Annotated in this window: 220 protein-coding genes, 10 pseudogenes and 1 riboswitch (1 of these 231 cut by a window edge); of the genes and pseudogenes, 124 read left to right on the top strand and 106 right to left on the bottom strand. The window is 68.1% G+C overall.

What is annotated here, in order from left to right:
• Positions 1-320, top strand: partial view of a ThuA domain-containing protein gene (locus JOD67_RS35225; RefSeq protein ID WP_205121995.1) — the 3' end only. It extends 460 nt beyond the left edge of the window; 320 of the gene's 780 nt are visible here — the last part of the coding sequence; its start codon lies off the left edge, out of view; the stop codon is at positions 318-320.
• A 535-nt stretch (positions 321-855) separates the two neighbouring features.
• On the opposite strand, the gene JOD67_RS35220 is transcribed toward JOD67_RS35225, so the two are convergent.
• Complete coding sequence (locus JOD67_RS35220) at positions 856-2,088, bottom strand: AI-2E family transporter (RefSeq protein WP_205121994.1); 1,233 nt, start codon at positions 2,086-2,088, stop codon at positions 856-858.
• 176 nt (positions 2,089-2,264) lie between these two features.
• On the opposite strand from JOD67_RS35220, the gene JOD67_RS35215 reads away from it, so the two are divergent.
• The 11 genes from JOD67_RS35215 (at position 2,265) to JOD67_RS35165 (ending at position 14,488) form a co-directional block, all read left to right on the top strand.
• On the top strand, positions 2,265-2,489 hold the full coding sequence (locus tag JOD67_RS35215) for a hypothetical protein (protein ID WP_205121993.1): 225 nt from the start codon (positions 2,265-2,267) through the stop codon (positions 2,487-2,489).
• A gap of 256 nt (positions 2,490-2,745) precedes the next feature.
• Positions 2,746-4,965 carry an Agd3-related carbohydrate deacetylase gene (locus tag JOD67_RS35210; RefSeq protein WP_205121992.1) on the top strand — a complete coding sequence of 740 codons (2,220 nt, stop codon included), beginning with the start codon at positions 2,746-2,748 and terminating at the stop codon, positions 4,963-4,965.
• Positions 4,962-6,521, top strand: coding sequence for a GT4 family glycosyltransferase PelF (pelF, locus tag JOD67_RS35205; protein WP_205121991.1), 1,560 nt, complete (start codon positions 4,962-4,964; stop codon positions 6,519-6,521). Before JOD67_RS35210 ends, pelF begins: the two co-directional genes overlap by 4 nt.
• Before the next feature lie 215 nt (positions 6,522-6,736).
• Complete coding sequence (locus tag JOD67_RS35200) at positions 6,737-8,101, top strand: hypothetical protein (protein WP_205121990.1); 1,365 nt, start codon at positions 6,737-6,739, stop codon at positions 8,099-8,101.
• Positions 8,102-8,124: 23 nt separating this feature from the next.
• Positions 8,125-8,856: a sugar phosphate nucleotidyltransferase gene (locus tag JOD67_RS35195; RefSeq protein ID WP_275577217.1), complete on the top strand. Its 732-nt coding sequence runs from the start codon at positions 8,125-8,127 to the stop codon at positions 8,854-8,856.
• Positions 8,853-9,752 (top strand): NAD-dependent epimerase/dehydratase family protein, encoded by a 900-nt coding sequence (locus JOD67_RS35190; protein ID WP_205121988.1) that lies wholly within the window; start codon positions 8,853-8,855, stop codon positions 9,750-9,752. Before JOD67_RS35195 ends, JOD67_RS35190 begins: the two co-directional genes overlap by 4 nt.
• A gap of 320 nt (positions 9,753-10,072) precedes the next feature.
• Complete coding sequence (locus tag JOD67_RS35185) at positions 10,073-10,891, top strand: glycoside hydrolase family 191 protein (RefSeq protein WP_205121987.1); 819 nt, start codon at positions 10,073-10,075, stop codon at positions 10,889-10,891.
• A 180-nt stretch (positions 10,892-11,071) separates the two neighbouring features.
• On the top strand, positions 11,072-12,382 hold the full coding sequence (locus JOD67_RS35180; RefSeq protein WP_205121986.1) for a nucleotide sugar dehydrogenase: 1,311 nt from the start codon (positions 11,072-11,074) through the stop codon (positions 12,380-12,382).
• On the top strand, positions 12,379-13,344 hold the full coding sequence (locus tag JOD67_RS35175) for an NAD-dependent epimerase/dehydratase family protein (protein WP_205121985.1): 966 nt from the start codon (positions 12,379-12,381) through the stop codon (positions 13,342-13,344). Before JOD67_RS35180 ends, JOD67_RS35175 begins: the two co-directional genes overlap by 4 nt.
• Positions 13,341-14,006, top strand: a complete 666-nt coding sequence (locus JOD67_RS35170) for a putative glycoside hydrolase (protein WP_205121984.1) — start codon at positions 13,341-13,343, stop codon at positions 14,004-14,006. The genes JOD67_RS35175 and JOD67_RS35170 overlap by 4 nt, the downstream gene beginning before the upstream one ends.
• A 101-nt stretch (positions 14,007-14,107) precedes the next feature.
• Positions 14,108-14,488: a hypothetical protein gene (locus JOD67_RS35165; RefSeq protein ID WP_205121983.1), complete on the top strand. Its 381-nt coding sequence runs from the start codon at positions 14,108-14,110 to the stop codon at positions 14,486-14,488.
• Here JOD67_RS35165 and JOD67_RS35160 read toward each other — a convergent pair.
• From JOD67_RS35160 to JOD67_RS35150, 3 genes are all read right to left on the bottom strand, one after another.
• Positions 14,467-14,949, bottom strand: coding sequence for a hypothetical protein (locus JOD67_RS35160; RefSeq protein ID WP_205121982.1), 483 nt, complete (start codon positions 14,947-14,949; stop codon positions 14,467-14,469). The genes JOD67_RS35165 and JOD67_RS35160 overlap by 22 nt on opposite strands.
• 721 nt (positions 14,950-15,670) lie before the next feature.
• Complete coding sequence (meaB, locus tag JOD67_RS35155) at positions 15,671-16,603, bottom strand: methylmalonyl Co-A mutase-associated GTPase MeaB (RefSeq protein ID WP_307782663.1); 933 nt, start codon at positions 16,601-16,603, stop codon at positions 15,671-15,673.
• A gap of 38 nt (positions 16,604-16,641) precedes the next feature.
• Complete coding sequence (locus JOD67_RS35150; protein WP_205121980.1) at positions 16,642-17,826, bottom strand: acetyl-CoA C-acetyltransferase; 1,185 nt, start codon at positions 17,824-17,826, stop codon at positions 16,642-16,644.
• Here JOD67_RS35150 and mce point away from each other — a divergent pair.
• The 6 genes from mce to JOD67_RS35120 all read left to right on the top strand — a co-directional run bounded on the left by mce (position 17,825) and on the right by JOD67_RS35120 (position 22,371).
• Positions 17,825-18,394, top strand: coding sequence for a methylmalonyl-CoA epimerase (gene mce / locus JOD67_RS35145; RefSeq protein ID WP_307782662.1), 570 nt, complete (start codon positions 17,825-17,827; stop codon positions 18,392-18,394). The two genes, JOD67_RS35150 and mce, sit on opposite strands and share 2 nt — an antisense overlap.
• Before the next feature lie 88 nt (positions 18,395-18,482).
• Complete coding sequence (locus tag JOD67_RS35140) at positions 18,483-19,709, top strand: coiled-coil domain-containing protein (RefSeq protein WP_205121979.1); 1,227 nt, start codon at positions 18,483-18,485, stop codon at positions 19,707-19,709.
• Positions 19,710-19,918: 209 nt separating this feature from the next.
• Positions 19,919-20,086: a hypothetical protein gene (locus tag JOD67_RS35135; RefSeq protein WP_239556687.1), complete on the top strand. Its 168-nt coding sequence runs from the start codon at positions 19,919-19,921 to the stop codon at positions 20,084-20,086.
• Positions 20,083-20,748 (top strand): PH domain-containing protein, encoded by a 666-nt coding sequence (locus JOD67_RS35130; RefSeq protein ID WP_205121977.1) that lies wholly within the window; start codon positions 20,083-20,085, stop codon positions 20,746-20,748. Before JOD67_RS35135 ends, JOD67_RS35130 begins: the two co-directional genes overlap by 4 nt.
• Before the next feature lie 194 nt (positions 20,749-20,942).
• Positions 20,943-21,812 carry a phosphatase PAP2 family protein gene (locus tag JOD67_RS35125; RefSeq protein ID WP_205121976.1) on the top strand — a complete coding sequence of 290 codons (870 nt, stop codon included), beginning with the start codon at positions 20,943-20,945 and terminating at the stop codon, positions 21,810-21,812.
• A 40-nt stretch (positions 21,813-21,852) separates the two neighbouring features.
• Positions 21,853-22,371, top strand: coding sequence for a MarR family winged helix-turn-helix transcriptional regulator (locus JOD67_RS35120; protein WP_205121975.1), 519 nt, complete (start codon positions 21,853-21,855; stop codon positions 22,369-22,371).
• Here the strand turns inward: JOD67_RS35120 and JOD67_RS35115 are convergent.
• Entirely contained in the window at positions 22,368-23,165 is a 798-nt protein-coding gene (locus JOD67_RS35115; protein WP_205121974.1) for an alpha/beta fold hydrolase, read from the bottom strand. The two genes, JOD67_RS35120 and JOD67_RS35115, sit on opposite strands and share 4 nt — an antisense overlap.
• A gap of 61 nt (positions 23,166-23,226) precedes the next feature.
• Between JOD67_RS35115 and icmA the strand changes: the two genes are divergently transcribed.
• Together icmA and JOD67_RS35105 are read left to right on the top strand one after the other, a co-directional pair.
• Positions 23,227-24,900 carry a coenzyme B12-dependent isobutyryl-CoA mutase large subunit gene (gene icmA, locus JOD67_RS35110; protein ID WP_205121973.1) on the top strand — a complete coding sequence of 558 codons (1,674 nt, stop codon included), beginning with the start codon at positions 23,227-23,229 and terminating at the stop codon, positions 24,898-24,900.
• Between the two features lie 160 nt (positions 24,901-25,060).
• Positions 25,061-26,119, top strand: a complete 1,059-nt coding sequence (locus JOD67_RS35105; protein WP_205121972.1) for a CobW family GTP-binding protein — start codon at positions 25,061-25,063, stop codon at positions 26,117-26,119.
• A gap of 73 nt (positions 26,120-26,192) precedes the next feature.
• On the opposite strand, the gene JOD67_RS35100 is transcribed toward JOD67_RS35105, so the two are convergent.
• Positions 26,193-27,284 carry an ISL3 family transposase gene (locus tag JOD67_RS35100; protein WP_307782728.1) on the bottom strand — a complete coding sequence of 364 codons (1,092 nt, stop codon included), beginning with the start codon at positions 27,282-27,284 and terminating at the stop codon, positions 26,193-26,195.
• Positions 27,285-27,923: 639 nt separating this feature from the next.
• Between JOD67_RS35100 and JOD67_RS41555 the strand changes: the two genes are divergently transcribed.
• Genes JOD67_RS41555 through JOD67_RS35070 form a run of 6 tightly spaced genes read left to right on the top strand, consistent with a single transcriptional unit; the run spans position 27,924 to position 34,812 of the window.
• Positions 27,924-29,366 carry an FGGY-family carbohydrate kinase gene (locus tag JOD67_RS41555; protein ID WP_205121971.1) on the top strand — a complete coding sequence of 481 codons (1,443 nt, stop codon included), beginning with the start codon at positions 27,924-27,926 and terminating at the stop codon, positions 29,364-29,366.
• Entirely contained in the window at positions 29,363-30,004 is a 642-nt protein-coding gene (locus tag JOD67_RS35090; protein ID WP_205121970.1) for a histidine phosphatase family protein, read from the top strand. The genes JOD67_RS41555 and JOD67_RS35090 overlap by 4 nt, the downstream gene beginning before the upstream one ends.
• A 44-nt stretch (positions 30,005-30,048) precedes the next feature.
• Positions 30,049-31,080, top strand: coding sequence for a 2-hydroxyacid dehydrogenase (locus tag JOD67_RS35085; protein WP_205121969.1), 1,032 nt, complete (start codon positions 30,049-30,051; stop codon positions 31,078-31,080).
• Complete coding sequence (locus JOD67_RS35080) at positions 31,080-32,522, top strand: FGGY-family carbohydrate kinase (RefSeq protein ID WP_239554198.1); 1,443 nt, start codon at positions 31,080-31,082, stop codon at positions 32,520-32,522. Before JOD67_RS35085 ends, JOD67_RS35080 begins: the two co-directional genes overlap by 1 nt.
• Positions 32,519-33,160: a class II aldolase/adducin family protein gene (locus JOD67_RS35075; protein WP_205121968.1), complete on the top strand. Its 642-nt coding sequence runs from the start codon at positions 32,519-32,521 to the stop codon at positions 33,158-33,160. Before JOD67_RS35080 ends, JOD67_RS35075 begins: the two co-directional genes overlap by 4 nt.
• Positions 33,157-34,812, top strand: coding sequence for a glycerol-3-phosphate dehydrogenase/oxidase (locus tag JOD67_RS35070; protein ID WP_205121967.1), 1,656 nt, complete (start codon positions 33,157-33,159; stop codon positions 34,810-34,812). The genes JOD67_RS35075 and JOD67_RS35070 overlap by 4 nt, the downstream gene beginning before the upstream one ends.
• Here the strand turns inward: JOD67_RS35070 and JOD67_RS35065 are convergent.
• Together JOD67_RS35065 and JOD67_RS35060 are read right to left on the bottom strand one after the other, a co-directional pair.
• Positions 34,793-35,230 carry a nitroreductase/quinone reductase family protein gene (locus tag JOD67_RS35065; RefSeq protein WP_205121966.1) on the bottom strand — a complete coding sequence of 146 codons (438 nt, stop codon included), beginning with the start codon at positions 35,228-35,230 and terminating at the stop codon, positions 34,793-34,795. The two genes, JOD67_RS35070 and JOD67_RS35065, sit on opposite strands and share 20 nt — an antisense overlap.
• Complete coding sequence (locus JOD67_RS35060; protein ID WP_239554196.1) at positions 35,227-35,808, bottom strand: PadR family transcriptional regulator; 582 nt, start codon at positions 35,806-35,808, stop codon at positions 35,227-35,229. The genes JOD67_RS35065 and JOD67_RS35060 overlap by 4 nt, the downstream gene beginning before the upstream one ends.
• Before the next feature lie 60 nt (positions 35,809-35,868).
• Between JOD67_RS35060 and JOD67_RS35055 the strand changes: the two genes are divergently transcribed.
• Both JOD67_RS35055 and JOD67_RS35050 read left to right on the top strand, forming a co-directional pair.
• Positions 35,869-37,362 carry a xylulokinase gene (locus JOD67_RS35055; RefSeq protein WP_205121965.1) on the top strand — a complete coding sequence of 498 codons (1,494 nt, stop codon included), beginning with the start codon at positions 35,869-35,871 and terminating at the stop codon, positions 37,360-37,362.
• Complete coding sequence (locus tag JOD67_RS35050; RefSeq protein ID WP_205121964.1) at positions 37,359-39,047, top strand: NAD-binding protein; 1,689 nt, start codon at positions 37,359-37,361, stop codon at positions 39,045-39,047. Before JOD67_RS35055 ends, JOD67_RS35050 begins: the two co-directional genes overlap by 4 nt.
• 19 nt (positions 39,048-39,066) lie before the next feature.
• On the opposite strand, the gene JOD67_RS35045 is transcribed toward JOD67_RS35050, so the two are convergent.
• The 5 genes from JOD67_RS35045 to JOD67_RS35025 form a co-directional block, all read right to left on the bottom strand.
• Complete coding sequence (locus JOD67_RS35045) at positions 39,067-40,062, bottom strand: DUF8094 domain-containing protein (RefSeq protein WP_205121963.1); 996 nt, start codon at positions 40,060-40,062, stop codon at positions 39,067-39,069.
• Positions 40,049-41,191: a hypothetical protein gene (locus JOD67_RS35040; protein WP_205121962.1), complete on the bottom strand. Its 1,143-nt coding sequence runs from the start codon at positions 41,189-41,191 to the stop codon at positions 40,049-40,051. The genes JOD67_RS35045 and JOD67_RS35040 overlap by 14 nt, the downstream gene beginning before the upstream one ends.
• Before the next feature lie 103 nt (positions 41,192-41,294).
• Entirely contained in the window at positions 41,295-42,248 is a 954-nt protein-coding gene (locus JOD67_RS35035; RefSeq protein ID WP_205121961.1) for a tetratricopeptide repeat protein, read from the bottom strand.
• 59 nt (positions 42,249-42,307) lie between these two features.
• Positions 42,308-43,264, bottom strand: a complete 957-nt coding sequence (locus JOD67_RS35030; protein WP_205121960.1) for a methyltransferase — start codon at positions 43,262-43,264, stop codon at positions 42,308-42,310.
• 27 nt (positions 43,265-43,291) lie between these two features.
• Positions 43,292-43,801: a GbsR/MarR family transcriptional regulator gene (locus JOD67_RS35025; protein ID WP_205121959.1), complete on the bottom strand. Its 510-nt coding sequence runs from the start codon at positions 43,799-43,801 to the stop codon at positions 43,292-43,294.
• 104 nt (positions 43,802-43,905) lie between these two features.
• On the opposite strand from JOD67_RS35025, the gene JOD67_RS35020 reads away from it, so the two are divergent.
• On the top strand, positions 43,906-44,814 hold the full coding sequence (locus tag JOD67_RS35020) for an ABC transporter ATP-binding protein (RefSeq protein WP_205121958.1): 909 nt from the start codon (positions 43,906-43,908) through the stop codon (positions 44,812-44,814).
• Positions 44,811-46,409: an ABC transporter permease gene (locus JOD67_RS35015; protein WP_205121957.1), complete on the top strand. Its 1,599-nt coding sequence runs from the start codon at positions 44,811-44,813 to the stop codon at positions 46,407-46,409. Before JOD67_RS35020 ends, JOD67_RS35015 begins: the two co-directional genes overlap by 4 nt.
• A gap of 181 nt (positions 46,410-46,590) precedes the next feature.
• Here JOD67_RS35015 and JOD67_RS35010 read toward each other — a convergent pair whose 3' ends face one another.
• Entirely contained in the window at positions 46,591-47,631 is a 1,041-nt protein-coding gene (locus JOD67_RS35010; RefSeq protein ID WP_205121956.1) for a DUF3048 domain-containing protein, read from the bottom strand.
• 55 nt (positions 47,632-47,686) lie between these two features.
• Between JOD67_RS35010 and JOD67_RS42230 the strand changes: the two genes are divergently transcribed.
• Positions 47,687-49,144 (top strand): AAA family ATPase, encoded by a 1,458-nt coding sequence (locus JOD67_RS42230; protein ID WP_205121955.1) that lies wholly within the window; start codon positions 47,687-47,689, stop codon positions 49,142-49,144.
• On the opposite strand, the gene JOD67_RS35000 is transcribed toward JOD67_RS42230, so the two are convergent.
• The 4 genes from JOD67_RS35000 to JOD67_RS34985 all read right to left on the bottom strand — a co-directional run bounded on the left by JOD67_RS35000 (position 49,141) and on the right by JOD67_RS34985 (position 51,705).
• Positions 49,141-50,016 (bottom strand): aldo/keto reductase, encoded by an 876-nt coding sequence (locus tag JOD67_RS35000; RefSeq protein WP_307782661.1) that lies wholly within the window; start codon positions 50,014-50,016, stop codon positions 49,141-49,143. The two genes, JOD67_RS42230 and JOD67_RS35000, sit on opposite strands and share 4 nt — an antisense overlap.
• A 102-nt stretch (positions 50,017-50,118) precedes the next feature.
• A complete protein-coding gene (locus JOD67_RS34995; protein ID WP_205121953.1) occupies positions 50,119-50,997 on the bottom strand; it encodes an NUDIX hydrolase in 879 nt (292 codons plus the stop codon).
• A gap of 9 nt (positions 50,998-51,006) precedes the next feature.
• Positions 51,007-51,417 (bottom strand): O-methyltransferase, encoded by a 411-nt coding sequence (locus JOD67_RS34990; protein ID WP_205121952.1) that lies wholly within the window; start codon positions 51,415-51,417, stop codon positions 51,007-51,009.
• Positions 51,418-51,495: 78 nt separating this feature from the next.
• A complete protein-coding gene (locus JOD67_RS34985; RefSeq protein ID WP_205121951.1) occupies positions 51,496-51,705 on the bottom strand; it encodes a hypothetical protein in 210 nt (69 codons plus the stop codon).
• A gap of 89 nt (positions 51,706-51,794) precedes the next feature.
• Here JOD67_RS34985 and JOD67_RS34980 point away from each other — a divergent pair, with 89 nt between their 5' ends.
• Entirely contained in the window at positions 51,795-54,395 is a 2,601-nt protein-coding gene (locus JOD67_RS34980; RefSeq protein WP_205121950.1) for a glycoside hydrolase family 84 protein, read from the top strand.
• A gap of 166 nt (positions 54,396-54,561) precedes the next feature.
• Here the strand turns inward: JOD67_RS34980 and JOD67_RS34975 are convergent, their stop codons facing one another.
• Positions 54,562-55,068, bottom strand: a complete 507-nt coding sequence (locus JOD67_RS34975; protein WP_205121949.1) for a hypothetical protein — start codon at positions 55,066-55,068, stop codon at positions 54,562-54,564.
• Positions 55,069-55,131: 63 nt separating this feature from the next.
• Here JOD67_RS34975 and JOD67_RS34970 point away from each other — a divergent pair, with 63 nt between their 5' ends.
• Entirely contained in the window at positions 55,132-55,740 is a 609-nt protein-coding gene (locus JOD67_RS34970) for a TetR/AcrR family transcriptional regulator (protein WP_205121948.1), read from the top strand.
• Between the two features lie 97 nt (positions 55,741-55,837).
• On the opposite strand, the gene JOD67_RS34965 is transcribed toward JOD67_RS34970, so the two are convergent.
• From JOD67_RS34965 to JOD67_RS34950, 4 genes are all read right to left on the bottom strand, one after another.
• The gene (locus JOD67_RS34965; protein WP_205121947.1) at positions 55,838-56,050 is read right to left on the bottom strand and encodes a hypothetical protein; all 213 of its coding nucleotides are present in this window, start codon (positions 56,048-56,050) and stop codon (positions 55,838-55,840) included.
• Between the two features lie 222 nt (positions 56,051-56,272).
• On the bottom strand, positions 56,273-56,467 hold the full coding sequence (locus JOD67_RS34960) for a hypothetical protein (RefSeq protein WP_205121946.1): 195 nt from the start codon (positions 56,465-56,467) through the stop codon (positions 56,273-56,275).
• 49 nt (positions 56,468-56,516) lie between these two features.
• The gene (locus JOD67_RS34955) at positions 56,517-57,593 is read right to left on the bottom strand and encodes a LacI family DNA-binding transcriptional regulator (protein ID WP_205121945.1); all 1,077 of its coding nucleotides are present in this window, start codon (positions 57,591-57,593) and stop codon (positions 56,517-56,519) included.
• A gap of 68 nt (positions 57,594-57,661) precedes the next feature.
• Positions 57,662-58,885 carry an MFS transporter gene (locus JOD67_RS34950; RefSeq protein ID WP_205121944.1) on the bottom strand — a complete coding sequence of 408 codons (1,224 nt, stop codon included), beginning with the start codon at positions 58,883-58,885 and terminating at the stop codon, positions 57,662-57,664.
• A 50-nt stretch (positions 58,886-58,935) separates the two neighbouring features.
• Here JOD67_RS34950 and JOD67_RS34945 point away from each other — a divergent pair, with 50 nt between their 5' ends.
• The gene (locus JOD67_RS34945) at positions 58,936-59,316 is read left to right on the top strand and encodes a MerR family transcriptional regulator (RefSeq protein WP_205121943.1); all 381 of its coding nucleotides are present in this window, start codon (positions 58,936-58,938) and stop codon (positions 59,314-59,316) included.
• Here JOD67_RS34945 and JOD67_RS34940 read toward each other — a convergent pair.
• Positions 59,308-59,970: a hypothetical protein gene (locus JOD67_RS34940; RefSeq protein WP_205121942.1), complete on the bottom strand. Its 663-nt coding sequence runs from the start codon at positions 59,968-59,970 to the stop codon at positions 59,308-59,310. The genes JOD67_RS34945 and JOD67_RS34940 overlap by 9 nt on opposite strands.
• Positions 59,971-60,313: 343 nt before the next feature.
• Between JOD67_RS34940 and JOD67_RS34935 the strand changes: the two genes are divergently transcribed.
• Both JOD67_RS34935 and JOD67_RS34930 read left to right on the top strand, forming a co-directional pair.
• Entirely contained in the window at positions 60,314-60,634 is a 321-nt protein-coding gene (locus tag JOD67_RS34935; RefSeq protein WP_205121941.1) for a hypothetical protein, read from the top strand.
• Entirely contained in the window at positions 60,631-60,852 is a 222-nt protein-coding gene (locus JOD67_RS34930; protein WP_205121940.1) for a hypothetical protein, read from the top strand. Before JOD67_RS34935 ends, JOD67_RS34930 begins: the two co-directional genes overlap by 4 nt.
• Positions 60,853-60,855: 3 nt before the next feature.
• Here JOD67_RS34930 and JOD67_RS34925 read toward each other — a convergent pair whose 3' ends face one another.
• The 7 genes from JOD67_RS34925 to JOD67_RS34895 form a co-directional block, all read right to left on the bottom strand.
• Positions 60,856-61,641: a hypothetical protein gene (locus JOD67_RS34925; protein WP_205121939.1), complete on the bottom strand. Its 786-nt coding sequence runs from the start codon at positions 61,639-61,641 to the stop codon at positions 60,856-60,858.
• Between the two features lie 90 nt (positions 61,642-61,731).
• Positions 61,732-63,921, bottom strand: coding sequence for a 1,4-alpha-glucan branching protein GlgB (gene glgB, locus JOD67_RS34920; protein WP_205121938.1), 2,190 nt, complete (start codon positions 63,919-63,921; stop codon positions 61,732-61,734).
• Positions 63,918-65,387 (bottom strand): maltokinase N-terminal cap-like domain-containing protein, encoded by a 1,470-nt coding sequence (locus JOD67_RS34915; RefSeq protein WP_205121937.1) that lies wholly within the window; start codon positions 65,385-65,387, stop codon positions 63,918-63,920. The genes glgB and JOD67_RS34915 overlap by 4 nt, the downstream gene beginning before the upstream one ends.
• Positions 65,388-65,446: 59 nt before the next feature.
• Positions 65,447-67,159, bottom strand: a complete 1,713-nt coding sequence (treS, locus tag JOD67_RS34910; RefSeq protein WP_205121936.1) for a maltose alpha-D-glucosyltransferase — start codon at positions 67,157-67,159, stop codon at positions 65,447-65,449.
• Complete coding sequence (locus JOD67_RS34905) at positions 67,156-69,240, bottom strand: alpha-1,4-glucan--maltose-1-phosphate maltosyltransferase (RefSeq protein WP_205121935.1); 2,085 nt, start codon at positions 69,238-69,240, stop codon at positions 67,156-67,158. The genes treS and JOD67_RS34905 overlap by 4 nt, the downstream gene beginning before the upstream one ends.
• Before the next feature lie 170 nt (positions 69,241-69,410).
• Positions 69,411-69,815, bottom strand: coding sequence for a type II toxin-antitoxin system VapC family toxin (locus JOD67_RS34900; RefSeq protein WP_205121934.1), 405 nt, complete (start codon positions 69,813-69,815; stop codon positions 69,411-69,413).
• Positions 69,812-70,021, bottom strand: coding sequence for a hypothetical protein (locus JOD67_RS34895; RefSeq protein WP_205121933.1), 210 nt, complete (start codon positions 70,019-70,021; stop codon positions 69,812-69,814). Before JOD67_RS34895 ends, JOD67_RS34900 begins: the two co-directional genes overlap by 4 nt.
• Positions 70,022-70,226: 205 nt before the next feature.
• On the opposite strand from JOD67_RS34895, the gene glgP reads away from it, so the two are divergent.
• Both glgP and JOD67_RS34885 read left to right on the top strand, forming a co-directional pair.
• Positions 70,227-72,818: an alpha-glucan family phosphorylase gene (gene glgP / locus JOD67_RS34890; RefSeq protein WP_205121932.1), complete on the top strand. Its 2,592-nt coding sequence runs from the start codon at positions 70,227-70,229 to the stop codon at positions 72,816-72,818.
• A 37-nt stretch (positions 72,819-72,855) separates the two neighbouring features.
• The gene (locus JOD67_RS34885) at positions 72,856-73,323 is read left to right on the top strand and encodes a pyridoxamine 5'-phosphate oxidase family protein (RefSeq protein WP_205121931.1); all 468 of its coding nucleotides are present in this window, start codon (positions 72,856-72,858) and stop codon (positions 73,321-73,323) included.
• Here JOD67_RS34885 and JOD67_RS34880 read toward each other — a convergent pair.
• Positions 73,320-73,745: an RbsD/FucU family protein gene (locus JOD67_RS34880; protein WP_205121930.1), complete on the bottom strand. Its 426-nt coding sequence runs from the start codon at positions 73,743-73,745 to the stop codon at positions 73,320-73,322. The genes JOD67_RS34885 and JOD67_RS34880 overlap by 4 nt on opposite strands.
• Before the next feature lie 95 nt (positions 73,746-73,840).
• On the opposite strand from JOD67_RS34880, the gene JOD67_RS34875 reads away from it, so the two are divergent.
• The gene (locus tag JOD67_RS34875) at positions 73,841-76,306 is read left to right on the top strand and encodes a GH116 family glycosyl-hydrolase (RefSeq protein ID WP_205121929.1); all 2,466 of its coding nucleotides are present in this window, start codon (positions 73,841-73,843) and stop codon (positions 76,304-76,306) included.
• A gap of 79 nt (positions 76,307-76,385) precedes the next feature.
• Here the strand turns inward: JOD67_RS34875 and glgX are convergent, their stop codons facing one another.
• Complete coding sequence (gene glgX / locus JOD67_RS34870; protein WP_205121928.1) at positions 76,386-78,512, bottom strand: glycogen debranching protein GlgX; 2,127 nt, start codon at positions 78,510-78,512, stop codon at positions 76,386-76,388.
• 153 nt (positions 78,513-78,665) lie between these two features.
• Between glgX and JOD67_RS34865 the strand changes: the two genes are divergently transcribed.
• From JOD67_RS34865 to JOD67_RS34850, 4 genes are all read left to right on the top strand, one after another.
• A complete protein-coding gene (locus JOD67_RS34865; protein ID WP_205121927.1) occupies positions 78,666-79,028 on the top strand; it encodes an SPW repeat protein in 363 nt (120 codons plus the stop codon).
• 10 nt (positions 79,029-79,038) lie between these two features.
• Positions 79,039-79,692 carry a TetR/AcrR family transcriptional regulator gene (locus JOD67_RS34860; protein ID WP_205121926.1) on the top strand — a complete coding sequence of 218 codons (654 nt, stop codon included), beginning with the start codon at positions 79,039-79,041 and terminating at the stop codon, positions 79,690-79,692.
• 731 nt (positions 79,693-80,423) lie between these two features.
• A complete protein-coding gene (locus tag JOD67_RS34855; protein ID WP_205121925.1) occupies positions 80,424-81,257 on the top strand; it encodes a PIG-L deacetylase family protein in 834 nt (277 codons plus the stop codon).
• An 80-nt stretch (positions 81,258-81,337) separates the two neighbouring features.
• Positions 81,338-82,336 carry a LacI family DNA-binding transcriptional regulator gene (locus tag JOD67_RS34850; RefSeq protein WP_205121924.1) on the top strand — a complete coding sequence of 333 codons (999 nt, stop codon included), beginning with the start codon at positions 81,338-81,340 and terminating at the stop codon, positions 82,334-82,336.
• On the opposite strand, the gene JOD67_RS34845 is transcribed toward JOD67_RS34850, so the two are convergent.
• Genes JOD67_RS34845 through JOD67_RS34835 form a run of 3 tightly spaced genes read right to left on the bottom strand, consistent with a single transcriptional unit; the run spans position 82,326 to position 85,437 of the window.
• A complete protein-coding gene (locus JOD67_RS34845) occupies positions 82,326-83,150 on the bottom strand; it encodes a carbohydrate ABC transporter permease (protein WP_205121923.1) in 825 nt (274 codons plus the stop codon). The two genes, JOD67_RS34850 and JOD67_RS34845, sit on opposite strands and share 11 nt — an antisense overlap.
• A complete protein-coding gene (locus tag JOD67_RS34840) occupies positions 83,150-84,091 on the bottom strand; it encodes a carbohydrate ABC transporter permease (RefSeq protein ID WP_307782659.1) in 942 nt (313 codons plus the stop codon). Before JOD67_RS34840 ends, JOD67_RS34845 begins: the two co-directional genes overlap by 1 nt.
• 8 nt (positions 84,092-84,099) lie before the next feature.
• On the bottom strand, positions 84,100-85,437 hold the full coding sequence (locus JOD67_RS34835) for an extracellular solute-binding protein (RefSeq protein ID WP_205121922.1): 1,338 nt from the start codon (positions 85,435-85,437) through the stop codon (positions 84,100-84,102).
• 161 nt (positions 85,438-85,598) lie between these two features.
• Here JOD67_RS34835 and arfA point away from each other — a divergent pair, with 161 nt between their 5' ends.
• Positions 85,599-87,110, top strand: a complete 1,512-nt coding sequence (arfA, locus tag JOD67_RS34830) for an arabinosylfuranosidase ArfA (RefSeq protein ID WP_205121921.1) — start codon at positions 85,599-85,601, stop codon at positions 87,108-87,110.
• Between the two features lie 154 nt (positions 87,111-87,264).
• Here the strand turns inward: arfA and JOD67_RS41545 are convergent, their stop codons facing one another.
• Positions 87,265-88,212, bottom strand: coding sequence for a U32 family peptidase (locus tag JOD67_RS41545; protein ID WP_307782658.1), 948 nt, complete (start codon positions 88,210-88,212; stop codon positions 87,265-87,267).
• 101 nt (positions 88,213-88,313) lie between these two features.
• On the opposite strand from JOD67_RS41545, the gene JOD67_RS34820 reads away from it, so the two are divergent.
• On the top strand, positions 88,314-89,081 hold the full coding sequence (locus tag JOD67_RS34820) for an IclR family transcriptional regulator (RefSeq protein WP_205121919.1): 768 nt from the start codon (positions 88,314-88,316) through the stop codon (positions 89,079-89,081).
• Here JOD67_RS34820 and JOD67_RS34815 read toward each other — a convergent pair.
• From JOD67_RS34815 to JOD67_RS40770, 4 genes and pseudogenes are all read right to left on the bottom strand, one after another.
• The gene (locus tag JOD67_RS34815) at positions 89,078-89,821 is read right to left on the bottom strand and encodes an SDR family NAD(P)-dependent oxidoreductase (RefSeq protein ID WP_205121918.1); all 744 of its coding nucleotides are present in this window, start codon (positions 89,819-89,821) and stop codon (positions 89,078-89,080) included. The two genes, JOD67_RS34820 and JOD67_RS34815, sit on opposite strands and share 4 nt — an antisense overlap.
• A 13-nt stretch (positions 89,822-89,834) precedes the next feature.
• Positions 89,835-90,179 (bottom strand): hypothetical protein, encoded by a 345-nt coding sequence (locus JOD67_RS34810; protein WP_205121917.1) that lies wholly within the window; start codon positions 90,177-90,179, stop codon positions 89,835-89,837.
• A gap of 36 nt (positions 90,180-90,215) precedes the next feature.
• Positions 90,216-91,985, bottom strand: coding sequence for a DEAD/DEAH box helicase (locus JOD67_RS34805; protein WP_239556254.1), 1,770 nt, complete (start codon positions 91,983-91,985; stop codon positions 90,216-90,218).
• Between the two features lie 150 nt (positions 91,986-92,135).
• Positions 92,136-92,369: pseudogene (locus tag JOD67_RS40770) on the bottom strand (helix-hairpin-helix domain-containing protein); the annotation flags it as partial.
• Positions 92,370-92,941: 572 nt separating this feature from the next.
• Here JOD67_RS40770 and JOD67_RS34800 point away from each other — a divergent pair.
• Positions 92,942-95,413, top strand: a complete 2,472-nt coding sequence (locus tag JOD67_RS34800) for a DUF4091 domain-containing protein (RefSeq protein WP_205121916.1) — start codon at positions 92,942-92,944, stop codon at positions 95,411-95,413.
• Positions 95,414-95,417: 4 nt separating this feature from the next.
• Here JOD67_RS34800 and JOD67_RS34795 read toward each other — a convergent pair whose 3' ends face one another.
• Genes JOD67_RS34795 through JOD67_RS34785 form a run of 3 tightly spaced genes read right to left on the bottom strand, consistent with a single transcriptional unit; the run spans position 95,418 to position 98,786 of the window.
• Entirely contained in the window at positions 95,418-96,041 is a 624-nt protein-coding gene (locus JOD67_RS34795) for an MBL fold metallo-hydrolase (RefSeq protein ID WP_205121915.1), read from the bottom strand.
• Positions 96,038-97,123: an S-(hydroxymethyl)mycothiol dehydrogenase gene (locus JOD67_RS34790; RefSeq protein ID WP_205121914.1), complete on the bottom strand. Its 1,086-nt coding sequence runs from the start codon at positions 97,121-97,123 to the stop codon at positions 96,038-96,040. Before JOD67_RS34790 ends, JOD67_RS34795 begins: the two co-directional genes overlap by 4 nt.
• A 40-nt stretch (positions 97,124-97,163) precedes the next feature.
• Positions 97,164-98,786, bottom strand: a complete 1,623-nt coding sequence (locus JOD67_RS34785) for an MDR family MFS transporter (RefSeq protein ID WP_205121913.1) — start codon at positions 98,784-98,786, stop codon at positions 97,164-97,166.
• Positions 98,787-99,096: 310 nt separating this feature from the next.
• Here JOD67_RS34785 and JOD67_RS34780 point away from each other — a divergent pair, with 310 nt between their 5' ends.
• The 6 genes from JOD67_RS34780 (at position 99,097) to JOD67_RS40765 (ending at position 103,420) form a co-directional block, all read left to right on the top strand.
• Positions 99,097-99,837 (top strand): hypothetical protein, encoded by a 741-nt coding sequence (locus tag JOD67_RS34780; protein WP_205121912.1) that lies wholly within the window; start codon positions 99,097-99,099, stop codon positions 99,835-99,837.
• A 65-nt stretch (positions 99,838-99,902) separates the two neighbouring features.
• Positions 99,903-100,682 (top strand): enoyl-CoA hydratase/isomerase family protein, encoded by a 780-nt coding sequence (locus JOD67_RS34775; RefSeq protein WP_205121911.1) that lies wholly within the window; start codon positions 99,903-99,905, stop codon positions 100,680-100,682.
• Between the two features lies 1 nt (position 100,683).
• The gene (locus JOD67_RS34770) at positions 100,684-101,646 is read left to right on the top strand and encodes a class I SAM-dependent methyltransferase (protein ID WP_205121910.1); all 963 of its coding nucleotides are present in this window, start codon (positions 100,684-100,686) and stop codon (positions 101,644-101,646) included.
• 219 nt (positions 101,647-101,865) lie between these two features.
• Entirely contained in the window at positions 101,866-102,066 is a 201-nt protein-coding gene (locus JOD67_RS34765) for a cold-shock protein (protein ID WP_205121909.1), read from the top strand.
• A gap of 75 nt (positions 102,067-102,141) precedes the next feature.
• Positions 102,142-102,864, top strand: a complete 723-nt coding sequence (locus JOD67_RS34760; RefSeq protein ID WP_205121908.1) for an acyltransferase — start codon at positions 102,142-102,144, stop codon at positions 102,862-102,864.
• A 49-nt stretch (positions 102,865-102,913) separates the two neighbouring features.
• Positions 102,914-103,420 carry a hypothetical protein gene (locus tag JOD67_RS40765; RefSeq protein WP_239554192.1) on the top strand — a complete coding sequence of 169 codons (507 nt, stop codon included), beginning with the start codon at positions 102,914-102,916 and terminating at the stop codon, positions 103,418-103,420.
• On the opposite strand, the gene JOD67_RS34750 is transcribed toward JOD67_RS40765, so the two are convergent.
• The 4 genes from JOD67_RS34750 to JOD67_RS34735 all read right to left on the bottom strand — a co-directional run bounded on the left by JOD67_RS34750 (position 103,407) and on the right by JOD67_RS34735 (position 106,837).
• Positions 103,407-104,111, bottom strand: a complete 705-nt coding sequence (locus tag JOD67_RS34750; RefSeq protein WP_205121907.1) for a class I SAM-dependent methyltransferase — start codon at positions 104,109-104,111, stop codon at positions 103,407-103,409. The two genes, JOD67_RS40765 and JOD67_RS34750, sit on opposite strands and share 14 nt — an antisense overlap.
• Before the next feature lie 159 nt (positions 104,112-104,270).
• Positions 104,271-105,221, bottom strand: coding sequence for an alpha/beta fold hydrolase (locus JOD67_RS34745; protein ID WP_205121906.1), 951 nt, complete (start codon positions 105,219-105,221; stop codon positions 104,271-104,273).
• A gap of 48 nt (positions 105,222-105,269) precedes the next feature.
• Complete coding sequence (locus JOD67_RS34740) at positions 105,270-106,478, bottom strand: RNA polymerase sigma factor (RefSeq protein WP_205121905.1); 1,209 nt, start codon at positions 106,476-106,478, stop codon at positions 105,270-105,272.
• Complete coding sequence (locus tag JOD67_RS34735; protein ID WP_205121904.1) at positions 106,475-106,837, bottom strand: YciI family protein; 363 nt, start codon at positions 106,835-106,837, stop codon at positions 106,475-106,477. The genes JOD67_RS34740 and JOD67_RS34735 overlap by 4 nt, the downstream gene beginning before the upstream one ends.
• A gap of 87 nt (positions 106,838-106,924) precedes the next feature.
• Between JOD67_RS34735 and JOD67_RS34730 the strand changes: the two genes are divergently transcribed.
• The 10 genes from JOD67_RS34730 (at position 106,925) to JOD67_RS34685 (ending at position 114,738) form a co-directional block, all read left to right on the top strand.
• Positions 106,925-107,695 carry an alpha/beta fold hydrolase gene (locus JOD67_RS34730; protein WP_205121903.1) on the top strand — a complete coding sequence of 257 codons (771 nt, stop codon included), beginning with the start codon at positions 106,925-106,927 and terminating at the stop codon, positions 107,693-107,695.
• A 56-nt stretch (positions 107,696-107,751) separates the two neighbouring features.
• Positions 107,752-108,663, top strand: coding sequence for a DUF1353 domain-containing protein (locus tag JOD67_RS34725; RefSeq protein WP_205121902.1), 912 nt, complete (start codon positions 107,752-107,754; stop codon positions 108,661-108,663).
• A 126-nt stretch (positions 108,664-108,789) separates the two neighbouring features.
• Positions 108,790-109,374: a TetR family transcriptional regulator gene (locus tag JOD67_RS34720; RefSeq protein WP_205121901.1), complete on the top strand. Its 585-nt coding sequence runs from the start codon at positions 108,790-108,792 to the stop codon at positions 109,372-109,374.
• A gap of 27 nt (positions 109,375-109,401) precedes the next feature.
• Entirely contained in the window at positions 109,402-110,307 is a 906-nt protein-coding gene (locus JOD67_RS34715; protein ID WP_275577215.1) for an MFS transporter, read from the top strand.
• A gap of 64 nt (positions 110,308-110,371) precedes the next feature.
• Positions 110,372-110,896 (top strand): MFS transporter, encoded by a 525-nt coding sequence (locus JOD67_RS34710; protein ID WP_205121899.1) that lies wholly within the window; start codon positions 110,372-110,374, stop codon positions 110,894-110,896.
• A 250-nt stretch (positions 110,897-111,146) separates the two neighbouring features.
• On the top strand, positions 111,147-111,941 hold the full coding sequence (locus JOD67_RS34705; RefSeq protein WP_205121898.1) for an electron transfer flavoprotein subunit beta/FixA family protein: 795 nt from the start codon (positions 111,147-111,149) through the stop codon (positions 111,939-111,941).
• Positions 111,942-111,954: 13 nt separating this feature from the next.
• Positions 111,955-112,908 (top strand): electron transfer flavoprotein subunit alpha/FixB family protein, encoded by a 954-nt coding sequence (locus JOD67_RS34700; RefSeq protein WP_205121897.1) that lies wholly within the window; start codon positions 111,955-111,957, stop codon positions 112,906-112,908.
• A gap of 57 nt (positions 112,909-112,965) precedes the next feature.
• Positions 112,966-113,643, top strand: coding sequence for a hypothetical protein (locus JOD67_RS34695; protein WP_205121896.1), 678 nt, complete (start codon positions 112,966-112,968; stop codon positions 113,641-113,643).
• Positions 113,640-113,957: a hypothetical protein gene (locus JOD67_RS34690; protein ID WP_205121895.1), complete on the top strand. Its 318-nt coding sequence runs from the start codon at positions 113,640-113,642 to the stop codon at positions 113,955-113,957. The genes JOD67_RS34695 and JOD67_RS34690 overlap by 4 nt, the downstream gene beginning before the upstream one ends.
• 1 nt (position 113,958) lies before the next feature.
• Positions 113,959-114,738, top strand: a complete 780-nt coding sequence (locus JOD67_RS34685) for a hypothetical protein (RefSeq protein ID WP_205121894.1) — start codon at positions 113,959-113,961, stop codon at positions 114,736-114,738.
• An 8-nt stretch (positions 114,739-114,746) separates the two neighbouring features.
• Here the strand turns inward: JOD67_RS34685 and JOD67_RS34680 are convergent, their stop codons facing one another.
• Positions 114,747-115,820: a glycosyltransferase family 9 protein gene (locus JOD67_RS34680; protein ID WP_205121893.1), complete on the bottom strand. Its 1,074-nt coding sequence runs from the start codon at positions 115,818-115,820 to the stop codon at positions 114,747-114,749.
• 52 nt (positions 115,821-115,872) lie between these two features.
• Positions 115,873-115,974, top strand: a riboswitch (TPP riboswitch).
• Here JOD67_RS34680 and thiD point away from each other — a divergent pair.
• The 8 genes from thiD to ligA all read left to right on the top strand — a co-directional run bounded on the left by thiD (position 115,965) and on the right by ligA (position 126,082).
• Positions 115,965-116,777, top strand: coding sequence for a bifunctional hydroxymethylpyrimidine kinase/phosphomethylpyrimidine kinase (gene thiD, locus JOD67_RS34675; RefSeq protein WP_205121892.1), 813 nt, complete (start codon positions 115,965-115,967; stop codon positions 116,775-116,777). It overlaps the preceding riboswitch by 10 nt.
• Positions 116,774-117,400, top strand: coding sequence for a TenA family protein (locus JOD67_RS34670; RefSeq protein WP_205121891.1), 627 nt, complete (start codon positions 116,774-116,776; stop codon positions 117,398-117,400). Before thiD ends, JOD67_RS34670 begins: the two co-directional genes overlap by 4 nt.
• A gap of 17 nt (positions 117,401-117,417) precedes the next feature.
• On the top strand, positions 117,418-118,614 hold the full coding sequence (locus tag JOD67_RS34665; protein WP_205121890.1) for a cysteine desulfurase family protein: 1,197 nt from the start codon (positions 117,418-117,420) through the stop codon (positions 118,612-118,614).
• Entirely contained in the window at positions 118,614-119,684 is a 1,071-nt protein-coding gene (mnmA, locus tag JOD67_RS34660; protein WP_205121889.1) for a tRNA 2-thiouridine(34) synthase MnmA, read from the top strand. Before JOD67_RS34665 ends, mnmA begins: the two co-directional genes overlap by 1 nt.
• Before the next feature lie 300 nt (positions 119,685-119,984).
• Positions 119,985-122,027, top strand: a complete 2,043-nt coding sequence (locus JOD67_RS42225) for a prolyl oligopeptidase family serine peptidase (RefSeq protein WP_307782657.1) — start codon at positions 119,985-119,987, stop codon at positions 122,025-122,027.
• On the top strand, positions 122,024-123,046 hold the full coding sequence (locus JOD67_RS34650; protein ID WP_205121888.1) for a methionine synthase: 1,023 nt from the start codon (positions 122,024-122,026) through the stop codon (positions 123,044-123,046). The genes JOD67_RS42225 and JOD67_RS34650 overlap by 4 nt, the downstream gene beginning before the upstream one ends.
• Positions 123,047-123,069: 23 nt before the next feature.
• Positions 123,070-123,960: an NAD(P)-dependent oxidoreductase gene (locus tag JOD67_RS34645; RefSeq protein WP_275577214.1), complete on the top strand. Its 891-nt coding sequence runs from the start codon at positions 123,070-123,072 to the stop codon at positions 123,958-123,960.
• Positions 123,961-123,991: 31 nt separating this feature from the next.
• Positions 123,992-126,082, top strand: coding sequence for an NAD-dependent DNA ligase LigA (ligA, locus tag JOD67_RS34640; RefSeq protein WP_205121887.1), 2,091 nt, complete (start codon positions 123,992-123,994; stop codon positions 126,080-126,082).
• On the opposite strand, the gene JOD67_RS34635 is transcribed toward ligA, so the two are convergent.
• Positions 126,072-127,061: a serine/threonine-protein kinase gene (locus tag JOD67_RS34635; RefSeq protein WP_205121886.1), complete on the bottom strand. Its 990-nt coding sequence runs from the start codon at positions 127,059-127,061 to the stop codon at positions 126,072-126,074. The two genes, ligA and JOD67_RS34635, sit on opposite strands and share 11 nt — an antisense overlap.
• Positions 127,062-127,071: 10 nt before the next feature.
• Entirely contained in the window at positions 127,072-127,593 is a 522-nt protein-coding gene (locus JOD67_RS34630; RefSeq protein WP_205121885.1) for a helix-turn-helix domain-containing protein, read from the bottom strand.
• A gap of 122 nt (positions 127,594-127,715) precedes the next feature.
• Here JOD67_RS34630 and JOD67_RS34625 point away from each other — a divergent pair, with 122 nt between their 5' ends.
• A complete protein-coding gene (locus JOD67_RS34625) occupies positions 127,716-129,602 on the top strand; it encodes a vWA domain-containing protein (RefSeq protein WP_205121884.1) in 1,887 nt (628 codons plus the stop codon).
• Here JOD67_RS34625 and JOD67_RS34620 read toward each other — a convergent pair.
• The gene (locus tag JOD67_RS34620) at positions 129,592-130,539 is read right to left on the bottom strand and encodes a helix-turn-helix transcriptional regulator (protein WP_205121883.1); all 948 of its coding nucleotides are present in this window, start codon (positions 130,537-130,539) and stop codon (positions 129,592-129,594) included. The two genes, JOD67_RS34625 and JOD67_RS34620, sit on opposite strands and share 11 nt — an antisense overlap.
• 63 nt (positions 130,540-130,602) lie before the next feature.
• Between JOD67_RS34620 and JOD67_RS34615 the strand changes: the two genes are divergently transcribed.
• Both JOD67_RS34615 and JOD67_RS34610 read left to right on the top strand, forming a co-directional pair.
• A complete protein-coding gene (locus JOD67_RS34615; RefSeq protein WP_205121882.1) occupies positions 130,603-130,989 on the top strand; it encodes a VOC family protein in 387 nt (128 codons plus the stop codon).
• Positions 130,989-131,771, top strand: coding sequence for a GNAT family N-acetyltransferase (locus tag JOD67_RS34610; protein ID WP_205121881.1), 783 nt, complete (start codon positions 130,989-130,991; stop codon positions 131,769-131,771). The genes JOD67_RS34615 and JOD67_RS34610 overlap by 1 nt, the downstream gene beginning before the upstream one ends.
• Here JOD67_RS34610 and JOD67_RS34605 read toward each other — a convergent pair.
• Together JOD67_RS34605 and JOD67_RS34600 are read right to left on the bottom strand one after the other, a co-directional pair.
• Positions 131,704-132,150: a hypothetical protein gene (locus JOD67_RS34605; RefSeq protein ID WP_205121880.1), complete on the bottom strand. Its 447-nt coding sequence runs from the start codon at positions 132,148-132,150 to the stop codon at positions 131,704-131,706. The two genes, JOD67_RS34610 and JOD67_RS34605, sit on opposite strands and share 68 nt — an antisense overlap.
• A gap of 18 nt (positions 132,151-132,168) precedes the next feature.
• The gene (locus tag JOD67_RS34600; RefSeq protein WP_205121879.1) at positions 132,169-132,525 is read right to left on the bottom strand and encodes a PQQ-binding-like beta-propeller repeat protein; all 357 of its coding nucleotides are present in this window, start codon (positions 132,523-132,525) and stop codon (positions 132,169-132,171) included.
• A gap of 157 nt (positions 132,526-132,682) precedes the next feature.
• Here JOD67_RS34600 and JOD67_RS34595 point away from each other — a divergent pair, with 157 nt between their 5' ends.
• The 7 genes from JOD67_RS34595 (at position 132,683) to JOD67_RS34570 (ending at position 138,873) form a co-directional block, all read left to right on the top strand.
• Positions 132,683-132,877, top strand: coding sequence for a hypothetical protein (locus JOD67_RS34595; protein ID WP_205121878.1), 195 nt, complete (start codon positions 132,683-132,685; stop codon positions 132,875-132,877).
• A 1,186-nt stretch (positions 132,878-134,063) separates the two neighbouring features.
• Positions 134,064-135,458: an ABC transporter substrate-binding protein gene (locus JOD67_RS34590; protein ID WP_205121877.1), complete on the top strand. Its 1,395-nt coding sequence runs from the start codon at positions 134,064-134,066 to the stop codon at positions 135,456-135,458.
• Positions 135,459-135,535: 77 nt separating this feature from the next.
• Positions 135,536-136,393: a carbohydrate ABC transporter permease gene (locus tag JOD67_RS34585; protein WP_239554190.1), complete on the top strand. Its 858-nt coding sequence runs from the start codon at positions 135,536-135,538 to the stop codon at positions 136,391-136,393.
• Complete coding sequence (locus JOD67_RS34580) at positions 136,393-137,319, top strand: carbohydrate ABC transporter permease (RefSeq protein WP_205121875.1); 927 nt, start codon at positions 136,393-136,395, stop codon at positions 137,317-137,319. The genes JOD67_RS34585 and JOD67_RS34580 overlap by 1 nt, the downstream gene beginning before the upstream one ends.
• A 519-nt stretch (positions 137,320-137,838) precedes the next feature.
• Entirely contained in the window at positions 137,839-137,970 is a 132-nt protein-coding gene (locus JOD67_RS41530; protein ID WP_275577213.1) for a hypothetical protein, read from the top strand.
• 148 nt (positions 137,971-138,118) lie between these two features.
• Positions 138,119-138,544: a hypothetical protein gene (locus JOD67_RS42630; RefSeq protein ID WP_239554188.1), complete on the top strand. Its 426-nt coding sequence runs from the start codon at positions 138,119-138,121 to the stop codon at positions 138,542-138,544.
• 14 nt (positions 138,545-138,558) lie between these two features.
• Positions 138,559-138,873, top strand: a complete 315-nt coding sequence (locus JOD67_RS34570; protein ID WP_205121874.1) for a hypothetical protein — start codon at positions 138,559-138,561, stop codon at positions 138,871-138,873.
• A 10-nt stretch (positions 138,874-138,883) separates the two neighbouring features.
• On the opposite strand, the gene JOD67_RS34565 is transcribed toward JOD67_RS34570, so the two are convergent.
• Positions 138,884-139,324 (bottom strand): hypothetical protein, encoded by a 441-nt coding sequence (locus JOD67_RS34565; protein ID WP_205121873.1) that lies wholly within the window; start codon positions 139,322-139,324, stop codon positions 138,884-138,886.
• A gap of 921 nt (positions 139,325-140,245) precedes the next feature.
• Here JOD67_RS34565 and JOD67_RS34560 point away from each other — a divergent pair.
• A complete protein-coding gene (locus JOD67_RS34560; RefSeq protein ID WP_205121872.1) occupies positions 140,246-140,701 on the top strand; it encodes a PASTA domain-containing protein in 456 nt (151 codons plus the stop codon).
• Positions 140,702-141,676: 975 nt separating this feature from the next.
• Here JOD67_RS34560 and JOD67_RS34555 read toward each other — a convergent pair.
• The 3 genes from JOD67_RS34555 to JOD67_RS34545 all read right to left on the bottom strand — a co-directional run bounded on the left by JOD67_RS34555 (position 141,677) and on the right by JOD67_RS34545 (position 147,809).
• Positions 141,677-142,258 carry an RHS repeat-associated core domain-containing protein gene (locus JOD67_RS34555; RefSeq protein WP_307782763.1) on the bottom strand — a complete coding sequence of 194 codons (582 nt, stop codon included), beginning with the start codon at positions 142,256-142,258 and terminating at the stop codon, positions 141,677-141,679.
• 773 nt (positions 142,259-143,031) lie between these two features.
• On the bottom strand, positions 143,032-146,298 hold the full coding sequence (locus tag JOD67_RS34550) for an RHS repeat domain-containing protein (protein ID WP_205121871.1): 3,267 nt from the start codon (positions 146,296-146,298) through the stop codon (positions 143,032-143,034).
• A complete protein-coding gene (locus JOD67_RS34545) occupies positions 146,295-147,809 on the bottom strand; it encodes a hypothetical protein (RefSeq protein WP_205121870.1) in 1,515 nt (504 codons plus the stop codon). The genes JOD67_RS34550 and JOD67_RS34545 overlap by 4 nt, the downstream gene beginning before the upstream one ends.
• 1,315 nt (positions 147,810-149,124) lie before the next feature.
• On the opposite strand from JOD67_RS34545, the gene JOD67_RS40755 reads away from it, so the two are divergent.
• Positions 149,125-149,460, top strand: a complete 336-nt coding sequence (locus JOD67_RS40755) for a universal stress protein (RefSeq protein ID WP_239554187.1) — start codon at positions 149,125-149,127, stop codon at positions 149,458-149,460.
• Positions 149,461-149,646: 186 nt separating this feature from the next.
• On the opposite strand, the pseudogene JOD67_RS40750 reads toward JOD67_RS40755, so the two are convergent.
• The 3 genes and pseudogenes from JOD67_RS40750 to JOD67_RS34535 form a co-directional block, all read right to left on the bottom strand.
• Positions 149,647-149,715, bottom strand: a pseudogene (locus JOD67_RS40750) (NADPH-dependent oxidoreductase); the annotation flags it as partial.
• Positions 149,712-149,951 (bottom strand): hypothetical protein, encoded by a 240-nt coding sequence (locus JOD67_RS40745; protein WP_239554185.1) that lies wholly within the window; start codon positions 149,949-149,951, stop codon positions 149,712-149,714. The pseudogene JOD67_RS40750 and the gene JOD67_RS40745, both read right to left, overlap by 4 nt.
• Positions 149,952-150,096: 145 nt before the next feature.
• Positions 150,097-150,936 carry a nucleoside hydrolase gene (locus JOD67_RS34535; RefSeq protein ID WP_205121869.1) on the bottom strand — a complete coding sequence of 280 codons (840 nt, stop codon included), beginning with the start codon at positions 150,934-150,936 and terminating at the stop codon, positions 150,097-150,099.
• Between the two features lie 147 nt (positions 150,937-151,083).
• On the opposite strand from JOD67_RS34535, the gene JOD67_RS34530 reads away from it, so the two are divergent.
• Positions 151,084-151,614 carry a MarR family winged helix-turn-helix transcriptional regulator gene (locus JOD67_RS34530; protein WP_205121868.1) on the top strand — a complete coding sequence of 177 codons (531 nt, stop codon included), beginning with the start codon at positions 151,084-151,086 and terminating at the stop codon, positions 151,612-151,614.
• Positions 151,611-152,798 carry an MFS transporter gene (locus JOD67_RS34525; RefSeq protein ID WP_205121867.1) on the top strand — a complete coding sequence of 396 codons (1,188 nt, stop codon included), beginning with the start codon at positions 151,611-151,613 and terminating at the stop codon, positions 152,796-152,798. The genes JOD67_RS34530 and JOD67_RS34525 overlap by 4 nt, the downstream gene beginning before the upstream one ends.
• Before the next feature lie 27 nt (positions 152,799-152,825).
• Here JOD67_RS34525 and JOD67_RS34520 read toward each other — a convergent pair whose 3' ends face one another.
• From JOD67_RS34520 to JOD67_RS34495, 6 genes are all read right to left on the bottom strand, one after another.
• Positions 152,826-153,197: a hypothetical protein gene (locus JOD67_RS34520; protein ID WP_205121866.1), complete on the bottom strand. Its 372-nt coding sequence runs from the start codon at positions 153,195-153,197 to the stop codon at positions 152,826-152,828.
• Positions 153,184-153,615, bottom strand: coding sequence for a hypothetical protein (locus JOD67_RS34515; RefSeq protein ID WP_205121865.1), 432 nt, complete (start codon positions 153,613-153,615; stop codon positions 153,184-153,186). The genes JOD67_RS34520 and JOD67_RS34515 overlap by 14 nt, the downstream gene beginning before the upstream one ends.
• Entirely contained in the window at positions 153,612-154,841 is a 1,230-nt protein-coding gene (locus tag JOD67_RS34510) for an NRAMP family divalent metal transporter (protein WP_205121864.1), read from the bottom strand. The genes JOD67_RS34515 and JOD67_RS34510 overlap by 4 nt, the downstream gene beginning before the upstream one ends.
• Positions 154,838-155,188, bottom strand: coding sequence for a hypothetical protein (locus JOD67_RS34505; protein ID WP_205121863.1), 351 nt, complete (start codon positions 155,186-155,188; stop codon positions 154,838-154,840). The genes JOD67_RS34510 and JOD67_RS34505 overlap by 4 nt, the downstream gene beginning before the upstream one ends.
• Positions 155,189-155,870: 682 nt before the next feature.
• Positions 155,871-156,101 (bottom strand): recombinase family protein, encoded by a 231-nt coding sequence (locus JOD67_RS34500; protein WP_205121862.1) that lies wholly within the window; start codon positions 156,099-156,101, stop codon positions 155,871-155,873.
• A 105-nt stretch (positions 156,102-156,206) separates the two neighbouring features.
• Positions 156,207-156,566 carry a helix-turn-helix domain-containing protein gene (locus JOD67_RS34495; protein ID WP_205121861.1) on the bottom strand — a complete coding sequence of 120 codons (360 nt, stop codon included), beginning with the start codon at positions 156,564-156,566 and terminating at the stop codon, positions 156,207-156,209.
• Between the two features lie 247 nt (positions 156,567-156,813).
• Here JOD67_RS34495 and JOD67_RS41525 point away from each other — a divergent pair, with 247 nt between their 5' ends.
• Together JOD67_RS41525 and JOD67_RS42580 are read left to right on the top strand one after the other, a co-directional pair.
• Positions 156,814-156,936: a hypothetical protein gene (locus tag JOD67_RS41525; RefSeq protein ID WP_275577212.1), complete on the top strand. Its 123-nt coding sequence runs from the start codon at positions 156,814-156,816 to the stop codon at positions 156,934-156,936.
• Positions 156,937-157,026: 90 nt separating this feature from the next.
• Positions 157,027-157,296 carry a class I SAM-dependent methyltransferase gene (locus JOD67_RS42580; RefSeq protein ID WP_372442376.1) on the top strand — a complete coding sequence of 90 codons (270 nt, stop codon included), beginning with the start codon at positions 157,027-157,029 and terminating at the stop codon, positions 157,294-157,296.
• A 230-nt stretch (positions 157,297-157,526) separates the two neighbouring features.
• Here JOD67_RS42580 and JOD67_RS34485 read toward each other — a convergent pair whose 3' ends face one another.
• From JOD67_RS34485 to JOD67_RS42220, 3 genes are all read right to left on the bottom strand, one after another.
• Positions 157,527-158,132, bottom strand: coding sequence for a hypothetical protein (locus tag JOD67_RS34485; RefSeq protein WP_205121859.1), 606 nt, complete (start codon positions 158,130-158,132; stop codon positions 157,527-157,529).
• Positions 158,129-159,163 carry a tyrosine-type recombinase/integrase gene (locus JOD67_RS34480; protein ID WP_205121858.1) on the bottom strand — a complete coding sequence of 345 codons (1,035 nt, stop codon included), beginning with the start codon at positions 159,161-159,163 and terminating at the stop codon, positions 158,129-158,131. The genes JOD67_RS34485 and JOD67_RS34480 overlap by 4 nt, the downstream gene beginning before the upstream one ends.
• 1,012 nt (positions 159,164-160,175) lie before the next feature.
• Positions 160,176-166,094 carry an RHS repeat domain-containing protein gene (locus JOD67_RS42220; protein ID WP_205121857.1) on the bottom strand — a complete coding sequence of 1,973 codons (5,919 nt, stop codon included), beginning with the start codon at positions 166,092-166,094 and terminating at the stop codon, positions 160,176-160,178.
• Here JOD67_RS42220 and JOD67_RS34470 point away from each other — a divergent pair.
• The 5 genes and pseudogenes from JOD67_RS34470 to JOD67_RS34455 all read left to right on the top strand — a co-directional run bounded on the left by JOD67_RS34470 (position 166,087) and on the right by JOD67_RS34455 (position 171,158).
• The gene (locus tag JOD67_RS34470) at positions 166,087-166,269 is read left to right on the top strand and encodes a hypothetical protein (protein ID WP_205121856.1); all 183 of its coding nucleotides are present in this window, start codon (positions 166,087-166,089) and stop codon (positions 166,267-166,269) included. The genes JOD67_RS42220 and JOD67_RS34470 overlap by 8 nt on opposite strands.
• A gap of 846 nt (positions 166,270-167,115) precedes the next feature.
• Positions 167,116-167,418: pseudogene (locus tag JOD67_RS42625) on the top strand (hypothetical protein); the annotation flags it as partial.
• Positions 167,419-167,582: 164 nt separating this feature from the next.
• A complete protein-coding gene (locus tag JOD67_RS34465; protein ID WP_307782656.1) occupies positions 167,583-168,926 on the top strand; it encodes a TnsB C-terminal domain-containing protein in 1,344 nt (447 codons plus the stop codon).
• Positions 168,920-169,855: pseudogene (locus JOD67_RS34460) on the top strand (TniB family NTP-binding protein). Before JOD67_RS34465 ends, JOD67_RS34460 begins: the two are co-directional and overlap by 7 nt.
• 658 nt (positions 169,856-170,513) lie before the next feature.
• Complete coding sequence (locus JOD67_RS34455; protein WP_205121855.1) at positions 170,514-171,158, top strand: hypothetical protein; 645 nt, start codon at positions 170,514-170,516, stop codon at positions 171,156-171,158.
• A 20-nt stretch (positions 171,159-171,178) separates the two neighbouring features.
• Here JOD67_RS34455 and JOD67_RS34450 read toward each other — a convergent pair.
• Positions 171,179-171,490, bottom strand: a pseudogene (locus tag JOD67_RS34450) (GNAT family N-acetyltransferase); the annotation flags it as partial.
• A 42-nt stretch (positions 171,491-171,532) separates the two neighbouring features.
• On the opposite strand from JOD67_RS34450, the gene JOD67_RS34445 reads away from it, so the two are divergent.
• The 5 genes from JOD67_RS34445 (at position 171,533) to JOD67_RS34425 (ending at position 174,208) form a co-directional block, all read left to right on the top strand.
• Positions 171,533-171,775, top strand: a complete 243-nt coding sequence (locus tag JOD67_RS34445) for a hypothetical protein (RefSeq protein WP_205121853.1) — start codon at positions 171,533-171,535, stop codon at positions 171,773-171,775.
• Positions 171,776-171,923: 148 nt separating this feature from the next.
• Complete coding sequence (locus tag JOD67_RS34440) at positions 171,924-172,094, top strand: hypothetical protein (protein ID WP_205121852.1); 171 nt, start codon at positions 171,924-171,926, stop codon at positions 172,092-172,094.
• Positions 172,095-172,121: 27 nt separating this feature from the next.
• Positions 172,122-172,829, top strand: a complete 708-nt coding sequence (locus tag JOD67_RS34435; protein WP_205121851.1) for a 4a-hydroxytetrahydrobiopterin dehydratase — start codon at positions 172,122-172,124, stop codon at positions 172,827-172,829.
• A 31-nt stretch (positions 172,830-172,860) separates the two neighbouring features.
• The gene (locus JOD67_RS34430; RefSeq protein WP_205121850.1) at positions 172,861-173,316 is read left to right on the top strand and encodes an SgcJ/EcaC family oxidoreductase; all 456 of its coding nucleotides are present in this window, start codon (positions 172,861-172,863) and stop codon (positions 173,314-173,316) included.
• A 493-nt stretch (positions 173,317-173,809) separates the two neighbouring features.
• Complete coding sequence (locus tag JOD67_RS34425) at positions 173,810-174,208, top strand: hypothetical protein (RefSeq protein ID WP_205121849.1); 399 nt, start codon at positions 173,810-173,812, stop codon at positions 174,206-174,208.
• A 427-nt stretch (positions 174,209-174,635) separates the two neighbouring features.
• Here the strand turns inward: JOD67_RS34425 and JOD67_RS34420 are convergent, their stop codons facing one another.
• Both JOD67_RS34420 and JOD67_RS42575 read right to left on the bottom strand, forming a co-directional pair.
• Positions 174,636-175,028 carry a DUF6247 family protein gene (locus JOD67_RS34420; RefSeq protein ID WP_239554182.1) on the bottom strand — a complete coding sequence of 131 codons (393 nt, stop codon included), beginning with the start codon at positions 175,026-175,028 and terminating at the stop codon, positions 174,636-174,638.
• The gene (locus JOD67_RS42575; protein ID WP_205121847.1) at positions 175,028-176,140 is read right to left on the bottom strand and encodes a LysR family transcriptional regulator; all 1,113 of its coding nucleotides are present in this window, start codon (positions 176,138-176,140) and stop codon (positions 175,028-175,030) included. Before JOD67_RS42575 ends, JOD67_RS34420 begins: the two co-directional genes overlap by 1 nt.
• A gap of 163 nt (positions 176,141-176,303) precedes the next feature.
• On the opposite strand from JOD67_RS42575, the gene JOD67_RS34410 reads away from it, so the two are divergent.
• From JOD67_RS34410 to JOD67_RS34400, 3 genes are all read left to right on the top strand, one after another.
• Positions 176,304-177,581 carry a DDE-type integrase/transposase/recombinase gene (locus tag JOD67_RS34410; protein WP_205121846.1) on the top strand — a complete coding sequence of 426 codons (1,278 nt, stop codon included), beginning with the start codon at positions 176,304-176,306 and terminating at the stop codon, positions 177,579-177,581.
• A 143-nt stretch (positions 177,582-177,724) separates the two neighbouring features.
• Positions 177,725-178,408, top strand: coding sequence for an MOSC domain-containing protein (locus JOD67_RS34405; protein WP_239556228.1), 684 nt, complete (start codon positions 177,725-177,727; stop codon positions 178,406-178,408).
• A 302-nt stretch (positions 178,409-178,710) separates the two neighbouring features.
• Positions 178,711-178,920, top strand: coding sequence for a hypothetical protein (locus JOD67_RS34400; RefSeq protein WP_205121843.1), 210 nt, complete (start codon positions 178,711-178,713; stop codon positions 178,918-178,920).
• A 47-nt stretch (positions 178,921-178,967) separates the two neighbouring features.
• Here the strand turns inward: JOD67_RS34400 and JOD67_RS34395 are convergent, their stop codons facing one another.
• From JOD67_RS34395 to JOD67_RS34340, 12 genes and pseudogenes are all read right to left on the bottom strand, one after another.
• The gene (locus JOD67_RS34395) at positions 178,968-179,846 is read right to left on the bottom strand and encodes an SDR family NAD(P)-dependent oxidoreductase (RefSeq protein ID WP_205121842.1); all 879 of its coding nucleotides are present in this window, start codon (positions 179,844-179,846) and stop codon (positions 178,968-178,970) included.
• A gap of 212 nt (positions 179,847-180,058) precedes the next feature.
• Positions 180,059-180,631 carry a dihydrofolate reductase family protein gene (locus tag JOD67_RS34390; RefSeq protein WP_205121841.1) on the bottom strand — a complete coding sequence of 191 codons (573 nt, stop codon included), beginning with the start codon at positions 180,629-180,631 and terminating at the stop codon, positions 180,059-180,061.
• A 340-nt stretch (positions 180,632-180,971) separates the two neighbouring features.
• Positions 180,972-181,277 (bottom strand): annotated as a pseudogene (locus tag JOD67_RS34385) (dihydrofolate reductase family protein); the annotation flags it as partial.
• Positions 181,278-181,691: 414 nt separating this feature from the next.
• Positions 181,692-181,874: a hypothetical protein gene (locus JOD67_RS34380; protein WP_205121839.1), complete on the bottom strand. Its 183-nt coding sequence runs from the start codon at positions 181,872-181,874 to the stop codon at positions 181,692-181,694.
• 185 nt (positions 181,875-182,059) lie between these two features.
• Positions 182,060-182,869, bottom strand: a complete 810-nt coding sequence (locus tag JOD67_RS34375) for a DUF899 family protein (RefSeq protein WP_307782762.1) — start codon at positions 182,867-182,869, stop codon at positions 182,060-182,062.
• A gap of 87 nt (positions 182,870-182,956) precedes the next feature.
• Positions 182,957-183,281 (bottom strand): annotated as a pseudogene (locus JOD67_RS34370) (YciI family protein); the annotation flags it as partial.
• A gap of 528 nt (positions 183,282-183,809) precedes the next feature.
• On the bottom strand, positions 183,810-184,199 hold the full coding sequence (locus JOD67_RS34365; protein ID WP_307782761.1) for a putative toxin-antitoxin system toxin component, PIN family: 390 nt from the start codon (positions 184,197-184,199) through the stop codon (positions 183,810-183,812).
• 27 nt (positions 184,200-184,226) lie between these two features.
• A complete protein-coding gene (locus JOD67_RS34360; protein ID WP_205121838.1) occupies positions 184,227-184,487 on the bottom strand; it encodes a hypothetical protein in 261 nt (86 codons plus the stop codon).
• 142 nt (positions 184,488-184,629) lie between these two features.
• Positions 184,630-184,776 carry a hypothetical protein gene (locus tag JOD67_RS34355; protein WP_205121836.1) on the bottom strand — a complete coding sequence of 49 codons (147 nt, stop codon included), beginning with the start codon at positions 184,774-184,776 and terminating at the stop codon, positions 184,630-184,632.
• A 524-nt stretch (positions 184,777-185,300) separates the two neighbouring features.
• Positions 185,301-185,588 (bottom strand): hypothetical protein, encoded by a 288-nt coding sequence (locus JOD67_RS34350; protein WP_205121835.1) that lies wholly within the window; start codon positions 185,586-185,588, stop codon positions 185,301-185,303.
• Positions 185,589-185,619: 31 nt separating this feature from the next.
• On the bottom strand, positions 185,620-185,853 hold the full coding sequence (locus JOD67_RS34345; RefSeq protein WP_205121834.1) for a DUF6225 family protein: 234 nt from the start codon (positions 185,851-185,853) through the stop codon (positions 185,620-185,622).
• An 18-nt stretch (positions 185,854-185,871) separates the two neighbouring features.
• Positions 185,872-186,042 (bottom strand): hypothetical protein, encoded by a 171-nt coding sequence (locus tag JOD67_RS34340; RefSeq protein ID WP_205121833.1) that lies wholly within the window; start codon positions 186,040-186,042, stop codon positions 185,872-185,874.
• A 48-nt stretch (positions 186,043-186,090) separates the two neighbouring features.
• Here JOD67_RS34340 and JOD67_RS41515 point away from each other — a divergent pair, with 48 nt between their 5' ends.
• From JOD67_RS41515 to JOD67_RS34315, 6 genes are all read left to right on the top strand, one after another.
• Positions 186,091-186,225 carry a hypothetical protein gene (locus tag JOD67_RS41515; protein ID WP_275577210.1) on the top strand — a complete coding sequence of 45 codons (135 nt, stop codon included), beginning with the start codon at positions 186,091-186,093 and terminating at the stop codon, positions 186,223-186,225.
• A 417-nt stretch (positions 186,226-186,642) separates the two neighbouring features.
• Positions 186,643-187,134: a universal stress protein gene (locus JOD67_RS34335; RefSeq protein ID WP_205121832.1), complete on the top strand. Its 492-nt coding sequence runs from the start codon at positions 186,643-186,645 to the stop codon at positions 187,132-187,134.
• A 275-nt stretch (positions 187,135-187,409) separates the two neighbouring features.
• Positions 187,410-187,976 carry a fluoride efflux transporter FluC gene (locus tag JOD67_RS34330; RefSeq protein ID WP_205121831.1) on the top strand — a complete coding sequence of 189 codons (567 nt, stop codon included), beginning with the start codon at positions 187,410-187,412 and terminating at the stop codon, positions 187,974-187,976.
• Positions 187,977-187,989: 13 nt separating this feature from the next.
• The gene (locus JOD67_RS34325) at positions 187,990-188,394 is read left to right on the top strand and encodes a DUF190 domain-containing protein (RefSeq protein ID WP_205121830.1); all 405 of its coding nucleotides are present in this window, start codon (positions 187,990-187,992) and stop codon (positions 188,392-188,394) included.
• Complete coding sequence (gene crcB, locus JOD67_RS34320) at positions 188,391-188,765, top strand: fluoride efflux transporter CrcB (RefSeq protein ID WP_205121829.1); 375 nt, start codon at positions 188,391-188,393, stop codon at positions 188,763-188,765. Before JOD67_RS34325 ends, crcB begins: the two co-directional genes overlap by 4 nt.
• Before the next feature lies 1 nt (position 188,766).
• On the top strand, positions 188,767-188,949 hold the full coding sequence (locus JOD67_RS34315) for a hypothetical protein (protein WP_205121828.1): 183 nt from the start codon (positions 188,767-188,769) through the stop codon (positions 188,947-188,949).
• A 262-nt stretch (positions 188,950-189,211) separates the two neighbouring features.
• On the opposite strand, the gene JOD67_RS34310 is transcribed toward JOD67_RS34315, so the two are convergent.
• Entirely contained in the window at positions 189,212-189,745 is a 534-nt protein-coding gene (locus JOD67_RS34310) for a TetR/AcrR family transcriptional regulator (RefSeq protein ID WP_205121827.1), read from the bottom strand.
• Here JOD67_RS34310 and JOD67_RS34305 point away from each other — a divergent pair.
• Entirely contained in the window at positions 189,681-191,189 is a 1,509-nt protein-coding gene (locus JOD67_RS34305) for an FAD-dependent monooxygenase (protein ID WP_307782655.1), read from the top strand. The two genes, JOD67_RS34310 and JOD67_RS34305, sit on opposite strands and share 65 nt — an antisense overlap.
• Here JOD67_RS34305 and JOD67_RS34300 read toward each other — a convergent pair.
• The 3 genes from JOD67_RS34300 to JOD67_RS34290 all read right to left on the bottom strand — a co-directional run bounded on the left by JOD67_RS34300 (position 191,176) and on the right by JOD67_RS34290 (position 193,221).
• A complete protein-coding gene (locus tag JOD67_RS34300) occupies positions 191,176-191,847 on the bottom strand; it encodes an ABC transporter permease (RefSeq protein WP_443735052.1) in 672 nt (223 codons plus the stop codon). The two genes, JOD67_RS34305 and JOD67_RS34300, sit on opposite strands and share 14 nt — an antisense overlap.
• Before the next feature lie 154 nt (positions 191,848-192,001).
• Entirely contained in the window at positions 192,002-192,949 is a 948-nt protein-coding gene (locus JOD67_RS41510; RefSeq protein WP_205121825.1) for an ABC transporter ATP-binding protein, read from the bottom strand.
• Positions 192,946-193,221 carry an AbrB/MazE/SpoVT family DNA-binding domain-containing protein gene (locus tag JOD67_RS34290; RefSeq protein ID WP_205121824.1) on the bottom strand — a complete coding sequence of 92 codons (276 nt, stop codon included), beginning with the start codon at positions 193,219-193,221 and terminating at the stop codon, positions 192,946-192,948. The genes JOD67_RS41510 and JOD67_RS34290 overlap by 4 nt, the downstream gene beginning before the upstream one ends.
• A gap of 604 nt (positions 193,222-193,825) precedes the next feature.
• On the opposite strand from JOD67_RS34290, the gene JOD67_RS34285 reads away from it, so the two are divergent.
• Complete coding sequence (locus JOD67_RS34285) at positions 193,826-194,287, top strand: SRPBCC family protein (RefSeq protein WP_205121823.1); 462 nt, start codon at positions 193,826-193,828, stop codon at positions 194,285-194,287.
• A 768-nt stretch (positions 194,288-195,055) separates the two neighbouring features.
• Here JOD67_RS34285 and JOD67_RS34280 read toward each other — a convergent pair.
• Positions 195,056-196,429, bottom strand: a complete 1,374-nt coding sequence (locus JOD67_RS34280) for an MFS transporter (RefSeq protein ID WP_205121822.1) — start codon at positions 196,427-196,429, stop codon at positions 195,056-195,058.
• A gap of 87 nt (positions 196,430-196,516) precedes the next feature.
• Here JOD67_RS34280 and JOD67_RS34275 point away from each other — a divergent pair, with 87 nt between their 5' ends.
• Complete coding sequence (locus tag JOD67_RS34275; protein ID WP_205121821.1) at positions 196,517-197,176, top strand: CGNR zinc finger domain-containing protein; 660 nt, start codon at positions 196,517-196,519, stop codon at positions 197,174-197,176.
• 639 nt (positions 197,177-197,815) lie between these two features.
• Here the strand turns inward: JOD67_RS34275 and JOD67_RS42570 are convergent.
• Positions 197,816-198,614, bottom strand: a pseudogene (locus tag JOD67_RS42570) (endonuclease/exonuclease/phosphatase family protein).
• Between the two features lie 378 nt (positions 198,615-198,992).
• Here JOD67_RS42570 and JOD67_RS34260 point away from each other — a divergent pair.
• A complete protein-coding gene (locus tag JOD67_RS34260) occupies positions 198,993-199,394 on the top strand; it encodes a PRC-barrel domain-containing protein (protein WP_205121818.1) in 402 nt (133 codons plus the stop codon).
• A gap of 217 nt (positions 199,395-199,611) precedes the next feature.
• Here JOD67_RS34260 and JOD67_RS34255 read toward each other — a convergent pair whose 3' ends face one another.
• Positions 199,612-200,292 (bottom strand): flavodoxin family protein, encoded by a 681-nt coding sequence (locus tag JOD67_RS34255; RefSeq protein ID WP_239554181.1) that lies wholly within the window; start codon positions 200,290-200,292, stop codon positions 199,612-199,614.
• A 160-nt stretch (positions 200,293-200,452) separates the two neighbouring features.
• On the opposite strand from JOD67_RS34255, the gene JOD67_RS34250 reads away from it, so the two are divergent.
• The 3 genes and pseudogenes from JOD67_RS34250 to JOD67_RS40720 all read left to right on the top strand — a co-directional run.
• A complete protein-coding gene (locus JOD67_RS34250) occupies positions 200,453-200,830 on the top strand; it encodes a VOC family protein (RefSeq protein ID WP_205121817.1) in 378 nt (125 codons plus the stop codon).
• A gap of 243 nt (positions 200,831-201,073) precedes the next feature.
• The gene (locus JOD67_RS40725; RefSeq protein WP_239554180.1) at positions 201,074-201,241 is read left to right on the top strand and encodes a PhoU domain-containing protein; all 168 of its coding nucleotides are present in this window, start codon (positions 201,074-201,076) and stop codon (positions 201,239-201,241) included.
• A 197-nt stretch (positions 201,242-201,438) separates the two neighbouring features.
• A pseudogene (locus JOD67_RS40720) lies at positions 201,439-201,621 on the top strand (phosphate signaling complex protein PhoU); the annotation flags it as partial.
• A 178-nt stretch (positions 201,622-201,799) separates the two neighbouring features.
• On the opposite strand, the gene JOD67_RS34240 reads toward JOD67_RS40720, so the two are convergent.
• Together JOD67_RS34240 and JOD67_RS34235 are read right to left on the bottom strand one after the other, a co-directional pair.
• Positions 201,800-202,012: a DUF7218 family protein gene (locus tag JOD67_RS34240; protein ID WP_205123278.1), complete on the bottom strand. Its 213-nt coding sequence runs from the start codon at positions 202,010-202,012 to the stop codon at positions 201,800-201,802.
• A 44-nt stretch (positions 202,013-202,056) separates the two neighbouring features.
• Positions 202,057-202,734 carry a hemerythrin domain-containing protein gene (locus JOD67_RS34235; protein ID WP_239554178.1) on the bottom strand — a complete coding sequence of 226 codons (678 nt, stop codon included), beginning with the start codon at positions 202,732-202,734 and terminating at the stop codon, positions 202,057-202,059.
• 673 nt (positions 202,735-203,407) lie between these two features.
• On the opposite strand from JOD67_RS34235, the gene JOD67_RS34230 reads away from it, so the two are divergent.
• On the top strand, positions 203,408-204,910 hold the full coding sequence (locus JOD67_RS34230) for an FAD-dependent oxidoreductase (RefSeq protein ID WP_307782653.1): 1,503 nt from the start codon (positions 203,408-203,410) through the stop codon (positions 204,908-204,910).
• Positions 204,911-204,928: 18 nt separating this feature from the next.
• Here JOD67_RS34230 and JOD67_RS34225 read toward each other — a convergent pair whose 3' ends face one another.
• Positions 204,929-205,741: a GAF and ANTAR domain-containing protein gene (locus JOD67_RS34225; RefSeq protein ID WP_205121816.1), complete on the bottom strand. Its 813-nt coding sequence runs from the start codon at positions 205,739-205,741 to the stop codon at positions 204,929-204,931.
• A 70-nt stretch (positions 205,742-205,811) separates the two neighbouring features.
• Here JOD67_RS34225 and JOD67_RS34220 point away from each other — a divergent pair, with 70 nt between their 5' ends.
• Both JOD67_RS34220 and JOD67_RS34215 read left to right on the top strand, forming a co-directional pair.
• On the top strand, positions 205,812-206,498 hold the full coding sequence (locus tag JOD67_RS34220; RefSeq protein WP_307782760.1) for an STAS domain-containing protein: 687 nt from the start codon (positions 205,812-205,814) through the stop codon (positions 206,496-206,498).
• 45 nt (positions 206,499-206,543) lie between these two features.
• Positions 206,544-206,840 (top strand): DUF2188 domain-containing protein, encoded by a 297-nt coding sequence (locus JOD67_RS34215; protein WP_205121814.1) that lies wholly within the window; start codon positions 206,544-206,546, stop codon positions 206,838-206,840.
• 30 nt (positions 206,841-206,870) lie between these two features.
• On the opposite strand, the gene JOD67_RS34210 is transcribed toward JOD67_RS34215, so the two are convergent.
• Positions 206,871-207,170 carry an ANTAR domain-containing protein gene (locus JOD67_RS34210; RefSeq protein WP_205121813.1) on the bottom strand — a complete coding sequence of 100 codons (300 nt, stop codon included), beginning with the start codon at positions 207,168-207,170 and terminating at the stop codon, positions 206,871-206,873.
• A 239-nt stretch (positions 207,171-207,409) separates the two neighbouring features.
• On the opposite strand from JOD67_RS34210, the gene JOD67_RS34205 reads away from it, so the two are divergent.
• From JOD67_RS34205 to JOD67_RS34195, 3 genes are all read left to right on the top strand, one after another.
• On the top strand, positions 207,410-207,763 hold the full coding sequence (locus JOD67_RS34205; RefSeq protein ID WP_205121812.1) for a hypothetical protein: 354 nt from the start codon (positions 207,410-207,412) through the stop codon (positions 207,761-207,763).
• 68 nt (positions 207,764-207,831) lie between these two features.
• Positions 207,832-208,011 (top strand): hypothetical protein, encoded by a 180-nt coding sequence (locus JOD67_RS34200; RefSeq protein ID WP_205121811.1) that lies wholly within the window; start codon positions 207,832-207,834, stop codon positions 208,009-208,011.
• A gap of 695 nt (positions 208,012-208,706) precedes the next feature.
• Positions 208,707-209,108 (top strand): ANTAR domain-containing protein, encoded by a 402-nt coding sequence (locus tag JOD67_RS34195; RefSeq protein ID WP_205121810.1) that lies wholly within the window; start codon positions 208,707-208,709, stop codon positions 209,106-209,108.
• A 442-nt stretch (positions 209,109-209,550) separates the two neighbouring features.
• Here the strand turns inward: JOD67_RS34195 and JOD67_RS34190 are convergent, their stop codons facing one another.
• From JOD67_RS34190 to JOD67_RS34175, 4 genes are all read right to left on the bottom strand, one after another.
• Complete coding sequence (locus tag JOD67_RS34190; protein ID WP_205121809.1) at positions 209,551-210,090, bottom strand: sigma-70 family RNA polymerase sigma factor; 540 nt, start codon at positions 210,088-210,090, stop codon at positions 209,551-209,553.
• 665 nt (positions 210,091-210,755) lie between these two features.
• A complete protein-coding gene (locus JOD67_RS34185) occupies positions 210,756-211,364 on the bottom strand; it encodes a flavodoxin family protein (RefSeq protein WP_205121808.1) in 609 nt (202 codons plus the stop codon).
• Positions 211,365-211,752: 388 nt separating this feature from the next.
• Positions 211,753-212,022: a hypothetical protein gene (locus JOD67_RS34180; RefSeq protein ID WP_205121807.1), complete on the bottom strand. Its 270-nt coding sequence runs from the start codon at positions 212,020-212,022 to the stop codon at positions 211,753-211,755.
• 438 nt (positions 212,023-212,460) lie between these two features.
• Positions 212,461-212,913 carry a hypothetical protein gene (locus tag JOD67_RS34175; protein WP_205121806.1) on the bottom strand — a complete coding sequence of 151 codons (453 nt, stop codon included), beginning with the start codon at positions 212,911-212,913 and terminating at the stop codon, positions 212,461-212,463.
• Between the two features lie 74 nt (positions 212,914-212,987).
• Here JOD67_RS34175 and JOD67_RS34170 point away from each other — a divergent pair, with 74 nt between their 5' ends.
• A complete protein-coding gene (locus tag JOD67_RS34170) occupies positions 212,988-213,218 on the top strand; it encodes a hypothetical protein (protein WP_205121805.1) in 231 nt (76 codons plus the stop codon).
• A gap of 1,318 nt (positions 213,219-214,536) precedes the next feature.
• Here JOD67_RS34170 and JOD67_RS42565 read toward each other — a convergent pair.
• The 5 genes and pseudogenes from JOD67_RS42565 to JOD67_RS42560 all read right to left on the bottom strand — a co-directional run bounded on the left by JOD67_RS42565 (position 214,537) and on the right by JOD67_RS42560 (position 216,920).
• Positions 214,537-215,157: an ATP-binding protein gene (locus JOD67_RS42565; protein WP_372442353.1), complete on the bottom strand. Its 621-nt coding sequence runs from the start codon at positions 215,155-215,157 to the stop codon at positions 214,537-214,539.
• A 13-nt stretch (positions 215,158-215,170) separates the two neighbouring features.
• On the bottom strand, positions 215,171-216,013 hold the full coding sequence (locus JOD67_RS34160) for an alpha/beta fold hydrolase (protein WP_275577209.1): 843 nt from the start codon (positions 216,011-216,013) through the stop codon (positions 215,171-215,173).
• Positions 216,014-216,169: 156 nt separating this feature from the next.
• Positions 216,170-216,589 carry a molybdopterin-binding protein gene (locus JOD67_RS34155; RefSeq protein ID WP_307782652.1) on the bottom strand — a complete coding sequence of 140 codons (420 nt, stop codon included), beginning with the start codon at positions 216,587-216,589 and terminating at the stop codon, positions 216,170-216,172.
• A gap of 50 nt (positions 216,590-216,639) precedes the next feature.
• Positions 216,640-216,732 (bottom strand): annotated as a pseudogene (locus JOD67_RS42210) (hypothetical protein); the annotation flags it as partial.
• Between the two features lie 11 nt (positions 216,733-216,743).
• Positions 216,744-216,920 (bottom strand): hypothetical protein, encoded by a 177-nt coding sequence (locus tag JOD67_RS42560; protein WP_372442352.1) that lies wholly within the window; start codon positions 216,918-216,920, stop codon positions 216,744-216,746.
• Between the two features lie 455 nt (positions 216,921-217,375).
• On the opposite strand from JOD67_RS42560, the gene lanL reads away from it, so the two are divergent.
• The 5 genes from lanL (at position 217,376) to JOD67_RS42555 (ending at position 225,885) form a co-directional block, all read left to right on the top strand.
• On the top strand, positions 217,376-220,135 hold the full coding sequence (gene lanL, locus JOD67_RS34145) for a class IV lanthionine synthetase LanL (protein WP_205121801.1): 2,760 nt from the start codon (positions 217,376-217,378) through the stop codon (positions 220,133-220,135).
• Positions 220,126-221,967: a S9 family peptidase gene (locus JOD67_RS34140; protein ID WP_205121800.1), complete on the top strand. Its 1,842-nt coding sequence runs from the start codon at positions 220,126-220,128 to the stop codon at positions 221,965-221,967. Before lanL ends, JOD67_RS34140 begins: the two co-directional genes overlap by 10 nt.
• Positions 221,954-222,112: a hypothetical protein gene (locus tag JOD67_RS34135; protein ID WP_205121799.1), complete on the top strand. Its 159-nt coding sequence runs from the start codon at positions 221,954-221,956 to the stop codon at positions 222,110-222,112. The genes JOD67_RS34140 and JOD67_RS34135 overlap by 14 nt, the downstream gene beginning before the upstream one ends.
• 393 nt (positions 222,113-222,505) lie before the next feature.
• A complete protein-coding gene (locus tag JOD67_RS34130) occupies positions 222,506-224,089 on the top strand; it encodes an ABC transporter ATP-binding protein (protein WP_205121798.1) in 1,584 nt (527 codons plus the stop codon).
• Positions 224,089-225,885, top strand: a complete 1,797-nt coding sequence (locus JOD67_RS42555; RefSeq protein WP_372442351.1) for an ATP-binding cassette domain-containing protein — start codon at positions 224,089-224,091, stop codon at positions 225,883-225,885. The genes JOD67_RS34130 and JOD67_RS42555 overlap by 1 nt, the downstream gene beginning before the upstream one ends.
• 94 nt (positions 225,886-225,979) lie before the next feature.
• Here the strand turns inward: JOD67_RS42555 and JOD67_RS34115 are convergent, their stop codons facing one another.
• Positions 225,980-226,570 (bottom strand): sigma-70 family RNA polymerase sigma factor, encoded by a 591-nt coding sequence (locus JOD67_RS34115; protein ID WP_205121795.1) that lies wholly within the window; start codon positions 226,568-226,570, stop codon positions 225,980-225,982.
• Between the last annotated feature and the right edge of the window lie 382 nt (positions 226,571-226,952).

The following is a 226,952-nucleotide window of genomic DNA, read 5'->3' as shown; positions in this document are numbered from 1 at the left end:
ACGAGATGTACGGGGAGCTGTTCGACGTGCCGCAGCCGGACGAGCTGATCTTCATCAGTTCTTTCAGCGGTGGTGAGGTTTTCCGCTCGGGCGCGACGTGGCGTCGCGGTCGCGGCCGGGTGTTCTACTTCCGCCCTGGCGACCAGGAGTACCCCACGTACCACCAGAAGGAGATCCGACAGGTGCTGGCCAACGGCGTCCGCTGGGCTGCCCCGACCGACGCGGAGCGCGTGCTCCCGACCGTGTCGCGGCGCCCGACGGGCTGGTACGAGACGGGCGAGCAGCTCAGCTCGACCGACCCGCGGCTCGCTCAGTCCTGACCGCTCCGTTGTCGAGGACGCCCCGCAGCACCAGCGGGGCGTCCGGCTTTGGATGAAGGGCACCTTCATACGAACCTATTGAATGAAGGTGCCCTTCATTCAAACGCTCGAGCGCCCCGTCCCGTGATCATGAACGTGATCATGAAGGCTGAGCGGCGTATAGGACGGCTCCAGCTTCATGATCACGTACATGATCACGGCGGGCGCGGAGAGCTGGCGGCGCGAGGGGGTGGGGGCGTCGACCAGGGGCGGCGTCGTTCTCGTCCCCGCCGCCCTTTGGCCGGAGCCGTACGGGTCAAGGGGTCGCTTGCGATCGCGAAGCGACGCCATCCCGCGCGAAGCGCCGCCTATGGCGCCCTTGACGCGTGCGGCTCCGGCTAAAACCCTGGCGGACGAGAAGGACGCATCACGAGCTCGTCGCGCCGAGAATCCCCGGCTGGAGCAGCCCTCGGGCCGCGACATTGGATGAAGGGCACCTTCATTCGAACCTATTGGATGAAGGTGCCCTTCATCCAAACCCCGGCAGCGACCAGCGTCAGATGCGTTGCTGGCGCGGGATGATGACCTCGCGGATGATCAGCAGCAGGGCGGCGGCGGTGGGGACGGCCAGGAGGGCGCCGGTGATGCCGAGCATCGAGCCGCCCAGCATGGCCGCCACGATCGTGATCGTCCCGGGCACGCTCACCGAGCGCTGCATGATGCGTGGGTAGATGAAGTAGTTCTCCACCTGCTGGTAGATCAGGTAGAAGATCACGCAGGCGATGCCGATCTTCAGGTCCGACACGAAGCCGATCGCGGTGACGATGGCCGCGCCGAGCAGGCCGCCGATCATCGGCACCATGCCCAGTACGCCCACCACGATCGACAGCGCGACGGAGTACTCGCCCAGTCCGGCGATCGTCGTGAACAGGAACGAGGAACCCGCGGCGAGTCCCGCGACGAGCAGCTGCCCGCCGACGTACGCGCCGATCCGCTCGACGATCTCGTCGCCGAGCTTGGTGACCCGCTCGCGCCGCGACTGCGGGACCAGCGTGTAGACCGCACTCTTCGTCCGCGGCAGTGACGCCAGGAAGTACAGCGTCAGAACGAGCAGCGTGAACGCGCTGAACAACGTGCTCAGCACGACCCGGCCGACGCCGACGATGCCGCCGAACACCTGGGTCCACAGCTCGCCGTTGGTGATGTACTCCTGGACCTTCTCGATGATCTTGTACTGCTCGTCGAGCTCGCGGATCCGTTCGTTCCGCTGCAACTCGTCCAGCCAGGTCGGCGCCTGCGTGATCAGGCCGTTGATCTGGTCGGTGAGCAGCGGCACGATCGCGACCGCCACGAGCCCGAAGACCGCGATCACCAGAACGAACACGATCAGCACTGCCAACCCACGCTTGACACGGCGCCGGATCAGCCACTCGACGAGCGGGTTGAGGCCGATCGCGAGGTAGATCGCGACGATGACGAGCACGACGACGCTGCGGGCGTTGACGAGCATGTTCGCGAGGCCCCAGGCGACGAAGACGCCGAACGCGCCGAAGAAGCCCAGATAGAACGGCGACGTACGGGAGATCCGCGCGCCGGGCCGTCCGAACGGCAGCCCGCCGCCCTGACCGCCGCCCTGGCCGCCGCCTTCGTCCGACCCAGAGCCAGAACCAGAGCCAGAACCGGAGCCGGACCCCTTCTCCGGAGCCGGAGCCGGAGCGGCGGTCTGCGCAGCATCCGCCGCCGGAGCCTTCTCGGCCGACGTCTCGTGCCGTTCGTCGCTGCCTGTCATCGACCCTGCTCGCTCCGATCCCGTGTCTCGCCCCCTGCCAAGACAGCAGATCCTTCCAGAGCGTCCGATGGGCGCCCACACGGCCCGTTCAGCCGAATCCGACCCGGTACGGAGCGGCGCGCGGCTACGCTCGTTCTCTCCGCGCAGAAGGGTCGGGGAGGGGGAGGGGTCCGCTCATGGCGGAAGTTCAACGCATCTGGCGCATACCCGCGCGCTGGGGCGGTCCGGTGGAAGTCAGCCTGGTCAAGGCCGACGCCGGCGACATGGTGATCATCACGCAGGACGGGACGGAACGGCCGTACGCGCTCGAAGACGCGCGAGGTATCGCCCAGGCCATGCTCGAGGCGTGCGAGATCGCCGTCGCGCTGGCCGCCCAAACCCGCCCAAGCCCGGCCGGCTAACTTCCGGCCCGGCACAAAATAGATAGTTCGTACACTTCGTACCTCTTGTGACGCTGGGGACATTGTCCGGTTCGTGCCACGGCGATGCTTGTTCGCTCTTTGTGACGACGATGTTTCCCATCGATTGATCAAAAGCGACTCCGGCTCTCAGTGGCGACTGTTAACGTCGGGCTGCGACTACCTGGTAGCCGCAGAGCTACATTGGTACGGGGCCACATTTCTTCATTACGGATCGCGCCTGTGGGGGGCCAATCTCATGAACCACCCTGCCCAACTTCGTCGTGTACTGCTGCGCCTCGCGCTGACCGTGACCATCGTCACGGCAGGCGTCGGGGCCACGGCGGTGGCCGGCCAGACCGCTGGCCCTGGCCCAACCCAACAAGTCACCGGCAACCCGCTCGCGCGGGATCGCGTGGGTGACCACGATCACCAACTTCCGGCAAAGTCTGCCGTCAAGCCGCAGAAGGCCAAGCCGGCCAAGCCGATGGCCAAGCCGAAGAACAAGGCCGCGGTGCCCGTCCAGCGCAACATCAAGATTCGTTCGCTGACGCCGAAGGCCGCGACGCTCGCCGCGACGGACAAGGTCGCCTTGCGCGCCCTGGTCGTCGCCTTCGACGCGAACGACATCCACCTTCCGACCTGGAAGACGACGCTGGACCGCGTCGGCGCCGGGTACGACGTCCTGTACGCGAAGAGCACGCCGCTCACCGCGGACAAGCTCGTCGGCGCGGACGGCACCGGCAAGTACAACGCGATCCTGCTGACCGACGCGATGCTGTTCGACGCTTCGGCAGGGACCAGCGCGTTCGACGGCACCGAGTGGAACGTGCTCTGGGCGTACGAGCGTGACTACAAGGTCCGCCAGGCGACGGTCTACTCGAGCTACGGCACCTACCCCGAGGACTACTGCCTGCGGCAGGGCACCGAGGTCGGCGTCGGCGACACCCCCCTCCAGGCCACGCTCACCGCGACCGGCCAGGCCGCCTTCAGCGACCTGAAGAACGGCGTGAAGATCCCGATCCTGCAGTCGTACGTCTACCGCAACACCCTGCAGGCTGGTTGCAACGCCAAGTCGATCATCCAGACCGGCAGCAGCATCCTCGGCGTCACGTCCACCTCGACCGACGGCCGCGAGCGCATGGCGTTCTCGTTCTCCAACAACCAGTACCTGCTGCAGACGAACCTGCTCGTGTACGGCATGTTCCGGTGGGCGACTCGCGGTATGTACTTCGGCGAGTACAAGCACTACCTGATGACCGACGTCGACGACTGGTTCAACAGCTCCGACGAGCTGCTGCCGAACGGCACGTACAAGCCCGAGCCCGGTTTCCAGATGACCGCGCACGACGCGTACAACGCCAACGAGGTGCAGAAGAAGCTGCGGCAGAAGTACCCGCTCGGTTCGGCGTTCACGATGGACCTGGCGTACAACGCCGGCGACGCGGCAACGAGCTCCAACACGACGTGCTACCCGAACGGGACCGTCGCGCAGCTGACCTCGACGTCGCGCTGCCTGCGGAACAACTTCCGCTGGGTCAACCACACGTTGACGCACCCGAAGCTGAACGCCTCGGACTACGCCAGCACCCTCGCTGAGATCAACAACAACCTCACCCGCGGTGCTCAGCTCGGTCTGCCGACCGACAAGCAGATCCTCAAGACCGGCGAGTACTCCGGACTCGGAGTGTTCCACCCGGACCCCAACAACGACATCGACCCGCCGACCGACTACGGCCTGATGGCGTCGAACCCGAACCTCATCGCGGCTGCCAAGGCCGCGGGCGTGAAGTACTTCCACGGCAACATGTCCTTCGTCAGCCACCAGCCGTCCTGCTTCAACTGCGGCGTGCGGCACCCGATGGACCCGAGCCTGATGATCGTGCCGGACTGGCCCACGAACATCGCGTACTTCAGCACCACGCCTGAGGAAGAGACGTACTTCTACAACATGTACTACGGGCCGAACGGCAAGTTCCCGTTCTTCCCGGTGAACCAGACGTACACCCAGCTGATGAACTTCGAGACCGACGTCGCGATGCAGCACGTCGCGACCGGCTCGATGTACACGCACACGTTCCACATCGGCAACCTGCGCGACTACAGCTACAAGTGCATCAACATCCTCGGGCTGAAGTTCTGCAGCACGCAGAACAAGACGCTGCTCGGCGACTGGGCCGACCAGGTGATGGCGAAGTACACCTCGTACTACAAGGTGCCGCTGCTGTCGCCGGGCTGGACCAAGCTGGCTGACAACGTGTCGAAGCGCAACGTGCACTTCGAGACGCTGGCCGCGGGTGCGCGTGCGGTGTACGACCGGACCACGAACAAGGTCACGGTGACGTCCCCGCAGGCTGGATCGGTCACGATGACCGGAGCGACGACGGCCGGGTTCACGACCTACGGTGCGGAGAAGTCCGCGCCGATCACCCTGGCCGCCAACACCCCGGTGACGTTCACTCCCAGCATCCTGCCGTGAGAGTCGCGCTGGTCTCGGAAGGGACCTACCCGTTTGCGATGGGCGGAGTCAGCGTTTGGTGTGACCAGCTCATCCGAGGCCTCGACGACTACGAGTGGGAGATGGTCGCTCTCACGGTGGACGGCGAGGAGGAGCAGGTGTGGGAGTCTCCGGACAACTTGGTTCGGGTTCGCTCCATCGAGCTCTGGGGCCCGACCCCGACCGGCGGTCGCCGGTCGAGGTCACCCGGACCAGCGTTTGCCCATGCGTACGAGGAGTTCCTCGCCACGCTGATCAGTCCGCTGCGGCAGTCGGTCGAGGACCAGTCGGTCGTCCGCCGCCGTTTCCTCCACGCGCTGCGTGGTCTGTACGACTACGCGGCGGGTGGGGGCAACCTGTCCCACGCGCTGACCTCGAACGACGCCTTGACCGTGATGATGGACGCCTGGAGCGAGGTGCAGACCACGCACCTCTCCCTCGCGGACGCACTCGAGGCGGCCTGGCTGATCGAGCACATGCTGCGCCCGCTCGCCGCCAAGCCGGTCGAGGCCGACATCGTGCACGCGTCGATGAACGGCCTGTCGATGTTGGTCGCGATGGCGTCGAAGTGGCGGTACGGCACGCCGGTGGTGATGTCGGAGCACGGCATCTACCTCCGCGAGCGGTACCTCTCCTACGTCAACGACAACGCCCCGCACGGGGTGAAGGTCCTCATCCTCAGTTTCTTCCGCATGCTGGCCGGCGCCGGCTACCTCGTCGCGGACGCACTCGCGCCGCACTCGAGCTACAACCGGCGCTGGCAGCTGCAGAACGGCGCGGATCCTGAGCGCATGTGGACGATGTACAACGGAGTTCCGCCGGACGAGTTCCCCAAGGCGGACTCCGAGCCTGACGAGCCGACGATCGTGTTCATGGGTCGCATCGACCCGTTGAAGGATCTGCACACGCTGATCCGCGCGTTCGCGCTCGTGCACAAGGAGATTCCCGAGGCGAAGCTGCGGATGTTCGGCTCCACCCCGCACGGCAACGAGGTCTACCACGAGAGCTGCGTGGATCTGATCGAGGAGCTCGACCTCACCGGAATCGCCGTGCTGGAAGGAAGAGTGTCCACGCCCGTACACGCCTACCACGCGGGAAGCATCGTCGCCTTGACGAGCATCTCGGAGGGATTCCCTTACACCGTGGTGGAAGCGATGGCCTGCGGACGTTCGGTCGTGGCAACCAATGTCGGCGGCGTCGCTGAGGCCGTCGCCGACACGGGTTTCGTCGTCGCCCCCCGTGACTTCAAGGCGGTCGCGGACGCCTGCGTCAAGCTGCTCGCGGACGACGCGATGCGCAACGAGCTCGCGACCAAGGCGCACGAGCGTGTGATGGCTCGGTTCACCCTGATCCAGTCGCTGAACGCCTACCGCGCGGTCTACGAGCACGTCACCGAGGAGGAAGAGCCGGCCTCCACCGAGTCCGTGAAGATCGGAGCGCAGCGGACCGAGCCCGAGACCGACACCGATCCGGACTCCGAAGCCAGCGAGTCGCTCGTTCGGACAGCCGCCATGATGCCCGCGGGAGAGCATCCGTGACCGATGACCACCAGGGTGCCGAAGACGCCAAGGTACGGGTGGCGCAGGAGGTCGAAGCCCGTTCCCAGGCGGTACGTACGGCCATCGAGCGAGTCCGTCAAGCCGAGCTTGACGCTGCCGCCGTCGCGGAGGCGCACGTCGGCGCCCAGCGCGCCATGACCACGATGGTCGACGACGCCGCCGCGATGGCGACGCACAGTGTGAGCGGCGACCCGGTGGACCACCTCGCCGAGAAGATGCGCTCCACGGTGCTCCACGCCGTCGACGGGCTGCACGTCGCCGCGACCCTCGAGTCCGAGGGCATCACCGACCAGATCGCCCGCGACCAGTACGGCTACCCGGACGTCTTCGCGCTCGCCGACGAGGTGCGGTACCGGGTCGGCTCGACCCAGCCGATCGTCGCGACCAAGGTGCGGACGCCGATCGAGTGGCGCGCCGCGATCCGCGACATCGGACACGGCCTGCTCTACCTGATGCCGGCCGCGGTCTTCCCGGCCGCGATGGCGTTCGTCGGCCCGCGCTCCCTTTCCCTCGGACTGATCCTCGCCGGCGCGATCGGCTGGGTCTGGGCCGGCGGTGCGACGTGGATGGCGTACCGGCTGCTTGGCCGCGGCTTCCCCGGCGCGGCGGCGAAGCTGCTGGCGATCTCGTCGTTCCTCGCCATCCCGATCGGCGTCGGCGCGAGCGTGATCGTGGTCGTGACGACCGGCGCCGGCTACCAGCTGGTGCTGCTCGCCGCGGGCCAGATGATGTACCAGATGGCGTCGGGGTTGTTGATGTTCTACCGGCGCGAGGACCTGCTGCTGCTCGCGATGACGCCGGCGGCGATCGTCGGCGTGTGCTATCTCATCGTCGGCCGGCCGATGCTGTACATCGCGATCATCGAAGTCGTGATATCGGTCGTGGCCGCATTCGTGGTCGCGCTTTGCCAAACCTTGAAAAAGAAGGAGGGCAAAGAGCCAAACATTCGCGCGGGCCTACGTGGAGAATTCGTCCAGCTCCCTGCGGTGCTGTCCTATGCCGCTTTGATGGCGGTTTTCTTCCTGCACTCGCAGGCTCCTTACATGCTGACGAATCTCGAGATCCTGCTCGGGTTCGTGCCGCTGATCACGGCCATGGGGGTGGTCGAATGGCGGGCCAAGGAGTTCGGAACGGAAGCCCGAGCATTACTTGCAAAGGTGCGATACCCGAGAGAGTTCGTCGGTAAGATCTGGGTTCTACTCGCCCGCAACGTGGGTGTGTGTTTGGGGGTGGCGGCCTTGCTGGCAGTGATTCTGCTGTTCGCGCTCCGGGCCGCCGACATGTTGACTCCCGCCGCCGTGGTCATGACGGCGTCTGGGGTCGTGCTGGCCGGCACGTTCTTTCTTGGGTTTCGTCTTGCCGAGATGGCGAGATACGGGTGGTTGTGTGGATCGCTCGCCGCGTGTGCGGGTCTTCACATCGCCTTCACCTTGTTGTCACCGGGGAGGCCATCTCCGTTGGCCGATACAACCGTTTTCCTAGGGAGCTCGTTGCTGTTGTTCGTGCTCTTTCTAGCCGCGATGAGCCAGCGACTGGGGCAGGCTAGATATCACAAGTAGTTCAACTAGAGGGTGGGGATGAAATGCACGCAGTGATACTTGCGGGCGGCAGGGGAGTGCGGCTGATGCCGTACACGACAGCGCTGCCGAAGCCGCTCGTGCCGATCGGTAACAGCCACGCGATCCTCGAGATCGTGCTTCAGCAGCTGTCGACCTACGGCTTTACGTCGGCGACGATTGCGATCAACCATCTGGGACACCTGATTCGGGCGTTCGTCGGTGATGGATCGCGGTGGGGGATGGAGATCGACTACGCGGAGGAAGACAAGCCGCTGTCGACCGTTGGACCGCTGTTCAACCTCAGGGACCGACTGCCCGAGCACTTCATCGTGATGAACGGCGACGTGCTGACGAACCTCGACTACAGCGATCTTCTGCACACGCACGCGCTCTCCGGCGCGCCGCTCACGGTGGCCACCGCGGGGCGTGCGGCGAAGATCGATTTTGGTGTGTTGGACATCCTCGACGGTCACGTCGTGGGGTTCACCGAGAAGCCTTCGCTCCCGTACCGGGTCAGCATGGGCGTCTACGGCATGTCCCGTAAGACGATCGACCCGTACCCGGAGGGCATGTCGCTGGGCTTCGACCAGCTCGTGCTCGACCTGCTCGACCAGCAGCGCAACCCGCTCTCGTACGAGTTCGACGGCTACTGGCTCGACATCGGCCGTCCCGAGGACTACGACGAGGCCAACGCGCAGTTCGAGAGCCTGCGTCCGATGTTGCTACCAGAGCGGATCACGGAACGCGCGGTATGACCAGGGTTGTGCTGTTCGGTGCGTCGGGGTTCATCGGGCGGTACGTGGCTACTGCGCTCGAGGCCGACCCGACCGTGACCTCGGTCCGGCCGGTCGGCCGCGCCACCTGTGACCTCCAGGCCGTCGATGTCGACGGCCTGGAGGCCGTGCTGCGCTCGCATCAGCCGGACGCGATCGTCAACTGCACAGGGCTGTTGGACGGTTCGAGCTCGGAGCTGCTGCAGTCCAACACGATGGTGGTCGCGAAGCTGATCGACGCGTGCGCCCGGATTCGACCCGGCATCCGGCTGGTCCGCCTCGGCTCGGCCGGCGAGTACGGACCCGTCCCGGAGGGCGAGTCGGTCACCGAGAACAGCGCGGTCAACCCGGTCAGCGACTACGGCCTCAGTCACTGGGCGGCGACGCGTCAACTCAGCCTTGCCACCCAGGACGGTCGGGTGAGTGGCGCGACGCTGCGGGTGTTCAACCCGATCGGCGGTGGCGTGTCGAGCGCGAACGTTCTCGGCAGGGCGGCCGCGAAGCTCAAAGATGCAGTCGAGCAAGGCGAATCGGTCCTCACGCTCGGTCCGCTGACGGCGTACCGCGACTTCGTCGACGTTCGTGACGTCGCTCGTGGTGTGGCGACCGCCACGGTCGCTTCGTCCTTGCCGTACTCGGTGTTCAACATCGCGAGCGGTCGTGCGGTCACCGTACGCACGGCTGTCGAGCGGCTCGCCGAGGTCGCCGGGTTCAAGGGTGAGATCGAGGAAGTAGGAACGGGTTCGGCCCGTTCGGCCAGCGTCAGCTGGATCCGGGCGGACATCAGCCGCGCCGCTACCGTGTTCGGATGGCAGCCACAGCACGATCTCGACGACACCGTCACATCGATCTGGTCCGCCTTGGCGGAAGCAAGCTGAGTCGGGAGAAACACGCAGTGTCGAAACGCCTGGTGGGGTTGTATTTCCTGCTGCTGTTGGGACTTGTCGCTACGGGTTGTTCCAGGGGAGGGGACGACAACCCAGACGCGGCAGGCCGTAGCACCACAAACCCCACCACACCGAACGGTTCGACGGCACCGGGATCGACGACCGGTACGCCGGGCGCGACGACGACACCCAAGGTTGCGTCCAAGACACCGCGGCCGCCGACAGCCAAGCCGACCAAGCCCCAGCCGAAGCCGACAGCTACGCGTAAGCCACGTCCCAAGCCGGAGCCCACACCACCGAGGAAGCCGAGGGTGAAGCCGCGAATCACCAACTGGGTCTACCAGTTGCAGGGTTACCAGAACGACCGGCTGGACGCGTTGGCTGCCGCCCCGCACCAGCTGGCCGTCATCGATCTTGCCCGTGACGCGAACACCGACTACTGGGCCAGCTCGGAGATCTCCAAGCTTCGTGGGTCGGGCAAGAAGGTCCTTGCCTACTTCGAGATCGGCAGCATCGAGAACTTCCGGCACGAGTACGCCGAGATGCAACGCGAGGCTCCCTCGTTGATCCTCAACCGCTGGGACGACTGGCCGCAGGAGTACTTCGTGAAGTACTGGGACAAGTGGTGGTGGGACAACGTCATCCGGCCGCGGCTCGACCAGGCGCGCAAGGCCGGTTTCGACGGGGTGTACCTGGACACTCCCTTGGCGTACGAGGAGATCGAACTCTCGGAGGTTCCCGGAGAGTCGCGTTCGACCCTCGGCCGCAAGATGGTCGACCTGATCATGCGGATGAGCTCGTACAGCAAGAGTCACAACGCTGATTTCTGGATATTCCCGCAGAACTCCCCAGAGCTGCGTCACCATAAGGGCTATACCGAGGCCATCGACGGTATCGGCATGGAAGAGCTGTTCTTCCTCGCCACCGATGAAGCATGCACCGAGTCGTACTGCCGCGAGAACCTCGACAACACACGGGCACTGAGGGACGCGGGCAAGATCGTTCTTGCCGTCGACTACGTCAGCGCCAAGACGAATCGTGAGAACGCCTGCGAGAAGTACGCGAATGAACGGTTCGCGGGCTATGCGACGGATCTCGAACTGGACCGGATCCGTCCGCCGTGCCCGTGACGGCGCCACCATTGACGACAGCACCACCACAGAAGGGATCACCGGCCTCAGGCTGCGCTGGGGGGAGAGCGCGGTGAACGTCCGAGACCGGCACCCAGAAAAGAATCACGGGCCTGAGCTGCGCCAGGGGATGGCGCGGTGAACGTCCGAGACCCAGGGATTCAAGAAAGGAATCTGACGATGCCCAAGACAATCGGGGTAGTCGGGATGGGCTACGTCGGCCTGACCCTGGCCGCCGCACTCGCTCGCGCGGGTCACGTGGTCCACGGCGTGGACGTGAAACCAGCAGTGATCGAGTCGTTGTCCCAAGGGAAGCCGCACATCTTCGAGCCGGGCGTGGACGAGGTGTTCGCCGAGCTGATCGGCAAGAACCTGTTCATCGGCACCGAGCTTCCGCGGGAGGGCCTGGACGCGGTGATGATCTGCGTCGCGACGCCGATCGACGAGTCCACGCACGAGCCGAACCTCACGTTCCTCGCCGCGGCGGCGCGCAACATCGCCGAGTGGTGTGGCCCGGAGACGCTCGTCGTCGTCCGCAGCACGGTGCCGATCGGCACCAGTCGCGAGGTCGTTCTCCCGCCGCTGCTGCGCGCGTGGGGCAAGGCGCTGCTCGTGATGGCGCCCGAGCGCACGATCCAGGGCCAGGCACTGCGCGAGCTCGTCGAGCTCCCGCAGGTCGTCGGCGGCCTGGACGAGGCCAGCCTGGCGGCCGGCATCGAGGTGTTCTCTCAACTGTCCAAGCAGATCGTCCCGGTCTCCACGCTGGAGACCGCGGAGATGGTGAAGCTGTCGAACAACTGCCACACCGACCTGATCTACTCGTTCGGCAACGAGCTCGCGCTGATCGCCGAGGAGAACGGGCTCGACCCGCTCGAGGTCATCCGCGCGACGAACGTCGACTACCCGCGGCCCGACCTGTCCAAGCCGGGCTACGTCGGCGGCGGCTGCCTGTCGAAGGACCCGTACATCATGATGAGCAGCTCCCGCGGCGAGCGGAAGCCGTTCCTGGTCGGCAAGGCGCGCGAGCTGAACGAGTACATGCCGGTGCACGTCGCGCAGAAGATCGTCGAGCTGTTCCAGGCCGAGCGCGGCTCGACCGAGGGCGCGCGGCTGTCCGTACTCGGCTGGGCGTACAAGGGCTGGCCGGCGACCGACGACATGCGCGGCACGCCGATCGCCTCGATGATGCCGGTCTTCACCGACGCCGGGATCACCGTGCTGGGCCACGACCCGCTGGTCACCGACGAGACGATCCGCTGGTACGGCGGTGAGCCCGTCGCGCTGACGAAAGCGTTCGCCGAGACCGATGCGATCCTCGTGATCAACGACCACCCGGACTACCGCGCGTTGCTCGTCGACGACATCCTCGCCGACAACAGGCCGCTGTTCATCTACGACTCCTGGCGAATCCTCGACGAGAAGGCGATCGCGGCAGCTGGTGTCCGCTACGCCGGTCTCGGTTACCTCCCGAAGGGTGTGGACGCGGCATGAAGGCTTTGCTGCTGGGAGGTGCGGGCTTCATCGGCCTGCACCTGGCGAAACGACTTCTCGCCGATGGGCATGAGGTCACGATCGTCGACGACTTCTCCCGCGGGCGGGAGGACGCCGACCTCGACGCGGTGCGTGCGCACGAGTCGGTCGAGGTGATCTCCGGTGACCTGACGTCGCCGGCGACGTGGGCGTCTCTTCCGCACGGGTTCGACCAGATCTACCTGCTGGCCGCGGTCGTCGGTGTCCGGAACGTCGAGAAGGACCCGGCGCGCGTCGTTCGGGTCAACACGCTCGCGGCCCTGCACCTGCTGGACTGGGCGCAGGAGGGCGACCGGATCTTCTTCGCCTCGACGAGCGAGGTGTACGCCGGCGGTGTCGACGCGGGGATCGTTCCCGTACCGACCGCCGAGGACGTTCCGGTGATGATCGCCGACGTCACGTCGCCGCGGTTCGCGTACGCGATCTCCAAGCTGCTCGGGGAGTCCGCGTTCATCCATGGTGCTCGGGCTCAGGGTCTGAAGGCTGTGGTGGGGCGTTTCCACAACGTGTACGGGGATCGCATGGGCGCCGACCACGTGATCCCGGAGATGGCACTGCGTGCACAGAACGGCGAGGAGCCGTTCCGCGTCTGGGGTGCCGACCAGTTCCGCGCGTTCTGCCACGTCGACGACGCGGTCGAGGCGATGCTGCGGCTGATGGCGTCCGACGAGGCGATCGGCGAGATCGTGCACATCGGCGACGACACCGCGGAGACGAACATCGCGGATCTGGCCAAGCTCGTGCTGCGGATCGCGAACGTGAGTCCTACGCTGTCGCTGCTGGACGCGCCGGCCGGCTCGGTCGCGCGGCGGTGCCCGGACCTTGGCAAGTTGCGGCGGCTCACCGGGTACGAGCCGTCCGTACCGCTGGAGGAGGGCGTCCGGCGGACCTTCGAGTGGTACCGGGAGAGTTGGCGGGGATGACAGCGCTGCCGATCGTCTTCTACTACGGCACGGGCGAGCTCGACCGGCTGTCCGCGTACAAGCGCGTCGTGCTGCAGCCTTACGGATACTCCGAAGAGGAGTTGGCGACGCTGCGCGGTCGCGGGGTGGAACTCCTCGCGTACCTGTCGCTTTCGGAGGACCCGGGACCGCCCGCGCCCTGGCAGCGGACGTCGCGGAACCCGGACTGGGGCGGCGCGTTCGTACACGTCGACCACCCGGACTGGGTCGAGCACGTGCTGTCGCAGGCACGATCGGCGTTGGCGAAGGGCTTCAAGGGGCTGTTCCTCGACGCGCTCAACGTGGAGCTGACGTTCCCCGAGGACGTGCCGCACCTGCTCACCCTGATCGCGGCGCTGCGGGAGGTCGTGGGGACGGGCTACATCCTGGCGAACCGCGGCTTCGGGCTGCTGCCGCAGCTGGCGGAGATCGTGGACGGGATCCTGTTCGAGTCGTTCACGGTGCGCTGGGTGACCAGTGGGTATGCGCCTTGGCCGCAGGAGACGCTGGAGCACCACGCGCGGCTGGCGGAGCGGCTGCTGGAGCTGGACCTCGACCTGTACGCGCTGGACTACGCGGACGACACCGGCATGGCGGCCTTCGCTGAAGGCGGGCCCGGCAGTTCGGGTTGCATCCCGTGGTGAGCGATCGGGCTTTGTCCCGGCTGTAGTGCTCCTTTGACTGGGCCTGGTCGGCCGTCCGGCAGTGTCGACCAGGCCCGTTCTGTTGTGCTTTTGTTAGTTCTGTGAACGGGGCTTCGACGAGGCGAGTGCTGGCGCTCGACGCCGCCTGGGTCGCCGCCCTCGGCGTACTGTTGTGCCTGACGCCGTGGACGGTGCACTCGTGGTTCGGCCTGGCTCCCGGCGAGCTCTGGCCGCTGTTCCTCGTGCTCGGCGCCGCCTGCTTCGGCTACGCGGGCCTGCTCCTCCTCGGCGTACGCGGTCGCTCGACCCTCGCCATCTGCCGATTCGGCGCGATCGCGAACGCCGTCTCGGTGCCGGTCGTGCTGCTCTTCAATCTCATCCCCGGGCTGCAGTCACCGGCCCGCTTCCTACTAGCCGCGGTGGCGCTGCTGTGCGCGGCCTTCGCTCTGCTCGAATGGCGTCACGGCTGGCCGGCGGAGTAGGGCCCGAGGAACTTGGCGGGAGGCATCGCCGCGACCTCGATCGGGATCGGCGCGAGCTTGTCCCGTACCCACTCGGCGCCCTCGTCCGACCACGGCCAGATCGTGACCTGGATGCCGATGCCATCCTCGCCGAGGTGCTGACCCCAGCTGGTCACTCGTGGTGTCCTGGGTCGATCGACCAGCAGCCGATGCACCTCGTCCAGCCACGCGTCCACCTGCCGCTCGGTGTAGCGGCATTGTCGGACCACGACCCGCTCCGGGTGCTCGACCCGGCCCGCCGCCAGCGCGCGGCGGTGGTCGTCGAGGTGGTCGGTGGCCCAGAAGACGACGCGGACGGGCTCGTCGTTGATCCAGTTCAGCCCGCCGAACTCATCGGGATGCTCCCGCCCGTACACCCGCGCCCCCTCGAGCGTCGCCCGGAGCCGACCCTGCTCGAGCATGACCGGCGGCAGCTCGTCCATACCCCTGAAGCTAAGCCTCCCCGAGGTTTGAATGAAGGGCACCTTCATTCGAACCTATTGAATGAAGGTGCCCTTCATTCAAAAAAACGGGGGACGGAAGGCCCGGCTTCATCTGAGCCACAAGAAGCCGGGGGCCAACAAGAGACGCGAGCACGGCAACAAACCCGAGCAAGAAGGAACCTCCCCGGGCACCCGTTCCCGGGGGCAGGGGCGGCGCGTGAAGAGCAGGTGGCCGGGCCGGGGCGAGTCAAGGGTCGCAAAGCGATCGCGAAGCGACGCCTCTCTCCGTCTGCGCGAAGCGCCCCCCAGTGAGGCGCCCTTGACGCGCCCCGGACCGGCCACCACACTCGACCGCCGCAACAGCCCACGAGAGCACCCAACGCCCGGAGAGCGCTCATCGAGGACCGCGCCAAGACAGCACCAACGCCAGAGCGCTTCGCCAAGAACATGCGCCGCACAAGACGGCGCCACCCGAGATCCTTCGAATGAAGGGCACCTTCATCTCAACCTATTGAATGAAGGTGCCCTTCATTCAAAGCGGAGCGGTGGCTGGGTCGGGGGCACCCCGGTCCGAACCTATGGGACCAGGGCGCCCCTCACCCAAACCTCAGCCCCCGTCCGTGATCATGAACGTGATCATGAAGCCAAACCCGGCGTATACGACCAGTCCAGCTTCATGATCACGTTCATGATCACGGTCGCTGAGCGCACCCAGCGGCGGCTACGGCTGGGTCAGCTCCGTGACCAGCTCATCAGCAGCGGCGTAGGGGTCGAGCTTGCCGGCGAGGACGCGGTCGACCAAAGCATCCACCTGGTGCCCAGCCGGGAGCTGGCCGAACCGTTCCCGCAAAGCAGTCAAGGCCAAGATCTCGATCTCGTCGTGGATCCGGCGTCGCCGCCGGGCGTCCAGCTCGCCGCTGGAAGAGAGGTGGGCGCGGTGCGCCGCGATTGCCGAGACCAGCTCGGGCACGCCCGTACCCACCGACGCCACCAGCTTCAGGATCAAAGGCTTCCACCCGTCGGCCGAACGAGTACCAAGCGCGAGCATGTGCCGGAGGTCGCGGGTGACCAGCTCGGCGCCGTCGCGGTCGGCCTTGTTGACGACGTACAGGTCGCCGACCTCGAGCACGCCCGCCTTCGCCACCTGGATCGCGTCGCCCATGCCCGGCGCGAGCAGGACGACGGTCGTGTCGGCGAGGCCGGCGATCTCCACCTCCGACTGCCCGACGCCGACCGTCTCGACCAGGATCACGTCGCACCCGGCCGCGTCCAGCACCCGCAACGCCTGGGGTGTCGCCCACGACAGCCCGCCCAGGTGCCCCCGCGTGGCCATCGAACGGATGAACACCCCGTCGTCCGTCGCGTGGTCCTGCATCCGGACCCGGTCGCCGAGCAGTGCGCCGCCGGAGAACGGGGACGACGGGTCCACCGCCAGCACGCCCACCCGCCGGCCGGCCGAACGGAAAGCAGACACCAGCGCTGCCGTACAGGTCGACTTGCCCACCCCCGGAGCCCCGGTCAGCCCGATGACCTCGGCCTTCCCGGCGTGCGGCGCCAGCGCGGCGGCCACCTCGCGCAACAGCGGCGAGGCGTCCTCGACCAGCGAGATCAGCCGCCCGACCGCCCGCGCGGAGCCGGAACGCGCTTCATCCACAAGCTCGGCAACCGTCGGCCGCCGCCGAGCCGTCCGCGTCACGAGCGCGGCACCCGAACGATCAGCCCATCCCCCTGGCCACCGCCACCACACAAAGCGGCGGCACCGACCCCGCCGCCCCGCCGGGACAGCTCCAGCGCCAGGTGCAGAACGATCCGCGCCCCCGACATCCCGAGCGGGTGCCCCAGAGCGATCGCGCCGCCGGCCACGTTCACCCGGTCAGGATCCAGCGACAGCTCGCGCATCGACTGGATCGCCACCGAGGCGAACGCCTCGTTGATCTCCACCAGATCCAGGTCAGAAGGCGAGATGCCCTCCTTCGCGCAAGCCGCGCGGATCGCGTTCGAAGGCTGCGACTGCAACGTCGAGTCCGGCCCGGCCACCACCCCGTGCGCGCCGATCTCGGCGAGCCAGGGGAGACCGTTCTCCTCGGCGTACGCCTTCGACGTCACCACGACCGCACACGCGCCGTCGGAGATCGGCGACGCCGAGCCGGCGGTGATCGTTCCGTCCGCGGCGAACGAGGGCCGCAGCCCCGCGAGCACCTCGACCGAGGTGTCCGGCCGGATCCCCTCGTCCTCCGACACCACGACCGGCTCGCCCCGCCGCTGCGGAATGGACACCGGCACGATCTCGCCCTCGAACCCACCGTTCTTCTGCGCCACCGCCGCCAGCTGATGCGACCGAGCGGCGAACGCGTCCTGCTCCTCCCGCGAGATCCCGAGCTGAGCGTTGTGCTTCTCGGTGAGCTCGCCCATCACCGCGTCGGTAAAGACATCGAAAAGTCCGTCGTACGCCATCGAGTCGATCAACCGGGCGTCGCCGTACTTCACACCCTCACGTGACTTGGGCAGAACGTGCGGGGCGTTCGTCATCGACTCCATGCCGCCGGCCACCACGACCTCGAACTCGCCCGCCCGGATCACTTGCGCCGCCAACGCGATCGAGTCCAGCCCCGACAGGCAGACCTTGTTGATCGTCAATGCGGGTACGGACATCGACAATCCGCCCTTGACGGCGGCCTGGCGGGCGGTGATCTGCCCCGTACCGGCTTGCAGGACGTGGCCCATGATCACGTACTGCACGTGCTCGGGCGCCAGCCCGGACCGTTCGAGCGCGGCCGCGATCGCGAAACCGCCCAGCTCTACGGCCGAGAAGCTCTTCAGGTTGCCGAGCAGCCGGCCCATCGGGGTGCGCGCGCCGGCAAGGATGACCGCGGTCATGGCGTTGTCTCCGCTCGTTTTCGACAGGTTCATCCAGCGGGTTCATGCTGTCCGATCACCCTACCTACGGACGGCACGGGTACCCATGGCGCACGATGGACCCATGAACGACGAAGTTCAGCAGCCGGTTTTTCGTGCGATCGACCATGTGGGGATCGCCGTTCACGATCTCGAGGCGGCGTTGAAGGAGTACGAGCAGCGGTTCGGAATGCACGTCACGCACATCGAGGTCAACGACGACCAGGGCGTGGTGGAGGCGATGTTGACGGTCGGTGACGGGGACGGACCACCGCTTCAACTGCTCGCGCCGTTGCGGGAGGACTCGCCCCTCACCAAGTTCCTCGGCAAGCGCGGCGAGGGTGTCCAGCAGATCGCGTACACGGTCGACAACATCGAGATTGCGACAGCACAGTTGAGGGAACGTGGAGTAGAGGTGCTCTATGACGAGCCACGAACGGGGACCGCGGGCTCACGGGTGAATTTCATTCATCCCAAGAACGCGGGCGGCGTCCTGGTCGAACTTGTCGAGCAAGCAAGCGATGATGGAACGACACGGAGGCAGCCGTAGTGGTGGATATGTCCCTACCCGTACCGGACGTGTCAAGGTTGTCCCCTACATTGGCTTTCGGGCACGCAGCGACTGATAGGACTTCACGATGAGGGACACAGGCACCGGCGGGGCGCCGATGTTCGAGCCTGACGAGGGCTTGGCCATCTTGGAGAAAGGCAGCTCTGTCGGCACGTTCACCATCGCGGTGATGCGCGGCTACGACCGGAACGAGGTCGACCATACGGTCGGCGCGCTCGAGGCCTACATCGCAGACCGAGAAGCCAAGCTGCACGAGTCGACGCGCGATCTGGCGACGACGCGGCGGCTGTTGCAGGAGTCCGGCGAGCCAACATGGGGCAAGCTCGGTCGGCGCGCGCAGGAGATCCTCCAGCTCGCCGAGGAGCAGGCCGCCGACGTACGTAGTGGTGCCGAACGCCAAGCCGCCGAGATGCGCGCCACCGCCGCTGCCGATGCCGCGCGCCTGCAGAACGAGGGCGAACGCGAGGCCGCGGTGATCCGCCGTCGGGCCAACGAGGACGGCGAGGCGGTGCGCAACGCCGGCGAGTCCGAGGCCGACCGGCTGCTCGGTGTCGCCCGGCAGCGCCAGGAGGAGCTGCAGAACCAGGCCAAGGAGCAGGCCGTACGAGCCCGCCGGGAGCTGGAGCAGGAGCTGTTGACCCGCCGGCAGGCCGCCGAGCACGAGATCGCGGCGCTGCGGTCGTCGGCCGAGCGCGAGGTGGCGGAGAAGCGTTCCGCGGTGGCCGGGATCCAGGAGAAGGCGCAGCGCGAGGCGGCGGCGACGCACGCCGCGGCTTCGGCCGAGGCGCAGCGGGTGCGGTCGCTGGCGGAGCAGACGCGGCTGTCGGCGGAGAAGCACTCCGAGGAGCTGGAGTCGCGGACCGAGGAGCGCGTACGGGCCGCTGACGAGCGGGTCAACCAGGTGCTGGCCAGGTCGCGGCGAGACGCGGAGCGGATCCGGACCGAGGCGCGCGCCGAGGGCGAGCGGCTGCTGGAGGAGGCGCACACCCGCGTCGGCCACGACGTCGCGGCCGCCGAGCGCCAGCTGGCGGAGCTGCGCCGGCAGCGCGACGACCTGCTGCAGAGCCTCGCGCGGCTGCGGGACTCGGCCAGCGGAATCGCGATCGCGAGCGAGGTCCGGCCGTCGTCCAGCTCTAGCTCGGGAGACAACGGGAACGGCAAGAGCACTAGCTCGACGGACACCTCGAAGCCGTCGCCCGCCACCTCGACAGCCTCCGCCGCGCTACCCAAGCAGCCGGAGAAGGCCCAGCCCAAGCCCGCGGCCAGCTCCAGCGCCTCGAACAAACGCCGCTGACCAGACCCTGAACTTTCCCCCAGGTCGCCGATTCGGCGGCACGTCGTAGATCACGTTGGCTTACGCTGTGACCAGCGGATACTCGCTCAGCGTGGTCGACGACACGTTCCGTCACCTCTTTGCGGTGTCGGCGATAACACTTAGAGTTCTCCATGGGCTACCTCACGCAACACACGGGGCCGCCGTGGAGCCCAGGGAGGAGTGCGGACGTGTCCGCAGGTGTGAAGAAGATCGTAGGGTGGCTCGCCATCGCGCTGGTGGCGTTCTACCTGATCACCAACCCCGACGACGCCGCAGGCGCGGTGCGTGGCATCGGAGGGTTCATCTCTGATGCCTTCCAGTCGATCATCGCCTTCCTGACCTCCGTCTTCCAGTGAGCGGACCGATCCGCTGGCTTCGGCGTGCCGTAGCCGACCCGCGGGTCGTCCGACACCTGCTGGCAGACGAGGGCGAGGTCGTGGTCGATGAGGTACGGCACCACTGGGTGGTGTACATCGTGCCTCTACTGGAGTGTGCCCTCGCCCTGATCCTGTTCGGCGTGAGCCTGAACATGAGCGTCCAGACCGCCTGGATCCCGCTCTTGTTGATGCTCGTCCTGCTCGTGCACGCGGGCTGGAACGCGCTCGAGCAGCACATGGACCGGTTCGTGATCACGAACATGCGGGTGTTCCGCGTCAGCGGCGTGCTCGCCAAGAAGATCGCGACCACGCCGATCATGCGAATCCTCGACATCACTGTCGACAAGCCGTTCATCGGCCGCATCCTCGGCTACGGACACTTCATCTTCGAGTCGGCCGCGCAGGAGCAGGGCCTGCGGGAGATCAAGTACGTTGGCAACCCCGACCAGCGCGATCTCACCATCCAGCGGCTGCTGCAGCGTTCCGGTCTCCGCGCCACCGCGAAGGAGCGGGACGAGGAAGAGGACGAGGCGCCGGCGCAGTCGTCGACGACGACCACCGTGGTCGCCGGCCGCGGTCGTCCCCGTGCCAACCACCCGCGCAGGCCTGGGCCGCCTACCGCGCGGCGGATCCAGCGATAGGCCGTGTTGCGAAAGGATCGCCTGGCGCGCGACGCGCGATGACCGACGCTACTTTCGCAACACGGCCTAACCCCACTCGGGCGGTTCGGGAACGCCGATCAGGGATATCCCGTTCGAAACTGGGAATGCACAACCCGTAGTCTTGGGGTCCCTACGCCTGAGTCGCATCCGCTCTGAGAGGAATCGGTCCAGTCATGCCCACGCAGGTCCCGGACCAAGTCCGGGGACCAGTGTCACCAGGGTCATCTGGGCCGGATGCCCCCCGCAAGTTCCGGATTCCGGCGCTGTCGGCTGTGCTCCTCGCCGGCGTACTGCTGATCACCATCGACCTCGCTCGCGGCGGGTTCATCCTGCGGCTGGACGCGGCGGTCGCGAACTGGACTGAGACCAACCGGCTGCCCGAGCTGATGCCGATCGCCGACGTGGTCGACCGGATCGGCCAGCGGGGCGTCGCGTTGCCGCTGCTGTTCCTCGCCGCGTACGTGCTCAGCCGCCGGCTGCACACCGTCCGCCCGATCGTGCTCGCGGCGACCGGAACGTTCTTCCTGAACTTCTTCGTCGGGCTGATCAAGATCGCCACGGCGCGGGAGAGCCCGCGGACGGGCGGGCCAGAGCTGTTCGTCGGCAACATGCTGTTCCCGTCTGGGCACACCGCGAACGTGGTGTTCGTGTACGGCCTGATCGCCGCGCTGCTGATCCGGTACGCCCAGGTCAACGCCGAGCAGTCCCGCAAGCTGATCTGGTCGGTCCCGCTGCTCGCGATCCTGATGACGACGATCTCGCTGTACCGGCACACGCACTGGCTGAGCGACCTCGTCGCCGGCGCGATGATGGGCGGTGTTCTGCTGCAGATCAGCCTGATCGTCGACCGTGAGTGGGTCGCGATCCGGAGCTGGGTGAAAAGGGTCATAGGCCCGGCCTGGCGGCGCGTCGAGTGGGGCGTACGCCTGGTCAAGCCGGCCGTGACGCTGCCGCCGCAGGACCTGCTGAACGCCGCGGCGGACGCGGCGAAGCCGAAGCTCGACCGGCAACGGCCGACCGAACCCACGACGCCGACCCCCTGAGCGTCTGCGTCTAGTTCCCTCGCCGGTAACCTTCCAGGTCATGGCGAAGCGGAGACCGCTGCCGTTCGACCCGGTCGAGGAGGCCGCGCGGCAGTGGGAGGGGCATTTCGGGGTCGATGCTGCCGTCCCGGCGATGCGTGCGGTCACCTCGCTGATGCGGGCGCAGCAGCTCGTGCTGGCGTCTTTGGACGAGATCCTGCGCGGGTACGGGCTGACGTTCGCCCGGTACGAGGCGTTGGTGCTGCTCACGTTCACCCGGACCGGCGCGCTGCCGCTGGGCAAGATGGGGGAGCGGCTGCAGGTGCACCCGACGTCGGTGACCTCGATCGTGCAGCGCCTGGAACGCGGCGGCCTGATCCGCCGCCGCCCGCACCCCGAGGACGGCCGCGGCGTGCTGGCCGAGGTGACCGACGAGGGCCGCGCAGTCGTGACGGCGGCGACGAACGACCTGGTCAGGGCCCAGTTCGGCCTGGCGGCGCTGGACGACTCGGGCCTGAAGGAAGTGCACCAGCTGCTTACCCGGGTCCGCCACGACGCGGGCGACTTCGACGCTCCTTAGGCGAGCAGGTCGCGCAGGATGCGTTCAAACTCCTTCGGCGTCGACAGCATCGGGTAGTGGTCGGCCTCGGGGATCACGGTGAGCGTCGCGTCCGGCGCCTCGCGTACGATCCGCCGCCCCCACAGCTCGCTGGTCCGGAAGTCGCGGCCGCCCGCGAGCACGGTGATCGGGCGGGTGAGCTCGCCGAGCCGGGTCTTGACCGGCGGGTCGAGCTCGGCGCCGAGTAGTCCTCGAGCCGGATGAAGTACTCGCTCGCGTACGCCAGCCCGAGCATCTTCCGCCGGTGGTACGTGTCCAGCGCCGGCGCCCAGGTGTCCAGGTCCGCCTCCGCCTCGGCGTACACGCCGTCCTCCGCCCGGATCCGCTCGCGGCGCGAACAGCTCGAGCATCGGCTGGCGCGCCTCGGTCTCCTCTGGGCTCGGATCGGGGAAGCCGCCGAGCGCCGGGCCGATGGCGACGACCCGTTCGACGCGGTCCGGGTACCTGTGCGTGAACGCCAACCCGCGCCGTGCCCCGTCGGAGACGCCGACCACCAGCGCCGTCTCCACGCCGCCCGCGTCCAGGACCGCGGCGAGGTCGTCGAGCTCGCTGTACGGCGCGATGGCGCGGGAGGACAGCCCGGTGTCGCGGTGGTCGAACGTGGTGACCCGTGCGATGCCGGCGAGCCACGCGATGGTCGTGTCCCACATCCGCAGGTCGGCGTACCCGGCGTTGAGCAGCACGACGTCCGGCCCCTCGCCGTGGGTGCGGGTGTAGAGGTAGCCGTTCGGAACGTCCACGAACCTGTCGATCACGTCGCGCATCCTATGGTGCGGCCGGTCGGCATTTAGTTGGACGTCCTACTATCCTGGACTCATGAAGCCCGAGGACATCGAGGCCGGCCGCGAGCGGTGGCAGGCGCGCTACGACGCGGCGCGCAAGCGCGACGCCGACTTCACGACGCTGTCGGCCGTCGAGGTCCAGCCCGTGTACGGTCCGCCGCCCGGCGCGGACGACCCGCGGTTCGACCGGATCGGGTGGCCGGGGGAGTACCCGTTCACGCGTGGTCTCTACGCCACCGGCTACCGCGGCAAGACGTGGACGATCCGCCAGTTCGCGGGCTTCGGGAACGCGCAGCAGACCAACGACCGCTACCGCAAGATCCTCGCGGCGGGCGGCGGAGGGCTCAGCGTCGCGTTCGACATGCCGACGCTGATGGGCCGCGACTCCGACGACCCCAAGTCGCTCGGCGAGGTCGGGCACTGCGGCGTGGCGATCGACTCCGCGGCCGACATGGACGTGCTGTTCGACGGCATCCCGCTGGAGCAGGTCACGACGTCGATGACGATCTCCGGCCCGGCCGTCCCGGTGTTTGTCATGTACCTCGTCGCGGCCGAACGCCAGGGCGCCGACCTCTCCAAGCTCGACGGCACGCTGCAGACGGACATCTTCAAGGAGTACATCGCGCAGAAGGAGTGGCTGTTCCCGCCGCAGCCGCACCTGCGCCTGATCGGCGACCTGATGGAGTACTGCGCCGCCGAGATCCCGGCCTACAAGCCGCTGTCCGTGTCCGGCTACCACATCCGCGAGGCCGGCTCGACCGCCGCGCAGGAGCTGGCTTACACGTTGGCGGACGGCTTCGCGTACGTCGAGCTCGGGCTCTCGCGCGGGCTCGACGTGGAGACGTTCGCGCCGGGGTTGTCGTTCTTCTTCGACAGCCACCTGGACTTCTTCGAAGAGATCGCGAAGTTCCGCGCGGCACGGCGGATCTGGGCGCGTTGGATGCGGGACGTGTACGGGGCTCGTACGGAGCGCGCGCAGTGGCTGCGCTTCCACACCCAGACCGCCGGGGTGTCGCTGACGGCGCAGCAGCCGTACAACAACGTCGTGCGTACGGCGGTCGAGGCGCTGGCCGCCGTGCTGGGCGGCACGAACTCGCTGCACACGAACGCGCTGGACGAGACGCTGGCACTGCCGTCGGAGCGGGCTGCTGAGATCGCGCTGCGGACGCAACAGGTGCTGATGGAGGAGATCGGCGTCACGAACGTCGCGGACCCGTTGGGCGGCTCCTGGTACGTCGAGGCGCTGACCGACGAGCTCGAGGCCGCGGCGGAGGAGGTCTTCGCGCGCATCAAGGGCATGAGCGCGGACGGCACGGTCACGTCGGGGCTGCTGCGGGGGATCGAGGACGGCTGGTTCATGGCGGAGATCGCCGAGGCCGCGTTCCAGTACCAGCAGTCGTTGGAGAAGGGCGACAAGCGCATCGTCGGCGTGAACGTGGCCCCGTCGTCGGTGACGGACGACCTGGAGATCCTGCGGGTGTCGCACGAGGTCGAGGTCGACCAGGTCGACGCGCTCACCAAGCGCCGCGCGGCCCGTTCGGAGGCCGCGGTCGACGCGTCGCTGCGCCGCCTGGTGGAGGCGGCGAGTACGAACGAGAACATGGTCCCCCTGATGCTCGAAGCCGCCCGCGCCGAAGCGACACTGGGCGAGATCTGCGGTGCCCTCAAGGCCATCTGGGGCGAATACCGCGAGCCCGCACGCTTCTAGAAGACATCTGGCCAAATCCGTCGGTGACCTGAACGCGTTGTCGGGTCATCATGGAAGCACGCTCGAAATGCCGAAGGAGTCTGCTAGCTTATTGACAACGGTTTTCAAAAGCGATGAGGAGTAGCCGATGCCGGGGAGTGGGGTCACGATTGTCACGTCGATGGATGAGGTCCTCAGGCAGACTGCCGCGTCGACGTTGCTGTTCGACGTTCCCGGCACCGCGGTGCTCAGCCACGATCTGACGCTCGTCGAGGCGGAGGGCACGCTGCGCCGCGTCGTCTATGACCGGGACGGCGTCGTCGAGGACGTCGAGGTCCCGCTCGACCACGCGTGCATGGGCTGTGCCGTACGCGAGGACATCGTCCCCACCGTCGCGCGCCTGGCCAGGACCAACCGCTGGCAGCACCTCGTGCTCAGCCTGCCGGTCGCGGCCGAGCCGCTGCCCGTCGTGACCGGGCTGGCCACCGCGGTCGTCGACCGCGAGCGCGTCGCTGACCAGGTACGGCTGCAGAGCATCGTCGCCGCCGTCGACCGGCGGAGTCTCGAGGACGACCTGTTCGGCGACGACCTCCTGGTCGAACGTGGCCTCGCGCTCTCCGACAACGACCGCCGCGGCGTGGGGGAGACGCTCGCGCACCAGATCGAGTTCGCCGACCACGTCGTGCTCGCGGGTACGGCCACGGAGCGGGCGACCACGCTGCTCAGACACCTGGCCCACAACGGCGTACGCCTGGAGAACGTGCACGAGGTCGACGGGTCGACGTTGCTCGAGCCGGCGCCCGCCAACCGGCGCATCTCGGCCGCCGCCGACCCGCACCGGATCGAGCCGACCGGCGCGGAGGACGCGCACGGCGTATGGACGCTCGACCTGCAGTCCTGGCGGCCGCTCCACCCCGAACGCCTCCGCCAGCGGATCCAGGACCTCGGCAGCGGCGCGCACCGCAGCCGCGGCAGGTTCTGGTTGCCGACCAGACCCAGCACCACCTGCTGCTGGGACGGCGCCGGCGGCCAGCTCAGCATCGGCAGCGTCGGCCCGTGGCAGGGCAACCAGCCGAGCACCCGCCTCGTCGTCACCGGCATCGACGACCCGGAACGCGTACGCACGGCCTTCGACGACGTCCTGCTCACCGACGCCGAGCTCGCGAAGGGCCTGCAGGGCTGGCAGGGTCGGGATGACGGCTTCGACCCCTGGCTCGGCGAAGCGAACGCCGCGGCCTGAGCCTCGATCTTTCGCCCGGCGGTGGGTTCGACCGGTCCGGCCCACCCTGGGCCAATGATCATGTTTACAGGCTCTACGCAGCCAAGCGTGGTGTGCGGTGTCTGATGTGGGTGGCTGCGGGTTTGGGTGGCCAGTCTATGTCGGCGCAGGCGAGGAGGATGCGGGCGCGGTAGTTGGTGAAGCTGCGGAAGCCGAAGCCGATGCGTTTGATCTTCTTGATGATGGTGTTGGTGCCTTCGGTGGGGCCGTTGCTGGCGTAGGGGTGGTCGGCTCGGGCGAGGATGGGGTCGCGCCACTCGGTGAGGGTGTTCGCCAGGGTCGCTAGTTCGGGGATGTCGTCGTGGTGGGCGTAGTAGCGGGCGTCGGCGATGAGCCGGTCAAGGCGTGCGGTGACCCTTGTTTTGTTGGGGAAACGCTGCCTCGCCGTGGTGTCGACGCGTTGGTAGAGGTGGCGGAGGCGGTGGGCGATCTCCCAGGTGGCGCCGACCTGGCCGGTGGGGTCGTGGTCGAGTAGGACGGTGCGCAGTCGGGTGGCGCGGTGTCCGTCGGGGGTGAAGGCCTCGGGTTTGCTGCGCAGCAGCCGCAGTGTGTCGTGCAGGGGGTCGCCCTTGCGGCCGCGGCGGCCGAGTTGGTCGAACTGGACCCGGCGGCGGACCAGTTCGGTCGTGTCGGTGCCGAGTTTGACCAGGTGGAAGGCGTCGAGCACCACGCTGGCCTGCGGCAGCCCGGTCCGTAGCCCGGACCGGTAGGAGCGCAGCGGATCACACACCGCGGCCTGGATACCGGCCCGCCAGGCCGGGTCCCGGTGGGCGAACCAGTCGGACACGATCCGGCCGGTGCGGCCCGGCAGCACATCGAGCAGCTTCCCGCGGCCGACGTCGACGATGGTGGTGCAGAACCGCATCCACTGCACCGGCCCACGGGCCCCGAACACGTGCTCATCGACGCCGACCGCGGTCACCGCACGCGCCTCCGGTGGCCGGCGCAGCGCCTTCGCGGCGGCCACGACGGCGGTGTTGACCGTGCCCCACGACACACCGAACTCCGCGGCCACCGTCGCCACCGCGGACTGGTCCTGACCGACCCGGCGCACCGCCTCGGCCACCGCCCGCTCGGTCATACACCGCCGCGGCCGAATCAGCTCACTCGTCTCAGACCACGTCACCGCCGTCGCCGTGGTCGTCGTCGTCGTCGTGGCCGTGGCCGTCGCCGTGGTCGTTCTTCCTTGCAGGCAACGAGGTTCGCGGCATCGCCACAACCGCTTATGCCACACCAGCAGCACCGGCTTACCCGCAATCGGCAGATCCCGCACCACCACCGGCCGCCGACCATGCGGCGACGCGACCGCCCCACACCCCCGACACGCCTCCCGACACGCCTGCGACCCGGCCGTGGTCTGAATCAGCAGGTTCCACTCCCCGAGCAGTTCCACCGCCCGAGTCACCTCGAACCCCTCAAGGCCCAACGCGGCCGTCCACCCAGTAACGTCATCCACGGGTCCTGTGCTCCTTCCAGCCCCGGCTGATTCGCAACCAACCGAGACTGACCGGCACAGGACCCCCCTCACGAGGAGACACGCCGACAGGTCTGCTACCAGCCCCACCACCACCCTTGGCTAAGAAGAGCCTGTTTACATGATCATTGGCCGCTTTACGTGGGGCGGACGCCAGGTAGAGCGGCCACAGGCCGGGTAAGGCGACCACGACGCTTCACCTACGGAGTGCCTTCTCGCGCGGCCTCTGCTGAGTTCTGGGGGTGTCGCGCGCCCGGCGATATTTGAGAGACACGCCCTAAGCTCGACCAGGTGAGCTGGCTCGGCGTCGATCTCGGTACCCAGGGCGTACGTGTCGTCGCCGCCTCCGACGAGGGTGCCGTGCTCGCCTCGGCTGCCCGCCCGCTGACAAGTCGCCGCGACGGCGGAGAGCACGAGCAGGACCCCGAGGACTGGTGGACCGCGTTCCTCGCCGCGGCCGGCGAGGTCACCCAGCAGGTCGACCGCGTCGACGGCATCGCGATCTGTGGTACGTCGGGCACCGTGCTCTTCCTCGACGACGAAGCACGACCGTGCACCCCCGCGCTCATGTACGACGACGCCCGCGCCGCCGCGTACGCCGACCGCCTCATCAAGGACCCCGTCGAAGGCTGGACAATCGCGGGAGCCAAGCCTCAGCCGACCTGGGCGCTCGCCAAGGCGCTCTGGCTGCTGGAGAATCACGACGTCCCGCCCGGCGCCCGCCTAGCCCACCAGGTCGACCTGCTGACGCAACGCCTCGTCGGCGAGCCTGTCGCCACGGACACCAGCAACGCGCTGAAGAGCGGCGTCGACCTCACGACGCTCGCCTGGCCCGACCTCGCCAAGTACGCCCTGCCAGAAGAGCGCCTCCCGAACGTCGTCCTCCCCGGCACCAAGCTCGGCACCGTCGCGAAGAAGACCGCCGGCATCGACGCTGGCACCACCGTCGTCGCCGGCCTCACCGACGGCTGCGCCGCCCAGGTCGCGTCGGGCGCGCTCGGCGACGGCTCCTGGAACTTCGTCCTCGGCACCACGCTCGTCCTCAAGGGCACCACCGAGACGCCGCTGCGCGACCCCGACGGCGCGCTCTACTCGCACCGCGCGCCCGACGGCAGCTGGTGGCCGGGCGGCGCCTCGAGCGCCGGCGCCGGCGTGCTCGCGCGGGACTTCGCCCAAGCCGACCTCGCCGCGCTCGACCAGGCCGCCAAGGCGTACGAGCCGGCAAAAGCCATCACCTACCCGCTGGTCAGCCAAGGCGAGCGCTTCCCGTTCACCAGACCCGAGGCGAGAGCGTTCACCGTCGGCCAGCCCACCAACGACGCTGAGCGGTACGCGAGCGTCCTGCAAGGCGTCGCGTACGTCGAACGCCTCTGCCTGGACCTCGTCGCGAGCCTCGGCGCGCCCATCGACGGACCGGTCGCGCTCACCGGCGGCGCGACGAAGAGCGCGTACTGGAACCAGCTGCAGGCCGACGTGCTCGGGCGCGAGGTCGTCGTGCCCGAGGTCGCCGACGGCGCGTTCGGCATGGCTGTCCTCGCGGCGAGCACCGCGTACGGCAGCCTGAACGCCGCCGCGGCGGCGATGGTGCGGGTCCGGGATCGGCTCATCCCGCGCGAGGGAGTGTCGGAGCGGTTCGTTTCGCCCTACGCTGCGCTGGTCCGCGAACTTGCCGAGCGGGGGTGGATCGGTGAGCGGCTCCAACAGTTCGCCCTTGCAGGCTTGGGGGATATGTGAGTGACGGCGCGGTGACGGTGTTTCTCGTTCGGCACGGCGAGACGGCATCGCACGCGGAGAACCGTTATCTCGGTCGCACCGATGCTCGGCTGACCGAAACCGGACAGCTCCAGGCCGCCGAGCTCGCCGGCTGGTCGTCGCGGGCGCGGCTCACCGCGATCGTGAGCTCGACGCTGCGGCGGGCGCGGGAGACCGCGAATCCGTCGGCCACGCTGGCCGGGCTCGCGGTGCGGTTGGACGAACGGCTGGTCGAGCTCGACTTCGGCGAGGCGGAGGGGCTCACGGCCGCGGAGATGCGGGCCAAGTTCCCGCAGGACCGCGCGGCGTTCGAGGTTGACCCGTTCGGCAACCCGCTGCCCGGCGGCGAGAACCCCGTTGACGCGCTCGACCGGGGGCGCGCGGCGCTGGACGACCTCGTCCGCGCCCAGCCGAACGGGCGCGTGCTCGTCGTCACCCACAGCACGTTTCTGCGCATCCTCGTCTGCGCGCTGGTCGGCCTCGACCCGTCCCGCTACCGCGACGCGCTGCCCAAGGTCCGCAACGTCTCCGGCGCCGTCGTACGCCGCGACGCCGTCGGCCGCTGGGGCCTGCTCGCCTGGAACCCGCCGCTGACCCGCACCACCGACATCTGGGCCTAACCAGGTCAGCAGACGACGTTCACTAGACTTCACGAGGTGGCGCGATGAACGAAGCTCTCACGATCCTCGCGGCGGGCGACGAGTTCGTCCGTACGGACCTGCTCGCCGGCGCGCTCCGCGACAAGCTCGGCGACGCCCCCACGATCCGCGAGCTCGAGCTGCCCTGGCCGACCACGCCCTGGAGCTCGGTCGCCGAGGTCGACGAGGCCGCCGGCGACGAGGACACGATGATCGCCGCGCTCGACGGCATCCAGGTCGCCGTCACGCACCTCGCGCCGTTCACCGAACGCGTCCTCGCCCACGCGCAGGACCTGAAGCTCGTCGTGGTCTCGCGCGGCGGTCCGGTCAACGTCAACCTCGACGCGGCGACCAAGCACGGCATCGCGGTCTGCTACGCGCCGGGCCGGAACGCCGCGGCGGCCGCCGAGTTCGCGGTCGGCCTCATGCTCGCGGCCTGCCGCAGCATCGCCGCCGGACACCACGAGCTCGCGACCCGGACGTGGCCCGGGCACTACTTCCGGTACGAGTCGGCGGGCATCGAGCTCGGCGACTCGACCGTTGGCCTCGTCGGGTACGGCGCGATCGGGCGCCGCGTCACCACCGTCCTCCAGGCCTTCGGCGCGCACGTGCTCGTCTACGACCCGATGATCGACGAGGCGGAGGACGGCGTCGAGGTCGTTCGCCTCGACGAGTTGCTCGCCCGTTCACGCGTGGTCAGCCTGCATGCCCGGCTCACCATGGACAATCGCGGCATGATCGGCGCCCGCGAGCTCGCGTTGATGCCGGTCGGCTCCGTGCTGGTGAACTCCGCGCGCGGCGGGCTGCTCGACCATGACGCGCTCTGCGACGCGCTCGAGTCCGGCCAGCTCAGCGCCGCCGCGCTGGACACGTACCCGGCCGAGCCACTGCCGCCGGACTCGCGGCTGTTCGACGCGCCCCGCTTGGTGATGACGCCGCACATCGCCGGCTGCAGCCGCGAGGTCGCGGAGAACGCGGCCCGGATCTGCGCCGACGAGGTCGGCCGCTGGGTGGCCGGCCAGCCGCTCGCCGCGCTCGCCAACCCGGACGTGCTCTGATGTACATCGGCGTCGACGCCGGAACGTCGATGACCAAGGCCGCGGCGTTCGACGACCACGGCCGGGTGCTCCGCGTCGTGGCCGAACGCACCCAGCTGCTCAACCCGCGCGACGGTTGGTACGAGCAGGACTCCGACGAGGTCGTGGCCTCCGTGACGGACGTCGTGCGACGGCTGGTCGTCGACATCGGCGAGCCGCCGGCCCTGATCGCCCTTACTGGACAGGGAGATGGCGTCTGGCCGGTCGACGGCGACGGCCGTCCGACGCGGCCGGCGATCTCGTGGATGGACGCGCGTGCGGCCGACGTGCTGCGCGAGTGGATCGACGCCGGCGTCGCGGACAGCGCGTTCCGCCGCACCGGCAACGTGTTCTTCCCCGGCTGTCCCGCGCCGGTGCTGGCGTGGCTCGACCGGAACGAGCCGGAGGTGCTCGACCGTACGGCGACCGCGGCGTACTGCAAGGACGTCGTCATGCAGCGTTTCACCGGCGTACGGGCGACCGACCCCTCCGACGCCTCGCTGCCGTTCCTCGACCCGCACACACGCGTGTACGCCGACGACGTGCTCGAGGCATGCGGGCTGACGCATCGTGCGGCGCTGCTCGCGCCGGTCGTCGAGCCGTGCCCGAGGGGCGCGCTGCTGCCCGAAGTCGCAGCCCAGCTTGGCGTTCCCGCCGGGATACCGGTCACGGCCGGGCCGTTCGACCTGCCCGCCTCCGCACTCGGCGCCGGTGTCACGGCGCCCGGCGACGGCAACCTGATCGTCGGGACGACTCTGGCCTGTCAAGTGGTCATTGACGAGCTCGACACGTCCGGCGAACCGGCTGGTCTGACGTTGGCGTACGGCCCGCGGGGCAGGTGGATTCGCGCGATGCCGGCGATGGTCGGCACCGCGGCGCTGGACTGGGTGCTCGCGACGATCGGCGAGAAGCACGTACGGGTCAACGAGTTCCTCGACGCGAGCCCGCCCGGTGCGCGCGGTGTGACGTGCCTGCCGTACTTCTCGCCCGCGGGCGAACGCGCGCCGTTCGTCGAGCCCGGCGCGCGGGCACGGTACGACGGGCTGACCTTGCAGACGGACAAGGCGGATCTCGTCCGCGCGGTGTGCGAGGCGATCGCGTACGCGGCCCGGCACTGCTTCGACGCGGCCGGGCTGCGCGGTGGCGTCGCGGTCTGCGGTGGCGGGATCAAGAGCGCGCGCTGGCTGCAACTGTTCGCCGACGTGCTCGGGCGCCCGGTCCGCGTGGCCCCGAAGGAGGAGATCGGCGCGTACGGCGCGGTCCTCGCCGGGCTGGCCGCGATCGGATCGCCCGTGGACGCGACGGAATGGGCCGAGGACGAGGTCGTCGTCGAGCCCGACCAGACCAGAACATCCTTCTACGCCGAGGGATTCGAGCACTATCGCACCGCAGTCGAGCTGGCTCGGAAGGGATGGAAGTCATGAAGCTGCTGGACGAGCGCGCCGAGCTCGTACGTTACGCCCAACGGTTGCGGCCGGACGGCCTCGTCGTCGGAACGTCGGGCAACCTGTCCGTACGCTCCGGCGACCTGGTCGCGGTCACGCCGAGCGGGCTCGACTACGACGCGCTGACGCCCGGGCTGATCTGCGTGTGCGACCTGGACGGCAAGGTGATCGAGGGCGAGCTGGAGCCGACAAGCGAGCTGCCGTTGCATCTCGCGGTCTACCGGTCGTCGGACCATCGGGTGATCGTGCACACGCACCCGACCGCGGCGACGGCCGTGTCCACACTGGTCGAGGAGCTGCCGCCGATCCACTACCTGGTCACGTTGTTCGGCCCGAACGTGCGCGTCGCGCCGTACGCGACGTACGGCTCGGACGAGCTGGCCGCGTCGGCGGCCGAGGCGATGCGCGACCGGGCCGGCTGCCTGCTCGGCAACCACGGAGCGGTGACGGCGGCGGACTCGTTGGCGAAGGCGTACCAGCTGAGCCTCTATCTCGAGTCGCTGTGCGACATCTGGCTGCGCGCGGCGAGCGCCGGCACACCGAGGTTGCTGTCGGACGAGGAGTTGGCGCGGGCAGGCGCGAAGATCGCGAGCTACGGGCAAGTCCCGCCGCGATGAGATCGGTGCTCTCGTCGGCGCAGCGTCAAGCGGCCCTTGACGGAGTCGAGGGGCGTACGTACGACGTCGTCGTGATCGGCGGCGGCGTGACGGGAGCGGGGACGGCGCTGGACGCGGTGTCGCGCGGGCTGTCCGTCCTGCTCGTCGAGGCGGCCGATCTGGCGAGCGGGACGTCGTCGAGATCAGGCAAGATCTTCCATGGTGGGTTGAGATATCTCGAACAGCTCAACTTCCGGCTCGTCCGTGAGGCGCTCGTCGAGCGTGACCTCATGGTGCAGAAGCTGTGCCCGTACCTCGTGGAGCCGGTGCCGTTCCTGATCCCGTTCACGCACCGGTGGGAGCGCCCGTACATCGGCGCCGGCGTCGCTCTCTACGACCTCCTCCGGCTCACCGGGCCGCGGAGCGTGCGCGGGCATCGGCACCTGACCCGGCGCGCCGCGCTGCGGGAGATGCCGGACCTGCGGCCGGATATCACCGGCGCGGCGCAGTACTACGACGTCCGCGTCGACGACGCGCGGCACACGTTGCAGGTCGCGCGCACCGCGGCTGGCCTCGGCGCGACCGTGCTGACGCGTACGCCGGTGGTGGCGGTTCTGCGTTCCGACGGCGTCGTGTCCGGCGTGCGGATCCGCGACGAGGAGAGCGACCGTACGTACGAGGTCCGCGCCCGGGTCGTGATCAACGCGGCCGGCGTGTGGGCCGACCGGGTGCAGGCGCTGGCGGGCGAGCAGAGCATCGATGTGACGCCAGCCAAGGGGATTCACCTGATGGTGCCCGGCGATCGGATCCGGTCGCGGACCGGTCTGGTGGCGCGGACGCCGGACAGCGTCTTCATCATCCGGCGCTGGTTCGACTCGTGGCTGCTCGGGACGACGGACACGCGCTGGGAGTACGATCGATCCGCCCCGGTCGCGACGCAGGCCGACGTCGACTACCTGCTCGGTCATGCCAACCGGTGGTTGCGCCGGCCGCTGTCTCGTGCGGACCTGGCAGGGATCTTCGCCGGCCTGCGACCGTTGGTGAGCGGGCGCGGGTCGTCGTCGACGGCGGCGTTGCGGCGCGACCACGCGGTGATCGAGGGTCCGCCGGGGATGGTGACGATCGTCGGCGGCAAGTACACGACGTACCGGCTGATGGCGCGCGACGTCGTGAACGTCGCCACGCCGCGGCCAGTTCCGCCTTCTCCCACAGGGGATCTGCCGCTGCTCGGTGCGGCGGGCTTCTCGGCGCTGCGCAACCAGCGCGAGTCGCTGGCGCGCGAGTCGGGGCTGCCGTTGGCGCGGATCGACCACCTGCTCGGCCGGTACGGAACCGAGACGCCCGCGCTGCTCGACCTGGTCGCGGACCGGCCCTCGTGGGGTAAGCCGCTGGTGGGCGACTACCTGGCGGCGGAGGTGGCGTACGCCGTGCTGAACGAGGGAGCGCTCCACCTCGACGACGTCCTGCTGCGCCGCACCCGGGCGGCCCTGGAGAACAGCGACCGAGCGTTGTCGGCAGCGCCCGCCGTGGCCGACCTGATGGGCGGCCTGCTCGGCTGGAACGACCAACGCCGCAAGGAAGAGCTCGAGCGCTACCGCCTCTGGGCAGAGTCTGAGGACGCCGCCTCGCGAGCGCCCGACGACGCGGCAGCGGTCACAGCCGTTCGACCCTGAACACGGCGCAGTTCGGAGCAGCGGCCTCGAACGCGTCCTGCGTCCCGTCCTCGACCGCGCCGGACATGATCAGCATGTCGACGCCGTGCGGCACCTTGAGCGGGAACTCGCGAAGGATCGCCCCGCGCTCGTGCTCGGGAACGTCGACGAGCCGGACCCGTTCGGACCGGCGGCCACGCGCGAGCACGCCCTCGTTGCGGACGCGGGCGTTCTTGACCCACTCGGTCGTCGCCGCGCTGATGACGTACCGCTCGCCGTCGACCGTGAACGGCGACACCGGCGTGGTGCGCGGCTTGCCGCTCTTGCGGCCGTAAACCGTCAGCAGGCGCATGGTGCCGACGACGATGCCGATCCTTTGCAGGGCGACGATGACCTTGTTGAGTCTCTTCAACGAGGGTGGGGGAAACTGCTGTGTCATTGCTTCACCTTCTCGATCCAAGGAAGGGTGCCATCGGTGATGCTCTCCGCGACCTCGCGCAGCCAGGCAAGCTCGGCTTGACGCAGCCGCTGGACGTACTCCGTCTCGAGCAGAACGAGCCGCGCCATGCCGCCCTCGAGCAGCGGCTGGGTCAGCTCCGCGACGTGGTCGTACTCGTCCTGCACATGTCCGGCTCGTTCGCGGAGCAGCTCGACAGCCTCGTCCTTGGGCAGGTTCGCGATATGCGCGAGCCCGGCGGGGAACACCGGGTACTCCCGCGCGGGCATCGCGACGTAGTCCCGTAGCAGCGAGTCGAGCAGCTCCTCGCCCTCGGGCGTGATCGCGTAGACCGTGCGCTCGGGGCGCGCGCCGGCGCGGTTGGTCTCCTGCTCGGTGACGATCCCCGCGGACTGCAGCCGCCGGACGGCGTCGTACACCGACCCTCCGCGCAGCTTCACGACCTCGCCGACGTGGCGGTAGCGGAGCTGGGCCTGGAGCGCGTACGGATGCCGCGGCTCCTCGCGCAGCAGGCTGAGGATCGCCATCGTCAGCGGGGTCCGGAGGGCTCGCAGGCTCATGCATCGCTCCAAATAGCCGAACTCGACTAGCCGAACTCGACTATACGGCATGATCGGCGCATGGGCGAGCCGGTGACGGTCGGGGTGGACGTCGGCACGACCGGGGTGAAGGCGGTCGTGGTCTCCGCTGCCGGTCGCGTGCTCGGCGAGGCGGGGCAGGAGTATGCGACCGCGTTCCCGGCGCCGAACGCGGCCGAGCAGAGTCCGCAGGACTGGTGGGCTGCGTCCGCCGCGGTGATCCGTGCCGCGCTCGCCCAGGCCGGCGCGGTGGACGTCGCGGCCGTCGGCGTGAGCAGCCAGGCGCCGACCGTCGTGGTGCTCGACAAGCAGGGCGACCCGGTGCGGCCGGCGCTGACCTGGATGGACCGGCGCGGGGTGTCGGAGTGCGAGCGGCTGGACGGCACGGAGGTGCTGCGACGTACGGGCAACCGGCTGGACGCGTACTTCGCGGCACCCAAGCTGGCCTGGTTGTTGCGCGCCGAGCCCGAGGTCCGCCACCGCGGACAGGGCGTGCTGATGGCGAACGGGTACGTCGTCCGCCAGCTCACCGGCGAGGCGACCATCGACACCGGCCACGTCGGCCTGACGCTGCTCGGGTCCGCCAGCGGATGGGACGAGAATCTCGTTGCGGAGTGGGGGATTCCCCGTTCCTGGCTTCCCGAGCCGGTGGACCCGGCAGACGTCGTCGGTCACGTCACCACCAAGGCGGCGCGGGCGACCGGTTTGCGCGCGGGGACGCCGGTCGTCGCCGGTCTGGTCGACGGCGCGGCCGCGAGCATCGAGGCCGGCCTCGCCGAGCACGGCGACGTCTGCGAGATGACCGGCCAGTCGACCGTGGTGAACGCCGCCGTCGAGACGGCCCGGCTCGGCGACGGACCCGGCACGTTGAGCACGCTGCCGTATCCGCTCGACGGGCTCGTCATCGTCTACGGCTCGATGGTCGCGACCGGCGGGATCCTGCGCTGGTTCCGCGACGAGCTCGGCGGCGGCGACTTCGCCGAGCTGGACACGCTCGCCGGCACGGCGCCCGTGGGCAGTGGCGGCGTGGTGCTGCTCCCGTACTTCCTCGGCGAGAGGTCGCCGATCTGGGACGCCGACGCCCGCGGCGCGCTGGTCGGGCTGTCGATGGGGACCCGGCGCGCGGACCTGGTGCGGGCGATCCTCGAGGGGACGGCGTACGGACTGGCGCACAACCTCGCGGAACTGTCGAAGCTCGGCATCAACCCCGAGGTGCTGCGCAGCATCGGCGGAGGATCGCGCGGACGGACCTGGACCCAGATCAAGGCCGACGTGACCGGGCTGCCCGTCGAGGTGCCCGCGCACTCCGCGGGCGCGCCGGTCGGAGTCGCGATGGTGGCCGCTTCCGGCGTCGGGCTGGTGCCGTCGCTGCGGGACGCGGTGCTGGCCCGCCGATCTGGGCCGTTGGCGTTCCGCGCCTCGCCGGACAGCGGGCGGCACGCGACGTACGAACGACTGCTCGAGGTCTATCGCGAGCTGTATCCGGCACTGACCCGCGTCCACGCCCTGCTGGCTGGCCTACGATCGAGCGTGTGACTTCGGACGACGGGCTGATCGAGCCCGAGAGCCTGGCCGAACCAAGGCCGGCGCGACGCGGTCACTACGTCGTCGCCGGAGCGGACAGCATCGCCGTACGGGCGGTCGAGGAGCTGCGACGGTTGCGGGAACGCGTCGTCGTCATCCTCCCGGACCCGGAGACCGATTTCGCGCAGGAGATCGCCGAGTCCGGCGCGGAGATCGTGGTCGCGCGGCGCCCGAACGAGACCGCGCTCCGGGACGCGGGCGTCACGAACGCGCGGGCGGTCGGCTTCGTCCATCCCGACGACGTCGGCAACGTGCACGGGGCGTTGACGGCGAACGAACTCAACCCGGACATCCGGGTCGTCGTACACATCGTCAACCCACGCTTGCGCGACCATCTCGAGTCGCTGATCCCCAACTGCAAAGGCGTTTCCACCGCCGACCTCGCGGCGCCGGAGCTGGTGTCGGCGGCGCTGGACGAGTCCGACGTCACCTGGCTCACGATCGGCGGGCGCGAGGTCGTGGCGGGTCCGGTCGAGCTGATCCAGGCGCCGGTGATCGCGTCGCTGGCGAACGTCCGCGGCCGAACGCAGACCGAGCTGTTGCCGACGGGGCGGGGCGACCTCGTGCTGGGCAGCGCCGTCCGCGGCGAGCCGGTGCGGCGACGGCCACGGCTCGACGACCTCCGCTCGGACCTCGGGCGGGTGTTCGACCGACGGCTGCGGATCGTAGCGCTGACGTTGGTGCTGCTGATCGCCTTGGGCACGCTGCTGGTCCGGGCCTGGCCCGCCGGGCACGTGCCCTGGCTGGACGCCCTGTATATCGCGGTCTCGACGGTGACGTCGACCGGCTACGACGACCCGCGCGCGGCGACCGCGCCGGGGGAGCTGCGGCTGATCGCGATCGCGGTGCAGCTGGCGGGCCTGGTCATGGTGTCGCTGCTGACGGCGGCGATCGTGGACGCGTTCGTGGGGGAGAAGCTGGCGCGCTCGTTCGGCGGCGTGCGCGGGCGGCCGCGCGGGCACTTCGTGGTCTGCGGGCTCGGGACGGTCGGGACGCGGGTGACCGAGCTGCTGCTGCAACGCGGCTTCAACGTCGTCGCGGTCGAACGGGACGGAGCCAAGCCCGGCGTGCAGGCCGTCCGCGGGCTCGGCGCGTCGGTGATCATCGGGGACGTGTCGAACGACGACGTGATGTACCAGGCGCGGATGCATCGCTGCCGTGGGGTGATCGCGGCGACGAACGAGGACGTGGCGAACCTGCAGGCCGGGTTGTACGCGACCGAACGCAACCCCGAGGCACGCGTCGTGCTGCGGCTGTTCGAGCACGACCTGGCGGCGCGGGTGCAGGAGAAGATCGGCGTGGGGACGACCCGTTCGGTCTCGATCCTCGCGGCGCCGCGGTTCGTCTCGGAGATGATGGAACGCCGGGTCGACGTGACCGTCTCCGCCGGCCGCCGGGTGCTGATGGTGACCGAGGTCCCCGTCGAGACCGGCTCCACCCTCGACGGCCGGCCGCTCAGCGAGCTGGCCGAGGCGGGAACGTTGCGCATCCTCGCCCACCGCGGCGGCGACGGCCGCTGGCGATGGACCCCCAGCGACCGCATCGTGGTGCGCGCTGGCGACCGCGTGGCGCTGGTCGCGTCGCTGGCCGGCCTCGCCCGCGCGTTGCTGCGGACGCGGGCCGGCAACCGGCCGTAAGAGCCGTCCCGGTCGAGGGTCAGACGATGGCGGCGGTGCCGAGGGAACGCTGGACGCCGAGCAGCTCGACCAGACCGTTCCCCTTGCCCTTGGGTGGGACGAACGCGGCGACCTGCCAGACCCAGGTCTCCTTGAGCTGTTTGGTCACCTTGGTCAGCCCGGTGAACGCGGCCGCCTCGTCGGTCGGGCGCAGCGCGAGCGTCTGGCCGGGCCGCATGAGGACGTTGTTCCGCTCCTCCATCGCGAAGATCACCAGCGCGCCGCCGTCCTTCGCCGCGACCGCCCGGTAGCCGACCACCTTCACGGCCTGTTCGAACGTCAGCTTGTCCGGCAACGCGCGGTACCGCGCCGCGATCTGGTGCGCCGTCACCGTCATCCCATGCGGGACGAACGCCGCCGCGTGCGGCGCGGTCGGGCCGCCCTGGATCAGCGCGGCGTACGCCTCGGCCGCCTTCGCCGGCGGCCGGCGCAGCTCGGCGATCTGCTCGGGCATCCAGATCGGCACGGCCGACTCGCCGTTCTTCTGCAGCTCCGGCACCGGCTGGCTCGGGTCGAGCATGACCGAGATCGCGTTGCGCCACTCGTGGCCAGCGGTCGAGCGCGTGACCAGGTCGACGACCTGGCGGCCGTTGCCGTTCGACATCGTCGAGACGCCCATCAGCCAGACCGGGTACTTGCTGAACTTCGGCAGCGCGATCGTCGGGTTGGTCCGCGTGAACGGCGCGGTGGTGTCCTTGCGCTGCGGGTCGAGGCGGCGCTTGATCTTGTAGGCAGCCGTGGACACGCGGAGCAGCGGGCCGGTCTCCACGGTCGAGACGAGGCCGGCGTCACGTTCCTCGCTCGCCTCGAGATGGACGGTGTCGTAGCGGTCGAAGAACTTCACGCTCGACTGCACCGACGCGGGCGTCCACGGCGGGGCGCTGTTGGTCTTCTGCTCGGGCATCGTGACGCAGGCAGTCGCCGTGACGAACGTCAGCGCGAGCACGGCGGCGACGGCGCCGCTACGGCTGGCCATGGTCGTCTCCCTGCGAGGACTCGGATTCCTTGGCGGGCGGTTCGGGGGTACGCCGCGGCGGGCCGGCGGGGCGCCACGGCAGCGGGCCGGCGGGCGGCGGCTGCTGCCGCGGCGCTGCCGGTGGCTGGAACGTGGGCTGCGGCGGCGGCTGCTGTTGAGGTTGCTGTTGAGGCTGCTGGGCCGGCGGCGCGGGCGGGTAGGCCGGCTGCTGCTCGGGCGGTTGCTGCTGCGGCGGCGGGGGAGTCGGCACGGGCTGGCCGGTGCCCAGGTCGAGCGGCGGCCCGACGGGTATGCGGCCACCGTTCGACTCCGCCGGCGGACCGGCGTGCGCAGGCTCGGGCTGAGGCTCGTCCTGTGGTGGCTCGCCGTGTGGCGGCATCGAGCCCCAGGGCGGGCCGTTGAACGACTCCTCGGTCGGCGGCCCGCGGTGGCTGGGCTCCTGCTGGCTGCCCCAGTACTCGTTCTGTCCCCACTGGTCGCTCTGGTCCCACAGGACCAGGTCCTCCTCGACCGGCTTCTGCTGCAGCACCCGCAGCAGGAGCGCGCCGAGCACGAGCAGCACCAGGCCGCCGAGCGCGACGAGCATCGCGGTCGCGAACGCTCCGGGGATCTCGACGCCGATCGTGACGACCGCGTCGACGTTCGCCTTGCCGTCGGCGCCCATGATCGCGATGTCGTACGGGCCGTCGGCCATCGGCCAGACGAGCTCCTGCTTGCCCGAGCCGGAGACCTTGGCGATCCACCACTCCAGCCCGTTGGGCGGGTTGACCTCGGTCTGCTTGCCGATGACGTCCCCGGTGGTCAAGGAGAACGGCAGGTCGAGCTCGGTGACCTTGGTCCGGCTCGTGCCGGAGAAGTAGCTGCCGACGTCGACGTGGTGGCCGATGCCGATGAACAGCTGCCGGCCGGGCTCGGCCGGCTCGGCGGTCACGTGCAGTCGCGGACCGTAGTAGTCGAACAGCTCCGGCGAGGTCGTGATCGCGACGCCCTTGCTGCTGATCGTGCGGGCCGGTGAGCTGATGACGTTATCGGGACCGATGTACCCAAATGCCGCGATCAGCCCGCCCGCGAGCGCGAGCAAACCCACGAGGGCAGCGACCACGCCACCGACGATTCGAGCGACACGCATCCCCTACCCCGTCCCGATGTGCTTTCTGGTTCAGGGTAGCGAAGTGACCTGAGAGGTCCGCACGCGGTTTGTCACGTTCTGTGTACAACTACCCGAGGTGCGGTCAGAACAAGGCCGTACTGAGTGCCAGCCGGGCCTTCTTCACGCGCGGGTCGTCGACGCCGAGCGCTTCGAAAAGCTCCAGCAGATGAAGGCGTACGGCGTTGCGCTCGTCGCCCGCGGTGCGCCGGACCGTGTTGACGAGGCGGGCGAACGCGGCGTCGGCGTTCCCGGCGGCGAAGTCCAGGTCGGCCGCCGCCAGCTGCGCCTGCGCGTCGTCCGGCTTGGCCGCCGCGGCGGCGCGGGACTCCTCGGGGTTGAGGTGCTGGACGCGGGCGAGCAGCTTGGCCTGGGCGAGCCCGACCTTCGCGATCGCGTCGGCGGGAGCGTTGTCGAGAACGGTCTCGAACGCCTTGACCGCGGCGTCGAAGTCACCGCGGTTGAGCGCGTCCTCGGCCTCGAAGTACCGAGGGTCGCCTTCCGGCTCCTCGTCCTCGGTGCCGGAGGGCTCCTGCGGCTCGGCGACGTTGATCGGCTCGGTCGTGCCGGTCACGCCGTTCGCCTCGGCGACCCGGAGCAGCTCGGAGAAGTACTGGCGTACCTGGGCCTCGGGGAGCGCGCCCTGGAAGAGCGGGACGATCTGGCCGCGGATGACGGCGACGACGAGCGGGATGCTCTGCACGTTCGCGGCCTGCGCGATCCGCTGGTTGGCTTCGATGTCGATCTTCGCGAGCACCAACCGGCCGGCGTACTCGTCGGTGAGCCGCTCGAGGATCGGGCTGAGCTGCTTGCAGGGCTCGCACCAGTCGGCCCAGAAGTCGATGACGACGGGAACGTTGACCGAGCGCTCGACGACCTCCTGCTGGAAGTTCTCCTCGGTGACGTCGATCACATAGCTGCCCGACCCGGCGGGTCCTCCGCCACCCGGCGCCTGCCCAGCCGACGGCGGGGGCGCGGCGGGACGAGCCAACGACGACAGGTCAATCGCACCACGGCGCGTGAAGCTCTCGGACGTCATAGCCCGATTCTCCCCGACGACACGCCCGGATCCCAACTGGGGCGGTTCGTCGCCTCGCCTCAGCTGCTGGTCTGTCCCGCCGCGAGGACCGTGTGCGCCTCTCCGGCGGTGCGTTCGACTTCGAGCCCTTCCTGGTCGAAGTACTTGGCATAGCGAGCTTCCAGACTCGAGTGCACCACGACCAGAAGGCGTCCTTGTTTCGCGCGTTGCAGGAGTCCCGCCATCAACTGTCGCGAGTCCTGCGCGTTGATGTGCGTGGGGATGTTGCAGACCGTCAACGGAGTGTCTTCCGGGGCAGTGGGATCGGCGTCGCATTCGGTCCGGAGCTCGACGTTGCTCGCCTGTGCGTTGCGCTCGGCGAGCCACAGGGCGACGGCGTCGATGTCCGATCCGACCGCGCGCGTGGCGACGCCGTTGAGCACCAGGCCGAGGGCGAGCGCTCCGTAGCCGATGCCGATGTCGGCTACCGCGGGAACGGGGCGGTGCGCCAGGGCGACGTCCAGCAGGAGCTGCGTACCGGCATCGACCTGCCGAGGGGAGAACACTCCATAGTCGGCGGCCAGCTGGACCTGCTGGCTACCGAGGGCGGCGTCGAACGTGGTCGGGTCGGGCAGCGCGGGCGCCGCCGGTGCCGTACCGGTCAGCGTGGTCACCCGTCCCTTCTTCTGCCGGGTCAGCGACCAGCCGTCGGCGGCGAGGAGCTTCTGGATCGAGTCCGGGCCCTGCTGCTTGTCGAGATGCCACCGAATCTCACACGTGGATGTCGCCAGCCGAGCCGCCGCGAGCCACGCGAGAACGGAGACGAAACTCTTCCCCCGATAGGTGGGGAGGTAGATGTCGACGGTTTCCGCGTCGCCGGAGAACTGCGGCTTCATCGCCTCGTGGAAGAAGACGCCCGACATGGCGTTCTCGGAGGCGTAGCGCAGCTCGGAGGCAGAGAGGGCGACGATGCGCGACGTGCCCGGAGGCACCTCGGCAGTCGAGGTGGGAAGCCCGATCAGCCAACGCTGGGTCATGCGCGCAAGGCTACAAACGCTTGACGTTCATTCCGCCCGCGAGGCTGCCTTCACCTCGCGCCACTTGACGAACAGGTCCTCGATCTCGCTGCCGACGAACGTGAAGAAGTCGTGCAGCTCACGCACCCGACCACCGGCGCGGGTCTGCTTGCCGCCGACCGCGTCGATGCCGTCGACGGTGAGGTCGGCGAACAGCTTGTAGATGTTGCCCTTCGCCATCGCCATCTCGTACCAGGGATCGTCGGGCAGCCGGTAGATGTCTCGGCGGGAGCCGCGCACCGGGTCGCGGAAGATCAGCCCCATGTTCGTCAGCGTGCGCACCGCGCCGGAGATCGCGGCCGGTGACGCGTCCAAGCGCTCGGCGAGGTCGCGGGCGGTCAGCCCGTCCTCCTCGGCGCACTCCAGCGTCATCAGTACGCGAGCGGCCATCCGTGGGAAGCCGAAGCTGGCGAGGGTCATGGCTATGCGTTCGATGAAGGCGTGGACGGCCTCTTCGTCGCGGTGGCCGGCGGGGTTTTGCACGTCGGTCGCGGACATCGTTCCCTCCCAGAAAGTCGTCCAGGTCCCTCGCTTCAGGTGTGTCCCAGTTCACAGGCAACACTTAATTCACAACTTCGTGAAACGAGTGTAGCTTCTGGATCGTGGAAAACATCATCACGGTATCCGGCCTGAGCAAGCGCTTCGGCCGGACGCAGGCACTCGACGGGCTGGACCTCGAGGTCCAGGCCGGCGAGGTGCACGGCTTCCTGGGCCCGAACGGCGCCGGGAAGTCCACCACGATCCGGATTCTTCTGGGTCTACTCAAGAAGGACCACGGCGACGTCAGCCTGCTCGGTGGCGACCCGTGGTCCGACGCGACCGAGCTGCACAAACGGCTCGCGTACGTTCCGGGCGACGTCACCTTGTGGCCCAACCTGTCCGGCGGCGAGGTCATCGACCTGCTGGGCAGACTTCGCGGGGGCCTGGACAAGAAGCGCAGGAACGAGCTCCTCGAGCGGTTCGAGCTCGACCCGCGCAAGAAGGGCCGCGCGTACTCCAAGGGCAACCGGCAGAAGGTCGCCGTCGTCGCCGCCCTCGCCTCCGACGTCGAGCTGCTGTTGCTCGACGAGCCGACCTCCGGCCTCGATCCGCTGATGGAGGAGGTCTTCCAGCAGTGCATCCTCGAGGAGAAGCGCGGCGGCCGTACGGTCCTGCTGTCCAGCCACATCCTCGCCGAGGCCGAGGCGCTGTGCGACCGCGTGACGATCATCCGCAACGGCCGCACCGCCGAGAGCGGCACGCTCACCGAGCTCCGGCACCTCACCCGTACGTCGATCACCGCCGATCTGGCCGGTCCGCCGAACGGTCTCGCCCAGCTCGACGGCGTGCACAGCCTCGAGGTCGACGGCACCCGCGTGCGCTTCGAGGTCGACACCGACCAGCTCGACGCCGCACTGCGCCAGCTGACGGCGATCGGCGTCCGTACGCTCACCAGCCAGCCGCCCACGCTGGAAGAGCTCTTCCTCCGCCACTACCAGGACGAGCCGGTCCCGCAGGAGGCCGCACGATGAACGCGTTGGTCGGTACCGGCAAGCTGGTCCGGCTGATCCTGCGTCGCGACCGGTTCCTGCTGCCCATCTGGATCCTGCTGTTCGGGCTGCTCCCCACGACGTACATCTCGGCGATCACCGAGCTCTACCCGACCGTCGCCCAGCAGGCGCTCTACGCCCAGACGGCCGGGGCGAACCCCACGTTCCTCTCGCTGTACGGGCCGATCTGGAGCCACGACATCGGCGGCATCGTCACCCAGCGCGCCGGCTTCCTCCCGATCATGATCGCGCTGATCAGCGTGCTCACGGTCATCCGGCACACCCGGACCGAGGAGGAGGCCGGGCGGCGCGAGCTGCTCGGCGCCACCGTGGTCGGCCGGCACGCCGGGCTCGCCGCGGCGCTGATCGTCACGGTCGTCGCCAACCTCCTCATCGCCGGCATCGTCTTCGGGGCGTTCGTCGGCCAGGACATGGCGGTCGACGGCTCGCTCGCGCTCGGCCTGGAGTTCGCGTTCGCCGGCATCCTCGGTGCCGCGATCGGCGGGCTCGGCGCGCAGCTCACCACGGGTGCCGGCAGTGCACGCGGCTTCGCGATCGCCGTGCTCGGCGCGTTCTTCGTCCTGCGGGTCGCGGGCGACGTCGGCGGCGAGTCGAGCAGCGTCTCGTGGCTGTCCTGGTTGTCGCCGATGGGGTGGGTGCAACGGGTCCGCCCGTTCGGCGACGAGCAATGGTGGACGCTCGCGCTCGTCGGCGGGCTCGCGGTCGTGCTGTTCATCGCCGCGGTGGCGATCTCGGCCCGCCGCGACGTCGCGGCCGGCGTCTTCCCGCCTCGCCTGGGTCCTGCCGACGCGGCGCCGAGCCTGCGCAGTCCGGTCGCGCTCGCGTGGCGTCTGCACCGCACGTTGCTGTACAGCTGGGCGGCGGCGTTCGCCGCACTCGGCCTGGTCTTCGGCAGCGTGGCGGCCAGCGTGCAGGACCTGCTCGAGGACAGCGCGCAGATCAAGGAGATGTTCGAACGCATCGGCGGCGGCGTCGACATCGTCGATGTCACGTTGGCGACGACGCTGGGCATTCTCGGCCTCATCGCCACCGGGTACGCGATCCAGGCCACGCTGCGGATGCGCGCCGAGGAGACCGAGGGCCGCGCCGAGCCCGTCCTCGCCACGCACGTCGGCCGGCTGCAGTGGGTGGCGAGCCATGTGGTGTTCGCGCTCCTCGGCCCCGCGGTCGTGCTGGCGGTGGCCGGGCTGACGGCCGGCGTCACCCACGGCGCGAACGTGGGGAACATCGGTGAGCAGGTGCCGCGCGTCCTCGCCGGCGCGCTCGTCCAGCTGCCGGCCGTGTGGGTGCTCGTCGGCCTCGCCCTGCTGCTGTTCGGCCTGCTGCCGCGGATCGCGGCGGCGGTGTGGGGGGTCTTCGGGCTGTTCGTGCTGCTCGGTCAGGTCGGTTCGTTCCTCGGGCTCGAGCAGTGGATGCTCGACGCCTCGCCGTACTCGCACCTCCCGCTGCTGCCCGGCGGCGAGTGGACGGCGACCCCGCTGCTCACCTTGCTCGGCATCGCGCTCGTGCTCGGTGCGGTCGGGTTCGTCGGCTTCCGGCGTCGGGACGTCGGCTAGCCACGGGATTCGTGATGGGGTGGGCTTGCGGCGGTCGCCTCACGCGGCCAGTGGCCGCTCTACCTGGCGTCCACCCCACGTAAAGGGGCCAATGATCATGTAAACATGATCATTGGCCCCGGGCCGGGCCGGGTCGGTCGAACCAGCCGCCGGACGAGGACGGCCTGGAGCTGCTCGGCCGTCAGGCGGGCGCGAACACCACCCAAGTCTGGCCAGTCGCGAACGGCAGCGACTGGCCAGCTGGCGTGGTGAACGTCGTCCCCGCGGTCGCGGTCGGGCGGCTCCAGCGGCCCTCGTACGCGCGGCCGTCTCGCAGCACGAGCGCCCGCCCGGTGCCGACCGTCTCGACGAACGGGGAGACGTTTCCCCAAGCATCCTTGAATCTCGATCCCTTGATCTTCGCGTACTGGACCACGACCGTCGCCGGAGTCGCGGGCGGTCCGGCGGCGTCGCGGATCGGCTTGCCGTCCATCGAGACGTTCCACCGCATCGCGGACGCGTTCCAGCGGAACCCGATGGTGAAGGCCGAATACCTCACGTTGTAAGCGTTCTTCGGCTGTCCGCCCGCTGGCGCCGCGCCGAACCGGAAGCCGATGTCCTTGGCCAGCGAGGCTTTCGGGGCTCGCGAGAGCAGCCGGAGTGGCTCGGCGTAGAGGTTGTGCGGCGCCGGTCGGTCGCCGTGCCGGTCGTACGCGTTGCCCGCGTGCGCGGGGGAGACGTCGAACAGCGGCGCGTCGGCGATGAGCGGCAGCACTGTTCCCTTGGCGCCTGAGTAGGCGAACGCCGGTTGGCCGAACTGGGAGAGGATGTGCAGATCCGACTCCCGCGCGCTGCGCACCGGCCCCACCACGTTCGGCAGGCGTGAGGAGAAGATCGCCATCATGCGGCTCAGTCCAGCCTCGACGGGCTCGACGTACACCAGGTCCGCTTGGGCGAGGTTCGACGGCGGCCGGGCTTGCCGCACGTTGTCGATCTTGACCGCGAGAACGGGACCGGGCTTCGCGTCGCCCAGGCCGGTGAACGGCGAGATCCCGCTGCCGAGCGGTGGCGCTGTCGGCTTGGGAGTAGGGGCCGGGGTGGGTGTCGGCGACGGCGTGGGCGTCGGTTTCGCTGTGGGGGTGGGAGAACTCGGCGCCGGGGCCGGAGTCGAACCCGACGAACACGCCACCGCCGCGAGAAGCGAAGCGATGACCATCACTCGTACGTACCGGCTCACTGCCATGGGAAGCCAGGTTATCGAGTTGCCTTAACGGTGCGGGCGGACGAACCTTGTCGCTGTGACCAACGGGGAGAACGCGAACGAGGAGTTCCGCCAGGAGTTTCGGCGGCTCATCAACCAGCTGACCAGGGACGAGCCAACCACTCGTCCTCCGCTGATCCCACGCCTGCGTGAGCATCTGGGCTTCGAGCCGCTCGAAGCGCCGGTGCTGTTGACGAACTTCGCCGGCCACGACCACGCCAACGTGCACCTGGCCCTGACGGCGTGGTTCAGCGCGCCTGGACGCAGCTTCGAGCTCATCGGCGTGTCGGGAGCGAATCGCAGCGACAACCCGCTGGCGGAGATCCTGGAAGGCGCCGAGCGCTGGAACCACTACGGCGTGGGCGCGGTCGACTATTCGCACGTGTCGATCTCGGTCGACGACGAGCTCGACTGTGTCGCGTACGGGTTCTTCCTCGGCGTCGACGGCGACGACCGGTTCGCCGTTCTCATGCAGGGGCCGGCTCCGCGCTACGGCCTGGGTGCCGTGCGCGTCGAGGTGATCGCGACGACCACGGACGCCGGCAAGCGGCTGCTCGACGAGCTGCCCGACCTGATGCGCGAGCACAACATCTTCCGCGGCAAGGTGGTCTCGCTCGAGGGTGCGGACTTCGCCGAGGGCGTCGGACCGTTCCGCTTCCACCGCCGGCCGGGCGTCCAGCGTTCGGAGGTCGTGCTGCCCGACGGCGTGCTCGACCGGGTCGAACGGCACGTCATCGGCGTCGCCGCGCACCGCGAGAAGCTGCTCGCCGAAGGACAGCACCTGCGCCGAGGTCTGTTGCTGTACGGGCCTCCTGGCACGGGCAAGACGCACACGGTGCGCTATCTGCTGTCCCGGTTGGAGGATTTCACCGTCGTCCTGCTCTCGGGCACGACCATCCAGTACATCAGCGCCGCATGCAGTCTGGCGCGCATGCTGCAACCGGCGTTGGTCGTTCTGGAGGACTGCGACCTCGTCGCGGAGGCTCGCAGCCGCGGTCGCGGCGGTGAGAACCCGCTGTTGTTCACGGTCCTCAACGAGATCGACGGCCTCGCGTCCGAGGCGGACGTCGCCTTCCTGATGACGACGAACCGAGCGGACCTGCTCGAGCCCGCGCTGAGCCAGCGTCCTGGCCGGGTCGACATCGCGGTCGAGATTCCCCTGCCAGACAAGGCCGGACGGCGGCAGCTGCTCGACCTGTACGGGCCGCGGCTCCAGCTCACCGAGGACGACGCGGCGGAGGTCGTCGAACGTACCGACGGCACGACCGCCTCGTTCGCGAAGGAGCTCGTCCGCCGCTCGGTGCTGGTCAGCGCCGAGCGAGGCGGCGACGAGACGTCCGCCGCGGACGTACGGCTCGCACTGGACGAGCTGCTGTCCGACCGCGACGCCCTCACCCGCCGCCTCCTCGGCGCGGGTGGGGACGAGCCCCAGTACGTCGAGCCGGCACCGTTCACCGACGGACCCGCCGTACCAGGACTCGCCCCGCGCGACTAGTTCCCGTGCTTGGGCGCGGGCTCCGGGGTGGGGTCGCTCTCGAGCAGCGCCAGCTCCTCGGTGGTCAGCTCGATGTCGGCTGCCGTGAGGTTCTCGGCCAGGTGGTCGGCGTTCGACGTGCCAGGGATCGCCAGGACGTGCGGTCCCTGGTGCAGGGTCCACGCGATCCGCACCTGGGCCGGCGTGAGGCCACGTTCCCGCGCGACCGTCTCGACCGGATCCGAGGCGGCCACGCCGCCGACCTCGCGGTCAGCGGCCGCGAGCGAGAAGAACGGGACGAACGCGATGCCCTGCTCGCCGCAGAGTGCGAGCAACTCGTCGTTGACACGCCCGAAGTCCACGCTGTAACGGTTCTGCACCGCCACCACGGGCGCGAGCTGCTGCGCCTGCGCCAGATGCTCGTTCTTGATGTTGGACAGCCCGAGATGGCGAATCTTGCCCTCCTCGCGCAGTTCGGCAAGCACACCGAAGTGTTCTGCCACCGAGGCGAGGCCCATCTGCCGGAAGTAGACGAGGTCGAGAGCCTCCTCGCCGAGGTCGCGCAGGTCCTGCTCGACCAACGTACGAAGCTGCTCCGGGCTCGCTAGCCCATCCTCGGTCGGACCCACCTTGGTGGCGATCAGCAGGTCGTCGGAGTACGGTGCGAGCGCTTGCCGGAGAGCAACGTTTGCCCAGTTCAGGCTGGTGAATCTCGTCGATCCACGCACCGCGGAGACGCTCGGGTAGAACGCCGCGGTGTCGAGGTGGTTCACGCCGAGCTCGACGACGCGCCGGAGGAGCGCGATGGCCTGCTCCGTGGGCTGCTCGCTCGGGGTCGAGCCGGCAATGCGCTTGAGCCCGAAACCGATCCGGTTGACGAGCTTGTCGCCCACTGATAGTGTGGAAGTGGAACCTGTAATGGAAATCATTTTCGCCATGTGCAGAGGATATCGCCAGATCTGGCGATGTCCAGTCTTTCTTTCTCGAGGCTCTTTCTAGAGGCTTTCGACGGCCGCGCCTCGTTCGAGGTAGAGCACCTCGCCGTACGGGGCGCCGAGGACGGCAGCCAGGCGCTTGTACGTGCCGGGCAGGCAGCGTTCCTTCACCACGTCGAGCGTGCAGAACTCGACCTGCTTGATCTCCCGCGGCTCCAGCTCCAACCGGTCCAGGAACGTCGCGCCGTCGTGCACGCCGCCGTCGAACAGCAGCTCGACCGCGTCGTCCCAGCCGTTCCACGGCGGCAGCCAGTCCACAGCGAGCAACGGTCCGATCGGCAGGTCGATGCCGAGCTCCTCCGTCGCCTCGCGCGTCGCACCGTCCCGTGGCGACTCGAACGGCTCGACCACGCCGCCGGGCAGTTCCCAGTCGGCCTTGTACGTCGTCTCGCACAGCAGCAGCCGGCCGTGCTCGTCGCGGACGACCACGTGCGCGATCAGCCGCGTCCGCGGCAGCGTCGAGTTCACCAGGCCGATGAAGCCGGCCCGCGTACTCGGCTCGGGATCGTCGGCCAGCCGCGCCACCAGCACGAAGTCGTGCCGTGCGCCGTCGAGCGTGCGGCGCGAACGGATCACGCCCTCGCGGCGCATCCCGGAGCGCGACGCCACGCGCAGCGCGGCCAGGTTGCCGGCGTCGACGTACGCCTCGACCCGCACGTACCCGCTGGCCAGCGCGTGCCCCACCAGCAGTCGCACCGCCCGCGTGGCATGCCCGCGCCGCCGGTACGTCTCGTTGATCTGCCACGACAGCTCGGCGACAGCGTCGCCGGCGTCGACCAGCCGCACCCGGCCCACCGGCTGCCCGTCCGCCGCGACGGCGAACTGGCCGGTCTCGTTCGTGGACCGAAGCGTCACGACGCCATCGCTGATCTCGGGCACGGGGGCAGGCTACCCGCCCTTCACCGCGATCAACTCGCCCTTGCCCACGGCGACGACCGTGGACCGCGGCGACGAGTCGGCCTCGATCCGGGCACTGATGTCGACGACCTCGTCCGGATGCGAGAGCACGTTGTCGACGATCAGTAGACCGCCCGGCCGCAGGACGCGGACCGGGTCCGGCCACCAAGACGCGTACTGCACGCGCTCGGCGTCGAGGAACAACGCGTCCACCGATCCGTCCGCGAGCTCCCGGAGCGCCACGCCGCCGTCGGCGGTCCGCAGCTCGACGATGTCGTCGAGGCCCGCGCGTACGAGGTTCGCGCGCGCCTCGGCCTGGATCACCTCGTCGACATCCACGCTGACCAGCTGCCCGCCGGTCCGCCGCAGGGCTGCGGCGAACCACCTCGCGGTTCGGCTCACAAAGAAGCCCAACTGAACGTCCGTCACCCAGTGACAGACGCGGTGTGGTGAAACTGCAGTGAGCCGAAGCCGCGACAATCAGGATGGCGTGGAGTAGCCGTTCGAGGTGCCGATCTCCACCATCGTGCGGACGTTCGCCGCCTGCAGCATGACCCACAGCAGCTCCGCCGCGTCGGGCTCGAGGTTGCGCCGCCGCTGCAGCCGATCGGGCTGTGCCGCGTCGTACGCGACGCCGTCCGCGTACAGCTCGTCGAGCAACGTCCGGGGGAGCTCGGGAGTCTCGGCCATGGCACGAACCTACCGATGCCACTCCCGGCCACTTCCTTGACGCTGACCGTGCCCGCTGGATGACTGGGCGGCACACCTGAGGGGGCGCCATGTCACGTGTCGTTCGCACCGCTGCCGCCGTCTTCGCCGCCGGCTGCCTGCTGCTGGGGCCGCTCCCCGCCGCGCAAGCCGCGTCCGACGACGTACGCCTCACGCCGGTCGTGGGCCTCGTCCGTGCCGCGGACACCGATCCTGCCGCCGAGCAGGTCGTCCGCGCCGCGCTCACCGCCGCCGGTGTGCGTCGCGTCGTGCTGACCGACGGCCAGCGGCCGCCCACGCATGTGACGGTCTGGCTGGGCGACGGCGATGCCGCGCTCGCCGAGCTCGGCGTTCCGAACGCCGACGGGCTCGCGGCCGAGGGCTTCGTGCTCGCCGCCGGTGGCGAGGACATCGTGCTCGACGGCGTCGACGCGGACGGCACGTTCTATGCGGCGCACGAGCTGCGCACGCTGATCGAGCCGCGCAACGGCCGCCCGCAGGTGCGCGCGGCGACGATCCGCGAGGAGCCGCGGATGCGGTACCGCGGCCTGATCGAGGGCTTCTACGGAACGCCGTGGACGCAGAGCGAGCGGCTCGGGCTGCTCGACTATCTCGGCTCGCACCGGATGAACACCTTCGAGTACGCGCCGAAGGACGACCCGTACCACCGCGAGCTGTGGCGCGATCCGTACCCGGCGGACAAGCTGGCGCAGCTCGGCGCGCTGGTCGACCGGGCGATCGCGAACCACGTCGACTTCACGTTCGCGCTGTCGCCTGGGCTGTCGATCTGCTACACGCTGGAGGCGGATCGCCAAGCGCTGTTGGCGAAGTTCGAGTCGCTGTACGAGCTCGGCGTACGCGCGTTCAACGTTCCGCTCGACGACATCGACTACTCGACCTGGCACTGCGACGCCGACCGCGAGCGCTACGGAACGGGCGGTGGAGCGGCCGGTCGCGCCCAGTCCGAGCTGTTGAACGTCGTCCAGCAATGGGTCGCCGGGAAGGGCGATGAGGCGCCGCTGCAGATGGTGCCGACCGAGTACTACAACGTGACGGAATCCCCGTACAAGAAGGCGATTCGCGACCTGCTCGATCCCGATGTCGTCGTGCACTGGACTGGGACCGCCGTGATCCCGCACGACATCACCCGCGCGCAGGCCGCCCAGGCACGGGCGGTCTTCGGCCACCAGATCCTCGTGTGGGACAACTATCCGGTCAACGACTACATCGCCGGCCGCATCCCGCTCGGTCCGTACACGGGGCGTGAGCCAGGGCTGTCGAACGAGGTCGCCGGCGTGATCTCGAACCCGATGAACCAGCCGGTGCTGAGCACGATCGCCCTGTACTCGTTCGGCGAGTACGGCTGGGACGACGTGTCGTACGACGCCACCGCCTCGTGGGAACGCGCGCTCGCCGAGCGCGCCGGTGGCGATCCCGAGGTGCTCTCGGCGCTACGGACGTTCGCGGATCTCAACTGGTACGAGGGAACGCTGCACCTCGACCGCGCGCCCCAGTTGTCTGCCGAGGTGGCGGCGTTCTGGTCAGCGTGGAACGCCGGCCGCCGCGCGGAGGCCGTGGCGGGACTGCGGCCCGTCGTGCGGGCGCTGGTGGAGGCGCCGGACGTGCTCCGCGGTGCGCTGGCCCCGGATTTCGTCGCCGAGGCGGACGCGTGGCTCTCCGCCACGAAGCTGTGGGCTCGCGCGATGGAGGTCGCTCTCGACGGGCTCGCCGCCGCCGATCCTTCGGCGGCATGGACGCAACGGCAGCTCGCGTCGGGTTTCGTCAAACAGGCAAGAGCATTGCGCGACACTCGCCTGCCGCACGCCAACGTTGCGCCGCTGGTCGGGGACGGCGTGGTCGACACGTTCGTCGCCGAGTCCGCCCGCCGGTTCGACGCGTCGGTGGGCGTCGGCGTCGACCGCGCGGTGGGGACGACCTCGATGGGAACCTACGCCGACAACGTTCCGGCGCGGATGCTGGACGGCAGCCTGGACACGTTCTACTGGAGCGACAACGCGCCGCAGACCGGCGACTCGGTCGGCATCGACCTCGGTCGTGCCCGGCCGATCGGCGGGATCGCGGTACTGATGGGCAAGCCGGGCAGCCCGAGCGACTTCATCGGGAACGGGGTGCTCGAGCACTCGACCAACGGCACCGCGTGGACGGAGCTCGCGCGCGGAACGACCGCCGAGGTCCGCGCCACGGTGCCGGCGGGGACGACAGCGCGGTACGTGCGCTACCGAGCCCTGGCGAACAACGACCCGTACTGGTTGGTGGTCCGCGAGTTCGCGGTCGACGTCCTCGACGCGACCAGGCTCACGGTGTCCGGAACGCCCTTGCCCGCTGCAGGATCCGCGCTGCGTTCGGCGGCGGACGACGACGTCGCCACGTCGTACGTCGCCGCGTCCGCACCGGTCGCGGGCGACGAGCTCGTGGTGACCCTGTCGGCCGCCCGGGAGCTCGACAGCGTGACGATCCTGCAGGAGACCGGCGCCGCCGGATCGGGCGAGGTGTCCGTTCGGCGGGCGGGGGAGTGGGTGCCGATCGGCGCGCTGGGAGGGACGTTCACCGACCTGGCCGCTGGGGGAGAGGCGGACGCTATCCGGATCGCCTGGGCCGCCGGTGGTCCGCCTCCGCGAGTCGCCGAGATCGTACCCCGGTACACCCCGTGACGATCGCGGCGATCATGCGCTCGGCGACGAGCTCGACCTCTGTAGATCAAGCCGCGCTCTACCTGGCGAAGAGGCACTCCACCTGGCGTCTACCCCACGTAAAGGGGCCAATGATCATGTAAACATGATCATTGGCCGCCGGGGCTGTGCCGCCGGGCTGAGCTGGCTACGCCGGCTGAGGGACGAGGTTGCGGGCGTAGAGCAGGCGCAGGGCCTTCACCCATGGCGACCAGCGCAAGGGCCGGGCCGGTGGCTTGCCGGCGACGGTGGCGAGGCGGTCGAAGAGCTGCTCGATGAGCGCGTCGTGCAGCCAGCGGAGGCCGACCTCCCAGGTCAGCCGGTTCCGCAGCCCGCAGTCGTACCCGATCAGGATGTGCCGTACGAGCGTCGTCCCCGGCGTCGGGCCGTCGTGCAGCTCCAGCGCGTGCGTCCCGGGCAGGTCGACGTCGTCGAAGGTGAACTCGATCCGGCTGCCCGGCTGGTGGTCGGTGACGTAGTAGCGGATCGGCCCGTGCCCACCGGCGGAGCCGACCTCGAGGCCGTTGTCGAGCACCATCGGCGGCCAGTGCCGGGACGGCCAGCTCGGGCTGTCCGGTTCGGTGATCCGTTCGAGGAGCTTGCCGAGCTCGGGACGCGGCGCGGCGATGACCCTGGTGTGGACGTTGCTGAACATGCGCCCTCCTCACGCTGACCATACGGTGCCGTATGGTCCGTCCATACGCTAGCGTACGGAGGCATGCCGAAGGAACGTGATGGTGGCCACGCCAAGAAGCCCCGGCTGAGCAAGGACGACTGGACGGCTGCCGCGCTCTCGGCGCTGGGGCGAGGCGGAATCGCCGCTGTCGCGGTCGAGCCGCTGGCCGCCCGGCTAGGGGCGACCAAGGGCAGCGCGTACTGGCACTTCCCGAACCGGGAGGCGTTGCTGCGGGCCACCTTGGAACGGTGGGAGCAGGAGCACACCGAGGCGGTGATCACCGCGGTGGAGGCCGAGTCCGATCCGGAGCGGCGGCTGCGCGCCTTGTTTCACGCGGTATTGAGCCACGTACGCCGCGACGCGGTGGAGCTGGCGTTGCTCTCCTCGGCGGACGATCCGCTGGTGGGACCGGTGCTGGAACGGGTCACCGAGCGGCGTATGAGCTATCTGGCGAAGATGTTCGCCGACCTCGGTTTCAGTCGGGCAGAGGCGCGACGTCGTGCGTCGATCGCGTACACGACGTACCTCGGCCACACCTACCTCGCGCTGACCAGCCCACAGCGGTTGCCGAAATCACGTGCGGCGATGGACTCCTACATCGACAACCTGGCCGTGATCCTCACCACATCGACAACGTCATCGACAACGTAGAAGGGCGCCGAGGTGAGCTAGGTCACCTCGGCGCCCTCGGTCTAGGTAGGTTCGCGCCGATCCCGGGAACGCGAATCCCCTTACGGGTATGGGTAGATCAGGCGGCGGACTTGGACCCCTCGAGCCGGTCGGCAAGGCGGACCAGGCGGGTGCCGGTCTCACGCAGCGACTGGACGAACAGGCCCCGTCGCGGCGCGACCTCCAAGTCGTCCGACATCAGGGCGAAGTCGTCAGACAGTGCAGCGCGGTGCACGATCATCGGCTCCTCCCGTCGAGGGTCGTTGGCGAAGTTCGCGATGGCAGGCCACATGGCAGTTCTCTTTCGTACAGCAGGGTGTTTGATGGATGCGCGCTCGTCGTCGAGCGAAGGACTCGAGGGTGTGCGCCACCTCACAGGCCCGGACCTGTGGCGGCACGCGACGCTCAGTTACACATGTTCCTTCCCTCTCGAGTCACTATCACCATAACCACGGACTCAACTGCTTTCTTCCGGCTCCCGTGAACTCCGCGTAAATAGTGGTGTTACCAAATGTCAGCAGGCAGCAGGGGCGTCGACGCGGTCGGCGATGCGCTGGAGGCGCTGGGCGGTCTCGCGGAGGGACCGGCCGAGCTTCTGCCGGCTGGTCTCCTTCGGCGGCGGAAGTGGGTGCTTGGGCGCGCGCGGCAGGGCCGAGTGGGCGTCCAGCTTGGTGAGGTCGACAGCGAGATTGGCAGCAACGGGCCACATAGTTGGCTCCTAAGGGGATGTTTCGCGTGTGTGTGTTGGAAGAGGTGGTTCAGGACGGGCGCGGCCCGGTGCTGGTCCGTACGACCAGCTCCGTCGGGAGCCGCACCTGACGTTCGGCGATCGTGTCCGGCTCGAGCAGCATCCGCCCGACCATCCGGCCGCGATCGACCATCGGCTGGCGGATCGTGGTGAGCCCGAACTCCGCCGCCTGGGGTACGTCGTCGAAACCGACCACGGAGAGATCTTGTCCGGGCGTGAGCCCCCGTTGTCGAAGTGCGTCGATGACGCCGAACGCGATCACGTCGCTGACGGCGAGGATCGCGGTGGAACGACAGCGCTGGTCGATCAGCTCCTCGACGGCCACCGCTCCGGCCGCCCGGCTGTTGCGTTCCGCGGTGGTGACCATGATGTCGGCGTCGGGGAGTGCCTTGCGGTAACCGCGCAGCCGGAACGTCGACTCTTCGCCGGGCGCGAGGTCGATGACCTGCTGGATGGGCGTCGGACCCTCGAGGTCGAGCGGCGGGAACGGGCGGATCCCGAACCAGCGGTCCATGACGACGCCGATCCGTTCGTGCCCGAGCCGCGCCAGGTGTTCGCCGGCCTTGAACGCGGCCGCCTCGTCGTCGATGCCCACGGACCTGAGGTGGGGGTCCTTCGGCGGATAGGTCGCGACCATCGGCAGGCCGCGGGCGCGGATGATGTCGACGGCCGGGTGGCTTTCGTCGACGCAGTAGAGGCAGAACCCGTCGACGACGGCTTGGCGTACGGCCCGCTCGAGGTCGGCCTCGGGGGTGCCGCCGAGCCCGGTGTCGACCGGGACCAGCAACAGGCTCGTCCCATGGCGTTCGGCGACCTCGGCGAGGCCGGTGAGGAACCCGACCGCGTACGGGTCGGAGAACGCGTAGGGCAGCGACTCGGTGAACAGCAGCCCGATCGCGCCCGTCTTGCCGCTGCGCAGGCTTCGCGCGGCGGCGTCCGGGCCTGCGTAGCCGAGCTTGGTGGCCTCGGCGAGGATCCGTTCGCGCAGCTCCTGGGTGAGCTGGTCGGGCTTGTTGTAGGCGTTGGAGACGGTGCTGCGCGACACCCCGAGGGCGTCGGCGATGGTCTGCAGCGTGACTCTGGGCATCTGAGCACCTCCTTCTTCTGTATCGATCTTCTAGAACGATACAGAGCCTCTCGGAGGCGTGCAAGGGGTCAGCGCAAAATCGATCCAGAAGACCGCCGCCTGACGGCCACGACTCCGGCGACGAGGGCGGCGAGCGCGAGCGTGGCGAGGCCGGAGCCCACCAGAACGCGAGTCGGGTCCTTCGCTGCCTCGGTGAGCGGGCCGCCGAGCGCTGTGCCCACCGGGGTGGCGGTGAGGAGGATCGCCGTCCGGGCGGCGAGGACCGACGTGACCGCTCCCGGCGGGCTGAGCGACTGGGTGACGGTGAGGGAGATCGCGGGGAACGGTCCCCAGACGAGCCCGGCGATCGCGAAGCAGGCGATCTCGGCCGGTGTCGGCAGGCCCAGGCCAAACGGGAGGAGGGCGAGACCCCAGGCGGCGACGATGACAAGCATGGCCGGCCGTCTCGCGTTCTCCCGGACGAGGCTGGCGCCGAGACTGCCGACCACGGCGCCGATACCGAACACGGTCCAGTAGATCCCGAGCAGACCGGCCTGCTCGACGTTCCCGCCGGTGGCGTGGAGGGGGAGCGCGACGTTGACGGGTCCGTACAGCGCGTAGAAGACCCAGGTCATCGCGAGCAGCCCGAGCAGCGCGGGCTGGGCGCGGATGGCACGCCAACCGCCAGGCGCCGTCTTGTCGGGTACGGGTGACTGCTGGCGGCGGTGGCGGTGGAGGGCGACGAACCCCAGCAGCGTGAACGTGAGTGCGTCGAACGCGACCAGCCAGGCGAGGCTGAGCACGTGGGCGAGCAGCCCGGCGATGCTCGGGCCGATGATGATCGAGAGGGACTGGACGGAGGTGACGAGCGCGTTCCCGGTGATGCGCCGGTCGTGGGGAAGGTCGTCGGCGATCAGCGTGAACTTGCCCGCCGAACCCCACGCGTGCAGCACCGACGAGGCCGCGCAGAGGGCGATGAGCCCGGCGGGGGTGAGGTTGCCGGTGGCCCACAGCGCGGCGACGGCGGCGAGCATGGTGGCACGGAGTGCGCTGTCCGCGATCAGGACCGTGGTGGCGCGGAGCCTGCGTAGCCACCTGCCGAGCAGGAGGACGCCGAGCACGCCCGGGAGCGAGTACGCAGCGACGGCGCCGCCGATGACGAGCGCGGCGTCTTGTCCTTCTGCGACGCCGATCGCGACGAGCGGGATGACGACGAGGGACATGCCGTCCCCGAGATCGGACACCCCCATCGCGACGGCGAGCGTCCGGAACGGCCTCGTCGCCAGGACGGTGCGGTAGTCGGAGAGCGGCATGGGCTGAGAATGGTGCTTGAAGCGTGCTTCAAGTCAACCGAGGCAGGGCCATGAGACAGCTGGACATCGCCGAGGTCGCGTCGCGTACCGGCCTCCGTCCGTCGACGTTGCGCTACTACGAGCGCATCGGCCTGCTCCCGGTCGCCGACCAGGTGGCCGGCCGCCGCGTCTACCCGCCGACGGTGCTGCGCCGGTTGGCGCTGATCCGGATGACCCAGCGGGCCGGCTTCACGCTGCGCGAGATCGGCGCGTTCCTCGCCAGCGACACGACGCCCGGCACCACCCGCCGCTGGCGGGCGCTGGCCGAACGGAAGCTGCCCGAGCTCGACCGCCACATCGCCGAATTCCAGCAGCTCCGTACTGCAGTGGCGGACTGTCTGGCCTGTGGGTGCATGAGTTTCGAGACCTGTGAGCTGCTCAGCTCATCCTGAGTCGGGCCGCTCCAGCTTCGCGTCCAGGAACGCGAGCGTCACATCCGAACATCCCGGCTTCGTGCTGTTGTCGGCCTCGGCAACAATCGTCATCGTGTAGATCCCATCCAGCGGCACGTCGACATCGGTGAGCCCGTCCGTGGTGGCGGGGAATCTCTTGAGCAGCTTGCTCGCGCCGTTCCCCTCGTAGACGGCGAGGTAGGCGAGGCCGTCGGTGAACGACTCGTCGGTGAGGCCGATCCTGCCCACGAGCCGCGCGACGTCGCCCTCCCAGGTCCACGTCGATCGATCGAGATCGCCGGCCCCGCATGGTGACAGGGCGGTGTGCACGGTGTCCGGATAGGTGACGCCGTCGATTTTCACCACGCCGGTGCCGAACTCCCCGCCGCTACCTCTCAGATCGGCGAGCATCATCGATCCAATGCCGGGGTCCGTCACCTCATCCACGAGGGGTGCGTCGCCGGGGACGGTGACCGTGACCGTGGGTGCGGGTAGCGGTGGTGCGGTGACCGTCGTGGTCACCGTCACGGTTCGGTCGGGAAGTGGGCCGACGACGACGTGGAAGTTGTCGGTCTTGGCGCCGACGATCCCCGCCACGACGCTGGCAACTCCGGTGATGACGGCAGCAACGATGATGCCGGTTCGCTTACTCATCGAGATCCCCCTCTGGTGCGATGGCAAGACGATAGGGCGACCAGCGGAAATGCGTTGCCGGGTTTACCAAACCGCGACCAATTCGTAGAGAGACTCGGCTGTCTCCCTATACAGGGTTCGACTTCGGGTGAATATCGAACTCGACCCGTCCGCCGCTGCTATACCGGTACGGCGAGCCTGCGGCGGGGCTCATTGGGGGTGAAGGACGGCCGGTTGCGCATTTCTCGTACCGGCCTTCGTTGAGCGTCATAGGGAGAGTCGTTCGTCTCCCTATGACGCTCACACGTCGAAATGAATTCGGCAAGAGCGTGCTCGGCATGGGCGCGCAAGGGGAGGGAATTCCATGACTCAACAACCAGCACCGCAACAGCCAGCGCCTCAACACCCGGCGCCGCAACCGCCAGGACCGAGCGCGCTGGACCATGCGAAGCGGATCGGGGCCGCGATCCTCTGGAGCTTCTTGGCCGGGACCGGAGTCGTCATGATGTTCAGCGGTGAAGGCCTCCAGTACGGCGCGCTGGGAGCGCTGTTCGGTCTGTACGCGGTCTATCTCTGGCGCGGCGGCACGTTCGTGATCGTGCTGCTGCCCATGTGGATCTGGGCACCCCTCGCGGCGATCGGTGCGGTTCGACGCCTGGCGCGAAGGAGTCACCGGTCCTCATGAGTCGAATTCTCGGAAATCCCTTGTTCCGCAAGGCAGACCTCCTGTCGGACGTCGCCGAACGCTACGAGGAGAGAGATCTCAGCGCCGACGCGGCCGCACTCGAACGCATTGCCGACGCCGACTCGACGAACGGGAACGAGCTCCGGAACGCGACGATGGGAATCGCCGACCTGTGCGGTCATCCGCTCGGTTTCAACCGGATCTTCGGCACCCGCTAAGCCTTACATTGCCAATCTGGCGCGTTCCGCCGCGGCGTCGAGGGCCGATCGCGCGGACTGGCCGGATTCGTCGACATCGATGACGCCGAGACAGAAAGCGATCACGGTGTCGGCGAAAAGGCTGGCGCCCTGCCACCTGGTCGGCTGGAACTCCTCGGGCTGGATGCGGTATCGGAAAAGGAAGCCCTCGACGATGCCATGGATCGACAGGGCGAAGCGTTCGACGGTCCATCCTGGCCGCAGCGACAGGCCGAGATCGACCAGCAGGCGGTAGTAGCCTCCGAACCACTCATGGGTCCCGCGGAGCGTCGGTGCCACCCGTTCACGGACGTCGGCATGGTGTTCCAGCAGCGGTCCGACGTGCGCCATCAGGAAGCTCCGCGGGTCTCGGAGGAGCCGCTCGAGATAGGGGTCAGCAAGCTGGATGATCCCGGCGGACAGCGACCCCGTCCGGGGCATCCGGTCCAGCTGACTGGGATCGAGCACCTGCTCGACTCGCCGATCCTTGAACAGCAAGGCGTACACCAGCGCGTCTTTGACGAACTCCTCCTTCGTCTGCCAGCGGTTGAAGAACGCCTTCCGGCTCAGCCCCGCCTTGCCGCTCTCCACGGCGAGCCGGATCACGTCCTCCGTACGGAGCCACTCCAGCGTCGCCGGGAAGTGGATCGACCGCAGTCGCGCCGGCCGGGCACCGCCCGAGGGCGCCAGGTACGCGTCCATGAGCTCACCCGCGTGAGCCAGGAACTGCTCCGCCACCGCATCGTCCGGCCGCGGTGTTGCCCTGGGCACCATTGCCCCCTCTACGCCGTCCGCCCGCCCTGTATCGCAACGGACAGCGTGCCACCAATCACGTCCGGTGACAGGCGAACGGCGAAAGCCTCAAGGCGTGTAGCGCAGCCAGACCGTGCCCAACGGCGGCAACACCAGCCGAGCCGACGCCGGGCGGCCGTGCCACTCGGTCGGCGCCGCCTCGACCGCGCCGCCGTTGTCCACGCCCGAGCCGGCGTAGCGCGAGGAGTCGGTGTTGATCACCTCGTGCCACGTTCCCGCGAACGGCAGCCCCACGCGATAGTCCTCGTGCGGCAGCGCGGCGAAGTTCGCCACGCACGCCAGCGCCTCCGTCCCCGAAGGATCGAAGCGCAGGAACGAGAATACGTTGTTCGACGCGTCGTTGGCGTCGATCCACGCGAACCCCTCCGGCGACGAGTCACCGGTCCACAGCGAAGGCGACGCCCGATACACCGCGTTCAGGTCGCGTACGAGGTCGTACGCACCCCGGTGATCCGGCAGGTCCAGCAACCACCAGTCCAGCTCCCGCGACTCCGCCCACTCCGACTCCTGGGCGAACTCCGAACCCATGAAGAGCAGCTGCTTCCCCGGATGCGCGAACATGAACGCCAGGTACGCCCGCAGGTTCGCCAGCTGCCGCCACCGGTCGCCCGGCATCTTCCGCAGCAACGAGCCCTTGCCGTGCACCACCTCGTCATGCGAGATCGGCAGCATGTAGTTCTCGGAGTACGCGTACATCATCGAGAACGTCATCTGGTGATGGTGATACTGCCGGTGGATCGGGTCCCGGCTCAGGTACGCGAGCGAGTCGTGCATCCAGCCCATGTTCCACTTGAAGCCGAAGCCGAGCCCGCCCAGATGCGCTGGCCGCGTCACGCCCGGCCACGCCGTGGACTCCTCAGCCACTGTGATGATTCCGGGCACGCGCCGGTAGCAGGTCGCGTTCATCTCCTGCAGGAACGCCACCGCGTCGAGGTTCTCGCGGCCGCCGTACTCGTTCGGCGTCCACTCGCCCTCGCGCCGCGAGTAGTCGAGGTACAGCATCGACGCCACCGCGTCCACGCGCAGCCCGTCGATGTGGAACTCTTCCAACCAGAACAGGGCGTTCGCGACCAGGAAGTTCCGCACCTCGGTACGTCCGAAGTCGAACACCAGCGTGCCCCAGTCCGGGTGCTCGCCGCGCCGCGGATCCGCGTGCTCGTACAACGGCGTCCCGTCGAACCGGGCCAGCGCCCACTCGTCCTTCGGGAAGTGCGCCGGCACCCAGTCGACCATCACACCGATGCCCGCCTGGTGCAAAGCGTCAACCAGGTAACGGAAATCGTCCGGGTCGCCGTGTCGTGCGGTCGGCGCGAAGTACGACGACACCTGGTAGCCCCACGAGCCGCCGAACGGGTGCTCCATCACCGGCAGCAGCTCGACATGGGTGAAGCCCAGCTCCTGAACGTACGGCACCAACTCGTCGGCGAGCTCGCGGTACGTACGACCGCGCCGCCACGAGCCGAGATGGACCTCGTACACCGACATCGGCTCGGAGTGCGGAGCCGTGGCGCTCCGTTTCTCCAACCAGGACGAGTCGTTCCACGTGTACGACGAGTCGAAGACCACCGACGCGGTGGCCGGGGGAGTCTCGGCGTAGAACGCCATCGGGTCGGCCTTCTGCCGCCACGCGCCGTCGCCGCCGAGGATCTCGAACTTGTACCGAGCACCCTGGCCGACGTCCGGAACGAAGATCTCCCACACGCCGCTGGAGCCCATCGAGCGCATCGGGTTGCCGCGCCCGTCCCAGTGGTTGAAATCGCCAACCAGCCGTACTCCTTGGGCATTCGGCGCCCACACCGCGAACGACGTGCCCGTCACCGGCCCGGACAGCGTGTCGTACCGCCGCACGTGCGAGCCGAGAACGCGCCACAGCTGCTCGTGCCGGCCCTCGCCGATCAGGTGCAGGTCGATCTCGCCGAGCGTCGGCAGGAACCGGTACGGATCGTCCGTCGCCACCACATGCCCACCGGGGTAGGCGATCTCCAGCCGATAGTCCGGCACGGCACTGCCCGGAACCGCACCGAGCCACACACCTTCGTACTCGTGCGCGAGGTCGACCCGCGTCGGCCCGAGCACGACCGTGACCCGCTCCGCCATCGGCCGCAGCACGCGGATCTCGACGGCGTCGCCCACCACGTGCGGCCCGAGCAGGTCGTGCGGGTTGTGGTGGCTGCCGCCGATGAGCCGCGCGAGCTCGTCGCGACGAGCGAGGTTCTGCGTCTCGGTCGTGTCGGTCATGTCGCCTCCTGATCCACGCCCGCCAGCCGACGCACGGCAGCGAGCGGGATCTTCACCCAGTCCGGGCGGGTTCGCGACTCGTACACGACCTCGTACACCGCCTTGTCGGTCTCGTACGCACGCATCAGCACGGCCTGGTCGCGCAGATCGGCACCCGCCACCGACGCGTACCCCTCGCAGAACGCCGCCCGGTTGCGGTCCGACCACTCCTGCGCCCGGTACTCCAGCTGCCCGTGGTCCTCCGACCCCGGACCGCGCAGCGCGTCGGGGCGCTCGGTGCCGGTCAGCAGGTGCTGAGCCGCGTAGTCGAACGAGCGCAGCATGCCGGCGACGTCGCGGACGGGGGAGTCGAGCGCGTCGCGCTCGGCGAACGCCCGGGCCGGCTCGCCTTCGAAGTCGATCAGCCGCCAGCCGGCGACCGTCCGCATCGTCTGCCCGAGATGCAGGTCGCCGTGAATCCGCTGCACAGGAACGGGATCCGGGTAGTTCGCCAGGTCGTCGTACGCCGACCGCAACGCCTCGTGGTACGCCGCGAGCTCCGGCACCAGCGATGTCGCGAGGTCGAGCCGCCCGTACATGCCGTGCGTGACCTTCGCGAGCTCGATCGGCCCCCACACCGCCGTCTGCAGCAGCCGCGCGAGGTCGGTGTGCACCTCCGCGGTGGTCGCGCCGAGCCGGTACGACTCCGCCGCGAAGTCGCCGCCGACCTCGTCCGCGTGCAGGTCGGCCTCGGCGTACAGGTCGCGCACGCTGGTGATCGCGAGCTCCCAGCCGTCGGTCGCCGTACGGAAGAAGTCGCTGAACATGCCGAGGTCGCCGCGGTCGACCTTCGCGCCGCCGTCGCCGACCGGCCACTCGGCCTCGAGCCAGCCGAACAGCCTGGCCACGTTGCGTCCGCCGCCGCTGGCGAAGGCCTCGTGCACGACGATGTCGGGGTTGCGGCCGTGGTGCACGCGCCGGAACACCTTGAGCAGCGCGGCCTCGTCGAACACCAGCGACGTGTTGCTCTGCTCGGCCGTCAGCACCAGCGACTGCTCGTCACCGGAGATCCCGACGTCGCCCGTACGGTGGAACGAGAAGTCCTCCTCGGCCCGCTCGTCGAGCAGCCCGCGCAGCCAGTACGACGTCGCCTCCTTGTCGTGCAACGCGTCGTACGCCCACACCGTCGCGTCCAGCTCGGGGTGCTCCCACTCGCCGACGAAGGCGTGCGCGAGCGACTCCGATGCCGGCCGGTCCCGGTACGCCAGCGGCAGCTGGTAGACGTCGGTCCTGCCGCCCTCGTCACCCTCGCCCGTCTCGTACCGCAGCGTGACGAGCTCGACGCGCACGGCAGGCCAAACCCCTGGTGGAGAAAGCCATTCCAGCGGATGGATCCCCTCGATGGTGAAGGTCCTACCCTTGCCCGCGAACCATCTCTGCCGTTCGAGGAAGTCGTGGATTCCGGCCTGCTGGTTAGGTCTCACCATGTAAGTCCTTCCCTCGAACGTCCCTGCATCGTTCAGACCCCTCGCCCGCGCCCTACGCCCTAGCTCAACCCACCCACTCCTGGCTCGGGCGGCGGTTGTGGCAGCCGGAACCAGTAGAAGCCGTGTCCGCCGAGCGTGAGCAGGTACGGCAACTCACCGATCCTCGGGAACCGGACGCCGCCGAGCAGCTCGATCGGCTCGACCAGCTCCCACCTGCGCAGGTCCAGCTCCACCGGCTGCGGGAACCGCGACAGGTTGTTGATACAGAGCACGATGTCGTCGCCCAGCTCGCGGACGAACGACAGCACGCTCGGGTTGCTGCCACCCAGGTCGGTGAACGTCCCCGCGCCGAACGCCGGGTTCTGCTTGCGAACCCAGATCATCCGGCGGACCCAGTGCAGCAGCGAGGAGCTGTTCTGCAGCTCCGCTTCGACGTTCACCGCCTGGTAGCCGTAGATCGAGTCCATGATGATCGGCAGCGAGAGCTTGCCCGGGTCGCTGGAGGAGAAACCCGCGTTCCGGTCGGGCGTCCACTGCATCGGCGTCCGGACCCCATCGCGGTCGCCGAGCCAGATGTTGTCGCCCATGCCGATCTCGTCGCCGTAGTAGAGGACCGGCGAGCCCGGCAACGACAGCAGGAGCGCGGTGAACAGCTCCATCTGGTTCATGTCGTTCTCGAGCAGCGGCGCGAGGCGGCGGCGGATGCCGATGTTCGCCTTCATGCGGGGGTCCTTGGCGTACTCGCCCCACATGTAGTCGCGCTCTTCGTCGGTCACCATCTCGAGCGTGAGCTCGTCGTGGTTGCGCAGGAAGATGCCCCACTGGCAGCGATCCGGGATCTTCGGCGTCTGCGCCATGATCTCCGAGATCGGGTAGCGCGACTCGCGGCGTACGGCCATGAAGATGCGCGGCATCACCGGGAAGTGGAACGCCATCTGGCACTCGTCGCCGCCGTTGCCGAAGTCGCCGAAGTACTCCACGACGTCGGCCGGCCACTGGTTGGCCTCGCACAGCAGCAGCGTGTCGGGGTAGGCGTCGTCGACCTCCTTGCGGACGCGACGCAGGAACTCGTGCGTACGCGGGAGGTTCTCGCAGTTGGTGCCCTCCTCCTCGAACAGGTAGGGCACCGCGTCGAGGCGGAACCCGTCGATGCCGAGGTCGAGCCAGTAGCGCAGTGCGGCGAGGATCGACTCCTGCACGCGCGGGTTCTCGAAGTTGAGGTCCGGCTGGTGGGAGAAGAACCGGTGCCAGAAGTACTGCCGGCGGACCGGGTCGAACGTCCAGTTGCTGGTCTCGGTGTCGACGAAGATGATCCGCGCGTCGGCGTACTTCTCGTCGGTGTCGGACCACACGTAGAAGTCGCCGTACGGGCCGTCCGGGTCGTTGCGCGACTCCTGGAACCAGGGGTGCTGGTCGGACGTGTGGTTCATGACGAAGTCGATGATCACGCGGATGCCGCGGTCGTGTGCCGCGTCGACGAACTCGATGAAGTCCGCGGCGTTGCCGACGTCCTCGGCGATCTCGGTGTAGTCAGCGACGTCGTACCCGCCGTCACGCAACGGCGAGGTGAAGAACGGCGGCAGCCAGACACAGTCGATGCCCAACCACTGCAGGTAGTCGAGCTTGTCCTTGAGGCCCCTGAGGTCGCCGACCCCGTCGGAGTTGCTGTCCGCGAACGAGCGGACGAGCACCTCGTAGAAGACGGCGTGCTTGTACCACTCGGGATCTCTGCCGAGGACGATCGTCCCTTCGGTCTTGGTTGTTTCGGTCATGCGCTACCCCGCCGAACTGTGAGGATGTGGGCCGGCTCGTACCCAGGGTCGAGCCGAACGTAGTTGTGCTGGCCCCAGCGCCAGGTGTCTCCGGTCAGCTCGTCGACAACGACGAACTGGTCGTGCCAGTCCATGCCGAGGTCCGGCATGTTCAACGACACAGTCGACTCACGGGTCCCGTGGGGGTCGAGGTTGAGCACGACGAGCACGGTGTCGTCCCGTCCGTCGGGCAGCTGCTCGCGTTTGGAGAAGACGAGCATGCTGTCGTCCGGAATGTAGTGGAATCGGAGGTTTCTGAGGCGTTGCAGCGCCGGGTGTCGTCGGCGGATCTCGTTCAGCTTGGTGAGGTACGGCGCGAGCGACTGGCCCTCCTTGGCGCCGCCCGGCTCGTACGCCGCCCAGTCGCGTGGGCGGTACTGGTACTTCTCGGAGTCGAGGTACTCCTCGCTGCCCGGTCGCACGGCGACGTGCTCGTACAGCTCGAAGCCGGAGTAGACGCCGTACGTGGGGGAGGTGGTCGCGGCGAGCGCGGCGCGGATCTTGAACGCGGCCGGGCCGCCGTACTGCAGGTACGCGGTGAGGATGTCCTGGGTGTTGGTGAAGAAGTTGGGCCGGAGGAAGTGGCTCGTGTCGTTGACGAGTTCGGTGAGGTACTCCTCGATCTCCGGCTTGGTGTTGCGCCAGGTGAAGTACGTGTACGACTGGTGGAAGCCGACCTTCGCGAGCGTGTGCATCATCGGAGGCTTGGTGAACGCCTCGCTCAGGAAGAGAACGTCGGGGTCGGTGCGGCGCACCTTGGCGAGCAGCCACTCCCAGAACTCGACCGGCTTCGTGTGCGGGTTGTCGACGCGGAAGATGCGGACGCCGTGCTCGATCCAGTGGTAGATGACGCGCAGGATCTCGGAGTAGATGCCGGCGGGATCGTTGTCGAAGTTCAGCGGGTAGATGTCCTGGTACTTCTTCGGCGGGTTCTCCGCGTACGCGATCGTGCCGTCTGCCCTGGTCGTGAACCACTCGGGGTGCGCCTTCGCCCAGGGGTGGTCGGGGCTCGCCTGCAGCGCGATGTCGAGGGCGATCTCCATTCCGAGCTCGTTCGCCCTCGTCACGAACGCGTCGAAGTCCGCGATCGTGCCGAGGTCGGGGTGGACGGCGTCGTGGCCGCCGTCCTCCGAGCCGATGCCCCAGGGCGTTCCGGGGTCGTCGTGGCCGGCCTCGGTGCTGTTGTTGCGCCCCTTGCGGTTGGTCGTGCCGATCGGGTGGACGGGCGGGATGTAGACGACGTCGAAGCCCATGTTCGCGATGGCGGGGAGGCGTTCGGCGGCGTCCTTGAACGTGCCGGAGACCCAGCGGCCCTGGTCCTCGTCGTAGTAGGCGCCCTCGGAACGGGGGAAGAACTCGTACCAGCTGCCATAGAGGGCGCGATCGCGGTCGACCCAGAGGGAGTACTGCTCGCTGCCGGTGACCAGCTCGCGGAGCGGGAACTGGTCGAGCACGTGGTGGATCTCGGGGGTGGTCGCCGCGGCGAGACGTACCTCCGCCGGTCGTGACTTGTCTTTGAGTGCCTTGATCGCGTCCCGGATCACCTGGCGCTCTTCGGCCTTGCCGCGCGGGAGATTCCTGGCGGCGGCCTCGAGGACGTACGTTCCCTCGACCAGCATGAGGTCGACGTCGACGCCGGCCGGGATCTTCAGCTCGGCGGCATGCCGCCAGGTGGCGACGGGGTCGGACCAGGCCTCGACCTGGAACGTCCATGCGCCTTCGGCGTTCGGTCTGATCTCGGCGGTCCAGATGCCGAGCCCGGGCTCCTGCAGGGTCATCGGGATCCAGCCGAGCGTCTGCCTGCCGGGGCCTCTTGCGACGACGTTCGCACCGAGGGCGTCGTGGCCCTCGCGGAAGACCGTCGCTGTGACGGTGAACGACTCGCCGACGACGGCCTTGGCGGGATACTGCCCACAGTTGACGACAGGCTGGATGTCGACGATCGGGATGCGCCCGATGCCCCCTTGGGCAGGCGCCAGATTGGCCGGTCGCGCGAGCGGAACCGGGCGGGCGGCGGCGTTCTTCGCGGTCGGCTTCGTCATGTGCGGCCCTGGACGTCGTGGGTTGACGGTCGTGGTGAAGCAAGCGTTGCCGTGCGTTGACGAACTCGGCTCAGCGCGTACAGCGTGAACTTATCCAGTCTGGTCGCTGAGTACTCATCGTGGGCCAAGTTCGGAACAGCCAGTGATGCGATATAGCTACGGAAGCAGCGTCAGCGCGGTGGCGTGAGCGGGACGAACCACGCGGAATGTCGCCGATCCAGCGTCGCGATCTCCGTGGTGCCGAGGCGCTCGGCCAGGGCGACGACCGACGCGTCGGTCGTGCCGAGCGGAAGGTCGGCATAGGTCACGACGAGTTCGGCCATCCGGGCGTAGTCGACGGATGTCAGCGCGATGGGTGCGAAGTCACCCTCGGCCATCGAGGTGAGGAACATCGCCTCGACGCGGGGACCTGCTTCCCGGCAGAGGAGATAGCCGACCTCTGCCACGACTGTCGCTGGCACCACGAGGTCGTGTCCAGCGAGGTGCGCTCCGGTGAAGAGATCGACGCATGCTCGATGGTGGTCGTCATTGGAGAGCGCCGCCGCGACAAGCTGGCCGGTGTCGCAAACGATCACTCAGCTCGGCCGAACCCATCGGCGAGCAGGTCCTTCGACCGACCGGCCACGTCGGTCCTGGTCGCCTTCGCCGCACCGAACCAGGCGGGTGGCCAGGGACGTTCGACCGAGCGCAGCTGCTCGCGGACCTCGGCAAGCGTCATCGACACCTGGTCGTCGGTCAACTCCTCGACCAGGCGTCTCAGCTCGTCTCTCTCGCCAGCCACGCTGTCGATTCTAACGGCCAGGGCCATGAGATCATCGTAGACGAATCGGCGGAGTCGGCGATTGCGCTGCCCTCAGCCTGTGGATGACCGGCGGACTGCGCAGGAGCGCTCGCGTTGGCGTTCGATTGAAAGACTTTGCTCGCTCTGCAAGACGAGGGCAGGGGCGCCATCTGGCTGTCATCTGTGATCGGTAGCGTGGACCCTCGTGCGTGCCATCCGTCGCTTCACCGTGCGGCCGGTCCTTCCCGAGCCGCTGTCGCCCCTCGGCGACCTGGTCATGAACCTGCGCTGGTCGTGGGACCCCGCGACCCAGGACCTGTTCGAGGCCGTCGATCCCGAGACCTGGGAACGTGTCGGCCACGACCCGGTCCGGCTGCTTGGCGAGGTGCCGTCCGAACGGCTCGCCGCGCTGACCAGCGACCCAGCCTTCGGCGACCGCCTGCGCGAAGCCGCTGACGACCTCGGCCAGTACCTCACCGGCGACCGCTGGTACCAGGGTCTCGGCGCCGACGTCCCGAAGCAGATCGCCTACTTCTCGCCGGAGTTCGGCATCTCCGCCGTACTCCCGCAGTACTCCGGCGGCCTCGGCATCCTCGCCGGCGACCACCTCAAGGCGGCGAGCGACCTCGGCGTCCCGCTGGTCGGCGTCGGCCTGATGTACCGGCACGGCTACTTCGTGCAGAGCCTGTCCGCCGAGGGTTGGCAGCAGGAGCGCTACCCGCTCGTCGATCCCGACGGCCTGCCGCTGCAGCTGCTCCGCGAGTCCTCCGGCAAGGCCGCGCGCGTCACCGTGGGGCTGCCGGACGGTCGTACGCTGAACGCCCAGATCTGGGTCGCCCAGGTCGGCCGCATCCCGTTGCTGCTGCTCGACTCCGGCGTCGAGGAGAACGCGCCGCTCGAGCGCGACGTCACCGACCGGCTGTACGGCGGCGGCACCGAGCACCGGCTGCTGCAGGAGATGCTGCTCGGCATCGGCGGCGTCCGCGCCCTGCGCGTCTACGCCCGCATCCAAGGCACGCCCGCGCCCGAGGTGTTCCACACGAACGAGGGCCACGCCGGCTTCCTCGGCCTGGAGCGGATCCGCGAGTACGTCGAGGACCGCGGCCTCGACTTCTCCTCCGCGCTCGAGATCACCCGCGCCGGCACGGTCTTCACCACCCACACGCCCGTTCCGGCCGGCATCGACCGGTTCGGCCGCGACCTGATCGAGCAGCACCTCGGCGGCGACAACGCCGCGGAGGGCGTACCGATCGACCGCGTCCTTGCGCTCGGCGCGGAGGACTACGAGGGCGGCGACCCCGGCGTCTTCAACATGGCCGTGATGGGGCTGCGTCTCGCCCAGCGTGCCAACGGCGTGAGCAAGCTGCACGGCGAGGTCAGCCGCGGCATGTTCTCCGGCCTCTGGCCAGGCTTCGACGTCACCGAAGTGCCGATCGCGTCGGTCACGAACGGCGTGCACGCGCCCACCTGGGTCGCCCGCGAGATGGGCGAGCTGGAGGCACGGACGAACGGCAACGACGTCTCCGGCGACTGGGACGTGGCCGACCAGCTCCCGGAGAACGAGCTGTGGCACATCAAGGGCCTGCTGCGCGCCCAGCTCGTCGCGGTCGCGCGCCGGCGGCTGCGGGAGTCGTGGCTCGCCCGCGGCGCGTCCGAGGCGGAGCTCGGCTGGATCGACTCCGCGCTGGACCCGAACGTGCTCACGATCGGCTTCGCGCGGCGCGTTCCGTCGTACAAGCGGCTCACGCTGATGCTCGGCGACATCCCGCGGCTGAAGGCGCTGCTGCTGTCGTCCGAGCGGCCGATCCAGATCCTGATCGCGGGGAAGTCGCACCCGGCCGACGACGGCGGCAAGAAGCTGATCCAGGAGATCGTCCGGTTCTGCGACGACCCCGAGGTGCGGCACCGGATCGTGTTCCTGCCGGACTACGACATGGGCCTCGCGCACCCGCTGGTCGCGGGCTGCGACGTGTGGCTGAACAACCCGCTGCGCCCGTACGAGGCCTGCGGAACGTCGGGCATGAAGGCCGCGCTGAACGGCGGCCTGAACCTGTCGATCCGCGACGGCTGGTGGGACGAGTGGTTCGACGGCGAGAACGGCTGGGCGATCCCGTCCGCGGACGGGGTCCAGGACGCCGACCGCCGGGACGTGCTCGAGGCGAACGCGCTGTACGACCTGATCGAGGGTCAGGTCGTGCCGCGGTTCTACGACCGCGACGCCGACGGGCTGCCGCGGCGCTGGGTCGAGATGATGCGGCACACGCTCGGCTCGCTCGGGCCGAAGGTGCTGGCCTCGCGGATGCTGCACGACTACGTGCGGAAGCTCTACGCGCCGTCGGCCCTGGCGTCGCGTGCGTTGAACGACTCGTACGACGGGGCTCGGGCGCTGGCCGGGTGGAAGGCGCGGGTGCGGGAGGCCTGGCCTTCGGTGCGCGTCGACCACGTGGAGTCGTCCGGGGTGGACGACCACGCCGAGCTGGGGATGACGGTGTCGTTCCGCGCGTTTGTGTCGTTGGGTGCTCTGACACCTGCCGACGTGGACGTGCAGGTGCTGCACGGCCGCGTGGACGAGGCGGACACCCTGCGCGACCCGGCGGTGGTCTCGTTGGAGCCGGCGGAGACGTACGAGGCGGGGCGTTGCCGCTTCGAGGGCGACGTGAAGCTGGACCGTACGGGTCCGTTCGGCTACACGATCCGCATCCTGCCGAAGAACGCCCAGCTGGCCTCGTCCGCTGAGCTCGGCCTGGTCTCCTGGCCGGCGGAGACGCCGGGCATCACCAACGGCGATCTGAGGTAGACCCCTTCTGTCGGTGGTCGGTGCCAGGCTTCGGGTCATGGCACCGACCGCCGCGAAGCTGAGGTTCCCGCAGGGGTACGGCCGCGCCACGAGGACGCTGCGCTGGGCCGCGGTCCAGGCGCAGCTCGTCGAGGCGAGGGTCTACTGGTTCGCCAGCGTGCGCCCCGACGGGCGGCCCCACGTGGTGCCGCTGGACGGCATCTGGGACGACGGCATCTGGTACTACGGCGGCGCGCCCGAGACCGTCCACCGGCGCAACATCGAGGCGAGCCCGTTCGCCTCGATCCACCTGCCCGACGCGGGGCGCGTGGTGGTCGTCGACGGTGAGGTGCGGCGCACGCCGCGGCCTCCGGAGGAGGCGGCGAGGCTCGCCGAGCTCTCGAACGCGAAGTACGGCTACGGCAGCCCCGCCAGCGACTACGAGAACGCGCTCGGCCTGCATCCGAAGCGGGCGATCGCGTGGGACACGTTCCCCAAGGACGCCACCCGGTTCACGTTCGACTAGGCGCCCGAGGCGACGCCCAGGGTGAGCAGGATGTTGGCGTACGTCCGTTGCTCCCCAGTCGCGATCACCAGCGCCACGTCCTCGGACCGGGCCGCGTCGTAGAACTTGTACCGGTCCAGCTCGTCCACCGGTACCGAGTCGCCCAACAGCCGGCTGAACTCGGTGAAGATCTCCGGCGCCTCCTGGTCCTTCGGCGGGTGCATCACGGCCGCGGACTCGATGGGGACCGCGTCGACGAGCAGCTCCAGCACCTGGGGCACCGAGACGAGTCCGGGGGTCAGGTTGAGAAACACGTGCGTGCAGTTCGGGCCAGAAGCGGTCACGAACGGATAGTGCCCATCGGCGATGAGCACGCGGGACCCATGCCCCGCAGACGCGAGCGCCGCGAGGATCTCCGGGTGGGTGAGCCGGTACCGAAGCATGGGATGCTCCCTCTCGATCATGACTTTCGTGCGGCACTATATCTGTCGGAAATCGATTGCCATCGAGGTCCTACCATCCGCTACCTGGAGCCCTCATGCAGCAGGAAGTCCCGATCTGGCCGGTCCTCCGCACGTACGACGCAGCGCACTCGATCCGGGTCGCCCTTCCCCTCGGCGGGATAGGCACGGGCACCATCACGCTCGGCGGTCGAGGCGACCTGCGCGACTGGGAGCTGCGCAACCGCCCCGCCAAGGGGTTCGCCCCCGATACGGCGATGTTCCTCCTCCGCGTCGCCGAGCCCGACGGTACGAGCCAGACCAGGCTCCTCGAGGGCCCGATCGACCCCACCCAGTACGAGGGTGGCCACGGCTCGCAGGTGAAGAACCACGGACTCCCGAGGTTCCGCGAGTCCGAGTTCCACGCCGCGTACCCGCTTGGCCAGCTCCTCCTCGACGACCCCGACTCGCTGGTGAGCGTGCGGCTGCAGGCGTTCAACCCACTGGTCCCGACCGACGCCGACGCGAGCGGCATCCCGGTCGCGGTACTGCGGTACGTGGTCACGAACAAGACCGACCGCGCCCTGGACATCGCGATCGCCGGCAGCGTGCAGAACTTCCTCGCCGAGGAGCGCAACGCGAACGCCAACCGCGAGGCGTCCGGAGCGCGCGGCGTCCTGGCCACCACGACGGGCCGAGAGACGGGCGACCGGGAGTGGGGCTCGTTCGCCCTCGCCGTGGTGGGCGAGGACGAGAACGACGTCACCACCCGCACCTCGTGGGCGGACGGGCTCGGCTGGAGCGGTGAGCTGCTCGACTTCTGGTCCGACTTCACCGCCGACGGCCGCCTCGACGAGCGTGAGACCGAGGCCAAGCGCCCCGTCGCCTCGGTCGCCGCTGGCACCTCGGTCGGTGCCGGGGAGACACGCGCGTTGACGTTCGTCCTCGCCTGGCACTTCCCGAACCGCAAGGCCTGGGAGGACGAGGACACCACGGTCGGCAACTACTACACGACCAAGTACGCCGATGCGTGGGCCGTCGTGGCCGACACCGCGCCCCAGCTCGCCGAGCTGGAGCGGCGGACGGTGGACTTCGTCCGCGCGTTCGTCGACAGCGACCTGCCGGTCGCCGTCAAGGACGCGGCGCTGTCGAACGTCAGCACGCTGCGGACCGAGACCTGCTTCCGTACGCCGGACGGCCGGTTCTTCGGCTGGGAGGGCTGCTCCGACGGCGGCGGCTGCTGCTATGGCAACTGCACGCACGTCTGGAACTACGAGCAGACCACGCCGTTCCTGTTCGGCGCGTTGGCGAAGTCGATGCGGGAGACCGAGTTCGTCTACGGCACGGGCGCGGACGGCCACATGAACTTCCGCATCCCGCTTCCGCTCGGCGAGAAGAAGGGCGACGGAGTGGCGGCGGCGGACGGCCAGATGGGCTGCCTCGTCAAGCTCTACCGGGAGTGGAAGCTGTCCGGCGACGAGGACTTGCTGCGTACGTTGTGGCCCAAGGCGCGCAAGGCGCTGGAGTTCGCCTGGATCCCGGGCGGGTGGGACGCCGACCAGGACGGCGTCATGGAAGGTTCGCAGCACAACACGATGGATGTCGAGTACTTCGGCCCGAACCCCGAGGTCGGCTCCTGGTACCTCGCCGCCCTGCGTGCCGGCGAGGAGATCGCAAGGCACGTGGGAGACGACGAGTTCGCGGCCCGCTGCGCGGACCTGTTCGCCCGCGGCTCGGCCTGGCTCGACGAGCATCTGTTCAACGGCGCGTACTACGTGCACGAGATCCGGCCGGTCGGCAGCGAGGACGCGATCGCTCCTGGCCTGCGGCTGCCGGGGATCGGCGCCCGCAACCTGCTGCTGCCGGAATTCCAGATCGGCGACGGCTGCCTCGCCGACCAGCTGGTGGGCCAGTACCTCGCGCACATCGTCGGGCTCGGCCACCTGCTGAACGTGGAGAACATCAAGACGACGCTGCAGACGATCCTGCGCGAGAACAGGCGAGAGGGCGTCTGGGAGCACTTCAACCCGGTGCGGAGCTACACCCTCGGCGACGAGACCGGGCTGCTGGTCGCGTCCTACCCGAACGGCAACCAGCCCGAGCGGCCGTTCCCGTACTACGCGGAGGTGTGGACCGGTCTGGAGTACACGGCGGCGATCGGCATGATCTACGAGGGCCTGGTCGACGAGGGCGTCGCGGTGATCGAGACCGTGCGCGGCCGGTACGACGGGCAGCGGCGGAACCCGTTCGACGAGGCGGAGTGCGGGCACCACTACGTCCGCGCGATGGCCGCGTGGGGCGCGGTGCCGGCGTTGACCGGGTTCGCGTACGACGGGACGACGGGGGCTTTGACGTTCGCCTCGTCGGCGCAGCCTGTGAGCTGGTTCTGGTCGAACGGACACGCCTTCGGCACGGTCCGTCAGGAGGGCGGGAACGTGAAGCTCGACGTGCTCGGCGGCGAGGTACGAGTCGACACGCTGACGCTCACCGGCAAGGGCGAGGCTGCCGTCAACCGCACCTTGACAGCCGGCGACTCGGCCGAGCTCACCGTCCCCGTGCCGTGATCATGAACGTGATCATGAAGGCAGAACGGCGTATATGACGGCTACGCCTTCATGATCACGGACACGATCACGGACATGATCACGAGGCGCAGAGGAGGACCACGCTGCGGGCCGGGAGGGTGAGGCGCTCCCCGGCCCGTCCGTGCGTCGCGGTCAGCTCCTCGGACGTGTCGAGTACGACCTCGTACTCGTCCGCCCACGGGCGGGACGGCAGCACGGCCTCGATCGGTGCGGGGCCGGCGTGCAGCCAGAGCAGGAACGAGTCGTCCTGCACCGGCTCGCCGTTCGGCAGCCGCCGCCCCGTCCGGTCGCCGGCGAAGAACATCCCGAGCGTCAACAGATGCGGGTCGTGCCAGGCCTCGTGGTCCATCTCCCGGCCCCACGGCCCGAACCACCCCACGTCGCGCCGACCCTCGTCCCCGTCGAGCCGGCCGCTGAAGAACCGCGGCCGGCGGAACACCGGATGCTCGCGCCGCAGACGCAACAGCGTCTTGACGAACTCCGGCAGCTCCGCCCATCCCGGCTCCGAGGACGACCAGTCGAACCAGGAGATCTCGTTGTCCTGGCAGTACGCGTTGTTGTTGCCATGCTGCGTCCGCCCGCGTTCGTCCCCGGCCGTGAGCATCGGTACACCGGCCGACAACAGCAACGAGGCAAGGAGATTCCGCGCCTGCCGCTGTCGCAGGGCGTTGACAGTGGGGTCGGACGTCTCGCCCTCGACGCCGCCGTTCCAGGAACGGTTGTTGTCGGTGCCGTCGCGGTTGTCCTCGCCGTTCGCCTCGTTGTGCTTGCGTTCGTACGACACCAGGTCGCGCAACGTGAAGCCGTCGTGCGCGGTGACGAAGTTGACCGAAGCCGACGGGCGCCGGCCGTTGTGGCGGAACCGGTCGCTCGAACCCGACAGTCGGTACGCCAGATCCCAAAGCCCGCCTGGCGAAACGCCGCGCCAGAAGTCTCGCAGCGCGTCGCGGTAGCGGTCGTTCCACTCCGACCACGGCGGCGGGAATGCGCCGAGCTGGTACCCGCCCGGCCCGAGATCCCACGGCTCGGCGATGAGTTTCACCTTGCTCAGAACGGGATCCTGCCCGACCACCGTGAGGAACGGTCCGGCCGTGTCGACGTCCTCGGTCGCCCGCGCCAGCGCCGGCGCGAGGTCGAAACGGAACCCGTCGACGTGCATCTCCTCGACCCAGTACCGCAGCGAGTCGGTGACGAGGCGGACGACGTGCGGGTTGCGAAGGTTGAGCGTGTTGCCCGTTCCGGTGTGGTCGAGCGAGCGGCGACCGTGGTCGCGCAGCCGGTAGTACGCCGGGTTGTGCAGGCCGCGATAGGCGAGCGTCGGCCCGGCCTCGTTCTGCTCGCCGGTGTGGTTGTAGACGACGTCGAGGACGACCTCGAGGCCGGCCTCGTGCAGCGCGCGGACCATCGCCTTGAACTCGCGCACCTGTTGGCCCTCGCTGCCGGACGCGGCGTAGGTGGCGTGCGGGGCGAAGAAGCCGAGGCTGTTGTAGCCCCAGTAGTTCGACATGCCGCGCTGCAGCAGCGCGGGCTCGCTGACGAAGTGGTGGACCGGCAGCAGCTCGACGGTCGTGACGCCGAGCGCCTTGAGCTCCTCGAGCACCGCGGGATGGGCGAGGCCGGCGTACGTGCCGCGCAGCTCCGGCGGGACCTTCGGGTGGCGCATCGTGAAGCCGCGGATGTGCAGCTCGTACAGCACGGTGTCGCCCCACGGGACGCGCGGGCGTACGTCGGCGCCCCAGTCGAAGTCGTCGGCGACGACGACCGAGCGGGGCACGTACGGCGCGGAGTCGTGGTCGTCGCGCACGGTGTCGTCGCCGGTGGTGCGGCGGTGTCCGTACACCGCGTCGTGGTCGACGAACGCGCCGGTGAGGGCCTTCGCGTACGGGTCCGCGAGCAGCTTGGCGGCGTTGAAGCGGTGGCCGGTGACGGGGTCCCAGCTGCCGGTGACGCGATAGCCGTACCGCTGGCCGGCACCGATGCCGGGCACGTGTCCGTGCCAGGTGCCGAACGTGCGGTCCTGCAACGGCAGCCGCTTCTCCTCGGTGCCGTCGAACAGGCACAGCTCCACCTGGCGCGCCATCGGTGCCCACACGGCGAACGTCGTCCCCGTCTGGTCGACCGTCGCGCCGAAGGGCGGGTGGCCGTCGGGCCACGGATCGATGGCGTCCCCTCCCGTCTCGATCATCTGGGCAGTGTGCCAGGTGGACCCGTCGCTCGCAGCAGGTGTCGGGCGGCTCGACGTGCCGTACATCACGATTGACCGGGCGGTCAATCAGCGACGTAGAATCGAAGCGTGCTCGATCGAGATCCGACTCGAGCTCTAGCTGGAGGCAGGTCCATGGACACCAAGAAGTGGGCCCGATGGCAGGACTACGTTGCCCTGCTTGCTGGCGTCGTTCTCGCTCTCACTCCGATCTGGTTCAACCCGAACGAGACCGGCGGCGTCTGGGCGATGATCGTTCTCGGAGTCGTGCTCGCCGGCTCCGCCCTCTGGTCGCTGCAGGCGCCCGGGGCTGTCGCGAGCGAATGGGTGCACGCGATCCTCGGCGTGTTGATGTTCGTCGCACCATGGGTGCTGAGCTACGCGAACGAGGCCGGAGCGGCCTGGTCCTCGTGGATCATCGGTCTGGTCGCGGTGATCGTTGGACTGTGGGCTCTGCCAGAGTCGTCACAAGCCCACAAGAAGCTCGTGGCAGGTTAGCTTTCTGCCTGTGAGTCGTCCCTCCAAGCCCGCGTCTGCTGGTTCTCGAAGCCCCCGGACCAGCAAGACGCGGGCTTCGTCCACCCGCAAGGTCGCGCACGGCCGGAGCGCTGGCGACGCGCGGTCCCGGATCCTGGACGCTGCGGAACACCTGATCGCGGAGAACGGCTTCGACGCGACCCCGACCGCCCGGATCGCCGAGGCGGCGGCGGTGCCGAAGGGGCTGGTGTTCCACTACTTCCCGACAAAGACTGAGCTGCTGACCGCGTTGATCTCGGAGCGAACGAACGCGGACGCGCTGCGCGACGTCGAGCTGGAGATCGTCCCGGGCGACGTCGCGGGAACGCTGACGCGCCTGGCCGCGCGCTTCCGGGAAAGCGGGCACTCGTCGGAACGGATGCGGCGGATCATCTTCCGCGAGACCGAGACGCACCCGGAGGTACGGGACTGTGTGTCGGGGCTGTATCGCGAGGCGGTGAAGCACGTACGCGATGCCGTGGACGCCGCGCTCGGCTCCGCGGCGGTGCCGGACGCGCGGCGCGAAGCAGTGGCGGCGACGTTCGCGGCGTTGCTCATCCACGACGCGAACTACCAGCCAATGACGGGGGAGACCCTCGACCTCGAGGAGATCGCCTCAGTCCTCGCCGCCGGCCTAGAGGATTGAATGAAGGGCACCTTCATACGAACCTATTGAATGAAGGTGCCCTTCATTCAAAGCGGAGCGGGGACGGAAGGCCCGGCTTCATCCGAGCCACAAGAGACCGGGGGTCAACAAGCGACGCGAGCACGGCAGCAATCCCCAGCAAGAAGGAACCTCCCCCGGGACACTGTTCCGGGGGCAGGGGCGGCGCGTATGAAACTGGTGGCCGGGCCGGGGCGAGTCAAGGGCCGCTCCGCGGTCGCGAAGCGACGTCGTTCGCCGTCCGCGAAGCGCCCTCGAACGGCGCCCTTGACGCGCCCCGGACCGGCCACCACACTCGACCGCCGCCACAGACCCGAGAGCACCAACCCCCGGAGAGATCTCATCGAGGACCGCACCAAGACAGCACCAGACCCAGAAGAGCTTCGCCAAGAAACATGAGCTACTCGGGCACCCACGATGGGGAAGCGCAGCACCGGCGACAACCTCCAGGACCTTGGATGAAGGGCACCTTCATCCAATAGGTTTGGATGAAGGTGCCCTTCATCCAACCCCGCTCCAACCTCGGCCACCGGTCCGTGATCATGAACGTGATCATGAAGTCAAACCCGTCGTATACGACCAGTCCAGCTTCATGATCACGTTCATGATCACGGCGGCGTCGAGGGCGCCCAGCGGATGGGCCGGCATCCAAACGCCAACCAAGGTCTTGACATGGAACGGCGTTCCGTCTGAAGTCAGGGCCCATGAAGGTCATGACGATCTACGCCCACCCGGCCGACACGATCACCAACTGCGGCGGCACGCTCGCCCGGCATGCCGATGCCGGCGACGAGGTCGTCGCGCTGATCCTGACCCACGGCGGGCGGATCCACGCGAACAAGTACGCCGAGGAGTGGCGGCGCGACAACCCCGATCCGTCCATCACCGGCGCCAGCCTCGACGAGATCATCGAGAACAAGAAGGGCGAGCTCCGCCGGGCCGCCTCGATCATCGGCATCGGCGAGGTGATCACGTTCGACCTCGACGACAACTTCGCCGCGGTGTCGGAGGACGTCGTCGACCGGATCGCATTCGAGCTCGCGCGCCAGCAGCCGGACGTCGTGATCATGGACTACCCGCTGAACCAGTCCTGGAACAACCCGCACACGGTCGCCACGATGATGGCGATGGCCGGCCTCGGACGCGCGTCCCAGGCGCTGCTCAACCTCGACGGCGCGGCGGACTTCCACGTCAAGCAGGTGTTCTTCACGTCGCTCCCGATCGTGATCGGCGACTCGCTGAGCCTGGGCGGGCAGCGCAACGACGTGTACGTCGACATCACCGACGTCGTCGGGCGCAAGGTGGCGGCGATGGACGAGTTCGTCAGCCAGGGGTACGCGGGGCTGTTCTCGCGGAAGCTGATCGAGTCGAACAACGGCGAGCACGGCCGCATCGCGGGCGTGAACTTCGCCGAGGCCTTCTGCCGCCTGAACGCCGAGACCCACACGACGCTTCCGGTGACCAAAGCCGCGATGGAGCAGGACGTGCTCACCCGGCACGTGGCGTACTCCGAGCTCAACCTGCGTCAAATGTTCCCGCTGACCTGACCTGCAACGTTGCAAGTCCGGGTGACCTTGCCTACGATCCGGACCGGGGTCGAAGCGCTTCAACACCCCGGGAGGTGCGCGTGGTCAAGATCGCCGACGTCGCCAGGCATGCCAACGTCGCCGCGAGCACGGTGTCGTACGTCCTGAGCGGCAAGCGCCCGATCTCGCCCGAGGTCCAGGCGCGCGTGCACGAGAGCATCCGCATCCTCGGCTACCACGCCCACGCCGGGGCCAGGGCGCTCGCGAGCAAGCGCACCAACATCATCGCGCTCGTTATCCCGCTCCGCACCGGCGTCCACGTCCCCGTCCTCATGCAGTTCGTCACCGCTGTCGCCGCGCGCGCCCGCGAGTCCGACTACGACATCCTGCTGCTCACCCAGGACGAGGGCGAGCGCGGCCTGCAACGCGTCCAGGGCAGCTCACTCGCCGACGTCCTCATCGTGATGGACGTCGAGATGCAGGACGAACGCCTCCCGCTGATCCGCGCGCTCAGCACGCCGACGGTTCTCATCGGCTTCCCCGCGGACCCCGACGGCCTCACCTGCATCGACCTCGACTTCTCCGCCGCCGGCGCCGCGTGCCTCGAGCACCTAGCCAGCCTCGGCCACAAGTGCGTCGGGCTGGTGGGCAGTCCGTACGCCGTCTACGAACGCGGCACCGGCTTCGCGACCCGGGTGCTCGACGGCATCGAGGGCGCCGCCGAACGGCACGGGATCACGATCACCACGCACCCGTGCGACCCCAACCCAGCCGACGTCCAGACCACCGTACGCGACCTGCTCGGCCACCACCCCGACATGACCGGGCTCATCGTGCACAACGAGGGCGTGGTCGAGTCGCTCGTCCACGCGCTGCGGACGTTCGGCCGCCGGGTTCCCGACGACATGTCGATCGTCGCGATCGGCCCGAACGAGTGGGCCGAACGCCACAACCTCACCGCGGTCGCGCTCCCGGCCGACGAGGTGGGTACGCGAGCGGTCGAGCTCGCGCTGGCCCAGCTCGACGGCAAGGACGTCCCGGCCGCCTCGCTCCTCGCCCCCGTCCTCACGCCACGGGGGAGCACACGCCCTAGTACTTGAGCCCAGTCCCGGCGATCCCCTCGACGATCCGGCGCTGGAACAGCAGGAACACGACGAGCAACGGCAGCGCGCCCAGCACCGCGGAGGCCATGATCTGCGCGTACTGGATGCCGTACGCGCTCGACACCGTCGCCAACCCCACCGGCAGGGTCACCAGCGGGGTCGAGGTCAGAACGAGCAACGGCCACAGGAAGTTGTTCCACGACCAGACGAACGTGAAGATCGCCACCGCCGAGATCGCCGGCCGCGACAACGGCAGGAATATCCGCGCGTAGATACGCAACCTCGACGCGCCGTCCACGCGTGCGGCCTCTTCCAGCTCGCGCGGCACGCCGTCGAAGAACTGCTTGAAGACGAACACCGCCACCGGCGCGGCGATCTGCGGCAGGATCACCGCCCAGTACGTGTCGATCAGGTTCACCGCCGCGAACTCGCGGAACAGCGGAACGATCAGCGCCTGCCCCGGAATCATGATGCCCGCGAGGATGAACCAGAAGACGAACGTGCTGCCACGGAAGCGGATTCGCGACAAGGCGTAGCCCGCCATGCTGCAGAACACGACCGAGAACACCGCGATCAGCGTCGAGATCACGAAGCTGTTGAAGTACCACTGCAGGATGTTCCCGGCACCGAGCACTTTCGTGTACGCGTCGAACGTCAGGTTCTCGATCCCCCAGGTCACCGGGACGATCGTGGTCTCGGCCTCGGGCTTGAGCGAGGTGTCGATCGCCCATGCGAACGGCATGATCCAGAGCAGCGCGAACGCGATCAATGCGCCGATGCAGACGCCGTTGAACAGTCGTTGGCGGGTCATCACGACACCCTTTCCTGCCGGCGTACCAGCCAGAACCAGACGAGGGAGACGACGAGGATCAACGCGAACAGCACCATCGAGACCGCCGACGCGTACCCGACGCGGTAGTCGGTGAAGCCGACGTCGTAGATGTACTGGATCGCCGGTCTCGTCGCGAAGTCCGGACCGCCGCCCGTCATCAGGTAGATCTGGTCGAAGATCTTCAGCGACGCGATGACCTGGAGGACGGCGACGAGTGTGGTCGTACGACCGAGCAGCGGGATCGTGATGCGCGTGATCTGCTTCCACGGTGAGGCGCCGTCGATCGCCGAGGCCTCGTACAGATCGCGCGGGATGTCCTGCAGGCCGGCGAGATAGAGCACGAAGTTGAAGCCGATCGTCCACCAGACCGTGGTGAGCGCGACCGAGATCATCGCCCAGCTCGGGTCGCCGAGCCAGGTCGGCGCGGCGAGGTTGCCGGGGAGCTTCGCGACCCAGTCGTTCAACAGGCCGAGGTCCGGCGTGTAGAGCCAGACCCAGATCAACGCGACGACGGCGGACGGGAGGACGTACGGCGCGAAGAACACCAGCCGGAAGAACCACCGGCCGCGCACGAGCCGGTCCGCGAGCAAGGCGAACACCAGCGCGAGAACGACCAGCGGGGGAGTGGTGAGGATCGTGAACCACACCGTGTGCCACAGCGCGGACCAGAACTCCGGTGTGCTGAACGCCTCGGCATAGTTGCCGAATCCGGCGAAGCTTGACAAGCCGCCCTTGACAAGGCTCGCGTTGAAGAAGCTCATCACGAAGCCGTACAGGCTCGGCCCGAACAGAAACAGGATGTAGAGAACGAGGAACGGCGCGAGGAAGCCCAGCCCCGACAGTGTTCTCCGATCCCGTCGGTGTGGCTGCGTCGCGGGTGTTTCGGCAGTCCGCGGCGGCAATGTCGTTGCGGTGCCCACGGATCCTCCTACAACGGGGACGGCGTACGAGCGAGCTTGCTGATGCCGATCTGCATGCGGGTCACGGCGGCTTCGGGTTGGCTGCGTCCGGTGAGGACCTCGCCGATCACCGCGCCGGCGATGTTCTCGAAGTTCGAGCCCGAGCCGGAGTACCACGCGGGTGGGTCGTACACCGCGCTCTCGGCGACGTCGGCGTAGTTCGACTGCGGCTTGATCGCCTTGTACTCGGCGCTTTCCTGGACCGGAAGCCAGGTCGGGATGTGGCCCCCGCCGCCCCAGGTGAGGCCCTGGTCGAGCATGGACCGGATGAATCCGAGCGTCCGGTCGAGCCGATCGTCGGGGATCTCGGCCTGGCCGGGGAGGACGAACGTGTGCGAGTCGGCCTGCACTGCGTACTCCTCGCCGAACAGCAACGGGTAACGCTGCATGCTGAACGGCATCTTCGCGGTGAGGAACGTACTGACCTCCCACTCACCCTCGAAGTAGAACGCCGCGCGTCCGTTGGCGAACAGGGCGACCGCACCGCCGTAGTCGATGTCGGTCGGCATCACCTTCTCCTCGACGGTGAGCCTTCTCATGTACTTGAGGACCTCGACCGCCTTGTCGGTCTCGACGATCTGCTCCGGCGCCGATCCGGTGAGCAGCGTGCCGCCGAGCTGGCTGTAGAGGGTGAAGAAGCAGCGCCAGTCCGTCGCCGGGTCGGCGATCGTCGACATCGCGCCGCCCCAGGCCTTCGTGATGCCCTTGGCCGCCGCCATCGCGTCGATGAACGCCTCCGGGTCGTCGACGTCCTTGAGATTGCCGTCGCTGTCCAGCAGGCCGGCCTTCTCGCAGATGTCGGTGTTGTAGAACATCACGAACGGGTGGGTGTCGAGCGGGATCGCGTAGATCTGGCCGTCGATCGTTCCGCCCTGGATCGCCCGTTCGACGAACTTGTCCGGTGTCATGCCGTGCCGTGCCAGCGCCTCGGGCGGGAACGGCTGCAGCAGTCCGGCAGTGGCCAGGGTCGACACCCGCGTGAGGTGGGAGATGGCCACATCCGGCGGCTGGGCGCCCAACGTGGCAAGGGAGAGTTTCGTGTAGTACGGATTGCCCCAGGTCAGCGTGACGGCCTCGAGGTCGACGTCCGGATTGGCCTTCTGGTAGACGGCCTCCATCTCCTTCATGCGGACGCCGTCGCCGCCACCGAGGAGGTTCCAGTACGTGAGGACGTTCGCGGCAGGTGGCTGACCGGTGAAGCCCGACCGGGCGACGCCGCATCCAACCAGTGCTCCCGAAAGTGCAAGCAGGCCAGCGGATCCGAGGAGGTCCCGCCGGCTCACACCGTGTTTCGGAAACGTCTGCATGGCAGGGAACCTCCGCAGTTCGATTCCGTTCGACGCCGATTCGATTCCCCGCAGCGAACCTTGTTCGAGATCTCGAACGCCGTACGTGATATTGAACATCAGGCTACGATCGTGTTCTGTTGGCGTCAACGGTTCGTTCGCGCTGTCATCCGGAGGACTTAGTGGACAAGGCCAGCATCGTCGTGGATCCCGCGTTCAAGATCGGCGATATCGATCCGCGGATTCGTGGCTCGTTCGTCGAACACCTCGGACGCTGTGTCTATGGCGGCATCTACGAGCCGGATCACCCCTCCGCCGACGAGGACGGGTTCCGGACCGACGTTCTGGAGCTGACGCGCGAGCTCGGGGTGACCGCCGTGCGCTATCCCGGCGGCAACTTCGTCTCCGGCTACAACTGGGAGGACGGGATCGGGCCGAAGGCCGACCGTCCGCGCCGGCTGGAGCTCGCGTGGAAGACGCTGGAGACCAACCAGGTCGGGGTGGACGAGTTCGCGGCGTGGTGTCGCAAGGCGGCGACCGAGCCGATCATGGCGGTGAACCTCGGGACCCGCGGCGTCGCCGAGGCGGCCGAGCTGGTGGAGTACTGCAACCATCCGGCGGGCTCGTACTGGTCGGACCAGCGGGTGCGGAACGGCGCGAAGGATCCGCACGGCGTTCGCCTGTGGTGCTTGGGCAACGAGATGGACGGACAGTGGCAGATCGGGCACAAGACCGCGCGTGAGTACGGCCTGTTGGCGGCCGAGACCGCGAAGGCGATGCGGATGGTGGACCCGTCGCTCGAGCTGGTCGCCTGCGGGTCGTCGCACCGGCGGATGCCGACGTTCGCCTCGTGGGAAGCGGAGGTGCTGGAGCACACGTACGACGTGGTCGACTACGTGTCGTTGCACTCCTACTACGCGCCGCGCAACGGCGACGTGGCGTCATTCCTGGCTTCCGGTGTCGACATGGACGAGATGATCGAGGCCGTGGTGGCCTCGTGCGACTACGCCCGGGCGAAGCTCGGCCGGTCGAAGCGGATCGACCTGTCGTACGACGAGTGGAACGTGTGGTACTCCGGCGGCTCCTGGCAGGACACGGTGGATCCGTGGACGGAGGCGCCGCCGATCCTGCAGGACGAGTACTCGGTGATGGACGCGGTCGTCGTGGGGTCGCTGCTCAACAGCCTGCTGCGGCACGCGGACCGGGTGAAGATCGCGTGCTTTGCCCAACTGGTGAACGTGATCGCGCCGATGACGACGGAGAACGGCGGGCCGGCTTGGCGGCAGTCGAGCTATCACCCGATGGCTCTGGCGTTCGCTCACGGAGTGGGGGCAGCGCTGCGGGTGGAGCCGGTGTCGCCGCTGGTCTCGACGCCTTTGTACGGAGATGTGCCGCAGTTGGACGCGACCGTGACCTATGACGAGTCTTCTGGCGCGGTGGCTGTGTTTGCCGTCAACCGTTCCTTGACGGAGCCGCTGGTGCTGTCTGCTGACCTCCGGTCTCTGCCCTCGGCGCGGGTGGTCGAGCACGTGGCCTTGTTCGACTCGGACCGGGACGCGATCAACACCAAGGACGCGCCCGACCGGGTGGTGCCACGTACTCAGCCGGCGCCTTCTCTCGCCGACGGCCGACTCGAGGCGGAGCTGCCGCCGCTCTCCTGGAGCCTGATCCGCCTCACCACCACCCCCAGCTGACCGTCCCCTGACCGCCCACCTCCGCACCCACCTCGGCTGACCCTCCTTGCACGGTCGCAAAGTGTGGGGTTCTGGTAGCGACACGCCAGCGTGTCGCTACCAGAACCCCACACTTTGGAGGGGCGGGAGGCGGGCGGTGGTGGCGGGCTGGGGGCTAGCGAGGGGAGGGGTTGACCGGGACGGCGAGGCCGGCGGCGCCGGGGTCGGAGGTCTTCTCGGTGTTGCCGGAGCGCTGCAGCAGGTCGAGGCCGAGGCGGGCGCGGCGTACGCGTTCGCGGGTCAGCGCCACCGTGGTCGCGTCGAGGTGCGTGCCTGACGGGTAGACGTCCGGCGCGTTGCGCAAGCCGAACTTGACGTACACCGGCGCGGCGACCTCGATCAGTTCCGGAAGCTCGTGGTGGCGGAGGAATCCGCCGATGTTGTCGGGCGACTCCACGTACACGTCGAGCGGAATGTCCACCGTGGAACGGATCGCGGCGATCTCGCCGAGCGTCAGGTCGGTGACCAGGTTGAGCGTGTCCGCGCCGAGGTCCTCCAGGACGCGGGCGGTGGCGGCGTTCGCGACGGGCAGCATGACGGAGACCTTCGCCTGCATGTCCGGCGGCAGGTCGCCTCGCGCGCGCAGCTGCCCGAAGACCGAGAGCACGCCGATGTCGGAGATCAACACCGAGCGGATGCCGTGCTCGGCGGCGCGCAGGGCATCGTCGAGGCAGGCGCGTACCTGGTCCTGGCCGTGCGCGGAGGCAGCAAAGACACCGCCGGCGGGCGCGCGGGCGGCGGCCGACGTACCCCAGCCCGCCGCGGGGCGCGCGAACAGGCTGACCTCGACGCCGGCCTCGCTCGCGAGATCGGCCATCTCGTCGATCTCGTCGTCGGTGAGCAGGAAGACCCCGCTGCCTTGGGAGATGCGCCGTACGGGTACGCCGAGCCTGGCGGCTTCCTCCAGCGCCGCGGCGAGACAGGCGGGACCTTCCGTGCTCGGGATCTCGACGCGGTAGCGAACTCCGTCCGGGAATCGCTTCGACGACGACGGAAGCTCGGTAAAGTCGCGACCTGGTAGGCCGAGTCCTTCGAGCAACTGGCGTGGGTTCTTGTCGACCACGTTGCACCGTCTCTTGAGCTTGTTCGAGATATCGGACACCATACGGTTACTCGAACATCGTCACCACGGGACGTAGGTGGCGTCAACCCTTCGGAGGCGGGATGGTCGGCCGGTCAGTGCCTGCCGTCGTACGTGCACTCGACATCCTCGAGCTGTTCGGGCACCGGGAAGCGCTGTCCATCCCGGAGATCACGTCGTTGCTGGGGCTGCCGCGGACGACGGTGCACGAGCTGGTGAACACGCTGGTGCAGCGGTCCTACCTGTCGCCCGTTCCGGATCACTCGAACCGGTTCCGGCTGGGGGTCGAGCTCTTCCACCTCGGGTCGACGTACGCGGAACGGCTGGACATCGCGCGCGAGGGGCAGGCGGTGGCGGCGGAGGTGGCCGCGTCGTGCGGCGAGACCGTGCACGTGGCGGTGCTGGACGGCACGGACGTGGTGTATGTGGCGAAGATCGACAGCACGGCGTCGGTGCGGATGGTGTCCGCGGTCGGGCGTCGGCTGCCGGCGCACTGCACGGCGGTGGGGCTGCGGCTGCTGGCGAGCCTGCCGGACGAGCGGCTGGCTGTCCTGTTCCCGCTGGACGAGAAGCTGGAGGGGCTGACGCGGCGGAGCATCACGTCGCCCCGTACGTTGCGGCGGCGCTTGGCGGAGATCCGTTCCGACGGGTTGGCGTACGACAACTGCGAGTCGAACGAGTCGGTGTGCTGCGTGGCGGCAGCGATCCTCTCGACCGGTGGCGAGGCGGTGGCGGCGATGTCGATCTCGGTGCCGATCGTGCGGTGGAACGACAAGCGCGGGGCGGAGCTGGCGTCGCACGTACGTTCCGGCGCGGACGAACTCTCGCGGCGGCTGGGGCACCGGGTCTAGTACGTGGCGCGGCCGCCGGTGAGGTCGAAGGTGAAGCCGGTGGTGAAGCTGCAGTCCTTGGAGGCGATGAACGCCAGCATGGCCGCGGCCTCCTCGACGGTGCCGGTGCGCTTCATCGGGATCTTGTCGGTCATGTAGGTGACGACCTCGTCGGGCAGCGCGGCGACGAGATCGGTGCGGATGACGGCCGGCGCGAGCGCGTTGACCGTGATGCCCGTTTCGGCGTACTCCTTGCCCTGCGCCTTGACCATGCCGATCATGCCGGCCTTGGTGGCGGAGTAGGCGATCATGTTCGCGTTCCCCTCCTTGCCGGCGATGCTCGCGACGTGCACGATGCGGCCGTAGTTGTGTTGGAGCATGTGCCTGAGGGCGGTCTGGCTGACGACGAGGGCGCCGCGCAAGTTGATCTTGACGACCCGGTCGAAGTCGTCGAGCTCGACCTCGTGGCTCTGCTTGCCGGTGGTGCCAGAGATGCCGGCGCAGTTGATCGCGATGTGAACCTGGCCGAACGCGTTCTCTGCCTGCTCGAACGCTGTCTGGACACTCGTCTCGTCGCTGACATCCGCGCTCACCGCGATGGCTCTGGGGCCGATCTCCTGCGCGGTCTTCTGCGCCGTGTCCTGGTCGCGGTCCACACAGGCCACGCTGGCACCCCTCTGGGCCAGCAAGATCGCGACGGCCCGCCCAATCCCCGCCCCAGCCCCAATGACAACGGCGGCCTGCCCCTCGAAATCGCTCATACCCTCTTGCGTATCACACCGCGGTCGCGGAAACGAAGGCATGAGCCTCGCGGAGGAACCCCTCGCACTGCTTCCCGGTCTTGGGCTCGAGCGCGACCCACTCCTTCATCGGCCGCCCACTCCCCGGATCGAACCGCACGCCCTCCCCGGCCTCGACGAGCTCGTCCACCCGTTCGCGGGGGAGCTTGACGACGAAGTGCTCGCTGGAGAGTGAGGCGAAGAACTTCGTCCCGACCTTGAGCCCGTCCGACCCGAACATCTTCGCCCTCGCCACTCCTTCCGTAGCCGCCGCGAACTCGTCAGCTGCCTGGGAGTATCCGTCGGCGTTCAGGTCACTGTCTCGATCTCCAGAGGCCACGGAGGTCATCGTAACCGCGGGGCACCCCGAGGATGCTCAACGAGTGGCGTGATCTGGCGCTTCAGGCCGCGCGTCGTCGCCATGTTCGTCGATCCCTAGGCGGTGCTGCTCGGCGATGATGATCCGACGCCCCCTCGAGATGGAGGGATCATCAAGATCAGCAGGCCGATGGAGGGACCCATCCACGGCTCGGGTGTCCGCGTCCTTGGCGTCGCTCTTCCGTGCGTACTCGTCGAAGAGAAGCCGCTTCTGCTCCTGCACTTCGATCATGCGGTCGTCGACGCTCTCCTTCGCCAGTATCCGGTGGACCTGTACCTTGCGGATCTGGCCCATTCGATACGCGCGCGCGATGGCCTGGTCCTCGGTGCTCGGCTTCCATTGCGGTTCGGCGAGAACGACCACCGAAGCAGCCTGAATGTTGAGTCCGACGCCGCCGGCCTCGATCTGGCTCAGCATGACGGACGGTTCACGATCATGAGTGTAGGCATCGACGAGTTGCTGGCGCGTGGCAGGCGGAACCGAGCCAGTCAGGACACCCGCGACGGCTGAACCTAGCCTGCTGTGGATCGTGTCCAGGACGCCGAGGAAATAGGAGAAGACGACGACCTTCAAACCGTCCTCCAACGCCTCCTCGACGATCTCCGTCAGACGTTCCAGTTTCGCCGAGTCTGCGGAGACGTACGCGGCTTGGCGCATCGCCATGAGGTTTCGGCGGACGACCGCTTGACGGTATTCGACTTCGTCGGCGCGAGTGAGCTGGACCCAGTCCTCGACCTCGATCTTGTCGGGAAGCTCGGTGAGGACGTCTTCCTGGTTGCGACGGAGGTAGACGGGAGCGACTGCTCTACGAAACGCCTTGGCGCCGGCAACCCCATCGCTGGGATCGATGCGAGCGGCGACTCTCGGCTGGAGATACCCGACCAGGTTTCGGAACTCCTCAACCCGGTTCTCCATCGGCGTCCCGGTGAGAAAAAGCGTACGTTGCGCGCGATCACTGACAGCCTTGACACGCTGGGATCGCTTGGCGTCGGGATTCTTCGCATAGTGGGCCTCGTCGACCACGAGCATGGCGATGTCCGCATCGGCGATGCATCGAAGACTCCCGAGAGTGGTGAACGTGGTCACCGCGACCCCACCCTGCCGAAGCCATCGCCGACCAGTCGCCTCGCGGTCCCGCCCGTGGAGGCTGTACGCGGTGAGCTGGGTGTGCCGCTCGATTTCCTTCAGCCAGTTCATCTGTACGCTGGCCGGGCATACCACCATGAATCGACGCTGTCCCCGAGCGGCCATGTGCGCGAACACTGCGAGAGCTTCCACAGTCTTGCCCAGGCCCATCTCGTCACCGAGGATCGAGCGTTCCTGATGCACCGCGTACTGGGCGCCGAAGACCTGATAGTTGCGGAGCGTGGCCCGCATGAGGCTGGTATCGAGAGGTACGGCGGTGATCTTCTGCCGCAGCTCGGGGTCGATGAATCCCTGTGAGGCTTCCAGATCGTCGGTTTCGCCCGCTCCACCGACAGTGGACAGGAGCGAGTTGAACGACGCTGCGTCTACCTCGTAGTCGTACCAAAGCTGGTCAGGTGCATACGATCCAGGATCGACGGCAGATGGCACCTGGTCCAAGGCGTCGGAGATCGCGACGACGCGTGGGTCGGCAAGGATCCTGTCGAGCTGGGCCAGCGCGTCCAGAGCCGAACGCTTCTTCCCTCGGCCAGCCCAGAACAGGTTCCATTTGCTCGTTGCCCGTTCGGCCTCTGGGACGAGTGGCTGAGTCTGGGTGACGAACCGTTCGAGGGGCTCGCGCAACGTTGAAGCAGCGGAGTCCGCCGCCCGGACCGCTGCCAGAGTCGCGAGCAGCTGAGTGTGACTCGCGGTACGACGGTCCGGGTCGATCCGGACCCTGGTCTCCTTCGCGACCTTGGCCGCGAGTACCCGCGCGGCATGGCTGACCTGCTCAGCGGTCGTGGGACCGACTCCGGGAACCTCGCTGAGCCGATGCGGTCGTGCTTTGCGTACGTCCGCGACTGTCCTGAAGCCATGTCGTTCCAGGTGGCCGATCCGTGCTCTCAGGCCAGCAAGGCCGCGGAGGTCAGAGACTGGCCGGTCTCGAAGCCGTGCCTCGACCTGCTCGGCGGTGAGCTGCTTGACCTGCTGACGTGCCTGGCCACGGAGGACCTCCGGCGCGGCCATGACCCAAGTAGCTCGCTCGGCGAGCAGTCGCACTCTGTCGACGATCCCGCGAGCAGCTCTGCCTACCCTGAGTTTTGCCGCCGCCCGAGCAGCAGAAGCTGGATCGCTCACCCGTACCCCTGGCTTCGCTAAGGTCTTCAGCCTTCTGGAACCGCCAAATCGAACCAGTCGAGTGGACTCGAGCTGGTAGTTGGCATCTCCTGCGAGAGTACTGCGAACCCATGATCCACTTGGCCGAATTGCGAACTGCCGTCGTCGCCGTCGTCCACCTGTGCTCCAAGAAGGTGCATGCTGTTCAGCCGGCGGACTAACAGGACGTGCGTCCGCGAGATGCCTCCTCCATGTCACCGCTGCCGAGGTCCGCGGCCCGCCCCGCTCCAAGCACCCCAGCAGCGATTGATGTCCGAAACCTGATTTCGGAACCTTTCAGATCTGAATTGACGGATCCGCTGCTGTCGACATGTGGCCACGTCCGTTAGCTGTACAACGTTGACATGGGTACGTCGGAGCGATGAAGCTGCAAGACGAGAGGGTCGGGAACTGTGCTTTAGGACATCGCTCTTGGAGGACTTGTGTCGCGTCTGGGGCTCGGTCGGATCGTTCTACTCCTCGTCACAGCGCTGGTCGCCGCCGTGTTGGCTCCTGCGGCGGTCGCCGTCGCTAGTGAGGATGTGGTGCTGGCGGATTTCGAGGCGGCCGATGCGCTGAAGGGGGCGACGTTTCCCGCTCCCGACCTCGACAAGGCGACGCGGACGCGGGACTTCGCCATTGAGGGGCAGGCCGGGATGCTCATGTCCGCCGGGTCGTTCCTCACCAAGGCGGGCTCGGTCTTCCCGCGCGTCTGGCTGAACGTCGGCTCCACCATCCCCGACGTCGACTGGCGCCAGCGCACCTATCTCCACGTCAGCGCCGCCAATGGGTCGGTCGAGCGCGCGCGGATCTATGTCGTGGTCTGGGACGAGAACGAGAAGTACCTGCTGCGCTCGGCGTTCGCCGACCCGTACGGCTACCTCGTCTTCCAGATCAAGGTCTCCGACATCGCCGCGGCCGGCGTCGACCTGAGCAAGCTGACCAAGATCCAGATCAGCACCGAACGTTCCCCCAACCCCAAGCAGGTCTACGTCGACGACATTCGGCTGACCGACCAGCCGGCCGACGTTCCCGCGGAGCAGGCCAAAGCCACTCCGAAGCTGATCGCGGCGATGGCCCTGCCCAAGGCCATCGCCGACGCGACCAACGAGTTGGACAAAGTACGGGCACGTATCAAGCCCACACCAGCGGACCCGGACGTCGCGCTCCGCGAGCAGACGAGCGAGATCGAGAAGCGGCTCGACGGGTACGCGGCGGAGCTCGGCGGCCTCGACGACCTGACCGAGGCGCGCGCGATCTGGCAGGCGATCGGCAACGAGCGTTGGCGAATCAAGCGCCTGGCCAGTCTCGTCGACGCACGCGTCGCGCGCCCGGTCAGCCCCGTCGGGCTGGGTTTCGCCGACTCCATGACCCGCGTCTACCCGCGCGACCTCCCGTGCGACTGCTCGTTCGCGCCGCCCGTGCTGGACGTCGTGAGAGGCGAGTACGAGAGCACCCAGCTCGTCGCGCTCCCGTACGGCACGGCGCTCACCAACGCCAGCGTCCAAGCCACCATCGCGGGCAGGCCAACCGACAAGGTCACCGTCGAGGCGCATCCCGTGTACGCGATCAACATGGTGCCGCCCGTCGAGCAGAAGCCCGCCAACCCCACCGCCTACCGCCCGAGCATCTACGAGGGCTGGACCCCCGACCCGATCCAGACCGCGCGCGACAACGTCACCACAGCGAACGGCGACCTGCAGGCGTTCTGGGTGACAGTCCGCACGGAGCAGGGCACCAGGCCCGGGCTCTACCCCGTCGAGCTCACCTTCCGAGCGGACGGCATCGCCCCGCAGCGAGCAGCGCTGCGCGTTCGCGTCTATGACGTCGCGATCGAGCCGGAGCCGAAGCTGCGCACCGCCGTCGGCCACGACCCGCTCGCTTACGCCGGACCGTACGGCGTTACCGATCCCACCGAGGCCGCCAAGCTCATCGCGCAGGAGTACAGGTTCCTCGGCGAGTACGGGATCCAGGGCGACAACATCTACCGCAGCATCTACGAGCAGACGCCGCCGTCCGTCGAGAGCCTGCGCAAGATCGACGAAGAAGGCGGCGGCCTGCGCCAGTTCAACATCTGGTACTTCGACCCCCGGCTCCTCGACCCGGCGAAGCCCGACACCTGGGCGGCCAAGGCGGACGAGCTGTTCGACCGGATCCAGCCGTACGTCGACCAGTACCGCGCCGCGGGCTTCATCGACAAGGCGTACCTCTACTGCTGCGACGAGACCGGCGCCGCGCACACCGAGGTGATCCGTTTCGTCCTTACCAGGTTCAAGGAACGGTTCCCCGACATAGAGGTGCTCACCACCGCGATCGACAACAGCATGGGTGCCGGCAACGGCCTCGGCGAGCTCATCGACTGGTGGGTGCGTGACGTTCCCTGGTACGACCCCAAGGTGATCGCGGACCGCCATGCCGCGGGCCGCGAGGCGTGGTGGTATCTCCATGTGGGCAACGCGAATCCGATCCCGAACGTGTTCGTCAACTACGACCCGGGACAGCTGCGGACGATGCTCGGCCCGATGTCGTTCCAGTCCGGCGTCGACGGGTTCCTCTACTACCGAGTCGACCGCTGGTACGGCAAACCCGTCGTCGACGCCGGACCGCTGAGCACATGGGAGCCGCGTACGTTCGGCAACTACTCCGGCGACGGCTCGCTGCTCTACCCCGGGCCGGACGGGCCGATCCCGTCGATCCGCCTGGAGAACCTGCGCGACGGCCTGGAGGACTACAACCTGCTCGCCGCCCTCCGTACCGCGGTCGAGAACGCCCCGCCGGGCACGGACCTCACCCGCGCGAAGCACCTCCTGGCGGCGACGGACGTGGTGAAGGACAGCTACGAGTACGCCCGCGACCCCGCCAAGTACCGTGCATGGCGCAACGACCTGATCGCCGCCACCGCGGCGCTCACCTGAGGTCCTAGGAGCCGCGGGCGATCCAGTCGTCCAACGACGGAGACTCCTTGGCCACGGTGGTGGTGTCGCCGTGGCCGGGGTGGATCACCGTGTCGGGTGGCAGGGTGAAGAGGACGTCGCGGATCGAGGCGATGATGGTGTCGAAGCTGGAGAACGACCGGCCGGTCGCCCCCGGCCCGCCGGGGAACAGGGTGTCGCCCGGGAAGGCTGCAGACAACGAGGGGGCGTGCAGGGTGGTGCTCCCGGGGCTGTGGCCGGGAGAGTGCAACGCCCGGAGCTCGATGCCGCCCACTTCGAAGATCTGGCCGTCCGACAGCTCCCCGTCCGGCGCCTCGGACGGATAGACCTCGTCCCACAGCATCCGGTCGGATGGGTGCAACCACACCGGGGCGTGCACCGTGGCGGCCAGCGCGCGGGCGGCGCTGATGTGGTCGTTGTGCCCGTGGGTGCAGACGATCGCCCGTACCGAACGGGACCCGATCGCAGCAACGATTGGCGCAGCGGAGTGCGCCGCGTCGATCACCAGCACCTCGTGCGCGTCACCCACCAGCCAGACGTTGTTGTCGACGTCCCACGTCCCGCCGTCCAACGAGAACGTTCCCGACGTCACGACCCGTTCGATGCTCACAGGACCACCACGGAACGCAGCACCTTGCCCTCGTGCATTTTCGTGAACGCGGCCTCCACGTCGCCGATCCCGATCTCCTCCGACACGAACGCGTCCAGCGGCAGTCGGCCCTGGTGGAAAAGGTCAACGAGCATGGGGAAATCGCGCGACGGCAGGCAGTCGCCGTACCACGACGACTTCAGCGACCCACCGCGCCCGAACACGTCCAGCAACGGCAGCTCGAGCTTCATCTCCGGCGTCGGAACGCCCACCAGCACGACGGTTCCGGCCAGGTCGCGTGCATAGAAGGCCTGCCGGTACGTCTCCGGCAACCCGATCGCCTCGATCGCCACGTCGACGCCGAAGCCGCCGGTCAGCTCCTGGATCCGGGCGACCGCGTCCTCCGACGAGCCGTTGATCGTGTGCGTCGCCCCGAACGACCGAGCCCACTCCAGCTTGCGGTCGTCCAGATCGACCCCGATCACCGTGGTCGCGCCGCCGAGCCGAGCACCCGCGATCGCCGCGTTCCCCACGCCCCCGCAGCCGAAGACCGCCACCGAGTCGCCGCGGCCCACCGAGCCGGTGTTCAACGCGGCGCCGATCCCGGCCATGATCCCGCAGCCCAACAACCCAGCCACCGCGGCGGGTGTCGACGGGTCCACCTTCGTACATTGCCCGGCCGCGACCAGCGTCTTCTCGGCGAACGCGCCGATCCCCAACGCCGGCGACAGTTCGGTGCCGTCGGTCAGCGTCATCTTCTGCGTCGCGTTGTGCGTCGAGAAGCAGTACCAGGGCTTGCCGCGGAGGCACGCTCGGCACTGCCCGCAGACGGCACGCCAGTTGAGGATGACGAAGTCGCCCGGCGCAACGTCGGTGACATCCGGTCCCACCGACTCCACGACACCCGCGGCCTCGTGCCCGAGCAGGTACGGGTAGTCGTCGCCGATCCCGCCCAGCTTGTAGTGCAGGTCGGTGTGGCACACGCCGCACGCCTGGACGCGGACCAGCGCCTCGCCGGGCCCTGGATCGGGCACCAGGATGGTCTCGAGACTGACCGGTTCACCCTTCGCGCGCGAAACGACAGCGCGTACCTCGTTCGCCATGCCTCCTGATCCTGGCAGCATCGAGGCCAACGCGAAAGCCTCAGACGCCCGCGCGTCCCACGGCCTCGATCGCTTCGGCCTCCGACTCGACGACGGCGTCCGATTGGCTGCTGCGCAAGGGGATTTCCCGAATCCCCAGCACCGCGACGAACGCGATCAGAGCCAGCGGAACGATGACCAGGTAGATCGAGTCGAGCCCCATCGAGAACCCATCACGTACGACCGACCGGATCGCCTCGGGCAGTAACCCGATCTCGTCCGGCGTTCCCAGCTGGTCCGACAGGGATCCGGCAGGCGGGCGGATGCCGCGCTCGGCCAGCAGCCGCGGGATCTCCGAGGAGAGCCGCGAGCTCAGGATCGCGCCGAAAACGGCCACGCCGACAGCGCCGCCCATCGAACGGAAGAACGTCGCCGAGGACGTCGCGATGCCGAGGTCGCGCCGCTCGACGGTGTTCTGCACCGCGAGGATCAGCGTCTGCATCGTGAAGCCCAGCCCCGCGCCGAACACGACCATCGCGACCGACGCGTACACCATGCTGGTCTCGGAGTGCAGCCGCGACAGCAGCAGCGCACCGAGGGCCATCAGCGGCAGCCCGATCAGCGGGAACACCTTCCACCGGCCCCACTTCGTCACCGCGCGGCCGGTCAGGAACGACACCACCAGCATCCCGACCACGAGCGGCAACGTGAGCAGCCCGGACATCGTCGGGCTCTGGCCGCGGACGACCTGCAGGTACTGCGGCAGGTAGATCATCGCGCCGAACATCGCGACGCCGACCAGGAACGAGGCGATGATCCCCGCGAGGCGGAACGTCGGCACCTGGAACAGCCGCGGCGGCAGGATCGGTTCGGCGGCCCGGCGCTCGACGAACACGGCCCCGATCAGGCTGGCCACGCTGAGCAGGCTCAGCGCCACCGTCCAGCCCGAAGCCCAGTCGAACTCGATCCCGGCGAGCGACAGCATCAGCAGCAGCGAGGTCGCCGAGGTGGTGATCAACGTCGCGCCGAGCCAGTCGATCTTCGCGGCCACGTGCACCGCCGGCACCTTGAGTGTGCGGTGCAGAACGACGGCCGCGATCGCCGCGATCGGGATGCCCACGTAGAAGCACCAGCGCCAGCCCGGCCCGTCGACGAGGAAGCCGCCGATCAGCGGGCCTGCGACCGTGGCGACGCCGAACGAGGCGCCGAGGTAGCCGGTGTAGCGGCCCCGCTCCCGCGGGCTCACGATGTCGGCCATGATCGCCTGCGACAGTGCGACGATGCCGCCGGCGCCGATGCCCTGTAGCGCGCGGGCGCCGATCAGCTGGCCCATCGACTGGGCGAGGCCGGCGAGCGCGGACGTCACGACGAAGACGCCGATCGCGTAGAACAGCAGCTTCTTGCGGCCGAACAGGTCGGAGAGCTTGCCCCACAGCGGTGTCGAGACCGTCGTGGTCAGGAGGGTGGCGCTCGCGACCCAGGCAAGCTGGTCCTGGCCGCCGAGGTCGCCGACGATCGTCGGGAGCGCCGTACCGACGACGGTCGCGGACAGGGACGAGACGAACAGGCACAGCACGAGTGCCCAGACGATCTCGAGGATCCGGCGGTGCGAGAGCGGCGGGGGCGAGGTGTCCGTGCCGGTTGGTTCTGGGAGTTCTGACCCTGGGTCCGTCGCCCGTGCCATGGAGGTCGCGACCGCCTTCCGAGAAGACATTAGTTGCCTCTAGCAACGATATGTCGGAACGCGGTTTCTGGCAACCGATTGCCCGGTTCCGGAAGGCCGTTCTGTTCAAGAACGATGTCGGTCCCGACGGCTACGGTCGCGGCATGACGAACGACGTACGCACGTTCCTCCGCCAGCATGCCCGGGCGCTCGAGGTCCGGCTAGCCGAGTTCCACCTGGACGGTGACCAGGCCCCGGCCTGGCGGCGATCGCGGCGCTGGAGGCGTACCGCAACGCCGACGGCGGCTTCGGTCACGGGCTGGAGGCCGACGTGCTGGCGCCGGAGAGCCAGCCGCTGGGCGCGGACTTCGCGTTCGGCGTCCTCGACGAGCTCGCCGCGGCGGGCTCGCCGGAGGTGCGGGCGGGCGCGGCGGAGTCCGTCGAGCGCACGCTGCCGTTCCTGGCCTCGGTGGCCGAGAACGGGGGAGTGCCGATCGTGCTGCCGTCGATCCTCGATCACCCTCGGGCCGACCACTGGAACGACCGCCCGTACCAGCCCGAGCTCAACCCCACCGCCCGCCTCGTGGGCGTCGCCCGCGCGCTGGGCGTCGAGCATCCGTGGCTGGACCAGGCGGCCTCGTTCTGCCGGCAGGCCGTCGCCGGCAAGGTCGACGCGTCTCCGTCTCGCTCCGCTCACACGGAGCCGTACGACGCCCACAACGCTCGGTGCGTGGCGCGGTTCCTCGAGACCGAGCCCGACCGCGCCTGGGCCGAGCCGGCGTATCGCACGCTCGGCGAGCAGCTGCCGAAGCTCCCTTGGTTCCAGGCGATGCCGGACGAGGGGTACGGCCTGACGCCGCTCCACTTCGCCCCGGCGCCGGACAGCCCGGCCCGGGTGTTCTTCGAGGACAAGCAGCTCGAGGCGCACCTCGACGCGCTCGCGAGCCAGCGGCAGGACGACGGTGGCTGGCCGGTGACCTGGGAGCCGCCCGGCCCGGCCTCCGTCCTCGCCTGGCGGGGCGTCTGGACCCTCGACGCCGAGCGCACGCTCCGCGCCTACGGACACAGTTGATTTAGGCGCTTCTTGCCTTGCCAGCTACGCTCGCCGCAGCCGGTCGCAGGGCAAGGAGGGTCACGGTGGGGACGGAACAGTTCGTACGGCTGGAGGTCGCCGACGGCATCGGGACGGTCCGGTTGGACCGGCCGCCGATGAACGCGTTGAACCGCGCGATCCAGGACCAGCTGCGCGACGTCGCGCTCGAGCTGCCGCAGCGGGACGACGTCGCGGCGGTGATCCTGTACGGCGGCGAGAAGGTCTTCGCCGCCGGCGCGGACATCAAGGAGATGGCGACGCTCAGCCACGCTCGGATGATCGTGCACTCGCACTTCCTGACCGACGCCGTGGAACTGCTCGCGAAGGTCCCGAAGCCGGTCGTCGCCGCGATCACCGGGTACGCGCTCGGCGGCGGCTGCGAGATCGCGCTCGCCGCGGACCGGCGGATCATCGGCGCCAGCACCAAGCTCGGCCAGCCCGAGATCAAGCTCGGCGTGATCCCCGGCGCCGGCGGCACCCAGCGGCTCGCGCGCCTGATCGGGCCCGCCAAGACGAAGGACCTCGTCTTCACCGGTCGCATGGTCGACGCCCAGGAAGCACTGCGCATCGGGCTCGTCGACGAGGTGGTCGACGACGACAAGGTCTACGAGGCCGCGCTGACGTGGGCACGCCAGTTCGTCGGCGGTCCCGCTCAGGCGCTGAGGGCCGCGAAAGCCGCGATCGACACCGGACTCGACGTCGATCTGCATACCGGCTTGGAGATCGAGCGCCAACTGTTCGCCGAGCTGTTCGCCACCGAGGACCGGACGATCGGCATGGAAGCGTTCGTCGCCAAAGCCCGACCCGAGTTCGAGGGGCGCTGACATGAACGACCCGCGCCCGCACCCCGTCGCGTCCGAAGCAGAGGTCGAGGCGGCCTGGCACGACACCAAGCTCGCGCAGGTGCTCTACCACGACTGGGAAGCACAGACGTACGACGACAAGTGGTCGATCTCGTACGACGAACGCTGCATCTCCTACGCACGCGACAGATTCGTCGCCGTCGCCGGCGAGCAGGACTGGCCGTACGGGGAGTCGCTCGAGATCGGCTGCGGTACGGGCTTCTTCACGCTCAACCTCAAGCTGGCCGGCGTCCTGGACAAGACCTACGTCACCGATCTCTCGCCAGGCATGGTCGAAGCGACCAAGCGCAACGCCGACAACCTCGGCTTCACGGTCGAGGGTCGCGTCGCCGACGCCGAGCGGCTGCCGTATGACGACGACTCGTTCGACCTCGTTATCGGGCACGCGGTCATCCACCACATCCCCGACGTCGAGAAGGCGTTCAGCGAGATGCTCCGGGTGCTGCGACCGGGCGGGCGGTTCGTGATCTGCGGAGAGCCGACGAGGTACGGCGACTTCGTCGCGCGGCGGCTGTCCCGCGCGACCTGGTGGTTGGCGACGCGGGCGGCGAAGCTGGGGCCGTTCCGGGACAAGTGGGCCCGGCCCCAGGAGGAGCTGGACGAGTCGTCCCGCGCCGCCGCGCTCGAGGCGGTCGTCGACCTGCACACGTTCGACCCGGACACGCTCGCCCGGATGGCTCGGCGGGCGGGGGCGGACGGCGTCCATACGGTCACCGAGGAGCTCACCGCGGCCTGGTTCGGCTGGCCGGTCCGGACGTTCGAACACGCGGTCAATCCGGAGCGGCTTGGGTGGAACTGGGCGATGTTCGCGTACCGCGGTTGGCAGCGGCTGTCGGCGCTGGACCGGTTCGTCCGGCCCCTCGTCCCCGACGAGCTCTACTACAACGTGTCGGTGACTGGAACGTGTCCACGGTTTCCCCGCTAGGACCGTGCTAAACCAACGAGTTCGGCCAACTGCGGCCTGTTACCGAGGCGAGGACCGTGGTAACTTCTTCGACGGTCGTTCGTCGTTTCGACAAAGACGCGCACAGCCGCAGGTTTTCGAAATGCTTGGGGTTCCGGTGCCACTGGTACCCCGTGGCGACTCGGCATCCGTGAGGTACGGGTGCTGGACCATCGTCTCCGCGAGGGGAAGTAAAGGAACATGGCGCAAGGAACCGTCAAGTGGTTCAACGCTGACAAGGGCTTCGGCTTCATCTCGGTCGATGGCGGGCAGGACGTCTTCGTCCACTACTCCGCCATCCAGTCCGACGGATACCGTTCCCTGGACGAGGATCAGCGTGTGGAGTTCGAGGTCGTGCAGGGCCCCAAGGGCCCGCAGGCTGAGAACGTTCGCAAGGTCTGAGTAAGCACTAGACGACAAGGCCCGTGAGGTACGCCTCACGGGCCTTTCGTTTACCCGCGAGTAAGCTCCGGGCGCATGGCGTTCGGACGGCCGCGGGATCCCAGGCAGGCGCGCATCTTCACGCTCGCCAGCCTGCGTTGGGTGTTCCGGCATCGTGCCTATACGCCTTATTACCTGTTGCGCTACTGGCGCTTCCTCCTGTTGCGTCTGCGCCGCCCGCAGGTGATCTGTGAGGGCTTCGTGTTCCTTGGCAAACGGGTGGAGGCGTACGCCCGTCCCGGCTACGGCAAGCTCGTGCTCGGCCGCTGGTCCCACCTCGGCGACGGCACCCGCCTGCACGCGCACGAGGGGACGCTGTGGATCGGGCCGAAGTCCGTGCTGGGTAGCAATGTGACGGTCAACTGCTACCTGGACATCGAGTTCGGCGCGGCCTCGCTCGTCGCGGACGACGTGTACGTCTGTGACTTCGACCACGTGACCAGCGACCTCGCGACGCCGATCAAGGACCAGGGCATCGTGAAGACGCCCGTACGCATCGGCCCGGACTGCTGGATCGGAACGAAGGCCGTGGTGCTCCGCGGCGCGACGATCGGCCGCGGCGTCGTGGTCGCGGCACACGCGGTAGTGCGCGGCGAGGTGCCGGACTACGCGATCGCCGCGGGGATCCCGGCGCGGGTGGTGAAGAGCAGGGTCCGTACGCACCAGGCGGAGGCCGCGCGGCGCGCGTACCTGGACGGGCTCGCGCGCGGCGCCCAGGACGCGGCGCGGCGAGCTCAGCGGGGGTCGGTCCAGGAATGAGTGGGTATGGGGCACACTGGGGTCCCGCTGTCGAGGGGAGAGGTCAGCCGTGTCGAACTCGGACGAGGTGAGGATTCCGTTGTCGGACGAGACACTCGAACGGCCGGCGACGACGGCCACGCATGCCGCCGATCGGCCGGCAGCCCCGCCCACGTTGGACGAGCAGGTCGACGAAGGCGCGCGCACGGCCGCGCCGCCCGGGCTGCCGCCGCGCCGGCCGCGGCCGCGCGAGGAGCCGCGCAAGGACTCGTCTTCGGCGGGTGGTGCGAAGGCCGCGGTGTCCAAGGTGCGCGAGGTCCTGGCGACCGCGGTGTTCACCGTCGCCGTCCTGGCCGCCCTGGTGCTCGCGCTCGGCGCGATCCTGATCGCGCTCAAGGCGAACGAGCAGAACCAGATCGTCGCGAGCATCATCGACATCGGCCAACGCGTGGTCGGGCCGTTCGACGACATCTTCCGGATGGACACCCGGATCAAGCAGGTCTTGGTGAACTGGGGGATCGGGGCCGCCGTCTACCTGATCGTCGGCCGGATCGTCGAACGGATCATCCGGCCGTAGTCGCCGCGATCAGGTCGAGGCAGTCGTCGGTCGCCTCGCCGATCTCGAAGTCGTGCACGGTGAGGCCGGTGACGAACGTGCTGAGTTCTGGTGCCCAGCCCTCGGGCGTGCTCGCGAGCTGGGCGTCGACGAGGCTGCCGTTCTTCCGTTCCCACTCCTTGATGCGCGTGCCGTGGTGGACGCCGAGGAGCTCTCGGACGTACAGGTTCTGACCCAGCAGCTCGGCGAACTCGGCGGCGGTGAGCTCGCGGGTGTGGCAGATGTTCCCGGGTGGGAACGTGAGGCGGTTCGGGGTCGCGAGCACCTGCGCCGCCGCGACACGGGCGACCTCGGAGACGAACGCATTCTGGTCCCACAGGTGCTCGATCGTCTGCAGGGACACGAGCAGGTCGAACGTGCGGTCCGCGAACGGCAGCTGGACCAGATTCCCCCGCAGGACAGCGATCTCGGGGTACGCCGATCGCACATGCGCCGCGGTGAGCGCGTCGTAGTCGAGCCCGGTGACCCGCGTTCCACCCCGCCGGAGCAGGTCCGCGCCGTATCCCTCGCCGCAGCCGGCGTCGAGCACGCGCGCGCCGCCCGCCAACCAGTGCTCGGCAACGTACTGGTAGACGACCTCGTGCCGTCTGAACCAGTAGTTCTCGTGCCCGATCCCCGGCAGCGTGCGTTCCCCGGTGAGCGGCAGCATCATGTGCCGAACGCTACCCAGGCCGCGTCTGGTAAAGATCGCCTGGCGCGCGACACCCCACATCCCGCCTGGACGCGGTGCACCTCGTCACCCATATAACCAATATGAGTTCCTCCTGCACCACGCCCAGCCGGGCGCGGGGCGCTATTTGCCAGACACGACCTACAAGCGACGGGCGATCGTGTCGAGGAGGTCGACGATCTCGGCCCAGCGCGCGGGCGAGGCCAAGTGGGCGGTGGCGACGTCGTGCACGGTGAAGCGGCTGCGGCGGGTCAGAGCGTCGGCGTCGCGGATCATCCGGGTCTGCAGGGCGAGCGGGATCAGCTGGTCGAGCGTGTGCCGGACGTACGTTCGCGGGATCCGGCCCCAGCGCGCCGGGTCGATCGCGCAGTCCGCGAGCGGCACCTCGACGGACTCGTCCGGCTGGGAGGCGTTGAGGAACGCGAGGAACTCCCCGTCCGTACTGTCGCCCGCGAGCGCCTCCTTGGCCTCGGCGAGGAACTTCGTGCCGCCGAGGCGCCAGTTGATCCGCGTCGCGCCGATCACGGCCGGGTCACCCACCGCCGCCTGGATCAGTGCGTCGCCCTTGCTCGTCGCTCCCTCTGGCGCCGCGAGGCAGTCGACGACGGTCGGCAGCTTCGAGGGGCAGAACGCCGCGTCGTACACGAGGTGGTCGATCAGATGCGGGACCGCGTTGCCGACGCGGTTCAACGTCGCGCCGCCCATGCTGCTGCCGACGACGATCACCGGACCGAGGCGCGCCACCCGCCGGATCACAGCGACCGTGGCCGCCTCGAAGTCGTCCAAGGTGACGGTGGCCATCGGCGACGACCGGACCGCGAGCGCCTCGAGATCCTGTGGTGCCTGGTACGCCGCGTCGAACTGTCCGGCGCTCGGGCCGTGTCCCGGCAGCTCGACGCCGACCGTGCGGTAGCCGCGCATCGTGAGCTCGGGATCTCCGCTGGCCGTACCGCTCGCGCCGGTCACGAACACGAACGTCGGAAGGCCGCGCCGCTTCCCGGCGGCCGAGGCCGGCGATGCGAGGGAGAGGGCCAGGCCTGCGGTCCCGGCGACGGAAGCGGTGCGGAGCAGGTGGCGTCGGGTGTGCGTCATGCCGGCCATTCCACCGGATCGTGCGCTCCGGCGGATCCGGCCGGAGAACTAGGCCGAGTCGGTCGAAAGTGAGGAGAGCCGGCGCTCGAGGAAGCGTCGGTCGGGCTCGTGCTGGGTGAGGGCGAGCGCCCGTTCGTACGCCTCCCGCGCCTCAGCGATCCGCCCCAGCTGGCGCAGCAGGTCGGCGCGTGCCGCGTGGGCGAGGTGGTACGTCGACAGCTCGCCCGACAGCGCGTCGACCAGCTCCAAACCGGCCGCCGGGCCGTCGCGCATCGCCACCGCGACGGCGCGGTTCAGCGCGACGACCGGCGACGGATCGGCCTCGGTCAGCCGGTCGTACAGCGCGACAATCCGCGGCCAGTCGGTCCGATCCTTGACGTGTTCCGCTGCGATCGCCGCCTGCAGCCCGTACGGACCGATCCGCCCCGACGCGGCCGCCCGCGCGAGTGCCTCCGCGCCCTCGGCGATGCGCGACCGGTCCCACAACGACCGGTCCTGGTCGGCCAGCAGGATCGGCGAGCCGTCGGCGGACGTCCGAGCGGACCGGCGCGAGTCCTGCAGCAGCATCAGCGCCAGCAGTTCGAAGACTTCGGGCTCCGGCAGCAGCGTCGAGAGCACGCGGCCGAGCCGGATCGCCTCGTCGGCCAGCCCGGCGCGGACCACGTCGGCGCCGGACGCGGGCGCGTACCCCTCGGTGAAGACGAGATAGACCACCCGCAGAACGGCGGCGAGCCGAGACGGGAGCTCGTCGAGGGGCGGGACCTGGTACGGAACGCGTTCGGCCCGGATCCTCGCCTTCGCCCGGACGATCCGCTGTGCGACCGTGGGCGGCGTGGTGAGGTAAGCGTGCGCGATCTCCTCAGTGGTGAGCCCGCACACCTCGCGCAACGTCATCGCCACCTGCGCGTCGGGCGGTACGACCGGGTGGCAGCAGGTGAAGACCAGCCGCAGCCGGTCGTCCTCGACGGAGTCGTCCGGCGGCGGCTCTGGATGCTCGGAGAGAAGCGCGGCGAGGTCGCCGAGCACCGCGTCGAACCGAGCCCGTCGCCGCAACCGGTCGATCGCCTTGAACCGGCCAGCCGAGACCAGCCACGCTCGCGGGTTCGCCGGAACGCCCGAGCGCGGCCACTGCGAAGCCGCCGCGACGAACGCGTCCTGCAGCGCCTCCTCCGCGAGATCGAAGTCGCCGAGCAGCCGGACGAGCGTCGCCAGCACCCGGCGCGACTCCGTCCGGTACAGCTCGTCGAGGTCGGTCACGAGTGTTCGCGGGCCAGGTCGATCACCGGGCGTACCTCGACGCTGCCGACCCGCGCGCTCGGGAGCCGGCCGGCGATCCGCACCGCCTCGTTCAGGTCGCGCGCCTCGATGAGCACGAAACCGCCGAGCTGCTCGACCGTCTCCGCGAACGGGCCGGTCGTCGCGGACAGCTTGCCGTCGCGGACGCGTACCGTCATCGCCGCGTGCACGTGCTCGAGCGCCTCGCCGAGGATCAGGTGGCCGCTGGCGCGCAGCTCCTCGTCCGACGCCGCGGTCTCCTCGATGAGCCGGTCGAGGTCGTCCTGGGGCATCGCGTTGAGCTGTTCCTCGACGCCGTAGATCAGGCAGACGTACTTCATGGCGCAAAAATATCGGGTCTCCTTGTCGATTCGGGCCGTCGCGGGCGACTAGAGGGCGAGACCCTCGCCTGACGAAGGAGTACGGAGATGGACAAGGTCACCTCGAACGACGGCACGACGATCGCGTACGAGCGGCACGGCGCCGGCCCCGCCCTGGTCGCGGTGGACGCCGCGATGAACGGCGGCGACCACCGGCCGTTGCCCGCGCCGGTCTCGCAGCTGGCGGAGCATTTCACGGTGTACGTCTACGACCGGCGAGGCCGGGGCGGCAGCGGCGACACCGCGCCGTACGCGGTCGAGCGCGAGGTCGAGGATCTCGCGGCCGTCATCGAGGCGGCGGGCGGATCGGCGTACGTCTACGGGATGTCGTCCGGCTCGCTGCTCGCGCTGCACGCCGCCGCGCGCCGGTTGCCGATCACGAAGCTGGCGCTGTTCGAGCCGCCGATCGAGCCGCGGGAGGAGCTGACGGGGGAGTCCGCGTTCACTGTCGCGATGACCGCGCTGGTGTCGGCTGGTCGGCGGCGGGAGGCGGTGGAGTTCCTGCTCCGCGAGATCGGGGTGCCGGCGGACCTGGTGGCCTCGATGCCGCCGGAGAGCTGGGCGGGGCAGGAGGCGCTCGTGCACACGATGCTGTACGACTGCGCGATCTCGGACGGGACGACGTTGCCGATGATCCGCTCGGTGCGGGTGCCGACGCTGCTGCTCGCCAGCGAGGCCTCGGGATCGGAGCTGGGCGGGATGGCCGAGCTCGTGGCGAAGGAGCTGCCGAACGCGACGTTCCGCTCTGTCGCGGGCAAGTGGCACGGCCCGTCGCCGGACGCGATGGTGGCGGCGCTGCGGGAGTTCTTCCTGTCCTGATCGGCCCACCACGGTGCGGACCTTCGGGCACGATGGAGGTGAGCGGAGGTGGGATGGTGGCCAGGTTCCAGGCTGACCGGACACGCTTCTACGACGGCGGTTCGCTGGACGGTTCGGCGCCGCCCCAGCCGGGCGTCGAGCCGATGATCGTGCTCGAACGCGTGCTCCACCCCCGAACGGGATTCCGGTTGCCGGGCGAACGGCCCCGGATGAAGGAGACGTTCCGGCTCGAGCGCCGGATCGCGTACGACGCCCGGCGCCGCGAGGGCGGCGACCTGCGGGTCGTCGTTCCGGCATCCTTCCCCACGGACCCGCCCACCGAGGAGTTCCGCTCCGACCTCACCTCGGTGCCGATGCTCTTCTCCTGGCTCGTTCCCCGGACCGGCAGCCACCTGCCGGCGGCGCTGCTGCACGACGGGATGGTGCACAACGACGACGAGCCGGCCTCGTACGACGCCGCCGAGCCGATCTCGCGGGAGGACGCGGACCGCATCTTCCGCGACGCGATGGGGGATCTCGGGACGTCGTTCGTCCGGCGATGGCTGATGTGGTCGGCGGTCACGCTGGCGACGGTGATGGCCGGGGTCACGAGGACACCTCGCCCGGGTCAGACGGCGAGCCCGCGGGCTTCGGGGAACGTGTTGTGGGACTGGTACTTCCGGGTCGTGGCGGTGGCCACGTTGCTAACGATCGCGGTGCTCGGGGTGCTGGCGACGCTCGACTTCCTGGACAGCTGGAACGTGCTGTTCTGGATGGGAGAGCACGGCGCGCTCCGCGAGTTCCTGCTCGGCGCGGCGATGGCCATCGTCGTTCCCGCCGTGCTCTCCCTGCTCTGGCTCCGGCTGTGGAAGGCAGGCTTCATCGCGGGCATCGCCCTGGCCCTGCTGTTCCACGTAACGGTCGCCCTTGCCCTGTTGACGTTCGTGTTCCATCTGATCGAGTACGTCGCTCACCTCCGGCGCGACTAGCGCTCACTTGCCGGATCTCGCCTCGTGAGTTAGTTTATGAATGTTCATTAATTAACGCTTCGGACGTTCACCGCGCTCTCCCTCTGGCACGGGGCGGAGGCCGGTGATCTCACGGAGGGAGGTCCCATGGCGCGGCCGCGGCTGGTGAGCGACGCGGAGGTCCTCGCCGCGGTGGCGCGGACGGTGGGACGTATCGGGCCGGTGCGGCTCACGTTGGCCGAGGTCGCCAAGGAGGCCGGCCTCTCGGCGGCGGCACTCGTGCAGCGGTACGGCGGCAAGCGGGAGCTGTTGATCGCGTTCATCGCCGGGGACGACCGGTACTCGTTCACCGCGCGGATGCGGCTGGCGTACGAACGATCCGACGACCCCGTCGAGGGTCTGATCGACGCCGTCGTCTCCGTCGCGGGCGAGGAGCTCACGCCGGACGAGTTCGCCAACCATCTCGCGTTCCTGCACTTCGAGCTGGCGGATCCGGAGTTCCGCCGGCTGCTCGCGGGCCACGACAGGGCCGTCCGCGACGAACTCGAGCAGTACGTTCACGACGCCGTCGTCAAGGGACGCCTGGTGGTCGAGGACGAACTCGCGCTCGTCGAGGCGGTCAACGCGCTCCTCAGCGGAACCCAGCTCACCTGGGCGATGTCCCGCCGGGGAACGCTCCGCGACGCACTGCGCCGCGACCTCGGCACGTTGCTCGATCCCTACCGAAGCTAAGAGCTTCAGTCTTCGAAAGGTACGTCGATGGCTCGAACGCGCCCTGAGACAGGGCCGATTCTCCTTGTCCTGTTATGTTTCGCCCAGTTCATGCTGGTTCTCGACTACTCCGTCGTCGCGGTCGCGCTGCCGGCGATGCAACAAGACCTCGGCATCAACCAGGGGAGCGCGCAGTGGGTGTTCAGCGCGTTCTCGTTGGCGTACGGCGGCTTCATGATCAGCGCCGGGCGGGCCGTGGACCTGCTCGGCGCCAAGCGGATCCTGCTCGTCGGGATCGTGCTGTTCACGGTCGCGTCCGCCCTGTGTGGGTTGGCGATCAACGGTCCGATGCTGTTCGGCGCGCGCGCGTTGCAGGGGCTCGGCGCCGCGTTGGTCTCGCCGGCCGCGCTGACGCTCGTCACCGGCAGCTTCGCCGAGGGGGACGCGCGCAACCGAGCGTTCGGCATCTGGGGCGCGGTCGCGTCGACCGGCATGGTCGCGGGCAACCTCGTCGGCGGGCTGCTGACCGGGCTCGCGAGCTGGGAGTGGGTGTTCGGCATCAACGTGCCGATCGGCGTCGTCGTCCTGGTCGGTGTCGCGGTGCTGGTCGGCCGGGACGAGGTTGCGGAGCGGCGCCGTACGGACGTGCTCGGCGCCTCGCTGCTCACGGCCGGATCGGTGCTCGTCGTCTCGGCGGTGTCGCGGCTCGCGGACGGTCTCTCGGTGCCGGTCGTGTTGTCGGGCGTGCTCGGGATCGGGCTGTTGGCCGCGTTCCTCGTCGTCGAACGTCGCGTCGCCGAGCCGATCGTGCGGCTGTCGATGTTCGCCAACCCGTCCATCCGGTACGGCAACCTGCTCGCCGCGGTGGGTGCGGCGTCGGGGCTCGCGACGACGTGGTTCGGCACGCACTCGCAGTCCGGCTCGTCGAAGAAGCCCCAATGGCACACCGGATGACGCAGTGCAGGCGGTGGCGTGCGGCGAAACTGAGCGAGCCGGGGCTGCGACCATCAGGGGCAGCATGCAGAACGTCTTGCATTTAGGCCCGTTGCTCACCGGGCTCGGCTTCGTCCCGATGGCGCTCGCGACCGTGGCGGTGTCGAGCTTCACCGGGCGGCTCGTCGCGACGTACGGCGTGGGCAAGCTGCTCGCGGTGGCGGCGTCGCTGCTCGGCGTCGGGTTGCTCTGGTTCGCCGTGTTCGCGACCGCTGGCGGCATGTACTGGACGGCGGTGCTGCCGGGGATGGTGATCGCGGGCGTCGGCTTCGGGCTGTCGTTCGCGCCGTCGTTGATCGTCGCGACCACCGGCGTGCCGGACGCCGACCAGGGGTTGGCGTCGGGGCTGGTGAACACCTCGCCGTTGCTCGGCGGCGCGGTCGGGCTCGCGGTGCTCAACACGGTGGCGGTGGCCGGCGACAGCTATCGGCTCGGCTTCCTCGCGGCGGTGGTCAGCCCGCTCCTCATGCTGGCCTGCGTCGCCGCGTGGACTCGGCGCGTACACGTTGGTGGCGGAGCCGCTGACCAGATCAGGGCCGGCCACGGATGACGAAATCCAGGCAGCCGGTTCGACCACGCGTCAGCGGCAACCGCCTGATCTGACAACGGGCCGCGAGCGAACGGGAGTTCCGCGCAAGGTGTGATGCAGGCCACGTTCGGCCAGTTTGCTCCTCGAAGCTACCCGTGAGTAACGTGAAGAGGGAGGACCTCACAGCCGGCCGGCCGCCCCCGCCTGGCAGGCTTGAGGTCCGACCCATCGACGGGCTGGCTGCAGCCGAGACGAGGAGCCGAGAGCGACCATGAGGATCGTCGTCTGTGTGAAGTACGTGCCGGACTCCACCGCGGATCGCACGTTCACCGAAACCGACAAGACCGTCGACCGCGCCGGCGTCGACGGGCTGCTGTCGGAGCTCGACGAGCACGCGATCGAGGCCGCGCTCGCGCTGGCCGAGGCGGGCGAAGGCGTCGAGGTGACCGCGCTGACCGTCGGTCCGGACGGAGCGCCGGACGCGATCAAGAAGGCGCTGCAGATGGGCGCGGACGCCGGCGTCCACGTTCTCGACGACGCGATCCACGGCTCGGACGCCGTGGCGACGTCGCTGGTGTTGGCGAAGGCGGTCGAGAAGCTCGCCGCCGAGCAGCCGGTCGACCTGGTGGTGTGTGGGATGGCCTCGACGGACGGTGGGATGTCGGTCGTGCCGGCGATGCTGGCCGAACGGCTGGGCCTGCCGCAGGTGACGTTCGCCGGCTCGGTTTCCCTGGGCGACGGGACGGTCCAGATCCGCCGCGATGGCGAGGCCGCGACGGAGACCGTGGAGGCCTCGTTGCCCGCGGTCGTGTCGGTGACCGACCAGGCGAACCAGCCGCGCTACCCCTCGTTCAAGGGGATCATGGCGGCGAAGAAGAAGCCGGTGCAGACGTGGAGCCTCGCCGACCTGGGCGTGGAGCCCGCGTCGGTCGGGCTGGGTGCGGCGTGGACCGCGGTGGAGTCGTACGCCGCGCGGCCGCCGCGCCAGAAGGGCACCGTGGTCGTGGACGAGGGGACCGGCGGCACGCAGCTCGTCGCGTACCTCGCTGAGCAGAAGTTCGTCTGAGGAAGGCTTGTCGATGACGGAGATCCTCGTACTGGTCGACCACGCCGACGGCGCGGTCCGGAAGACGACGACCGAGCTGCTCACGATCGCGCGGCGGCTGGGTGAGCCGTCCGCGGTGTTCATCGGGTCGGGCTACGCGAACGCGCAGGCGACGCTGGCGTCGTACGGCGCGAAGAAGGTGTACCTGCTGGAGCAGGCGGACCTCGCCGAATACCTGGTCGCGCCGAAGGCCGAGGCGCTGGCCGAGCTGGCGACCCGCGTGTCGCCCGGCGCTGTCCTGGTGACGTCGTCGCCGGAGGGCAAGGAGATCGCGGCGCGGTTGGCGATCAAGCTCTCGTCCGGGCTGATCACCGACGCCGTCGACGTGTCTGCCGAGCTGGAGACGACGCAGTCGGTGTTCGCCGGCAACTACACGGTCAAGGCGCGGGTGACGCAGGGGACGCCGATCATCACGGTGAAGCCGAACGCCGCGACGCCCGAGCAGGCGCCCGCCACTCCGGTGGAGGAGAAGGTCGAGGTCGTGCTGTCGGACGCGGCCAAGGCGGCGCGGGTCGTGGACCGGTCGGCGCGCGCGGCGACCGGACGGCCGGAGCTGACCGAGGCGGCGATCGTCGTGTCGGGCGGCCGCGGCGTCGGGTCGGCGGAGAACTTCTCGGTGGTCGAAGCCCTGGCGGACGCGTTGGGCGGTGCCGTCGGTGCGTCGCGGGCCGCGGTCGACTCGGGCTGGTACCCGCACGCGTACCAGGTCGGCCAGACCGGCAAGACCGTCGCGCCGCAGCTCTACCTCGCTGCCGGCATCTCCGGCGCGATCCAGCACCGGGCCGGCATGCAGACGTCGAAGACGATCGTGGTCGTCAACAAGGACGCCGAGGCTCCGATCTTCGAGCTCGCCGACTTCGGTGTGGTGGGCGACCTGCACGCCGTCCTGCCGCAGGCGACCGAGGAAGTACAGAAGCGCAAGGGCTGACGCCCTGTGTAAGCCGCTTGTAAGCGCGGTGTTGGCGGCGATCGCGACGATCGCCGCATGGATACAGGAACGTTCGACTTCGACGGGCCGCTGAGGGCGGCCCGCGAAGCCCAGGCCCTCGGCGCTCGCCTGCGGTCGATGCCTCGCTACCTGGGCGAGTACGAGGGCCGCGACGCCAACCGCGTCGTCACCGCCGTCGTCGGCCCGACCGGTGCCTTGGAGCGCGTCGAGGTCGCCGACTCCTGGCGTACGCGCCTCGATCCCGTCGACTTCCCGGCCGCGGTCGCCGCGGCTGCCGCGGCCGCCGAAGAGGCACACAGCGAGGCGTACGGGGACGCGCTGACCCGGGCATTCGACTCGCCGGGCTCGGCGTCCGCTGACGATGCCGCGTTCCGCACGCTCGGCCTGGATCCGTCGGAGCTCTTCACCTCAGACCTCGACCTGGCGATGGATCGCCTGCGCCGGCTCGCGGCACTCGCGGACGAGGCCGTCGCGGCCGCCGACGCCGCCGCGCGGACAGAGAACCCAGGCCCTCCTGGCGACGCGCTGGGCATCGGTGAACGAGGGATGGTCGAGCTCCGTCTCCACCCGGGCGGCGGTCTCGCGGGCTGCGAGATCGACCTGTCCTGGTTGGGCAGATGCCCGCACTGGATGCTCGCCGACGAGCTCGCCACCGCACTCGCCGGCGCGCATCGTTCGCACGAAGCCGCCCGCGCGGAAGGGATGCTGAGATGACCAAGGAGATCAACCCCGAGACGTTGCGGAACGACGCGAACCAGGTCTGGGGCCCGGCGGGCGCGATCGTCGGCCAGTGCGCGGTCGCCGTCGGCGCGCTGGACCTCGGCAGCTACGACTTCGGCGCGCTCCCGCAGAGCGCCGAGGTCTACCGGCAGTACACCGCGCTCGCGACCCGGGTGCACACCGTGCTCACCGGCGGCAGCGGCCAGCTCGGCGGCGTTGCCCAGAACCTGAAGCGGATCGCGGACCAGGCCGAAGCCGTCGAGGTCGACGGGGTCGGCAGGCTTCAGCAGGCGAACGGAGAAGACTGACATGGCCGTGAATCCTGGGATCGAATGGCTCGCTGACAACTGGGGCTGGTTCCTCGAGAATCATCAACGGGCGATGGCGTTTCTGCAGCGCGGCATCAAGCTGGCCAACCAGAAGCTCGCGGACGGGATCGCCGGGCCGTTCCCACCCGCCCTGGAGGGAAGGCTGCGCATCATCATCGGGCACATCACCTATCTGGAGACGAGCCTGATCGAGCTCGCCAAGCAGACGCCGGCGATCGTCGGCAACCCTCCGCAGCTGTACGTCGCCGCCACCGCCTGGGAGCACGACGTGCACGGACTCATGGGCGGGCTGAGCGTCGGAGAGGAATCTCTCCAGGCCCTTCCTCAGGGCGACGCCGGCCAACGGTGGAACGACAACGCGGCCCAGCTGTACGCCGCCGCGTCGAGGTCCCATCAGAAGACGATCGACGGGATGAACGAGTGCCATTCGGCGATCTCGGGCGCGCTCACGCAGACGGCGTTGGCCAACGCGCAGGTTCTGCCGGCTGTGGTCATCGCCTTGGTCACAGCGGATCTGGCGATCGCCGGTGCGATCCTGGCGTTGGATGGCGGCATTCCCGGCATGATCGCGGGCGCGGGTCTCATCGCGACCGCTCTCGGGATCGCCATCTCGGCCATCGTCGGGATCATCGTCGCCGCGATCGCGTACCTGTCGGGTATTGCCAGCGCGTCCGGCGGGCTCACGCAACAGCTCAACGAGGTGCCGGCGACCTGGCCGCAGCCGCAGTACACCGACTTCTACAGCAAGGTCTATCAGTAGCCCGGGTGTCAGGGTGTCAGGTACGGGGCCAGGACGTGGTCCCAGGACCACACCTGGCTGGCGTCTCCCTTGCGAATCCTCAACATGCCTTGGGCATAGTGGGCGAGGGCCGTCTCGTACGGCCAGCTCCGATCGATCAGCTTGGCGGCTGCTTCGACGAGCTCGTCGAGGTCGGCGCGGATGCGTTCGGCGCACATGCTCGGTGACCTTGGTCCGTCGTCCTCCACAGGGTCGGGGAGTGCCGAAAGCGCTGTGTACGCGGGGAAACGGTCGACGTCAGGGAGCACCGAGTAGAACGGGACGCCGTTGAAGTAGTACTCGTGCCAGGCGTTCCCCGAGAGCGACAGCCACGGCGTTCCGGCGGCGAGGGCAGCCATGCCGAAGCCGGAGTGTGGGCTGACGAACACGTCGCAGCTCGCGACCACCGTTAGCTGGTCGATCAGTGGCAGGTCGAGGGCCGACTCCGACGGTACGCACTCCTGCAGCCGCGCGATCTCGGCGGCGGAGTACGTCGTCCGCGTCCGCCCGTCGTCGCCGAGCTTGCCCAGGAACACGAACGTGGCCGTGGGAATCCGCGCGGCCAACGTCCGCAGGATCAGCTCCCACGACGCCACCGACGGGTACAGCGAACGGTCCGCGCTCCCGCCCGGCAGCACGGCGATGCGCGGGCTGTCGCTCCGCACGGTTGGGGAGAGCGCGAGGCGGAAGTGCTCGCCCGGCGAGTACGGCGCCGCGGCTGTCACGCCGATGCGCGCACGGCACACGTCGTAGTACGCCGCGATGCCGGGGAACAACGCGCGTTGCTCCGGCTGTGACGCCCGACCGTCCTCCGACACGAGGTCGAACGCCTCCGGCAGCTCGGCGACGAACGGCACTGATGGGTCGAACAGGTCGAGCCGAACCGGATACACCGCCTCGACGAACGGGCACAGCGACGCGAGCTCGACCGGCGTCGCGGCGTTCAGGGCCACCGAGATCTCCAGCGACGGATCCCTGCGGTGGTGCCCGTACGCGAGGTGCAGCGCCTCGATCGCGTGGCCGACGTTATGGGCGTACACGAAGTTCACCAGCAGGCTGGTCACGTTCGGCCACGCTACCGATGGCGCCGGAATCCGCAACGGGTTAAGGTCGAAGTCGAGTGACGCGGGGTGCTCCCCATCCGAGGGCGAGCTGAGATCACACCCGTTGAACCTGCTCCAGCTAACACTGGCGAAGGGACTGTCGCAATGGCTACTCCTGTTGCGTTGACCATCGCCACCAGCGACCCGTCTGGTGGCGCCGGGATCCAGGCCGACCTCAAGACGTTCTCCGCGCTCGGCGCGTACGGCACCGCGGTGCTCGTCGCGCTCACCGCGCAGAACACCCACGGAGTCACGGGGATCCAGACGATCCCCACCGCGTTCATCACCGAGCAGCTCGACACGCTGTTCGCCGACGTCCGCATCGACGCGGTCAAGATCGGCATGCTGGCGAACGCGGCGATCGTCGACACCGTGGTCGACGCGCTCGAACGGCATCGCCCGCCGTACGTCGTCCTCGATCCCGTCATGGTCGCCATGAGCGGGGACCGGCTGCTCGAGCGCGACGCCGTGCGCACGTTGCGCGACCGGTTGCTCCCGCTCGTCGATATCGTCACGCCGAACCTGCCCGAGGCCGCCGACCTGCTCGGCGTCGAGCCGGCACGGACCGACCAAGAGGCCGAGGACCAGGCGCGGGCGCTGCGCGAACTCGGCGCCAAACGGGTCCTGCTCAAGGGCGGGCACCGCACCGAGTCGGCCGAGTCCACCGACCTCTTCGTCGACGGCGACACGCTCGTACGGTTATCGGCGTCGCGGGTGGAGACGAAGAACTCGCACGGCACCGGCTGCACGCTCTCGTCGGCGATCGCGGCGCTGCTGGCTCGCGGGTTCGCCTGGGGGGATGCCGTGCGGGAGGCGAAGGCGTACGTGACCGAAAGCCTGCGTGCCGCCGACTCGTTGGGTGTGGGCACGGGCAACGGTCCGGTCCACCACTTCCACGCCTGGTGGGGGAGCGCATGACCTTCACGAACGAGGCCTGGACGGCCACGGAGGACGTGCGCAAGGCGATCGACGCGCTGCCGTTCCTGACTGAGCTCGCGTCCGGCGCTCTGGCGAGAGACCGGTTCATCTACTACCTCGCCCAGGACGCGCACTACCTCGCCGACTACGCCCGCGCGCTCGCCGCGACGGCTTCCAAGGCGCCGACGACCGAGGAGGTCGCGTTCTTCGCCAAGGCCGCGCACGAGTGCGTCGTCGTCGAACGGCAGCTGCACGAGACGCACGTCTCGCAGCTCGAGCGGTGGCGGCCGTCGCCGACCTGCCGCGCGTACACGTCGTACCTGCTCAGCCTCGACGACTACGCGGTCCAGGTCGCGGCGGTGCTGCCGTGCTTCTGGATCTACCAGGACGTCGGCAGCCGGATGTACGCCGAGGTCGAGCTCGACGGCCATCCGTACGGTGACTGGATCGGCACGTACGGCGATCCGGCCTTCGCTGTCGCGACCGAGCAGGCCAAGGCGATCGCCGACCGAGCCGCCCACCCGGCGGCGTTGGAGCGCATGCACGAGGCCTTCGTTACGGCGTCCCGCTATGAGTGGATGTTTTGGGAGGCGGCCTACCGCCAAGAGGACTGGCCTGTCTGACCTACTCTTGAGAGGCGATGACTTCCCACATCTACCTCGATCACGCCGCTACGACTCCGATGCGTCCGGAGGCCGTGGCGGCGATGGTCGCTCACCTCGACAAGCTCGGCAACGCGTCCTCGCTGCACGCCTCGGGGCGCGCGGCGCGGCGTGTGGTCGAGGAGTCCCGCGAGACCGTCGCCCAGGCGCTCGGCGCGCGGCCGTCGGAGGTCGTGTTCACCGGCGGCGGGACCGAGGCCGACAACCTCGCGGTCAAGGGCCTGTTCTGGGCCCGGCACACCGCCGACGCCCGGCGCACGCGCGTGCTGGTGAGCGCGGTCGAGCACCACGCCGTACTCGACGCGGCGCAGTGGTTGGCGAAGGAGGCCGGCGCCTCGTTGGAGCTGCTGCCGGTCGACCGGGACGGCCGGGTACTCGTCGAGGCCGCGCGGGACAGCATCGCGCGCTCGCCCGAGACCGTGGCGTTCGTCAGCGTGATGTGGGTCAACAACGAGGTCGGGACGATCCAACCGGTGGCCTCGATCGCCTCGATCGCGGCGGAGTACGGGATCCCGGTGCACACCGACGCGGTGCAGGCCGTGGGACAGCTGCCGGTCGACTTCTCGACGGCTGGCGTGGACGCGTTGACGGTGACGGGGCACAAGGTCGGCGGGCCGTTCGGCGTCGGTGCGCTGGTGTTGCGGCGGGAGACGTCGGTGACGCCAGTGCTGCATGGCGGCGGGCAGGAGCGGGACGTACGTTCCGGCACGCTCGACGTGCCCGCGATGGCGGGCTTCGCTGCGGCGATCGAGCTCGCCGTGCGGGAGCAGGCGCAGCTCGCCGCCTCTCTGTCGGAGCTGAGCTCTGAGCTCGTGCGGCAGGTGCTGGCCGCCGTTCCGGAGGCTGAGCTCAACGGATCCGTCGGTGTCGACCGGCTGCCGGGGAACGTGCATTTTTCCTTCCCTGGTTGCGAAGGCGACTCGCTGCTGTTGCTGCTCGACGCGCGCGGTATCGAGTGCTCGACCGGATCGGCGTGCTCGGCCGGTGTCGCCGAGCCCAGCCACGTACTGATCGCGATGGGCCGGGACGAGGAGCGGGCGCGCGGGTCGTTGCGGTTCAGCCTCGGGCACACCTCGACGCAAGCCGACGTCGACGCGCTCGGTCGGGTGATCGGGCCGGTCGTCGAGCGGGCTCGCAAGGCTGGTTTGGTCAATCTGGGTGGGGGTTCTCGCTGATGCGCGTTCTTGCCGCCATGTCCGGCGGAGTGGACTCGGCCGTCGCCGCGGCGCGTGCCGTCGAGGCCGGGCACGACGTGACCGGGGTGCACCTCGCGCTTTCGCGCAACCCGCAGTCGTACCGTTCCGGCGCGCGCGGCTGCTGCACGCTCGAGGACGCGCGCGACGCCCGCCGGGCGGCCGATGTGTTGGGAATCCCGTTCTATGTCTGGGATCTGGCCGAGCGCTTCCACGCTGACGTGGTGGAGGACTTCGTCGCGGAGTACGCGGCGGGACGTACGCCGAACCCTTGCCTGCGCTGCAACGAGAAGATCAAGTTCGCCGCCGTTCTCGACCGGGCGATCGCGCTGGACTTCGACGCGGTCTGCACGGGGCACTATGCGCGGCTCGTCGACGGGCCTGCCGGGCGGGAGCTGCATCGGGCGGTCGACCACGAGAAGGACCAGTCGTACGTGCTGGGTGTGCTGACCGCGGAGCAGCTGGCGCACGCGATGTTCCCGCTCGGCTCGACGCCGAAGTCTGCTGTCCGGGAGGAGGCTGCGGCGCGGGGGCTGGCGGTGGCGGAGAAGCCGGACAGCCACGACATCTGCTTCGTCGCCGACGGAAACACCGCGGGTTTCCTGTCGTCGCATCTGGGCTCGCAGCCGGGCAATGTCGTCGACGAGGCTGGCGAGGTGCTGGCCACGCACGAGGCGGCGTACGCCTTCACCGTCGGCCAGCGGCGCGGGCTCCGGCTCGGCCGCCCCGCGGCGGACGGGAAGTCGCGGTACGTGCTGTCGATCGAGCCCGTCTCGCGCACCGTGACGGTCGGCCCGCGCGAGCACCTCGCGGTCTCGACGATCACCGGCTCCACGCCCCGCTGGTGCGGCCCGGCTCCCTCGGGTGTAGTCGGCTGCGAGGTCCAGATCCGCGCCCACGGCGAGACCGTCGGGGCGACCGCCTGGATCGAGGACGAGACCGTCCGCGTCGACCTCACCACCCCCGCCCACGGCGTAGCCCCCGGCCAGGCCGTCGTCCTCTACGACGGCACCCGCGTGATCGGCTCGGCCACCATCGCCTCCACCGCCTAGCCTCCGGAGCCGCCAGGGTTTCGAATGAAGGGCACCTTCATTCGAACCTATTGAATGAAGGTGCCCTTCATTCAAAACGTGGCGAGGCGTGGGCTTCCAGCTCGAGCGTGATCGGTTCGGCCACCATCGCCTCCACCGCCTAGCCTCCCCGTCCTCCCCGACTCGCCGCCCGCACGAGCTCGCAAACTGTGGGGTTCTGGTACAGACACGCCAGCGTGTCTGTACCAGAACCCCACAGTTTGTGGCGGGCGAGGAGTGCGCGGGGTCCGAAGGCGGGTGGCGGGTGGGTAGATTCGAGGGGTGACTCACGACGTCGACAACGACCCCTATCTCTGGCTCGAGGATGTGACCGGGGCCGAGGCGCTGGCCTGGGTGCGGAACCGGAACGCCGAGGCGCTGGACCGGTTTGCCGGGACGGGCAGGTTTGGCCTGCTGCGCAACGGGATTCTCCAGGTGCTCGACTCCGACGAGAAGATCCCGTACGTCAACCGCCGGGGCGAGTACCGCTACAACTTCTGGCGCGACGCGACCAACCCCAAGGGGCTGTGGCGGCGCACCACGCTCGAGGAGTACCGCAAGGACCAGCCCGAGTGGGACGTGCTGCTCGACCTGGACAAGCTCGCCGAGGACGAGGGCGAGAACTGGGTCTGGGCCGGCGCGCAGGTCCTGCGCCCGGAGTACAGGCACACGCTGATCCAGCTGTCCCGCGGCGGCGCTGACGCGACCGTCGTGCGCGAGTTCGACCTCGAGACGCGGACGTTCGTCACCGAGAACGCGTTCACCCTCGCCGAGGCGAAGACGATGGTCGACTGGATCGACGTCGACACCCTCTTCGTCGGCTCCGACTTCGGCCCCGGCACGCTCACCGCGTCCGGCTACCCGCGGACGACACGGCTCTGGCGCCGCGGCACCAAGATCGCCGACGCCGAGCTGATCTTCGAGGGCAAGGCCGAGGACGTCGGGGTGTGGACGTTCCACGACGACACCGTGGGCTTCGAACGCGACTTCATCCAGCGGATGGTCGACTTCTACACCTCCGAGCTCTACCTCCGGAGCGAGAACGGCGAGCTCACCAAGATCGACGTTCCCGACGACGCGACCGCGAGTACGCACCGCGAGTGGCTGCTCATCGACCTGCGCTCGGACTGGACGGTCGGCGACACCACCCACCCGTCCGGCAGCCTGCTCGCCACCAAGCTGGCATCGTTCATCGACGGCGACCGCACGCTCCAAAGACTCTTCACCCCCGACGAGCACACCTCACTCGCCGGCCACAGCTGGACGAGAAACCACCTGTTCCTCAACAAACTCCACGACGTCACCAGCCAGCTCTCCGTCCTTACGCCAGGTGAGAACGGCTGGACCGAGGAGCCGCTCGCCGGCGTCCCACCGATGTCCACCGCGACCGTCGGCGGCACCGACTCCGACCTCGACGACGAGTACGAGCTGCACGTCCAGAGCTTCGTCCGGCCGGCTACGTTCGCCCTGGGCAGGATCGGCGACGGCCCGGCGGAGGTGCTCAAGCAGCTGCCGGAGTTCTTCGACGTCGAGGGCCTCGACGTGTCGCAGCACTTCGCGACCTCCGACGACGGAACCAAGATCCCTTACTTCCAGGTCACTCCGCCCGGCGCGCAGCCCGAGGGCGGCTGGCCGACGCTGCTCGACGGGTACGGCGGCTTCGAGGTCCCGCGCGAGCCCACGTACTCAGGCTCCGACGGCCGCTCCTGGCTGATCCGGGGCGGCGCGTACGTGCTGGCGAACATCCGCGGCGGCGGCGAGTACGGCCCCGCGTGGCACGAGGCGGGCCGCGGGCACAACCGGCACAAGGTGTTCGAGGACTTCGCCGCCGTGGCGCGCGACCTCGTCACCCGCGGCGTCACGGTGGCCGCGAGGCTCGGCATCGAGGGCGGCAGCAACGGCGGCCTGCTCACGACCGTCATGCTGACCCGCTACCCGGAGCTGTTCGGCGCCGTCGTCTCTCAGGTGCCGCTCACCGACATGCGGCGCTACTCCAAGCTGCTCGCGGGCGCGTCCTGGGTCGCGGAGTACGGCGATCCCGACGACCCCGAGGACTGGGCGTACCTCGCGACGTACTCGCCGTACCACCAGGCGAGCGCCGACAGGAGCTACCCGCCGATCCTGCTCACGACCTCGACCCGCGACGACCGCGTCCACCCCGGCCACGCCCGCAAGCTGGCTGCACGGCTGCGGGAGCTCGGCCACGAGGTGCACTACTACGAGAACATCGAAGGTGGTCACGGTGGAGCGGCCGACAACAAGCAGTCGGCGTTCATGAACGCGCTCGCGTTCGAGTTCCTCTGGCAGAAGTTGGGTGGCTCGTGAACGAGGTCCCCGGCTGGGCGTCGGGGGCGGCGACGGGCGTCGGCTCGTTGCCGTACGAGAACGTGGTCGAGGCGACGCGAACGGTGGTGGGCGAGCTGCCCGACCTGCCGCACCTCCCCGAGCTCCCCGGGCGAGGCGTCGCGGGAGGCATGATCGGCCGGACCTGCGCGCTGCTCGCCGAGCTGCACGTCGACCTGCAGCCCGCCGGCTGGCGGCTCACCCCTGGTGAGGGGCTCGACGAACGGCGGGCGAAGTCGCTGCTGGCCCAGGATCTCGACGCGCTCGAGGAGGTCGCCCAGGGCTATCAGGGTCCGCTGAAGGTGCAGGCCACCGGACCCTGGACGCTCGCCGCCAGCGTCGAGCGGCCCAAGGGCGACCGCGTGCTCGCCGACCACGGCGCCCGGCGCGAGCTCGCCCAGTCGCTCGCGGAGGGGCTGAAGGACCACGTCGCCGACGTCCGGCGCCGCGTGCCCGGAGCGCAGGTCCTCGTGCAGCTCGACGAACCGTCCCTGCCCGCCGTGCTCGCGGCGGGCATCCCGACCGCGTCCGGCTTCTCCCGGCACCGCGCCGTCAGCGGCCAGGACGCGCGAGAACGGCTCGCCGAGGTCAACGCGACCATCGAGGCCGCCGGAGCGTTCCCGCTCGTACACAGCTGCGCGGCGAACGTGCCGTTCGCCCTGCTGCACGCGGCTGGCGCCCGTGGACTCTCCTTCGACGTGCACCAGATCAGCGACGCCCAACTCGAGCACCTCGGCGTCGCGGTCGACGACGGCGTCGTGCTGTTCGTCGGCGCCGTGCCGTCGGAAGACCCCGACCCCGCGAACAGGCGGCCGCCGATGACCGACGCGGACGTCGCCCGGCAGGTCACCACGTTCGTCCGCAGGATCGGCTTCGGCGAGGACCTCGCCGCCACCGGCACGGTGATCACGCCGACCTGCGGGCTCGCCGGCGCCTCGCCGGACTGGGCGCGGCGGGCGATGGAGCTCGCTCGCCAGGCGGCTATACTGACGAAAAGGTAAGTACCGAACGAAATAGTCGGTACTTGTGCGGACGTCAGCAACTCCGCAGGATCGAAGGCGTGAACATCACCGTTATCGGCCTCGGCCCGATGGGTCAGGCCATGGTCAACGTCTTCCTCGACAACCAGCACCACGTCACCGTCTGGAACCGCACCGCCAGCCGTGCCGACGCACTCGTCGCCCGCGGCGCGGTCCTCGCCACGACCCCGGCCGAGGCCGTCGCGGCGAGCGACCTGATCGTGCTCAGCCTCACCGACTACCAGGCGATGTACGCCATCCTCGGCGACGTCGACGACCTGTCCACCAAGACCATCGTCAACCTCAGCTCGGACACGCCGGACGCGAGCCGTAAGGCCGGTGCGTGGGCTCGGGCGAAAGGCGCCGCGTTCGTCACCGGCGGCGTCATGGTTCCGGCGCCGATGGTCGGCCAAGAGGGCGCGTACGTCTACTACAGCGGCCCGGCCGAGGAGTTCGACGCGTACGCCGACGAGCTCGCGCTGCTCGGCAAGCCCGAGTACGTCGGCGCCGACGACGGGCTCGCGCAGCTCTGGTATCAAGCCCAGCTCGACGTGTTCCTCACCTCGCTGGCGTCGTTCCTGCACGCCGCCGCGCTGCTCGCCGAGGCGGGCGTCAAGCCGTCGGAGTTCGCGCCGTGGGCGGCGTCCACGCTCCAGCTCGCGGCCCCATTCCTGACCGAGGCGGCCGAGCAGATCGAGTCCGGGGAGCATCCCGGCGACCTCAGCACAGTGCTGATGATGGGCGCGACCGCCGACCACGTCGCCGGCGCGAGCGAGGCCGCGGGCGTCGACACAGCGCTGCCGAAGGCTGTCCAGACGCTGTACCGGAAGGCGATCGAGGCCGGCCACGGCAAGGCCAACTGGACCGCGTTGTACGAGGTCATCAAGGCCCGCTGATTGTCGCCACCTGGCGGTAACGTTCCGTCTCATGAGCAAGCAGGTGGCCGGCATCCCGAAGAAGGCGCTCGAGCGTCACGCGGAACTCGTGCACGTGATCGACGAGCACAACTACCGCTATCACGTGCTCGACCGCCCGACGGTCTCCGACGGGCAGTACGACACGTTGATCCGGGAGCTCCGCGAGATCGAGGCGAACCATCCGGAGCTCGTGACGCCGGACTCGCCGACGCAGAAGGTCGGCGGGGCGACGTTCGAGACCGGGTTCGCGCCGGTGGAGCACCTCGAGCGGATGATGTCGCTCGACAACGCGTTCACGCTGGAGGAGCTGCGCGCCTGGGCCGCGCGGGCGGAGCGCGACGTGGGCTCCGAGGCGGAGTTCCTGTGCGAGATGAAGATCGACGGGCTCGCGGTCGACCTGGTGTACGAGAAGGGCCGGCTGGTCCGCGCTGCGACGCGCGGCGACGGTCGTACGGGCGAGGACATCACGCTGAACGTCCGCACGATCGACTCGGTGCCGGTCCGGCTGACGTCGAAGGACGCGCCGCCGATCCCGAACCTGCTCGAGGTCCGCGGCGAGGTCTTCTTCGGGCTGAAGGAGTTCGAGGAGCTGAACGCCTCGCTGGTCGAGGAGGGCAAGGCGCCGTTCGCCAACCCGCGCAACTCCGCCGCCGGCTCGCTGCGCCAGAAGGACCCGCGGGTGACGGCGAAGCGCAAGCTGCGCTTCCTCTCCCACGGCGTCGGCAAGCGCGAGGGCTGGCAGCCGAAGCGGCTGTCCGAGGCGTACGACGCGCTCCGCGCCTGGGGGCTGCCGGTGAGCGAGCTCGTCCAGCTCCGCAAGACGCTGGACGAGGTCGACCGGTACGCGATCGAGCTCGGCGAGAAGCGGCACTCGCTCGACCACGAGATCGACGGCGTGGTGGTGAAGATCGACGAGATCTCGCTGCAGCGCCAGCTCGGCTCGACGTCGCGCGCGCCGCGGTGGGCGATCGCGTTCAAGTGGCCGCCCGAGGAGGTCAACACCAAGCTCGTCGACATCCGCGTGAACGTCGGCCGGACCGGGCGGGTGACGCCGTACGGCGTGATGGAGCCGGTGAAGGTCGCCGGCTCGACGGTCGAGTTCGCGACGCTGCACAACGCGCAGGAGGTCAAGCGCAAGGGCGTGCTGATCGGCGACACGATCGTGCTGCGCAAGGCCGGTGACGTGATCCCGGAGATCCTCGGCCCGGTCGTCGACCTGCGCGACGGGTCGGAGGTCGAGTGGGTCATGCCCACCGAGTGTCCGGAGTGCCACTTCCCGCTGCGGCCGGCGAAGGAGGACGACGTCGATCTGCGTTGCCCGAACACGCGGTCGTGTCCGGCGCAGCTGCGCGAGCGGTTGTTCCACCTCGGCGGGCGGGGCGCGTTCGACATCGAGGTGCTCGGCTACAAGTCGGGCATGGCGATGCTCGACGAGGGGCTGATCTCCGACGAGGGCGACCTGTTCTCGCTGGACGAGGAGAAGCTGAAGGGCTCGACGTACTTCACCACCAAGGACGGTGAGCTGTCGGCGAACGCCCGCGGCCTGCTGGCCAACCTCGAGACCGCAAAGACGCGACCGCTGTGGCGCGCGCTCGTCGCGCTGTCGATCCGGCACGTCGGCCCGACCGCGGCGCAAGCGCTGGCGCGGGCGTTCGGCGACCTGGAACGGATCGCGACGGCGCCGGAGGAGGAGCTGTCGAACGCCGAGGGCGTCGGGCCGACGATCGCGAAGTCGATCGTGGAGTGGTTCACGGTCGACTGGCACCGCGAGATCGTCGCGAAGTGGCGCGAGGCGGGCGTGCGGCTCGCGGAGGACATCGTCGACGACGGGCCGAAGCCACTGGCGGGCATGACGGTCGTGGTGACCGGTTCGCTGGAGGGCTTCTCCCGCGACGAGGCTTCGGAGGCGGTGTCGGCGCGGGGCGGCAAGGTGTCCGGCTCGGTGTCGAAGAAGACCGCCTTCGTCGTGGTCGGCGACAACCCCGGCTCGAAGTTCGACAAGGCCCGCGACCTCGGCGTCCCCGTGCTGGACGAAGACGGCTTCCGCGTGCTGCTGGAGTCCGGCCCCGACGCGGCGAAGGAGGCCGCGCTCAGCGAGTGAGGACGGCGACCGCGAGCAGCGCGATACCCGCGACCAGCAGCAGCCAGGCTGCCAGCGGTGGGCGCCGGCGGGCTGGTCGGCGACCGGCCGGAGTGGCAGGTGCGGGTGTGGGGGAGCGCTGTTCCTTCGGGCCGGTCTCGCCCCACCCGGCCGGCAGCGGCGGGATGTGGTCGAAGACCTCGACCGGGTCTGCTGGGTCGATGACGTACGCCACGTCGCCAGCTTCTCGGAGCTCGCCCAGCCGTGAGCGGACCTCCCATGCCGAGGCCGGCCGCGACGCCGGGTCCTCGGCGAGCAGCTCGGCGAGCAGCCGCAGGAGGTCGGTCGATCCCGGCAGACCGTCGAGCTCGAGGACGTTCGGCGTTCCGTTGCCAGCTAGCATCTTCCGCATCACCACGCCCAGGGCGAACAGATCCTGAGCCGGCGCCGGGTCGGCGCCACGATAGGCCTCCGGGGAGAGGTAGCCGGGGGTGCCGAGAACGACGTTCGCGACGGTCAGGCGCGTGCCGTCGAAGGCGGCCGCGATGCCGAAGTCGCCGAGCCGCAGCCGCGGTCGGCTCTGCCCGGTGGCGTCCAGCAGCAGGTTGCTGGGCTTCACGTCGCGATGTGCGAACCCGGCGGCGTGGACGGCGACCAGCGCGTCCGCGGCCTGGTGGGCCAGCTCGATCACCCAGCCCTCGGGCAGCGCCCCGAAGTCGCCGAGCAACGTGGCCACGGAGCCGCCGCGCACGAGCTCCATCGTGAACAGGATCCGGTCGTCCTCGCCGACCCAGTTGCGCGGCGCCAGCGTGTGCGGGTGCTGGACGACCCGCTTGGCCTCGCGGATGAAGCGGATCAGCGAGTCTGAGTCCGCGGCGCGCAGCACCTTGGCGGCGACGTACTCCCGCTCACGGTGGTCCCAGGCGCGCCAGACCGTGCCGGAGCCGCCGGCGTCGAGGACGTCGATGAGCTCGAAGCGCCCACCCACGATGTCGCCCACGCGCGAGAGCCTAGCCTCCAGACACCATCCGGAAGTGCTCGACCGCGTCCTTCGTCCGGCCGGTGCCGTAGACCCGCAGCACCTCGGCCAACGCGGGGAACGCCGCCTCGAGGATGGCCGCCGCCCGGGTCAGATCGTCGGCACTGGCCGCCCAGCGCAGCACCTCCTGGACGTGGGTCGCTCCCTCGTGGCGCAGCGTGGCCGTGGGGCGGGTCAGCACGCTGCCCGGAGCCTCCGCCTCCACTTCGGCCACGGCGGCGGCCGCCACCACCTGCCCGCTGCGAACGGTCGGCGCCAGCTGCATCAGCCTCTGCAGGCGGTGGACGGCAGTGGGATTGCCGATCTTGAGCCGGTTTCCCGAGGCGAGCTGGCTCACCATCGGCGCGGACAGACCGAGCACCCGCGCGAGCTTGGCGCGGGAGATGCCGAAGGTCTCGGTGAGCTCGTCGATGACCTCGACGAGCGGCGCGCCGTAGAGGCGTGCCTGTTCGGCGTGGTTCCGGGCCGCGAGCGACTCCGGGTCCGCACTCATCGGTCACCTCCGGGAGCTTTCCAGTAGTGAATCATCCTACGCCGAATCGGGAGTCTTGACTCATGGCATACACACGTCTACGTTTACAAACGTAAACGTCTCGTCCAGGTGGGAGTGCGGGCATGGTGACTCGAGTGGGGCGCATCGGTGTGGTGGCCGTGCTGCTCGCGGCGTTCGCCACCCTTCTCGGTGCGGGGGAGAGCAGAGCCGACGACCAGCCCGGCAGGGTCCTGCTGGTGCTCGACTCGTCGGGCTCGATGAAGGAGCCGGCCGGCGGCGGCGAGACCCGGATCCAGGCGGCCAAGAAGGCGCTGCGCCAGGTCGTCGAGCAGCTGCCGGACGACCAGGCCGTGGGCTTGAGGGTGTACGGCGCGAAGGTGTTCGCCCGGAAGGACCCCGGCGCCTGCACCGACTCGCAGCTGGTCGTGAAGCCCGCCACGGGCAACCGAGCGGCACTGCTGAGCGCGATCGGCGCGTACCAGCCGTACGGCGAGACGCCGACCGGCTACGCGCTGCGGGAAGCGGGCAAGGACGTCGGCGGAGAGGGCCGGCGCACCATCATCCTGGTCTCCGACGGTGAGCCGACCTGTGCTCCCGACCCGTGCCTCGTCGCCAAGGAACTCCGCAAGCAGGGCATCGAGGTCCGCATCGACGTGGTCGGCCTCAGCGTCAACGCCGCCGCTCGCAAGGACCTGCAGTGTGTCGCGCGCGCCGGTGGCGGCGTGTACTACGACGTCGACAGCAGCCAGGAGCTCGCCGACTCGCTGAGTGCGGTCGCCAAGCGAGCCGCCCGTCCGTACGTCCCGGTCGGCCGGCCGGTCACGGGCACCGCCACACCCGAGGGCGCGCCGGAGATCGCTCCCGGAGACTGGCTGGACGCTGTCGACGCGGCGACGCCCGCCAAGCACTACCTGATCAAGCGCGCGCTGCTGAACTCGTCCGTGGTCGCCAGCGCGGCGTACCGAGCCAGCCAGTCCGGCGGCGACTTCGTCGATGTCGAGTTGACCACGCCGAGCGGCACCAGGTGCGCCTTCAAGACCGGGGTCGCGGGCAACGGCAAGCTGCTGTCCACGGCGGCCAGCGCCTCGCCGTACACCCAGCAGGAGGAGTGCCTGACCAGTTCAGAGCTGGTCCTCGCTGTCACGTACCGCGGGACCGACTCCGACGGCGCTGCGCTGGAGATCCGGGTGACCGAGGTGCCCGAGGTGACCGACCCGGAGACCCTGACCGCCCCTGCGAACCCGAACACCTGGACCCCGCCGCCGAACGGCTCGCGCAAGGCGGTCACCGGAGGCACCTCGTTCGCCGACGCCGAGTCGATCGGGGCCGGCAGCTACCAGGGCACGATCGTGCCCGGGGAGACGCTGACCTTCGCGGTCGACGCGACCTGGGGCCAGCAGGTCGACGCGGCGGTGGGCTTTCCGGCCTTGCGCGGCGGCAGTGCGGCAGCGGCTGAGGACGCGCACACGATCGTGGAACTGTTCGCGCCGAGCCGGGCACCGGCCAGCGCGGCCTTCACCAGTCCGGTGACCAGCAGGGACCGGCTGCTGCTCACCGACGGCTCGACCGAGCTCGCCTCGACGACCGGGACGATCGCGTTTCCACGGCTCGGCAGCGCTTCGCACGCCGGTCCCGCTCTTGGCGGCGCGTACTTCGTGACCGTCTACCTGCAGGACTCCCCGCGGAACGCCTCGGTCGCGGTGCCGTTCGAGCTCGACGTCGCCACCAGTGGCACCCCCGGGGGCGAGCCGGTGTTCACCGAGGTGCCGATCGACGGGTCGCCCAGCGCGACGCCGGAGGCGACCCCGAGCGCAACCTCGGGTGCCACGCCGGAGGTGACGCCGACCGGCGACCGTACGGACAGCAAAGCGTCGTCCGGCGAGGGCGGGGAAGGCGGCGGCCTGTCCGGCCTCAGCCTGATCCTCGGCGGAGTCGGCCTGGCGGCGGTCGCGGCCGCGGTCTTCCTGTTCCTGCGCCGCCGCGGCGGGAGCGACGCGCTCAGCGGTTGAGCTCGAGCTGGCGTCGCGCGTTTTCGATGAGGACTTCGCGTACGTGGTCGGGCTCTTCGACGATCAGGTCGGCGCCGAGGGAGCCGACGAGGCCGATGGCGCTGTCGTAGTCCTCGGTGTCGAACTCGGCCTCGACCCAGCCGTCCTCGTCGGGGTCGGCGAACCTCTTGCTCCTGGCGTACGCCCAGCCGGCTCGGACCAGCGCGTCGCCGCGCAGCTTGAGTCGGATCCGGTACGAGCCGAACCGTCGCGCGTACTCGTCCTGGGACTGCTCCCAGTGGCTCGCGAGGTCGAAGCCGTCGGGGCGTTCGAACGTCTCCTCGGTCGTCGCCAGCTCGTGGATCCGGGACACCCGGTACAGCCGGAGCTTGCCGTCGGCCTGACCGACGAGGTACCAGCGGGTGCCCTTGCGCACCAGCCCGTACGGCGCGACCCGAGTCGACCGGTGCCCGAGGCCGTACTCCAGCTCGACGACCCGGTCGTCCCAGATCGCCGCGAGCAGCGGGGGCAGGAGGGGCAGCGGGTCGTTCGCGACCGTGTCCCAGTAGCGGGTCGGGTCGATGTGGATCCGCTGTCGCGCGTGTTCGGCGTGCTCCCGCGCGGCGGGGGCGACCGCGGCCAGCAGCTTGAGGATCAGGTCCTCGCCCGGCTCGTCCAGGCCGAGGTCGGCGAGGATGCCGCGCGGCCTTCCGACGATGGTGGCGAGCGCCTCGGTGGTGGACAGACCAGTCAGGCTCGTGCGGTAGTCCTGCACGAGCGCCCACCCGCCCGCGCCGCCGCGGGTCGAGTAGACCGGGACGCCGGCGGCGGAGAGCGCGATCATGTCGCGCCGGATCGTCCGGGCCGAGACCTCCAGCTCGCGGGCGAGCGTCGACGCGGACACCACGCCTCGGCCCTGCAGTCGGAAGACGATGCGGAGCAGCCGATCGGCACGCATGCGCCCATTGTGCCGGTCGTAGGGGACACAAGATGTCCCATACGAGGGACGAGGATGGCCGTCATGGAGAGACCACGATTCGGTGTCGGAGCCGTCACCGTCACCTCAGAGACCGACCGGGCGCGGGAGCTGGCCGAGTTCTACCACCGGCTGTTGGGCTGGCCGATCGCCGCCGAGGGGCCCAAGGGCGGCTGGGCGCAGCTGCGTCCGCCCGAGGGCGAGGCCGGATTCACGATCAACGTCGAGTCGGACCAGGAGTACGTACGACCGGTGTGGCCAAGCCGGGCCGGCGAACAGGCCGCGACGATCCACCTCGACATCGGCGTCGAAGACCTGGACGCAGGGGTGAAGTGGGCGGTCGAGGCCGGCGCGACGCTGGCGGAGTACCAGCCACAGGAACACGTCAGGGTGATGCTCGACCCCCACGGCCATCCGTTCTGCCTGTGCTGATGGCTCGGTTCACGAACCGCGAGCTCTCGACGCGCACGCTGGAGGACTTCGGGGAGTTCTTCGCGAACGTCCACGGGTGCGCGTGCACGCTCTACTTCCTCGGCAAGCACCTGCCTCAGCCGGTAGCGGGGACGGCCAGGGAACGGGCCGCGATCCTGGGGGCGCCCGACCGGTCGCGCAAGCGCTTCCCGCACCAGGAGCTGCGGCGGGCGCGAGAGCTCGCCGTCGTGACGGAGCTGGTGAAGCAGAAGAAGGCCGACGGCATCCTCGTGTACGCCGACGGCGAGCCGGTCGGCTGGTGCCAGTACGGCCGGTCCGGAGAGGTGTGGAAGATCAACTGCTTCACCACGCGGATGGACTACCGGCGGCAGGGCGTGGCGACCCGTGCGCTGGCCGCTGCGGTGGCCGCGATCGAGAAGCGGGGCGGTGGGCGGATCGAGTCGTCGCCGATGGTGTTCCCGCACTACGACCCGATGCTGCCGAAGCTCCGGAGGACGTTCGGCTGGCGGTCGGCCGAGGTGGCGGAGTACATCGCGGACAACTGGCCCAGCCGCGAGCTGCCCGGCATCGGCAAGGCGAACGCCTGCCAGACGAGCAACAAGACCATGGCGCACATGGGCACCATGTCGATGTTCGAGAAGCTCGGCTTCGAGGTCGTCGGCCTGGACGAGAAACGCAGCTCGGACGACCCCCGCTACCCGTGGACCTTCGTCGTCATGCGCCTCGACCTGGATCCGCGAGCTCCGCGGGACCGCGCCGGACCCAGCGGGCTCCGTCGATGACGGAGATAGAGCGCGCGTCGCATTCGTCGGGGATGGCGGGCAGGACCTCGTTCGGACCGGGATCACCGCCGCCCGCGCTGATCACCTCACCGAGGCCGATGCGCCCTACGCCCGGGATGTGGATGGCCACCGGGTCGGCGTCGGAGAGCGTGGTCCCGGCGGGCCAGATGATGAGGGCGCTGCTCTTTCCGTCCTTGGTCAGTCCCACGCAGCCACCCTCGCCGACGTGGAGCTTGCCGCTGATCAACGCCTGCCGGCCCATGCCGCTGGACGGGCCGACGAGGAGGTGGATGCCGTCACGTTCGAAGGCACGCGGTCCCGCACAGCCACTGGCGAGCAGGAGGCCGGCTACCAGCACTCCGATGGCGACTCGTCGCATCCCGACCTCCCCGTCGGCTCACCGCTTCGCGAACGCGTGCACCGTCCCGTCGTCGGACAGGGCCAGTACCCAGTCGCCGCTCACGGACAGGGCTGAGGCGACGCTGCCGCCGAGGTCGTGCGAGGCCAGTATGCGCCCAGAAACGCGGTCCAGCGCGAGCAATCTGCCGTCCCACGTTCCCGCGTACACCACCGACTCCGACGCCAGCGTGTGCATCGCCGGCGACCCCGCGCCCGCGTCCGTGCAGCCCGCCGCGATCTTCCAGCGGTCGTCCACCGGGCTCTCGCCGGGCAGGTAGCCGACCGGCGTCTCCCAGACCGGCTTGGCCGGATCAGCAGCGGCGGTGTCGTACGCCCTCGGCGCGGCATCTGACATTGGGGGCGACGTCGGGTTATCAAGAGGCGGCGACCTGGATCAGGTAGGCGAGGCGAGGCCGATCGCGAGGACGCCGAGAAGAAGCCCGAGCCCGCGATCGGGCATGCGAGGCTGGAGCCGGCCTCGAGGGTAGCCGCCGATAACGCAGCGACGCCGTGTGCTGATCCGATCCCCGGAGGTCAGCTTCAAGACGAACCCGCCATTGCGCTCGATTGCGGCGACCCGCGAGTCGAGCGGGCACTGGACGATCGAACCGTTCGACGTAGGCGACCAGATAGCCGGCGACGTCACCCTTCGCCGGACAGTGCCGGGCTCGGCGGGGAACGGCGTTCTCGGCAGGCTCGCGTACTGAGCCAGCGTGACAGCCACGTCGGCGATAGCGAAGTCGACGCCTGCCTGGCGCAGGTGGTAGCCCACCACCAATCCAGCTTGGCCACCACCGACAACGACGACCTCGTGCTGGCTTGCACGTAGGTTCCTCCCTTCTGCTGTTGGCGATCTCGTCAGGAACGTCGGTGAGCCGACCGCACAAGCGCACGCGCACCGGCCAACAACGCCATACGCGGGCACCACGAGGCGGTCGACGCTGCCTGCCACGCCAGCGAGCTCGGCGCGCGGGACGAAGGTCAGGCCGTGGCGTGAGCGGATGCTGTCGCTGGCTGCGATCGCCAATGTCCGTACGGCCTTGGCCTCCGGGTACGGTTCGAACGCGGCGGCGAGCTCGAGTTCGCCGATGCCCGTCAGCGACTACGACTCCCACGGTGGTGCCGTTGGCGCGGAACCCGAGGCCGAGCAGATGCATGACGGCATTCTCCGCCGAGAGTTTCGCCACCGGGGAGCGGCGCGGGCCGCGGGGGCCACCGGGCGGGCGGTCGACTGCCTAACGTCGGCGAGAAGCCGAGCGGCCCGATCTTCATCACCTTGAGCGGCCGGCGGCTCTATACCTCGCTAACCTCAAGTCGGCCGACGGATCACCTGATCGAGTCGCAGAGATCGCCAGCCGTGCCGGTTATGACATCGAAAGCCGGATGTGGACCCTGCTCAGCCAGGTGCCCCCCTTGGCGTAAACGTCGCTAGGGTCATACCGCCGGATGAAGCCCCTATCGACACCACTCAAAGTGTCAGCGCCATCATCTGCAGAGTTCCAGCGTCGTCCGCGGGCGTCCTGGCCCTGACCGGTTCGCGACGAAACCCGTCCTCCAATAGAACGCCACGGCGCGTGGGGTCACGTCATCTATCCAGAGCACCAGGCGCGGATGGCCGTCTCGCGCCCAGTTGGCCAAGACGGGGACCAACGCTTCGGCAACTCCCGTACACGAAGGGACCGATCCACCCGGTACAACCTAGGTGGGCGGCCTGCGGATCGACATCGGACGGAGCACAGTGCCTGCCAGCCGTCTGCTGTGAGCTAGCGCTTTGTCAGATCCGCCCGACCGTTCTGTCAACGGTGCGTGGACGCCGACAGGTCCTGTCCAACCAGAGCAGATCCGCATATGGTGCGTTCTTGAGCCTTCGTCACGACACGTAGGGGTCGCCTCATGCGGATCCGGAGGAGCTGGTTGGCAGCAGCGTCGGCGGGTGTCCTGCTCGCGGCCCTCGCGGCCTGTGGTGGAAGTCGGTCGCCCGACGACGGAGTTCTCACGGTGTGGACGACGGACACCCTTCCCGACCGTGTGGCCGCTACGGAGGCGATCATCGCGGACTTCAGCGATGAGACAGGGGTCGAGGTAGAGCTGGTCGGCGTCGCGGAGGATCAGTTCAACCAGGTGCTCATCTCGTCGGCTGCGGCAGGCGACCTCCCCGACGTCATGGGTTCGTTGTCCCTGGCTGCGATCCGCACCCTTGCCGCCAACGACCTCCTCGACGCCGCGGCTGCCGCCGACGTCGTACGCGACCTCGGGGTCGAGACCTTCTCGCCGCGGGCGCTCGAACTCACTAGGGAGGACGACCGGCAGCTGTCCGTCCCGAGCGAGGCGTGGGCGCAGTTGCTGATGTACCGGAAGGACTTGTTCGAGAAGGCAGGTTTGGACGCCCCCGAGACGTACGAGGAGATCCTGAGCGCGGCGAAGGCACTCGATTCGGACTCGATGGCTGGATTCGTGGGCGCTACGACGCCCGGCGACGCCTTCACCCAGCAGACTTTCGAGCATCTGGCTCTCGGCAACGGCTGCGACCTGGTCGACGACACCGGCCGGATCACGATCGACAGCACGAATTGCGTGAACGCGTTTGCCTTCTATGAAGAGCTCATCAGCTCCGCCTCCACGCCGGGTACCCAGGACGTCGACACCGTGCGCGCCGCATACTTCGCGGGCCAGGCAGCGATGTTCGTCTGGTCGTCGTTCGTGCTCGACGAGATGGCAGGTTTGCGTAACGACGCAAAACCGAGTTGCCCGGAGTGCCGGAGCGATCCGGCCTTCCTTGCGAAGAACACCGGCATCGTGCCCGCGGTGAGAGGCCCGGACGGGGACGAGCCGGCGCAGTTCGGGGAAGTGGTCTCGTGGGCGTTCACGGGTGGTCGCTCAGCGGAGACTTCCACCAACGCAAGAGCGTTCGTGACCTACATGATGAGCGATGGGTATCTCGACTGGATAGGCTTCGCGCCTGAGGGCAAGTTCCCTGTACGCAAGGGAACTGCGACCGATCCGACGGCCTACGTCGACGCGTGGGAGACGCTGCCCGCGGGCGTGGATACCAAGGCTCCGCTCTCCGAGTTCTATCCTCCAGAGGTATTGGAGACCTTGAAGAGGAGCCCTGAGCCGTTCTCGCGGTGGGGCATCACGCAAGGGCAGGGCAATCTGATCGGCGCGTCTCTCGGCGAACTCCCAATTCCCCAGGCGATCGGGGACCTGACGGGTGGGGGGCTCGACGCGCCGGGTGCGGCCGAACAAGCTGCCGCGGCCCTCCGTGTCATCCAGGGATCCCTGCAATGACGCGCGGATCGCGTCGCCAAAGTGACGCTCGCACCGGGCTCGCTCTCATCTCGCCCACGGTCGTCATCGTTCTCGCCATGGTCGTCCTCCCCATCCTGTGGACGATCGCCCTCGCGTTCCAGCGCGTGCGCCTCCTGGATCTGAGCTCCGCGGGTTTCTTCGGCGAGTACACGCTGGCGAACTTCGACGGCATCTTCAGCTCGCAGGGGTTCTGGACCTCGCTGCTGACCACCTTGACGTACTCCGTGCTCGGCACGGCTTCCTCAATCGGGCTCGGCCTGGTGTGCGCCCTCGCCTTGCGGAACAGGTTCCGGGGGCGAACGTTTGTTCGCGCGGCGATCCTCATCCCGTACGTCGCTCCGGTCGTCGCGGCGACGTTCGTGTGGCGGACGATGCTCAACCCACAGTTCGGCATCGTGAACCATTGGGGAACGCGACTGTTCGGATGGGACGAGCCGATCGCGTTCCTCAGCCAGGTCAGCAGCGAGGTGTCGCTGCTGGGGCTCGAGTTCAGTGTTCCGACCGCTCTACTGACCGTGATCACCTTCGAGGCATGGCGATCGTTTCCGTTCGCCTTTCTGTTCCTGATGGCCCGGCTGCACGCGGCGCCGGCCGCCCTGGAGGAGGCAGCGCGGGTCGATGGCGCGACACCGAGTCAGCGCTTCTGGCACGTCGTGTTGCCGCAGTTGTTGCCGACTATCGCCGTCCTGTCGGTGCTGCGCTTCATCTGGACCTTCAACAGCTTCGACGACATCTACCTACTGACCGGCGGAGGAGCCGGAACCGAAGTCGTCAGCGTCCGTGTCTTCAACGCCCTCACCGCCCGCGGAAACATCGGTGCCGCCTCCGCCCAAGCGATCGTTCTCGCAGTCGTACTCGCCGTGCTTGTGGGTTTGTACCTGAGACGGTTCTCCGCGCGTGAGGAGCGTGCCTGATGACGTCGACCGCGCAAGAAAACCCGAAGGGATCCCTTCGTGCTTCGCCCGACAGTCGATGGACTCGGGACGCCGTCGAGACCAGGCTCTTCGCGGTGCTGCGATGGGTGGTCATCGTCGGCGTCCTGGTCGTGACGCTGTTTCCCTTCTACTACATGGCGATGCTCTCCGTCCGCTCGCTCGATGAGGTACTCCAGGATCCGGGAGCGCTGTTCGTCCCACCTTCGGAGCTGGTCATCAGCAGCTACCAGAGCGTTCTCGCCTCGCCCGAAGTCGGAGGTCAGGGCTTCCTGGTCTTCATGCGGAACAGCGGGCTCGTCGCGCTCGGAACCGTCGCCGTGGCTCTCCTGATCGGCATACCGGGTGCCTATGCCGTCAGCCGGCTGGACTTCTTCGGCCGGCGTCAGATCAGCGCACTCTTCCTCGCGGTCTATCTATTTCCGAGCATCCTGCTGGCCGTGCCGCTGTTCATCTTCTTCACCCGGATCGGACTGCGTGGATCCCTGATCGGGCTGGTCATCGTCTACGTCTCGCAGGTCGTCGCCGTGTCGATCTACATGCTGCGCAACTACTTCGACACCATTCCGGTCAGCCTGGAGGAGGCGGCAGCGATCGACGGTTGCGGGCGTCTCGACACCATGCGCCGGATCAGCCTGCCGCTGGCAATGCCCGCAATCACGGCCAACGCTCTGTTCGTGTTCATGATCGCCTGGAACGAGTTTCTGTTCGCTTTGCTCTTCCTCGTCGAGTCGCGGGATCGGTGGACCGTCTCCCTCGGTCTCTCCCAACTCGCCGGAAGCATCGAGATACCCACCACGGTACTCATGGCGGGCTCCGTCATCGTCACGATCCCCATCATCTTGGTGTTCTTCTCGAGTGAGCGACTGCTCACTGAGGGCTTGACGGCCGGGGCGGAGAAAGGCTGACCCGGACGACTAGAACCTGATCTTGGCGAGCAGCGGCGACCAGTTGAGAGCTGGTTATGCCTGGTGTTCTTGGTCGGCCTTGTCCGGGCGCTCATCTGATGCCGCGGGTGGCTCCAGAGCCCGCCTGGTCGAGGGCGTGGACGCAGGCCGTGTGGCCCCGGACCGGTCCGTGCGGAGCCCTCCCCGACGGTGACGCACCTGACCTACGCGATCCGGCGGTAGGCGCAGGGCGGACGACACACGGCCGGCGGCCAACGCGAAGGAACATCCACGCGGCTCGCAGACAGTTCTCCTGCCGGTTGGAACGAGCGCGCCCATCCCTTCACCTGACCAAGACCGCAAACCATATCCTGACAAAGACCGACCGTAAGATCACGAACGCGGAGCACTAGGGCCTTCTCGTTCGCCACGGCCGGCGTGATACGGCTGGCTGATTCGCCATCTTCGACGTGCGGATTGGCAAGGCCTTGCTCCGCAGCGATAAGGACCACTGCTGGTGGCTGCGATGAGGAGCAGTGCTTGGCTCAGAACCACAAATTCGAGCAGATCGTCCCGACGGCCGCCGCGAGCTCGGAGTGGACCGGCGCGATCGTCGGCATCATGCGTTGTGGGATCGCCCTACCGTTCTCGACGTGCTGGGCGGTCTGTTAGATCGTTCGGTGCGCAGGCAGGGGGCAGCGCACGCCGCGGCGGTCGAGCAGCGGATCGTCGTGCCCGGTGAGGTGGTCATCGCGCAGGTGGTCCGTGAGCTCGCTGTGGGAGTTGCTCGCGACGCGTGAGCGGATCCAGCTTGCTGGACATGCAGCTGGAGGAGGCTCTGGAGCGGCATCCGGACGCTCAGATCACCCTGACCTTGCCAGGCATGGGCGTGGTGCTCACCTCCGAGTTCCACGCCGAGGTGGGCAATCTGCGCCGCGATCCGACCGGCAACAGTCTGGCGGCGGCGTCGGCGAATTGCACTAACGATCCGACAGTCCGGCAACAGCCGATGGCTGCGCCGACCGATGGGCGGCAACCGGCGTCTCAAACGCGTCTTCTACCAATCGGCGATCTGCGCGTTGAACCACGACCCGACCAGCAAGACCTTCTACGCCCGGAACGCTCGGAGGGCAAGACCCACCGACAAGCGGTCATCGCGCTCGCCCGACGTCGCGTGAACGTCCTACACGCCATGCTCCGCAGTCGAACCTCCTACCAGGTGGGGCATGATGCCGCGGCAGCGTGAGGAGTTACGCGAGGATGAGCGGGTGCAGCAACCTCACCAGCGGCGCCGGTGGACTATGGGGCATCCGAGGCGCCCGCCTGGGCGGTGTTCGGCGCCGGCGCGGCCGTCGGGTCCTGGGTGGCCTGATCGGCCTCGGCAGGGCGGAGTTCCGGCTGCCGCTCCTGATCGGCCTGTTCGGCTTCGCCGCGCTGTCCGAGGTCATCCTGAACAATGCCGCCAGCCTGATCGTGGTGCTCACCGTGCTGTCCGCCCGGCGTTCGTCAGGACACTCTCGACGAGAACTGTTGGTGTCGGCGCGCGGGGTTCTGTTGCTAGCGATGTACGGCTGAACAGTCGGGCTCAGTCATCGCGTGTGACCGTTAGGTCGACGTTGCCTGAGTTTCCCGTTGCGCGGGGCAGGGTCGCGGCGCAATCGGTGTCCCGCACGTTAACAACCGCCGGAGGTCCAGGTGCCGCGGTGAATTCCACGCACAGCCGGGCCACGACGTCGTCGTATGACAAGCCACCGCCATATTGGCGTCTGGTGTGGAAGGCCGTCCGCAACGTAAGCGTGCCGTCTGGCCCGACCTGCTTGGTGAAGGTGATCACGTCCTCGCCGCCCGGGAAGTGATACAGCACATGATCAAGCAGCGCCTGCCCGCGCGGCGCGTCCGGATCCGACACCAAGTCCTGCAACAGATCGCGGGTTCCGTACGCGCTAGTACGCACTTGCTCGGTCGCGGCGTCGGTCGCGTCCTCGCGTGGGCTGGCACAAGCAACAACGGTCGGAAGGACGCTCATCGACACTAGGAGGGTGTGACGACGCGACGCTCTGCCGGCCCGCCGTCGCGTCACCGGCCCGCCGCGCTTCGGACCCGACGAGTTCCGGGACACTTCCTCCACCCGCCAAATGATCTCAAAGAACGGTGACAGCCGCGAGTTCCGTCGGTTCCGCGCTATACGGCAGAGATCGTCCGGGTTCGGAACGCAGCGCCGGCTAACAAGCAGCCGCCGACTTGACGAGAGCCATTGGGCTGCACCCGCGCGACCGTCGGCATCATGCGTTGTGGGGATCGCGGCGGCTGTCGCAGTAGGGTCGAAGCCCATGACGTCGACTGCGTGCGGGCGGCCGCGGCCGCCCGCTCGTTATCGCCGCACTAATACGACGTCGCAAGGGATGCCGCGAGCCTGGTCCAGTTGTGACGGGATCGCGTGAGCGCTTTGGTCGACGCAAGGCCGGCCGCAGCGAGCAACGACAGCGCGTCGTCTCTCCGCCCCTGCGTCGGCGAGGTGCGCGCGTTCCACCAGGTTGGCCGCCACGCTGGCGTCGAAGCCGAGCGAACGACGCGGCTCCGCCGACTTCTCCAATCGCGATCGCGACGTCCAACGACTCGCCGGAATGCCCAAGTAGCACAGGGCGTACGACCGCACCTGCGCATCGCCGCCAGCCAGCGCCCGCTCGAACAGAGGCACCGCGGTCTCGTGATCGCCGCGGATGACCTGCCACACGACGCCCCGTCTAGAACGAGGCCTCGGCCTGGCCCCGCACGTCTCCCAGCGCGGCGTACAGCGCCGCCCGCGAGAACAACGCGTACAAGTCCGCAGGCTCACCACCGAAACGGTCCACCAGGAACTGCGTGTGCAGCAAGCGTCCCCGCGCCGTTCGACGAGGTCGGCTACCAACAGCGGGCTGAGGCGCTCGAGGATTACGCACGGCTGAAGATGAAGTTCCTCGGCATCCGCGCCGAGATCGACCTCGTCCGGAACAACCCGGACCTGTTCCACCCCGATCACCAGGGCAGCGACCTGGCCCGCGGGTACGACCTATACACCAAGGCCATCAACATGCTGAACCGGCACGCCCGCCGGGTCGCGAGCAAGGAGATCGAACCCGACCTGTTCGACGCCGTGGCGTACGACGCCGAGCTGAGGGAGCTTCCGGTCATCGTCTCCCACAAGAAGGCTCCAGAGTCGGACATGGTCCTGGTTCCCAAACTGCGCGATGTCGGAGTAGACAACGCGAAGGAGCTGCTGACGTCGCAAGGCCTCAAGCCCGTCTCCAACGCCACTGCTGTCGAGCTCGGCTCTAAGGTCCCCGTGAACATCGTGACCACACAAAGCCCCGACGGAAATACATCGGTACCCAAGGGAACGAGCGTCGTGATCGAGGTCGCGTGACAGACGGAGAAATCAGCGGTCGCCCCAGATGTCCATGCGTTACTCTCCCACCGGCGCCAGGCAAGACGGCTACGGCGCAGGTCGCGCGAGCTACTCGATCCTGCCGGCTTTGGCGCGCATGCTCGCCCGTTACCGGAAGGTATGCATACCTTCGTGTGGTTGACGAGAGGAGCGGAAGCACCATCAAAAATTGGGACGTAGTTAGTCAGGCTCAGCGTCTTGCTGATCGGTGTCGAGGCTTCGACCTGGACGTCTTACGGCACAGACGCCAAGTAGGACATTAACGACAATTGACAATGAGATTCCGCTTCCTAGCCCTATCCCCGGCGTCCTTCGGGACGATGTGACCAACTGCCGTGCCCGATGCCGCTAAGGACGACCGTATCGCTAGGAGAACATCCCAACCGTGACCGCCATACCCCAGTTGAGGCGTGACGAGGAGCGGCGCTCGAAATCCTAGTCCATCAGTCGTCGCAGTCGATGTTTACCCAGCGCCCCCACACCGATTCTCGACGTTTACCGTCTTGTCTATTTCGGCTTTACTTGCACGATCGCCGCCCGTCCAATAATAACCGGACGGCAAATCCGTCGGAATCTCCGACAGGGAATACGCTGCGTCGATCAATTCCCCGTCAGTCGTATCGATCTCGACCTCAAAGTACTTCACCTTCCGGAAAGTGCCGTCCGTCTGCCGAAATGATGCGGCATCGCCCAAGGTAATCGTCCCGCTCGTTGCGACTGAAGTGACCGGATCCTCGCCAGACCAAATAAGTGTGCGATCTTCAGACCCCTCATGGCTAAGTCCGAACATTCTCACCTTTGCGATCCTGTCACCTTCACATAGGGGCGTGTGCAGCGTAGACGAACTCGACTCAGTCCTGATTCCAAGCGCCGGCAACTCTGGGTCTGCCATATAGCATGCTGTGGCCGTGAAGAGGGCAACGGTGAGGATCCGAGATAGTGCACGCACCCGCGTCATCGACGCCGCTTGAGACATCGCGTGTATCCACCATTCTTGTATCCCGCTTCGCGCTCCCACCGATTCCTACATGGGTTTCTACCCGCAAAGGCGTATCGGAACGAAAACCTCCATCCGTAGATCCGCCATTGCTTGCGGTGATTCTTTTCGTGCTGAATCCGTCCCCTGCTGATTTGTCTAGAGTCACCCCATCCCGTTATGTATGTTTCGCCTATGGTGATTCCACCCCGAGGATAGAAGCGACCCGACATCCTACACGTACGCATGCCGTAGCGGTACTTGCATCGTCCGCCATGCATACGGGCGTAGAACCAGGCAGCGCGTCCCAGGATTCTGGACGCAAACCGGTAGTCGCGCCAGCGCTTCCTCCTCTTGCCGTCGAGGTCATATTCGTTGGCAGGGTCGAGGGGATATGAGTAGGCGTTGAGGTTGCCGCCGGGGACGGGGTCTGTTTGGAGGAAGCGGCCGAGTTGGGGTGCGTAGAGGCGGACGCCCATGAGTACGAGTCCGCCGGTCGCGTCAGTGGAGCGTTGTTTGCCGCCAAGCCAGCCGTAGCGATCGGGGTGTGCGGTGCCGATCGGTGCTCCATATTCGTCGGTGGTGTAGTTGGCGGTCGGTTCGGTGGCGGCTCCTGTGGCGGTGGCGGTGACGTCACCGTGGAGGTTGACAGTTTGCCACGTGAGGGTGCCGGTTTGGTTGGCGGTGGCGGCCAGGTTGCCGCTGAGGTCGGTGATGTTGCGCCTACGACCCGACGACTGGAGCTGTCGGGTCGGTCACTGACGGCAACGGCACCTCGAGTACGAGCTACGACGACTTCGGGCGGGTCAAGACCAACACCGACGCCGCCGAAGCCACCGGCGACGCACGCAACGTCGTCACAACTACATACGACTCGTCCGGCCGGGTCGCTACTGTCGCTGACGCCAAGTCGACGGTCACCAACACCTACAACGAGAACGGCGACCCCCGCGACCACCCGACCTCGATAACCGTCTCGGGCGTCACTGGCACGTTCGCCGGCCGCTACGACATCGAAGGCCGTCTCGTCGAGCAGACCTGGCCGAACGGGCTGATCCAAACGTCGACGTTCGACGCCGACGGCGAGCAGCTCAACCACCGCCAGGTCGAGGACCAAACCTGGCTCGAGGAGACCGTCGCGCCCAACATCCACGGCCAATGGCGCACTCAGAACTCCGCCGGCGCCAACGTTCTGCGTGACCAGACCTACACGTACGACACCCTCGGCCGCCTCACGTTGACAGGCGACACCGGCTCCGGATCCTGTGTGTCCCGCCGGTATCAGTTCAACGCCAACTCCAACCGCACCGCCCGCATGACCTACGAGGCCAGCTCAGACGGCAAGTGCCAGTCCACCACAGCGCAGGCCACGCAGACGTCCACCTACGACGCCGCGGACCGGCTCCAGCCAGCTGGCACCCACGCTGGGCTCGTCTACGACGCCTACGGCCGCATCACCACCCTGCCCGCGTCCGACACCACGGCCGGCACAGGCAACCTCACCGCTGCCTACTTCACCAACGACCTCGTCCGCAGCCTCACCCAAGACGGCACCACCCTCACCTACAACCTCGACGCTGCTGGCCGGCTCAAGACCTGGACCAGTTCCAGCACCGGCGTCATCAAGACCAATCACTTCAACGATGCCTCCTCCGATTCCCCTGACTGGATCTCCGAGACCACCGACCACACCCAGTGGACCCGACGTGGTCTGCGCCGGGATGGCGGTCCCGATGCCACCGGTCGTTTGGCTCGAGACTGCCCGTGTCGAGTAGCCGCTGTTGTCGTAGGTCGTGGTCTCGGTGCGGGTGCGGGTGGTGCCGCCGGCGTCGATCACGGTGTCGGTGGTGGTGATCGGGCGGTTTAGGTAGTCGTAGGCGGTGACCCGGGTGGTCACCAGCTGGGGAAGGCCGAACACGCCGGGGTTGGGGTTGGCCGGTTTGGTGACGCACGCGAGGTTGGCCCAGGCGGGCTTGTTGCCGCAGGCGGCGTCGCGCGAGTTGGTCCCGCCGGTGTAGTAGATGGTTTCGGTGGTACCGGCGCCGCCTCCGTTCGGTTCGGACGGCATCCGCGACTCGATCGCGACACCGGAGTCCGGGTCGTAGCGGGTGATAGTGGTGGAGGCGATCCCGTTCGGGTCTTGGACCACGCGCATCGGCGTGCGGAACGTCCAGCCGGTCGCGTCGGAGGTCGACAGGGCGTAGTCGTTGCGGGTGGTCCGAACGTCCTGTTCGTTCGTCGCGACCGTGGTCGGTGACAGGCTCGCCGCGGTCGACGTCGACATAGCGAGGTGAAGCAGGTGTCCGGCTGGGTGGCCGAGCTCGGTGCCGGTGTCGTAGTCGGTGTGGACGTGTTCGCGCGCGCCTGCGGTGCTGCCATCGGGCAGGACCACGTCACGGAACGGACCGTACGTGTCGGTGACGTCCTTGCCGTCGGCGGTGTAGATGCTGACCTGCGACAGCGCGAGCGCGCGGACGGCCGCATCGGTCGACGTGTAGTCCGACGACAGCTCCCGTGTGGTGTCCATCGCGAGAGCACGGTTGGCCGCGCCGAGTTCGCGGACGGTGTTGCCGAACTTGTCGTACTCGGTCGTGGCGATCGCCCAACCAGCCTCGCCAGCGCCGTTGCCCGGGCCGGTGTACTCGGCCGTATTGACGGTGCGGCCATCGGCGTCCATATAGGTGACGCTCGCTTCGCGCAGATCGGTGCGGGAGGCTGTGTCACCCGGGCCGAAGACGGCGGTAGCCGTTGCGGGGACGGCCTTCTGACCCCAGGCTCCCACCTTGACTGCGGTGGACAGGTCTGGTCGGAAAGCGCCATTGCTCGCGTCTGCGGTGCGGGTAACGTCGTACTCGAACGTCGTGGTCTCGGTGCCGCCACCGTTCGCCGCGCTGTGCGTACGGGACACCAAGTGCACGCGGCCCGCGCTGTCGTAGCCGATGGTCCAGGCCGCGACCCCGGCTCCGTTTTCGGTGGCATGTCGCCCAGCCGCGTCGTAGGTATAGGTGGTGGGCAGCACCGGGCTCGCAGGATTGCAGGTGACTGGCTGGGTGCCCGTTCCGGCGCCGGACACGGTCCGCGGATCCCACGACTGCAACAGCCTGCCGGTCGCAGCGTCGTAGCCGTAGCAGGCGACGTCGACCTTCAACTCCGCCCCCGCCGCGGTGGTGGTCCGGAACGTGACCGCTGCCAGACGGCCGGCCGGATCGTAGCCGAACTGCAGCGACTTGCAGCCAGCCACCCACGTGGTGCACGACGCCACGCCCGGCGGAAGCGGGGCCAGCATCTGCGACGTGCGTCCTTCGGCGTCGTAGGTGTAGCTGGTGTTCTGGTTCGACCCGGGCTGGATTACCTTAAGAACACGATAGGTGTGCGGCGCGTTCTCCTTCGCTGGGGACGCGAACGCGATCGCCGGGGTGAACACGGTGGTGTTGCCGTCCAGGTCGGAGATCCGGAACTCCGACGGACCGTTCGCACCGCCAGCCACGGTGGTCAGCTTGTCGTCGGTGGTGGCGTCTTCGCCTGTCGCGGCATAGCTGCCGTCTGCGTTCTTGCCGAACGTGGTGACGGTCCCGTCGGAGTCGGTGAGGGACACGCTGAAACCGCGGTCGGTCAGGCCGGTCCAGTCCGACGCGGCCGCGTCGACGGACATGCTAGAGATCCAGCCGGGGCCGAAGATGCCTTCCTCAACAAGGCCCGAGCTGTCATACAGAACCGGCTTGGTGGTGGCGTTGGAAGGGCGGCCGTTGTAGAGCCGGATGAACGCCTCCGTCGTCCCCGCGGGCAAGGAGGCGCGGAGCCGCAGCGTCTGCCAGGTGTTCAACGCGGTCGGCAGGTTCGACGGCACCTGCACATACGACCCGGCGCCAACCCGGTAGTACAGCACAGCGCGCAGCACGCGCGGCAACCCGCCGGTGTCGACGCCGGTGGCGGTCGGAACGTAGATCTGAGTGGAGAAGGAGTAGGTGTGGCCGGCCTTCATCCCCAACCGCATGCCGCCGCTGTTTCCGCCGATCGCCGCGTAGGTGTCCACATCCGTAGCCGATGTCCCGGAAGGAGTGACCTTCAAGGCGTTGGCGCCAGCCGCAGCGGGACTGGTCGCCGTAAGGGCGACGGTCCCCGTCGAGCCGATGAACCCGGAGGTGTCGGTCTCTACCTCAGTCTGGTCCTCGCTCAGCAGCTGCTGGGAACCCTCCGGGGTCGCGTCAGGGGCGAGGGTATTGAGCGTGCGGGACAGAGTCAGGTCCGAGCCGTACGAGTCGATGGAGGCGTCGGTCTCCGAGACCGCCATGTTCCCCGACAGCGGCGACACCGCACCCGGCCCCGCGTCTTCTGAGGATCCGGTGGTGTCGGTCTTGTCCAGGGTGAGGGTGACCTCGTCGGCTGTGCAGTCGTCGGGCTGGCCGGCGATCTTGAACTTGTAGCAGGCTTGAAGTTTGACCGTGCCTGCCCGTCCGAACAGGGTGGCCGGGACGTCCCACACCAGGTCACCGGTCTTCGGCACCGGCCACGCGGTAACAGGCTGTCCGTCGACGGTGACGTGCCCGATGGGGATGGTGCGCCAGCTCTCGCTGTCGGCCCACCGGTAGGACCAGGTCACCGATCCGTAATCCGGTGAAGCGACACCAGCGAGGTGGGCGAACCTGGCGGTGCTGCCGTTCGCCTCGGGCTTGGTGACGCCCGCCCCGGTGCCGAACGAGTAGGTCGCGACGGGGAGAGGTTGTTGGCGAAGTCGATCGATCGGACGTAGACGGTGTGCCAGCCGTCGCCGGGTGTGATCGTGACGGTCTTCGACGCCCCGCTGGTAGTGGTCACCGACTGCGCCGAGGCCATCGTCTCGTCATCGGTCGCATAGACGTATCGGGTGACGGCGGTGCTGCTCGAGGAGAACGTCAGCGAGACGTTGGACGCTGTAGGTGTCCAGGCGTCACGTGGTTGCGTCGAACTCGAGACCGCGGGTGTAGGTGGAGGAGGAGGTGCCTGCTTTTGGTAGTAGCCCTGGACATCGACGTAGGTGCCTGGGGCGCCGCCGGAGGAGTAGATGTTGATCCGGCCGTCGCTGCCCGGTTTGACGATCACCGTGTTCGTCACGTTGTTGTCCGACGCCGTGTAGGACAGCGTCGACATCGGCGGGCGGGTCGCGCCGGCCGGCCACACGGTGAAGAACCCGGTGCCCTGCGGATCCGTGGCGGTCACCGACACCACCACCGCGGTCACGCCGCTGGCCCGGACGACGACGGCGCCGGTGACGGTGTTGGTGCCACCGGCGGCCTTCACGCCGCGGATGCCGCCGACGCCCATCGCGCCTTGGGAGTTGATCCGCTGCGGCGTGATCGGGACGAAGATGTCGCGGCCGATTTGGGTGTTGTCCAGGTAGTAGCCCTGCACATCGACGAATAGATCCAACGATCCGTTGGAGGCGAACACGGAGATCTTGCCGCCGATGCCGACCTTCACCTGCGCCGACGCCGACATCGTCCGCCCAGCGTTCGTCGACAACGTGGTCACCGTCGGCCTCGTGGTGCCGGTCGGCCACGCCAACAACCCGGTATCAGCGCTGGGATTGGTCACGGTGATGTTCACCGCCACCGCCGACACATTCGTCGTCGGAACCCCACCCACGCCGATGACCTGCACATCGCGGGCCACGCCGCCCTGCAGCGGGGTGGTCGATCCGCCGGTCCCGTTGCGGGTGTCATAGATGCGGTCATGGTTCAGCGGCACGAACGTGCCGCCGGCCGTGGTCACGGTGTTGTCGGTGAAAAAGCCCTGCACGTCGAACATCACATGGGTCTCGCCCCACCGGTTCATCACATCGACCTGGCCACCCGGCCCGATCTTGGTGATCACCGTGTTCGTCGACCACCGGCCCGCGGTGATACTCAACGACGTCACCGACGGCCGCGTCTCACCCGTCGGCCACACCACCAAGCCCGAGTCCAGCGAGGAGTTCGCCGACGTCACCGACAGCACCACCGCCGACACCCCCGACGACGGCACCCCACCCACACCGGTCACCGTGTACGTCCGCGGGACGAACTCGCCCAGCATCTCTGACGACCCGCCCAACCCGGTCCGCGTATCCACGATCCGCGCCGGCGGCAACGGCACAAACTCTCCCGCACCCGGCGGAGTTGACTCCAAACCGACTAGGCCCGATGTCGCAGCGGTCGGTCCGGCAGCCTCTGCCGTCGCGGCGCCTTCGGGCGGGATCACCAACGCCCACGCCACCACCAACGACAACGACAGGATCAACCATCGCCGGAGAGTCCGAGCACGTCGAGAACCCTTAACAATCCAGACCGAACGGCGAGAACGCATCGGAACATGCGTCGAAGCGGACAACCGAACCCCCCAAGGATCCAGACGTGCCGGCAAAGTGAGCAAGGCATACCAGGCGCGCAGAAACAGCGTCTACAACGACGAGCATCCTGGACAGAACCGGTCAGCGCCACAACAGGCGAAAGCCTTTCGAAGATGGGGAATCAGAGCGACCGGCCTAAGAGTCGCCCAGCCGCACGCCGCGATACGTCTGCGACATCAGCCCTCGCGACACCGATGGTCGTGCTGAACGGGGTTGGGCGTGTCGCCCGAATCGCGCCATCCTGGGCAGGCGAGGTTCGTAGCGAACACCTTTCTGTTGTCGCTTCGACGCGTTGTGTGATCCGACAAGCTTTGATCCGACAAGATTTCTGCCGGATCGCCGTCGGAGATCAAGACGCCCCGGCACTCGGCCTTGCGGGCGGGATAGGCCGTCCTCAGCCGCCGCCGGAAACACCAGTCAGCGGCCACCTCCCGACCGGCGGTGGCGGTAGTCCGACGGGTCCGTGTTGGAAGGGGATTCGCTTCTCCCAAGAACCCACCACCGACGTACCAGCCACACGGATGCCGCAGCCCACGCAACGAGCCCACTCCCCGTTAGCCACCAGTTCCCGGTATCGGCTGCAAAACCTACAACCATGAACCCGCCGTAAAAGCCGATCATCGCCGGCCACGGCTCCTCCGCGTCGCGGACCGGACCCCACCAACTGACCGCAACGAGAAGCCCAATGGCGATGACGACGAGCCAAGGTGGATCGGCCATGTCCGAAGGCTATTACCGACGCTCAGTCGCCGGCTATGCCAAGGCTGGGTTGGCAAAAGTTCTGTTACCGGCACCTGGCCCTACTGATCCTTACGTGCATCGTTTGTCGCGCTTGCTCGTGATCCTCAACGAGAAGTGGGGAACGCCACCGCTTCGCGTACGCGACCTCGACGCGATCGAGGCCACAGCCTTTACGTCGGTGTCTGTCGCCGGCTCGAGGGCATCAACGACCGGTCGTCGACATGGCGAATCTTGTCGAAATGGGTAGCGTCGAGGAACCGCGACCGCGCTGCTCGAGGCCGACGTTCGGCGGGCTGGCTCAGGTGTTGGCCAGGAGGGATGATGGAGACCTGCAGCGGAGTCAACGTCATGGACCACATGGACCAACGCATCGAGCAGCGAGTTCAGTCGTGCCCTCCTGCGCAGCGCCAACCGGTGCTCGTGGTGGGTTACGACCGCCACCCTGCCGCCCAGCGTGCCCTGCGCGCCGCGGCGGACCTGGCCGTACTCCTGCAGGCACACGTCGTTGTGGTGCATGTGGTTGACGCGGAGGATTACCCCATCGATTCCGACGCGGCCGACTGGGAAGAGCACGCCGAACAGGACGTCACGAAAGGCACTCGCCAATGTTTCGTCGTCCGGCCGGTCGTGTCGGGCTTGGGTCCGACGTCGAGATAGTCGACAGACTGCATGGCCTCGCCGACCCAGTACGTGGCCGCGGCCGCCGGGATCGTGAAGCCCATCTCGCTCAACGCCTGGAACAGTTCCGCAGTCACATGGTGGGCGCCGTCCTCGTTGCCCCCACACCACCACGGCGACCTTTCCGGACATCGAAGGGCAACCCGTGTCGTCGGTCTCGGAAAGTTCGGCATCGAGGCGCTCGAGCACGATCTTGCAGACGCTCGATGGCTGCCCTAGCCAGATCGGCGTCACCAATACAAGGATGTCGGCGTCCAGCAGCTTGGTCCTGAGGGTCGGCCACTCGTCGCCGTCACCTCATCGGTGCTCACGCCGAATCGGACGTCGTGGTCGACGACCCGGACGACCTCTCCGTCCACGGAATGATCGGCCAGCGCGGTGAGGATTTCCCGGGCGAGCTTCTCCGCACTCGACGGCGCGGGCGACTTCTTCAACGAACAGGTCAACGCGAGCGCACGCAGAGTCGTCATGAACAGCGTCTTGTCCGCTCCCCAGCCTGCGTAGACGCACGAGCGCCAGGACGAGGATCTGCAGAGCAACGCCGCGCATCTAGCCGCGTCCCTTCGCGAGGAGCGGTATCCGCTCGACTAGAACCGTCGAGGCGATGGCTGTTCTTCAACCAATGCGGCGGATTTTGGTGACGAGCTCGTCAGCGACGGCCTCGGTATCGAGGTCGACGACCATACGATGCGGTCCGTCGCCGTGGCGTTCCAGCACGGTGCGTCCGTCAGTGCTCACCCGGATCCAGCCGCGGGCGAAGGTGAACAGATCGGGTCGAATCGCGGCAAGGACAGCGACCGGATCGTGCGGGCTGTCCGGCCGGCCAAGCCAGCTGCGGAACTGGCGGATCTCGGCGACGAGAAGCTTTCCGAGCTCCCCAGAGGCTTCGATCAAGCTGAGCTGCGCCTCGGTGAGGACGACGCGCTCGGTCTGGTCGATGCCGGTCACCACCGCCGGCAGCCCCGTTACGAACACCGCCTGCGCGGCCGCGACGTCGCAGAGAACGTTGTGCTCCGGCTCGCCCGGCCGCAGATCACCGCCCATCACCACCAGCTGCTCGATGTCGTGGGACCCTTCCAACGCCTCAGCAACGTTGGTCAACGGACCCACCGCCACGACCACCCTCGAGCCACGGAGCAAGGCGACAGCGTCGAGCGACTCGTCGAGCGACTCGTCGACCGGCTCCGTAGTCAGGCCGGGCATCAACGCTCCTTCGTGGCCCGCCCACCAGACCGGCCGCCCCGATCGAGCCTCCCGCGCACCCGCCGCGATCGGCGGCGCCGAACGGCCAGCGAGACGATACGCCCCCCGCACCATCCGCGCCCGCAACACCGTGTCGCCGTAGACCGTCGTCACTGCCTGCAGGTCCCACTCCGGTGACCCGAGGATCATCGCCAGAGCGAGCAGATCGTCGACGTCACTACCGATGTCGGTATCGAACGCGATCTCGACCATTCCACAGCCATGCCCGACCCCAGCGAACTCCAATCCTCAACCAGACGCGGACTCACACCGGGTGATTCAGTCCGTCCCTTGCCCGATTGCGAAGCACCCCGTTCCGCGCCCTGGACATGGACGGTGGGGCCGTTATATGTATGAGTCATGCATGATTCAAATGTCCTCGGGGCCTGGCTGCTGTCCGGCGCCGACCGGATCCGGGAGGCGGTCGCGTCGGTTGGCGTGGCCGAACGGGATCTGGCCGCGCTCGTCCTGATCGACAGCCACCCCGGCCGGGGGATCGACTGGCTCTACCGCCGGCTCGGGCTTACCCAGTCGGGCAGCGTGCGCCTCATCGATCGGCTGGCGACGCTCGGCCTGGTCGAGCGGTCCGGTGCCGGTGGGCGTGGTGGCGTACGGCTCGAGCTGACGGCCGCCGGACGGAGGCTGCTGGCCGACGGGTTGCGCGCGAGGGATCGAGCCATCGCGGAGCTGACGGACGCGTTCGAGCTTGACGAAACCGAACGGTTGACGGCGCTCGCGCACAAGGCGCTGCGGGTCCGTGAACGGCAGCGCCTCGATGCCGACATCGCCTGCCGGCTGTGCGACTGGCCGGGATGCGGCTCCCGCTGCCCGGTCGATGAGTCCGTCGATGAGTCGGTCGATGAGTCGGTCGATGAGTCGGAGGTGCCGTGACGGGTACGTCGGTCCTGAAGCTGCCCAGCCTGCGCCGGCTCACCACCTTGTTGCTGTTATCGGCGACGGCGGAACAGTTCACGCTGCTGGCGTTGCTGTGGTTCGTCAGCCACCGCGGCTATCCCGCTGCCGCATTGGGCGCGCTCGTGCTGTGCCTGCAGCTCCCGACCGTTGTGATGGGACCCATCGCCGGCCGGCTGCTCGACCGGTGGTCGCCGGCGCGGCTGATGGCGTGGGACAACCTGCTCCGCGCCGTTCTGCTCGCGACCATCGCCGGCCTGCACGCACTGAGCCTGCTCTCGCTGCCCGTCCTGCTCGGCGTCGCCGTCCTCGTGGGTGCGCTCGCGCCGGTGACGTTCGCCGGAGTTCGGGTCGCCGTACCGCGGCTCGTCGGCGAACGTGACCTGGCGCCGGCGAACGGGCTGCTGAGCGTCGGCGACCAGCTCCCGCTGCTCGTCGGCCCGGCCGCCGCCGGCGCGCTGCTCACCGTCCTCGACGGCCCGACCGCACTGCTGCTCCCCGCGGCCGCGCTCATCGCCGCCGGCCTCCTCGCACGCCGGCTGGGCGAGCTCCAGGTCCCACCGAGCGACCGCCGGGGGAGCGCGAACGGGTTCCAGCTGATCTGGCGCACGCCTGCCGTACGCGCCCTGTACCTGCTGTCCGTCGTGTACTTCTTCGCCTACGGACCGCTTGAGCCCGCGCTGCCGCTCTTCGCCCAGGACGTGCTCGCCGTGGGTCCGGCCGGCTACGGCGCCCTGACCTCGGCGATCGGTGCCGGCGCGATGGTCGGCCTGTTGTTCGTGCGGCCACTGTCCCGGCTACGGCCCGGAATCGTCAACGCTTGTGGGGCAATCGCGTGGGGGATCGTGCTGTTCCCGGTCGTGTTCCTGCACGACCTCGTGCCCGCGATAGCGGTCCTGTTCGTCGCCGGGATGATGTGGGCGCCGTACGTCGCGATCGAGGCGACCGTTATTCAACGGCTGGTTCCGATCGAACGGCATGGTGAGGTCTTCGGCGCGCGACGCGCCCTCGTCGTGGGCGCCTCGCCCGCCGGAGCCGCGCTCGGTGGGGCTCTGCTCGGCGTGCTGCCCTCGACCACGGTGATCGGCGCGAGCGCCCTGGCAACCGTCGTCGCCGGCCTCGCCTGCCTCGGCTCCCCATCCCTGCGCGCCGTCCGCGCCTGATCACTAGGATCCGCCGCGCCGGACAGGCTAGGAGTCGTGGTGCGCGGTTGGCCAGCTGTGGTCGAGGCCGGGTGCGGGCTCGAGGTCGTCCAGGCTGGCGGGTCCTGGGCGGAGCCGGATGGTGTGGTGGTCGTAGCTGTCGACGTACTGCCATGGGACGAAGTGCTTGCCCGCAGCTGACCGACGGGCGAGAACGCGCAACAGCCATGGCCCTTTGAGGTTGTCGTGGTCGTATCCGAGCAGCCGGGTCCACCGGCCGGGTACGAGGAGGAGCCCGTCCAGGTGGAGGTCCGGCTTGCCGTCGACCAACGAGCCCACCAGGCGTACGTCGGCGACCCGGCCGAGGACGGTGTCGTCGGACGTCCGGACCACGCCGCCCAGCAGGTCACCGACTCTCATCGTCGGATCCCCGTTCGTCCGCGCCGGGGATCCGGCCGATGAGGTGGTCGCGGACCCAGTCCTCGGTCCGATCCAGGTCGAGCCCATACTTCGACACGCTGAGCCGGACCTCCTCGTGGACCTTCTCGACCAGCGCGAACGGGAAGCTCGCCGGACCGGGGTCGGGATCCGGATGGAACCGGCGTTGCGCGGCGACGAACCAGTCGCCGAGGATCCCGCCGATCCGCGGACCAAGAGCAGCCGGCCCGACGAGGACGTTCGTCACACATGGCAAGGCGGAATCGGACCCTGACTCGGACAGCTCGAGGTCGTCGATCTTGCAGACGAGCATGCCGTCGCTGTCGATGACCTGCCGGTCGAGCAAGTGGAAGTCGGCGTAGAGGACGACCTCGGGTTCATCGTTCTGGTCGGATGTCATTGGCCTGCCTTCGTGATCAGCATCAACGGGATCGCGACGATCGAGGCGAGGATGAGGATGGCGAGGACGATCGTGCCGACGACGTTCGCCAAGACGCCGTTGACATGCTTGCCCATATAGCCACGGTCGTTGGCGATGATGAGAATCGGCAAGTAGGTAAGGGGTAACGCGATCGCGGAGAACACGATGGAGTACTCGGTCACCTTGACCGGGTCGACGGTGGTGAGGATGACCATCGCGCCGACGATGATCGTGACGAGCACGACGGCGTGGAAACGGCTCGCGCGTACGGGCCGTACGTACTTGCCCCACTGCCAGCCGAAGTACTGCGACATCGAGTAGCCCGCGGACAGCCCGGTCTCCAACGCGGCCCCGAACGTCGCGGCGAACACGCCGATGATCGCGACTGCCAACCCGAGCTTGCCCAGCGCCACCGCGGTTGGCAGGACGACCTGGCCGAGCGTGTCGACCTCGATGCCGCGCGGCATGAACACGACGGCCGCGCAGCCAGCGATCGCCAACGAGAGCAGGCCGCCGAGCGGGAAGCCCACGAACACGTTGATCTTCGGCTGGGTCAGGTCCTTGCGGCTCCAGCGTTCCTCGACCCCTCCGGAGGAGAGGAAGAACACCTCGTACGGCGTCATAGTCGCGCCGAGCAGCGCGACCGCGTAGTAGAGGTAGGCGGGCCAGGTCTCCTCCGACGGCGGCCGCGGCGCCAGTGCCTGCTCTATGAGCGTGCCCCAGTCCGGCCCGAGCTGCCACAGCGCGACCGCGAACACGATCAGCAGCAACCCAAGCAGGCCAAATACCCGTTCCATCGACTCGAACTTCACGCGCCAGATGACGATCCACACCAGTGCGGCGACGAACGGCACGATCAGCAGGTAGTTGACGCTGGTCGCGAGCTCCAACGCCAGCGCGATGCCGCCGATCTCCGCGGTCAGGGTGAGAGCGGTGACCGCGAACGAGGCAACAAGATTCGCCAGTCCCATGCGAGGTCCGAGCCGTTCGCGGATCAGGTCGAACGTCGCCCGCTTGGAGACTGCCGCGACCCGTCCGGACATCTCCGCGAACACACAGATCGAGATCACGCCGAGCACGATGACCCACGCCAGGTGCCAGCCGAACCGGGCCCCGATCAACGCGTTCGCGACCAGATCGCCGATGTCGACGAAGCCGCCGATCGCGGTCAGAACCCCGAGCGTGATCCCGAGAAGCCGCTTCATGGATGGGCCTTCGCGAACGCGTCCAGCTGCTCTGACAGCTTCGGGAGCGGCTCGGCGGCATTCTCGATGGCGGCGAGATCGCCACGCCGGATGGCGATGCGGACGTCCTCGATGGCATCGGTGGCCTGCTGCAACATCGTTCCTACCTGGTGGCGCAGCTTGTCCGACTCCTCGGTCGGCGGCTGACGCGACATGAACGCGGCGTCGACGCCACCGAGGTCGGCCTCGACGTCAGTGACGAACACGTTCGCGAACGGCAGGAACGCCTGATCCCTGGAGACGGTCTCGACGATCATCCGGACCGACTCGACATCGGACCGAAGGGTCTTCGCGCTCGCGCTCGCCATGCCGGCATACACATCGTCGCTCAGCGTGGGACCAGCACACGCCGCGGCGAGCAGGGCGGTCAGCGCCGCCGCAGTACGAAGAACGCGAGGACGCCAAGGAGCGCAAGCAGCTCCAGCCATCCGACCAGCACCGCCAATCCCTGATTCACAGTCCCAACCTCAGCACAAATGGGCAGATCCGAGAAAGGAGATGCCCACCCGAGCCGATGATCAATCCTGGCGAGGATGGGCTCCAGCGACCAGTTCATGAACGAGTCGCTTTAGGGGCAGGCGGGCCAATCCGCCGTCGGAAGCAAAGTTTCGGTACGTCAGCTTCGTTCCATGACGGCCTTGCCTGTGGGTATCTGGTGTTGCTGGCCGACCGTTTCAAAGTGCCCCGGACGCGTCTGGAGAGGCTTCCCGCGCCGGCCTACGAGCGGCGAGGTGGGCGACCTCGATCGCGTTCCTCCTCACCGGGTTCGTCTTCGCGACCTGGGCAGCCCGCATCCCAGCCCTGAAGGCAGGCCTCGGGCTGCGGCGTCAAGGAGGTTGACCCGCCCGGCAAACAGACGGCAGCCACCCGACGAGCTCGACGTCTCGATCGAGGGAGCTGGCGGCGAACGTTTAGGGGCCCGGAACTCCCGAAGCTGGCCCCAAGTGACAAGTAGCGCGGGCCCCAGGCAGCAGCGGAGTCCAGGTGGCGTCAGGCGAACCTCGGCCGATCCTGATGTGGCCGTTGCGTCTTGTGCGCTGTCAGCGCGATTCGGGACGGTTTCGGCCACCTGGCTGTGGTCCGGCCGCCGACCCCGCCTCGTGCTTGGGCGGCGGCGGGGCCGTCGTTGGTGTTGGCGATGATGAGTTCGCGCTGGTACTCGGCGAGTACGGACAGCATTCCGTACAAGGCCTGGAGCTCCCAGCGTGTGAACTGCGACATCGCCCGCAAAAACTCACAGCCGTAACCGGTCAAAACGGTCGAGTCGTGAGTGGGGGCCGATCGTGATCATGTCGCCCTCAGGTGAAATCGACTTTGATCCACAGTTCATTCGGTCAGGCCGTCGCCGCGGCGGGTTCGGCAGTAGAGGACCGATCCGGTGACCCGGGTCCGGGACACCAGCCGGGAATTGTGCAGGACGGAGAGATGCTGGTTGATGGCTCCGGGCGTGAGTCGCATCCGGCGGGCGAGGGTGATGGTCGATGCGGGCTCGGTGAGATTGACCAGCCGGCGAAGAACCTGCGGAAGGCTAGGGGAGCGGAACGGTCGCTCGGACGCGAGGCCGGTGCTAGAGACCAGCCCGGATGATTCGTGATCCCTGTCTTCGACCGAATCTGATCCAGGGACGAGGGCGACCCTGCTATCAAGCGCCGGATTCATCAAACGATTGCCGGAGTGGGTCTTCACCGCTCAAGGTAGTCGAGGTGGAGCGTGGTGGGCCACCACTGCTCAGTAACGCACTTCTTCACCGTCCTTGCCGGAACGCGTCCCGGGGGGTGTGTCGGTAGGTGCGCCTAGGGTCGCGGGGTGACTCATCGATATGAAGATTCAGTGCCAGACCTCCGGACGGCGTACGACCGCGGCGCCGAGAAGCGCGACCGGTCCGCCAAGCCACCGTGGAGGGACGCCGAGCGGGCCCGCCTTCCTGGATCGGATGCGCGCGGACGGGTTCGAGCGACTCCTGGAGATCGGCGCCGGGACCGGGCAGGTCAGTGCCCACTTCGCCGGGAACGGGCTGTCGGTGGTGGCGACCGACCTGTTGCCGCCATGGGTCTAAGTGCCGGGAGAAGGGCTCGATGCCCGGGTCCTTGACGTCGGCGGGCTGGTCGACGCGTTCGCCGCTGGGTCGTTCGAGGCGGTGTGGTCGATGAACTGCCTTCTTCACGTGCCGGGCTCGGATCTGCCGCCGATAATCGCGAGGATCCGCTCGGTTCTCCGCTCGGGTGGATTGTTCTACCTCGGTACCTGGGGAGGAGACGGCACAGAGGAGGTGGATGCGAACGAATGGCACGACCCGCCACGGTTCTTCACTTGGCGAACGATGGCGCGCTCGAGCGCGCGGTCGCCGGTCACTTCCTCCTTGTGGACGCGCGCACGTTCGTTCCGGACGGGAGAACGTACCCGTTCCAGTCATTAACACTGCGGGCAGCCGCGACCGGCTGACAATCGACTGGCGTTCGACGGCCCTGGAACACGATCGGTTGTCCTTCCCAGCGTCAGGGGCCAAGGCGGCCGGCCTCTTCTCGACCGCAGACAACGAGTCGCCGAACGTCCGCCACCTGCTGCCGCTCGTCGCGGTTGTCGCCTTCGGTCTGGTCGCGCCCGCGACCAACGGCTCGTTCTGGCGGTGGATTCTCACTCGATTGGTCATGTCATGGTCGCGATCGTGAGGGCGAGGACGGCCATGCCCACGAGGGTGTCGAGGACGGCGCAGAACTCGGCCAGGGAGCGCGCCACGATGATGTTGCGGCGGTGGTGGACGATGTCCCAGGTGGCGTGGCCGAGCAGGCCGAAGCCGACGAGGAAGCCGCCGACGGTCGGACTGACCGCCAGCGCCAGCACCGCGGCCGTCCCGAAGCCCACGGCACCGAGGATCTGACCAATGGCGGGAGCGGACGAGCCTCGCCACAGTCTGTGGACCACGCCGACGACCAGCACCACGGCACTGGCGGCGGTCAGTCCGATGATCGGATCTATATCGAAGACGCCGAACCCGAAGATCAGGGCCAACGTCACGGCGAGCACCGGCCAGGAGCTCTTCGGACGGTCGATGACGGCGGCCGTGAGGTAGACGAGCACCGGGATCGCGATGATCAACGCCTGCTGCACACCCTCGTCCACGGTGGCGTTGACCAGTTCGGAGATGCTCAAAGCCGCGACCGCGACACCGACGGCCGCGGGCCAACGACGCGTCACCACCCGCCACCAGGCGACTCGCTCCTGTTCGCGCGCGTCTACAGCAGATTGGCTCATCTCGGACTCCTGCGGCGGGAGCGGTCGTAGCGGCGGGTGGTGCGGGGGTCGGCGTGGCCCATGGCGTCTTGGACGTCGCGGAGCGGGACGCCGGCGTCGAGGGCAGCGGTGGCGAAGCTGTGCCGGAGGCTGTGCGGGGTGATCGCGTCGGCGGCGGGGATATCGGCTTGGCGGGCGAGCCGGGCGATGATCCGATATGCGGCGATCCGGTCCATGCGTGCGCCGGTCGAGGTGATGAAGATCGGGCCGGTGGTGCGGCCGTCGAGGTAGGTGTCGATCGCACGGGCGGTGAGTGGGGCGAGCGGCTCTGTCGTGATGTCGCCGCCCTTCCGGAGGACTCGCAGGGTGCGGTGGCCGCGGTCCCAGCCGAGATGGTCGGCATCGGCCTGGACGGCTTCGCTGATCCGGAGCCCGTTGTTCTGCAGGAGTTCGACGAGCGCTTCGGAACGAGGCCCGTCGGCGGCCGCGGCCGCCCTGAGGCGGCGCATTTCGGCCTTGGTAAGTCCAACGGTCGACGAGTTCTTGGGCGGCTTGGGACGCTTGACGCCGAGGAACGGTGACTCGGTGAGCACTCGGGTCTCGACCGCGTACTTGTAGAACGATGACGCCGCGGAGAGCTTGCGCTGCACTGTCGAGGGCGCGAGCGGCCGACCACCCCGGACGGGTTCTTCTCGCAGGTACAGGGCGTAGGCGTCTGCGTGGTCGAGTTTCGCGTGGAGTGGTTCGACGCCGAGTTGGCGGGCGAAGGTGAACCACTGTGTGAGGTCGGTGGCGTACGCGGCGCGGGTGTGCTTGGGGTGGCGGAGCAGGAACCGGGCGGCGAGCGCGGCCGCGGGGTCATCAGCCTCGAGCACCTCGGCGGAGATCCGCATCGGCTGCGCGACGATGTACGGGGAGATCATCCCGCCGGCGGCCGTCGACGTCGCCGAGTTCAGCGTGGCGATCGCCGGCGCGAGCTCGTCGACGAGCTCGGCCTCGACGACCTCGTCGACGTCGCCCGCGCGGTCGCCGGCACGCTCCTGGTGCTCCATGTCGACCACGGTAGGTCGCGGCACCGACAGCTCCCGGACGCGACACGATCGACAACATAAGATCTTTTCTGTTGTTGCTTCGACGAGCTACGGTCAGTGTTGCTCAATCGAGCTCTGTGTGGTCATGCGCGCCGCTGACGCGGCGCAACGCCCGGTCGCCCTGCGGGCGGCGTAGTGGCAGTGCCCTCGGCCGCACGCGGGCGACACTCCCCATCCCTCGCGCCAGCCAAAAGGAAGTTCCGCAACTTCTGCCACCGGCCTGCAATGGATCGGGTGATCCAGCGCCAATTGCGTGGCGGGTCGTCGCGCGGGTCGGGCGCCAGGTGTCATCGATGAGGCATTTGGGCCAGGTGCGCCGCACTTTGCACACCGGACCTGTCTTCATTCGTGTGGTCCGCGCAGAGAGCAGTCCGTCGCCCGCGGCCGGCAGCCGGCGCAGCCACCACCCACCACAACGCCAAGCACACCCGCCAGTCGACCGACTCGTACACGATGTGGCGGCCGTCCATCTAGTGGCGGCCAGTCTGCCCCGGTTACGGCGAGCAGCTTGCCGTCTTTCTCAGGCTTTCCGCTGACGCTGTAGGCGGATCGCCTCCGGTCCAGTAGCTGTCTTCCGACATGGTGGTCGGGATCTCGTTCATAGAAAAGCTGGTGCCGACATCAGTACTACTTGTGTGGGCGACAATTTCCATTTCTGGTGAGGTCTTCATCTGCCCGGAGTGCGTGCGAAATTCGGATGATTCTCCCAGGTGGACAATCCCTCCTACGGCGACTCCGGGGATTGGGTCCGTCCCACTCCAAATCAGCTCTCGCGAGTCTCCAGTTGTGCGATAGAGCTGGATCGACTCAATCCTTTCCGATGGGCATAGTGGAACTAGGATTGCAAGGACTCCTTTATCCTGCCGAACACCGATGGTTGGAAGCTTCGGGTCTGCCATGAAGCACGCCGACAACAGCAGCAACGCAGTCGACATCAGGGCAGTCCACCTCGTGAGTGTTCGTCCCCGACCGCCTAACAACGGTATCCACCTCTTCGCAACCCCGCCTTTTGCTCCCACTTGTTCCTACACGCGTTACGTCCGGCCCGCCAGTAACGCAAGGCGAAACCAGCGCCATACCGTCTCCATTGCGAGCGGTGCCGAGACTCGTGATATATCACGTCCCGGGTGACCTGGGACCGCCGATTGCCAGTCAGGTAGGTGTTGCCGATGGTCACGCCTCCACGCGGGTAGGCCCAGTCGGGTATCACGCAAGTCATCATCCCATATCGCTTCTTGCACGTGTTTCTTCCACGGCTGACATGACGCGCATAGTATCGAGCCGCGAAGCCCAATGTGCGTGTCTGCATTCGGGCCTTCCACTTGTGGTAGCGACGCCATTTTCCGCGGGCCCATCGGTATCCGCGCCCATACCCACTCCACCGCCACCATTGCTTACCGTCGATGTCAAATGAGTTGACCGGGTCCGTCGGATAGGAATACGTATTCGCGCCACCGCCGGGAACTGGGTCGGTCTGAAGGAAGCGGCCGAGTTGTGGAGCGTAGAGACGGACACCCATGAGGACAAGGCCCCCAAGGGCCTCAGAGGACCGCTGTTTGCCACCTAGCCAACCGTAGCGGTCTGGCCGGGCGGCGCCGATGGAGACACCGTATTCGTCGGTGGTGTAGTTGCTGGTCGGTTCGGTCGCAGTGCCCGTGGTTGTGGCGGTGACATCGCCGTGAAGGTTGACAGTCTGCCAGGTCACGGCGCCGGCTTGGTTGGTGGTGGCGGCGAGGTTGCCGCCGAGGTCATTGATGTTGCGCGTCCACTGGGCGTGGTCGGTGGTTTCGGAGATCCAATCTGGGGAGTCAGTAGAGGCGTTGTCGTAGTGGTTGGTCTTAACGACGCCCGAGGTGGAGTTGGTCCAGGTCTTTAGCCTGCCTGCGTTGTCGAGACCGTAGGTGAGGGTGGTGCCGTCTTGGGTGAGGGAGCGGACGATGTCGTTCGTGTAGTAGCCGGCGTTGAGGTTCCCGGTGCCAGCGGTGAGGTCAGCGACCGGAACGGTGGTGATGCGCCCGTAGGCGTCGTAGACGAGCCCGCTGTGGGTGCCGGCGGGTTGGAGCCGGTCCGCGGCGTCGTAGGTCGATGTCTGGGTGGTTTGGGCCGTGGTGGATTGGCATTTGCCGTCGGAGCCCGCGGCGTAGGTGATGCGGGCGGTGCGGTTGGAGTTGGCGTTGAACTGGTACCGGCGCGACAGACAGGTTCCCGAACCGGCATCGTTGGTCAGGCTGAGGCGGCCGAGTGCGTCGTAGGTGTAGATCTGCTCGCGGACGACATTCACGCCGGCGGAGTTCTGGGTGCGCCATTGGCCGTGGATGTTGGGGGCGACGGTTTCCTCGAGCCAGGTCTGGTCCTCGACCTGGCGACGGTTGAGCTGTTCGCCCTCGGCGTCGAACGAGGAGGTTTCGATCAGCCCGTTTGGCCAGGTCTGCTCGACGAGCCGGCCTTCGATGTCGTAGCGGCCAGTGAACGCACCGGTGACGCCGGAGACGGTCATCGAGGTCGGGTGGTCGCGAGGATCGCCGTTCTCGTTGTAGGTGTTGGTAACAGTCGACTTGGCGTCGGCGACGGTGGCGACCCGGCCGGCAGTGTCGTAGGTGGTGGCGACCAGGTTGCGCGCGTCGCCGGCGGCTTCGGCGGAGTCGGTGTAAGTCTTGACACGGCCGAAGTCGTCGTAGGTCGTGGTCGAGGTGCTGGTGCCGTCGGTGACCGAGGTCACGGCTCCCGTGGTGGGGTCGTAGCTGCTGGTCTGCGTCGGGATGGCGGTGCCGAGGCCGCCGGTCGTTTGGCTCGAGACTGCCCGCGTCGAGTAGCCGCTGTTGTCGTAGGTCGTGGTCTCGGTGCGGGTGCGGGTGGTGCCGCCAGCGTCGATCACGGTGTCAGTGGTGGTGATCGGGCGGTTCAGGTAGTCGTAGCCGGTCACTCGGGTGGTCACCATCTGCGGCAGGCCGGCGACCCCGGGGTTCGGGTTGGCCGGTTTGGTGACGCACGCCAGGTTGGCCCAGGTGGGCTTGTTGCCGCAGGTGGCGTCGCGGGCGTTCGTGCCGCCGGTGTAGTAGATCGTCTCGGTGGTGCCGGGCCCACCACCGTTGGGTTCGGACGGCATCCGCGACTCGATCGCCAGCCCTGCGTCGGGGTCGTAGCGGGTGATGGTGGTGGAGGCGATCCCGGCCGGGTCTTGGACGACGCGCATCGGGGTGCGGAATGTCCAGCCGGTGGCATCGGAGGTCGAGAGGGCGTAGTCGTTGCGAGTGGTGCGTTTGTCTTGCTCGTTTGTCGCCACTGTGGTCGGTGACAGGCTCGCCCCTGTGGAGGTCGACATGACCAGGTGCAGTAGGTCGCCCGCGGGGTGGCCGAGTTCGGTGCCGGTGTCGTAGTCGGTATGGGTGTGTTCGCGCGCGCCTGCGGTGGTGCCGTCGGGAAGGACGACGTCACGGAACGGGCCGAAAGTGTCGGTGACGTCCTTGCCGTCGGCGGTGTAGATGCTGACCTGAGACAGCGCGAGCGCGCGGACTGCGACATCGGTAGAGGTGTACTCCGACGACAGATCCTGCGTCGTGTCCATCGCCAGGGCGCGGTTCGCCGCGCCAAGGTCACGGACGGTGTTGCCGAACTTGTCGTAGTCAATAGTGCTGATCGCCCAGCCGGCCTCGCCGGCGCCGTTGCTAGGGCCGGTGTACTCGGCGGTGTTGGTGGTGCGGCCATCGGCGTCGATGTAGGTGACGGTCGCCTCCCGCAGGTCGGTCCGGGACGCCGCGTCCCCGGGACCGAAGACCGCGGTCGCCGTCGCCGGTACTGTCTTCTGGCCCCAGGCGCCGACCTTTGCGGTCGTCGACAGGTCCGGGCGGAACGCGGCATTGCTGGTGTCGGCGGTGCGGGGAACGTCGTACTCGAACGTGGTGGTCTCGCTGCCGCCGCCGTTGGCGGCGTCGTGGGTTCGGCTCACGGTGTGGACGCGACCCACACCGTCGTAGCCGAGGATCCAGGCCGCGACCCCGGCTCCCTTTTCGGTAGCGAGCCGGCCGTTGGCGTCGTAGGTGTAGGTGGTGGGTAGCACCGCGTTCGTCGGGTTGCAGGCGACGGGTTGGGTGCCGGTTCCGGCGCCGGACACGGTCCGCGGGTCCCATGACTGCAGCAGACGCCCGGTTGTCGTGTCGTAGCTGTAGCAGGCGACGTCGACTTTCAAGTCCGTGCCTGCCGCGGTCGTGGTGCGGAACGTCACGGCGGTGAGGTGCCCGGACGGGTCGTAGCCGAACTGCAGAGCCTTGCACCCCGCTATCCACGTGGTGCATGACGACACGCCCGGCGGGAGGGGCGCCAGCATCTGCGTCGCACGCCCCTCGGCGTCGTAGGTATAGGTGGTGTTCTGGTTCGACCCGGGCTGGATCACGCGGGCGATCCGGTAGGTGTGCGGCTGGTTCTCCTTCGCCGCAGAGCTATAGGCAAGGGCGGGTGTGAAGGCGGTGGTGTTGCCGTCCAGGTCGCCAATCCGGAACTCCGACGGTCCACCGGCACCACCGACGACCGCGGTGAGCTTGTCGTCGCTGGTGGCGTCCTCACCGGTCGCGGCGTAGGTGCCGTCGGCCTTCTTGGCGAAGGTGGTGACCGCGCCGTCGGAGTCGGTCACCGACACGCTGAAGCCTCGGTCCGTCAGCCCGGTCCAGTCCGACGCGGCGGCGTCGACGGACATGCTGGAGATCCAGCCGGGGCCGAAGACGCCTTCCTCGACCAAGCTCATGCCGTCGTACAGCACCGGCTTGGTGGTCGCGTTGGAAGGGCGACCGTTGTAGAGGCGGATGAACGCCTCCGTCGTCCCGACTGGCAAGGATGCCCGGAGCCGCAGGGTTTGCCACGTGTTCAACGCTGTCGGCAGATTCGACGGCACCTGCACATACGACCCGGCACCGATGCGGTAGTAAAGGACGGCCCGTAGGACGCGCGGCAGACCACCCGTCTCGAGGCCGGTTGCGGTCGGCACGTAGATCTGGGTGGAGAACGTGTAGCTATGCCCGGCCTTCATCCCGAGCCCCATCGAGCCGCCGTTCGCACCGACCGCAGCGTAAGTGTCCACGTCGGTGCTCCCTGCCGCGGCGGGTGTGATCTTCAGAGCGCTGTTGCCGCCGGCTGCGGGTGTGGTTGCTGCGAGGGTGACGATGCCGCCTCCGGCGATGAATCCGGTGGTGTCGGTCTCGACCTCGGTCTGGTTCTCCGACAGCAGCTGTGGCGCGCCCTCGGGTGTCGCTTGCGGGGCGAGGGTGTTGAAGGTGCGGGACAGGGTCAGGTCCGACCCGTACGAGTCGATCGATGCGTCCGTCTCCGAAATCGCCATGTTGCCCGACAGCGGCGACACCGCGCCCGGCCCGGCGTCCTCCGACGAGCCGATCGAGTCGGTCTTGTCCAAGGTGAGGGTGACCTCATCGGAGGTGCAATCGTCGGGCTGGCCCGCGACCTTGAACTTGTAGCAGGCTCGGAGTTTCACCGTCCCGTCGCGGCCGAACAGGGTGGCGGGCACGTCCCACGCCAGGTCGCCGGTCTTCGGCACCGGCCAGGCGGTGACGGGCTGTCCGTCGACGGTGACGTGCCCGATGGGGATGGTGCGCCAGCTTTCACTGTCCGCCCACCGGTAGGACCAGGTCACCGACCCGTAATCCGGTGACGCGACACCGGCGAGGTGGGCGAACCTCGCGGTGCTGCCGTTCGACTCCGGTTTGGTGATGCCCGCCCCGGTGCCGAACGAATAGGTCGCGACGGGGGAGACGTTGTTCGCGAAGTCGACCGATCGGACGTAGACAGTGTGCCAGCCGTCGCCGGGTGTAACCGTGACCGTTTTCGACGCGCCGGTGGTGGTGGCCACCGACTGCGCGGACGCCATCGTCTCGTCATCGGTGGCGTACAGGTACCGCGACACCGCCGTGCTCGAAGAGGAAAAAGTCAACGACGGGTTCGTCGCGCCAGCCGTCCAGGCGTCGCGCGGATGCGTCGAACTCGAGATGCCGGGCGCGGGCGGTGGCGTGGGCGCCATCTTCTGGTAATAGCCCTGCACGTCAACGGTGGTGCCGGGTCTGCCACCGGAGGACAGGATGCTGATGTAGCCGTTGGAGCCGGGTTTGACGATCACCGTGTTCGTCACGTTGGCATCGGTCGCGGTGTACGAAAGCGTTGACATCTCCGGCCGCACGGCCCCTGACGGCCACACCGTGAAAAATCCCGAACCCTGCGGATCGATCGCGGTCACCGACAACACGACGGCGGTCACCCCGGCCGGCGGTATGACCTGCACGGCTGGGTTACCGTAGCGGGTGGCGCCGAGGATCTTGATCCCCCGGACACCGCCGGCGCTCATCGCACCCTGGTTGTTAATCCGGTCCGGAGTGATCGGCACGTAGAGATCGCGGCCGGTCTGGGTGTTGTCCAGGTAGTAGCCCTCCACGTCGACGATCAGATTCACCTGACCCGACCCCGCATACACAGAGATCTTGCCGCCGGCGCCCACCTTGACCTGCGCCAGACCAGACATCGCCCGGCCGGCGCCAACCTGCAACGTGGACACACTAGGCCGAGCCTGCCCGGCAGGCCACGAGATCAGATTCGTGTCCGCGGTCGCGTCGACCATGGTGAGATTCACGGCAACCGCGGACACATTCGCCGCCGGCACCCCACCCACTCCAAGCACCGTCACATCACGAGAAACCCCTGCCTGCAACGGCGTTTGTGGACCGCCCAGGCCGATGCGGGTGTCGAAGATCCGGGTGTGCGTCAACGGGACGAACGTGCCGCCCGCAGTCGTCACCGTATTGTCGGTGAAGAACCCGGTGACATCGAACACCACATGCGTGTCGCCCCACCGGTTGAACACGTTGACCTGCCCACCCGGGCCGATCTTCGTGATCACCGTGTTCGTCACCGCCTTACCGGCGGTGATCGTCAACGAGGCTGTCGATGGCCGTGTCTCACCCGTCGGCCACAACGTCAAGCCCGAATCCGCCGTGGAGTTGATCGACGTCACAGCCAACGCCACCGCCGACACCCCCGACGACGGCACCCCACCCACACCCGTCACCGTGTAGGTACGAGACTCGGCCTCACCCAGCTGCCCAGTCGCACCACCCAACCCGGTCCTCGAGTCCACGATCCGCGCCGGCTGCAGCGACACGTACTCACCCGCACCAGGCGGCGTCGACTCCAACCCGACATGGCCCGGTGACTTCGCAGTCGAGGCCTTGGCGGCGTCAGCCGTCGCCACACCCTCCGGAGGCACCACCAGCGTCCACGCCACCGCCAACGACAGCGTCAGAATCAGCCATCGCCGCAGAGCCCGAACACGTCGAGAACCGCCAACAATCCAGACAGAACGGCGAGAACGCAGCGGAACATACGTCGAAGCGGACAACCGAACCCCCCCAAGGATCCAGACGCGCCGGCAAAGTGAGCAAGGCATACCAGCCCGCCGTGAGAGCGTCTACAGCGTTGAGCAACATCTGGGCACAACCGGCCACAGCCGAAGCACCAAAGCCACCCAAACGCGTCAACCTGTCCGTGCGTCGACTTGTCGGGCCATCAGATCAGCTAGTTCAGCAGGGACTATCTCGACAAGATGTTCCGTTGTCACCGTCATCACCTGCCCCCGCCCACCATCGACGCCGCCCGGCACCCGCTTCGGACGTGATGCTCCGCCTCCCCACGGGTTAGGGCGCGGAGCCGACATCATGGGGCCAACGCGCGTTCGGCAACGACAACTCGGTCGTCCACGTCCGAAGACTACGACCGCGCGCGGTTGCCGACTAAAGCTAAAGCTGGCATGACATAAGATCTGTTACCGGCACTCGGTACGACTGAGCCTTACGTCGCAGCCGCCTTTGCAGTCGCCGTTGCAGCGGGCCGCTTCGCCGCACCTAGGCGCGCAGGATCTGTCGATGTCCGAACTGGTCTGCACAGCTCGTTCGCCTGGGAAGGGCTTTTGTGCAGCGGACTGCGAGTCGTTCGGGTGTACCGAAGTCCCCTGCACTACCGTCGCTTCAGTGCAGGCGGGGTGCCTGCTGGTCTGGGCGCTGGTGGTGGACGAAGTTGCCGAGCGCGGTGTGCATACAACTCCTGATCCGGTGTGGGATGTCGCGGTTCGGCAGGCTGCGGCGATCGGGCAGCTGGCCGGCCGGGAGGTGCTGGGTACGGCGACAGTGGACCGGGTTGCTGAGCAGTTGGGGATCTCGCGCCGCCAGGTCTATGTGCTGGTGCGCCGGTGGCGCAGCGGCGAAGGCGTGGTGTCGGACCTGCTCCCCGGCCGTCGGCTGGCGGCCGCGGCGGGTCGCGGCTGCTGGATGAGGTCGAGGCGATCGTGTCGTCGGTACTGCGAGCCTGGTACCTGTCGCGACAACGTCGATCGGTGGCGGCAATTTCCCGCGAGATCGCCCGGCTGTGCATGGCCCGCGGGTTGCCGGTGCCGTCACGGGGTGCGGGACTGCGCCGGGTGGCTCAGCTGGATCCTGTCCGGGCGACGATGGCCCGCGAGGGACACGACGCGGCCCGGTCGTTGCGGCCAGCTCGTGGCGACGTGCCGGTAGTCAGCGAGCTGCTGGAGCAGGTGCAGGTCGATCACACGCCGATCGACGTGATCGTGGTCGATGACCGGCATCGGTTGCCGACCGGGCGTCCTTATGTGACGGTCGCGATCGACGTGGCGTCGCGGTGCGTGGTCGGCCTGGTGGTGACGTTGGAGGCTCCGTCGGCGACGTCGGTCGGGTTGTGCCTGGCCCGGGCCGGAATGGATAAGCGTCCGTGGCTGGAGCAGCTGGGCGTGGATGCGGTGTGGCCGATGAGCGGGAAGCCGCGCGAGTTGTTCGTGGACAACGGCGCGGAGTTCCACAGCGAGGCGCTGCGTCGCGGGTGTGATCAGCACGGGATCGGGCTGCGGTACCGGCCCCCGGGCCGGCCGCATTACGGCGGAATTGTGGAGCGGGTGATCGGCACGATGATGGGCCTGGTCCACGAGCTGCCGGGTACGACGTTCTCGAGCGTTGCCGAGCGGGGCGGGTATGACAGCGACGGCCGGGCGGTGATGACGCTGACCGAGTTGAACGCGTGGCTGGTGCTGGCGGTGGCTTGTTACCACGGGCAGGTCCACGATTGGTTTTGTCGGACTCCGGCGGGGGTATGGGCCGAGCTGGCGGCGATGACGGACCAGGCACCGGTGACGGTCGCGAACGAGACCGCGTTCCTGGTCGACTTCCTGCCCGTCGTACGCCGGTCGCTGACCCGAACCGGGTTCCTGGTCGACCACGTGCACTACTCCTGCGACGCACTCCGACCGTGGATCGCCCGGCGCGGGCAGCTGGACAAGTTCGTGCTGCGCCGCGACCCGCGCGACATCTCCCGGATCTGGGCTCTCGAACCGGACGGTACGGCGTACGCGCAGGTGCCCTACCGGACCCAGTCGCGGCCGGCGATCAGCGTCTGGGAGCAGCGCGCGGCCGTGACTCGGCTGCGCGAGCAGGGCCGCGACGACGTTGACGAGCAGGCGCTGTTCGCGATGGTCGATCAGATGCGCCGCATCACCGACACCGCCGCAGCTACCAGCCGCAAGGCGCGCCGCGCCCAGGTCCGCCGCGACGAAGCGGGTCACCAGGCGCTTGGCAGCGATACGACTGCCCCGCTGCCGCCCACTGGTGCGCGCGACGCGGACAGTGAGGCGCCGCCGGCGGCCGTGTTCGAGGTGATCGAGCAGTGGTGACCTTCGATTCACGTCCGGCGGACCGCGACGTCGACGCGGACCGGGAGCTGGGGCATCTGCACGAGTCCACGCGGGCGATCGCGCTGCTCGGCGACAAGGAGCGCCTGCATTACGTGCAGGCGGATCGGTGGATCGGGTACCCGGCCGCGGTCGCGGCGCTGGAGCGGCTGGAGACGTTACTGGCGTGGCCGGCCGAGCAGCGGATGCCGAACCTGTTGCTGATCGGCCCGACGAACAACGGCAAGTCGATGATCATTGAGAAGTTTCGCCGAACGCACCCGCCGGTCTCCCACGAGGACCGCGAACAAACTCCGGTGCTGGTGGTCCAGATGCCGTCCGAGCCGTAGGTCGGCCGCTTCTACACCGCCGTCGCGGCCGCGCTCGGCGCGCCTCGGCGCAACTACCGGGTGCCCGAGCTGGAGCAGGTCGTGCTCGGGCTGCTGCGGGCCACTGGTTTGCGGATGCTGGTGATCGACGAGCTGCACAACATCATGGGCGGTCGCGGCGACCGCCGCCGCGAGTTCTTGAACCTGCTGCGATTCCTGGGCAACGAGCTGCGCATCCCGCTGGTCGGCCTCGGCACCCGCGATGCCTATCTGGCGATCCGGACCGACGACCAGCTGGAGAACCGGTTCGCCCCGTTCACGCTGCCGGCCCGGGAACCCGGCAACGACGCGTGCTCGCTGGTGGCCAGCTTCGCCGTGTTGTACCCGCTGCGCAGGCCCTCACCGATCGCCACACCGGAAATGACGTCGTACCTGCTGACCCGCTGCGAGGCCACGATCGGTGAACTGGCCACGCTGCTCACCGAGGCCGCCACCGTCGCGATCACCACCGGCGAGGAGGCCATCAACGCCGACACGCTCCAGCTCGCCGCGTACGCCGGGTCCGGCGAGCGTCGGCGCCTGTTCGAGCGCGAACTGTCGTGACCCCGAACGACTTGCCCCACCACTTCCACCGCGGTTTCCCGCGTGGCTTCCAGAACAGTTTCCAGCGTGAACTCCCGGCCTGGCTCGTCACTGAACTAGACGGTGAGGTGCTGTCGCGGTGGCCGCTGCATCCGCCGCCCGGCGAGCGCGAAGCGCTGTCGTCGTGGGTGGACCGGATCGCGGTGCTGTACCGGATGACCAGCGAGCAGCTGGTCGGGTCCGCAGAACCTGCGGATCGTGCAGTACCCGGCCTACGATCTGGACGTGCACCCACCACCGGCGGTGCTGAACGCTTTGGCGCAACGTACCGGCCAGCCGGTCGACCGGCTGACATCAATGACGCTGTCGGGCTGGGAGCCGTGCCTGCTGGAGCATCTGTCGACCTTCGAAAAGCCTTACCCCTGGGAGGAGTTCTTCAACTACGTCCGGTCGAACCCGGTGCTCTTCCCGCTCGGCGAGGCCGGTGTCCAGCACGCCGACGGTCACCTGAGCCGATGGATCGGGCCCTGGCTTCCTCATACGTGGCTGGACCGGCACTGCCCGGTCTGCGTGACCGACCCCGACCTGGGCCGCGAACTGATGTGGCGGCTGCCGCTGGTACAGCTGCCACGAGCACGGCTGCTACCTCGAGGAACGGTACGCCGCCACCTTCCACTCCATGCTCAACAACGGCCGGCCGATGCCGCCCCGGCCAGTTCCCGAACCTCTGGCAACCTTGGAGGGCTACACGTACAGCGCCCTGAACACCGGGATGGTCGAGTTGCCCGGCCGCACCGTCCAGGCCGCGATGTGGTTCCGGATCCTGCGCTCTTTACTGGACGAGGTCAGCCTCGCGATCACCTCTCGGCGCAAACAGCCAGCAGCCGCGCTGCGCACGATCTGGAAGGCCGCCGGGCTTCCGCCCCGCGGCGGCCTCGGGGTCTGGGCACCGTACGAGATGATGGAACCCGAGCAGCAGCACGTCATGATGACCGCGGCCGCAACAGCGACCGATCTTGCCGCCAGGCACGAGATCCTGGTCCTCGGCCGGCTCGGTCCGGCGATCCAGCCGCTCCCACTCATGGACGTGTACGCCGGAGACCGCCCGCCCCCGGCGCGCAACGCCTGGCAGGAACTCGTGACCGAGATCGAGCTGATGCTCGACGATGCCCGCACCGACCCCACGGTCGCCGGCGAAGCGCTCCAGCTCCTGACCAGGACCTGCAAGACGCTTCGGCAGTTCGAGGTACGCCGTGGCTACCTGCTCCGGAGCAGGCGTCCCCGCAGCTTTCCTTCCCTGCGCCGCCCAAGCCGGCCGCGGTGATCTGGTCTGATCCCGCGACGTCACTGGCTGGTCGGTCGGCGGGCGGTAGTAGAAGAACTGCTCGCGCGGGCCGGGAGGATCGCGCTGTGGATCCCGAACACGACGAAGAAGTCGAGCGGCTTGCCTTCACCCAGCACGGTGAAGCCCTGCTGGGTGTAGAAGGTCTCCAGGCCGGGGTCGCGCCGGTCGAACCATCGCTGATCGGGAACGTCGAACTGGCCGAACAGGTAGAAGTAGCCGCATGCGGTGAAGATGTCCGTGAACCGGGCCAGCAGCCCGGCGCCGACACCGCGGCCGCGCCACTTCGGATCCACAGCCAGGGCCCGCAGCTTGCTGACCCGGTCAGGCCGCCCACCATCACCATCTGCCGATCGGTGATATTCGGTGAGTTCAGGTGCTGCTCGATCACCGCCGACGGCGGGAACGCGATCAGCAGCCCGACGATCTCGCCGGTCTCGGTGACCGCCACCATCACCAAGCTGACGGCCTGCGCGGCGGCCACCAAGTCACCGGTCATCAGCTTGGACAGCTCCCGGCGGAACTGGTCCACACCGAACTCCGCACCGGCCAAGACTGCGGACCCGAGCGAGGCCGCGTTCACGAACTCCGCAAGCTGACCACTCTTGGCACCTGCGCTGTCGATCCCGACCAGCGCTGCCAGCTCACCACACCGCGCCAGATCAGCTGGCACGGCGACCCGGGCCCGGATCCCCGGACAGATCTCCGCATCCAGGTCGACCCGCTGCCCGTCATCGGCCACGACTGATGCCGACGGCAGCCGGCCACCTGCCCGCGGCGCAGGTGCCGGACGGGCCGGGTTCCCCGCGACCACCCGACAACGGCACCCGTCGACTCTACGAGCGGCTCGGCTTCACCTACGACCGGCCCAAAGGGCTGAAGAACTGCGTCATGGTCAAGACGGTCGAGCCTGCCTGAGGCCGGTCGCAGCTAGAGTCCCAGACCATGGACATGCTGAAGGGCGACCAGATCGCCGGGGCCAACCTGACCGAGTGGCGCAAGCTGGCCCAGGGACTGCACGCCCACTACCTGGTCAAGGACTTCGGCACGGGCGCACGGTTCGTTGCCGCGGTTGGCGAGGCGGGCGACCGGCTCGGCCACTACCCGCGCGTGTCGATCGGCAACGGCTACGTTGACATCGAGCTGGTCACCGACGACGCCATCTACCGCGACGACGAGGGCACCGAGTACGTCGTCGAGTGGGGGACCATGCAGGACGTCGATCTCGCGCGACGGATCACCGAGATCGCCGCCGACCGCGAACTGGATGCCGACCCGGCCTCGGTCAGCGAGATCGAGCTCGGCCTCGACACGGCCCGTTCCGCCACCGTTGCTCCGGTGTGGGCAGCCTTGCTGACAGGGAGCGCCGAGTCCCAGGGCCGCGGGTCACCCGGCGACGAGATCCGGGACGCGACGGTGCGAGTGCCGAACTTGTGGTTCGACGACCCCGGCGAGCCCGAGGCCACGGGCCAGCGACTCCATGTCGAGGTCTACGTCGCGCCTGAGGTGGCCGAGCAACGCATCGCCGCCGTTCTCGCCGCCGGCGGGACCGTCGTCGACGACAGCGATGCGCCCGGGCTCACCGTGATTGCGGACCAGGACGGCAACAGAGGAGTCCTCTGCGTCGACATTTCCGCTGCAGCGAAGGATTGAAACGCCAACTCGAGTGCGGGACAGTGCTTGTGTGAGCGATCCTGCTTCTCTGGGCGATCTTGAGCAGGTGCATGCCGAGATCCTGTCGGCATGGAACCGCCAGGATGCCGAAGCATATGCACGTCAATTCACGCAGGACGCGATTGTCGTGGGCTTCGACGGCAGCGAGATGCACGGCCGCAACGAGATCGCCGACGCCCTCGCCGGCATCTTTGCGGACCATCAGGTCGCCAGCTATGTGCGCATCGTTCGTGACGTGCGGCCGATCGGCACGAACTCGGCTCTGCTGCACGCTACCGTGGGAATGGTCCCGCCCGGCGGCGGTGACCTGGTGCCCGACCAGAATGCAGTCCAGTTGCTCGTCGGTGTGCGCCACGATGGCACCTGGTTGGCGGCGTCTTTACAGAACACGCCAGCAGCACTGCATGGTCGGCCTGAAGCGGTCGACGCGATGACCGAGGAGCTCCGGGCCGCGCGCGAGCACTAGGACTCAGTCAAGGCTCCAACGACGCCATCAACTCGGATGGCGCTACGGCCCCGCACGACCGATGTCGACGCCAATGACATCCGCGCAGGGTACGAGGCCTCCCCGCTCCCCGCCGGCTCGCACCGGCGGTCCGCCGCACGACCAACGTCGACCTCACACGTCCTCCCCGCACCGGGCGCTGACACCACTGACTAGCCATCCAGCGACCCTTGCGAAACTACCTAAACCATCCTGTAACGGTCATAATCCTGTATCGGACGGGGCATCGGCCCGGACGTGGCCGGGCGCTGTCAGCACAACTGTCGCTCGGGGGAGCTCGGCGCGGGCGTCGACGGGGCCGGCTACAGTCGGCTCGGGTCTCTCGCCTTCGGAGACAGTGCGGCGGGAGACCCGTTCACGACGTTCACGACGATGCTCACGCCGCGGGGCCGCCCACAGCTGTACACACTGACAAAACTGACACCAGCCGTTCGGGCGGAAAGGGGAGGGGACGTTGAACACAGACACCACATCGATCACGGGCACGATGTTGGACACGGCCTTAGATAGAGACGCGGCCTTAGATAGAGACGCGGTGTGGGCGATCGTGCGGGCCGCCCTCGCGGACCGGTTCCGCCCCTACCGCGCCGCCTCGGGAAAGGCTGCCGCCGTAGACGCGGCCATCCTGGCGGTCCAGGGCTTCACCAACCCCACCGGCCACCACGGCATCGTCGTGCACCTCAGCAGCGACCGGAACGCGATCGCCGCCGAGCAGGCCCTCGCCGCAGCCGGCGGTCAGGTACGACGCGATGAGGAGTACGACCCGTTCGCCCCTGGCAACACCGGAGTCCGTCTCGTCATCGAAACCGGTCGCCGACTCGCCTCGGAAGACCAGATGGAGCAGCCCCTCTAACCTGCGTTGGCGACGGTGAACGGGCCCGGAAGCCAGACGTGCAGGGGGCGTCCGGCGGCGCCCGGCTGTGTGGTCAAGATCAACGGCAACCGACACGCCCACGGCGGGCGAGAGGAGTGGAGGGGCAGCGTGGGGCACCGGGGAGCGGCGGGGTTTCCTCGGGTGCGGCGGTGCGTACGGCGTCAACGATTCGTTGACGGGCTTCGCTCGGGCTCGATGGTGTACCAGGTCGCGAGGCCACGACCGGCGGGGCCCGAACGAGACCGACCAAATGTTGGCGGTTGGGGTGTCACGTGCGGGACGTCCATGGGTGTGCGGGGGAGGTATCGAGCGCGGCCCGCAGCTCGAGGAAGGCGGCGACTGCCTCTGGTGGTAGCGCGTCGATCTCGGACTGCTTCGACGTCGATTTGACGCGGTACACGCAGGATCAGGCGTCCCGGTGCGGGTGGTGTGGTTGGTGAGGGCGGTGGGCGAGGCCTGCGGTGACGACGTCCCACGGCACGCCCTCAGGCGGTGTCTCCCCGGCCTCGGCGCGGACGAGCTGGGCCATCATCTGCCGGTGCCGTACGGGGATTGTTCCGGGCTGACGCGGCGAACATGGCCACCGCTGGAGCACGTCGTCGAGCTCGGTCAAGTCGAGCCGGTCCCGCGCGACGTCGAGGGCGTGGGACCACTCCGCGTCGAACCGCTCGGCGTCGTCGATGGACACGGCGGCGAGCGCGGCTCGCACTTCGACCGGTGTCGCGTCCAGTGGATGATGACGCGGCCCGGCCGGGTCGCTGGATTCCGGACGGGAGGTCACAAGAGACACTACGGCCATCAGTGACTCGTCCGGTACGTTCGACGGAGCCGCCGTGTCCAGAGGCCCGCGGCTCTATCTCGACGTTCTGGAGTTGCGGACAAGGACTCGGGTACGCCTCGGGTACGGAAGTGCGGGCGGCCTCCTGGAGCCCTATCGTCTATCGGCGGCTGCAGTCCAGCCGAGGAGGTCTGTGCGGTCGGCGGCGGGGAGCCAGTCGGTCTGGGGGTCGAAATCCAACCAGCCTTCCCGACGGGTCGTCTCCGCGAGGAGCCCGAAGAATTGGGCGAGCTGCTTGTGCGGCGCGACCCTACGACGCAGGGCCCACCACAGGAACCGGGGAACGGGCTGGAGATCCACGATCGTGACGCCTCCCATGGCAGCCAGAGGCACTCGCGGCCGGCGAGGGAGAGGCTGTTCGGATTCCCGCGGAGATCGTCGAGGAGGTGATCGACGCCAAGGTTGAGACCCTCAGTTGACGTGGGAATCTCAAAGTGCGACCCGAACTCACGAAGAAAGCCCGCAACCTCGCCCGGGCTGTTTTCGAGTGGCCACCACAATCCAACGGCACGCAGATCGTCGGGGCTCAGAACCTCGGTGCCCGCGTAGGGATGCCGGCTCGACATCGCCACGGCCATCGGTTCCAGATAGGTCGGCTGGACGATGAGTCCAGCCGGGACTGGACGGAGGAGATCGTACGGACGACCGAAGGCGACGTCGACCTCGTCGCGTTCCAGCGCGCCCAGCGATGCCGACAGACTGCGACGCATACTCAGCTCGGGGAGAAGATGGGGAGTCTGGGCAGCAAGACGGCCCACGATTCGTAACGGCGCATGCACTTGACCCCACACGTCGATGCGCAGTGGCCGCGTCTGCGGCCACAGCTCTGCTGCCGTCTCGTCGGCGATGGCGAGCAGCCGGCGTGCCTTCGGCAAGAACCTCCGACCGGTCAGTGTCAGCTCCACCACGTTATGCCGCCGGTCGAAGAGCGGCTCGCCCAGCAGTTGCTCCAAACGCTTAATCCGCTTGGACAAGCCCTGCTGGCTGATGCAGAGCCGTTCGGCTGCACGCCCGAAATGAAGTTCCTCCGCAGCGACCACTAACGCTCTGATCTGGGAAAGGTCGAAGTCCACCGCATCACCTTGGCAGACAACCGACGGTTGTCCAGCCCGCGCGTTGACTCATCGGAAATGCCCGGCTAGGTGAGTCGTTGCCTCAGTTGGAAAGTGCCCGTTTCGGCGTGTCTGTCGGGGGTGGGGTGGGGGTGGCGGCTGATCGTGATCGATGGGGTTGACGATGGTTCAGCGGTTGGCGGTGGCTCGGCAGGTCGCGGTGCGGTATCGGGCGGCGGGTCGGGCGGACAAGTCGCGGATTTTGGATGAGTTGTGCGCGACGACGGGGTGGCATCGTGATCATGCGCGGAAGGTGTTGCGGGTCGCGTTGCGGGTCGCGTTGCGGCCCAAGCGGGTGCGCAGGCGGCGGCGGGTCGGGACGTTGAAGTCGGCGATGCCGCCGCCGGGGCAGGTGTATGGGCCGGAGGTGGTCGCGGCGTTGGAGAGGTGTTGGGCGGTGCTGGGTGGGCCGTGTGGGAAGCGGCTGGCGCCGTTCTTGCCGGAGTTGGTGGACCGGCTCCGGCAGGTGGGTGAGCTGCAGATTCCGCAGCAGACGGCGGATCTGCTGGTGGCCATGTCGGCGGCCACGATCGATCGGCGGTTGGCTAAGGCGCGGGCTCGGCTGCCGCACAAGGGCCGGTCCGGCACCAAGTTCGGGTCGTTGTTGAAGGCGCAGATCCCGGTGCGGATGTGGTCGCAGTGGGACGACGACCGGCCCGGGTTCGTCGAGGTCGATCTGGTCGGCCACGAGGGCGGCAACTCCCGCGGGGAGTTCTGCCAGACCCTGACCGTGACCGACATCGCTTCGGGCTGGACCGAGACCCGCGCGGTCCGGAACAAGGCCGCGGTCCGGGTCCGGGACGCGTTGGACGACATCGCCGCCGGGTTGCCGTTCCCGCTGCTGGGCATCGACTCCGACAACGGGTCGGAGTTCATCAACCACCACCTGCTGGGCTGGTGCACCGACAACAAGATCACCTTCACCCGGTCCCGGGAAGCCCACAAGAACGACAACGCCCATGTGGAGCAGAAGAACTGGTCGGTGGTGCGGCAGACGGTGGGGTATCTGCGGTTCGACACCGACGCCGAGACCGAGCTGTTGAACCGGCTCTACCAACCACTCCGGTTGATGATCAACTTCTTCACCCCGCAACAGAAACTGCAGTCCAAGACCCGCCACGGCGCGAAAGTGATCAAGAAGCACAACACCGCGAAGACCCCGTTCCAGCGGCTGCTCGCCTCGGCGCACATCGACCAGACAGTCAAGAACAACCTCACCGGCTGGTACGACCAGCTCAACCCCGCCCAACTCCGCCGCGACATCGCCACCCTGCAACAACACCTGCTCGACATGTCCACCGCGAAAGGACACCCCAACCGCGTCCCCGCACTCCACCCACCCCGACGCCCTTCCCGGGCAAAAACACATGAGGCAACGACACCGTCTTCCCGGGCATCTTGACATGAGGCAACAGGGACCGCGCCATCGCCCCGCCATCGCTGCGCCAGCAAAGTCAATTGGCCCCATCCTCGTCGTAAGGGCGACACGTCATGCCCACAACGCGGGGTCATCTGGGCGGAGATCGCTATCCTTCCAAGGTGCCAATGCGCGTCGTCTCACTCCGCCGCTATCCGGTTAAGTCGATGGCCGGTGAGTTCCTCAGGGCCGCGACGTTCAACCATCGAGGGATCGAGGGCGACCGGTGGTATGCCGTCGAGGATCCTGACGGCCACTTCGCGTCAGGAAAGAACACGAGGCGGTTTCGTCGACGTGACCCGATCTTCTCGTACGGCGCGGTAACGAGTCCATCAGGTGATGTCGTTGTTACCGGACCGTCCGGGGAGTGGAGGGTCGGTGACCCTGCCCTCGATGCGGAACTGAGCCACGAGATTGGCCTGGACGTCCGGGTCACATCTGAGGCAACGATTCCCCACCAAGACATGGGATCGGTTTCTTTGATCGGCACTGCGACCCTGGAGTGGTGCGCTGAACGGTGGGGAATTCGTGCGGATCCTCGGAGGCTACGGGTGAACCTTGTCTTCTCGTGCGAGGAACCGTTCATCGAGGAGAGTTGGGCCGGCCGAACTCTTGTGTGCGGTGGGACGCAACTTCGTGTGGTGGAACGCGTGCCACGTTGCCGGATGATTGACATCGACCAGGATGGGGCGAAGGCCGAGGGAAAGTGGCTCAAGCCTCTAGCTGCGGAACGCGACATGTTCTTGGCCATGTATGCCGATGTGGCCACGAGCGGAGTCATCCGACTGGGCGACGAGCTGGCGATTTCTTGACGCAGTGCCGTCGATGAATCCAGTAGCCACGTGCCGGGCGACAGGTCTTCGTCATGGTCCGAACGAGTCACATTCGCGGTTGTGCGCCCGGGCAATCCGGTCGATCGTTGAGATCCCGCGGTACAGCTCGGGTTGCAGCGCTGGATAGGGACCGGGGCTCAAAGCGTGGCGCGGGGCTGGTCGCTGCGGCGGACTGGCGTCGGTCTCAAGCTGTGGGACCCGACTCCGTTGATCTTCTCGAGCGGCGAGGTTGTGCTGCCGCCGGCGTGGGTTGTCGGCGGCCGAGCTGGCTTTTTGCGTTCGTGCTCTACGGGATCCGGGTCGGCGTACGGGACCACTCGACCGACGGGGAGTCTTATACGGCTGAGGATCGGGCGAACGAGCTCAATGCGTCGTACCGCCTGGGCATCATTGCGGCAGCCTGGTGCCGTTCGACAACGCTGATCCCTGTTGATCAGGTGGACAAGGCGTTTGAGCTGCTGCGCCGGGCCGGTCACCGGGTGATTGGCTGAAGCCTCCGATGCGGTGCCCGCTTCTGCCTGGTGCCGAAGTTCAGCTGCTACACGTTGTTGCTGGTGCCGGGGTCGTTCGGGGCATCGGCAGTCAGAGGCGTCTCGTAGGAGACGCTCAGACTGACTTCTCGCCAGGCCTCGTCGCTGGCGGCGAGTTCCTGTGCCGCCTGCTGCGCCAGCGGCACAGCATCGGTGCCGAGCAGCAGACGCACGGGTGCGTCGTCCCGGCCGGCGAGGTCTCGCACGACTTGCGCGACACGACGCGTGTCCCCCGGCTCGTGACCAGAGAAGGCGCGCAGCGCCTCGGCGAACGCTCCGATCGTCGGCTGGTACAGCGCGCTTGGCTGCGGGACCGTCATCGACGAGCCACCCCAGTCGGTGCGCATGGCGCCCGGCTCAAGAACGGTGACCTTCACCCCGAACGGCGCGATCTCCTGGGCGAGACCGACAGAGAAGCCGGCGACGGCACATTTCGCCGCCTGATAGGCGGTCAGACCCGCGCCGGACAAGCGGACAATGAGCGAGGCGACCTGGAAAATGTGACCACTGCCCTGCTCGCGCAGGAGCGGCACGGCCGCCTTCGAAACGTTCACGACACCGTAGAAGTCGGTATCGATCTGCGCCCGGAACGAGGCGATCGTCGTGTCCTCAAACGATCCCAGGTCACCATATCCGGCGTTGTTGACGACGACATCGATGCGCCCGAACGTCTCCGCGGCCTGAGCAACCACGTGCGCAGCCGCGGCGTAGTCGGTCACGTCCAGCCGCAGGGCAAGCACCGCGTCGCCGTACTTGTCGAGGAGGTCCCGCAACCGCTCAGGGTTACGCGCCGTCGCCGCCACGCGATCACCCGCTTCGAGCGCGACCTCGGCGAGCGCGCGACCTAGACCGCGCGAACTTCCCGTCACGAACCACACCTTGGACATGGGCCACTCCTGACAACTGGACAATCACGTTGGCGTCGGCGCTGCGTCAGACATGCCGCCGCTCGTGCGCTCGGCACCGACCTGGTCGACACCAGCGTCCCCGGAGGGAAGGCGCTCCTAGCGGCACTCGGTTGGCCGCCCGATCGTTTCGTCGAGCGGACGGCGAAGCCGCTCTCCAAAACCGGTATCAGCAGGATCGGCCTGTCGGCCGCTCATGGCGCTACCCGGTAGCGCAGGTGTGTGACACCGGGCGCGTCGAGCACGCGCGTCAGCTCGAGCTCGACACGGTCGGCACCGAACAGCCGCCGCCCGTCGCCGAGCACGACCGGGATCAGGTGGATCTCCAGCTCGTCGATCAGGCCCTCGCGCAGCAGCGACTGCGCGAGGTCGGCGCCGTGCACCATCACGTCCTTTTCGCCGGCGGCTGCCTTGGCCTCGCGCATCGCGGTCGCGACGTCAGGCACGTAGTGGACCCAGCCGCTCTGTGGCGCCGGCGGTGTTCCGCGCGTAGGTACGAAGATCGGCACACCGTGGTGGTCGCCGCCCCAGCGGCCGGCGTAGTCGAACGTCTTGCGGCCGACGACGGCCGCACCTGTAGCCATCCCCTCGGCGAACACCTGCCCGCTCAGCCCCGGCGGGTCAAAGTGCGGCAGCTCGGAGGTGGGCTCGCCGAGCCACTCATGCAGCCGGACGCCGCCGGTCCCGAGCCCCTTGCCCGGGCCGTCGTCCGGGCCGGTGATGAACCCGTCGAGCGACATCGACATGTACAGGATGGACTTCCCCATGCGATCTCCTTATTGCCGGCACTGTTTCACTGCAGTTGTCGTTCACTGCAGTTGTCTCGAGGTTGCTGGATACGACGTACTCGGGGAGCGCATCGCGCTCGGTCGAGCAGGGTTGTTGAGATCGGCGGCCGGCCCGATTTCATGGACGGCCGCACCGCGCCGCGGCTCGGCCCCAGGCCTGCAGCACCCGGCTCGGATCGGCGCCCAGCTCGACCCCGGTGGTCCGTCACCCCCGCTCGACCACCGGGCCGCGCCGTGTAGAGGCTCGACCGGGACGCATCGGGCGGGGTGTGCGTCAGGGAACCACGGGCGTGCTCGCGGGGCGCACAGCACGAACGCCTCACCGATCGTCGCGCGGTACAGGCGACACCTCGACGGCGCGGTGACGTCCTCGAGCGTCACTGTGGTCACACCCCGGCTCGCGACGCCGGCCCCTTAGGGCGTGGGTGTCCGGACGTGTGTAGGTCAGTGCGAGGTTGCCTCTGGGGAACGACTTCACGTCGACCAGCTTCAGCTTCGTGAACTCGGTGAACAGTGGGCTGCCGCTGCCGTGGGCGACGGGGTTGATCAGCAGGTGGTACTCGTCGACGAGGTCGGCGCGCACGAGCGTCCGCGCGAAACGCACGCCGCCGTGCGCCATGATCGGGGCGCCCCTCCTGCGCCTTCAGGGCCGCCACCTCGGTGGCGAGGTCTCCGGAGCAGACGGTCGTGGTGGCCCATGGGGTGTCGATCGGCCTGCAGGAAAAGACGACCTTCGGAATCCTGTTCATCGCGTCGGCCACGGGGCCGTCCTGGTAGGGCCAGTGCCCCGCCATGTCCCGGTACGCCTGGGCACCCATCGCGTGCACACCAGCACTGCCGAGCACGCCGGCCATGTGCGCGACGAACTCCTCGTCGTCGTACTCCAGGAAGAAGTCCGCTGGCACGCCCGCGGGGGGTGCGCCGTAGCCGTCGAGGGACAGGCTCTGGCGGAGAACGAGAGGGCGCACGAGAACTCCTCGGGAGGGGTTGGGTATCCGCTGGTCGGTAGTGCATGCCGTCCTGTGGCAGGCTGCTGGCTCTATGCCCGCGTGGGTGACGCGGCCTCGGGCTCCAGCTCGGCCTTCTGGCTCCTCGAACGGGGGTCGCTGTCGTGGCCGTGTGAGTTCTGCACGTGCCTCAACGCCCACACGGCGAGGATGACCAGGGCGACGTAGAAGATGGCGCTGACGATGCCGACCACGTGCAGGCCGGAGGTGAACACGTCGCGTGCCGCGGCCAGCAGGTCGGCGCCTTGCTGGGCGGGCAGGTGCGCGGCCGCGGCGACCGCGCGGTCGATGCCTCCCGAGTGGCGTCGACGACACCGGCCGGTACGGCGCCAGCGCTCCCTCCACGTCGCTCCGGTACACGGCCGTAGTAGTCATGGCGGTGGTCATGTCAGTGGTCATGTCAGTGGTCGTGGCCGTGTCGACCGAGGGTCTCCACCGGGGTCGCGCCAGGACGAGTCCACTGGGGCACGGGCCGGCTGGTCGGGCCCCACTCGGAGTTGCCGTCCGCGTCCGAGCGCCAGTACCAGCACGCGTTGTGGCCCTCGGGCCAGCCGTCGGGGTTGTCCTCCCAGGCCTCGCGGCGGCCGTAAGGCGTCATGTCGAGCAGCCCGACCGAGCCGTCGGCGGGCTCGTTGCCCCGGGCGGTGGTGGAGTAGGTGAGGAACACGCGGTCGCCGTCACGCAGGTAGCAGATGATGTGCCCCTCGTCCGCGGCGACGGACGCTTCCACGCCCCGCACCGAGTACCAGGGCTGGGTATAGCCCATGAACTCCACGTAGGGCGCCACCTCCTCCCACCGGCCCGAGGTCAAGACGGCGAACGAAACACCCCGAGCGTTCAGGTAGACGGTGTCCTTCATCTGCCACACGTTGAACGTGCACCCCTCGCACTGCCCCTGAGGCGGCGCGCCGTCGAACCACATGGAGTGGTAGACGACGAGTTCCTCGCGGCCCTGGAACAGTTCCAGGAATGGGACCGGGCCATCAGCTCCGACGACCTCGGCCGTCCCATCGAGTTGCACCATCGGCAGCCGCCGCCGGGCCGCGGCAATCGCATCGCCCGCGCGGGTGTGTGCCTTCTCGCGGACCAAAAGTGCGGACCGGGCGGCCTGCCAGGTGGCCAGGTCGACCACCGGCGGACGACCTGGCAGCGCGGACGTCTGATCGTTCGTCGGCGTGGTCATGATGTCCTCCGAGGTGTCTTGGGCCACGCCTTCCAGCGTGAGCCTTGTATGCGATGTGGCCGAGGGCTTCCAACGGCTCATCGGCGCTGGACGTCGATCACACTGGCTTGTCCAGAATGGCCGCACCTCGACCTTTCGGTTGCAGGCCTTTCGATCCGTCGGCGGCGAGCTCGAGCGCCACGTCCAGGTCGGCGGCTTCGAAGATCCAAACCGCCGAGATACTCCTTCGACTCCAGGAACGGCCCGTCGGTGAATACCGCGGCGCCAGCCCGGTTGTCGATGACGGTGGCCGTGTTCGGCGAACCGAGGCCGGCGGCGAAACCCAGTGGCCGACCTTGAGCCTGTCGTTGAACGCGCTGGTTGCAGCCCGCTCAGCGGCATCCTGCTCGGCCGGAACGGAGCGTGTCTCGTCGTCGATCACGGAAACCAGGTATTGCATCTCGGATCATCCCCCTGTCCATCTGTGGGCGCCCTTGTGGACGAGTCGACCCACTCGGGTCGACTCATCCGACCGGATGGTCTCACCTACCGCTGGCGCGCTAATGGCGGCCATTCACCCCTACGACGAGCACCTCTGCCCCGATCCGACACCGCCTCCTAGATTTCTTACGAGAAGATTCACTGCCGACGGCGCCGTGCTCGCCGGCCCAGCCGTCAGACCGCTCCCTCACCGCCCGCTACCTGAGCTGGGCGACCGGCTCCCCCTCGGTGCCCGGCGTGATCGGCCCGGCGACGCCGATGGTGCAGCACTTCACGATCCGGATCCCGGCCCGCGCCAGGGAGACCGCGAACTTGTGGGCGAGAAGCGCCCGCGTTGGGGACCTACTTTGCTCAACTGCGAAAGGAGAACCTGACGTACTCGCAGCGCTTCCGCCTGACAAGCTCAAGATCGACGCGGAAGAAGCGCACGGGGAAGAGCAGACCTGGCGGCGCCCAGACGTCGAACCTGACTGACCTGAGCTGCCGATCATCCGTTCCACGTAGCCAGGAACTGCTGGGGTGTTACCGCCGGCGGCTGTAGCTCAGCGTCGAGGAGATCGGCGTCGCCGGTGATGATCTGTGCACCGGAGGCCTCGGACATCGCGACGAGGTAGACGTCTTTAGGGTCGCGGGTCGTCTGCGTCGGCGGTGCGGTCTCAACGGTTTCGGAGTGAAGGCGGAGGGCGTCGACGAACGCGACGGCGTCTTCGAGCTTGATCCAGCGGCGGAACTTGGGTCGCTGGAGAACGCCGCCGAGCTCGTTGAGCAGCTCGGCCGTGACCAGGGGCACGATGTCACCGGCCATGACGAGCTGGACCACCTGGGCGGGCACACCACGGGGGTTGATCAGAGCCGAAATCCAGACGTTGGGATCGATGATGACCCGGCGGGGGCTCGGCAGGACTCAGCCCGCCCGGTGGGTCGACTCGTTGCGGAAGGCCTCGAGCTCCTCCGCAGCGATCTGGGCTGCCTCGTCGTCGGTCACCGAGTCGTCGCGCGGGATACCCGCCCAGATGCGTTCGACAGCTTCGGCGAGGCCGAGGTGCCGGCGGAGCGCGATCTCGAAGACCTCGTACTCACGGCGGCCAGTCCGGGCCGCTTCGATCTTGGCCGCACGAAGCAGGTCCTCGTCGATGTAGACGGTCGTCTTCTTACGCTCTCCCATGCCACCATTTTGACAGAAAGACAGAAAGACGGCCAGGGGCTGACAATGAGGCGCTGGGAAGCATAAGCGACCGCGAGAGAGGATCCCTATGTCTGAAACCGACCCGGACCCCTTCGAAGGGCTGCCGATCGACCCGGAACGTCTACGGTTCGACCAGGGCGGGCCGGACTACTTGTCCTACCTCGCGGTCCGAGTTGGAAACGTGATCGCCGAACGCCGCGACGCGGTCCGAGATCTGCTCGACGCCGGCGAGACGGAGGCGGCGGCCGCAGTGCCGTCGTGGTCGCACGAGGCCACCCTGCTAGGGATCATGACCGACCTGTTCAACACGACACCTCCGGTGCCGAGCGGGCGGGTGGTGGACATCCTGGCCGCCGCCACCCGGATGGCCGAGGCCGCGGACCAAGAACGCCTCGAGCTGCTGGACCAGGCCTCGCCGTACCCGCCTCAGTACCCGCGACCGGGGTGGCGCTCGCCGGCGAAGCGGTACACAGTCCGAACACCCGGATCGTCAGCGAAGGTGATGATCTCCGTCGAGGTGCCGCCGCCGTACCGGGAGATCATCCGCGGGCCTTCCGCCGGACCTCGCCCCCCCGAGCGTCGAGCTCCTCCTGACGCTCACAACGAACGCGGAGTCGCCTCTGCACGCAGCCATCGTCGCGCCCAAGGGATCTGGGGCCGAGGCGACCCAGTCCTCGGCCGGCAAGGAGGCGAAAACGCTCGCAGCAGCCATCGACGAGCAAGACAGAGCAACGGTCATGGGGACGCTCCGGATCTTGCACCAGCACGGTTACCGGCCAGCCGTGCACTCGGTCACCTAGCGCGAGAGTACGACGCACCTGAGCGGTCAGGTGGCGCTGGAAGTGCGGCCCCTCGCGGGGCCGCCCTGCCGGCCGCGACCGGCGTCGTGTGGATGACGAACGTACGGCGGGCTGTGCCATCGGCGGTGTTGAGCTCGGCCCAGTCGCTGACGTCGACGTTGTTCGCGACCGTCATTGTCGTGCTGTCGCAGACCGCGATCTCGACCTCGGAGTCCATGCCCGCCGGGAGTCCTGTCGCGGTCTCGATCAGCATGTCGACAAGTTCCCTGACGGTGCTCACGATTCCTCCTTGTCGCCCACCAGGGCGCGGCTCATGGTCGTCCCTCGTCGCGTCTGCGGCGGTAGTACCGTCCGGTGGGGTACTCGCATTCGATGGTGAGAGTGCGGTCGACTTGTTCGCCGCGTTCGTCGCCCCACTGGGAGATACCGAAGCCAGCACCGGTCACGATCTGGGTACCGACGGTGTCGCCGCCGGGTTCCTCCGCGACCGAGACCTCGAGCGGCAGGTCGTCGGGAACGCCTTTGAGTGCGGCCGCGGCGTTCACCGAGACCTCCGACTCGTTCTACTTACTCACCCGCGTCGATGTCGCCATCGTGCCGCCGGCCATGCGAGACCTGGTCGTCGCGTTCGGAGACTCGATCACCGACGGCTCGTACTCGACGCCCACCGCGTACAACACCCGTACGGCGTCTTCACCGACCAAGGCGAAGCGATCCGTGACGATCTCAACCACTGGATCCTCACCAGCGGCGAGTACGACGCCGTCGTCGACTTCGCCGGCGTGCTGGCCGACCCCGCCGACCCGGACCGGCTCCGCCCGGAATATGACGGCACCGACGCCCGGCGCGACGCCGTCCACCTCAACGACGCCGGTTTCGCCGCGATGACCGCCGCGATCGACCTCGACCAGCTCTAAGGCTCGTCGCGCGATCAGCAGAAGCCCGCAGCACACCTGGCCTCACCGAACGGGCGCAGGCCGAGCACCAAGAGCAGGAAAGCCGCACCACGCGGGTTATCGCTTCGACCATCTGTCAACCTCGACTTGACATGAGATTGTTACCGGCACGTGGCCCTCTGATCCTTACGTGCATCGTTTGTCGCGCTTGCTCGTGATCCTCAACGAGGAGTGGGGAACGCCACCGCTTCGCGTACGCGACCTCGACGCGATCGAGGCCACAGCCTTTACGTCGGTGTCTGTCGCCGGCTCGAGGGCATCAACGACCGGTCGTCGACATGGCGAATCTTGTCGAAATGGGTAGCGTCGAGGAACCGCGACCGCGCTGCTCGAGGCCGACGTTCGGCGGGCTGGCTCAGGTGTTGGCCAGGAGGGATGATGGAGACCTGCAGCGGAGTCAACGTCATGGACCACATGGACCAACGCATCGAGCAGCGAGTTCAGTCGTGCCCTCCTGCGCAGCGCCAACCGGTGCTCGTGGTGGGTTACGACCGCCACCCTGCCGCCCAGCGTGCCCTGCGCGCCGCGGCGGACCTGGCCGTACTCCTGCAGGCACACGTCGTTGTGGTGCATGTGGTTGACGCGGAGGATTACCCCATCGATTCCGACGCGGCCGACTGGGACGAGCACGCCGAACAGGACGTCGCCGACCAGCGCGCCCAGGTCGCCGCCCTGCTGGCCAGCCACCCGCTGCCCTGGACGTTCCAGACCGATCATGGTGCCCCCGGCCGGCGGCTCCTGGAACTCGCCACCAACCGACACGCTCTCATGATCATCATCGGGACGGCGCGGCCCCGCTGGGGTGCACATGTGCTCACCGGCTCGGTCGCCAAATACCTCCGCCGCCACGGCGACCGGCCTTTCTGCTAGTCCCCTGCCCGCCACGGCCATGACCAGCCGTTCGGCCGAGCGGCTCTCTGTCGCAACCTCGCCGCCGCCTGATTGGACTGTCGGTTATCCTTTCTGGTGAGGCGGACGGTGGTCCGCGCGGCGGTGGGGCCCGCCGTACCCGAACCGCGGCAACCTTGTTGACGAGGTTGCCGACAACGGTCCCTGCTTGTGATGGATGGCGCCTGCGGCATGTGGCGCCCTGCAAGCAGGAAGTGGTGCATATGGGAGAGTCCCGATCCTCAGGGCAGCGTGCTGTGGACGAGCCGCGCAGTCGTGGCTCGCGACGACCGGCTGATCATGAGGTCGACTGCCAGATTCGCGGCAACGTCGACCCCAAGATCGACCCGGACATTGACCCGGACATCGACCTGTCCATGCCGCATCAGCGGCGGGTGTTTGGACGCGGGTTCAGGTCCGGTCAGTGCCCGGTGGTGTTGGTGGTCGGTGTGGGCGGCGCGGTGGGCGCGGCGGCCCGGCATGGCGCTGATCTGCTGTGGCCGACGGCTGTGTCAGCGTTTCCTTTGACCACGCTGTGGATCAACGTCGCTGGGTGCGTGCTGATCGGGGTGCTGATGGTGATCGTGGCCGAGGTCTCCTCGGCGCATCGGCTGATGCGACCGTTCGTCGGTACCGGGGTGCTGGGCGGGTTCACCACTTTTTCTGCCTACGCCGTCGACATCCAGCAACGCCTGCAGAACGGCAGCGCCGGGATCGGCTTGGCCTATCTCGGCCTCACTGTGCTGGCGGGACTTGTCGCGGTGTGGATAGCGGCGGCGACCGCCCGCCGCCTGCTGGTGCGGAAAGCGAGGAAACGACGATGACAGGGAGAGGGCGATGACCCGGCTGCACGGCAGAGCGCTCCGGATGACGGTGTTCGTCGGGGAGAGCGACACCTGGCATCACAAACCGCTGTACACCGAGATCGTGCACCGCGCCCGGAAAGGTGGGCTGGCCGGTGCGACCGTGTTCCACGGGATCGAAGGTTTCGGCGCCTCGTCGATCATCCACACCACCCGGCTGTTGTCGTTCAGCGAAGACCTTCCCGCGGCGGTCATCATCGTCGACGACGAGGATCGGATCCGGGCCTTCCTCCCCGCGCTGGACGAGTTGGTCAGTGAGGGCTTGGTGATTTTGGACGAGGTCGAGGTCTTCCGCTACGTCGGCCGCCAAGCAGGGACAGGAAAGGCTGGCGGGGCGACGGGGGCGTCTGCGGGGGCGTCTGCGGGTGAGGCAGGGTGAGCTGGCTGCTGGTGATCGCCGGCGCGATGATCGGGGCGCCGCTGCGGTACCTGACCGATCTGGCGATCCAGCGTCGCCACGACTCGGTCTTTCCCTGGGGCACGTTCACCGTCAACGTGGCCGGCTGCCTCGTCCTGGGGCTGCTGACCGGTGCTGTCACTGCTGGGGCGGCACCAGTGAACGTGCAGCTGTTCCTCGGCACCGGACTATGCGGCGCCCTCACCACCTACTCCACCTTCTCCTACGAGACGATGCGGCTGGCCCAGTCCGGGGCCTGGTTCCTTGCCGCCGCCAACACCGCCGCCAGCGTGGTAGCCGGACTCGGCGCCGCTTTCATCGGCGCTGGCCTCGCCACGACGCTATGGAACTGAGATGACCGACGTGGAAACCGTGCTGCTACACGCCTCACACCTCGCCGTCGACTACGCCGCTGACTACCGGGCCATCTCCGCCTATCTGCTCGGGTTCCTGCTCTGGGTCGCCACCGCCATCGCCGGCTTTTTCGTCGCCCGCTGGGTAAGTCGCCGCCTGTCCCGCAAGCGGTCCGACTCGTGACCAGCCGGCTGGTCGACGCCCCGTCGACCAGCCCGTCGACCTACCTTGCGTGGAGGAGACGGCCCGGCGGACATGCCGCTCGTGTCGAACGCACGGTGGCCGGCGGGCTCAGCCAGGAACGCGAACACCACCGCAACCGGTGCTGCGGCTGCGACGAGCCGGGACACGGTGATCGAACCTCGGGCGTCGGTCATGGTGGCGCTGACCCGACGGCACCGCGGAAGTCGTCGGTCGATCGCAGGAAGATGCGAGCCGCCCAAAGTCACGCTGCCCGACCGCGGACACCGGTGAGAACGAGGTCCACGCAGCTTTCGACGAACGTGTCGTCGACGTCGTGTCCCGGTCCGAACACGCGGAACCAGATGGGCCCCAGGACGTGACTGAGGACCGCGTCGTGGTTGACGTCGGCGGGGAGCTCGCCACGATCGATGGCCCGGTCGATGACGGGGCGGACGGCGGCGAATCGGCCTGCCCAGAATCGGTGTCCGATGTCCTGGAGCTCCGGGTGGTGGCGACCTCCGGCCAGGGCCGACATCAAGGCGCGGCTCGCGGGGGCGATGATCGCGTCTCGCACTTGCCGGGCGATCCCGACCAGGTCCGCGCGAACGGACCCGGTGTCGGGCACCTCGATCTTCTCGCCGGAGTTGGCGACGAGCGCGTCTGCCACTAGTGCTTCGCGGGTGCCCCACCGTCGGTAGATCGTCGTCTTGTTGACACCTGCCGTAGCGGCGATGTTCTCAACGACGAGTCCGTCGAGTCCATGCTCGATCAGGGCAGCGATCGTGGCCAGACGCACAGCCTGTGTGACGCGCGCGCTGCGGCCGCCGGGTCGGCGGCCGGGGGATTGGCCAGGGGATCGGCTCGGGGATGTCGACATGGTGGTCGCCCAGCTTAAGGCAATGGCACGTTGCACGCAACGTGCCGTTGCTTTAAGCTTGCGGTTTGGGCACCGAGCGAAAGACCGAACGGAAGGGATAGCGAAAGACCGAACGGAAGGGATGTCGATGAGGGTCGTGGTGGTCGGTGCCGGACCAGCGGGTGCGACGTTGGCGCTGCTGCTTGCTCGCAGCGGCATGGACGTACAACTGCTGGAGCGCGAACACTCCATGGGTGGTGTCTTTCGCGGTGAAGGTCTGATGCCGCTAGGACTAGACGCCCTGCACCAGATGGGGCTGGGCCATCTGATTGAGGAGGTCCCTGGCAGGGTGGTCGAGTCGTGGCGGATCTTCATCGACGGCGACGAGACGTTCACCATCCCCGAGCCCGTCGACGACCTTGGCGCGCTCGCATTCAGGGTCGCCTCCCCGGCGGCACTGTTGGAACGCGTCGTCGACGAGGCTCGCCGCCACGCCACGTTCGGCTTCCATCCAGCGACCCGGTTCACCGACGTCGTTCGCAACGCGGACGGCCGAGTCGTCGGCGTCCGGGCGACGACCGACGACTCTGCGATCGAGTTGCGGGCCGACCTTGTCATCGGCTGTGACGGTCGTGGATCGTCTGTCCGAACCCACGCCGGCCTGGCCCTGACGCACGATCCCGCGGGCTATGAGGTGATGTGGTTCAAGGCGCCGCCCCCGGAGTCCTTGCGTCGGCGATGCGACTTCCTGCTGATGATCCGAGCCGGGCGGCACCCACTCGTGGCATACGCCTCCTGGGACGACCTCCTGCAGTGCGGCCTGATCATGCCGAAGGGCGGCCACGCCGACCTCCGCGGAGATGACTGGCTACCGACCGCGGTCAGTTCGGCGCCCGGCTGGCTGGCCGAGCACGTCCTCGCCCATCGCGACGAGGTCAGCAAGCCGACGCGGCTCAACGTCCTGGTCGGTCGCGCTCCCTCATGGTCCACACCTGGCGTACTGTTGCTCGGCGACGCAGCCCACCCCATGTCCCCGGTCCGAGCCCAAGGCATCAACCTCGCCCTGCGCGACGTGATCGTGGCTGCCAACCACCTCATCCCACTCGGCGACGCTCCCCTCGACCGCGTCGCGTTGGACGCCGGGTTGGACGCCGCGTGCCGAGCCATACAGGCCGAACGCGAGCCGGAGGTGATTAGAACGCAGAAGCTGCAGCGACGCGAGGCCCAGGGGCAAGGTGACGCTCGATCGGCGACGTGGCGGTTCAGCTTCGCGAAACGTGCCGCGGGTTACCTCGGTAGGTACGGCTGGGCGCAACGAGCCTGGCTACAACGCCAACACGAGCTACGTTTCGGCTCATCGACCGTCAAGCTCACAGTCGGCTGACCCGCACCATGGACTCCTCGGCCGACGCGCCAACGGGCCTTCTTCTTGCGGTGGTTAGTGGTGTGGTTAGGGGGCGGTCCCAGCGGAACAGCAGGGTGCCGAGGGCGCCGAAGGCGATGATCATGGCGATGAGCACTCCGGTTGGTAGGAGCAGGGTCGACCATGCTTGTCCCGCCCACAGGCCTTGGATGAGGTCGGCGAAGTGTCGGACAGGTGAGAAGTTCATGATCCTCTGGACGCCGTTGGGCATGGCCGCGAGCGGGACGAAGGCTCCTGAGGAGAGCATCAGCACGAGCATGAGCACGTTGCCGATGCCGGTGGCCGCGCCAGAGGAGGGGTAGATCCCGGCGAGGGTGTAGCCGAGCGCGAGGAACGCGACGAGCCCCAGTGCCGCAGCGGTGAGCACCACGGCGAGGTTGCCCGAGGGGATGACTCCGAAGACGAGCCATCCGACGGCGAGCGCGGCGATCATGCCGGCCATGCCGACCAGGAAGTTCACGGTCAGGTCGGCGGCGACGAAGGTGGCCGGTCGCAGCGGTGTCAGACGGAGTCGGCGCAGGGCGCCGCTCTCGCGCAGGGCCAGCAGGTTCCCCGGTACCAGCACGACGCCGGTGATCGCGAGGACCAGGGACGGGAACGCCGGCAGGGTCGCCTCGATGAAGCTGCGACCACCGAAGACCGGACTGGGCCCGTCATCGAAGATCAGGCCGAGGAGAGCACCAACGCCGGAGCGAAGATGAAAGAGAAGAACAGCGCGACCGGTTCACGCTGCCGGGAACGGAACATGGTGGCGGCAAGTTCTGTGTAGCCGGTCATGACTGCTCCTCGGTCCGCATGGCGCGCCCGGTCAGGTTCAAGAACACGTCCTCCAGCCCGGGAGAGGTCGTGCGCAGGTCGACGATCCGAACGTCACGGGCGGTCAGCTCGGCCAGGACGTCTTGCAGGAATCCGCCGGTGCCCTGCACGGTCAGGTACTTTCCGTCGGGCTGGACCTTGGTCACCGTGTCGATCGACTCCAGCTCCAGCTCGAGGTCCAGCCCCCGGTCCAGGTTCACGGGAGCTGGCTGGGTGAGGGTGAGGCGTGCCGTGGCGTCTCCGGCGTGGTCGCGTATGAGCGCGGGCACGATGTCCAGGGCGATGATGCTGCCGTGGTCGATGATGCCCACCCGGTCGCACAGGTGCTCGGCTTCCTCCATGTAGTGGGTGGTGAGCACCACGGTGGTTCCTCGGTCGCGGATCTCCTTGACCACCTCCCACATCGCCAGGCGTGCCTGCGGGTCCAGCGCGGTGGTCAGCTCGTCGAGGAACACCACCTCGGGCTTGTGCAGCAGGGCCAGGGCGATGAACACCCGTTGACGCTCGCCGCCGGAGAGGCGTTCGACCGTGGTCTTCTGCTTGCCGGCGATGCCCAGTGTGGCGAGCAACTCCTTCCACGGAACGGGAGCCTTGTACAGCGACGAGTACAGCCGCATCGCTTCCGCGACGGTGATCCGCGGCGGCAGAGCCGCCGTCTGCAACTGGACGCCGGTGCGGAGCGTCAACTCGTGCCGGTCGGTGACCGGGTGACGACCGAGGACGCTGATGCTCCCCGACGTCGGCCGGTCCAGACCCTCGACACAGTTCAGCAAAGTGGTCTTGCCTGCCCCGTTGGGCCCGATGAGACCGAAGATCTCGCCCTGCTCGACCTGGAACGACACTCCGTCGACGGCCGTGACGGCCCCGAACCGGCGTACCACCTCCTCGCATACGACCACACTCACGACTGACCGTCTCCCCGTTCGATGTCTTCTTCCGTCGACGTGGCCGGCGGCCTCACGGCCGGCGGCATCGCCTGCGCGATGAACCGATCGAACAGGTCCTGACGCACGATCGCGATCCCCTGATCGACATCGGCCAGCAGCAGCAACGTGTCCCCGGGCTTGATGCCGAACAACTCCCGCGCACCCTTCGGGATCACGATCTGACCCTTCTCTCCGACCTTGACCGTGCCGGCGAACCTCCCCGGCGCCGGAGGCAGACCATCGATGCCCACGTCCACCTCCTACCTTGGGACACTTTTCCCACAAGTATAACTTGTCGTCGATGTGATCACACGGTGGAGGCTGGGGCGTCATGGTGGTCAAGTCCTCGTCGGGCAGCTCGTCGGCTCCGCGTCGACGATGTCGCCGGCTGGTGCTCCCGTGCCAGACCAGGTAGGCGCGGGTCCGACACCGTCGGAGGGTCGACACAATCGACAACAAGAGGTCCTTCTGTTGTCGATCGTGCCGACGCCGCTCAATGGGTTACTCGGCAGGGTTGCCGCCGCTCTGCCAGAGTGCTCTGTCATGGCCGCATACCTTGTGTTGACCCCCGGCAGCGATCTGATCTTCGCTGAACTTGCAGGCTGGGTCGAACGTGCCCGCAAGCTCGGCGCCGGGCCAAGCAGTCCGGTCGTTGTCGGGCCCGCCCCGGTGGCGAGGGGAAATCGGGCGACCAGAGACGTCGCCCTGTCTGTCCGCGTCGAGGTGTCGCGACGCAACCTTGATCACGATCGGTAGGCCGGACCGCGCGCTCATTTGGGCGGGCGTCGGCGTTGCGCATTCCACTCATCTGGCGAAGGCCGATGACTTCCGGTTTGCCACTGGGTCATTGCCACTATGACCGACGCGCAATGTTCGATCACCGTGTCCCGGCTCGTCGCGGCACCGGCGGCGGTGGTGTTCGCGTTCCTTGCCGAGCCCGCCCGCCATTCGGCGTTCGACACGAGCGGCATGGTCCGCCGGGCCGTCACGGTTGGCCGGCTGACGGGAATGGGTGAGGTGTTCGTGATGGAGATGCACAACGCGATCCGGGGCGACCATCGGGTCGATTGCCATGTCGTGGAGTACGAGCTCGGTCGCGCGCTCGGCTGGGCGCCGGCGGAGCCCGGCCGTCCGCCCGCCGGGCACACCTGGACCTGGCGGCTGCGGCCGGAAGGATCGAACCGCACGTGGGTGAGCCAGACCTACGACTGGTCGGCGTTCACTCACGCCGACCACCTCGACCAGCTCCCGGTCGTCGGCCGAGAGGGCCTACGGGCATCACTCGACCTGCTCGCCGCTGCGGTCGAGGACGCCTAGGTACGCCCAGGACCACATGCTGCGCCCGCCTCGTCGGGCACCGGTCGAAGAGGCATCCTTATCGTTGATCTTTACCGCCAGTTGATCTTGACCGGCCGAGCGTGGTGAAGGACCGGCACCTGGGTGTCCGGTCCTTCGGCCATGACGATACGCCGAAGTTGGGGGGAGCGGGATTCGCGGAGGCCGATCGCGGCGACATCGTCGACTGAGCCAGCCGTACAGCACGGGACCCTCGTGCCGTGATTCCCCGCGGTCTTCAAGCCTGCTTGTCGAGTCGACTTGGTGGCTGGGTGGTGGGTGCGGTGGTGAGGCCGGTGAGTCGGCACAGGGCGGCAAATCCGTGGTCTGTGCCCAGCCGGTGCTGCCGCACTGGCTCCAGGCCCGCTCGGCGGTTTCACCATTGAGGAAGGCGACACTCTCGCTCAGCGCTTCGGCGAGGGCGGCAGGGTTGATGGGTGGCGACGAGGACGTCGCGGAACTGCCGGATGGCCCGCGCTTCGTCGGAGCCCTCGCCGGGACGGAGCCTTCGGACTTCCTGTCGCCTCCAGCACGCCTGTTCCTCCAGCCGCGACAGCAGCTCGTCTCGGCTCAGCTTGGTGAGATCGCCCTTGGTGAGCCGTCGAAACTTCGCCATCAGCACTGGCACCGCCTTCCATGGCCGGCCCGAGTCGGTACGGTACTGAGACACCTGGCTTCGGGCCTTCGCCCGCCAGAGGAGTGACAACGGTTTCTCTCCGCACCTCTGGAGCCCGATGTAGTTCGCCGAGGTCATTGGTTGTAGGCGGGCGTCACTGGTCGTTCTTGTGGCTGGCGACGACCGATCGCCGCGACAGCAGCGCCGAGAGCGGCCGCGAGCATGGCCGCGAGGAAGGCGATCCGGTAGCCGGTCAGGTTGTCGGCCGGGATCCCGGCGAGCCCGACGAACGCGGCGAGCCCGATGGCGGTGCCGATCTGCCCGCCGGAGGTGAGGAATCCTGCCGTCGTTCCCGACTCGTCCGCTGACTCCTTCCCTGCCAGTCCGATGAAGCCGGCCTGGGCAACGGCGGCGCCTACGCCAAAGACCAACCAGGCAAGGAGGAACGGGTGCCAGACCGTGCTCCGCGCGTCGACGGTGAGGAGGAGCCCGATCCCGACGACGATGACGGCCATGCCGGAGATCATCGCGGCGTGGTGTCCTCGACGCCGGATGATCGCGCCGCCGAGGACGGCGCCGGAGATGAGGCCGACGTTCGCGGGGATGAAGCCGAGACCCACCTGAAGTGGGGTCGCGTCGCGGAACGTCTGCAGGAACAGTCCGTAGAAGAAGATCGGCGTGTTGATCGCCGCGCCGTGCAAGGTCGCGAGAACGATCGGCTGCAGCGCGGGCCAGCGACGCAGTGAGGACGGAACGAGGGGGTGCCGGCCGTGGCGTTCCCGCTTCAGCCACACGACCACGAGAACGACGCTGATGGCGAGCGGGAGGACGCCGATGGGCATGCCCTGTTGCAGTCCCGTGAGGCCGAGGACGAGCAGGGTCGCGGCTGCCGACGGGAGGCTGGCGTTCAGCACGTCGACCCGGCGTTGAGCGGATCGCTGCTCGGGCTGGGACCGGCGGAACGCGGCCTTCGCCAGCAGAACCGTCACCAATGGAGCGAGTGCCAGCAGCAGGAACGTCGCTCGCCAGCCGTGGTTGGCGATCATCCCTCCTCCGGTGACGGCGATGAGTCCTCCGGCGCCGCCGGCGACGTTCCACCAGATCAGCGCCCGGTGACGGTCCGCGCCAGCGGCGAACCCCGTGGCCAGCAGCGACACCATCGCCGGTGTGTAGAGCGCCATGCCGATCCCCTGAGCGACGCGGGCGAGCAGGAGCACCGCGAAGTGCGGAGCGATCGCCGCGGCGATGCTGCCCGCCGCCATCAGGAGCGATCCGGCGACGAGGATGCGTGGTCCCCCGTACCGATCGGCCAGGCGTCCCGCGACCAGCAGACCACCGGCGTACGTCAGGGCGGTCGCCCCGACGACCCATTGCAGCAACGCCGGGGAGATCCGCAGGTCGGCGCCGATCGAGGGCAGGACGATCGCTACCGCTTGGAACGCCACCACGACCCCGAGCTGGCCGAAGCCGAGCGCCGCGATGCGAAGGTTCGCATGGTCGGCCGCCACGAGTGACCCTTCCCTTCGTCCACCGGCTAAAGTCGGATAGGTGGAATCAGGGCGACCGTACCAGCAAAACGCGGTTAGGCGGTAGACGTGCAGGAACTGGACGCGCGCATCGACGCGCAGGGACCAAGCGTCGGCGGCGCGCTCTGCCTCGACTTCGCCAACACGGTCGAGCCGAGGGGCGGCACTCCGGACACCGACCTGTCGACGGTTCCCGACCTCCGGGACGACCTGAACGACGGCTACGACCTGGTCGCCTGGGGTTTCCGTCAGGGGCTCTACGACCGGCCACGCGCCGCGGAGCTGTGGCACCTGGTCGAGTCCACCGACCTGCTGAGCCGAGCCCTGACCCTCCGCGACGCGGTCTACCGGGTCTTCACTTCACTCGTCCTCGACGCCGTGCCCGCCGCGAGCGATCTCGCTGCGATCCGGGCAAGCAGCGCGGAGGCGTTGGCGGCCGCTACCTGGCAGCCTCGCGTCGGCGGCCTCGACCTCAGCTGGCCCGACCCGGACCCGGAAGTCGTCCTCAGGCACGTGGGCCTGTCCGCGCTCGACCTGCTCCGCGACCCCGCGTCCGCCAGGATCAAGCTCTGCCCAGGCTTCGGCCGCGGCGGAACGTCGTGCGGCTGGCTGTTCCTCGACACGACGAAGAACAGGTCCCGACGCTGGTGCAGCATGTCCGACTGCGGCAACGTCAGCAAGAGCCAGCGGCAATCCAGACGTCGGCAAGACCAACGCACATCGCACTAGCGCGAATGCCGGAACGCACCATGTCCGACTGCGAAAGATCGGCGGTGCACCTCCAGTGAGCGTTGGGCGGGAACGCACCTAGGTCTGGAGCGTCGAGCCCTCCCACAGCCCACAGCCCACAGCCCTTTGGGGGCGCGAAGCACTTGATCTTCCGGGTAGACGCCGAGACATGGAACGGCTGGAGAAGAGGGTCGACGAAATCCGCCACGAGATGGGGCTGGCTGAGCAGGCCCCTCAGCACACAGAGAAGGCGCAGGACGAGTGTGGGGCCCAGCCAGGCCTCTAGCACAACGCCGCCCTACGACGACGGCGCATGGCCGGCCTCGGTACCTGCGCTGGGAGGCGTCTGCGGAGAACGGGTGTGGGACCGCCTGCCCGCCTTCCTCGACAGCTACACCGCCATCTGACCCGGCAGAGTGGGTCCCAAGCTACGGGCCAGCTCCTCTCAACCTCTCTGCCAAATGAGCCGCACAGCCGCTGGGACCTGAGTCGGCCCCTGAACCGTTGGGTCACACCTCGCTGGCTATGGGTGAATCGCCCCCATGCGGGCACGTCGCCAATGTCGCTGCCGATGTCGGCGTCGTATGTGATTGCGACAATCCACCGCAACTCCCGGCAGTGTCGGCCCGACTGTAATCGTCAATCAGGCTTGGCGGGAGGCGGCTGGAGGTCGGCGAGTACGCCGTAGTGGTCGCTGCCGGTGTCGTTCGGGCCGTCGAAGACGCGGCGGCAGTCCGCGATCGAGAGCGTGGGGCCGCCGGTGAGGCCGCAGCGGATGAGGATGTAGTCGATGCGGCGGTACGGCCAGTCCCAGTCGGCGACGTACGGGCTTCCGGCGCAGAACGTGTCACCATCGCCGGTTCCGACGCTTTCCCACGCGTCGCGGTAGCAGACCGCTCGACCGTCGAGGGCCTGCCGGCCGGTCCAGAACCGGATACTCGTCGCCATCGGGTCGGCATCGAGGTCGCCGGCGACGATGAGGTGGCCGGGCTGGGCGGCGACCAGCTCCTCGAGCCGGCTCGCGGTCGCGACGGCTTGGCGTTCGCGTTCCGTACGCCTGGTTCACCCGCCAGCTCGGCAGATAGTTGACCAGCCACACCCGCCCGTACGGGTCTGGTGCCGCGATCTCGGTGACCAGCGCCGTGGCGGAGAAGCCGGCGTCGCGGTCCAGGAGTGGCAGGTCGATCTCGAAGATCTCGCCGATTGGCCACATGCTCGCCGTCGCTACGCCGTCGCCGTCGCGGCCTTGTTCGGTCTGGTGAACGATGTGGTAATCCTCGCCGAGGATCTCCCATGCCTGGTCGCGTTCGTCGGTGCGGCGTACCTCTTGCAACGTGGCCAAGTCCGGGTCCAGGCGCTCGAACCCGTTCCGCAAAGCCTCCTGCCGGTGTGGCCAGTCCGTACCGCCGCCCCAGATGTTCAACGTGACAACGCGCATCTCCCGGATCTACCCTACGCGCACCATCGCCACGCCTCGCCGGGTCTGCCGCGAGCCGGAGCTCCTTCGAGTCGGCGCTACTACGAACTGGGCAGCGGCCTCGCCCAGACGCCGTTCAACCCGAACTCAAGTCGACCTTGACATCGACAGCCGTCGTCGAGGCAAGGGGCAGCGGGGCTCGAGCAAGGTCGCGAGGCCCCCGCACCACCCTGATGTTGGCGCGGCGGTCTTCGTGCTGGCGTGCATCCATGTCTGGTGAACGCGAGTTCGCGCAGGCCGCACGTCCAAAACGGCGATCGGGGTTTGTCACTCACCCGGTGGGTACGCAGGCCTCTGCAAGGACTCACAGCTGCTGACACATTGAGGTGGTGTTTCGCGATGACGAACAGCCTGTTCGACCCGTGGAGCTACCGGCCAGAGTCTGGCTACACCGAAGGCGCCGACCTGGTTGGGTACAAGATCGCCGCTACCGACGGCGACATCGGCAAAGTCGACGGGGCCACCCACGACCCCGGTGCCGCCGGGCTCGTCGTGGACACCGGGCCGTGGATTTTCGGCCGCAAGGTGCTGCTCCCCGCCGGGGTGATCGACCGGATCGACCCCGACGAGCAGAAGGTCTACGTCGATCGCACCAAAGACCAGATCAAGGACTCCCCACCGTACGATCCCGATCCCGAACGCGGCGTCGACGACGACTACCGCACCCGGCTCGGCGACTACTACGGCACCACCTACGACACCACCTACCGCGGACCTGGCGGTCCCGGCGGCACCATGTAACGCGCACCAGCATGGTCGGACGACGGGTCAGCCGACGCCGACCGGCGGCCAGTCTCAAGGTGGGCGGTCAGACGCCGACTTCCACTGGCACTTCGTCCGTGGCTCGACGGGCCCTTGTTCCAGCGGCGGGTACGGGCGTTCTTCTCGGCGTTCACGGTGTGGAATCGGAGGCTGTAGTTGATCGCGTCGGGCGGGCGGCGCTCGTGAGGAGCGCGGGTCAGCTCGGCGGGTACTGCTGGTCCTTCAGGAGGCGGGCGAGATGTGCGGTGTTCGCGGCGAGAGTCTTGGTTGCGGCACCGGTGGTGTCGGGCTTCGGGCCGGCGTCGTTGTAGTCGACCTTGCCCATCGCCTCGCCCACCCAGTAGGTCGAACCGTTCGCGGCGACGCTGAAACCGACGTCGTTCAGGCCTTGGAGCAGCTCGGCGGTCACGTGGTGGGCGCCGTCCTCGTTACCGACCACCGCGACCGCTGCGACCTTGCCGAAAGTCAGCAACCGGCCCTGGTCGTCCGTCTCGGCCAACTCGGCATCGAGCCGCTCGAGCACAACTTTCGCCACGCTCGACGGCTGCCCCATCCAGATCGGCGTGGCGATCACCAGAATGTCTGCCGCCAGCACCTTCTCCCGGACTTGTGGCCACTCGTCGCCATCACCCTCGTCGGTGGAAACCCCGAACTTTACGGTGTGATCAACGATCCGGATCACCTCACCATCGGTGTCGTGATCGGCCAGCGCGGTCAGCACCTCCCGGCCAAGCAACTCCGAACTCGACGGCGCCGGAGACTTCTTCAGGGAACATCCCAGAACCACGGCACGCAAGGTCGCCATGAGGTACCTCCTAGATCGAAACTCGTCCTCAGGCAGACCAGCCCATGCCACGCAGCGCGCGACGGCGGTCATGGGCAACACCCTGGCAGACGCGCGACCCGGAGCCTGGCTATGCGTGGCGCTCGAGATGGGTCGCAGGTCTCGCTCCCACACGCTGTGAGGATAGCCCGTGGGGTCGCCGGAGACTGGCAGCGCGGTAGGACCACCCCAATCCCATCGACGGGAGACAACCATGCACAAGAGCCGGATCGGCGGGGTGTTCATCGACCATCCCGCACGTTCGTTTGAGGCGAGTCTGGCGTTCTGGGCGGCGGCGATGGGCCGCGAACCGGAGGACGGCGACCCGTACCGTTCGCTGGGCTGGTTCGACGGGGAGGTCGTGGTCGAGCTTCAGCGACTCGACGACGACACTGGGCCGCGGGTGCACCTGGACATCGACACCGACGACGTCGAGGCCGAAGTGCACCGCCTGGAGGCGCTTGGCGCGAAGCGGCTGAAGAGCTACCACGACGGTTCGTATTGGCAGATGGTCGATCCGGGCGGCCTGGTCTTCTGCGTGATCTCGCCGCACACACCCGACTTCGACGACCAGGCGACCGAATGGCCCTAACTCGCGGCCAACGTACGGCGCGCGTACGGTGGCTCGACGTGACACGCGAGCCCAACTCGACGTCGCGGCGAACCCGTTCGTCGTGATCCGGCCAGACCGATCACAGATCGGCGACCTTACGCGTTCGGTTCGCCGAACACGCTGATCACCCTGCAGGCGGGAAGACACGTCCTCTACGGCAGCGCCCTCACTGCCGTGGCTTGAGCCCATTAGGTGCGGTGTGGCCGTCCTAGGGTCGTTTCCATGCGCGATGCATTCCACGAACAGCTCAAGGGCATCAACGACTGGATCGTCGAAATGGCGAATCTGGTCGAAACCGCCGTCGACGAATCCACGACCGCCCTCCTCGAGGCCGACGTTCGGCGAGCGGAGCAGCTGCTCACTGCCGACGCGGAGATCGACCGGCTGTAGGCGCTAGTGGAGGTGCAAACGTTCGAGCAGCTCGCGCGCTCCAGCAGCCGTTGGCCCACCGACCTGCGGGTGTTGGTGGGCGCTGCGGATAACGGCCGACCTCGAACGTATGGGTGACCTCGCCGAGCACGTCGCGAAGATCACCCGGTGCGCTACCTGGGCACATCCCAGACGAGATCAAACCCACCATCGCCGAGATGGGCAGAGTCGCGAAGCGAATGGTCTATCAGATCAGCTCGACGTTCGCGGCGCGCGACGTTCACGCCGCCGAAGCGTTGGTCAACCCCGACGACGAGATGGACACGCTGCGTCGGTCGTTGTTCCACAAGATGCTCGACCCCAGCTGGCCCCATGGCGTAGAAGCCGCGGTCGACATCGCGCTACTCGGGCGCTACTACGAGCGGATCGCCGACCACGCGGTCTACATGGCCCGCCAGGTGATCTACCTCGCGACCGGCGAGATGCCGGACCGCATCAACTCGACATCCGGCGTAGCGGCCCCACGATTAGAACCGTGCACACAGATGTACGAGCTCGGCAGACCGTCGGGCAGGGCTCTCAGGCTGGACTTCTTGTCTTGCGGCAGGCTTTCGCCTTCTGTGACGACGATCCACCGCTCTTGGTCGAACTGCCGCTGTTCTTGCCGCCCTTGGACGACGCGTCCGGCGTGTTCGCGATCTTCGCCGCACGCTGCTTGCTCATGTCCTTCTTACGAAGACCTTCGTACTGTTTGTCGTCCTTCACGCTCGAACCGTGGTCCTTGGCCGTGATTCGCCTCCTCCATCGATTGGCTCACGTTGGGAGCATTCGGCGGCTTAGTCAGAGGCTTCCTCGCGGAGTTTGTCTTTGAGCTCTTCCTTGCCGAGCCCGGAGACCCCGGAGACGTCGGCGTTGCGGGCTTGTTGCAGGAGCTGGTCCTTGGTGGTGTCCGCCGGCTGTTGGCCCAGATGCTCCTTGCGGCTGGCGGCGAACGCCGCGCCGAGCTCGACACGACGCGCGTCGGACAGTCCGGACTTCATGCCCGGCAGCACCTTCGTCTCTTCTTCCTCGACGTGGTGCGTGACCGCGTTCACGAGCTTGTTCAAGGCGGCGTCGAACTGAGGCGATGTCGGTTCGATAGCCGCCAGCTTCTCCAACAGCTGGTCCGCTTCGACGTGCTCTTCCTGGCTGTGAGCGACGTCGTCAGCTTCGCCCGCCTCGTTGGCCGCGGCCGGGTAGACCTCGGCCTCTTCGGCTCGGCTGTGGGCGGTGAGAAGTGTGGTCAACACCGGTACCAGGTTGGGCCGCTTCTCCGGGTGGTTCTTCAGTTCATCGAACAGTCTCTCGACCTCACGGTGGTCCTGCAGGATCAGATCAACAACATCACCGGACACGTCGATACGTCCTTTCTGCGCGCTCACCCCGGGCGAAGTGCCTGGGCATGAATCGGCGGATACCCCGCGACCGTGAATACAACCTTCACCGAGCCTGTCGCCCGTGGAGCCCGGACACATGGGCCGCAGTCGAACAACTCGCAGAGCTCTGAGGAACTCTGTCGAGCTCGGGGTTGCCTCTGCGTCAGTCGTCATGGCGACGGCGAGGCGGCAGGCGGACCGTCAGGTCGGCGACGACGCCGTAGTGGTCGCTGGCCCAGACACCGTCCACTGTTGGTCGACGACCCGTTCGCAGGAGGCGATGTCGAGGGTGGGACCGCGGTCATCACAGCGCACCAAACGACACCAGGTCAGGCTGGATGTCCCGCAGCCCGGCGGCGAGCACCTGTCGACGACGCGGCCAGTCACCGAACGCAGCCTCCGGGTTCTGCATCAACACACGCATGGAGCGGAGTCGTCCAATCCCATCAACTGTTACCGGTCAGAAGTCCTTACGCCGGTAACATCGCCACTAGGCGAGCAGACATACCAACGCGGCCCTGCGGCGAACGCACTCGTGCGGCGGCTTCTGCCCGGGACCCGAGTACTCCGAGGAGGACCACGATGTGGGAGGTTCTCTCAATATTGGCTTGTGGACGTGCGCGTAGAGTTCGAGGCTGACGACGGCGGCCACGCTCGCCAGTCAGGGTCCTGGTCCGCCACGACAGGGAGACGCGTCTAGGTCGCCGATGTCACCGCCTGTGAGAGTCGCCGCGCCGAGTGTGTGTCGGCGCCGCGCGGGTACATCGAGGTCATGTCAATGCGTACCAGTATGTGGCTGTCTCAGCATCGCCCTACGTTTCCGGTGCTCACCGGGGATCTGGACGTCGATGTGGCGGTGGTGGGCGGCGGCTGGGTCGGTTTGCACGCGGCGTTCTTGGCGCAGCGTGGTGGGGTCCGGGTGGCGGTGTTCGAGGCCGCTGACGTGGGGTCGGGCACGACCGGCTTTTCGACGGCGAAGCTCACCACCCAGCACGGCCTGATCTACGCCGATCTGGTCGACCGGCATGGCGCGGAAGCGGCAGCCCAGTACGCCGAGGCGAACACCGCCGGAGTCGAGTTGGTGGTCCGTCTAGTAGGCGAACTGGGCATCGACTGCGACCTGACCACCGCCTCGGCCTACGCCTACACCCTCGACCCGGCCCGCCGCCTCGACCTGGAGCGCGAAGTCGAGGCCGCCCAGCACCTCGGTCTGCCCGCGACGCTGGAGGATTCGGCCGGCCTGCCGTTCGACGTCGAGGCCGCGGTCTGCTTCGCCGGCCAGTACCACCTGGACCCGGTTCGCTACCTCGACGGGCTCGCCCGGGCGCTGGTCGGGGCCGGCGGCGCGATCTACGAACACACCCGGATCACCGGCATCGAGGAGCTCCGCGACCAGACCGTCACACTGACCACCGAACACGGCAGCGAACACGGAACCGGGCACGGAACCGATCACGAGACCGGGCAGGGCACCGTCCGGGCGAACCAGGTCATCGTCGCCACGCTGTTGCCGATCGGCACCCTGGGCGGCTACTTCGCCAAGACCCGACCGGTCGGCGCCTACGGCGCGGCCGTCCGCCTGCGCGGTCCGGCCCCGGCCCCGATGACGATCCAGGTAGACCCGTCGAGCTGGTCCACCCGCCCCTGGCCCGCGGCCGGGCCCGGCGGGCTGCTGGTCATCGGCAACGGCCACGAAGTCGGCAGCAACCCGAGCGGCGCAGCTGGCGGTACTAATGGCGGCGCCGACAGCGGGGATCGTCAAGCCCAGTTGGACGAATGGGCCCGCAGCCGGTTCGAGGTCGAGTCGGTTGAGCATCGCTGGTTCGCCCACGACTACGCTACCCCGGACCAGATCCCCTACGTCGGCCTGTCATCTGCCCATAGGTCGGTGATGGTCGCGACCGGGTTCAGGAAGTGGGGCCTCTCCAACGGTGCCGCCGCCGCGATCATGCTCAGCGACCTGCTCGCCGGCCGCGACCACGGCTGGGCCGAACCGTTCGACGCCACCCGCATCGGTGACGCCCACGCCGTCAGCAAACTCATCACCGACAACATGAAAGTCGGCAAAGAGTTCCTCACCGGCCGGATCGGCAACGACAACCCCACTTGCACCCACCTCGGCTGCCCGCTGCACTGGAACAACGCAGACAGCAGCTGGGACTGCAACTGCCACGGCTCCCGCTTCACCGCCGACGGCGCCGTCCTCACCGGCCCAGCCGTCAAACCCCTCGAAACCCCAGGACAGCCATATGCCAAGCAGGCCGGCGGAGACTAGTTCGGGACTAGCTCGGGGCTAGTTTGGTGGGGTGAGGATGGCGTCGAGGTCGGCCGTGGCGGCGGTGCTGTCGGTGATGGCTCGGGCGAGGTCGGTGAGGCGTTGGTTGTGGGAGCGGGCGTGGGCCCGGAGGCGGGTGAACGCGGCGTCCATGGACAGTCCTCCGCGTTGGGCGAGGACGCCTTTGGCTTGTTCGATGACCACGCGGGTGTCGAGGGCGATCTGCAGTTGGGCGGTGAGTTCGTCGCGGTGCTCGCTTGCGCGGTGTTGCAGGATCGCGATGGTCGCGATGTCGGCCAGCGCCTGACCAAGTCCTAGATCGTCGTCGGCGAGCGCGCCTGGGTCGCTGCCCAGCAGCGTCAGCACTCCCACGACCTGGGTTCCCCGCCGTAGCGGGACCGCGTGCACGGACCGAAACCCGCACGCGTGCGCCGCCGCGGCGAACCGCGGCCACCGCTGGCTGTCAGCAACCAGGTCCGCGCTCCCAACCGGGCTTCCGCCGCGGACACAGTCGATGCACGGACCATCGTCAGTCCGCACGGCGAACAGCTCCAACACCTCCGCCCGCTCCGAAGTGCTCGCAACGACTTCCAGCCCACCGGTCGGAGCGACCAGCAGCACCGCGGCCGCCGACACCTCCAACAACTCCACCGAACGCTCGGTCAGCAAGTCCAGAACATCGGCGATGTCGAAATCGGCCACCAACGTGTCGGCCAACGCGACGAACGTGCGCCACACCTGCCGATCCCGCGTCGACGCGTGATCAGGCACGGACGCGCCGTGATTAGTGACGTCACGGGTGTGGACGGTGTCGGGGTTGTCAGTGGTCATCAGCACCTCCACTCCATGCTCCGAGATCGGTGATAATCACCCCCGTGAGCCTCTATGCCCGGGCGACACGATGATATTGTGCTTGTGCTGTCCTAGACCCCGGCGGCGCCCCGTCGCGCGTCGTGAGGAGTCGGACATGACCATTCCTGATTCTGCGGCCCCCGGCGCAAGCATGTCGCGACGTCGGCCGCAGACCGCCGTCCGTCCGCCGATGGTTCCTTCTCGTGGTTCGCCCGGAGGTGATCCAGGTTGTGGGTCGCCGCGGGTGGATCGGGATGCATGGGCTCCGGACGTGGAGTTTGTGGTGCCGTTGGAACCGACGGGGACGGCGATAGGTACGGCGATAGTTGCCCGGCCGCGGGGTGTGGTCGATGTGGGCACCTCAGCGGTGCTGCGGGACACGCTGTTGGCCGCCCTGACGGCAAGCCCCAGGATGCTCGTGGTCGACCTCACCGACGTGACCCTGCTGGACTCAACCGGGCTCGGTGCCCTGGTCGCCGTCGACCGGCGCGCCACCTTGATGGGTTGTCTGTTTCGGTTGTCCGCCCCCACCTACATCGTGGCGAGGGTTCTCGACGTGACCGGCATGGACCGGGTCTGGAAGGTCTACCCGACCACGACCGAAGCGATGGCCGATGCACTGCTCGACCCCACCAGCACCTGTCCGGAAACACCCGCGGGCACGGGGCGGAGCAGGTCGACGACCCGCTCGGTGGATCGACGGGTGAACGGTAGAAGCGTGATTGTCAGCGATTGAACGGTCCAACCACTCCAACCACATCTGTCCCGGGGAGGTATCTCGATGGTTGATGCACAGGCGGCGGATGTTCATGTGGTGTTGACGGAACGGGACGGCGAGATGGTGTGGGCGGTGCTGCGTACCGGGGCGACCCGGGCGTCGCGGGTGTATCCCAGCCGCCTTGACGCGATCGCCGTCGCTCGACGGATCTCGCGCCGCGACCATGCCGCCCTCTACATCGAACAATCCGACGGCACCATCAAGCAGCAGTCGGCCGGACCCGCCAGGCACTACACGTCCCACGCCGAGACCACGCCGAGACCGGGCACTCCGGCAGGGCCGCCGGGGGATGCAGCGTGAAGTTCGCTGGGGCTCCCCGGCCAGTCGGGGTCAGTCGGGGGCCGGTGACCTGGTAGTGGGAGCGGGTTGGGTGGCGACGAGGCCGTTCCCGTCGAGGTCGCCAGTGGCGACGTCGCGAGCGACCTCGGACAGCAGCTGGTGGGTACGGGCGTAGCCGCGGAGGGCGGTGCAGGCCTGGTGCATGTCCAGGTCGCCGAGCTCGGCCAGGACGCCCTTGGCTTGTTCGACCACGGTGCGGTGGTGGAGGGTGGCCACGAGTTGTTCGTACAGGATCTCGTCGCGGTGGATGGTGCGTTGTTGCAGGATGCCGATGGTGGCGATGTCGGCCAACGCCTGGCCGAGCGCAACATCAGGTTCCTCGACGGCGACCGGGGCGGGTGTTCAGCAACGTCAGCGACCCGATGAACCTGCGTCCCGCAGCCGCATCGGTACCGCGCAGGCCGCCCGGAACCCGGCCTCGACCGCGGCCGGGGCAAACTGTGCCACCGATCGATCTCGGAGGCCAAGTCGGCGCTGGCCACGACCGTCCCGGTGCGGGCGGCATCCATACACGGCCCTGCTTGGTTTGGGTGGCGAACACCTCCACCAGCGCCGCGTCCTCCGACGACCCGGATGCGGGGCGCCAGCCGCCCCGCTGGTCAGACAAGATCACCCCGGCGGCGTCGACATCCAGCAGCTCGAAGCTCCGCTCGGCCAGCAGGCCGAGGAAGTCGAGCACATCGAACCGGCTGACCAACGTGTGTCGGCCAGCAGAAAAGCAAGAGGTCGCCCGCGAGGCCATCCATCTTTATCTCACCGATCTGGTCCGCGCAATTGAGGACCGTGAGGACGAGTTGGCGATCGCGCGCTACCAGCTGCGTAAGCAGCTCGGCGAGGTTGCCTATGTCGGCCTCGACGAGGGCGCGCCGCCAGCTTGGCCTTGACCGTTGACGCACGGCCATTGACGAAACCGGTGAGGTACGAAGTTGTTCTGGCCGATGAGGTTCTAGTCGTGGCCGAGGTGTTCATGGTCGATGACCGGGACAGGCTGCTCGCCGTGTTCGACGCCCTCGACGTGTTGGCTGAGGACCACGCCCTGATGGGGCATTCGCGTGGGGTGTGGACCGATATCGGCTCCACATCGGTCGGTACCGGGTTGTCTATGAGGTCGCCGAGAAACGGTGACGGTTGAGATGATCCACGTCAGCCGCGCCAGCTAGATGATCATCGCCCTGATTTGCTCCGCCCGCGCCAGTGGAGACGCCCTCGCTAAGGTGTTGCTGCCCGGGCGGGCGGCCGAAGGCGGGACGATCGCCCGCCCGGGACTCAGCGGTCCCTTGGCGTCAGGAGCCGAGACCGCTTGGCCGCGGCTGCTGTCTCTTGCCGAGAGGCGAACCGCAGGTTACCGCGTGCGGGGTAGACGCGGCTTGCCTTGCCCATTCCCGGTCCCGACCATCCGAAACAACGACAGCGGCACCCATTCGTGTTTCTGCTGGTGTTGTCCGGCCAGGCTCACACCAAGAACCACAACGGGCCGCCATCACCTACCCACGAACTCACGCGCTGGACAACCTCTATCTGGCCAAGGCTCTGGACTTCGCGGCAGCGGCGACCACGATGCTGGTGGACCTCCAGCACGAGTCGCCGGGCAGCTGGATCCGCAGTTGGCCGAGGTCACCGACGGCCACCGGGCGATCCATCAGGCCACCGGCGTGGTAACGGTGCAGGTCTCGGTCGGGCTGACCGAGGCGCTGTTGTTGTTATCGAACTTCTGCACACGCTGACCGAGCGCAGGGTTGAGCTGTTGCAGGCCGACGCGGCGGTCTCATCCTGGCCGATCAACGGGAGCCGGCTGCAGCTGATGGCCGCCGCCACGGAAGAGGCCAGGTGCTGAACTTGTTCTGCGCCCATCGAACCACACTCAGCCAAGACGACGTCGACATCGGCCAGGCACTGTGCGACATCGCCACCATCGGTTTGCTCCACGAACGCTTCGTCCGCGAACGAGACCTGCTGGCCGAGCAACCCCAGAACGCGTTGAACAGCCGAGTCCTGATCGAGCAGGCCAAAGGAGTACTCGCCGAACGAGCCGGGATCGACGTCACCGCCGCGTTCGAATCATGCGCACATGCGTCCGCCGCCACCAGGCGTCTCAGCGACGTCGCCACCGCCGTCATCGACAACACCCTCCCCACCTCCACCCTCCTGCTGCGCGCCCAGCTGGTCACACCACACCATCGACACCGTCGACGGTCGGCCTTGCAGGCGTACTCGTGGGCAGGCGGGTAACTGTCTGGGTCCCGCAGGGGCCACCACGCCGAACCAGGGAGGATGCGGGGAACGAGACGGCCTCCTGCATCTGCCGCAAGGTCAGGTGGACCTGATTGACGATGGCGGCGACGTCGACCTGGAGCGATTCGGCATCCCAGGTAGCGGCGCCGCGGACATCGAGGGAGGTCAACCGTTCGGTCTGGCGCTGAATCTCCCGGAGCAGCCGGAGGCAATGCTGGAGGTGGTCATCAACCTCGGACGTGACGCCCCGTGCGCGCCTCGACGCATCGACGTACACAGGTGTCGCAGAGCCGATGGAGGCCAGAGGCAACCCGCGGTCTCCGGCTTGGCCTGGGGCTGCGGCTTGTCCAGAACCGGACCGGGGTCTGCGAGCGCGGCGCGCAATGATCGCAGTACGAGCCCGGGTCCGGGGTGGACACCTCGTCCATCCGTGACCTCCTCATGTGACTCGTGTAGTGGTGAGGCAGGCGCGGAGGTTGCGCAGGCCGTCGCGGATGCGGGTCTTGACCGGCACGGTGGCGCTGAGTCGCTGGGCGACCTCGGGGCAGGTGCAGCCGCCGTAGTAGGCGTCCACGATCACCCGCCGCTGTAGCAGGGTGAGCTCGGCCAGGCACCGCACGATGAGATCGCGGTCAACGACCAGCTGCAGGTGCCCGCCGACCGGGTCGGCGAGCGGGACGGAACCGGCGATTGTTTCGGGGTCGCGGCGGAGGCGTTCGGCGCGGACCCGGTCCACCGCTCGACGGTGGGTCACGGTGATGGCCCAGGTCAGGGCCGTTCGTCGGTGCGGGTCGTAGCGAGGCGCGGTCGTCCACAGCTGAACGAACACCTCCTGGGTGACGTCCTCGGCGTGCGCCCGGTCCCGAACGATCCGCACCGCCAGACCGTAAGCACAGGGAGCGAGGGCGTCGTAGAGCGCGGCGAACCCCACCTCGTCGCCGTCAGCGACACGGGCCGGCAACTGATCCCATCCCGCCACCGGAGGATCCGCCACCCTGGCGCCCACCCGAGCGCGCCGACGACCCCCGCCGCGATCATCTCGCTGGTCTACGACAAGAAGATCTGACGGTCTCGTTGAACGTTCCGCAGTCACCCGGTGCACCCCTTCGACGACGACACTGGCCTCCCTCTGCAGCCGGGGTCCGAGGCGGGCATAACAGGCCCAATCGGCAGATTAATACCCGCCAGCCATCGTTCCACCCACGAAACAGACCTGGCGCGAACAGGAAGCTGTCCGCACCGGTGTGAGGGACAAGGTCCCGCGCAGAACCGGGTCGCCGGTGTCCGCCGGCCCGAGGTCAACCCCGAGGAACAACAACGCGGACCACTAACTCGTGAGCGGCATTCGAGAGTGCGCGTAACGGCCTAAGCAGTCATTATCCTGTAGTGATCAGCCGTGCCGAACATGCGACGGCGACACCGGCGACTAGGTACTTGGGAGCGCGCGCCGGCCATCTGGACCCCGGTGCCTTCGCACTTCGCTTGCGATAAGCCGCGGGGACGACCCGCAGTTGTACGTCGTCGGCCAGAACTGGAGGTGAACCCGAATCATCAGAATCCAGCGGGCAAGTAGTCGCCTTCCCAGCACCGTTCCTGGCGCCGGCAAGCCCTGACTGCAAGGGCATCTCAGGGGCCGGTCGGAGCTTAGGAGGGTGGGTACTGGCTGTTCTTCAGCAGCCGGGCGAGGTGGGCAGCGTTCGAGGCGAGAGTCTTGGTGGCCGCACCCGTGGTGTTCGGCTTCGGGCCGGCCTGGTCGTAGTTCGTCTTCTGCATTGCCTCGCCGACCCAGTACGTGCCGCCGGCAGCGGGGATGGTGAACCCGACATCGTTGAGGGCCTGGAACACCTCAGCAGTGACGTGGTGCGCGCCGTCCTCGTTACCGACGACACCGAGCACCGCGACCATGCCATACGTCGACAAGCGACCCTGCTCATCGGTCTCCGACAACTCCGCGTCCAGTCGTTCGAGGACCATCTTGGCGACGCTCGACGGCTGCCCCATCCAGATTGGGGTTGCCATCACCAGGATGTCGGCGGCCATCACCTGCGCACGGATCTGCGGCCACGCATCACCGTCGCCTTCATCAATGGACACCCCGAACCGCACATCGTGATCCACCACCCGGACCAAGTCGCCGACGACGTCGTGGTCGGTCAGGGCGGTGAGGATCTCCCGTGCGATCAGGTCCGAGCTCGACGGCGCAGGCGACTTCTTCAGGGTGCAGCACAGGGCAAGAGCACGCAGAGTCGCCATCGATGTCCTTCCATAGACCGCCAGCCTGGCGCCCTTTGCAGCTGGGAGCGCGGTGAGGACCCGATCCTGTCACCGCTGCGGCCGTTCCGCTTCCCGTCGCACGAAACCGGGCCGAAGCCACGCCTGTTCCTGTCGCTCGTGCTCTAGTGGGAGTTGCTGGCCACCTAATGGGATCTGATCGGCGAGCCTCAAGCGGGTGATGTCTGGTTGAGGAACGCTGGTCGCCGAGCCTGCTGGCTGGTGAGATCTGTCGCCGCTTGGAGCGATGCTTCAGACTCCGAAGCGACGTCATCGGGTTGCTGACGACGCGCTGAGTAGGTCGCTGAGCAGGTCGGCAGGTGAACGGTGTAAGCGCGATTGAAGGTCAGCTGGCGTCTATCCCGATGTTTCACGGATGCGCGTTAGGTACTGTCGTCACCGCTGTCCAGGTGCGGGCCAGTTCGGCGAGTCCGGGCATCTCGCCGGAGTGCAAGTTCTCCAGAAACCCCGTGATCGCGGCACCTTGGACCGTGGGCATCCACCGGGCCAGGACCCCCATTAGGTCGGAGAGATAGTCGGCGTACACGTGCAACACGCGGCCGCCGCCTCCAGGGGTGACCTCGATGAGGAAGTACGGCAACGGAGTGCTGCGTTGGTAGACCTCGACAGCGAGCGGCACCTCGAAGGCGTCGCCACGAGGAACACCGGTCCAGAACGTGAACCGCTCGCTTCTATCGCCGCGTCGAAGTCGCCGCGTTCGTAGGCGGCTGTAGCCGCGACCGGGTCGTCGATCCACACCCAATTGCCGCCGCGGTAACACTGTGCCGACTTCGGTTGACCTTGTGAGCTTGAAGAAACTGCCGACTCCTGCTGCGGGGTGTTGTCACTCATTCGCCGCCATCCCTGCTATCGCTCTGGGCGGAGAGGTCCTCGAGGTGGGCGAGGAACTCCTCTGCGGTCTCGTACGTGGTCCCCAGGCCCGGCGGCGATCTGTTCGTCGACCTCACGCTCACCCGCCTGCCGCTCCTCCGTCCAGAATCACGCCTGGTCTGGATCTCGCCCCGCACCACCCTCATTGGGATGGCCGGATCTGCTGGGGCCCGCCAGCAGGGGTTTGTCAGGGGCATCGTACGTAGACCCACTCATAGCCCCGGGAGTAGAGCTCGCACCAGCCGAGCAGCATGATCCGCTGACGGCGTCCTTGGCCGATCAGCGGGCCCACAGGACTGGGAGCGTCATTGTGCGTTGTTACGCGCCCAGTGATCGCGTCAACTTTAGTCTCGTTGAAGTCCCGGTCCTCCGCGCGCGCCGCGATGCGGACTTCGTCAACGTGCGTGCCGTTCCACAGGTCACAAGCTGTGCAGTGAAGTTCACCGTCTTCCTCAGAACGAACGGGCTTCACGCCAGGACGCTGATAGGTGGACATCTCTGGGCCTCCGAAGCGTGCCCAGTCATTGCTGAGCGATGCGGTCACGACGCGGTGGCGACGCAGGCTGTGCGGGGAGATGGCGTCAGCGGCGGGGATATCAGCCCGGCGGGCGATGATCCGGTACCCGGCGATTCGGTCCATGCGTGCGCCGCTCGAGGTGATGAAGGTTCGCGCCCACGGCGCGGCCGAACGAAGGTGACCACTGGGTCAGGTCGGTGGTGTACGCGGCGCGGATGTGCTTGGGGTGGCGGAGAAGGAACTGGGCGGCGGAGCGCGGCCGCGGGGTCGTCAGCGTCGAGCACGTCGGCGGATATCCGCATGGGTTGCGCCGTGACGTACGGGGAGATCGCGCTGGCGGCCGTCGACGGTGCCGGGCTCAGCGCCGCAATCTTCGCGGCGAGCGCCGGTGCGTGCTCGAGCTCGTCGACGAGCTCGGCCTCGACTAGCTCGCTGACCACCGTCTCGCCGGGCCCGCCGGCGTGGTCCTGTTGCTCCATGCCGACCACGGTAGGTCGCGGAACCGACAGTCACCCGGCGACGCGCGATCGACAACATAGGATCCTTCTGTTGTCGATCGCTACATCCTTCGACTTGCTCAGCTGTGGTCGGCGTCGACAGCGAGGTGTGCGAGTCGGATAAGTCGGTGGACGATGGCGGTGACCAACCACTCGCGGCCACAGTTATCCGGCGTCTATCCGGCTGACGTGTCCAGCTGGGGTTCAGCTTGCGGGATGGCCCGCGGGCCTTCGGAGGCAGCGATGGCTGGGCAGTGCTGACCCACCCGGGCCGGCCCGAGTTCCCACGCCCGGCGCTTAGGGCAGCTGCAGCGCACTGCCAGCCGGACCCAGTCATCGCAGGAATTCGCCCCCGTACCGCCGGGCGTTCACAACGAGGTCCGGGGAGTCCGAGGGAGCCCGAGAACGTCCGGGCGGGCGCCGGGGCTGGGAGGGTTGACCCCGCCCGCCCGCCCGGATCTATCGCGGCCTTGACGGAGCGTCAGGGGGCGTCAAGGCCGCCTCACCGCAGCTGCTCACGTGCTCAACAGGCAGCTCGCGGTTGCTCTTGCGTCGCCCCCGCAGTCGATCGCAGTACTCGGGAGCGTTCCCGTTCCCGACGGCGATAACCCGACGCACACAAGCAGGCTCGTCTCCACGGCGGGGGATCGCGGAGGCGACGACCGCCCCGAAGATGTTGATCGACGATCGGCATCGACCGTGTTCACCGCGTTAACCGTTTCGCTACAGGTCCCGCTCCTCGTGCCCACCGCCTGCCGGCGCAGGCTTGGCGATCAGCCGCATCCCGGTGGCCCGGATCGAATGGGTCGTTGAGCGGGTCCCGTTGCACGGTGGTGCCGGCTGGGCAGGCTGGCTTCGACCACCGTGGCGTGCGCTCGGGTGTCGATATGCACTACGACCGCGGCTCTGATCGCGGCCCTGTCGACTCGGTCGACCGACGCGTACCCAGCCAACGCGTATCTGTTGACCAGCTCGACCGACTCGACCGACTCGATGGCTGCCTTAACGACGTCCCAGTTGATCCGGCCGGTGGGAACAAGCGGATGGCAGCGCCCGCATGATCAGCGAGCGCACCCATAGTGCGTGCCCAGGTTCGGATGCCTGACCTGGCTCGCTCACGGCTACCTCCCTTGCACACCCGCGACTACCGCGCCCTCCTCCCCTGAGTGAATCGCGCTGATCCAACGACTGCAGCCGCGTCCTGTTACGGATGCTGTCCGCATCCGGACGGCATCCGGACGATCAACTCCTATCGGCGCACACGTTCCGACTGATCCTGAAGGCGTGGCACATAAACTCGAGCCGTCATTCCTGGCCGAGGTAATCCACGCTCGACCCGGCACCAACGTGGGCGGCCTGGAACCGCGGCGGCGGACTGTGGCCGTATCCGGAGGAGGACCCTGACGTCAACCTCAACGATGTGGCCCGCGCGGAGTGGATCCACGATGCCGATCGAGGCGCGTTCCTCGCGTTCGGTGATGATCTGGAGCAACAGCTCGGGCCCGCGAGGATCGACTTGGACGTAGCCGAGTTCATCGAGCAGCAAGAGGTCGAGGTGGCCGTAGCGGGCAACGACGCAGGACGGCATGCGGTCGTCGGCGGCTTCGACGAGTTCGATGGCTAATTTGCGCGCCGGTGACGTAGCGGACGTGGCGGCCTTGGTCGCAGGCGGCCAGGCGCGCGCGATGAGTAGGTGGGTCCTGCCGATGCCGGAGTCACCGAGCAGCACGACTAGTTGCCCGGCGTCCAGGTAGAGAGTCGTTCGCGGCCGTGGGCGTGAGCATCTCCGAATCGAGCTACTGTTCGACGACGACGCCGCCAAGATCAACTCAGGTTCAGGAACAGGCTCTAAGACGGCAGCTGCATCCATTGAACTGGGATGCTCACAGACTTGAGATGGCGTCGATGACGAGGGAATGAATGCGTGGTGGCAGCTCGTGCCCGACAGGTAGGAACTGGATTCTAGAGCCCAGGATCTCGGCGGCTAGGGCTGTGGCGTTGGGAGGAGGGAACAGCGGGTCGTGGTCACCATGAAGGATCACCGTCGGGACGGCGATCTCGCCGAGACGACCGCGCCAACGCGGGCCTTGATCAGCGATCGGATGGTTGGTGACAGCCGACCGGACATCGATTGATCGTGTGACGCAACTCGAACAGATGTCGCGAGCAGCCTGTTCGTCGAACGGGTTGGCTGCCAGCGACCGTTCGGACTCGACCAGATAGTCGACCACAGCCGACGGTTGGTCCCAGTCCGGCTCACCCGTTTGCTCCCACGCGGCAAGGAGCTCCGTGGTGACTTCTGGCAGATCGGAATCGGCTGGGCCATGGCTGGTCGGCCGGGTCGAGATCAGGGTGAGAGCCGCGACCCGATCGGGGTGGTCGAGCGCGGCGAGTTGACTGACCCAACCACCCTGGGAGAAGCCGATCCAGTGCGCTCGGTCGATTCCGTAGCCGTCGAGAACGTGGACGGCATCAAGTGTCAGGTCGGTCAGCGAGTACGTGGGGTGCCCGGGCTCGTCACGACTGGATCGGCCAGTATCGCGCTGATCGAAACGAAGGACGAAGAAGCCCTTGCCTGCAAGCGCCGTGCAGAAGGTCGGGGTCCACCAGTCCATCGAGCACGACGTACCGGCGACCAGCAGAGCGGCGGGATTCTCCGGTTCTCCGAAGGTCTGCGTGCACAGTTCGATGCCGTTGATCTCGACCGTACGTTCGAGGGTGTTCATGGGATCGATCCTGGCTGGACGCGCGACCGGACGTCAAACACCTTTGGACGTCTGCTTGCCCGGCTTCGACATCAGCGCGTTGTCGGTCATGCTGTACCGACCGACGCCGCGCGTCGCTCTTGGCGAACACGCGCTCGACCGACGGTGCGAGGAACTTCACTCGACCATCACCGCGACGCTGTGCCATCCGCTGGACCCATTGGGGCGTGGCGGGACACGGCGAGACGTTGGACTGTGCTGGTGGCGTCCGTTGCGCGGACTTGCAGCGTGTTGTTGCCCGCCGGCAGCGTCCTCCCAGGACCACAGCCATTGCCGCCAGGTATCGATGGAATCCTCAGCAGCGAGTTCTGCGGTCTGCCAAGCGCCAACATCCACGCGGACTTCGACTTTAGTGATGCCGCGTTGTCGGGACCAGGCGACACCTGCCACAGCAACGTCGCCGGCCTGGACGCGGGCGAACGGTTTCGAAACGTCGATGCGGGACGAGGTCTTGATCGGCGCTTGCTCGGCCCAACCACGGGTCGACCAGTAGGCCTTGAAGTCGGCAAACCGGGCGACATCGACGTCGACAGCCACTTGGTTGCCGACACATATCCGTCCAGGCCGGAGACGATCATCCGGATCGGAAACCCATGCGCTAGCGGCAGCGGAACGCCGTTCATAGCAACCGCGAACATCGCGTCTCTGCCGTCGGTCAACGCCTCGAGCGGGGTCCCGATGGTGAATCCGTCTACGGCGGCGGACTTGACCGCGTCGGCGCCTGGTCTGACACCTGCTGAGCAGGTAGTGGCGCCGATGCCTCACGGGCAGGGTCGAACAGAGCCGGATCCAACACGAACAGACCGGCCACTGGGCGGCTTCCGGCGACCACCGACTGCAGCAACGCCGGGTTGTCGGCCACCCGCAAGTCTCGGCGTCACCTCACGGCCGGAGCATCGCCAGAACCGGACCACTGGAACCTTCGTCGACACGTGAGCGCCGCTGATGGCGAACAACGCGCTCGGGTCGGCGGGGGAGTCCTAGCGAGCAGGGAGTTCCTGGAGCTCGCGGTCCGCGTGGGCTCTGGACAGCAAGGTCCGTGCGGTGTCCGGCTACGAACGAGTGACGAAGAACCGCGAGGTGGGTCGCGAATGGCCCGACCTCCAGGCGCCGCGGACAACGACGCAGGTACGGCACGCACTGCGTCGTTGTGATCGATCGGCGAATGGCTCGGTCACGAACTCCTGCAGAAAAGTCCGATTGGTACCCGTCCAAGCTGTCGTGGCATCCGAACTAGCTGTATGTAAGCCATCGCCCGTGATGCTCAGGTAGATGCGGGGACAGGCTTCGGCGAGGTTCGAGTCGATTCAGGGAGTGAAGCTGGTGCGGTGGGACGTGACGCAAGACCAGCAGTCGCGCCTCAAGGACGCCCCGGATACCTCTGACAGATCAGCTAAGGATGACCTCGTACCCGCCGTTGAGCGCCTCCTAGCGGGGCGTTCGGGTTCACATTGGCGACTCCGGCGCAGCAGTATGTGGTGTTCCGCAAGGCAAGGGAGCGCGCCTCAGCTGCCGGCACAGGGATGGAAGCTTCATATCTCGGCCTCGCCGGCGAACGTGGACGACCTCCTTGCCAGGGTCGTTCCGGTTCTGGCGCGACATGCGGTGGTGTTCAAGTTCGCGGCGACTAGGTCCGGTGTGGCATGGCTGACAGGCCGGGACTGCGGGCGGGCTGAGTTCGGCAAGATCATTACCGTCTACCCGGAGGACGAGGTCTATTTCCGCTCGTTGGCGATCGAGCTCGACGATGCCACGGCTGGGCTGGGAGGGCCGCGGGTGCTGTCCGACCGACCCGTTCGACCCGGAAGCCTGGTGCACTATCGCTACGGAGGCTTCTCCGGCGACGGAGGACTCGATGACGACGGCGTGTTCAGGTACGTCCTCGTTGGACCGGACGGGGCAGTTGTCGAAGATCGCAGGGAGGCCTCGTTCACGCCCCCCTCGTGGACAACGGACCCGTTCCCTTCGATCGAACCGCACGAGTCTGGTGCCGGCCGGGGGGTCGCTGTCGTTCTCAACGAGCGGTACGAGATGCGGAACGCAGTTAGGCATTCCGCTCGCGGTGGGGTGTTTCTTGGCACAGATCTGGTCACGGGCCAGTCTGTAGTGGTCAAACAGGCGCGAGCCTTTGCCGAGACGGATCTGAACGGCCGAGATGCACGCGATCGACTTCGCCAGGAAGCGGCCACGCTTCGGCTGCTGGCCGATGTCGTCCCGATACCTCGGGTCTTGGACCTCTTCGAAGCCGAGGGAGACGTGTTCCTCATCGAGGAACGGGTCTCCGGCGTTCCGCTTCGATCATGGAGGCATCGGATCGGTGGCGGCACCAGTTCGTCGGGCGACCCCGGTGGTGAGGCGGAGCCCGCATTGGAGGCGATGAGTGGGCAGCTGTGCCGGCTCGTCGAAGCCGTCCACGACGCCGGGTACGTGATCCGCGATCTGAGCCCGACGAATGTGATAGTCGCCGATGACGGCAAGCTGCACTTGGTCGACCTGGAGCATGCCGCTCCGATCGGCGACTTGGTGCGTGCGAGCGGGACAGTGGCGTATCAGGCTCCCGAGGTTCGGGGCGGTGGGCCGTTGGTGCGCGCGGACCCGACCGAGGACTTGTTCAGCCTCGGCGCTCTGCTGTTCCTCATCTCGACCGGGTCGGATCCTCTTCTGGCCGCGGACAGACCGAGAACGCGCACGACACAGCAACGCCTCGAAGCTTGGATGAGCACCCAGTTCGCGGAATCGCCCAGAGACCAACAAACGCACTTGGACTCCGCACTGGTGGTCGCTCTTCTCGCGGAACGTGCCCAGGACCGCCCGCAGACGAGCCGGATCGGAGAGCTCTCGACCCTCGAGCACGGGAACAGCGATCCCGCGGTGCTGCCGTCGAGTCGACGCCTGCTCGACGACGGCTTGGCCCAGCTGGTGGATAGCTTCGCACCGGATGGCGGTCGGGCCTGGCCAACCGGAGCGTTCGGCGACCAGACCGACCCGGGCAACGTCCAGCACGGCGCCGCCGGCGTTCTCGACGTCCTTCTTCGTGCTTACGAGCAACGAATCGGGCCAGCGAACCTGGTGGACGTAGCAAGGGAAGCCGCCGCCTGGTTGGCCAATTTGGATCCCCGCCGCCTGCCGGAACGGCCACCTCTCCCAGGGCTGTATTTCGGTCGGGCTGGAACGGCATGGACGCTTGCTCACGCTGGAGTTCTCTTTGGCGAACAGGCATGGATCGACCGAGCCGTTTCGATCGCCCATTCGCTGCCAACGGCGTGGGGCAACCCAGACGTCACTCATGGTCTTGCCGGCGCCGGGCTGGCCCACTTGTACCTCGCCCGGTTGACGGGTGACAGCTCTCTGCTTGCCCGAGCGGCGCAGTACGCCGACGCTGTGGTCGACGCTGCCGAGGAGACCCCGCGCGGGGTTATGTGGCCGATCTCCGCGGGAGCAGGTTCCCGGCTCGCCGGGACCGTGCACTACGGCTTCGCCCACGGCGTCGCGGGCATAGGAACGTTCCTTCTCACGGCTGCAGGCGCCCTGAATCGGCCGGACTACCTGATGTGGGCCTCGCAGGCGGGCCTCACCATGGCTAACGTCGCAATTCGCGAGAACGACGGATCGGCGTGGTGGCCCGTCGGGCCTCGCGAGGCCGGCCTGCTGCCGCATTGGTGCAGCGGTGCGGCGGGCGTGGGAACGTTCCTGTTTCGCCTCGCCGCGGTTACCGGTGACGAACAAGCCGTGGCCGGCGCCGTCGGCGCGACTTTCGCGGTACAAAGGACTCGTTGGGCGTCTTTACCGTCGGCATGTCATGGGCTGGCCGGACACGGCGAGCTCCTCCTGGACGCCGCGGAATTCACCGGCGACTCCAACTATCGAGACGTCGCTGCCACGTTCGTCCCGCCGATGGCGGTCCGCGCTGCTCTGCGGGACGGGCGGTACCTCGTACCGGACGAGACCGGCAGGGACGTCACCTTCGATGCCGGAGTCGGTCTCGCGGGCGTCGTGAACTTCCTGATCCGGCTGCACATGGGAGGGACGCGTTCGTTCCTCCTCGACGATGCGCTCATGACCCGGGTGGCGTCATGGTCCTGACGAGGACCGGTTTCGCATTCTCCGGAGATGGCCAGGTCGCGTGCTGCCTCCAGGTCGATCCGGCGACCCGGGCACGGAGAGTGGTTCGGTGGCGTTTCGGAACGAGCGGTGCTCAGCCTCTCGTTGTCGAAGAACTGGCGGGCACACCGCAGATCACCCGGCCGGACGCCCAGGTCCTCCCGCTTCGCGACGGCAAGGTTCTCGTGCGCCTGCTCGACGGCGACGATCACGCGATCCTGCTGATGGAGCCTCCGCTGCCGCCTCTCGAGGTGCTTCGTCTCCGCGCTGCCGGTGTGCGGCTGATCGGTTCGCCCACCGCTTCCGCACTCGTGCTGTCCACGGACGGAAGGCGCCAGACCGATCTCATAACGGTCCCGAGCGCTGCGGAGCTGGCGCGCCCTCGGATCACCCTGCCCGGGTTGGTGGGGCGCACCGGTTGGTCAGACGAGGGTGGGAAACGCCTCGCTGTGGAACTACTTACCGCAGAGGGTCTCACCATCCACGCCATCGACCTGGTTACTGGGACTCACGAGCCACTGTGGCCCGACCGATCGGATCTGCGCCTGCGGCTGGTCTCGGCGACGGGCGGCTACGTCGTGGTGGAAGACAGAGACAATCGGTGGGGTCTGCTGCCTCTCGACCGGAGTGGGGAATCCCGCTGGCTGCCTGAGCTGCGGAGCGAGAGAGCACAGATGCCACTCGCAGTCGATCCGGCCGGCCAGGGACTCCTTCTCCGCGTCGAGAACGGCGCCCGAGCCGGCCTAGCGATCATCGATACCGAGGGTGTAACCCGGACCGAGCTCTCCCTTCCGGATGGGGTGGTGGGCGGGGTCGCGCACTGGTCGAGCACCGCGATTCGGTTCCCGTTCGGGTCGCCGGGTGCCTCCGCCTCTATCGCTGAGCTGATGCCGAACGACCCGGCGAACGATTTCGCGGCCGCCTCCATGAGGCTGCTGCCGGGACCGCGGACCGCATCCGTGTCGTCCACACCCGATGGCGCGCCGACAGCGGAACACTTCGATCGTCCAAGCGGCGGGGTCGTCGAGGCAGTCTGCTACGGGAACTGGCGTAACGCTCGAGATGTGGTGATCGCCCTTCACGGCGGACCGGATGCTGCCTGGCGGCTGACCGGAAGAGGGCCGTTCCCCGACTTGGTCGACAGCGGAGTCGCAGTCGTTGGCGTCAATCCCAGGGGCAGCCGCGGTTATCCAGTCAGAGAGTCTGCGGAGATTCACGGAGCCTGGGGTGGGACAGACCTTGTCGACGTGCTTACCGTCGCCGCTGCGATCGTTGGCCGGCGTGGCCGGCCCGTGGCTTTGTTCGGTGCCAGCTACGGCGCGTTCCTTGGCCTGCTCGCTCTGGCTGCCAAACCGGCGCTCTGGGACCGCGGCGCCGTGGTCGCGCCGTTCCTGTCGGGTTCTCGGCTGCGTTCCGACGGCGGCCGCCAAGCACGCGCGATCGTCGACCGGTTCGGCGGGGCGTCTGTCTTCGTCGATGAGTCCGGGCCGCGGGACGTCCTGGCGGTAGCCGACCTGATCCGAGCGCGGCTGTTGATCGTGCACGGTGCCGAGGACCCCATCGTCCCCGTGACCCACTCGCGGCAGCTGGTGGATCGGCTACGCGCCGGCGGAAGGGCTCCTGACTACCGTGAAGTCCCCGGTGCCGGACATCACCCCCTGGAGCGACCGTCGACAGCCGCGCTCGTATCTACGTTTCTTGCCGCCGAGCCGAGAGACGAGCTGCAGGTGATGTCTCCAAGGTTTCGCCGTGGCAACCGCCACAGCGACCGCATCAACACATCAGGGAGGAGGGACAACAATGACTATGCGTAGCGTTGCGGCTCTCGAGCTGCTTCCCGAGGCCAGCACGGCCGACCTCGGACTGCTGGGCGATGGCGACGGTGGCGGCTGCGAGCTGATCACCTGTGTCGTCACCTGCGGATTCACCGTCGACAACGGCGGCGACGACTGCTGGTAGGCCGTTGAGCTACCAGCCTCGTCTTTCGAGGTGGGGGTCGACCTGACCGCGCAGTTCGGCGTTGGAGCGCCGAGCGATCAAGGTCGACCCCGGTAGCGGTGGAGGCGTTCGGCTAGCTGGCCCGGCTGCCTCCACTGCCCTACTCAAAGAGTAGGGATCCTGTCGGCTCCGAGCAGAGAGTTCGCGCAAATGGTTGGGCAGAGGCGCTCTCGACCCGACCCGCGAGGCCAGAAAGGGTCGGATCGGCTTCTTAGTACCGTGCTGCGAAGCCAACGCGGTTGGACCGTCGCCGCCGTGACGGCAGGTGTTGTCGCGTCAGCTGGCACTCTCGGTCTTCCCACAGCTGTCGGCCGAGCCCTTGATGCGGCGCTGAGTGACCCAACGAGCCTTCCTGTGGCCGCTGGATTGGCGACTGGGATGGTGACCCTGGCCGTCATCGCTGACGTGCTGGCGCAACGCGCGAACACGACAGGCGCGACAGGCGCCAGCGCATGGGTGCGGCGGCGCATGGTCGTGTCCGCGCTCGACGCCCGGTCGGGAGCTCCCGAGCTTGGCGCAGGTGAGGTCGCGTCACGGATCATCGCCGGCGGAAGTGCATGCGGTCGCATCATCCCTTTAGTCTCGTCGGCGGTCCGGACTGTGCTGACGGCGATCGCCGCGTTGGCCCTACTCGGCACTATCGACCCACTCCTCCCGCTGGTCCTGCTCGTCGGGGCACCAATCGGCTATGCCGTCCTACGCCCTTTCACCAGACGATCCACCGACGCCTCGACGGCGTATCAGGAGGCGCAGGGCAGAATCGCGGATCGTCTGGTCGACGCCCTCGCCGGGCTGCGGACGATCCGCGCGAGCGGCACCGTCGACCAAGAGGTCGCGAGAATTCTCTCCCCGCTTCCTGAGCTGCGTGCGGCAGGTCTCCGCTCGTGGGAACTCCAGCGCGGGCTTGCCGTGTCGTTCGGCCTGTTGACGCCCGCTCTCCACGTCGCCGTCATCGGCGCCGCCGGCTGGGCGCTGGCGGTTGGGCGGATCTCGCCGGGTCAACTCATCGCGGCTGTTGGGTATGCCGCTCTAGCTCTCGGAACCGTCGACAAGATCGACATCGTCGTCGACTTAGCGGGGATCCGCGCCGGCGCGGCACGGGTAGTCGACTTCGTCCGTCCGATACGGCCCGCGGAGGGCGAGGAACTGCTGCCCTCGGGCGTCGGAGAGATCCGGTTCGACGACGTGAGCGTCCGGCGGGCAGGAGTTACCGTTCTCGACCAAGTCTCGCTGCGGGTAGCCGCCGGGAGCACAGTGGCCATCGTCGGCCCCAGCGGCTCCGGGAAGTCCGCTCTTACCGGCCTGCTCGGGCGCATGGTCGAGCCTGACGCGGGTCGGGTGTTGATCGACGGGCACGATATCGCCGAGCTCACGACGACCCAACTGCGTCAGGCGGTCGCGTACGGGTTCGAGCGCCCCGTCCTCCTCGGTCAGACGGTTGCCGACGCCATCGCCTACGCGCGCCCAGCTGTCCCCGCCGTGCTCGAGTCGCCACGTACACAGAACATGGATCGTGGCATGGATGTCCTTCTCGCCGCGACAGCGGCACACGCAGACGAGTTCATCCGCCGCCTTCCCTTGGGCTATCACACACCCGTCGTGGACGCGCCGCTGTCCGGCGGCGAACAGCAGCGCCTTGGCCTTGCGCGAGCTGTCGCCCAGGGCGCGCGGGTGCTGGTTCTCGACGACGCGACCTCGAGCCTCGACACCGCCACCGAAGCCAATGTGGTCGAGGCGCTGTCAGATGCCCTGTCGGGCAGAACGAAGCTCGTCGTGGCCCACCGAGCCGCGACGGCCGCTCGCGCCGACCGAGTCGCCTGGTTCGTCGGCGGACGCCTCCTCAGGGTCGACACCCACGCTCGGCTGTGGCGCGATCCGTCTTACCGCACGCTGTTCTCCCCGGCCGCCGACGATCTCGCGGAAGACCGGACGCGCTGATGGGGCGTGAAAGGATCACCGGATTTGGTCTCGTCCTTGCAGGGTTGCGTGCACACCCCAAGGTCCTTCGTGACCTCGCCTTGTGGTCTGCCGTTGAAGCCCTGCCTACGCTCGCGACCGGCAAACTGCTCGCCCTGGCTCTCGAGCAAGGGTTCCTCGCCGGGCGACCGGTGCTGGGCCTGGGGTGGTTGGCGGCACTCCTCGTGGTGATGCTTCTCGCCACCGGCGCGTCGGCGATGGTCTTGCCGCGACTCGCAGCCATCATCGAACCGCTGCGCGATGACCTTGTCCTCCGACTTGTCACCGCGACTCTGCAAGCCCCGGGACATCGATCCGCTGGCGGGGATCCTGCGGCGGTGACTCGCCTGACCGGTCAGATCGAGGCCGTACGGAAGTTGACCTCCGGCCTGCTGCGCACAGCTCGCCAGTTCGCGTTCTCGGTCCTGGCGGCCCTGGGCGGTGTCGCGGTACTTGACCCGATGCTTCTCGTCGTTGTCCTGCCGCCTGTTGTGTTGTCGCTCGTGCTCTTCGGCCTGCTGCTGCCAAGGCTGGCCGGTCGGCAACGTGCGGTTGTGGTGGCGGAGGAGGGCGTCGCAGGCCATGTCACCAGGCTCCTGCACGGGGTCCGGGACGTTCGTGCCTGCCAGGCCGTGGACCGCGCGGTCGCCGAAGCTGGCGACGTCATCGACACTCAGCTGACGGCCAGTCGAAGGCTCGCCTCGATGTCCTCCAACCGCATCGTTCTTATCGCGCTCGGCGTTCATCTCCCGCTGCTGGCAATACTCGCTGCCGCACCGTGGCTTCTGGGAGCGGGCCGCGTCGGCGCCGGCGAGCTCTTGGCGGCTGCGGCCTATCTGACCGTCACGGTGCAGCCGGCTTTGCGAGCGCTGATCCAGATCGGCGGCAACTGGGGTCTGCAGCTCGCGGTGGTCGTCTCGCGCCTCGCGACTGCATTGAACGTTCCTGATCCTTCTCGCCGTCCGCAGCTGGATCATTCGGCGCCCCATCCGCTACGTCCACGTGGACGGAACCTCACTGTTCGAAGGCTCGGCTTCAGCTACGGACCGCGCGCAGCCGCGGTCATCGACCAGCTCGAACTCCAGATCAACGAACAAGACCATCTAGCCGTGGTGGGACCCAGCGGCGCCGGCAAGTCCACCCTCGCCGATCTCCTCGCCGGCCTGCTTCCACCCACACAAGGCACGATCCGCCTCGGCGGGCTGGACCTGGCCAGGTGGGATCCCCAGCTCCTGCGACGGACGATCACGCTCATTCCTCAAGAGGCATACCTGTTCTCCGGCACGCTCCGAGAGAATGTCCTCTACCTGAATCCCGATCTGTCCCAAGCCCATCTGACTGAGGTAGCAGACGATCTGCATCTTCATCCCTTACTCGATCGAACGGGCGGATGGGACTCCCTCGTAGCACCACACACGACGAACCTCAGCACCGGCGAGCGGCAGCTCGTCGCCCTGGCCCGCGCGTACGCAAGCCCGTCGCCTCTGATCATCCTCGACGAGGCGACCTGTCATCTCGATCCGGCGACCGAAGCGCACGTCGAGCAGGCGTTCGCAGCGAGGGGAGGCAGCTTGATCATCATCGCGCATCGCATGAGCTCCGCTCTGCGAGCCGCTCGCGTCCTACTCCTCGACGGACCTCGGACTGCCATCGGTCGACACCAGGAACTCCTTCGCTCGTCCACGTCGTACGCCGCCCTCTATGACTACTGGGATCCGCAACAGGTGGACATCTCGAGGCCTGCTCGAACGGCGTCAGGTAGTGACGTCGACAGGTAGGAACGGCTGTGCGCTGGCCAAGCCGTGGTCGACAGGGCGGGACCGGTTCGCTTGTCAAGGCGTTCCGACGTTCCTCTGAGCATGCCGGACAGGTTCAGAGACCGTGATGCGCCTTGAGGTAGAGGCGGATGCGGGCCAGGCTGTCGCGCAGGCGTGCTTTGGCCGTACCTTCGGGGATGTCCAGGATGACGGCTACTTGACGGTACGTGTGTCCATGGTAGTAGGCCGCGACGATGGCCTTCTGGTGCGTGGGCGAGAGGTTCGCGACAGCGGTCCGTACGGCGGCGTGCTCGAGGTTGGTCTGTACCTGCTCGAGGGGGTCGGGTGCGGATCGGGGCTCGCGCCCGGATGCGGATGCCTCTCTCGTGGAACGGAGCTGCCTGGCGCGGATGTGGTCGACGCTGCGGTGGTGCGCGATCACCCGAACCCAGGACAGGACGCTTCCGCGGCTGGGGTCGTAGCGGTCAGCTTCACGCCAGATGCGTAGTGCGACTTCCTGGGCGATGTCGTCGATCTGGTCAGGGTCGGGCACCAGAGCTCGGATGGTTTCGGTCACCGGCGTGACTACGATGGCGTAGAGCCGTTCGAACGCGACGGCGTCACCCATTGCTACATCGACGACGAGGTCCTGCAACCGCGCACCCAGGTCGGGCGCATCATCCCTCCTGCGCTGGGAGTCGTCCACGCCGAGTATTCGGAGCTGGGGCGCGGTCGGAGTGCTCCCAGCTCGACACGATCACGGATCCGCCGTGACGCGCACGCTAGCTGGCGCTGAACGACCATCCGCACTGGAACCACTTGAGCCATGTGTGCGGGCGCTCACCCATCCGAGACGACTGCGGCTTCAAAAGAGGAGATGAGATTCGACCAGACTAACCCTGCTATGGGTGGAGTTGTTCTCGATGATCACGCTGGCCTTGATCGGATTGGTAAGCGGCCTGATCACGGGCGTTTCCCCGTGTGTCCTGCCGATGCTTCCGATCATCTTCTTCGCCGGCACTGCCGGCAAGACCGACAACCCACCCGACAAGGAACCCGACAAAGCGGCAGCGGGCGGCACAGCCGCG

This window comes from Tenggerimyces flavus, assembly GCF_016907715.1.
GTDB classification, from domain to species: domain Bacteria; phylum Actinomycetota; class Actinomycetes; order Propionibacteriales; family Actinopolymorphaceae; genus Tenggerimyces; species Tenggerimyces flavus.
Note: the sequence above shows the minus strand (reverse complement) of the source record. Positions and strands in the feature narration are given on the sequence as shown.

Coding starts and splice junctions, on each gene's coding strand:
- JOD67_RS35220 (WP_205121994.1), bottom strand. CDS start 2,088: ATGACAGGCAGCGACGAACGGCACGAGACGTCGGCCGAGAAGGCTCCG.
- JOD67_RS35215 (WP_205121993.1), top strand. CDS start 2,265: ATGGCGGAAGTTCAACGCATCTGGCGCATACCCGCGCGCTGGGGCGGT.
- JOD67_RS35210 (WP_205121992.1), top strand. CDS start 2,746: ATGAACCACCCTGCCCAACTTCGTCGTGTACTGCTGCGCCTCGCGCTG.
- JOD67_RS35195 (WP_275577217.1), top strand. CDS start 8,125: ATGCACGCAGTGATACTTGCGGGCGGCAGGGGAGTGCGGCTGATGCCG.
- JOD67_RS35190 (WP_205121988.1), top strand. CDS start 8,853: ATGACCAGGGTTGTGCTGTTCGGTGCGTCGGGGTTCATCGGGCGGTAC.
- JOD67_RS35180 (WP_205121986.1), top strand. CDS start 11,072: ATGCCCAAGACAATCGGGGTAGTCGGGATGGGCTACGTCGGCCTGACC.
- JOD67_RS35175 (WP_205121985.1), top strand. CDS start 12,379: ATGAAGGCTTTGCTGCTGGGAGGTGCGGGCTTCATCGGCCTGCACCTG.
- JOD67_RS35170 (WP_205121984.1), top strand. CDS start 13,341: ATGACAGCGCTGCCGATCGTCTTCTACTACGGCACGGGCGAGCTCGAC.
- JOD67_RS35160 (WP_205121982.1), bottom strand. CDS start 14,949: ATGGACGAGCTGCCGCCGGTCATGCTCGAGCAGGGTCGGCTCCGGGCG.
- mce (WP_307782662.1), top strand. CDS start 17,825: ATGGCGTTGTCTCCGCTCGTTTTCGACAGGTTCATCCAGCGGGTTCAT.
- JOD67_RS35150 (WP_205121980.1), bottom strand. CDS start 17,826: ATGACCGCGGTCATCCTTGCCGGCGCGCGCACCCCGATGGGCCGGCTG.
- JOD67_RS35140 (WP_205121979.1), top strand. CDS start 18,483: ATGAGGGACACAGGCACCGGCGGGGCGCCGATGTTCGAGCCTGACGAG.
- JOD67_RS35125 (WP_205121976.1), top strand. CDS start 20,943: ATGCCCACGCAGGTCCCGGACCAAGTCCGGGGACCAGTGTCACCAGGG.
- JOD67_RS35120 (WP_205121975.1), top strand. CDS start 21,853: ATGGCGAAGCGGAGACCGCTGCCGTTCGACCCGGTCGAGGAGGCCGCG.
- icmA (WP_205121973.1), top strand. CDS start 23,227: ATGAAGCCCGAGGACATCGAGGCCGGCCGCGAGCGGTGGCAGGCGCGC.
- JOD67_RS35105 (WP_205121972.1), top strand. CDS start 25,061: ATGGATGAGGTCCTCAGGCAGACTGCCGCGTCGACGTTGCTGTTCGAC.
- JOD67_RS35085 (WP_205121969.1), top strand. CDS start 30,049: ATGAACGAAGCTCTCACGATCCTCGCGGCGGGCGACGAGTTCGTCCGT.
- JOD67_RS35080 (WP_239554198.1), top strand. CDS start 31,080: ATGTACATCGGCGTCGACGCCGGAACGTCGATGACCAAGGCCGCGGCG.
- JOD67_RS35075 (WP_205121968.1), top strand. CDS start 32,519: ATGAAGCTGCTGGACGAGCGCGCCGAGCTCGTACGTTACGCCCAACGG.
- JOD67_RS35070 (WP_205121967.1), top strand. CDS start 33,157: ATGAGATCGGTGCTCTCGTCGGCGCAGCGTCAAGCGGCCCTTGACGGA.
- JOD67_RS35065 (WP_205121966.1), bottom strand. CDS start 35,230: ATGACACAGCAGTTTCCCCCACCCTCGTTGAAGAGACTCAACAAGGTC.
- JOD67_RS35060 (WP_239554196.1), bottom strand. CDS start 35,808: ATGAGCCTGCGAGCCCTCCGGACCCCGCTGACGATGGCGATCCTCAGC.
- JOD67_RS35055 (WP_205121965.1), top strand. CDS start 35,869: ATGGGCGAGCCGGTGACGGTCGGGGTGGACGTCGGCACGACCGGGGTG.
- JOD67_RS35045 (WP_205121963.1), bottom strand. CDS start 40,062: ATGGCCAGCCGTAGCGGCGCCGTCGCCGCCGTGCTCGCGCTGACGTTC.
- JOD67_RS35040 (WP_205121962.1), bottom strand. CDS start 41,191: ATGCGTGTCGCTCGAATCGTCGGTGGCGTGGTCGCTGCCCTCGTGGGT.
- JOD67_RS35035 (WP_205121961.1), bottom strand. CDS start 42,248: ATGACGTCCGAGAGCTTCACGCGCCGTGGTGCGATTGACCTGTCGTCG.
- JOD67_RS35030 (WP_205121960.1), bottom strand. CDS start 43,264: ATGACCCAGCGTTGGCTGATCGGGCTTCCCACCTCGACTGCCGAGGTG.
- JOD67_RS35025 (WP_205121959.1), bottom strand. CDS start 43,801: ATGTCCGCGACCGACGTGCAAAACCCCGCCGGCCACCGCGACGAAGAG.
- JOD67_RS35015 (WP_205121957.1), top strand. CDS start 44,811: ATGAACGCGTTGGTCGGTACCGGCAAGCTGGTCCGGCTGATCCTGCGT.
- JOD67_RS35010 (WP_205121956.1), bottom strand. CDS start 47,631: ATGGCAGTGAGCCGGTACGTACGAGTGATGGTCATCGCTTCGCTTCTC.
- JOD67_RS34985 (WP_205121951.1), bottom strand. CDS start 51,705: ATGGCCGAGACTCCCGAGCTCCCCCGGACGTTGCTCGACGAGCTGTAC.
- JOD67_RS34980 (WP_205121950.1), top strand. CDS start 51,795: ATGTCACGTGTCGTTCGCACCGCTGCCGCCGTCTTCGCCGCCGGCTGC.
- JOD67_RS34975 (WP_205121949.1), bottom strand. CDS start 55,068: ATGTTCAGCAACGTCCACACCAGGGTCATCGCCGCGCCGCGTCCCGAG.
- JOD67_RS34970 (WP_205121948.1), top strand. CDS start 55,132: ATGCCGAAGGAACGTGATGGTGGCCACGCCAAGAAGCCCCGGCTGAGC.
- JOD67_RS34965 (WP_205121947.1), bottom strand. CDS start 56,050: ATGTGGCCTGCCATCGCGAACTTCGCCAACGACCCTCGACGGGAGGAG.
- JOD67_RS34960 (WP_205121946.1), bottom strand. CDS start 56,467: ATGTGGCCCGTTGCTGCCAATCTCGCTGTCGACCTCACCAAGCTGGAC.
- JOD67_RS34955 (WP_205121945.1), bottom strand. CDS start 57,593: ATGCCCAGAGTCACGCTGCAGACCATCGCCGACGCCCTCGGGGTGTCG.
- JOD67_RS34950 (WP_205121944.1), bottom strand. CDS start 58,885: ATGCCGCTCTCCGACTACCGCACCGTCCTGGCGACGAGGCCGTTCCGG.
- JOD67_RS34945 (WP_205121943.1), top strand. CDS start 58,936: ATGAGACAGCTGGACATCGCCGAGGTCGCGTCGCGTACCGGCCTCCGT.
- JOD67_RS34940 (WP_205121942.1), bottom strand. CDS start 59,970: ATGAGTAAGCGAACCGGCATCATCGTTGCTGCCGTCATCACCGGAGTT.
- JOD67_RS34935 (WP_205121941.1), top strand. CDS start 60,314: ATGACTCAACAACCAGCACCGCAACAGCCAGCGCCTCAACACCCGGCG.
- JOD67_RS34930 (WP_205121940.1), top strand. CDS start 60,631: ATGAGTCGAATTCTCGGAAATCCCTTGTTCCGCAAGGCAGACCTCCTG.
- glgB (WP_205121938.1), bottom strand. CDS start 63,921: ATGACCGACACGACCGAGACGCAGAACCTCGCTCGTCGCGACGAGCTC.
- JOD67_RS34915 (WP_205121937.1), bottom strand. CDS start 65,387: ATGGTGAGACCTAACCAGCAGGCCGGAATCCACGACTTCCTCGAACGG.
- treS (WP_205121936.1), bottom strand. CDS start 67,159: ATGACCGAAACAACCAAGACCGAAGGGACGATCGTCCTCGGCAGAGAT.
- JOD67_RS34905 (WP_205121935.1), bottom strand. CDS start 69,240: ATGACGAAGCCGACCGCGAAGAACGCCGCCGCCCGCCCGGTTCCGCTC.
- JOD67_RS34885 (WP_205121931.1), top strand. CDS start 72,856: ATGGCACCGACCGCCGCGAAGCTGAGGTTCCCGCAGGGGTACGGCCGC.
- JOD67_RS34880 (WP_205121930.1), bottom strand. CDS start 73,745: ATGCTTCGGTACCGGCTCACCCACCCGGAGATCCTCGCGGCGCTCGCG.
- JOD67_RS34875 (WP_205121929.1), top strand. CDS start 73,841: ATGCAGCAGGAAGTCCCGATCTGGCCGGTCCTCCGCACGTACGACGCA.
- glgX (WP_205121928.1), bottom strand. CDS start 78,512: ATGATCGAGACGGGAGGGGACGCCATCGATCCGTGGCCCGACGGCCAC.
- JOD67_RS34865 (WP_205121927.1), top strand. CDS start 78,666: ATGGACACCAAGAAGTGGGCCCGATGGCAGGACTACGTTGCCCTGCTT.
- JOD67_RS34855 (WP_205121925.1), top strand. CDS start 80,424: ATGACGATCTACGCCCACCCGGCCGACACGATCACCAACTGCGGCGGC.
- JOD67_RS34845 (WP_205121923.1), bottom strand. CDS start 83,150: ATGACCCGCCAACGACTGTTCAACGGCGTCTGCATCGGCGCATTGATC.
- JOD67_RS34835 (WP_205121922.1), bottom strand. CDS start 85,437: ATGCAGACGTTTCCGAAACACGGTGTGAGCCGGCGGGACCTCCTCGGA.
- JOD67_RS34820 (WP_205121919.1), top strand. CDS start 88,314: ATGGTCGGCCGGTCAGTGCCTGCCGTCGTACGTGCACTCGACATCCTC.
- JOD67_RS34815 (WP_205121918.1), bottom strand. CDS start 89,821: ATGAGCGATTTCGAGGGGCAGGCCGCCGTTGTCATTGGGGCTGGGGCG.
- JOD67_RS34790 (WP_205121914.1), bottom strand. CDS start 97,123: ATGGCGAACGAGGTACGCGCTGTCGTTTCGCGCGCGAAGGGTGAACCG.
- JOD67_RS34785 (WP_205121913.1), bottom strand. CDS start 98,786: ATGGCACGGGCGACGGACCCAGGGTCAGAACTCCCAGAACCAACCGGC.
- JOD67_RS34770 (WP_205121910.1), top strand. CDS start 100,684: ATGAACGACCCGCGCCCGCACCCCGTCGCGTCCGAAGCAGAGGTCGAG.
- JOD67_RS34765 (WP_205121909.1), top strand. CDS start 101,866: ATGGCGCAAGGAACCGTCAAGTGGTTCAACGCTGACAAGGGCTTCGGC.
- JOD67_RS34760 (WP_205121908.1), top strand. CDS start 102,142: ATGGCGTTCGGACGGCCGCGGGATCCCAGGCAGGCGCGCATCTTCACG.
- JOD67_RS34750 (WP_205121907.1), bottom strand. CDS start 104,111: ATGATGCTGCCGCTCACCGGGGAACGCACGCTGCCGGGGATCGGGCAC.
- JOD67_RS34745 (WP_205121906.1), bottom strand. CDS start 105,221: ATGACGCACACCCGACGCCACCTGCTCCGCACCGCTTCCGTCGCCGGG.
- JOD67_RS34735 (WP_205121904.1), bottom strand. CDS start 106,837: ATGAAGTACGTCTGCCTGATCTACGGCGTCGAGGAACAGCTCAACGCG.
- JOD67_RS34730 (WP_205121903.1), top strand. CDS start 106,925: ATGGACAAGGTCACCTCGAACGACGGCACGACGATCGCGTACGAGCGG.
- JOD67_RS34720 (WP_205121901.1), top strand. CDS start 108,790: ATGGCGCGGCCGCGGCTGGTGAGCGACGCGGAGGTCCTCGCCGCGGTG.
- JOD67_RS34715 (WP_275577215.1), top strand. CDS start 109,402: ATGGCTCGAACGCGCCCTGAGACAGGGCCGATTCTCCTTGTCCTGTTA.
- JOD67_RS34710 (WP_205121899.1), top strand. CDS start 110,372: ATGCAGAACGTCTTGCATTTAGGCCCGTTGCTCACCGGGCTCGGCTTC.
- JOD67_RS34705 (WP_205121898.1), top strand. CDS start 111,147: ATGAGGATCGTCGTCTGTGTGAAGTACGTGCCGGACTCCACCGCGGAT.
- JOD67_RS34700 (WP_205121897.1), top strand. CDS start 111,955: ATGACGGAGATCCTCGTACTGGTCGACCACGCCGACGGCGCGGTCCGG.
- JOD67_RS34695 (WP_205121896.1), top strand. CDS start 112,966: ATGGATACAGGAACGTTCGACTTCGACGGGCCGCTGAGGGCGGCCCGC.
- JOD67_RS34690 (WP_205121895.1), top strand. CDS start 113,640: ATGACCAAGGAGATCAACCCCGAGACGTTGCGGAACGACGCGAACCAG.
- JOD67_RS34685 (WP_205121894.1), top strand. CDS start 113,959: ATGGCCGTGAATCCTGGGATCGAATGGCTCGCTGACAACTGGGGCTGG.
- thiD (WP_205121892.1), top strand. CDS start 115,965: ATGGCTACTCCTGTTGCGTTGACCATCGCCACCAGCGACCCGTCTGGT.
- JOD67_RS34670 (WP_205121891.1), top strand. CDS start 116,774: ATGACCTTCACGAACGAGGCCTGGACGGCCACGGAGGACGTGCGCAAG.
- JOD67_RS34665 (WP_205121890.1), top strand. CDS start 117,418: ATGACTTCCCACATCTACCTCGATCACGCCGCTACGACTCCGATGCGT.
- mnmA (WP_205121889.1), top strand. CDS start 118,614: ATGCGCGTTCTTGCCGCCATGTCCGGCGGAGTGGACTCGGCCGTCGCC.
- ligA (WP_205121887.1), top strand. CDS start 123,992: ATGAGCAAGCAGGTGGCCGGCATCCCGAAGAAGGCGCTCGAGCGTCAC.
- JOD67_RS34630 (WP_205121885.1), bottom strand. CDS start 127,593: ATGAGTGCGGACCCGGAGTCGCTCGCGGCCCGGAACCACGCCGAACAG.
- JOD67_RS34625 (WP_205121884.1), top strand. CDS start 127,716: ATGGTGACTCGAGTGGGGCGCATCGGTGTGGTGGCCGTGCTGCTCGCG.
- JOD67_RS34620 (WP_205121883.1), bottom strand. CDS start 130,539: ATGCGTGCCGATCGGCTGCTCCGCATCGTCTTCCGACTGCAGGGCCGA.
- JOD67_RS34615 (WP_205121882.1), top strand. CDS start 130,603: ATGGAGAGACCACGATTCGGTGTCGGAGCCGTCACCGTCACCTCAGAG.
- JOD67_RS34610 (WP_205121881.1), top strand. CDS start 130,989: ATGGCTCGGTTCACGAACCGCGAGCTCTCGACGCGCACGCTGGAGGAC.
- JOD67_RS34605 (WP_205121880.1), bottom strand. CDS start 132,150: ATGCGACGAGTCGCCATCGGAGTGCTGGTAGCCGGCCTCCTGCTCGCC.
- JOD67_RS34600 (WP_205121879.1), bottom strand. CDS start 132,525: ATGTCAGATGCCGCGCCGAGGGCGTACGACACCGCCGCTGCTGATCCG.
- JOD67_RS34590 (WP_205121877.1), top strand. CDS start 134,064: ATGCGGATCCGGAGGAGCTGGTTGGCAGCAGCGTCGGCGGGTGTCCTG.
- JOD67_RS34585 (WP_239554190.1), top strand. CDS start 135,536: ATGGTCGTCCTCCCCATCCTGTGGACGATCGCCCTCGCGTTCCAGCGC.
- JOD67_RS34580 (WP_205121875.1), top strand. CDS start 136,393: ATGACGTCGACCGCGCAAGAAAACCCGAAGGGATCCCTTCGTGCTTCG.
- JOD67_RS42630 (WP_239554188.1), top strand. CDS start 138,119: ATGCAGCTGGAGGAGGCTCTGGAGCGGCATCCGGACGCTCAGATCACC.
- JOD67_RS34570 (WP_205121874.1), top strand. CDS start 138,559: ATGAGCGGGTGCAGCAACCTCACCAGCGGCGCCGGTGGACTATGGGGC.
- JOD67_RS34565 (WP_205121873.1), bottom strand. CDS start 139,324: ATGAGCGTCCTTCCGACCGTTGTTGCTTGTGCCAGCCCACGCGAGGAC.
- JOD67_RS34560 (WP_205121872.1), top strand. CDS start 140,246: ATGAAGTTCCTCGGCATCCGCGCCGAGATCGACCTCGTCCGGAACAAC.
- JOD67_RS40755 (WP_239554187.1), top strand. CDS start 149,125: ATGGAGACCTGCAGCGGAGTCAACGTCATGGACCACATGGACCAACGC.
- JOD67_RS40745 (WP_239554185.1), bottom strand. CDS start 149,951: ATGACGACTCTGCGTGCGCTCGCGTTGACCTGTTCGTTGAAGAAGTCG.
- JOD67_RS34535 (WP_205121869.1), bottom strand. CDS start 150,936: ATGGTCGAGATCGCGTTCGATACCGACATCGGTAGTGACGTCGACGAT.
- JOD67_RS34530 (WP_205121868.1), top strand. CDS start 151,084: ATGCATGATTCAAATGTCCTCGGGGCCTGGCTGCTGTCCGGCGCCGAC.
- JOD67_RS34520 (WP_205121866.1), bottom strand. CDS start 153,197: ATGAGAGTCGGTGACCTGCTGGGCGGCGTGGTCCGGACGTCCGACGAC.
- JOD67_RS34515 (WP_205121865.1), bottom strand. CDS start 153,615: ATGACATCCGACCAGAACGATGAACCCGAGGTCGTCCTCTACGCCGAC.
- JOD67_RS34510 (WP_205121864.1), bottom strand. CDS start 154,841: ATGAAGCGGCTTCTCGGGATCACGCTCGGGGTTCTGACCGCGATCGGC.
- JOD67_RS34505 (WP_205121863.1), bottom strand. CDS start 155,188: ATGGCGAGCGCGAGCGCGAAGACCCTTCGGTCCGATGTCGAGTCGGTC.
- JOD67_RS34500 (WP_205121862.1), bottom strand. CDS start 156,101: ATGTCGCAGTTCACACGCTGGGAGCTCCAGGCCTTGTACGGAATGCTG.
- JOD67_RS41525 (WP_275577212.1), top strand. CDS start 156,814: ATGCGCGCGGACGGGTTCGAGCGACTCCTGGAGATCGGCGCCGGGACC.
- JOD67_RS42580 (WP_372442376.1), top strand. CDS start 157,027: ATGAACTGCCTTCTTCACGTGCCGGGCTCGGATCTGCCGCCGATAATC.
- JOD67_RS34485 (WP_205121859.1), bottom strand. CDS start 158,132: ATGAGCCAATCTGCTGTAGACGCGCGCGAACAGGAGCGAGTCGCCTGG.
- JOD67_RS34480 (WP_205121858.1), bottom strand. CDS start 159,163: ATGGAGCACCAGGAGCGTGCCGGCGACCGCGCGGGCGACGTCGACGAG.
- JOD67_RS34455 (WP_205121855.1), top strand. CDS start 170,514: ATGCTCAACAACGGCCGGCCGATGCCGCCCCGGCCAGTTCCCGAACCT.
- JOD67_RS34440 (WP_205121852.1), top strand. CDS start 171,924: ATGCCGACGGCAGCCGGCCACCTGCCCGCGGCGCAGGTGCCGGACGGG.
- JOD67_RS34435 (WP_205121851.1), top strand. CDS start 172,122: ATGGACATGCTGAAGGGCGACCAGATCGCCGGGGCCAACCTGACCGAG.
- JOD67_RS34420 (WP_239554182.1), bottom strand. CDS start 175,028: ATGGCCGTAGTGTCTCTTGTGACCTCCCGTCCGGAATCCAGCGACCCG.
- JOD67_RS34410 (WP_205121846.1), top strand. CDS start 176,304: ATGGTTCAGCGGTTGGCGGTGGCTCGGCAGGTCGCGGTGCGGTATCGG.
- JOD67_RS34405 (WP_239556228.1), top strand. CDS start 177,725: ATGCGCGTCGTCTCACTCCGCCGCTATCCGGTTAAGTCGATGGCCGGT.
- JOD67_RS34395 (WP_205121842.1), bottom strand. CDS start 179,846: ATGTCCAAGGTGTGGTTCGTGACGGGAAGTTCGCGCGGTCTAGGTCGC.
- JOD67_RS34390 (WP_205121841.1), bottom strand. CDS start 180,631: ATGGGGAAGTCCATCCTGTACATGTCGATGTCGCTCGACGGGTTCATC.
- JOD67_RS34360 (WP_205121838.1), bottom strand. CDS start 184,487: ATGGGAGAGCGTAAGAAGACGACCGTCTACATCGACGAGGACCTGCTT.
- JOD67_RS34335 (WP_205121832.1), top strand. CDS start 186,643: ATGGAGACCTGCAGCGGAGTCAACGTCATGGACCACATGGACCAACGC.
- JOD67_RS34325 (WP_205121830.1), top strand. CDS start 187,990: ATGACCCGGCTGCACGGCAGAGCGCTCCGGATGACGGTGTTCGTCGGG.
- JOD67_RS34315 (WP_205121828.1), top strand. CDS start 188,767: ATGACCGACGTGGAAACCGTGCTGCTACACGCCTCACACCTCGCCGTC.
- JOD67_RS34305 (WP_307782655.1), top strand. CDS start 189,681: ATGTTCTCAACGACGAGTCCGTCGAGTCCATGCTCGATCAGGGCAGCG.
- JOD67_RS34285 (WP_205121823.1), top strand. CDS start 193,826: ATGACCGACGCGCAATGTTCGATCACCGTGTCCCGGCTCGTCGCGGCA.
- JOD67_RS34260 (WP_205121818.1), top strand. CDS start 198,993: ATGACGAACAGCCTGTTCGACCCGTGGAGCTACCGGCCAGAGTCTGGC.
- JOD67_RS34255 (WP_239554181.1), bottom strand. CDS start 200,292: ATGACCGCCGTCGCGCGCTGCGTGGCATGGGCTGGTCTGCCTGAGGAC.
- JOD67_RS34250 (WP_205121817.1), top strand. CDS start 200,453: ATGCACAAGAGCCGGATCGGCGGGGTGTTCATCGACCATCCCGCACGT.
- JOD67_RS40725 (WP_239554180.1), top strand. CDS start 201,074: ATGCGCGATGCATTCCACGAACAGCTCAAGGGCATCAACGACTGGATC.
- JOD67_RS34235 (WP_239554178.1), bottom strand. CDS start 202,734: ATGTGTCCGGGCTCCACGGGCGACAGGCTCGGTGAAGGTTGTATTCAC.
- JOD67_RS34230 (WP_307782653.1), top strand. CDS start 203,408: ATGTCAATGCGTACCAGTATGTGGCTGTCTCAGCATCGCCCTACGTTT.
- JOD67_RS34225 (WP_205121816.1), bottom strand. CDS start 205,741: ATGACCACTGACAACCCCGACACCGTCCACACCCGTGACGTCACTAAT.
- JOD67_RS34220 (WP_307782760.1), top strand. CDS start 205,812: ATGATATTGTGCTTGTGCTGTCCTAGACCCCGGCGGCGCCCCGTCGCG.
- JOD67_RS34215 (WP_205121814.1), top strand. CDS start 206,544: ATGGTTGATGCACAGGCGGCGGATGTTCATGTGGTGTTGACGGAACGG.
- JOD67_RS34185 (WP_205121808.1), bottom strand. CDS start 211,364: ATGGCGACTCTGCGTGCTCTTGCCCTGTGCTGCACCCTGAAGAAGTCG.
- JOD67_RS34175 (WP_205121806.1), bottom strand. CDS start 212,913: ATGGACCGAATCGCCGGGTACCGGATCATCGCCCGCCGGGCTGATATC.
- JOD67_RS42565 (WP_372442353.1), bottom strand. CDS start 215,157: ATGGATGCAGCTGCCGTCTTAGAGCCTGTTCCTGAACCTGAGTTGATC.
- JOD67_RS34160 (WP_275577209.1), bottom strand. CDS start 216,013: ATGAACACCCTCGAACGTACGGTCGAGATCAACGGCATCGAACTGTGC.
- JOD67_RS34140 (WP_205121800.1), top strand. CDS start 220,126: ATGGTCCTGACGAGGACCGGTTTCGCATTCTCCGGAGATGGCCAGGTC.
- JOD67_RS34135 (WP_205121799.1), top strand. CDS start 221,954: ATGACTATGCGTAGCGTTGCGGCTCTCGAGCTGCTTCCCGAGGCCAGC.
- JOD67_RS42555 (WP_372442351.1), top strand. CDS start 224,089: ATGGGGCGTGAAAGGATCACCGGATTTGGTCTCGTCCTTGCAGGGTTG.